Annotated in this window: 214 protein-coding genes, 1 tRNA gene and 1 pseudogene (2 of these 216 only partly in view); 133 read left to right on the top strand and 83 right to left on the bottom strand. The window is 63.9% G+C overall.

Features of this window, described 5'->3' with window-relative positions; all coding sequences use genetic code 11:
• Positions 1–1345, bottom strand: partial view of a helix-turn-helix domain-containing protein gene (locus ACODR8_RS06095; protein WP_489006396.1) — the 5' portion only. It extends 44 nt beyond the left edge of the window; 1345 of the gene's 1389 nt are visible here — the first part of the coding sequence; it begins with the start codon at positions 1343–1345; its stop codon lies off the left edge, out of view.
• A 141-nt stretch (positions 1346–1486) separates the two neighbouring features.
• On the opposite strand from ACODR8_RS06095, the gene ACODR8_RS06090 reads away from it, so the two are divergent.
• Positions 1487–3082, top strand: a complete 1596-nt coding sequence (locus ACODR8_RS06090) for an isocitrate lyase (RefSeq protein WP_489006395.1) — start codon at positions 1487–1489, stop codon at positions 3080–3082.
• 247 nt (positions 3083–3329) lie between these two features.
• On the opposite strand, the gene ACODR8_RS06085 is transcribed toward ACODR8_RS06090, so the two are convergent.
• The gene (locus ACODR8_RS06085) at positions 3330–5138 is read right to left on the bottom strand and encodes a DUF885 domain-containing protein (RefSeq protein WP_489006394.1); all 1809 of its coding nucleotides are present in this window, start codon (positions 5136–5138) and stop codon (positions 3330–3332) included.
• Positions 5139–5335: 197 nt separating this feature from the next.
• Here ACODR8_RS06085 and ACODR8_RS06080 point away from each other — a divergent pair, with 197 nt between their 5' ends.
• The 6 genes from ACODR8_RS06080 to grxD all read left to right on the top strand — a co-directional run bounded on the left by ACODR8_RS06080 (position 5336) and on the right by grxD (position 9284).
• On the top strand, positions 5336–6022 hold the full coding sequence (locus ACODR8_RS06080) for a glutathione S-transferase family protein (RefSeq protein ID WP_489006393.1): 687 nt from the start codon (positions 5336–5338) through the stop codon (positions 6020–6022).
• Positions 6023–6111: 89 nt separating this feature from the next.
• Positions 6112–7560, top strand: a complete 1449-nt coding sequence (gene leuC, locus ACODR8_RS06075) for a 3-isopropylmalate dehydratase large subunit (protein ID WP_489006392.1) — start codon at positions 6112–6114, stop codon at positions 7558–7560.
• 112 nt (positions 7561–7672) lie between these two features.
• Entirely contained in the window at positions 7673–8266 is a 594-nt protein-coding gene (gene leuD, locus ACODR8_RS06070; protein ID WP_489006391.1) for a 3-isopropylmalate dehydratase small subunit, read from the top strand.
• A gap of 57 nt (positions 8267–8323) precedes the next feature.
• Positions 8324–8647 carry a DUF1476 domain-containing protein gene (locus ACODR8_RS06065; RefSeq protein ID WP_489006390.1) on the top strand — a complete coding sequence of 108 codons (324 nt, stop codon included), beginning with the start codon at positions 8324–8326 and terminating at the stop codon, positions 8645–8647.
• Positions 8648–8658: 11 nt separating this feature from the next.
• Positions 8659–8892: a BolA/IbaG family iron-sulfur metabolism protein gene (locus ACODR8_RS06060; RefSeq protein ID WP_006965900.1), complete on the top strand. Its 234-nt coding sequence runs from the start codon at positions 8659–8661 to the stop codon at positions 8890–8892.
• 59 nt (positions 8893–8951) lie between these two features.
• Positions 8952–9284 (top strand): Grx4 family monothiol glutaredoxin, encoded by a 333-nt coding sequence (gene grxD, locus ACODR8_RS06055; RefSeq protein WP_217671615.1) that lies wholly within the window; start codon positions 8952–8954, stop codon positions 9282–9284.
• Here the strand turns inward: grxD and ACODR8_RS06050 are convergent.
• Entirely contained in the window at positions 9260–9610 is a 351-nt protein-coding gene (locus tag ACODR8_RS06050) for a hypothetical protein (protein WP_489006389.1), read from the bottom strand. The two genes, grxD and ACODR8_RS06050, sit on opposite strands and share 25 nt — an antisense overlap.
• A 213-nt stretch (positions 9611–9823) precedes the next feature.
• Between ACODR8_RS06050 and ACODR8_RS06045 the strand changes: the two genes are divergently transcribed.
• Genes ACODR8_RS06045 through ACODR8_RS06035 form a run of 3 tightly spaced genes read left to right on the top strand, consistent with a single transcriptional unit; the run spans position 9824 to position 11938 of the window.
• Positions 9824–10201, top strand: coding sequence for a BlaI/MecI/CopY family transcriptional regulator (locus ACODR8_RS06045; RefSeq protein WP_119744706.1), 378 nt, complete (start codon positions 9824–9826; stop codon positions 10199–10201).
• Positions 10198–11727 (top strand): M56 family metallopeptidase, encoded by a 1530-nt coding sequence (locus ACODR8_RS06040; RefSeq protein ID WP_489006388.1) that lies wholly within the window; start codon positions 10198–10200, stop codon positions 11725–11727. Before ACODR8_RS06045 ends, ACODR8_RS06040 begins: the two co-directional genes overlap by 4 nt.
• Before the next feature lie 46 nt (positions 11728–11773).
• Positions 11774–11938, top strand: coding sequence for a hypothetical protein (locus ACODR8_RS06035; protein WP_489006387.1), 165 nt, complete (start codon positions 11774–11776; stop codon positions 11936–11938).
• A gap of 49 nt (positions 11939–11987) precedes the next feature.
• Here the strand turns inward: ACODR8_RS06035 and ykgO are convergent, their stop codons facing one another.
• Positions 11988–12113 (bottom strand): type B 50S ribosomal protein L36, encoded by a 126-nt coding sequence (gene ykgO / locus ACODR8_RS06030; protein WP_003046794.1) that lies wholly within the window; start codon positions 12111–12113, stop codon positions 11988–11990.
• Positions 12114–12312: 199 nt separating this feature from the next.
• Between ykgO and ACODR8_RS06025 the strand changes: the two genes are divergently transcribed.
• On the top strand, positions 12313–12912 hold the full coding sequence (locus ACODR8_RS06025) for a hypothetical protein (protein WP_489006386.1): 600 nt from the start codon (positions 12313–12315) through the stop codon (positions 12910–12912).
• Complete coding sequence (locus ACODR8_RS06020) at positions 12909–14039, top strand: M14 family metallopeptidase (RefSeq protein ID WP_489006385.1); 1131 nt, start codon at positions 12909–12911, stop codon at positions 14037–14039. The genes ACODR8_RS06025 and ACODR8_RS06020 overlap by 4 nt, the downstream gene beginning before the upstream one ends.
• Before the next feature lie 172 nt (positions 14040–14211).
• Here the strand turns inward: ACODR8_RS06020 and ACODR8_RS06015 are convergent, their stop codons facing one another.
• From ACODR8_RS06015 to ACODR8_RS05990, 6 genes are all read right to left on the bottom strand, one after another.
• On the bottom strand, positions 14212–14490 hold the full coding sequence (locus ACODR8_RS06015) for a DUF2218 domain-containing protein (protein ID WP_489006384.1): 279 nt from the start codon (positions 14488–14490) through the stop codon (positions 14212–14214).
• A gap of 3 nt (positions 14491–14493) precedes the next feature.
• On the bottom strand, positions 14494–15141 hold the full coding sequence (locus tag ACODR8_RS06010) for a PadR family transcriptional regulator (protein ID WP_489006491.1): 648 nt from the start codon (positions 15139–15141) through the stop codon (positions 14494–14496).
• Positions 15142–15236: 95 nt separating this feature from the next.
• Positions 15237–16478, bottom strand: a complete 1242-nt coding sequence (locus tag ACODR8_RS06005) for a threonine synthase (protein WP_489006383.1) — start codon at positions 16476–16478, stop codon at positions 15237–15239.
• 75 nt (positions 16479–16553) lie between these two features.
• On the bottom strand, positions 16554–17105 hold the full coding sequence (gene grpE, locus ACODR8_RS06000) for a nucleotide exchange factor GrpE (protein WP_294132824.1): 552 nt from the start codon (positions 17103–17105) through the stop codon (positions 16554–16556).
• Entirely contained in the window at positions 17102–18148 is a 1047-nt protein-coding gene (hrcA, locus tag ACODR8_RS05995) for a heat-inducible transcriptional repressor HrcA (protein ID WP_489006382.1), read from the bottom strand. The genes grpE and hrcA overlap by 4 nt, the downstream gene beginning before the upstream one ends.
• Before the next feature lie 55 nt (positions 18149–18203).
• On the bottom strand, positions 18204–18698 hold the full coding sequence (locus ACODR8_RS05990) for a DUF6438 domain-containing protein (protein ID WP_489006381.1): 495 nt from the start codon (positions 18696–18698) through the stop codon (positions 18204–18206).
• 105 nt (positions 18699–18803) lie between these two features.
• Between ACODR8_RS05990 and rph the strand changes: the two genes are divergently transcribed.
• Positions 18804–19520, top strand: a complete 717-nt coding sequence (gene rph, locus ACODR8_RS05985) for a ribonuclease PH (RefSeq protein ID WP_088183292.1) — start codon at positions 18804–18806, stop codon at positions 19518–19520.
• A gap of 129 nt (positions 19521–19649) precedes the next feature.
• Positions 19650–20279: an RdgB/HAM1 family non-canonical purine NTP pyrophosphatase gene (gene rdgB / locus ACODR8_RS05980; RefSeq protein ID WP_489006380.1), complete on the top strand. Its 630-nt coding sequence runs from the start codon at positions 19650–19652 to the stop codon at positions 20277–20279.
• A 139-nt stretch (positions 20280–20418) separates the two neighbouring features.
• On the opposite strand, the gene ACODR8_RS05975 is transcribed toward rdgB, so the two are convergent.
• On the bottom strand, positions 20419–21096 hold the full coding sequence (locus tag ACODR8_RS05975) for a CAP domain-containing protein (RefSeq protein WP_489006379.1): 678 nt from the start codon (positions 21094–21096) through the stop codon (positions 20419–20421).
• Between ACODR8_RS05975 and hemW the strand changes: the two genes are divergently transcribed.
• Positions 21095–22282: a radical SAM family heme chaperone HemW gene (gene hemW / locus ACODR8_RS05970; protein ID WP_489006378.1), complete on the top strand. Its 1188-nt coding sequence runs from the start codon at positions 21095–21097 to the stop codon at positions 22280–22282. The genes ACODR8_RS05975 and hemW overlap by 2 nt on opposite strands.
• A gap of 232 nt (positions 22283–22514) precedes the next feature.
• Here the strand turns inward: hemW and pyk are convergent, their stop codons facing one another.
• The gene (pyk, locus tag ACODR8_RS05965; protein WP_489006377.1) at positions 22515–23966 is read right to left on the bottom strand and encodes a pyruvate kinase; all 1452 of its coding nucleotides are present in this window, start codon (positions 23964–23966) and stop codon (positions 22515–22517) included.
• A gap of 116 nt (positions 23967–24082) precedes the next feature.
• Between pyk and ACODR8_RS05960 the strand changes: the two genes are divergently transcribed.
• The 5 genes from ACODR8_RS05960 to ruvC all read left to right on the top strand — a co-directional run bounded on the left by ACODR8_RS05960 (position 24083) and on the right by ruvC (position 26483).
• Positions 24083–24382 carry a DUF1244 domain-containing protein gene (locus ACODR8_RS05960; RefSeq protein WP_489006376.1) on the top strand — a complete coding sequence of 100 codons (300 nt, stop codon included), beginning with the start codon at positions 24083–24085 and terminating at the stop codon, positions 24380–24382.
• A 42-nt stretch (positions 24383–24424) separates the two neighbouring features.
• Positions 24425–24667 (top strand): DUF2312 domain-containing protein, encoded by a 243-nt coding sequence (locus ACODR8_RS05955; protein WP_006956223.1) that lies wholly within the window; start codon positions 24425–24427, stop codon positions 24665–24667.
• Positions 24668–24804: 137 nt separating this feature from the next.
• Positions 24805–25131 (top strand): heavy metal-binding domain-containing protein, encoded by a 327-nt coding sequence (locus tag ACODR8_RS05950; RefSeq protein WP_171899206.1) that lies wholly within the window; start codon positions 24805–24807, stop codon positions 25129–25131.
• Positions 25132–25199: 68 nt separating this feature from the next.
• The gene (locus tag ACODR8_RS05945) at positions 25200–25943 is read left to right on the top strand and encodes a YebC/PmpR family DNA-binding transcriptional regulator (protein ID WP_294132790.1); all 744 of its coding nucleotides are present in this window, start codon (positions 25200–25202) and stop codon (positions 25941–25943) included.
• A gap of 48 nt (positions 25944–25991) precedes the next feature.
• Complete coding sequence (ruvC, locus tag ACODR8_RS05940) at positions 25992–26483, top strand: crossover junction endodeoxyribonuclease RuvC (RefSeq protein WP_006956228.1); 492 nt, start codon at positions 25992–25994, stop codon at positions 26481–26483.
• A gap of 102 nt (positions 26484–26585) precedes the next feature.
• Here ruvC and ACODR8_RS05935 read toward each other — a convergent pair whose 3' ends face one another.
• The 3 genes from ACODR8_RS05935 to ACODR8_RS05925 all read right to left on the bottom strand — a co-directional run bounded on the left by ACODR8_RS05935 (position 26586) and on the right by ACODR8_RS05925 (position 29784).
• Positions 26586–27308, bottom strand: coding sequence for a dienelactone hydrolase family protein (locus tag ACODR8_RS05935; RefSeq protein ID WP_489006375.1), 723 nt, complete (start codon positions 27306–27308; stop codon positions 26586–26588).
• Positions 27309–27318: 10 nt separating this feature from the next.
• Positions 27319–28314, bottom strand: coding sequence for a 50S ribosomal protein L11 methyltransferase (locus ACODR8_RS05930; protein ID WP_489006374.1), 996 nt, complete (start codon positions 28312–28314; stop codon positions 27319–27321).
• Positions 28315–28449: 135 nt separating this feature from the next.
• Entirely contained in the window at positions 28450–29784 is a 1335-nt protein-coding gene (locus ACODR8_RS05925; RefSeq protein WP_489006373.1) for a methyl-accepting chemotaxis protein, read from the bottom strand.
• 196 nt (positions 29785–29980) lie between these two features.
• Here ACODR8_RS05925 and sdhC point away from each other — a divergent pair, with 196 nt between their 5' ends.
• The 3 genes from sdhC to sdhA are packed head-to-tail and all read left to right on the top strand — an operon-like array spanning position 29981 to position 32567.
• Positions 29981–30376: a succinate dehydrogenase, cytochrome b556 subunit gene (gene sdhC / locus ACODR8_RS05920; RefSeq protein ID WP_489006372.1), complete on the top strand. Its 396-nt coding sequence runs from the start codon at positions 29981–29983 to the stop codon at positions 30374–30376.
• Positions 30376–30765: a succinate dehydrogenase, hydrophobic membrane anchor protein gene (gene sdhD, locus ACODR8_RS05915; protein ID WP_006956239.1), complete on the top strand. Its 390-nt coding sequence runs from the start codon at positions 30376–30378 to the stop codon at positions 30763–30765. The genes sdhC and sdhD overlap by 1 nt, the downstream gene beginning before the upstream one ends.
• On the top strand, positions 30765–32567 hold the full coding sequence (gene sdhA, locus ACODR8_RS05910) for a succinate dehydrogenase flavoprotein subunit (protein WP_217671638.1): 1803 nt from the start codon (positions 30765–30767) through the stop codon (positions 32565–32567). The genes sdhD and sdhA overlap by 1 nt, the downstream gene beginning before the upstream one ends.
• 59 nt (positions 32568–32626) lie before the next feature.
• On the opposite strand, the gene ACODR8_RS05905 is transcribed toward sdhA, so the two are convergent.
• From ACODR8_RS05905 to ACODR8_RS05890, 4 genes are read right to left on the bottom strand one after another with little or no spacing between them, the layout of a single operon-like run.
• Positions 32627–32920, bottom strand: coding sequence for a type II toxin-antitoxin system RelE/ParE family toxin (locus ACODR8_RS05905; RefSeq protein WP_489006371.1), 294 nt, complete (start codon positions 32918–32920; stop codon positions 32627–32629).
• The gene (locus tag ACODR8_RS05900) at positions 32917–33171 is read right to left on the bottom strand and encodes a type II toxin-antitoxin system ParD family antitoxin (protein WP_489006370.1); all 255 of its coding nucleotides are present in this window, start codon (positions 33169–33171) and stop codon (positions 32917–32919) included. Before ACODR8_RS05900 ends, ACODR8_RS05905 begins: the two co-directional genes overlap by 4 nt.
• Positions 33172–33202: 31 nt before the next feature.
• Entirely contained in the window at positions 33203–33661 is a 459-nt protein-coding gene (locus ACODR8_RS05895; RefSeq protein WP_489006369.1) for a vgr related protein, read from the bottom strand.
• On the bottom strand, positions 33658–34134 hold the full coding sequence (locus ACODR8_RS05890) for a copper chaperone PCu(A)C (RefSeq protein ID WP_489006368.1): 477 nt from the start codon (positions 34132–34134) through the stop codon (positions 33658–33660). The genes ACODR8_RS05895 and ACODR8_RS05890 overlap by 4 nt, the downstream gene beginning before the upstream one ends.
• Positions 34135–34309: 175 nt before the next feature.
• Here ACODR8_RS05890 and dnaK point away from each other — a divergent pair, with 175 nt between their 5' ends.
• Positions 34310–36208 carry a molecular chaperone DnaK gene (gene dnaK / locus ACODR8_RS05885; protein WP_294132746.1) on the top strand — a complete coding sequence of 633 codons (1899 nt, stop codon included), beginning with the start codon at positions 34310–34312 and terminating at the stop codon, positions 36206–36208.
• 123 nt (positions 36209–36331) lie between these two features.
• A complete protein-coding gene (gene dnaJ, locus ACODR8_RS05880; protein WP_489006367.1) occupies positions 36332–37468 on the top strand; it encodes a molecular chaperone DnaJ in 1137 nt (378 codons plus the stop codon).
• A 17-nt stretch (positions 37469–37485) separates the two neighbouring features.
• Here dnaJ and ACODR8_RS05875 read toward each other — a convergent pair.
• Positions 37486–38757: pseudogene (locus ACODR8_RS05875) on the bottom strand (amino acid permease); the annotation flags it as partial.
• 146 nt (positions 38758–38903) lie between these two features.
• Here ACODR8_RS05875 and ACODR8_RS05870 point away from each other — a divergent pair.
• On the top strand, positions 38904–39194 hold the full coding sequence (locus ACODR8_RS05870) for a hypothetical protein (RefSeq protein WP_119745676.1): 291 nt from the start codon (positions 38904–38906) through the stop codon (positions 39192–39194).
• A 74-nt stretch (positions 39195–39268) separates the two neighbouring features.
• Here the strand turns inward: ACODR8_RS05870 and ACODR8_RS05865 are convergent, their stop codons facing one another.
• Both ACODR8_RS05865 and ACODR8_RS05860 read right to left on the bottom strand, forming a co-directional pair.
• Positions 39269–41071, bottom strand: coding sequence for an acyl-CoA dehydrogenase C-terminal domain-containing protein (locus ACODR8_RS05865; RefSeq protein ID WP_489006366.1), 1803 nt, complete (start codon positions 41069–41071; stop codon positions 39269–39271).
• Between the two features lie 38 nt (positions 41072–41109).
• Entirely contained in the window at positions 41110–41520 is a 411-nt protein-coding gene (locus ACODR8_RS05860; RefSeq protein ID WP_294132734.1) for a MerR family transcriptional regulator, read from the bottom strand.
• Between the two features lie 112 nt (positions 41521–41632).
• Between ACODR8_RS05860 and ACODR8_RS05855 the strand changes: the two genes are divergently transcribed.
• From ACODR8_RS05855 to ACODR8_RS05840, 4 genes are all read left to right on the top strand, one after another.
• On the top strand, positions 41633–42043 hold the full coding sequence (locus ACODR8_RS05855) for a hypothetical protein (RefSeq protein WP_489006365.1): 411 nt from the start codon (positions 41633–41635) through the stop codon (positions 42041–42043).
• Between the two features lie 267 nt (positions 42044–42310).
• The gene (locus tag ACODR8_RS05850; RefSeq protein ID WP_489006364.1) at positions 42311–44350 is read left to right on the top strand and encodes a TonB-dependent receptor family protein; all 2040 of its coding nucleotides are present in this window, start codon (positions 42311–42313) and stop codon (positions 44348–44350) included.
• A gap of 16 nt (positions 44351–44366) precedes the next feature.
• The gene (locus ACODR8_RS05845; RefSeq protein ID WP_489006363.1) at positions 44367–45635 is read left to right on the top strand and encodes a PepSY-associated TM helix domain-containing protein; all 1269 of its coding nucleotides are present in this window, start codon (positions 44367–44369) and stop codon (positions 45633–45635) included.
• 157 nt (positions 45636–45792) lie between these two features.
• Positions 45793–47412 (top strand): NAD(P)/FAD-dependent oxidoreductase, encoded by a 1620-nt coding sequence (locus ACODR8_RS05840; RefSeq protein WP_489006362.1) that lies wholly within the window; start codon positions 45793–45795, stop codon positions 47410–47412.
• A gap of 20 nt (positions 47413–47432) precedes the next feature.
• Here ACODR8_RS05840 and ACODR8_RS05835 read toward each other — a convergent pair.
• The 3 genes from ACODR8_RS05835 to rpoB all read right to left on the bottom strand — a co-directional run bounded on the left by ACODR8_RS05835 (position 47433) and on the right by rpoB (position 56213).
• Positions 47433–47506: transfer RNA gene (locus ACODR8_RS05835), tRNA-Gln, on the bottom strand.
• Positions 47507–47713: 207 nt separating this feature from the next.
• Positions 47714–51970 carry a DNA-directed RNA polymerase subunit beta' gene (gene rpoC, locus ACODR8_RS05830; protein ID WP_119745667.1) on the bottom strand — a complete coding sequence of 1419 codons (4257 nt, stop codon included), beginning with the start codon at positions 51968–51970 and terminating at the stop codon, positions 47714–47716.
• Positions 51971–52049: 79 nt separating this feature from the next.
• Positions 52050–56213 carry a DNA-directed RNA polymerase subunit beta gene (gene rpoB, locus ACODR8_RS05825; protein ID WP_489006361.1) on the bottom strand — a complete coding sequence of 1388 codons (4164 nt, stop codon included), beginning with the start codon at positions 56211–56213 and terminating at the stop codon, positions 52050–52052.
• A gap of 526 nt (positions 56214–56739) precedes the next feature.
• Between rpoB and ACODR8_RS05820 the strand changes: the two genes are divergently transcribed.
• The 3 genes from ACODR8_RS05820 (at position 56740) to ACODR8_RS05810 (ending at position 57614) form a co-directional block, all read left to right on the top strand.
• Entirely contained in the window at positions 56740–57078 is a 339-nt protein-coding gene (locus tag ACODR8_RS05820) for a DUF6481 family protein (RefSeq protein WP_489006360.1), read from the top strand.
• A gap of 118 nt (positions 57079–57196) precedes the next feature.
• Positions 57197–57337: a hypothetical protein gene (locus tag ACODR8_RS05815; protein ID WP_294132692.1), complete on the top strand. Its 141-nt coding sequence runs from the start codon at positions 57197–57199 to the stop codon at positions 57335–57337.
• A 67-nt stretch (positions 57338–57404) separates the two neighbouring features.
• Positions 57405–57614, top strand: coding sequence for a hypothetical protein (locus tag ACODR8_RS05810; RefSeq protein ID WP_006950609.1), 210 nt, complete (start codon positions 57405–57407; stop codon positions 57612–57614).
• Between the two features lie 7 nt (positions 57615–57621).
• Here ACODR8_RS05810 and ACODR8_RS05805 read toward each other — a convergent pair whose 3' ends face one another.
• The 7 genes from ACODR8_RS05805 to hflK form a co-directional block, all read right to left on the bottom strand.
• Positions 57622–58959: a cell wall hydrolase gene (locus ACODR8_RS05805; protein ID WP_489006359.1), complete on the bottom strand. Its 1338-nt coding sequence runs from the start codon at positions 58957–58959 to the stop codon at positions 57622–57624.
• A gap of 21 nt (positions 58960–58980) precedes the next feature.
• Positions 58981–59910, bottom strand: coding sequence for a cysteine synthase A (gene cysK / locus ACODR8_RS05800; protein WP_489006358.1), 930 nt, complete (start codon positions 59908–59910; stop codon positions 58981–58983).
• Entirely contained in the window at positions 59907–61211 is a 1305-nt protein-coding gene (locus tag ACODR8_RS05795) for an MFS transporter (protein ID WP_489006357.1), read from the bottom strand. Before ACODR8_RS05795 ends, cysK begins: the two co-directional genes overlap by 4 nt.
• Before the next feature lie 214 nt (positions 61212–61425).
• Positions 61426–63057, bottom strand: a complete 1632-nt coding sequence (locus ACODR8_RS05790) for a helicase HerA-like domain-containing protein (protein WP_489006356.1) — start codon at positions 63055–63057, stop codon at positions 61426–61428.
• Between the two features lie 169 nt (positions 63058–63226).
• Entirely contained in the window at positions 63227–64732 is a 1506-nt protein-coding gene (locus ACODR8_RS05785; protein ID WP_489006355.1) for a Do family serine endopeptidase, read from the bottom strand.
• A gap of 133 nt (positions 64733–64865) precedes the next feature.
• Complete coding sequence (gene hflC, locus ACODR8_RS05780) at positions 64866–65714, bottom strand: protease modulator HflC (RefSeq protein WP_294132680.1); 849 nt, start codon at positions 65712–65714, stop codon at positions 64866–64868.
• A complete protein-coding gene (hflK, locus tag ACODR8_RS05775; protein ID WP_489006354.1) occupies positions 65714–66841 on the bottom strand; it encodes an FtsH protease activity modulator HflK in 1128 nt (375 codons plus the stop codon). The genes hflC and hflK overlap by 1 nt, the downstream gene beginning before the upstream one ends.
• A gap of 73 nt (positions 66842–66914) precedes the next feature.
• Between hflK and ACODR8_RS05770 the strand changes: the two genes are divergently transcribed.
• The 9 genes from ACODR8_RS05770 (at position 66915) to ACODR8_RS05730 (ending at position 76949) form a co-directional block, all read left to right on the top strand.
• Positions 66915–67880 carry an Mrp/NBP35 family ATP-binding protein gene (locus ACODR8_RS05770; RefSeq protein ID WP_489006353.1) on the top strand — a complete coding sequence of 322 codons (966 nt, stop codon included), beginning with the start codon at positions 66915–66917 and terminating at the stop codon, positions 67878–67880.
• A 171-nt stretch (positions 67881–68051) separates the two neighbouring features.
• Positions 68052–68486, top strand: a complete 435-nt coding sequence (locus ACODR8_RS05765; protein ID WP_489006352.1) for a CoA-binding protein — start codon at positions 68052–68054, stop codon at positions 68484–68486.
• A 38-nt stretch (positions 68487–68524) separates the two neighbouring features.
• Positions 68525–70792, top strand: a complete 2268-nt coding sequence (locus ACODR8_RS05760) for a xanthine dehydrogenase family protein molybdopterin-binding subunit (protein WP_489006351.1) — start codon at positions 68525–68527, stop codon at positions 70790–70792.
• Positions 70789–71799, top strand: coding sequence for a ferrochelatase (gene hemH / locus ACODR8_RS05755; RefSeq protein ID WP_489006350.1), 1011 nt, complete (start codon positions 70789–70791; stop codon positions 71797–71799). Before ACODR8_RS05760 ends, hemH begins: the two co-directional genes overlap by 4 nt.
• Before the next feature lie 18 nt (positions 71800–71817).
• The gene (gene phbB / locus ACODR8_RS05750; RefSeq protein ID WP_489006349.1) at positions 71818–72540 is read left to right on the top strand and encodes an acetoacetyl-CoA reductase; all 723 of its coding nucleotides are present in this window, start codon (positions 71818–71820) and stop codon (positions 72538–72540) included.
• On the top strand, positions 72540–72836 hold the full coding sequence (locus ACODR8_RS05745; protein WP_294132650.1) for a ribbon-helix-helix domain-containing protein: 297 nt from the start codon (positions 72540–72542) through the stop codon (positions 72834–72836). Before phbB ends, ACODR8_RS05745 begins: the two co-directional genes overlap by 1 nt.
• 62 nt (positions 72837–72898) lie before the next feature.
• Complete coding sequence (locus tag ACODR8_RS05740) at positions 72899–75304, top strand: TonB-dependent receptor (RefSeq protein WP_489006348.1); 2406 nt, start codon at positions 72899–72901, stop codon at positions 75302–75304.
• A 178-nt stretch (positions 75305–75482) separates the two neighbouring features.
• Positions 75483–76250 (top strand): energy transducer TonB, encoded by a 768-nt coding sequence (locus ACODR8_RS05735; protein ID WP_489006347.1) that lies wholly within the window; start codon positions 75483–75485, stop codon positions 76248–76250.
• 15 nt (positions 76251–76265) lie between these two features.
• A complete protein-coding gene (locus ACODR8_RS05730; protein WP_489006346.1) occupies positions 76266–76949 on the top strand; it encodes a Fe2+-dependent dioxygenase in 684 nt (227 codons plus the stop codon).
• Positions 76950–77124: 175 nt separating this feature from the next.
• Here ACODR8_RS05730 and ACODR8_RS05725 read toward each other — a convergent pair whose 3' ends face one another.
• The 9 genes from ACODR8_RS05725 to ACODR8_RS05685 form a co-directional block, all read right to left on the bottom strand.
• Positions 77125–77436 carry a hypothetical protein gene (locus ACODR8_RS05725; RefSeq protein ID WP_119745735.1) on the bottom strand — a complete coding sequence of 104 codons (312 nt, stop codon included), beginning with the start codon at positions 77434–77436 and terminating at the stop codon, positions 77125–77127.
• A gap of 39 nt (positions 77437–77475) precedes the next feature.
• Entirely contained in the window at positions 77476–78345 is an 870-nt protein-coding gene (locus ACODR8_RS05720; RefSeq protein ID WP_489006345.1) for an FAD:protein FMN transferase, read from the bottom strand.
• Between the two features lie 98 nt (positions 78346–78443).
• The gene (locus ACODR8_RS05715) at positions 78444–79340 is read right to left on the bottom strand and encodes a DUF4198 domain-containing protein (protein ID WP_489006490.1); all 897 of its coding nucleotides are present in this window, start codon (positions 79338–79340) and stop codon (positions 78444–78446) included.
• 12 nt (positions 79341–79352) lie between these two features.
• On the bottom strand, positions 79353–79877 hold the full coding sequence (locus ACODR8_RS05710; RefSeq protein WP_489006344.1) for a DUF2271 domain-containing protein: 525 nt from the start codon (positions 79875–79877) through the stop codon (positions 79353–79355).
• A 12-nt stretch (positions 79878–79889) separates the two neighbouring features.
• On the bottom strand, positions 79890–80534 hold the full coding sequence (locus ACODR8_RS05705) for a PepSY-associated TM helix domain-containing protein (protein ID WP_489006343.1): 645 nt from the start codon (positions 80532–80534) through the stop codon (positions 79890–79892).
• A 119-nt stretch (positions 80535–80653) separates the two neighbouring features.
• Entirely contained in the window at positions 80654–81394 is a 741-nt protein-coding gene (locus ACODR8_RS05700; RefSeq protein WP_489006342.1) for a FadR/GntR family transcriptional regulator, read from the bottom strand.
• Between the two features lie 16 nt (positions 81395–81410).
• Complete coding sequence (locus ACODR8_RS05695; RefSeq protein WP_489006341.1) at positions 81411–82334, bottom strand: Gfo/Idh/MocA family protein; 924 nt, start codon at positions 82332–82334, stop codon at positions 81411–81413.
• Positions 82331–83908: an aldehyde dehydrogenase (NADP(+)) gene (locus ACODR8_RS05690; protein WP_489006489.1), complete on the bottom strand. Its 1578-nt coding sequence runs from the start codon at positions 83906–83908 to the stop codon at positions 82331–82333. Before ACODR8_RS05690 ends, ACODR8_RS05695 begins: the two co-directional genes overlap by 4 nt.
• A gap of 160 nt (positions 83909–84068) precedes the next feature.
• On the bottom strand, positions 84069–85871 hold the full coding sequence (locus ACODR8_RS05685) for an IlvD/Edd family dehydratase (protein ID WP_489006340.1): 1803 nt from the start codon (positions 85869–85871) through the stop codon (positions 84069–84071).
• 137 nt (positions 85872–86008) lie between these two features.
• Between ACODR8_RS05685 and ACODR8_RS05680 the strand changes: the two genes are divergently transcribed.
• The 6 genes from ACODR8_RS05680 to rpsI all read left to right on the top strand — a co-directional run bounded on the left by ACODR8_RS05680 (position 86009) and on the right by rpsI (position 90604).
• The gene (locus tag ACODR8_RS05680) at positions 86009–86914 is read left to right on the top strand and encodes a 2-dehydro-3-deoxygalactonokinase (RefSeq protein ID WP_489006339.1); all 906 of its coding nucleotides are present in this window, start codon (positions 86009–86011) and stop codon (positions 86912–86914) included.
• Entirely contained in the window at positions 86911–87540 is a 630-nt protein-coding gene (locus ACODR8_RS05675; protein WP_489006338.1) for a 2-dehydro-3-deoxy-6-phosphogalactonate aldolase, read from the top strand. Before ACODR8_RS05680 ends, ACODR8_RS05675 begins: the two co-directional genes overlap by 4 nt.
• A gap of 66 nt (positions 87541–87606) precedes the next feature.
• Complete coding sequence (locus tag ACODR8_RS05670) at positions 87607–88629, top strand: COX15/CtaA family protein (protein ID WP_489006337.1); 1023 nt, start codon at positions 87607–87609, stop codon at positions 88627–88629.
• A 5-nt stretch (positions 88630–88634) separates the two neighbouring features.
• Positions 88635–89423, top strand: coding sequence for a hypothetical protein (locus ACODR8_RS05665; protein WP_489006488.1), 789 nt, complete (start codon positions 88635–88637; stop codon positions 89421–89423).
• 135 nt (positions 89424–89558) lie between these two features.
• On the top strand, positions 89559–90038 hold the full coding sequence (rplM, locus tag ACODR8_RS05660) for a 50S ribosomal protein L13 (protein WP_217671740.1): 480 nt from the start codon (positions 89559–89561) through the stop codon (positions 90036–90038).
• Positions 90038–90604, top strand: coding sequence for a 30S ribosomal protein S9 (gene rpsI / locus ACODR8_RS05655; protein WP_006950536.1), 567 nt, complete (start codon positions 90038–90040; stop codon positions 90602–90604). The genes rplM and rpsI overlap by 1 nt, the downstream gene beginning before the upstream one ends.
• Before the next feature lie 293 nt (positions 90605–90897).
• Here rpsI and ACODR8_RS05650 read toward each other — a convergent pair whose 3' ends face one another.
• Positions 90898–92238, bottom strand: coding sequence for a lipopolysaccharide biosynthesis protein (locus tag ACODR8_RS05650; protein WP_489006336.1), 1341 nt, complete (start codon positions 92236–92238; stop codon positions 90898–90900).
• Between the two features lie 197 nt (positions 92239–92435).
• Between ACODR8_RS05650 and ACODR8_RS05645 the strand changes: the two genes are divergently transcribed.
• On the top strand, positions 92436–93200 hold the full coding sequence (locus tag ACODR8_RS05645; protein ID WP_489006335.1) for a phosphocholine cytidylyltransferase family protein: 765 nt from the start codon (positions 92436–92438) through the stop codon (positions 93198–93200).
• A 28-nt stretch (positions 93201–93228) separates the two neighbouring features.
• On the opposite strand, the gene ACODR8_RS05640 is transcribed toward ACODR8_RS05645, so the two are convergent.
• The 3 genes from ACODR8_RS05640 to ACODR8_RS05630 are packed head-to-tail and all read right to left on the bottom strand — an operon-like array spanning position 93229 to position 95838.
• A complete protein-coding gene (locus ACODR8_RS05640) occupies positions 93229–93666 on the bottom strand; it encodes an HIT family protein (protein ID WP_489006334.1) in 438 nt (145 codons plus the stop codon).
• A complete protein-coding gene (locus ACODR8_RS05635; RefSeq protein ID WP_489006333.1) occupies positions 93663–94760 on the bottom strand; it encodes a CDP-alcohol phosphatidyltransferase family protein in 1098 nt (365 codons plus the stop codon). The genes ACODR8_RS05640 and ACODR8_RS05635 overlap by 4 nt, the downstream gene beginning before the upstream one ends.
• A 4-nt stretch (positions 94761–94764) precedes the next feature.
• Complete coding sequence (locus ACODR8_RS05630) at positions 94765–95838, bottom strand: glycosyl transferase (protein ID WP_489006332.1); 1074 nt, start codon at positions 95836–95838, stop codon at positions 94765–94767.
• A 159-nt stretch (positions 95839–95997) separates the two neighbouring features.
• On the opposite strand from ACODR8_RS05630, the gene ACODR8_RS05625 reads away from it, so the two are divergent.
• From ACODR8_RS05625 to lpdA, 9 genes are all read left to right on the top strand, one after another.
• Positions 95998–96786, top strand: coding sequence for a succinate dehydrogenase iron-sulfur subunit (locus tag ACODR8_RS05625; protein ID WP_017182650.1), 789 nt, complete (start codon positions 95998–96000; stop codon positions 96784–96786).
• 5 nt (positions 96787–96791) lie between these two features.
• Positions 96792–97250 (top strand): PaaI family thioesterase, encoded by a 459-nt coding sequence (locus ACODR8_RS05620; protein WP_489006331.1) that lies wholly within the window; start codon positions 96792–96794, stop codon positions 97248–97250.
• Positions 97247–98359 (top strand): cell division protein ZapE, encoded by a 1113-nt coding sequence (zapE, locus tag ACODR8_RS05615; protein ID WP_489006330.1) that lies wholly within the window; start codon positions 97247–97249, stop codon positions 98357–98359. The genes ACODR8_RS05620 and zapE overlap by 4 nt, the downstream gene beginning before the upstream one ends.
• Before the next feature lie 305 nt (positions 98360–98664).
• Complete coding sequence (gene mdh, locus ACODR8_RS05610) at positions 98665–99627, top strand: malate dehydrogenase (RefSeq protein ID WP_489006329.1); 963 nt, start codon at positions 98665–98667, stop codon at positions 99625–99627.
• A gap of 98 nt (positions 99628–99725) precedes the next feature.
• A complete protein-coding gene (sucD, locus tag ACODR8_RS05605; protein WP_489006328.1) occupies positions 99726–100610 on the top strand; it encodes a succinate--CoA ligase subunit alpha in 885 nt (294 codons plus the stop codon).
• A gap of 82 nt (positions 100611–100692) precedes the next feature.
• Complete coding sequence (locus ACODR8_RS05600; RefSeq protein WP_489006487.1) at positions 100693–103488, top strand: 2-oxoglutarate dehydrogenase E1 component; 2796 nt, start codon at positions 100693–100695, stop codon at positions 103486–103488.
• 8 nt (positions 103489–103496) lie between these two features.
• The gene (odhB, locus tag ACODR8_RS05595; protein ID WP_489006327.1) at positions 103497–104747 is read left to right on the top strand and encodes a 2-oxoglutarate dehydrogenase complex dihydrolipoyllysine-residue succinyltransferase; all 1251 of its coding nucleotides are present in this window, start codon (positions 103497–103499) and stop codon (positions 104745–104747) included.
• A 78-nt stretch (positions 104748–104825) separates the two neighbouring features.
• Entirely contained in the window at positions 104826–105089 is a 264-nt protein-coding gene (locus ACODR8_RS05590; RefSeq protein ID WP_489006326.1) for a GIY-YIG nuclease family protein, read from the top strand.
• A gap of 50 nt (positions 105090–105139) precedes the next feature.
• Entirely contained in the window at positions 105140–106540 is a 1401-nt protein-coding gene (gene lpdA / locus ACODR8_RS05585; protein ID WP_489006325.1) for a dihydrolipoyl dehydrogenase, read from the top strand.
• Between the two features lie 73 nt (positions 106541–106613).
• Here lpdA and ACODR8_RS05580 read toward each other — a convergent pair whose 3' ends face one another.
• Positions 106614–107375 carry an enoyl-CoA hydratase/isomerase family protein gene (locus ACODR8_RS05580; RefSeq protein ID WP_489006324.1) on the bottom strand — a complete coding sequence of 254 codons (762 nt, stop codon included), beginning with the start codon at positions 107373–107375 and terminating at the stop codon, positions 106614–106616.
• Positions 107372–108040, bottom strand: coding sequence for a phosphoglycolate phosphatase (gene gph, locus ACODR8_RS05575; RefSeq protein ID WP_489006323.1), 669 nt, complete (start codon positions 108038–108040; stop codon positions 107372–107374). Before gph ends, ACODR8_RS05580 begins: the two co-directional genes overlap by 4 nt.
• A 148-nt stretch (positions 108041–108188) precedes the next feature.
• Between gph and glmU the strand changes: the two genes are divergently transcribed.
• From glmU to glmS, 5 genes are all read left to right on the top strand, one after another.
• Positions 108189–109481 (top strand): bifunctional UDP-N-acetylglucosamine diphosphorylase/glucosamine-1-phosphate N-acetyltransferase GlmU, encoded by a 1293-nt coding sequence (glmU, locus tag ACODR8_RS05570; RefSeq protein ID WP_489006486.1) that lies wholly within the window; start codon positions 108189–108191, stop codon positions 109479–109481.
• An 85-nt stretch (positions 109482–109566) separates the two neighbouring features.
• Positions 109567–110424, top strand: a complete 858-nt coding sequence (locus ACODR8_RS05565; RefSeq protein ID WP_489006322.1) for a metallophosphoesterase — start codon at positions 109567–109569, stop codon at positions 110422–110424.
• 63 nt (positions 110425–110487) lie between these two features.
• Positions 110488–110847 (top strand): ribbon-helix-helix domain-containing protein, encoded by a 360-nt coding sequence (locus ACODR8_RS05560; RefSeq protein WP_489006321.1) that lies wholly within the window; start codon positions 110488–110490, stop codon positions 110845–110847.
• Complete coding sequence (locus tag ACODR8_RS05555) at positions 110844–111224, top strand: PIN domain-containing protein (protein ID WP_489006320.1); 381 nt, start codon at positions 110844–110846, stop codon at positions 111222–111224. The genes ACODR8_RS05560 and ACODR8_RS05555 overlap by 4 nt, the downstream gene beginning before the upstream one ends.
• 16 nt (positions 111225–111240) lie before the next feature.
• A complete protein-coding gene (gene glmS / locus ACODR8_RS05550; protein ID WP_489006319.1) occupies positions 111241–113064 on the top strand; it encodes a glutamine--fructose-6-phosphate transaminase (isomerizing) in 1824 nt (607 codons plus the stop codon).
• A 166-nt stretch (positions 113065–113230) separates the two neighbouring features.
• Here glmS and ACODR8_RS05545 read toward each other — a convergent pair whose 3' ends face one another.
• The 3 genes from ACODR8_RS05545 to ACODR8_RS05535 form a co-directional block, all read right to left on the bottom strand.
• Entirely contained in the window at positions 113231–113698 is a 468-nt protein-coding gene (locus tag ACODR8_RS05545; protein WP_489006318.1) for a hypothetical protein, read from the bottom strand.
• 206 nt (positions 113699–113904) lie between these two features.
• Entirely contained in the window at positions 113905–115518 is a 1614-nt protein-coding gene (locus ACODR8_RS05540; RefSeq protein ID WP_489006317.1) for a GNAT family N-acetyltransferase, read from the bottom strand.
• A 95-nt stretch (positions 115519–115613) separates the two neighbouring features.
• Positions 115614–116834 carry an NADP-dependent isocitrate dehydrogenase gene (locus ACODR8_RS05535; RefSeq protein ID WP_489006316.1) on the bottom strand — a complete coding sequence of 407 codons (1221 nt, stop codon included), beginning with the start codon at positions 116832–116834 and terminating at the stop codon, positions 115614–115616.
• A 168-nt stretch (positions 116835–117002) separates the two neighbouring features.
• Here ACODR8_RS05535 and ACODR8_RS05530 point away from each other — a divergent pair, with 168 nt between their 5' ends.
• Positions 117003–117737 (top strand): phosphatidylserine decarboxylase, encoded by a 735-nt coding sequence (locus ACODR8_RS05530; RefSeq protein WP_294132545.1) that lies wholly within the window; start codon positions 117003–117005, stop codon positions 117735–117737.
• Positions 117738–117927: 190 nt separating this feature from the next.
• Positions 117928–118656 (top strand): CDP-alcohol phosphatidyltransferase family protein, encoded by a 729-nt coding sequence (locus ACODR8_RS05525; protein WP_294133193.1) that lies wholly within the window; start codon positions 117928–117930, stop codon positions 118654–118656.
• A 6-nt stretch (positions 118657–118662) separates the two neighbouring features.
• Here the strand turns inward: ACODR8_RS05525 and ACODR8_RS05520 are convergent, their stop codons facing one another.
• Positions 118663–118890, bottom strand: a complete 228-nt coding sequence (locus tag ACODR8_RS05520) for a hypothetical protein (protein ID WP_489006315.1) — start codon at positions 118888–118890, stop codon at positions 118663–118665.
• Positions 118891–119147: 257 nt separating this feature from the next.
• On the opposite strand from ACODR8_RS05520, the gene rpsB reads away from it, so the two are divergent.
• The 12 genes from rpsB to rpmE all read left to right on the top strand — a co-directional run bounded on the left by rpsB (position 119148) and on the right by rpmE (position 130566).
• Positions 119148–119906: a 30S ribosomal protein S2 gene (gene rpsB, locus ACODR8_RS05515; protein ID WP_006954689.1), complete on the top strand. Its 759-nt coding sequence runs from the start codon at positions 119148–119150 to the stop codon at positions 119904–119906.
• Between the two features lie 100 nt (positions 119907–120006).
• Positions 120007–120936, top strand: a complete 930-nt coding sequence (tsf, locus tag ACODR8_RS05510; protein WP_489006314.1) for a translation elongation factor Ts — start codon at positions 120007–120009, stop codon at positions 120934–120936.
• 169 nt (positions 120937–121105) lie between these two features.
• Positions 121106–121831, top strand: a complete 726-nt coding sequence (gene pyrH, locus ACODR8_RS05505) for a UMP kinase (RefSeq protein ID WP_006954692.1) — start codon at positions 121106–121108, stop codon at positions 121829–121831.
• Position 121832: 1 nt separating this feature from the next.
• A complete protein-coding gene (gene frr, locus ACODR8_RS05500; protein ID WP_489006313.1) occupies positions 121833–122390 on the top strand; it encodes a ribosome recycling factor in 558 nt (185 codons plus the stop codon).
• A gap of 44 nt (positions 122391–122434) precedes the next feature.
• Positions 122435–123175: an isoprenyl transferase gene (locus ACODR8_RS05495; protein ID WP_489006312.1), complete on the top strand. Its 741-nt coding sequence runs from the start codon at positions 122435–122437 to the stop codon at positions 123173–123175.
• A gap of 5 nt (positions 123176–123180) precedes the next feature.
• Positions 123181–123957, top strand: coding sequence for a phosphatidate cytidylyltransferase (locus ACODR8_RS05490; protein ID WP_489006311.1), 777 nt, complete (start codon positions 123181–123183; stop codon positions 123955–123957).
• Positions 123954–125114, top strand: a complete 1161-nt coding sequence (locus ACODR8_RS05485) for a 1-deoxy-D-xylulose-5-phosphate reductoisomerase (RefSeq protein WP_489006310.1) — start codon at positions 123954–123956, stop codon at positions 125112–125114. Before ACODR8_RS05490 ends, ACODR8_RS05485 begins: the two co-directional genes overlap by 4 nt.
• Positions 125111–126244 (top strand): RIP metalloprotease RseP, encoded by a 1134-nt coding sequence (gene rseP, locus ACODR8_RS05480; RefSeq protein ID WP_489006309.1) that lies wholly within the window; start codon positions 125111–125113, stop codon positions 126242–126244. Before ACODR8_RS05485 ends, rseP begins: the two co-directional genes overlap by 4 nt.
• 87 nt (positions 126245–126331) lie before the next feature.
• Entirely contained in the window at positions 126332–129013 is a 2682-nt protein-coding gene (gene bamA / locus ACODR8_RS05475) for an outer membrane protein assembly factor BamA (protein ID WP_489006308.1), read from the top strand.
• Complete coding sequence (locus ACODR8_RS05470) at positions 129013–129666, top strand: OmpH family outer membrane protein (protein ID WP_489006307.1); 654 nt, start codon at positions 129013–129015, stop codon at positions 129664–129666. The genes bamA and ACODR8_RS05470 overlap by 1 nt, the downstream gene beginning before the upstream one ends.
• A 6-nt stretch (positions 129667–129672) precedes the next feature.
• On the top strand, positions 129673–130152 hold the full coding sequence (gene fabZ / locus ACODR8_RS05465; RefSeq protein WP_119745545.1) for a 3-hydroxyacyl-ACP dehydratase FabZ: 480 nt from the start codon (positions 129673–129675) through the stop codon (positions 130150–130152).
• A gap of 189 nt (positions 130153–130341) precedes the next feature.
• The gene (gene rpmE / locus ACODR8_RS05460) at positions 130342–130566 is read left to right on the top strand and encodes a 50S ribosomal protein L31 (protein WP_119745543.1); all 225 of its coding nucleotides are present in this window, start codon (positions 130342–130344) and stop codon (positions 130564–130566) included.
• A 182-nt stretch (positions 130567–130748) separates the two neighbouring features.
• Here rpmE and aroB read toward each other — a convergent pair whose 3' ends face one another.
• Positions 130749–131855, bottom strand: a complete 1107-nt coding sequence (gene aroB / locus ACODR8_RS05455) for a 3-dehydroquinate synthase (RefSeq protein WP_489006306.1) — start codon at positions 131853–131855, stop codon at positions 130749–130751.
• A complete protein-coding gene (locus ACODR8_RS05450) occupies positions 131846–132394 on the bottom strand; it encodes a shikimate kinase (protein WP_217672384.1) in 549 nt (182 codons plus the stop codon). Before ACODR8_RS05450 ends, aroB begins: the two co-directional genes overlap by 10 nt.
• Positions 132395–132488: 94 nt before the next feature.
• On the opposite strand from ACODR8_RS05450, the gene ACODR8_RS05445 reads away from it, so the two are divergent.
• The 5 genes from ACODR8_RS05445 (at position 132489) to ACODR8_RS05425 (ending at position 137929) form a co-directional block, all read left to right on the top strand.
• A complete protein-coding gene (locus ACODR8_RS05445) occupies positions 132489–132677 on the top strand; it encodes a hypothetical protein (RefSeq protein WP_217671775.1) in 189 nt (62 codons plus the stop codon).
• Positions 132678–132682: 5 nt separating this feature from the next.
• Positions 132683–134494 (top strand): hypothetical protein, encoded by a 1812-nt coding sequence (locus tag ACODR8_RS05440; protein ID WP_489006305.1) that lies wholly within the window; start codon positions 132683–132685, stop codon positions 134492–134494.
• Positions 134494–135423, top strand: a complete 930-nt coding sequence (locus tag ACODR8_RS05435; protein ID WP_489006304.1) for a tyrosine recombinase — start codon at positions 134494–134496, stop codon at positions 135421–135423. The genes ACODR8_RS05440 and ACODR8_RS05435 overlap by 1 nt, the downstream gene beginning before the upstream one ends.
• Before the next feature lie 11 nt (positions 135424–135434).
• Positions 135435–136379 (top strand): acetyl-CoA carboxylase carboxyltransferase subunit alpha, encoded by a 945-nt coding sequence (locus tag ACODR8_RS05430; protein WP_489006303.1) that lies wholly within the window; start codon positions 135435–135437, stop codon positions 136377–136379.
• A gap of 71 nt (positions 136380–136450) precedes the next feature.
• The gene (locus tag ACODR8_RS05425) at positions 136451–137929 is read left to right on the top strand and encodes a M48 family metalloprotease (protein WP_489006302.1); all 1479 of its coding nucleotides are present in this window, start codon (positions 136451–136453) and stop codon (positions 137927–137929) included.
• A gap of 66 nt (positions 137930–137995) precedes the next feature.
• On the opposite strand, the gene ACODR8_RS05420 is transcribed toward ACODR8_RS05425, so the two are convergent.
• A complete protein-coding gene (locus ACODR8_RS05420) occupies positions 137996–138154 on the bottom strand; it encodes a Flp family type IVb pilin (RefSeq protein WP_489006301.1) in 159 nt (52 codons plus the stop codon).
• Positions 138155–138292: 138 nt separating this feature from the next.
• Positions 138293–138478 carry a Flp family type IVb pilin gene (locus tag ACODR8_RS05415; RefSeq protein ID WP_489006300.1) on the bottom strand — a complete coding sequence of 62 codons (186 nt, stop codon included), beginning with the start codon at positions 138476–138478 and terminating at the stop codon, positions 138293–138295.
• An 81-nt stretch (positions 138479–138559) separates the two neighbouring features.
• Between ACODR8_RS05415 and ACODR8_RS05410 the strand changes: the two genes are divergently transcribed.
• Complete coding sequence (locus ACODR8_RS05410; protein ID WP_489006299.1) at positions 138560–138967, top strand: (deoxy)nucleoside triphosphate pyrophosphohydrolase; 408 nt, start codon at positions 138560–138562, stop codon at positions 138965–138967.
• 226 nt (positions 138968–139193) lie between these two features.
• On the opposite strand, the gene bfr is transcribed toward ACODR8_RS05410, so the two are convergent.
• From bfr to ACODR8_RS05395, 3 genes are all read right to left on the bottom strand, one after another.
• Positions 139194–139673: a bacterioferritin gene (bfr, locus tag ACODR8_RS05405; protein WP_006954734.1), complete on the bottom strand. Its 480-nt coding sequence runs from the start codon at positions 139671–139673 to the stop codon at positions 139194–139196.
• Between the two features lie 150 nt (positions 139674–139823).
• Complete coding sequence (locus tag ACODR8_RS05400) at positions 139824–139994, bottom strand: (2Fe-2S)-binding protein (protein ID WP_489006298.1); 171 nt, start codon at positions 139992–139994, stop codon at positions 139824–139826.
• A gap of 58 nt (positions 139995–140052) precedes the next feature.
• Positions 140053–141291, bottom strand: a complete 1239-nt coding sequence (locus tag ACODR8_RS05395) for a DUF418 domain-containing protein (RefSeq protein ID WP_489006297.1) — start codon at positions 141289–141291, stop codon at positions 140053–140055.
• Between the two features lie 58 nt (positions 141292–141349).
• Here ACODR8_RS05395 and ACODR8_RS05390 point away from each other — a divergent pair, with 58 nt between their 5' ends.
• Positions 141350–142120, top strand: a complete 771-nt coding sequence (locus ACODR8_RS05390) for a methyltransferase domain-containing protein (protein WP_489006296.1) — start codon at positions 141350–141352, stop codon at positions 142118–142120.
• On the opposite strand, the gene ACODR8_RS05385 is transcribed toward ACODR8_RS05390, so the two are convergent.
• The 4 genes from ACODR8_RS05385 to ACODR8_RS05370 all read right to left on the bottom strand — a co-directional run bounded on the left by ACODR8_RS05385 (position 142109) and on the right by ACODR8_RS05370 (position 146192).
• Positions 142109–142513: a hypothetical protein gene (locus ACODR8_RS05385; protein ID WP_489006295.1), complete on the bottom strand. Its 405-nt coding sequence runs from the start codon at positions 142511–142513 to the stop codon at positions 142109–142111. The genes ACODR8_RS05390 and ACODR8_RS05385 overlap by 12 nt on opposite strands.
• A 181-nt stretch (positions 142514–142694) precedes the next feature.
• Positions 142695–143009 (bottom strand): GIY-YIG nuclease family protein, encoded by a 315-nt coding sequence (locus ACODR8_RS05380; RefSeq protein WP_489006294.1) that lies wholly within the window; start codon positions 143007–143009, stop codon positions 142695–142697.
• 371 nt (positions 143010–143380) lie between these two features.
• Positions 143381–145591, bottom strand: coding sequence for a phosphoribosylformylglycinamidine synthase subunit PurL (purL, locus tag ACODR8_RS05375; protein ID WP_489006293.1), 2211 nt, complete (start codon positions 145589–145591; stop codon positions 143381–143383).
• A gap of 220 nt (positions 145592–145811) precedes the next feature.
• A complete protein-coding gene (locus tag ACODR8_RS05370; protein WP_489006292.1) occupies positions 145812–146192 on the bottom strand; it encodes a hypothetical protein in 381 nt (126 codons plus the stop codon).
• A gap of 168 nt (positions 146193–146360) precedes the next feature.
• Between ACODR8_RS05370 and ACODR8_RS05365 the strand changes: the two genes are divergently transcribed.
• From ACODR8_RS05365 to ACODR8_RS05340, 6 genes are all read left to right on the top strand, one after another.
• Complete coding sequence (locus ACODR8_RS05365; RefSeq protein WP_217671788.1) at positions 146361–146621, top strand: exodeoxyribonuclease VII small subunit; 261 nt, start codon at positions 146361–146363, stop codon at positions 146619–146621.
• 5 nt (positions 146622–146626) lie between these two features.
• On the top strand, positions 146627–147541 hold the full coding sequence (locus ACODR8_RS05360; RefSeq protein WP_489006291.1) for a polyprenyl synthetase family protein: 915 nt from the start codon (positions 146627–146629) through the stop codon (positions 147539–147541).
• A 5-nt stretch (positions 147542–147546) separates the two neighbouring features.
• Complete coding sequence (gene coaD, locus ACODR8_RS05355; RefSeq protein WP_489006290.1) at positions 147547–148053, top strand: pantetheine-phosphate adenylyltransferase; 507 nt, start codon at positions 147547–147549, stop codon at positions 148051–148053.
• Positions 148054–148139: 86 nt separating this feature from the next.
• Positions 148140–148859 (top strand): peptidylprolyl isomerase, encoded by a 720-nt coding sequence (locus ACODR8_RS05350; protein WP_489006289.1) that lies wholly within the window; start codon positions 148140–148142, stop codon positions 148857–148859.
• A 227-nt stretch (positions 148860–149086) separates the two neighbouring features.
• A complete protein-coding gene (gene queA / locus ACODR8_RS05345) occupies positions 149087–150118 on the top strand; it encodes a tRNA preQ1(34) S-adenosylmethionine ribosyltransferase-isomerase QueA (protein WP_489006288.1) in 1032 nt (343 codons plus the stop codon).
• Positions 150119–150151: 33 nt separating this feature from the next.
• The gene (locus ACODR8_RS05340) at positions 150152–150736 is read left to right on the top strand and encodes a TetR/AcrR family transcriptional regulator (RefSeq protein WP_489006287.1); all 585 of its coding nucleotides are present in this window, start codon (positions 150152–150154) and stop codon (positions 150734–150736) included.
• A gap of 113 nt (positions 150737–150849) precedes the next feature.
• On the opposite strand, the gene ilvD is transcribed toward ACODR8_RS05340, so the two are convergent.
• A complete protein-coding gene (gene ilvD / locus ACODR8_RS05335) occupies positions 150850–152700 on the bottom strand; it encodes a dihydroxy-acid dehydratase (RefSeq protein ID WP_489006286.1) in 1851 nt (616 codons plus the stop codon).
• 107 nt (positions 152701–152807) lie between these two features.
• Here ilvD and ACODR8_RS05330 point away from each other — a divergent pair, with 107 nt between their 5' ends.
• Genes ACODR8_RS05330 through ACODR8_RS05320 form a run of 3 tightly spaced genes read left to right on the top strand, consistent with a single transcriptional unit; the run spans position 152808 to position 155238 of the window.
• A complete protein-coding gene (locus ACODR8_RS05330) occupies positions 152808–153683 on the top strand; it encodes a LysR family transcriptional regulator (RefSeq protein ID WP_489006285.1) in 876 nt (291 codons plus the stop codon).
• Between the two features lie 55 nt (positions 153684–153738).
• The gene (locus tag ACODR8_RS05325) at positions 153739–154509 is read left to right on the top strand and encodes an NUDIX hydrolase (protein WP_489006284.1); all 771 of its coding nucleotides are present in this window, start codon (positions 153739–153741) and stop codon (positions 154507–154509) included.
• A 3-nt stretch (positions 154510–154512) separates the two neighbouring features.
• On the top strand, positions 154513–155238 hold the full coding sequence (locus ACODR8_RS05320) for an extensin-like domain-containing protein (RefSeq protein ID WP_489006283.1): 726 nt from the start codon (positions 154513–154515) through the stop codon (positions 155236–155238).
• Positions 155239–155350: 112 nt separating this feature from the next.
• Here ACODR8_RS05320 and trpE read toward each other — a convergent pair whose 3' ends face one another.
• Both trpE and ACODR8_RS05310 read right to left on the bottom strand, forming a co-directional pair.
• Positions 155351–156880: an anthranilate synthase component I gene (gene trpE, locus ACODR8_RS05315; protein WP_489006282.1), complete on the bottom strand. Its 1530-nt coding sequence runs from the start codon at positions 156878–156880 to the stop codon at positions 155351–155353.
• 1 nt (position 156881) lies between these two features.
• Positions 156882–158834: a peptidylprolyl isomerase gene (locus ACODR8_RS05310; RefSeq protein WP_489006281.1), complete on the bottom strand. Its 1953-nt coding sequence runs from the start codon at positions 158832–158834 to the stop codon at positions 156882–156884.
• A gap of 169 nt (positions 158835–159003) precedes the next feature.
• On the opposite strand from ACODR8_RS05310, the gene tpiA reads away from it, so the two are divergent.
• The 3 genes from tpiA (at position 159004) to pyrG (ending at position 162024) form a co-directional block, all read left to right on the top strand.
• Positions 159004–159744, top strand: a complete 741-nt coding sequence (gene tpiA, locus ACODR8_RS05305; RefSeq protein WP_489006280.1) for a triose-phosphate isomerase — start codon at positions 159004–159006, stop codon at positions 159742–159744.
• 201 nt (positions 159745–159945) lie between these two features.
• On the top strand, positions 159946–160302 hold the full coding sequence (gene secG / locus ACODR8_RS05300) for a preprotein translocase subunit SecG (protein ID WP_489006279.1): 357 nt from the start codon (positions 159946–159948) through the stop codon (positions 160300–160302).
• Positions 160303–160392: 90 nt separating this feature from the next.
• Positions 160393–162024: a CTP synthase gene (gene pyrG / locus ACODR8_RS05295; RefSeq protein ID WP_119745478.1), complete on the top strand. Its 1632-nt coding sequence runs from the start codon at positions 160393–160395 to the stop codon at positions 162022–162024.
• Positions 162025–162118: 94 nt separating this feature from the next.
• On the opposite strand, the gene ACODR8_RS05290 is transcribed toward pyrG, so the two are convergent.
• On the bottom strand, positions 162119–163252 hold the full coding sequence (locus ACODR8_RS05290; RefSeq protein WP_489006278.1) for a PQQ-dependent sugar dehydrogenase: 1134 nt from the start codon (positions 163250–163252) through the stop codon (positions 162119–162121).
• A gap of 243 nt (positions 163253–163495) precedes the next feature.
• Between ACODR8_RS05290 and rimP the strand changes: the two genes are divergently transcribed.
• The 18 genes from rimP to ligA all read left to right on the top strand — a co-directional run bounded on the left by rimP (position 163496) and on the right by ligA (position 182316).
• On the top strand, positions 163496–164020 hold the full coding sequence (gene rimP / locus ACODR8_RS05285; protein WP_489006277.1) for a ribosome maturation protein RimP: 525 nt from the start codon (positions 163496–163498) through the stop codon (positions 164018–164020).
• Between the two features lie 11 nt (positions 164021–164031).
• On the top strand, positions 164032–165603 hold the full coding sequence (gene nusA / locus ACODR8_RS05280; protein ID WP_294132392.1) for a transcription termination factor NusA: 1572 nt from the start codon (positions 164032–164034) through the stop codon (positions 165601–165603).
• A gap of 6 nt (positions 165604–165609) precedes the next feature.
• On the top strand, positions 165610–165846 hold the full coding sequence (locus tag ACODR8_RS05275; RefSeq protein WP_489006276.1) for a tautomerase family protein: 237 nt from the start codon (positions 165610–165612) through the stop codon (positions 165844–165846).
• A gap of 63 nt (positions 165847–165909) precedes the next feature.
• Complete coding sequence (locus ACODR8_RS05270) at positions 165910–166623, top strand: DUF448 domain-containing protein (RefSeq protein WP_489006275.1); 714 nt, start codon at positions 165910–165912, stop codon at positions 166621–166623.
• A 10-nt stretch (positions 166624–166633) separates the two neighbouring features.
• The gene (infB, locus tag ACODR8_RS05265; protein ID WP_489006274.1) at positions 166634–169240 is read left to right on the top strand and encodes a translation initiation factor IF-2; all 2607 of its coding nucleotides are present in this window, start codon (positions 166634–166636) and stop codon (positions 169238–169240) included.
• Between the two features lie 79 nt (positions 169241–169319).
• Complete coding sequence (locus tag ACODR8_RS05260) at positions 169320–169571, top strand: type II toxin-antitoxin system RelE family toxin (RefSeq protein WP_489006273.1); 252 nt, start codon at positions 169320–169322, stop codon at positions 169569–169571.
• On the top strand, positions 169568–169942 hold the full coding sequence (locus ACODR8_RS05255) for a helix-turn-helix domain-containing protein (RefSeq protein ID WP_489006272.1): 375 nt from the start codon (positions 169568–169570) through the stop codon (positions 169940–169942). Before ACODR8_RS05260 ends, ACODR8_RS05255 begins: the two co-directional genes overlap by 4 nt.
• Before the next feature lie 4 nt (positions 169943–169946).
• Entirely contained in the window at positions 169947–170351 is a 405-nt protein-coding gene (rbfA, locus tag ACODR8_RS05250) for a 30S ribosome-binding factor RbfA (RefSeq protein WP_489006271.1), read from the top strand.
• Positions 170352–170425: 74 nt separating this feature from the next.
• The gene (locus ACODR8_RS05245; RefSeq protein WP_489006270.1) at positions 170426–171331 is read left to right on the top strand and encodes an alpha/beta hydrolase family protein; all 906 of its coding nucleotides are present in this window, start codon (positions 170426–170428) and stop codon (positions 171329–171331) included.
• A 3-nt stretch (positions 171332–171334) separates the two neighbouring features.
• Positions 171335–171913, top strand: a complete 579-nt coding sequence (locus ACODR8_RS05240) for a thymidine kinase (protein WP_489006269.1) — start codon at positions 171335–171337, stop codon at positions 171911–171913.
• A gap of 32 nt (positions 171914–171945) precedes the next feature.
• Positions 171946–172929 carry a tRNA pseudouridine(55) synthase TruB gene (gene truB / locus ACODR8_RS05235; RefSeq protein WP_489006268.1) on the top strand — a complete coding sequence of 328 codons (984 nt, stop codon included), beginning with the start codon at positions 171946–171948 and terminating at the stop codon, positions 172927–172929.
• On the top strand, positions 172930–173199 hold the full coding sequence (gene rpsO, locus ACODR8_RS05230; protein WP_119745455.1) for a 30S ribosomal protein S15: 270 nt from the start codon (positions 172930–172932) through the stop codon (positions 173197–173199).
• 374 nt (positions 173200–173573) lie between these two features.
• Complete coding sequence (pnp, locus tag ACODR8_RS05225) at positions 173574–175904, top strand: polyribonucleotide nucleotidyltransferase (protein ID WP_489006267.1); 2331 nt, start codon at positions 173574–173576, stop codon at positions 175902–175904.
• A 146-nt stretch (positions 175905–176050) separates the two neighbouring features.
• On the top strand, positions 176051–177070 hold the full coding sequence (locus ACODR8_RS05220; protein WP_489006266.1) for a sensor histidine kinase: 1020 nt from the start codon (positions 176051–176053) through the stop codon (positions 177068–177070).
• A gap of 56 nt (positions 177071–177126) precedes the next feature.
• Positions 177127–177912 carry an outer membrane protein assembly factor BamD gene (locus tag ACODR8_RS05215; RefSeq protein ID WP_037492428.1) on the top strand — a complete coding sequence of 262 codons (786 nt, stop codon included), beginning with the start codon at positions 177127–177129 and terminating at the stop codon, positions 177910–177912.
• 51 nt (positions 177913–177963) lie between these two features.
• A complete protein-coding gene (recN, locus tag ACODR8_RS05210; protein ID WP_489006265.1) occupies positions 177964–179628 on the top strand; it encodes a DNA repair protein RecN in 1665 nt (554 codons plus the stop codon).
• Between the two features lie 98 nt (positions 179629–179726).
• Complete coding sequence (locus tag ACODR8_RS05205; RefSeq protein ID WP_489006485.1) at positions 179727–180101, top strand: putative quinol monooxygenase; 375 nt, start codon at positions 179727–179729, stop codon at positions 180099–180101.
• A 103-nt stretch (positions 180102–180204) separates the two neighbouring features.
• Entirely contained in the window at positions 180205–182316 is a 2112-nt protein-coding gene (gene ligA, locus ACODR8_RS05200; RefSeq protein ID WP_489006264.1) for an NAD-dependent DNA ligase LigA, read from the top strand.
• Positions 182317–182498: 182 nt separating this feature from the next.
• Here the strand turns inward: ligA and ACODR8_RS05195 are convergent, their stop codons facing one another.
• Complete coding sequence (locus tag ACODR8_RS05195) at positions 182499–182891, bottom strand: winged helix-turn-helix transcriptional regulator (protein ID WP_489006263.1); 393 nt, start codon at positions 182889–182891, stop codon at positions 182499–182501.
• Between the two features lie 105 nt (positions 182892–182996).
• Between ACODR8_RS05195 and ACODR8_RS05190 the strand changes: the two genes are divergently transcribed.
• Complete coding sequence (locus tag ACODR8_RS05190) at positions 182997–183608, top strand: NAD(P)-dependent oxidoreductase (RefSeq protein WP_489006262.1); 612 nt, start codon at positions 182997–182999, stop codon at positions 183606–183608.
• A gap of 15 nt (positions 183609–183623) precedes the next feature.
• Here ACODR8_RS05190 and yghU read toward each other — a convergent pair whose 3' ends face one another.
• Positions 183624–184496, bottom strand: coding sequence for a glutathione-dependent disulfide-bond oxidoreductase (yghU, locus tag ACODR8_RS05185; protein ID WP_489006261.1), 873 nt, complete (start codon positions 184494–184496; stop codon positions 183624–183626).
• Between the two features lie 294 nt (positions 184497–184790).
• Between yghU and groES the strand changes: the two genes are divergently transcribed.
• Both groES and groL read left to right on the top strand, forming a co-directional pair.
• On the top strand, positions 184791–185078 hold the full coding sequence (gene groES, locus ACODR8_RS05180; protein WP_119745439.1) for a co-chaperone GroES: 288 nt from the start codon (positions 184791–184793) through the stop codon (positions 185076–185078).
• 50 nt (positions 185079–185128) lie between these two features.
• The gene (gene groL, locus ACODR8_RS05175) at positions 185129–186778 is read left to right on the top strand and encodes a chaperonin GroEL (protein ID WP_294132361.1); all 1650 of its coding nucleotides are present in this window, start codon (positions 185129–185131) and stop codon (positions 186776–186778) included.
• A 64-nt stretch (positions 186779–186842) separates the two neighbouring features.
• Here groL and ACODR8_RS05170 read toward each other — a convergent pair whose 3' ends face one another.
• Complete coding sequence (locus ACODR8_RS05170) at positions 186843–187517, bottom strand: GNAT family N-acetyltransferase (RefSeq protein WP_489006260.1); 675 nt, start codon at positions 187515–187517, stop codon at positions 186843–186845.
• A gap of 157 nt (positions 187518–187674) precedes the next feature.
• Here ACODR8_RS05170 and ACODR8_RS05165 point away from each other — a divergent pair, with 157 nt between their 5' ends.
• The gene (locus ACODR8_RS05165) at positions 187675–189663 is read left to right on the top strand and encodes a putative bifunctional diguanylate cyclase/phosphodiesterase (RefSeq protein WP_489006259.1); all 1989 of its coding nucleotides are present in this window, start codon (positions 187675–187677) and stop codon (positions 189661–189663) included.
• Positions 189664–189683: 20 nt separating this feature from the next.
• On the opposite strand, the gene ACODR8_RS05160 is transcribed toward ACODR8_RS05165, so the two are convergent.
• Positions 189684–190646, bottom strand: coding sequence for a crotonase/enoyl-CoA hydratase family protein (locus ACODR8_RS05160; RefSeq protein WP_489006258.1), 963 nt, complete (start codon positions 190644–190646; stop codon positions 189684–189686).
• Between the two features lie 238 nt (positions 190647–190884).
• On the opposite strand from ACODR8_RS05160, the gene ACODR8_RS05155 reads away from it, so the two are divergent.
• Positions 190885–191064, top strand: coding sequence for a hypothetical protein (locus ACODR8_RS05155; RefSeq protein ID WP_217671832.1), 180 nt, complete (start codon positions 190885–190887; stop codon positions 191062–191064).
• Between the two features lie 39 nt (positions 191065–191103).
• Positions 191104–192234: a tRNA guanosine(34) transglycosylase Tgt gene (gene tgt, locus ACODR8_RS05150; RefSeq protein ID WP_489006257.1), complete on the top strand. Its 1131-nt coding sequence runs from the start codon at positions 191104–191106 to the stop codon at positions 192232–192234.
• A 158-nt stretch (positions 192235–192392) separates the two neighbouring features.
• Here the strand turns inward: tgt and ACODR8_RS05145 are convergent, their stop codons facing one another.
• Together ACODR8_RS05145 and ACODR8_RS05140 are read right to left on the bottom strand one after the other, a co-directional pair.
• On the bottom strand, positions 192393–193904 hold the full coding sequence (locus ACODR8_RS05145) for a sensor histidine kinase (RefSeq protein ID WP_489006484.1): 1512 nt from the start codon (positions 193902–193904) through the stop codon (positions 192393–192395).
• A 103-nt stretch (positions 193905–194007) separates the two neighbouring features.
• Positions 194008–194466: a NepR family anti-sigma factor gene (locus ACODR8_RS05140; protein WP_489006256.1), complete on the bottom strand. Its 459-nt coding sequence runs from the start codon at positions 194464–194466 to the stop codon at positions 194008–194010.
• A gap of 85 nt (positions 194467–194551) precedes the next feature.
• Here ACODR8_RS05140 and ACODR8_RS05135 point away from each other — a divergent pair, with 85 nt between their 5' ends.
• From ACODR8_RS05135 to ACODR8_RS05100, 8 genes are all read left to right on the top strand, one after another.
• Positions 194552–195343 carry a response regulator gene (locus tag ACODR8_RS05135; RefSeq protein ID WP_217672390.1) on the top strand — a complete coding sequence of 264 codons (792 nt, stop codon included), beginning with the start codon at positions 194552–194554 and terminating at the stop codon, positions 195341–195343.
• Positions 195344–195424: 81 nt separating this feature from the next.
• The gene (locus tag ACODR8_RS05130; protein ID WP_006967174.1) at positions 195425–195556 is read left to right on the top strand and encodes a hypothetical protein; all 132 of its coding nucleotides are present in this window, start codon (positions 195425–195427) and stop codon (positions 195554–195556) included.
• Between the two features lie 119 nt (positions 195557–195675).
• Entirely contained in the window at positions 195676–196338 is a 663-nt protein-coding gene (locus tag ACODR8_RS05125) for a sigma-70 family RNA polymerase sigma factor (protein ID WP_294132333.1), read from the top strand.
• Between the two features lie 52 nt (positions 196339–196390).
• Entirely contained in the window at positions 196391–196651 is a 261-nt protein-coding gene (locus ACODR8_RS05120) for a hypothetical protein (protein ID WP_489006255.1), read from the top strand.
• Positions 196652–196826: 175 nt separating this feature from the next.
• On the top strand, positions 196827–198215 hold the full coding sequence (locus tag ACODR8_RS05115; RefSeq protein WP_489006254.1) for a TIGR03013 family XrtA/PEP-CTERM system glycosyltransferase: 1389 nt from the start codon (positions 196827–196829) through the stop codon (positions 198213–198215).
• A gap of 10 nt (positions 198216–198225) precedes the next feature.
• Positions 198226–200298, top strand: coding sequence for an XrtA/PEP-CTERM system histidine kinase PrsK (gene prsK, locus ACODR8_RS05110; RefSeq protein WP_489006253.1), 2073 nt, complete (start codon positions 198226–198228; stop codon positions 200296–200298).
• On the top strand, positions 200298–201662 hold the full coding sequence (gene prsR / locus ACODR8_RS05105) for a PEP-CTERM-box response regulator transcription factor (protein WP_489006252.1): 1365 nt from the start codon (positions 200298–200300) through the stop codon (positions 201660–201662). Before prsK ends, prsR begins: the two co-directional genes overlap by 1 nt.
• Positions 201659–203695 (top strand): tetratricopeptide repeat protein, encoded by a 2037-nt coding sequence (locus ACODR8_RS05100; RefSeq protein ID WP_489006251.1) that lies wholly within the window; start codon positions 201659–201661, stop codon positions 203693–203695. The genes prsR and ACODR8_RS05100 overlap by 4 nt, the downstream gene beginning before the upstream one ends.
• Before the next feature lie 325 nt (positions 203696–204020).
• Here ACODR8_RS05100 and ACODR8_RS05095 read toward each other — a convergent pair whose 3' ends face one another.
• On the bottom strand, positions 204021–204374 hold the full coding sequence (locus tag ACODR8_RS05095) for a GntR family transcriptional regulator (protein WP_489006250.1): 354 nt from the start codon (positions 204372–204374) through the stop codon (positions 204021–204023).
• A gap of 72 nt (positions 204375–204446) precedes the next feature.
• On the bottom strand, positions 204447–205025 hold the full coding sequence (locus ACODR8_RS05090) for a nitroreductase family protein (RefSeq protein ID WP_489006249.1): 579 nt from the start codon (positions 205023–205025) through the stop codon (positions 204447–204449).
• 292 nt (positions 205026–205317) lie between these two features.
• Here ACODR8_RS05090 and ACODR8_RS05085 point away from each other — a divergent pair, with 292 nt between their 5' ends.
• The 3 genes from ACODR8_RS05085 to ACODR8_RS05075 all read left to right on the top strand — a co-directional run bounded on the left by ACODR8_RS05085 (position 205318) and on the right by ACODR8_RS05075 (position 209683).
• Positions 205318–206841 (top strand): peptide MFS transporter, encoded by a 1524-nt coding sequence (locus ACODR8_RS05085; protein ID WP_489006248.1) that lies wholly within the window; start codon positions 205318–205320, stop codon positions 206839–206841.
• A gap of 8 nt (positions 206842–206849) precedes the next feature.
• Positions 206850–208235: an amidohydrolase gene (locus ACODR8_RS05080; protein WP_489006483.1), complete on the top strand. Its 1386-nt coding sequence runs from the start codon at positions 206850–206852 to the stop codon at positions 208233–208235.
• A 167-nt stretch (positions 208236–208402) separates the two neighbouring features.
• Positions 208403–209683, top strand: a complete 1281-nt coding sequence (locus ACODR8_RS05075; protein ID WP_489006247.1) for an amidohydrolase family protein — start codon at positions 208403–208405, stop codon at positions 209681–209683.
• Positions 209684–210059: 376 nt separating this feature from the next.
• Here ACODR8_RS05075 and ACODR8_RS05070 read toward each other — a convergent pair whose 3' ends face one another.
• Positions 210060–211283, bottom strand: coding sequence for a polyhydroxyalkanoate depolymerase (locus ACODR8_RS05070; RefSeq protein ID WP_489006246.1), 1224 nt, complete (start codon positions 211281–211283; stop codon positions 210060–210062).
• A 124-nt stretch (positions 211284–211407) separates the two neighbouring features.
• Between ACODR8_RS05070 and ACODR8_RS05065 the strand changes: the two genes are divergently transcribed.
• Both ACODR8_RS05065 and ACODR8_RS05060 read left to right on the top strand, forming a co-directional pair.
• Positions 211408–212064, top strand: coding sequence for a glutathione S-transferase (locus ACODR8_RS05065; protein ID WP_294132306.1), 657 nt, complete (start codon positions 211408–211410; stop codon positions 212062–212064).
• A 41-nt stretch (positions 212065–212105) separates the two neighbouring features.
• Entirely contained in the window at positions 212106–213749 is a 1644-nt protein-coding gene (locus ACODR8_RS05060) for a M28 family metallopeptidase (protein ID WP_489006245.1), read from the top strand.
• 12 nt (positions 213750–213761) lie between these two features.
• Here the strand turns inward: ACODR8_RS05060 and ACODR8_RS05055 are convergent, their stop codons facing one another.
• From ACODR8_RS05055 to ACODR8_RS05020, 8 genes are all read right to left on the bottom strand, one after another.
• Positions 213762–215120 (bottom strand): glycoside hydrolase family 27 protein, encoded by a 1359-nt coding sequence (locus ACODR8_RS05055; protein WP_489006244.1) that lies wholly within the window; start codon positions 215118–215120, stop codon positions 213762–213764.
• Positions 215121–215161: 41 nt separating this feature from the next.
• Positions 215162–215863: a glutamine amidotransferase gene (locus ACODR8_RS05050; protein ID WP_489006243.1), complete on the bottom strand. Its 702-nt coding sequence runs from the start codon at positions 215861–215863 to the stop codon at positions 215162–215164.
• A gap of 70 nt (positions 215864–215933) precedes the next feature.
• Positions 215934–216191: a CBU_0592 family membrane protein gene (locus ACODR8_RS05045; protein ID WP_119745396.1), complete on the bottom strand. Its 258-nt coding sequence runs from the start codon at positions 216189–216191 to the stop codon at positions 215934–215936.
• Positions 216192–216265: 74 nt separating this feature from the next.
• Positions 216266–218935: an aconitate hydratase AcnA gene (acnA, locus tag ACODR8_RS05040; RefSeq protein ID WP_489006242.1), complete on the bottom strand. Its 2670-nt coding sequence runs from the start codon at positions 218933–218935 to the stop codon at positions 216266–216268.
• A gap of 468 nt (positions 218936–219403) precedes the next feature.
• The gene (locus tag ACODR8_RS05035; RefSeq protein ID WP_489006241.1) at positions 219404–222166 is read right to left on the bottom strand and encodes a bifunctional aconitate hydratase 2/2-methylisocitrate dehydratase; all 2763 of its coding nucleotides are present in this window, start codon (positions 222164–222166) and stop codon (positions 219404–219406) included.
• Between the two features lie 165 nt (positions 222167–222331).
• Positions 222332–224098 carry a DUF885 domain-containing protein gene (locus ACODR8_RS05030; RefSeq protein WP_489006240.1) on the bottom strand — a complete coding sequence of 589 codons (1767 nt, stop codon included), beginning with the start codon at positions 224096–224098 and terminating at the stop codon, positions 222332–222334.
• A 55-nt stretch (positions 224099–224153) separates the two neighbouring features.
• Positions 224154–224357 carry a DUF5818 domain-containing protein gene (locus ACODR8_RS05025; RefSeq protein ID WP_489006239.1) on the bottom strand — a complete coding sequence of 68 codons (204 nt, stop codon included), beginning with the start codon at positions 224355–224357 and terminating at the stop codon, positions 224154–224156.
• Between the two features lie 4 nt (positions 224358–224361).
• Positions 224362–225235, bottom strand: the 3' portion of a protein-coding gene (locus ACODR8_RS05020; RefSeq protein WP_489006238.1) for a 2-hydroxyacid dehydrogenase. It continues 125 nt past the right edge of the window; the window shows 874 of its 999 coding nt (coding positions 126–999); its start codon lies off the right edge, out of view — the gene reads right to left on this strand; the stop codon is at positions 224362–224364.

Here is a 225235-nt window from a genome sequence, read left to right as displayed (position 1 = left end):
CGTCGGGCAGCATGTCCCGCCCGATCGGCGGCGCGGATCGGGCCAGGCACTGGGGCCGGTGGCAGAGGCGGCAGGTGACGCCGATGGGAGTCGGCTCCGGCGTTGGCTGGCCCTGGGTGTAGATTAGCCGGTGGGCATGGTCGGCGGCACAGCAGAGCGCAATCGCCCGCTCCACCCTGGGCGCGCCCCAACCGCCACCGCCTGCGGTAACAGTGCGGGCGATCGAGAAGAATCGCTGGCCGTCGGGCAGTTCCAGCCATTGGGTGACGACTTCCCGCGGTGTCTCGAACACCCGATGCACCGACCAGAGCGGGCAGGAGCCGCCATGGCGGGCAAAGGGAAATCCCGCCCCGTCGAGCCGCTTGGACGCATTGCCCGCCGGATCGACGCGCAGGAAGAAGAACGGCACCCGCTCCTGTCCCGGCTTCTGCAATGTTGTCAGCCGATGGGCGGTCTGCTCGAAACTGGTGCCAAACTGCCGCGCCAGCGCCTCGACATCATAGCGCCGCGCCTCCACTGCCTTGGCGAAAGCGGTATAGGGCATCAATATCGCCGCCGCCCCATAGCTCGCCAGCGCCCGCCGGGCGAGGCGGCGACCGCTTTCGCCTGCAAACTGGCCGTCCTTCAGGATCGCGTCGAAATTCTTGCGCATTTCCAGATAGGCGATCTGGAGCGCCAGCTGAAATTGCGAACTGGCCGTATCGAGCGTGTCGTCGAGCAGCACCGCATCGCGATGCCGGTCATAGCGGCGCAGCGACCCGGCCATGACGTCGGACGGCAGGCGGCGGACACGCAGATTGTGCCTGGCCCGCAGCCAGCCGGTCAGCCCGCCCTCGGCATCGGCCTCCGCCGCCAGCTTCTCCGCGGCATCGTCCAGCAGCGGAAAGCTGTTACGGCGGGCGGCAAGGAAGCGTCGCGATTCCGCGACCGGATCGGGCGCATCGTCGGGCGTCACGCCCTGATCAGCCAGCGCCAGATGCTCCTCCCGGTAACTGGTATAGAGCCGCAGCAGCGCTTCGGTAATCCCCGGATAATTGACCGCAACGTCGCCGGTGGCGAGGGAGGGCAGGTCCAGATCGGCAAACATCGGGTCTTTCAGAACGCCATGCAGCCGCGCGGTCTGTTCGGTGCCCCCGTCGCCCGCCACCTCCGCCATGTCCAGCTTGTAGGTGCGCGCCAGCCGCAGCAGCATGTCGGCGGTCAGCGGCCGCTGGTTGCGCTCCAGCAGTGCGACATAGGAAGCGGAAATGTCGAGATCGGCGGCCATGTCGGCCTGTGTCAGGCCCAGGTCACGGCGCAACCGCCGCAACCGTGGGCCCATATAAACCGGACTATCTTTGCGCATCGGGCCGACTCCTGTGCAGACTTTACAACTTTACAGCATAAATTTGTAAAGATCGACAACTGAACTTCAGGAGGACTGCCGCACTGCAACAGGAGGGGGTAGGCGGGCCGCAACAGCTCACTTCCCACGCAAGGACCGGCCATGACCTATCAGGACAATATCGCGAAGGCGCAGCAACTCATCGGCAGCCATCCCGGCACTTGGGACGGCATCAATGCCGAATCCGTCGCCCGCATGAAGCTGCAAAACCGCTTCAACACCGGTCTCGACATCGCCAAATACACCGCTGGCATCATGCGCCGCGACATGGCCGCCTATGATCTCGACCCGGCCAATTACACCCAGTCGCTGGGGTGCTGGCACGGCTTCATCGGTCAGCAGAAGATGATCGCGATCAAAAAGCATTTCGGCACGACCAAGCAGAAATATCTGTACCTGTCCGGCTGGATGGTCGCCGCGCTGCGCTCCGACTTCGGCCCGCTGCCCGACCAGTCGATGCACGAAAAGACCAGCGTTCCCGCGCTGATCGAGGAGCTGTACACCTTCCTCAAGCAGGCGGACGCCCGTGAACTGGGCCTGCTGTTCCGCGATCTCGACAAGGCCCGCGAGAGCGGCAACGCGGTCGAGGCGCAGCGCTTGACCCACGCGATCGACAATTATGAAACCCACGTCGTCCCGATCATCGCGGACATCGACGCAGGCTTCGGCAATGCCGAGGCGACCTATCTGCTCGCCAGGAAGATGATCGAGGCGGGCGCCTGCGCGCTCCAGATCGAAAATCAGGTCAGCGACGAAAAGCAGTGCGGCCATCAGGACGGCAAGGTCACCGTGCCGCATGAGGATTTCCTCGCGAAGGTCCGTGCCTGCCGCTACGCCTTCCTCGAACTGGGCGTTGACGACGGCATCATCGTCACCCGCACCGACTCGCTGGGCGCTGGCCTGACCAAGCAGATCGCGGTCAGCAAGGAACCGGGCGATATCGGCGACCAGTATAACAGCTTCCTTGATTGCGAGGAGATCGACCCGGCGACCGCGCGCAACGGCGATGTCATTTTGAACCGCGATGGCAAGCTGCTTCGCCCCAAGCGCCTGCCCAGCAACCTGTTCCAGTTCCGCGAAGGCACTGGCGCGGACCGCTGCGTTCTCGACTGCATCACCTCGCTGCAAAATGGCGCAGACCTGCTGTGGATCGAAACGGAAAAGCCGCATATCGAGCAGATCGCCTCGATGGTCGACCGCATCCGCGAAGTCATCCCCAATGCCAAGCTGGTGTACAACAATTCGCCCAGCTTCAACTGGACGCTGAATTTCCGCCAGCAGGTTTATGATGCCTGGGTCGAGGCAGGCAAGGATGTCAGCGCCTATGACCGCGCGCGCCTGATGAGCGTCGATTATGACGATACCGATCTGGGCCGGGAAGCCGACGACAAGATCCGCACCTTCCAGAAGGACGCGGCGGCGCGGGCGGGGATTTTCCACCACCTCATCACCCTGCCGACCTATCACACGGCGGCGCTCAGCACCGATAATCTCGCCAAGACCTATTTCGGCGAGGAAGGGATGCTGGGTTATGTCGAGGGCGTCCAGCGCAAGGAAATCCGCCAGGGCATCGCCTGCGTGAAGCATCAGAATATGAGCGGCAGCGACATTGGCGACGATCACAAGGATTATTTCGCCGGTGAAGCCGCCCTCAAGGCTGGCGGCGCGCATAATACAATGAATCAGTTTGCAGCCTAAAGGCTGCGGGGGAACCAGTTTGCAGCCTGACGCTGCTCAAGAGCCAGTTCGCGGGACGTGCAGATGTCCCGCGATTTGGGTGGAAGGACTTGACGACCCGGCGGCGCACCGCCGGGTCGTTTTTTGTTTTGGATTGAAGCAGTGTGCCTCCATCACCCGTCATTCCGGCGAAAGCCGGAATCCAGGGAGGTTCGCGCTGCACCTGATCACTCTGGACCCCGGCGTTCGCCGGGGTGACGGCTGTGCTTTACACAATCCCCGCCCGCTGCCGCACCGTCTGCTTCAATATGTCGAGCGGCATCGCCCCCAAAGTCAGCACGTCATGAAACGCCTTGATGTCGAACGCCGCGCCCTGCTTCTTCTTCACCTCGGCGCGCAAATCGTTCCAGACGGTATGGCCGATCTTGTAGCTGCACGCCTGTCCCGGCCAGACGGTATAACGGTCGATCTCGCCCTGGCTGCGCCCGCGCGCGATGCCGGTGGTGGCGATCAGATAGTCGGTCGCCTTCTCCCGGCTCCAGCGTTTGACGTGCATGCCGGAGTCCACGACCAGCCGCGTCGCGCGGAACAGCAGCGACTGGAGATAGCCGACCTGCCCCAGCGGATCGCCGTCGAACATGCCCATTTCGTCGGCCAGCTGCTCGGAATAGAGCGCCCAGCCCTCCGAATAACCACTATAGCCGCCGCGCCGCCGAATCATCGGAATGGCATCCGATTCCAGCGCGACCGACACTTGTAGATGATGGCCCGGCACCGCCTCATGATGGGTCAGTGTTGCAAGGCCAAATTTGGGCCGGTCGAACGTATCGCGCAGGTTGATATAATAGATGGCCGGACGTGATCCATCGAGCGAGGCGTTCTGATAATAGCCGCCCGGAGCGCCCGCCTGGATGGTGACGGGAACGCGGCGGACCTCGACCGGGGCCTTCGGGACCGTGTTGAACGCTTCGCCCAGCCGCTTCTGCATCGCGACGATCTGGACGTTGAGTTGCGCGAGCAACGCCTCGCGACCCGGATCCGTGTTCGGGAAAAGCTGGTCCGGGCGCTGGTTGAGGGCGACGAGGCGGTCGCCGACGCTCCCCTGGCTCATCCCTTCGCCCTTCAGGATCGTGTCGATCCGAGCGCTGATCTCCGCCACCTGATCCAGCCCGATCTGATGGATTTCATCGCCGGTCAGCGCGGTGGTGGTCGCCGCTTCGGCAGCAGCCGCGTAAAAAGCTTCGCCGTCCGGCAGACGCCACACGCCCGCATCATGGCTGGCTTTGGTACGCAATGCCTGCACCAGCGCGCGTTGGCGATCGAGCGCAGGGAAGATCGTGTCCGTGACGATCTTTTCGGCCTGCGCCGCGCGTTCGGGCGGCAGGCCAGCGGCAGCGAGCTTCCTGGCGAACGACGCGACAAGCACAGTCTGTGCGGCCGGCTGGTCGCGCAGCGACGCCTGCATCTTGAGCGTCGTGTCGAGAATATAGTCGGGCGCAAACACGCCCTTGGCCGCGTCCGCCTTCTGCCGCGCCAGTTCGCCGTCCATCGATGCAGGGAAGGCTTCGAGCCGGGCGAGATAGGCGTCGGCGTCAACCGCATCCTTCACCCGATGCTGCGAATCGAGGAAATCGGGCGTCTCGCGATAGCTGCCGGTCAGCTGGCTCAGCACATAGGGCGCATAACGGCCCGCCGTTTCGCCATAGCCAAAGCGTTCGCCGCCGATCGACCGATCAAGCTGATAGCTGACCACGTCATAGTCGAGCTTCGATGCATCGCTCAGCGTCTTGCGGTCGATGCTCGCCAGTTGCTTTGCCTGCGCCTTGCTGCGCGCCAGATCGCGCGCGACCCCGGCGGCGGACGTGTCGCTGAGCTTGCCGCGCAACGCCGCGCGCTCGCCCGTGTCGAGGCCAAGCCGGGTGGCCTGTTCGGGCGAATCCGCCAGTCGTTCGTAGAAAAAGCCGTCGAGCATGGCGCGCAGCCGGGCATCGGCAGCGGCGGGCTGGGCAAAGGCAGGGGTGGCAGCAGCGGTCAGCGCGGTCGCGCCGCTGGTGGCGAGAAATTGACGTCGGTTCACGACAGGGGACTCCGTCTGTCAGGGAAAAGGCGCTGAGGGGGACAACGCCCATGATGCCCCCTTGTGCCGCCCTTCCAAAGACTTGGCTAGGCCTTGCGCCGATAAGCCAGCCTTATGTTTCGCGTCGCTGGTTGCGGCTATACCGTCATTTGCCCATGCGATAAGGCGCGATCAGCCTAAATCGGGGAGAAGCGCCCATGACCTACACCCTCATCACCGCGAACCGCAATTATAGCAGCTGGTCGCTGCGCCCCTGGGTGCTGATGACCGCGTTGGGCATCCCGTTCATCGACCGGATCGAACCCTTCACGCAGGCTACCAACTATGCCGCCTTCCGCAGCTTTTCGCCGACGGGACAGGTGCCTGCCCTGATAGACGGGGAACGGACCGTGTGGGATTCGCTGGGGATCACCCTCTATCTGGGCGATCGTCATCCCGCCGTCTGGCCGACCGACGAAGCCGCGCGCGCCTGGGCGCAATGCGCGGCGGCGGAAATGCACAGCGGCTTTTCCACACTGCGCAACGATTGCACCATGAATGTCGGGGTGCGGGTCGAGCCGCATCTGCACTCGCCCGCGCTGAACAGAGACATTGGGCGCCTCGCCGAGCTTTGGGCCGAAGGGCTGACTTGCTTTGGCGGGCCGTTCCTTGCCGGATCGGCTTTCACCGCCGTCGATGCCTTCTACGCGCCGGTCGCGTTCCGGGTGCGGACCTATGGTCTGGATGTCGGCCCGGCGGGGCAGGCATGGGTCGACCATATGCTGGCGCACGCCGCGATGCAGGCATGGGAAGCAGCCGCCCTGGCCGAGACGTGGCGCGAGGACAGCCATGAGGCCGAAATCGGCGCGGCAGGGCGGATCATCGCGGATTATCGGGCGGTGTAACATTGTTGCCCGCCATATGGACAAAAGAGCAGTTTTCTGCCCGCTTCCCCCTTTTCCCTGGGCCATTCCGGGTCTAGGGGGAAACCACTATGGTTAAGCTCCGCACCCTCTATGAGAAGATCTGGGACGCGCATGTCGTCGAGCGCCGCCCGGATGGCACCTGCCTGATCTATATTGATCGTCACCTCGTCCATGAAGTGACGTCGCCACAGGCGTTTGAGGGGCTTCGTCTTGCGGGACGCAAAGTGCGTCGGCCGGACCTGACGCTGGCAGTGCCGGATCATAATCTGCCCACGACGCCGCGCCGCGACGCCGACGGCCATCGCATCCCGATCGCCGACCCGGAAAGCGCGCAGCAATTGGCCGCGCTGGAACGCAACGCGCCGGAATTTGGCGTGCGCCTGATCGGCGACGCCGATGTGGAGCAGGGCATCGTCCATGTCGTCGGACCCGAACAGGGCTTCACCCTGCCGGGCACGACTTTGGTGTGCGGCGACAGCCATACCAGTTCGCATGGCGCGCTAGGCGCACTGGCCTTCGGCATCGGTACGTCCGAAGTCGAGCATGTGTTGGCGACCCAGACCCTGCTGCTCAAGCAATCCAAAACGATGGAAGTCGTGGTCGAAGGCAAGCTGGGTTTCGGCGTGACGCCCAAGGATGTCGCGCTGGCGATTTGCGGGCATATCGGCACGGCGGGCGGCACCGGCTATGTCATGGAATATCGCGGCTCCGTGTTCCGCGATATGTCGATCGAGGGGCGGCTGACCGTCGCCAACATGTCGATCGAGGCTGGCGCGCGGTCGGGCCTGTTCGCCCCTGACGAGACGACCTTCGCCTATCTGAAGGGCCGCCCGATGGCGCCCAAGGGTGCCGACTGGGACGCAGCCGTCGCCTGGTGGCGCACGCTGGTGACCGACGAAGGCGCGCAGTTCGACAAGACGGTGGTAATCGACGCCGCCGACATCGTGCCGACCGTCACCTGGGGGACCAGCCCCGAAGATGTCGTCGCGGTGACCGGCGTGGTGCCGGACCCGGCGAGTTTCGAGGATGCGTCCAAGCGGGCGGCGGCGCAAAAGTCGCTCGACTATATGGGGCTGACCGCGGGGCAGAAGCTGGCCGACGTGGCGATCGAACATATTTTCATCGGCAGTTGCACCAACAGCCGGATCGAGGATCTGCGCGCCGCTGCCGCGCTGCTCAATGGGCGGCACATCGCCAGCGGCATCAAGCACGCCATGGTCGTTCCCGGCTCTGGCCTCGTCAAGCGGCAGGCCGAAGCCGAAGGGCTGGACCGCATCTTCACCGACGCGGGCTTTGAATGGCGCGAACCGGGCTGTTCGGCCTGCCTTGGCATGAACCCGGACAAGGTGCCTGCGGGCGAACGCTGCGCATCGACCAGCAACCGCAATTTCATGGGCCGTCAGGGACCGGGCGCGCGCACTCATCTGGTGTCGCCCGCGATGGCGGCGGCAGCGGCGATCACCGGCCGGCTGACCGACGTGCGCGAACTGTTGAAAAAAGAAGAGGGGATGGCATAGTGAAAAAGATTTTCTGGCTGCTGACGCTGGGCGCACTGGCCAGCGCGGCCATGGCCGCAACGCTGGGCCGGGCCGAGGACATTTCCGCCACGGAAGCAAAGCAGGCGCGCTGATGGACAAGCTGACCACGGTCGAGGGCAAGGCCTATCCGTTCGGGATGAAGAATGTCGACACCGACATCATCATCCCGTCGCACTGGCTCAAGACGATTTCGCGCAACGGCATGGGCAGGGGCGCGTTTGAAGTGCTGCGCAAGGAGCCGGGCAACGTCTTTGACGATCCGGCCTATGCGGGCAGCCCGATCCTGATCGCGGGCGACAATTTCGGCTGCGGCTCCAGCCGCGAACATGCCGCCTGGGCGCTGGGCGATCTGGGCATCCGGGTCGTGATCGCGCCGAGCTTTTCCGACATCTTCTCCAGCAATGCGTTCAAGAATGGCATTTTGACTGCCGTGTTGCCGCAGGAGGCGATCGACCGGCTGATGGAAGTCGCGCAGACGGACGACATCCATGTCGATCTGGAGCAGCAGACCGTCACGACCCAGTTTCAGGATCGTTTTAGCTTTGAAATCGACCCGTTCCGCAAACATTGCCTGCTGGGCGGTCTGGACGAGATCGGCCTGACGCTGGGCGATGCCGACGGCATCGGCGTCTATGAAGCAAAAGTGGCGCAGGATCGCCCCTGGATGATCCCCGCCGTTGCGTAAACGCGCGCTTCTTCCTATCTCTTATCGCACTATCGGGCTTTGGACAGGGCATTTGGCATGACGACTTTCGACGATCGCGAACGGGCCTTTGAAAATATGTTCGCCCATGACCAGGAAATGCAGTTCCGCATCCAGGCGCGCCGCAACCGCCTGCTGGGCGAATGGGCCGCGGTGAAGATGGGGCTGACCCCGGAAGAAACCGATTCCTATGCCAAGGCGGTGGTGCAGGCTGATTTCGAGGAAGCCGGTGACGAGGATGTCATCCGCAAGCTGGTGGGCGACATGACCTCCGCCGGGATCGAAATCGACGAGCCGGGCGTGCGCGCCGCGCTCGAAGAACAGGCGGTGATCGCTCGCCGCATGTTCATCGAAGCGCAGTAAGGCCGCCTGCGATGCCGATGGCCGCCGACGACATTGCCGACATGATTCGCGCCGCGATCCCCGACGCTGATGTCGAAATTACCGATCTGGCGGGCGACGGCGACCATTATGCCGCGCGGGTGGTAGCGGAAAGTTTCCGCGGCATGAGCCGGGTGGCGCAGCAACGCGCCGTCTATGCCGCGCTCGGCGGGCGGATGGGCGGCGTGCTGCACGCCTTGCAACTGACCACTGCGGTTCCCAACTAACGCGCATCACAGATTCGCGCCCGGTCGATCGGGCGCCAGACAGGAATGGACTTTCGATCATGACCGACGCCGTGCATCAGCGGATTGCCGACATCGTGAGCGCCAACGACGTGGTGCTGTTCATGAAGGGCACGCCGCTCTTCCCCCAGTGCGGCTTTTCCAGCCGCGCCATAGCGATATTGGAGCATCTGGGCGTCGCCTATGACACGGTCGACGTGTTGCAGGACCAGGCCGTCCGTCAGGGGATCAAGGCCTTTTCCGACTGGCCGACCATCCCGCAACTCTATGTGAAGGGCGAATTTGTCGGCGGCAGCGACATCATGATGGAAATGTATGAAGCGGGCGAACTGCACCAGCTGATGACCGATCAGGGCGTCGCCGCGGCGAACTGATCTACGTTCAGATATGACGTGATAAAGGGCGGTCCGATCATCGGGCCGCCTTTTTTATTGCTGGATTTGGGAGAACCACCGGGTTGGGGGTGCCGACGGAGATCGGTCAGCACCCCCAGGGTAGTTACACGGCGGGTTACGGCAATAACAGGTGCAACCGCCGTGCCAGAAACAGCAGGGCGCGCAAATCCGCTGTTACAAGGGTTAATGGCGCGCGCGACGCGGCGGCATCTGTCAAAAATTCCGACGGTCTGGTGTTCAAGCCGATGCACCTTGCACGCGGCTGCATCAAAAACTCCGTCATTCCCGCGCAGGCGGGAATCCATCTCCCACCTTATCATCTTGTTTTTAGGTTCGGAGATGGATCCCCGCCTGCGCGGGGATGACGTCAAAATCTGTGTACAGGCAATTTCTCAAGGATTCCTGCAAAGCAAGGATATTGGACTGTGAACATTGTCTATCAGCCCGCTTCCACCCCTATTGACTACAATCGTAATCAATGCGATTACACCTGTAGTTCAACAAGAGGCAAGAGACGCGTGGCGCAGACGGGTGAAAAGATCAGCGAAGCCGAACTGGTGGTGATGGAGGCGTTGTGGGAGCAGTCGCCGCTAACCGCCAATGATGTGGCCGATCGCGTCACCGACGCCCGCGACTGGAGCGCGCAGACGGTCAAGACATTGCTGTCGCGGCTGATGGCCAAGGATGTGATCGCCGCCGATCAGGATGGCCGTCGTTTTCTCTACCGCCCACTGGTCGCGCGGGAGGATTATGTCGCCAGCGAATCGGGGCGGCTGGTCAATCGGTTGTTTGGTGGGCGGGTGTCGCCGCTGGTCGCGCAACTGGCCAGCCAGGACCAGTTGACCGAGGATGACATTGCCGAACTTGAGGCAATCCTGAAAGGGCTGAAATCATGAGCGTCTGGATGGTCGAAACGCTGATTGCCACGACGCTGCTGATGGCGCTGGTCATGCTGCTGCGCCGACCCGTGGCGCGCTGGCTGGGGGCAGGGGCAGCCTATTGCCTTTGGGCGGTGCCTTTTGCCCGGATGCTGCTGCCTGCACTGCCCGGCGATGTCGCCAGCCCTTCACCCTTGCATGTCGCGGTCGATCAGGCGGGCCTGCCCGACCTTCTGACCGTCGCGCCGATGGCACAGGTGGCGACCGACACCGCCTTTCCCTGGCTGGAGGTCGGCATCGGCCTCTGGTTTGCCGGGATGCTGGCTTTCCTGATCATCCAGGCGGTCGGCTATGCGCGGTTCCGGCGGCACATGCTGACCGGCGCGACGCCGCTTGGCGAGGAAGGCCGCATCCGCCTGATCACCAGCCCGCACGCCAGCGGCCCGCTAGCCTTTGGCGTGTTTCAGCCCTTCATCGTCCTGCCCGCCGATTTCGCCCTGCGCTATGATGCGCTGGAACAGGAAATGGCGATCGCGCACGAACGCGCCCACCATAGCCATGGCGATCTGGCGGCGAACATGGTCGCGCTCGCGCTGCTCGCCATCCACTGGTGCAACCCCATCGCCTGGATCGCCTACCGTGCCTATCGCGCCGATCAGGAAACCGCCTGCGACGCGCGCGTGCTGGCGCTCTATGGCCAGGATCAGGCCCATATCTATGGCCGCGCCATCCTGAAAGCCGCCGGTGGCCGCCAGTTTGCCGCCGCCTGTCATCTGACCCGAATCACCACCTTGAAGGGGAGGCTCATCATGCTTTCGCGCCACGAAATTTCGCTCCACCGGATCAGCTGGGGCATGGCCGCCGTCGCCATTGTTACCGCCACGGGCCTGGCCCTCACCGCATCGGGCAGCCGCGCCGCGCAGCAGATGGCGGCGATCAGCGACACGGTCGAAACCGCAGACTTTGCACGGCTTTCCAATCTGGTGGCCCAACCCGCCGCCGCCACCGTACCGCAGACCGTCGATGAATGGCCGGAAACGCCCGCCGTCCCGACAGCGGCCAGGATCGACACCGAAATGGCCGCCGCCCCGCTGCCCGCGCCTACCGCCCCGATCGTCCCTGCCGCCGACATGATCGCGCCGGTCGCGCCAGTGCCGCCCATGCCCCCGGTGCCGCCTGTCACTGTGCGCGAAGAGAAGAACGCGATCACCATCACTCATGCCGATGGCCGGGTCGAGCGCCACCACATCCCGACTGAGGCCGAAATCCGCCGCATGGTGCCGCGTGTCGATGTCCGTAACGGCTGTGAAGGCGACCAGACCGTCAGCAAGCGCGAAAGCGTGGACAGCGATGGTCGCCGCACCATCCGCGTCCGCATCTGCGAGGCGCAGATCGAGGCGCAGGCCCATCGCGCCGCCCGCGCCGGGCTGATGGCAGCCCGCGCCCAGGTCGCCCGCGCCGCCCATATGACCGACCGCATCCGCGCCGACGTGCTGCGCGATCTGGACGATGAAATTGCCAAGATGGACGGGCAGGGGGACTGACCCGCGCTCGGCCGGCTCAACCGGATTGCGAAGGCGAAAGCCATCCATGGGTCTGCCTATGGATGGCTTTTTTACGTGCCGTGAAGATCAGGCCATCGGTGCGATCGCCTTCACTCGCAGCCCGAATCACCCGATGCCGCACAAATGCGTCGAGCGCCTGATCGGCATCGATCAGGCGCTCGGACAGGACTCGACGGTCCCAATATCGTAAAAGGCTTGCCGACCGTCGCAAAGGACGGCGGCGGGCCTCACCGCATGGCTTAGCCCTGGCGGGCCTTGAAGCGGCGGTTGGTCTTGTTGATCACATAGGTGCGGCCGCGACGGCGGATCACGCGGTTATCGCGATGACGGTCCTTGAGCGACTTGAGCGAGTTGCGGATCTTCATGGAAGTCTGCCTTCTTAGAATCTGGCTTTAGCGGAAAATCGAAGCGCTGCCCCTATGGGCGGGACGGCCCGAAGTCAAGTCCGGCGGCGCGACTTTTGCCTCCGTTCATCCCCCGTGCAGCAAGTTGATGGCTTGGAGCGTTGAAGGAATTATACCGTCCGTGCCGTTTAGCGGAATATGTCCCGTTGGAGTAGATGCCATGTCGAAGCGCCTGATCCTTGCCGCCAGCCTTGCCCTGTCCTTGAGCGCGTGCGCAACGGCGATTCCCCCGGTGGAGGTCACCCGCTTCCATATCGGTGATCCCGCGCGCAGCGGCACGATCGCGGTGGAGGAAATGCGCGGCAATCCCGATATCAGCCTGGAATTCCGCACCTATGCCGCCGCCGTGGCGCAGGAATGGCAGCGTGTCGGTTTCACCCCTGTTACCGCAGGCGCAACCAGCGACTATGTCGCGAGCGTCGCCTTCCGCCGCAGCTTCCGCCCTGCCGGTATCGACCGCAGCAGCGACAAGCCGGTCAGCGTCGGCGTGGGCGGGGGCATCGGCAGCGGCGGCTATTCCGGGCTGGGCGTGGGCATCGGCATCAACCTGTCCGGCAAGCCCAAGGATATCGTCACCACCGAATTGCAGGTGCAACTGCGCCGCCGCGCCGATTCGACGATGATCTGGGAAGGCCGCGCCCTGACGCAGGCCCGCGAAGGCACGCCCGCCGCGCAACCGGGCCTTGCCGCACAAAAGCTGAGCGCTGCGCTGATCGGGGGCTATCCCGGCGAATCCGGGCGCACTATAACCGTCCAATGACCATCTCCATCACCAGCGCATTCGACAGCGGCAATATCCGCGTCCTTTCCATCACCGACACGCCAGAGGCCGTCCGCGCCGAACTGGAAATCGTGACCGACCATCAGAGCGATTTCTATCAATGGTTCCATTTCCGCTTGGCCAACGCCGCTGGACGTGCGGTGGAACTGGCGATCGTCAATTGCGGCGGGTCGGCCTATCCTGACGGCTGGGCCAATTATAAGGCGCGGATTAGCGAGGATCGCGAGACCTGGAGCCAGGCCGATACCAGCTATGCCAATGGCACGCTGACGATCCGGCTGGAGCCGGACAGCAATGCGCTCTGGGTCGCCTATTTCGCGCCCTATTCGATGGAGCGCCACCACGACCTGATCGCCTTTGCCGCCTGCCAGCCGGGCGTCACCCACCGCGAACTGGGGCTGACGCTGGACGGCCAGCCGATCGACCTGCTGAGCGTAGGCGAGGGGCCGAAACAGGTGTGGCTCTACGCCCGCCAGCATCCGGGCGAAACCATGGCGCAATGGTGGATGGAAGGCGCGCTGGAACGGCTGTGTGACGAAGAGGATTCGGTCGCGCGCCTGCTACGGCAGCAGGCGACGATCCATCTGGTACCGAACATGAACCCTGACGGCAGCCGCCGGGGCCATTTGCGCACCAATGCGGTCGGGGTGAACCTCAATCGCGAATGGCATGAACCGTCCATGGAGCGCAGCCCGGAGGTCTTTCTGGTCCGCGCCGCGATGGACGAAACCGGCGTCGATCTGGCCATCGACGTGCATGGCGACGAAGCCATCCCCGCCGTGTTCATCGCCGGTTTCGAAGGCATCCCGTCCATCACCGAACACCAACTGACCCTCTACCACCGCTATCGCGACACGCTGGCGGCGCGCACGCCCGATTTCCAGACGCGGCTTGGCTATCCGGTGGCGGGGGAAGGGCGGGCGAACCTGTCCATGTCCACCAATCAGGTCGCCGAGCGCTTCGGCGCGGTGGCGATGACGCTGGAAATGCCGTTCAAGGATAATGACGACCTGCCCGACGCCGATTTCGGCTGGTCCCCCGCCCGCTCCGCCCAACTGGGCAAGGATTGCCTGGCCGTGCTGGCGGAGATGATCGGGGATATTTGACCCCACGCTTGATGCGTTATCACCCAAACTTCGTTCGTCCTGAGTAGCCATTGAGCGAAGTCGAAATGGCGTATCGAAGGATCAGGCGCTGTGCTTGATGCTTCGATATGGGCCTTCGACAAGCTCAGTCCCTACTCAGCACGAACGGCGATTTTAAAAATAGGCAGACAGCCTATTTCCAATCAAATGCCAGCGGCGCTTCCCGAAACGCAAAGCGGTCGAGATGCTCCGCGACCACCTGCTTGAAGCGCTCGACATCGGCGTCCGGGGTCGGCTCGATCGTCACCACCAGCGCCTCCTCTTGCGCGGCCATGCGGATCGGCCCCATCGGGAAGTGAATCACGCCCGCAGCTGCGTCAAACTCCGTCTCGAATTTGTGGCTCCAATGTTTGCATAGCTGCTGGAGATAGCGGCTGGCGTTGGGCGTGGGTACATGGGCGGTCAGCGTCATCACTTAGAGCCTTTCGATCTTGGTAGCGGCCTCGTCGATCAGGGACGCGACGTCGAACATGGTCTGGGCATCGGCCCCTTCCTTTTCAAGCCGCCCTTGGATCGCCATGCGCAGATTGTGCATGGCGCGGCGTAGGGGCGCGCTATCGGTGCGCTCGGCCTTTTGCGCCAGCGACGCGATCCGCTCCATCACCAGCGCCAGTCCTGCCTGATGCTCGGCCAGATAGCCCGTGCCTTCGTCGGTGATCGCAAACAGCTTGCGGCTGCCCTGTCCCGGTTGCTCGGCGATCAGGCCCATATCGGCCAGCAGGGTGAGCGTGGGATAGACCACGCCGGGGCTGGGCGCATAGACCTCGCCCGACAGGCTTTCAATCTCACGGATCAGGTCATAGCCATGGCGCGGCGTGTCGGCGATCAGCTTGAGCAGGATCAGCTTGAGCGCATCATTGTCGAACAGCCGCCGCCGCCCGCCACCGCGCCCGCCATGACCGCCCCGGCCACCGCCGCCCATCGGCCCATCGCCGAACGGATCGCCGCCACGCCCGAAGCCGCCGCGGCCAAAACCGTCAGGGCCGGCAAAGCGGCCATGACCGCGCAGGCCATGCCCATGGTGACGGCCGCCATGGCCGCCTTGCATGTGAGAGAAATGCATCATTTGTCTTTCAGTATGTTTCATGATGCTATGAGATATATCGTAAAAATCAAGATCGTCAAGATATACGATATATCTTTTGTATCTTAAGAGCGTCAGAGCGCGGCGAAATCGATCGTTGCGTGCCGGTCGAGAACCCGCGAATGATCCTCTAGCGGATATTTCAGACCGCTGGCGCAATTGAACAGCAGCGCACGGTCATCGCGTCCGATCAGCCCTTCGTCCAGCGCCCGGCTATAGGCGGCCAGGGTCGCCCCGCCTTCCGGGCAGAGCAGCAGGCCATCGTCGCGCGCCACATCGCGCACCGCCGCGCTGATTGCGGCATCGGACACGGCCAGCGCCGCGCCGCCGCTTTCCCGCACCGCGCGCAGGATCAGGAAGTCGCCCACCGCGCGCGGCACGCGGATGCCCATGGCGATGGTGTGGGCATCCTCCCAGCGTTCGGCGAATTCCACGCCCTGATCGAATGCTCGGACCATCGGTGCGCAGCTCTCGGCCTGCACCGCGAACATTTTGGGGCGCTTCGATCCGATGAAGCCGATTTGTTCCAGCTCATCAAACGCCTTCCACATGCCGATCAGGCCGGTGCCGCCGCCGGTGGGGTAGAAAATCGCGTCGGGCAATTCCCAGCCCAGCTGCTCGGCGAGTTCCAGCCCCATCGTTTTCTTGCCCTCGATCCGATAGGGCTCCTTCAGCGTCGAGAAATCGAACCAACCGCGTTCCTTCGCCCCTTGCCCGACGATCGCGCCGCAATCGTCGATCAGCCCGTTGACGCGATAGACCCGCGCACCCTGCGCCGCGATCTCGCGCACGTTGATTTCGGGCGTGTCGTCGGGGCAGAAGATGATCGCCTCCATCCCGGCGACGGCGGCATAGGCGGCCAGCGCCGCGCCCGCATTGCCGTTGGTGGGCATGGCGATCTGGGTCACGCCCAGTTCCTTGGCCATCGACACCGCCATCACCAGCCCGCGCGCCTTGAAGGATGCGGTGGGCAGGCGGCCCTCGTCCTTCGCGATCAGACGGGCGCCACCCATCCGCGCAGCGGTTCGCGGCAGCGGGATCAGGGGCGTGGCATTTTCGCCCAGGCTGATGATGTTGGCGGTGTGCCGAACCGGCAGCAATTCGCGCCAGCGCCACAGATCCATGGGCCGCTGCGCCAATGCGTCCTTGGTCAGCGTAGCCCGCACCCTCTCCAGATCATAACGCACCAGCAACGGCTTCCCCGCCGCCGACAGCCCATGCAAGTGGTCCGCCGCATAACGCTCGCCGGTCAGCGAACATTCCAGATGGGTGACGAAGGTGGGGCGATTGGTGGTCAGGTTCAGGTCGTGGCGCAACGGGGTATCCTTTGGTCAGTGCCCCCCGGCCCACTCTTGAAAACCCCTCCCGCGAACGGGAGGGGTGGATATGTCTTATTCCGGCGCTTTCGCCACGCTGACCATGGCCGGGCGCAGCAGCCGGTCCTTGATCATATAGCCCGCCTGCATCTCGATCAGGATCGTGCCGGGCGCGGCATCGGCGGAGGGGACTTCCATCATCGCCTGATGCTTGTTGGGGTCGAGCGGCTGGCCGACCGACTCGATCTTGCTGATGCCGTTGCGACCAAACACCGCCTCCAACTCGCGGCCAGTGGCTTCCAGCCCGACGACCAGACCCTTGAACTTCTCATCCTCGCGCAGGTCGGCGGGGATGGTGGCCAGCGCGCGGCTCAGATTGTCGGCCACCGACAATATGTCGCGGGCAAAATTGGTCGCGGCATAGGCGCGGGTATCGGCCAGCTCCTTTTCCAGCCGGCGGCGCACATTTTGCGTATCGGCATGGGCATAGAGAATGTCCTGCTTGGCGGTCGCCAGTTCCGCTTCCAGCGCGGCGATGCGCTCTGCACTGGCATCGGCCACGGGCGCATCCTCCGGCAATTGATCCACGACTTCGGTATTTTCGACGTTCAGATTTTCTTCGCTCATCTCATCAATCTCGACAGCGTTTGTGCGGTGAAATCCACCATGGGGATCACCCGTGCATAGTTCAAGCGCGTGGGGCCGATCACGCCGACCACGCCGACCACCCGGCCGTCCGCGCCACGATAGGGGGCGGCTATGACCGAAGAACCCGACAGGGAAAAGAGCTTGTTTTCCGAACCGATGAAGATTTTGGTCGCGCTGCCCGCCAATGCGCTTTCCAGCAGGCGGGATATTTCCTGCTTGCCCTCCAGCTGCTCCAGCAATTGCCGCACCCGCTCCAGGTCCGCTGCCGTGCCATCGTCGATCAGATGGGCCTGGCCGCGCACGATCAGCACCGGCCTGTCGTCGGCATCATGCGACCAGATGGCGATGCCGCGCTCCACCAGCTCCCGCGCCGCGCCATCCAGCGCGCTACGTTCGCTCTCCATCTCCTGCGCCAGATGATCGCCCGCCTGCCGCAACGTCATGCCCGCAAAGCGCGCCGACATGAAATTGGCTGCTTCGTTCAGCATGGAGGGAGACACGCCGGGCGGCAGGTCCAGCACGCGATTTTCGACCGACCCATCCTGCCCGACCAGCACGGCGAGCGCCTGCCGGTCATTCAATGGCACGAAACCGAACTGGCGCAACACCGGCTCGCGCCTTGGCACCATCACGATCCCCGCGCAGGCCGACAGGCCCGACAGCGCAGCGGTGGCGGCGGACAGTGCTTCCTCGATCGGCCCGGCCTCGGCCAGCCCCGCCTCGATCGCGCGCCGCTCCTCCGCCGATGGCAGCGCCGCCTGCATCATCCCGTCGACGAACAGCCGCAGCCCGGTTTCGGTCGGCATCCGCCCCGCCGACGTATGCGGCGCGGCCAGCAGGCCCAGCTCCTCCAGATCCTGCATGACATTACGGATCGAGGCAGGCGACAGGCTAAGCGAGGATATTTTGCTTAAGGTTCGCGACGCAACCGGCAGGCCCGTACCCAGATAGCTTTCCACCACCAGGCGAAAGACGTCGCGGGCGCGCTCGTTCAATTCGGTCATGGGTGTCGTTGGCGTCATCGGCACGATGTAGGATGGATTGCGCTTATGCTCAACGTCTGCGTGTCCGACCGGCCTATTGGGCAGGCTTGGCTTTCAGCATCGGTTCGATCCCCAGCAATTTGGGGATGCCGCCGATCGTCGTGCGCAGCTTCCCATAGCGCGCGTCCATACAGCCCGACTGATAATCGAGCCGCGTCGGTTTGGCCTCGCCCCGCGTCCATTCGATGCGGTATCCGGGCATATCGGTCGCAAAACGGGTGCAATTCTCGCCATGGGCGATCCGCTTTTCCGTGCCGACCGGCGGCTTGTACGGGGCCAGCGCCGCGCGCAGCTGCCGGTATTGCGCCGGGGTCACGGTAAAGCGCGTCGGCCCCGGCACGGCGGTGAATTTCTCCGGCTCCAGCAGGCCCGATCCGTCCGGTGTCACCCGCACGCTATAGGCCGGGCAGGCGCCAAAGCAGCGCCCGGCGGTAAAGCGGATCGTGTCGCCTGCCGCGCGCGGTATGTCCAGCTCAGTGTCGGCGGTGGCGCATCCCGCCAGCAGCGTCGCGGTGGCGGCTATCATCATTCTGATCATCATGGCCCTTCTTATCGCCTAATTGCGCGCTTGGCACTGGCAAGAAACGCCGCCGGGCGCTAAGCGCCGTCCCCTGACCGTTTTGGAGAAAAGAACATGCGTCCTTCCGGCCGCGCGCCCGACCAGATGCGCGACATCACCATGGAGCCAGGCTTCACCATCCATGCCGAAGGAAGCTGCCTGATCAGTTTCGGCGACACCCGCGTGCTTTGCACCGCGTCGGTGGAAGAAAAAGTGCCGCCTTTCCTGCGTGGCAAGGGGTCGGGCTGGGTCACCGCCGAATATGGCATGTTGCCCCGCGCCACCCACACCCGTGGCAGCCGCGAAGCGGCCAAGGGCAAGCAGTCGGGCCGCACCCAGGAAATCCAGCGCCTCATCGGTCGTTCGCTCCGCACCGTCGTGGACATGAAGAAGCTGGGTGAGCGCCAGATCGTGATCGATTGCGATGTGATCCAGGCCGATGGCGGCACCCGCACCGCGGCGATCTCCGGCTCCTGGGTCGCGCTGCGCATTGCCGTCGACAAGCTGCTCGCGTCCGGCGCGCTCAAGGAAGACCCGATCATCCAGAAGGTCGCGGCCATCAGCTGCGGCATTTATGAAGGCACGCCCGTCCTCGACCTCGATTATGCCGAGGACAGCAATGCCGAAACCGACGCCAATCTGATCCTGACCGGCGATGGCAAATTCGCCGAAGTCCAGGCCACCGCCGAAGGCGCGGCCTATGACGAGGAAGAACTGCTCCGCCTGCTGCGCCTGGCACGCATCGGCTGCGCCAAAATCTTCGCCGCGCAGGATGCCGCGACGGGGCGCTGAATCTTTTAATCCCTCCGTCATGCCAGCGAAAGCTGGCATCTCCCTTTTCTTTTGACGCCACGACAGCGAATGAAGAAGGGAGATCCCAGCTTTCGCTGGGATGACGGAAAAATAGCCCAGGGTGATATCATGACCGACCAATTCGGACAGGAACAGGCGATCCGCAAGCTCGCCCCCGGCAAGCTGGTGATCGCCAGTCATAATGCGGGCAAGGTGCGTGAAATCGCCGCGCTGCTCGGACCCTATGGGATCGAGCCGATCTCCGCCGCCTCGCTCGACCTGCCCGAACCGGAGGAAACCGGCACCACCTTCATCGCCAATGCGGAACTGAAGGCATTGCAGGCCGCCGACCTGTCCGGCCTGCCCGCGCTGGCCGACGATAGTGGCCTGTGTGTCGAGGCGCTGGGCGGCGATCCGGGGCTGTTTTCGGCTCGCTGGGCCGGGCCGGACAAGGACTTCACCCTCGCCATGCAAAAGGTCTGGGACGGGGTCACCGCCAAAGGCCCGGACGCCGGCCATGACGCCCATTTCATCTGCGCTCTCGCCCTCGCCTGGCCCGACGGCCATGTCGAAGCGTTTGAGGGGCGGGTCGACGGCACGCTCGTCTGGCCGCCACGTGGGGCCAATGGCTTTGGCTATGACGCGATGTTCCAGCCGCTGGGGTTCGACATCAGCTTCGGCGAAATGGACCCCGACGCCAAACACGCCATGAGCCACCGCGCTGATGCGTTCAGGAAACTGGTGGCGGCGGTATTTTGAACTGCTCATTCCTCCCCGGTACGGGGAGGTGGCGCGCGAAGCGCGACGGAGGGGGCGTTCGTCTGGGCATCACGGTTGCGTAAGGCGGCCAGCCCCCTCCACCGGCTTCGCCGGTCCCCCTCCCCGTGCCGGGGAGGAATTACCGCCCCCCGCTCGCCAACTCGATCGGCGTTGCATCCCCATCCAGCGGCCCTTGCCCAAAGGCATTGCCAGCAGGAAAATAGCGGCACACCAGATACTCATAATTCGCGCCTTCACCCAGCGCGCAGCCGACCTTGCGTGTGCCGCGCCAGATCATCTGGGTATAATGGCCGACATCCTGCCAGCGCCCGCTGGTGCTGAGGTCAGGCAATTTGCCCGCCGCCCGGAACAGCTTTTTCTCGTCCGCAAACGCGCCGACCATGACGCTATAGCCATAGAGGCGGCGCGGCCCCATCCACAGATTTTCACCGCTGGGGATCGCCCGGCTGCCGCGCGGGCTGTGGCGGAACGCACCAGTCTGCGCCATGTCGGCGGCATAGCGCGCCGCGTCCGCCGCCAGCGCCTCATCCCATTCCAGCGCTGGGACGCCGACCTGCGCCCGCTCGTCATTATGCGTGTCCAGCATCACGGCCCGCAGCAGCGGCTCGCCGCGCGCGGCTTCCTCCATGCCATAATAGGCGGCTGGCATGACCACCCCGGTCGGCGCCCCGACGGGCGCAGCAACCGCCGCCTTGCTCCCCGGCGCGCTATCGGACGCCGCCTGTGCGCCTGTCGCGACCAGCAACGCCGCCCATAGCCCGCCACGCAAAAACAGATTAGGGCTGCCCCCAGCCATGGCCGTCATTCCCCCCGAATCTCTATCCGCATCGGCGTCGGCCCCCGCCGACGCTTTGGCCTTATATATGCATTGGCCCTTTTGCGTATCCAAATGTCCCTATTGCGATTTTAACAGTCATGTCCGCGAGGGCATAGATGTTGAAGTCTGGCGCAACGCCCTGCTGGCCGACATGGCGCATGAAGCCGCGCTGACCGCAGGCCGCCCGCTCTCGTCCATCTTCTTTGGCGGCGGCACGCCCTCGCTGATGCCGCCCGCTTTGGTCGCAGACCTTATCGCAGCGGCCCAGCAGCATTGGGGCTTTACCCCGAATATCGAGATCACGTTGGAGGCCAATCCCAACTCGGTCGAGGCTGCCCGCTTTGCGGATCTCGCCGTCGCCGGGGTCAACCGCGTGTCGCTGGGCTTGCAGGCGCTCGACAATGACGCGCTCCATTTTCTCGGTCGCGCCCATGACGTGACCGAAGGGCTGGCCGCGCTCGACACCGCACAGTCGGTGTTTGACCGGGTGAGCTTCGACCTGATCTACGCCCGCCCGGACCAGAGCGAGGTCCAATGGCAGGCGGAACTGGCCCAGGCGCTCTCCTTCGGCACTGGCCATCTCTCGCTCTACCAACTGACGATCGAACCCGGCACCCGCTTCGCCACTTTGGTGGCGCAGGGCAGGATGACGCCCGCCGACCCGGATCATGGCGCAACCCTCTATGAACTGACCGCCGCGATGACCGGCGCGGCGGGCATCCCCGCCTATGAAATCAGCAACCACGCCCGCGCGGGGCAGGAGAGCCGCCATAACCTCACCTACTGGCGCTATGGCGATTATGTCGGCGTCGGTCCCGGCGCGCATGGACGGCGCGGGGGCATGGCGACGCAGCGCCACAAAAAGCCGGAAAACTGGATCGGCGCGGTCAGCCGCAACGGCCACGGCCTGCAAACCGAACAGCCCCTGGCAGGCGAGGAACGCGCGCGTGAGGCTTTGCTGATGGGGTTACGGCTGGGCGAGGGGGTCGATCTCGCCCGTATCGCGGCGCTGTCGGGCGTTGCTGTTGGCAAACTGGTCGATGACCGCGCCATCGACCAACTCACCGACCTGGGCCTCATCCACCTGACCGACACCCGCCTGCAAGTCGCGCCTGCGGGAATGCTCCTGCTCGACGCAATCCTGCCGGAGGTGGTGGCGATCTGAAGCGAGACGACTTCATGTTGTATAATATCCGTTCGTGCTGAGTAGAGACTGAGCTTGTCGAAGGCTCGTATCGAAGCATCGCGTCCATACGCTGTCCTTCGATACGCCATTTCACCTACGGTCGTCTGCGACTCCGACTTCGCTCAATGGCTACTCAGAGCTTGCCCCCGCGAAGGCGGGGGACGAACGGGTCAGGGTAAAGTTATCCCAGCCTAAAGTCGCCCGATCAGCCCTAATCCCGCCCCTTCAGCTCATCCCCCCGCACCGCCGCGACATGCAGCACATTGGTCGATCCCGGCGTGCCGAACGGAACCCCGGCCAGCACGACGATCTTGCCGCCCTTTTCGGCCATGCCGTGGCGCAGGGCCATGCGGCGGGCCTTGCCGATCATTTCCTCGAAATTGCCGATATCCTTGGTACGGATCGCGTGGACGCCCCAGGTCAGCCCCAGCTTGCGGGCCGTGTCGGTGCGTGGGGTCAGCGCCAATATCGGCGCGGACGGCCGTTCGCGCGCCACGCGCCGCACCGTGCTGCCCGATGAGGTGAAGCAGGTGATCGCACTTGCGCCTACGACATTGACGATATTGCCCGTCGCCTCGGCCAGCGCGTCGGCGGTGGTGGGGTCGGGCAGCGTCTCGGTAAAATGCAGCCGGGCGAGATAGCCCGGATCACGCTCCACGCTATGCGCGATCGCGTCCATCATCGCCACCGCCTCCACCGGCCAGTCGCCCGCCGCGGTTTCCGCCGACAACATCACCGCGTCCGCCCCGTCATAGACCGCCGTCGCCACGTCCGACACTTCGGCGCGGGTGGGGGAGGGGGATTTGATCATCGATTCGAGCATCTGGGTCGCCACCACCACCGGGCGACCCATGCGGCGCGCGGTAGCGACGATCTGCTTTTGCAGCGGCGGCACGTCATAGGGCGGCAGTTCGACGCCCAGATCGCCGCGCGCGACCATCACGCCATCGGCCATCTCGATAATCTCTTCCAGCCGCTGCACGGCCGATGGTTTCTCGATCTTGGCCATCAGCGATCCATAGCCACCCATCAGCTTGCGCGCCTCGGCCAGATCCTCCGGCCGCTGCACGAAGCTCAAGGCAATCCAGTCGCACCCCTGCTGCATCGCAAAGCTCAGGTCACGCCGGTCCTTGTCGGTCAGCGCCGGGACCGGCACCACCACGTCGGGGACGTTGACGCCCTTGCGGTTGGACAAAGTGCCGCCAACCTCGACGATCGTGTCGATCCGGTCCTCGCTGATCGCCTTCACGCGCAGCACCATCTTGCCATCGTCCAGCAGCAGCCGGGTTTCAGGCACCAGTGCGGCGTAGATTTCCGGGTGGGGCAGGTTCACCCGGCGCGAATCGCCCGGCGTCTCGTCGCGATCGAGGATGAAGGGCGCGCCCGTTTCCAGCAGCGCCAGCCCCTTTTCGAACGTGCCGACGCGCAGCTTTGGCCCCTGCAAATCGCCCAGGATCGTGGTGGGCCGCTGAAATTCCTTCTCCAGCGCGCGGATGGTGGCGATGCGCGCGGCATGATCCTCATGCGCGCCATGGCTCATATTGATGCGGAAGGCGTCGGCCCCGGCGACGAACAGCGCCCGGATCATTTCGGGCGTATCGCTCGCAGGACCAAGCGTCGCAAGTATGCGGACCTTGCGCGAGCGGGGCGGTAGTCGTGACATATAGTCTCCTGGCCGTCATGATCGCTGCGAGCTTGGTCTAGGACCTTGCTAGCGCGTCGTTATGGGTTATCCGTGCTGCACGACAGGATGATGTAGATCAGCGAAAGGGTCCGCCGATGAGCGACACCATACTCACAGATGCCGCCGCCGCAACCGCCTTCCGCCGTCTGGTGATGCATTTGCAGCATCGCACGGACGTCGAAAATATCGACCTGATGGGGCTGGCGGGCTTTTGTCGCAATTGCCTGGCCGACTGGGTGGCGGAGGCGGACGGAGGCTTGACGAAGGATGAGGCACGCGAACTTATCCACGGGATGCCCTTTGCCGAATGGAAATCCCGTTATCAGGGCGAAGCGACGCCGGAGCAGATCGCGCGGATGAAAGAGAGTGTGGCGAAGAACGCCGACAATCACTAGGACGCCCTCCAACCGATTCACATCTACCGGAGATACGCCCCCATGACCGAACCCAATGTCGCCGCCGACCAGCTCCGCCTGCTGATCGAGCGTATCGAGCGCCTGGAAGAAGAGAAAAAGGGCATCGGCGACGACATCAAGGACGTCTATCTGGAAGCCAAGGCGACCGGCTATGACCCCAAGATCATGCGCCAGATCGTCCGCCTGCGGAAGATGCAGCCCCACGACCGGCAGGAAATGGAAGCGATTCTCCAGACCTACCTGTCCGCCCTGGGCATGGAATAGCGGGCATCTTACCCGTTCCTCCTGAGTAGCTGCTGAGCGAAGTCGAAGCAGCGTATCGAAGGACCGCGGCACGCACTACGCTTCGATACAGGCCTTCGACAGGCTAAATCCTTACTCAGCACGAACGGGAGAGTGAAATGTCCGAGATCATCGTCAGCACCACCAGCCGTCTGGAAGGACGGCCTGCCAAGGAATATCTGGGCATCGTCACTGGTGAGGTGATCGTGGGTGCCAACCTGTTCCGCGATCTGTTCGCCAGCGTGCGTGACATCGTCGGCGGCCGGTCGGGCGCTTATGAGGATGTGCTGCAACGCGCGCGCGAACAGGCGATCGGCGAAATGCGGATGCGCGCCGCGACGCTGGGCGCCAACGCGGTCGTGGGCGTTGATCTCGACTATGAAGTGTTGGGCGCGAACGGCTCGATGCTGATGGTGTCGGCATCGGGGACCGCCATTCTCGTCTAACATTGCGCGAATGGGCAGCCCTCGCTAGAGAGCGCGCTTCGGATCACAGACAAGTCAGGGAGAAGGCCGTGGCCGGCCATTCCAAATTCAAGAATATCATGCATCGCAAGGGCGCGCAGGACAAGAAGCGCTCCTCGATGTTCTCCAAGCTGAGCCGCGAAATCACCGTCGCGGCCAAGATGGGGATGCCCGACCCGGACATGAATCCGCGCCTGCGGCTGGCGATCAACGCCGCCAAGGCGCAATCCATGCCCAAGGACAATATCCAGCGCGCCGTCGACAAGGCGAACGCTGCGGGCGGCGAGAATTATGAGGAAGTGCGCTATGAGGGCTATGGCCCCGCAGGCATTGCCATCATCGTCGAGGCGCTGACCGACAACCGCAATCGCACCGCGACCAACATACGCACCGCTTTTTCCAAAAATGGTGGCAATCTGGGTGCTTCGGGCGCGGTGAGCCATGGCTTCGACCGTGTCGGGCTGATCACCTATCCCGCCAGCGCAGGCGACGCCGACGCGATCTTCGAGGCGGCCCTTGAAGCGGGTGCAGAGGACGTGTCGTCCAACGAGGACGAACATGAAATCTGGACCGCGATGGACGCGCTCCACGAAGTCGCCAAGGCGCTGGAAGCCAAGATCGGCGCGGCCGACAGCGCCAAGCTGGCCTGGAAACCGCAAACCCTGGTCGATGTCGACGAAGCCAATGCCGCGACGCTGATGAAGCTGGTCGACACGCTGGAAGATGACGACGACGTCCAGACCGTGTGGGGCAATTATGAAGTGTCCGACGCGGTGATGGAGAAACTGGGTTGATCCCATGCTAAGCCCCTCCCCTGAAGGGGAGGGGCTAGATATGCCCTCATGATCCTCCTCGGCCTCGACCCTGGCCTCGGCACCACCGGCTGGGGGCTGATCGCCGCCGATGGCAACCGGCTCACGCATCTGGGCAATGGCCAGATCAAGACCGACAGCGCGATGCCGCTGGCGACGCGGCTGCTGGCGCTCGATCTGGCGCTGACCGACCTGATCCTCGAACATCGGCCCGATGGCGCGGCGGTCGAGGAGGTGTTCGTCAACGTCAATCCGCAATCGACCCTGAAACTGGGGCAGGCGCGCGGCGTGATCCTGCTCAACGCCGCGCGGTCTGGCATGGAAGTCGGCGAATATGCCGCGCGGCTGGTCAAGAAATCCGTCGTCGGCGTAGGCAATGCGTCCAAGGATCAGGTCCATGCCATGGTATCGCGCCTGCTGCCGGGCGTGAAGATCGCCGGGCCGGACGCGGCGGACGCGCTCGCCGTCGCCATCACCCACGCCCATCATCTCGCCAGCGCGCGGCGTATCCCGACGCGGTGACGTTCTACGCTATGTCATCCCAGCACCATGTGTTCCCGCCTGCGCGGGAACACGCGATCTTGGATATCCCGGTCATCTCGTCAGGATGAACGGAGGTTCTGCCTAACCTTCGAACAGATCTTCCAGAAACCCCACCATCGCCCCAAAACTGCGACGGTCCGCGTCCGCACTATAAGCCAACCCCTTTTCAGGCATGTTGACGCTTTCATCGGTGAAGGCATGACCAGTGTGGCCATAGGCGTGAATCTGCCAATCGCACCCTGCCGCCGTCAATTCCTGCGCCAGCGCCACGGTCGCATCGGGTGGCGCGATCGGATCATCCCAGCCGTGGCAGACCAGCAATTTCGCGCTGATGGCAGCGTTGGGAAAAGGCGGCGCGTCATAGACGCCGTGGAAGCTGACCCCGCCCGCCATGTCCGCGCCCGCCCGCGCGAGGTCCAGCACGCACTTGCCGCCAAAGCAGAATCCGATCGCGGCGGTGCGCGCCCCGTCCACCGCATCCAGCCCCTTGAGCAACGCATGGGCAGACAGCAGCCGGTCCCGCAGCAGGGCGCGGTCGGCATTCATCTCGGCCATGTAGCGCGCAGGGTCAGGATCGGCGCGGGTGGTGCGCTTGCCCTGGCCATAGACATCCACGACCAGCACCGCATAACCCAGCGCCGCGACCTTTTCGGCATAGGCGAAATCGGCCTCCTTGGTCCCCAGCACATTGGGAAAGAGCAGGATGCCGGGCAGCGGCACGCTGGCCGCGCTATCGGCCACGACCATATTCTCGAACAGGCCACCTGGCCCTTCATGGACGATGGTCTGGCGCGTGATAGTCATAGTATCGCTCCTAAATACTGCCAAAGCCCGGCGCTTCGCCGCGTGCCGCAGGGTTCAGGCGGTTGGGCCGTTTCCAGCCGATCCGCGGGCGCTTGCGCAGGCGCAGCGTCGGCCAGTCGCCCCGGTCGGCGCGTTCGGCCAGCCGCATCCCCTGCGCGCGATAGGCGGCCAGCACCGCGTCGGCCTGGGTATCGAGCAGGCCCGCCAGCAGGATCGTTCCGCCATCCTCGACCAGTGCGCAGAGCGAAGGCGCCAGTTCGATCAGCGGCCCGGCCAATATATTGGCGATCAGCAGATCATAGGGCGCGCGACCGATGATCGCGGCATGATTGACCCCGGCGGCGGTGACCAGCGCCAACTGCCCCGGCCCGGCACCTAGCGGCACGGCGTTGGTGGCAGCATTTTCAGCGCTGATCTCGACCGCGACCGGATCAATGTCCGATGCAATCGCATAGGCACGCGGCCACAGGTTCATCACGGCAAAGGCGAGCAACCCTGTGCCGGTGCCGATGTCGGCGATATTGTTGAACCGCATTCCCACCCGGCGCATCCGGTCGAGCATGGCCAGGCACCCTGCCGTGGTTTCATGCTGGCCGGTGCCAAAGGCGCGGCTGGCGGCGATCAATATATTGACCTGTCCCGGCTGCTCCGGGTCGCTGGCAAGATTGCGGACATGGAAGCGTCCGGCGGTGACCGCTTCAAGCCCCTGCTGGCTCAGCGTCACCCAATCTTCGTCCGGCAGCGCCTCGACCAACGGCTTGGCTCCGGCGGCGCTGGGCACCATCGACCGCAACAGCTTGATCGCAGCAGCGCTCGGCTTGCCCTCGAAATAAGCGTCGAGCTGCCAGGCATTTTCGTCGTCGGGTGCCGCCTCGCTGGTCATCAGCACCGGCGGCCGCTCCATCAGCGCAAAGGCGGCGATATCTCCGTCCAGCGCTTCGGCCTCGGCACGGGTGCAGGGCAGGGTGACTTTCCAGCTTTGTGCGGGATTTTGGGCAACGGTCATGCCGCCGCCTTTAGCCGACCATGGCGGGGAGGGGAAGCGCAGGAGGATTGGATTGGCGTGTTCCCGCGCAGGCGGGAACCCAGTTCTGACGGTTGGACTGGATTCCCGCCTGCGCGGGAACACACAGCTCCGCTATCAGGCGACCTGCCGCCCGAAATCGGACGACGCGTGCCGCAAGCTGGCAAGCTTGCCTTCGACGCTGACGAAACCGCGTTCCAACTGGTCGATTTCGGATGCGACGACTTCGGTGTCCTGCCGGATCGCCGAAATGGTGGTCGACATCGAATCGGCGGCCAGCGCGGTCTCATCGACGGCGGCGGTGATCATGGTGACGGTCTGCGCCTGCGCGTCCATCGCGTGGCGGATACGCTCGGCACTGGCCTGCACTTCGCCCACCGTGTCGCGGATACGTTCATTGGTTTCCACTGACTGGCGGGTCGATGCCTGAATGTCGGCAATCTTGCCGGCAATCTCGTCGGTCGCGCGGGCGGTCTGGTTGGCCAGGCTTTTGACTTCCTGCGCGACCACGGCAAAGCCGCGTCCGGCATCGCCTGCGCGTGCCGCCTCGATCGTGGCGTTGAGCGCCAGCAAATTGGTTTGCCCGGCAATGTCGCGGATCAGGCCAAGGATCGATTCGATCGACTTGGCATGGTCAGACAGGGTGGAGGACATGGTGACCGCCTCGCCCGATTGCTTGGCGGCGCGCAGGGCAACACCTGCCGCGCCTTCCACTTCGGTGCGCGCATCCTCGATCGCGCGGATCAGCCCGGCCGATGTGCGCGCGGCTTCCCGCATCGCCAGGGCGGATTGTTCGGCAGCCGCTGCGACTTCCGACGCCTTGCCCAGCATCCCGCGCGTGGCGGCCGAAGCATCCTTGGCCTGTTCGCGCAGCGATTCGCCAAGGCGCGTCGCGCCGTCGATTTCGCCGACGATTCGCTGTTCGAACAGGGTGCCATAGCGCTGCCGTTCCGCGCGCTGCGCTTCGGCCTGGTCGCTCGACAGGACGTTGCTCATAAAGCCTGCGTCCATCATCGAGATATGCAACATGGTGTGGAGCAGCCGACGGCGGCGCGGTTCGTCATCGCCGCACCGGTCCCAGACCAGATCCATGATCTTTTCGTTCGCAGCGGCAACGGCAGTCAGCACGGACCGCACCGAAACCCCGTGCTTGCGGGCGTGGCGGACGCAATCGGCGGCTGATCGCGCCCAGCGCGCATCCTGAAAATGCATCAATTTCTGATCGACATATTCGCCCGCTTCCGCCTCGATCCGCGCGACGATGGCGGCACTCAGCTGCGATTGCAGACCGGTTTCACGCATATAGGTCGTGAAAAAGGTCGATGCTACGGTCGCCAGATCAGATTGGATCAGCGTGCCGATCTCACGCGCTTCGCGCGCCAGCTTGCCGTCGGGATCGATTTCCGAGAGATAATCCGACGTGGCGCTCACTGTTGGGACGGATGACGGCATGAATGGACAGCCTCTGTTGATGGCCCTGCTGACAGGATGATCGGTTAACGAGGCGACCTTAGCGCGCTTTGGTTAATCACTTCTTATGATCGCACGACACGGTCGTTGGGGCAGCCATGCTTTGCGCGGCTTGCCCTCATCCGCGTTCGCTCTTAAGGGGATCGCACTTAAGGGACTTATAGGGACAAGGGTAGACATGGCGCGATCCAACAGCCGGCCGCTCTCGCCGCATTTGACGATCTGGAAATGGGGCCCGGCGATGGCCATCTCCATTTTGCACCGCGTGACCGGCAACGGCCTTGCGACCGTAGGCGCGCTGGGTCTGGTCTGGTGGCTGATGGCCGCCGCGACTGGGCCGGAAGCTTATGCGACCTTCATCACATGCGCGACCTCGCCCCTTGGCTATCTGGTGATGATCGGCATCACCTGGGCCTTTTTCCAGCATCTCTTTTCGGGTCTGCGCCACTTCGTGCTGGATATGGGCGCGGGCTATGAACTGCGCACCAACAAGAGCTGGTCGATCGCCGCGATGGTCGCGTCGGTGCTGGTGACCGGCCTTATCTGGCTCTATATTTTCGGAAAGGCCTTCTGATGGGCAACGGTACTGGTATCGGCCGCGTCCGTGGCCTTGGATCGGCGCGGCATGGCGCGCATCATTGGCTGGCGCAACGTTACACCGCCGTCGGCAACCTGTTGCTGGTGCTGTGGCTGATCTTCAGCCTGCTCAGCCTGCCGGGTCTCGACTATGACAGCGTCGTGCTGTGGATCGCCAATCCGCTGGTTGCGGTGCCGATGATGCTGATGATCGTCAGCATTTTCTGGCACCTGCGCCTGGGGATGCAGGTGATGCTGGAAGATTATGTCCACGACAAGGGGCTGGCCTTCTTCTCGATGCTGCTGCTCAACTTCTATGCCTTTGGCGGCGCGGCCGCGGGCGTCTTTGCGATCGCCAAGATCGCCTTCACGGGGGTCGTCGAATAATGACGCAAGCCTATAAGATCATCGACCATGTGTATGACACCGTGGTTGTCGGCGCTGGCGGTTCGGGCCTGCGCGCGACCATGGGCAGCGCCGAAGCGGGCCTCAAGACCGCCTGCATCACCAAGCTGTTCCCCACCCGGTCGCACACCGTGGCGGCGCAGGGCGGCATTGCCGCGAGCCTTGGCAATAATTCGCCCGATCACTGGACCTGGCATATGTACGACACCGTCAAGGGGTCCGACTGGCTGGGCGATCAGGACGCGATCGAATATATGGTGCGCGAAGCGCCTGCCGCCGTCATCGAGCTGGAACATGCCGGTGTGCCGTTCAGCCGTAACGAGGACGGGACGATCTATCAGCGGCCCTTCGGCGGCCATATGCAGAATATGGGCGCTGGCCCGCCGGTGCAGCGCACCTGCGCCGCCGCCGACCGTACCGGCCACGCCATGCTCCACGCGCTCTATCAGCAGTCGCTGAAATATGACGCGGACTTCTACATCGAATATTTCGCCATCGACCTGATTATGGAAAATGGCGAGTGCCGCGGCGTGATCGCGCTGTGCATGGAAGATGGCTCGATCCACCGCTTCCGCAGCCATGCGGTCGTGCTGGCGACCGGCGGCTATGGTCGCGCCTATTTCTCCGCAACCTCGGCGCATAGCTGCACCGGCGACGGCGGCGGCATGGTGCTGCGCGCAGGCCTGCCCTTGCAGGATCTGGAATTCGTACAATTCCATCCGACCGGCATCTACGGCGCGGGCGTACTGATTACCGAAGGCGCGCGTGGGGAGGGCGGTTACCTCACCAACTCCGAAGGCGAGCGTTTCATGGAACGCTATGCCCCCTCGGCCAAGGATCTCGCGTCACGCGACGTCGTGTCCCGCTCGATGGCGATGGAAATGCGCGAAGGGCGCGGCGTGGGCGAGCATAAGGATCATATCTTCCTGCACCTCGACCATATCGATCCCAAGGTGCTGGCCGAACGCCTGCCCGGCATCACCGAAAGCGGCAAGATCTTCGCGGGCGTCGATCTGACCCGCCAGCCGCTGCCCGTCACGCCGACCGTCCATTATAATATGGGCGGCATCCCGTGCAATTATCATGGCCAGGTCGTGACCAAGAAGGGCGATGACCCCGAAGTGATCGTGCCCGGCCTGTTCGCGGTCGGCGAAGCGGCCTGCGTGTCGGTCCATGGCGCCAATCGCCTCGGCTCCAACTCGCTGATCGACCTTGTCGTGTTCGGTCGCGCGACCGGCTTGTTCCTCAAGGACAATCTGAAGCCCAACGCGCCGCACAAGCCGCTGCCGTCCGACGCCGCCGATCTGGCGCTCGGCCGCCTCGACCATTATCGCAATGCCAAGGGCGCAACGCCGACGGCGGACATCCGCCTCGACATGCAGCGCACGATGCAGAAGCACGCCGCCGTGTTCCGCGACAGCGCGCTCCTGTCCGAAGGCGTCACCCGGATGCAGGCGGTCAACAAGCGGCTCCAGGACGTGAAGGTCAGCGATCGCTCGCTGATCTGGAACACCGACCTTGTCGAAACGCTCGAACTCGACAACCTCATGAGCCAGGCCATCTGCACGATGGAAGGCGCCGAAGCCCGCAAGGAATCGCGCGGCGCCCACGCGCATGAGGATTTCCCCAACCGCGACGACGAAAACTGGATGAAGCACACCATCAGCTGGTTCGAAGGCTGGGGCGGTTCGGGCGGCAAGGTGACGCTCGATTATCGCCCGGTCCACGACTATACGATGACCGACGAAGCAGAATATGTGAAACCCAAGGCGCGGGTTTACTGACCTGCTATCAGTTGTTGTGAAATCAGAAGGGGCGGGCCGGAAGGTCCGCCCCTTCTCATTCAGAGATGGCTGGCCGCATCCCGGCGTTCATGCAGGATGCGCATCACGATAATGCAGCCATCGGTTTTCCGAGTGAAATAGCAGATGTGGTTTCCTGCTCTGATCCGCCAGTAACCGGAGCGGACAATCTCTATCGACTGGGCGGTAGGGGATCGATCGGCTGCGAGCCTGAGTGCTGCATGGATCGCACCAGTATAGACATCGGCTTGGTCACTGCCCCAGCGATCAAATGTGTAGAACCAGATTTCGGCAAGATCGTGGCGAGCGGCTGGCGCGAACTCAATGCCCTTCATGCGGTTTTGCGGTGTCGCTGGTGCATGTCCGCCAGGAACAGATCGAAATCAAATGACTCGGCGGGGCCACTTTCCTCGCCCTCAATCAGCGCAGCGCGCAGGGCTTCCAGCTTCTGTTCTTCCGATTCCAGCAGCCGCAGACCTGCCCGCACGACCTCGCTGGTCGAACCGTAGCGGCCTTCGCTGACCTTGCGTTCGGCGAAGGCGCGGAAATGCTCGCCCAAGGCGACGGACGTGGTCTTGCTGCTCATGCAACTATCCTACCAAATATTGGTAACCGCTTCAACCAAAGGGCAGCAACGCCTCATATGCCTCCAGCCCCGGCTTCCCCTCGACCATCACGCCCCGCCGCATCAGGAACAGATGCCGCACAATCTCCGCCTGCTGCTCGATGCCATAGCGCGCGAACGGCTTGCCCGGCACGATAGCATAGCCATAGCGGCAAAAGGGGTGACGCATCAGCGGCAGCCACCACCGCCCCGATCGCTGCGCCTGCCACACATGGGTCATCTCATGGATGAAATGCCCCTGTATGTGCAGCGGGCTTTCGCAAAAATCCGCGCAGAACAGCCCACCGTCAGGATGAAACCACAAGTCGCCATCGGGTGCCATCGTCACGCCCCTGGGCTGGAACGGCCACCATTTGCGCTCATGCACCCGCACCCGGCCATAATCGATCGCCGCGCCGAACACGCCCCGCGCCAGCGCAACCTCATCGCGCGTCAGGTAACGGCTGCTCAATGGCCCTCATGCTCGCCAGCGGGCTTGGCCGCACCCGCGCCCGCTGGTTCCGGCTTGCGGATCACCGCGTCCACCAGCAACCGGTCGCCATTGGCCATCAGGAAGGTCAGATGCATCTTGCCCCGGCCGATCGCGGTATCGTTGACGCCCCACAGCATCAGATGCTTGCCGCCCGGCGCGAACGCAACCTCACCCTTGGCCGGAATATCGACGCTGTCGATTCGCGCCATCGTCATCATGCCGTCCTTGTCGATGCTTTCATGCATCTCGACCTTGAGCGCATAGTCGGTCAGCACCCCGCGAATCTGCCCGCCCGCGTCTCCGCCATGGGCGACGAAATAGCCCGCCGACGGCGTCTCCTTATTAGGGCTGAGCCGCACATAGGCCTGGTCGATATAGGTGGGTGCCGGGTCGCCGCACGCGGCCAGCGCCAGCGGAGCCAAAAGGGCGAAAAGGGCAAAGGGCGCGCGCATCAACTGGTTCCTGACTGTCTCGTTTCCGGTCGGTAAGCATAGCTAATCGCCCCAGCTTCTTGTGCCAAGCAAAAGCGCCCCTATATCGCCCATGCAAACCGGCCTTGCCTTGGCGCTTTCGTGAGGTATGGGGCCATCAACCGCTGAATAGAATTTGGGGTTCAAAGAGGACACAATGGCAAAAGTTATCGGTATCGACCTTGGCACCACCAACAGCTGCGTCGCCGTCATGGACGGTGGCAAACCCAAGGTAATCGAAAATGCGGAAGGCGCGCGCACGACGCCTTCGATCGTCGCCTTCGCCAAGGATGGCGAGCGCCTGATCGGTCAGCCGGCCAAGCGCCAGGCGGTGACCAACCCGGACAGCACGATTTTCGCGGTCAAGCGCCTGATCGGCCGCCGCTTTGACGATCCCATGACCAAGAAGGACATGGAACTCGTCCCCTACGACATCAGCAAGGGTCCGAACGGCGACGCCTGGGTCAAGGCCGGTGGCCAGGATTACAGCCCCTCGCAGATCAGCGCCTTCATCCTGCAAAAGATGAAGGAAACCGCCGAATCCTATCTGGGCGAAACCGTCACCCAGGCGGTCATCACCGTTCCCGCTTACTTCAACGACGCCCAGCGTCAGGCGACCAAGGACGCCGGCCAGATCGCCGGCCTTGAAGTGCTGCGCATCATCAACGAGCCGACTGCAGCGGCGCTGGCCTATGGTCTCGACAAGCAGGACGGCAAGACGATTGCGGTCTATGACCTTGGCGGCGGCACGTTCGACATCTCCATTCTGGAAATCGGCGATGGCGTGTTCGAAGTGAAGTCGACCAATGGCGACACCTTCCTTGGCGGCGAAGATTTCGACGCCAAGCTGGTCGAATTCCTGGCCGCCGACTTCCAGAAGTCCGAAGGCATCGACCTTACCAAGGACAAGCTGGCGCTCCAGCGTCTCAAGGAAGCCGCTGAAAAGGCGAAGATCGAGCTGTCCTCGGCCCAGACGACCGAAGTCAATCTGCCCTTCATCACCGCCGACCAGAACGGTCCCAAGCATCTGGTGAAGTCGATCACCCGCGCCGATCTGGAGCGTCTGGTCGCCGACCTCATCAAGCGCACGATGGAACCCTGCAAGAAGGCGATGGCCGACGCAGGCGTGTCCGCCAGTGAGATCAGCGAAGTCGTCCTTGTCGGCGGCATGACGCGGATGCCCAAGGTGCGCGAAGCCGTGAAGGAATTCTTCGGCAAGGAACCGCACACCGGCGTGAACCCCGACGAAGTCGTCGCCATGGGCGCGGCGATCCAGGCCGGCGTGTTGCAGGGCGACGTTAAGGACGTGCTCCTGCTCGACGTGACGCCGCTGAGCCTCGGCATCGAAACGCTGGGTGGCGTGTTCACCCGCATGATCGACCGCAACACCACCATCCCTGCCAAAAAGTCGCAGGTCTATTCGACCGCCGACGATAACCAGCAGGCGGTGACCATCCGCGTGTTCCAGGGCGAACGTGAAATGGCGGCCGACAACAAGATCCTCGGCCAGTTCGACCTGGTCGGCATCCCGCCAGCCCCGCGCGGCGTGCCGCAGATCGAGGTGACGTTCGACATTGACGCTAACGGTCTGGTCAACGTGTCGGCCAAGGACAAAGGCACCGGCAAGGAACAGCAGATCCGCATCCAGGCATCGGGCGGCTTGTCCGACGCCGACATCGACCAGATGGTCAAGGACGCCGAACGCTTTGCCGAAGAGGATAAGAAGCGTCGCGAAGCCGCCGAGGCCAAGAATAACGCCGAAAGCCTGGTCCACACGACCGAGCAGCAGCTGTCCGAGCATGGCGACAAGGTCGATGCGAGCCTGAAGGGCGAGATCGAAACCGCCATTGCCGACACCAAGGCTGCGATCGAAAGCGGCGACGCTGAAGCGATGAAGACCAAGGCGCAGGAACTTGCCACGGTCGCGATGAAGCTGGGCCAGGCCATTTACGAGAAGGAGCAGGCTGCGGCCGCTGCTCCGGGTGCCGACGCGCCCAAGGCCGACGACGATGTCGTCGACGCCGAATTCTCCGAAGTGGACGACAACAAGGCGTAAGCCGATGCCTGACCTCCGTCATTCCAGCGCAAGCTGGAATCTCTCTTCTTCTGCCCATGTGTTGAAGGATAAGAGAGACCCCAGCGTGCGCTGGGGTGACGGAAGGGGATCGCCGGGGGCGATATGACGACCGAAATCGACTATTATACGCTGCTCGAAGTCGAGCGCACCGCCGACGCGGGGGTTCTCAAGAGCGCCTATCGCAAGCTGGCGATGAAATATCACCCGGACAAGACCGGGGGATGCACCGACAGCGAAGCGAAATTCAAGGCGGTCTCGGAAGCCTATGAGGTTCTGAAAGACCCGCAGAAGCGGGCCGCCTATGACCGTTTCGGTCATGCGGCCTTCAAGCAGCAGCAACAGGGCGGCGGCGGTGGTTTCCACGGCGGCGGCGCTGGCGGTTTTTCCGACCTTGGCGATATATTCGAGACGATTTTCGGCCAGGGCGGCGGTTTTGGCGGCGGCAGTCGCCAGCAACAGCGGCGCGGCGCGGACCTGCGCTATGATCTCGAAATCACCCTCGACGAAGCCTATCATGGCAAGCAGACCGAGATTGAGATCGAGGTGTCTGCCGCCTGCGACAGTTGCGAAGGCTCCGGCGCGCAGCCCGGCACCGGCGCCAAGACCTGCCATACCTGCAAAGGCCATGGCCAGGTCCGCGCGCAGCAGGGCTTCTTCGTGGTCGAACGCACCTGCCCGTCCTGCCATGGCGCGGGCAAGGTGATCGAAAGCCCCTGCCGCTCCTGCCGGGGCGAGGGGCGCGTGGACAAGCCCAAGACGCTGTCGGTCAACATCCCCGCGGGCGTGGACGACGGCACCCGCATCCGCCTGTCGGGCGAGGGCGAGGCGGGCGCGCGCGGCGCACCGGCGGGCGATCTCTACATCTTCCTGCACGTCAAACGCCATTCGCTGTTCGAGCGCGACGGCACGACCCTCTTCTGTCGCTGCCCGGTTAGTTTCACCACCGCAGCGCTCGGCGGCACGATCGAAGTGCCGGGCCTGGACGGTGTGCGCCACGCCATCAAGATCCCGGTCGGCATCCAGTCGGGCAAGCAGATCCGCCAGCGCGGTGCGGGTATGCCCGTTCTCAACGGACGCGGGCAGGGCGACCTGGTCGTCCAGATCGACGTCGAAACGCCGACCAGGCTGACCGCGAAACAGAAAGAACTGCTCGAAGCCTTCCGCGAAACCGAAACTGGCGAAGAATGTCCGGCCTCGACCGGCTTCTTCGGCAAGATCAAGGATTTGTGGGGGGATTGATCGCCCACATCATGGAGCTCCCGCCGCGCCCACCAATAAAAGGGCAACCCCGCCGCCATCAGCAGCACGCTGGACCCGCTCGCGACAATCCCTGCGCCCCACAACGTCCACAGCGCATAGCCCAGCCCCACGACCGCGGCAGGCACCACCACCCGAAACCGCATACTTGCCAGCGCGCAGCCGACATAGAGCCACAGTGTCGCCGACGTCGCGAGCAGCGCCATCGCGGTGAACAGCGCCACCAGCCCCTGCAAACTATTGGCGACCAGCAACAGGCTGGCCAATATCGTCGACAATATCAGCCCGCGCACCGGCGTCCCCTTGGCATCGGTCCCCGCCAGCCAGCGCGGCAGTTCGCCCGCCCGCGCCATCGCCAGCGGCACTTCCCCCATCAGCAGCGTCCAGCCATTCAGCGCCCCCAGACAACTGATCGCCACGAACAAAGCGATGAAGCGCGCCGGGCCAGGCGACCAATAATGGCTGACAAACGCGCCAAAGGGCGACCCGGTCTGCGTCTCCGCCGCTGGCAGGGTCAGCGCGATGCCTGAACAGACCAGCAGATAGATCAGCCCCGTCGCTGCCGTGCCGATCAGCGTCGCGCGCGGGATCGTCCGCGCCGGATCACGCACCTTGTCCGCCGCCACGCTGGCCGACTCAAACCCCAGCAGCGCCCACAAAGTCAGCGCCGCCGACGCAGTGATCCCCGCACCCGTCAGCCCCTCCGCCGGGAAGGGGGCTACCTGCGCCGTGCCGCTCCCCACCGTCACGACCAGCAGCACCAGCACCACTGCAATCGGGATCAGCTTGATGAGCGTCGTGACGATCTGCGTCATCCCCGCCGCCCGCGCGCCGATCAAATTGATCCCAGTCATCGCCCACAAAAAGCCGATCGAACAGAGCGCCCCGACGCCGGGCCGCGCCAGCAGCGGCATCACGCTCGACAGGTTCGCCGTCGCTGCCACCGCAATCGTCACATTGGTGATTATGATCGACAGCCAATAAATCCACCCAATCGCAAATCCCGCCAGCGGCCCATAGGCCCGCGCAATCATCTGCGACGCGCTCGTCCCCGGCAGCGCCACCGTCAGCCGCGCAATGACGAACGCCAGCACCAGCGACCCCGCAATCGTAAACCCCCACCCCGCCACCGCATCCCACCCGAACGGCGCCAGCGCAGCGGGCAGCAGGAACACCCCCGACCCGATCATATTGCCCATCACCAGCGCAATACAGGCGGCAAGGCCCAGCGTGCGTGTGGGGCTGGGGGCCGCGCCGGGGGGAGGGGTCATATCGTCCTGCACATCATCCTCCACGGCCATAGCGCTACGCTATCGCCGCCGGAACGGGATAGCCAGAATGGAAATGGTCGGGCCGAACAGGAACCAAAAACATTGCCGGGCCGTTTCTGGACCACAATGAAGCTTAGGAGGGACTGATGGTTGACGTTCGCAACGACGGATATGATGATCGCCGCGTGATTGTTGAAAAAAGAGGGTCGGGCCGCACGATCGGCATCGTGCTGATCGCTATCTTGGCCATTGTCGGCCTGCTGTTCGCCACCGGCTTCTGGAAAGCGGACGTCTCCGGCGGCGACATGCCCGAAGTCAGCGTCAAGGGCGGTGATCTGCCCAAGGTTGACGTCGATTCCAAGGAAGTCGTTGTCGGCACCAAGAAAACGACCGTTGAAGTCCCCACCGTGGGCGTCAAGGATAATGGCGAGGAATAAGCCCCTCTCTCGCAGAACGAAAAAGGCTCCCCCGCACCGGCAGGGGAGCCTTTTTTATTGGGCATGAAAGCGGATTACGCCGCCAGGAACATGTCCGGGTCCAGCGCCATCAGCGCGTCGGCGCCGCCCTCAATCTTGCGGCGCAGCGATCCCGCGTCGGGCATGATCCGCTCGGCAAAGAAGCGCGCCGTCACCAGCTTGGCTTCCAGAAACTTCGCGTCCCCTTCGCCCGCCGCTAGCAGCCCGGTCGCGGCCTTGGCCATGCGCAGCCACATCAGCCCGGTCGCAACGATGCCCAATATGTGCATATAATGATGCGCGCCTGCGCCTGCATTATCGGGGTTCTTCATCGCATTCTGCATCAGCCACATGGTCGCGGCCTGCAACTGGCCGGTCGCCTTCTCCAGCGCTTCGGCCAGCGCCGCCAGCTTCGGCTCGGCCTTGGCATCAGCCACTTCGGTCGCGATGATCTTCAGGAACGCCTGCAATGCGCGGCCCCCGTTCATCGCCAGCTTGCGGCCGACCAGATCCATCGCCTGCACCCCGTTGGTGCCTTCGTAAATCTGGGCGATGCGCGCGTCGCGGACATACTGCTCCACGCCATTTTCCCAGATATAGCCATGGCCGCCAAATACCTGCTGGCTGGACACCGCGACGTCGAAACCCTTGTCGGTGCCATAGCCCTTGATCACCGGGATCAGCAGGCCAATCAGGTCGTCGGCTTGTCTGCGCTCTTCTTCCGTGGCGGCATGGTGCGACAGGTCGACCTGCAACGCCCCCCACAGGATCAGCGCGCGCAGCCCTTCGGTGATCGCCTTGCCCTCCATCAGCATCCGGCGCACGTCGGGATGGACGAACAGCGTGTCGGCCTTCTCCTCCGGCTCCTTCGGCCCGGTCAGCGCGCGGCCCTGCCGCCGGTCGCGGGCATAATGAACCGCATTCTGCAACGCGATTTCCGCCTGCCCAAGACCTTGCAGCCCCACGCCCAGCCGCGCTGCGTTCATCATGATGAACATCGCGGCCAGCCCCTTATTCTCCTCGCCGACCATCCAGCCGGTCGCCCCGTCATAATTCATGACGCAGGTGGCGTTGCCATGGATGCCCATCTTATGCTCGATCGACCCGCACGACACCGCGTTACGATCACCCAGCGATCCGTCGTCATGGACCATGATCTTGGGGACGACGAACAGCGAAATCCCCTTGCTGCTGTCGGGCGCGCCCGGCGTCTTGGCCAGCACCAGATGGATGATATTCTCCGACAGGTCATGCTCACCCGCCGAAATGAAAATCTTGGTGCCGGTGATCGCAAAGCTGCCATCGGCATTGGGTACGGCCTTGGTCTTGATAAGGCCCAGATCGGTGCCGCAATGCGGCTCGGTCAGGTTCATCGTGCCGGTCCATTCGCCCGACACCATCTTGGGGATATAGCGCTGTTGCAGCTCGTCGCTGCCCTTGGCGATCAGCGCCGCGACCGCGCCTGCGGTCAGGCCATGATACATTTCAAACGCCTGATTGGCCGACAATATATATTCGTCCACCGCCGTCGCCACCACGCTCGGCAGCCCCTGGCCGCCAAATTCGGTCGGCGAATGCAGCGTGGTCCAGCCGCCCGCGACGAACTGGTCGAACGCATCCTTGAAACCCGTTGGCGTGGTGACGCTACCATCGGCATGGCGGGTGCAACCTTCCTTGTCGCCCACGGCGTTCAGGGGAAACAGCACTTCCGATGCGATCTTGCCGCCTTCGGTCAGGATCGCCTCGACCAGATCGGGGGTCGCATTTTCAAAGCCGGGCAGGTTGGCATAGCGATCCAGCCCGACGACATGCTCAAGCACGAAACGGGTGTCACGGACGGGGGGCGTATAACTGGGCATGATCGTCTCCGGGCGTTTTTGTTATCGGGGGGAGGGGGTCAGTCTTTGGCGATGGCAGCGACGAAACTCGCCAGTTCGGCAATGGCTGCGTCGATATCGTCCTTCTGCCGGGTCAGCAGCTCGATCCGCGCCTGACATTTGGCGATGGTGACGCGGCGCTGCTCCTCATGTTCCTCGTCGGCATCATACAGGTCGATCATCTCGCGAATCTCGGTCAGGCTGAAACCGACCCGCTTGCCGCGCAAAATCCACGCCAGCCGCGCGCGGTCGCGCCGCGAATAGATGCGGGCGAGACCCTGCCGCTCCGGCGCGATCAGCCCCTCATCCTCATAGAATCGCAGGGCGCGGGCGGTGACGCCGAACTCCTCGGAAAGGTCGGAAATACTGTAGCTCTGCTGGTCCCGATGATCGGGTAGCTCGATGCCGGCGATGCTGCTGCGCGTGTCCATGGAAAGCGATGTAATGCAGCTTTACGTTTACGTCAAGGTGAGTGAGGGCAGCACGACATGGACCAAATGTCCTGGTGACAGGCCGGACGCTTGCCGCTAGGGCGACCGGGTCATGACGGGGGCCATCAGACATTCCAGCACCGCGCGCGGCCTGCTTGCCGCATTGGCGCTGCTTGTGTTCGCCGTGCAATTGCTGGTGCCGTCGGGCTTTATGCCGGTCCGCACGGATCGCGGCGTCATCGTGACCCTTTGTACCGGGCAGGGCGCCATCAACGTCCTGGTCGATCGCGACGCCGCACCGGGCAAGGGCGATCATGCGCCCGACGATGGCATGGCCGGGTCCATGCCCTGCGCCTTCGCCGCCTCGCTCCAGCCTGTGGTGCCGCCGCTGATATTGGCCGACCTGCCCTTGCCGGCCTGGCAACTGGCCTATGGCCCGATCGCCTTCGCGCTCAAAACCGGCCTGATCGCCCGCCTCGCCGCGCCCCCGCCGCCATCGTCCGGGCCGCCTGCGATCATGTAATCCTCCCTTTTGGGGGAGGGCTGTCGCGTATGAGCCGGACCTTAATTTACTTCGTCATGCTGAACTTGTTTCAGCATCCATCGCGCCCCAACAGCCGCCGCTGGGGACGAGAAATGGACCCTGAAACAAGTTCAGGGTGACGAGTAACGAGGGCAGGGCTTCATATGCAATAGCCCCGCCCCACACGGGGGAGGACGCAGTTTCCCCGGCCCCATCCTGACCAAATAACGTCAGGATAAAATACACTATATCAACAGGTTATATCCCATGCGCATCACCCATGCCACACGCAGCGCGTCGCTGTGCGCCCTCACCTTTGCCCTGTCCGCCGTCCCGGCCTTCGCCGACGAAGCCCCTGATCAAAGCCGCATCATCGTCACTGCCAGCCCGATCATCGAAGCCGCCGCCGCCCGCATCCAGCGCACCCCCGGTGGCGTCGATGTGGTCCCTGCCGACGATTTCGCAGACAAGCTCGCTGTCTCCCTGCGCGACGCGCTGACCTTCTCCCCCGGCGTCTATACCCAGCCCCGCTTCGGGCAGGAGGTCCGCATCTCTATTCGCGGGTCCGGCCTGTCCCGCGGCTTCCACATGCGCGGCCTGACCCTGTTGCAGGATGGCATCCCGATCAACATGGCCGACGACAATGGCGACTTTCAGGAATTTGACCCGCAAGTCTTTCAGCATCTCGAAGTCTATCGCGGCGGCAACGCACTGCGTTTTGGCGGATCGACGCTGGGCGGCGCGATCAACGCGGTGACCCCGACCGGACGCAGCGCGCCGGGCGTCGAACTGCGCGTCGATGGCGGCAGCTTCGACACCCTCCGCACCAAGGCCGCCTATGGCTATGCCGACGAAACCGGCGATGCTTTCGCCGCGATCACCACCGACCGGTCGGATGGCGACCGCGACCATGGCAAGCGTAAATCCTATCGCTTCAACACTAATGTGGGCCTCAAGATCAGCGACCGGATCGAAACCCGCTTCTACGCCAGCGCCCAGACGATCCGCCAGAAACTGTCCGGCTCGCTCAGCGAAAAATCCGTCCTGACCGATCCGACCAAGGGCAATTTCGTGGGCGATCAGGCACGCGACATCGATTCGATCCGTCTGCAAAATCGCACCACGATCCAACTCGCCAGCGGCCAACTGGCGGTCGGCGTCCATTACAGCGCCAAGCAACTCTTCCATCCCATCTTCCAGGTGATCGACCAGAAATCGGAAGATCGCGGGGCTTTCGCCAGCCTCGACCTGGCGGGCGATCTGGGCGGTCTGCCGGTGGAGGTGACGCTGGGCAGTCAGGCGCGCTTCGGCAAAGGCACGGCACGCCAGTTCGTCAATGTCGCGGGCCGGTCCGGCGCGCCCACCGCTTATGCCAAAGTGCGCGCCCAGACGATCAACAGCTATGGCGAAGTCCGCGTCGCCCCCACGCCCGGCCTGTGGCTGATCGCAGGCGGCCTCTACACCCATGGCGAACGGCGGATCGACAATCGCTTCGCCCCGCAACGCAGCGGCGACGCCAGCTTCGACGCCTTCTCGCCCAAGATCGGCCTGCTCTACAAACCCGACGACGCGCTGCAATTCTATGCCAATTACAACCGCTCGGTCGAACTGCCCGGCTATAGTGAACTCAGCCAAACGCCCGCAGGCGGCGCGCCCGGCTTCACCCCGGTCGGCGCGCAAAAGGCGTGGACGGCTGAAATCGGCACCCGTGGCCGCATCGGCATCGCATCCTGGGACGTCAGCCTCTATCGCGCCGATATCCGGGGCGAGATGCTGCAATATAGTGTGGTCCCCGGCGTCATTCCCGCTGCGACCTTCAACGCGGACAGAACCCGCCATCAGGGCGTCGAAGCCGGTCTGGACCTCAGCCTCACCCCCTGGGCATCGCTCCGCCAGGTCTATCAGTATAGCGATTTCCGCTTCCGCAATGACACCGACTATGGCGACAATCGCCTGCCGCTGGTGCCGCGCCATTTCTACCGCGCGCAACTCAGGCTCGGCACTGACAGGCTCAGCCTCTCGCCCTCTGTCGAATGGTTGCCGCAGGGCGCGTGGGTCGATTATGTCAACAGCAAGCGGGTCGGCAGCTATGCGCTGCTCAATCTGGGCGCACAGGCGAAAGTCAGCAACGGCGTCACCCTGTTCCTCGACGCGCGCAACCTGACGCAGAAGCGCGCCATCGGCGACATCAGCGCACTGGTCCGCTACACGCCCGACGTCGCGGCAACGGCAGCAGACGAAGGCAGCGTCGCCTTCTACCCGCTCGAACGCCGCGCCATCTATGGCGGCGTGCGCGCGCGTTTCTGAACCGGGGGGCAGGACGATGAATGAAACGGGCTTCTACCGGGCGATGTGGCGCTGGCATTTCTATGCCGGTCTCATCGTCCTGCCGGTGCTGGCACTCATGGCGGTGACGGGCGCGCTCTATCTCTACAAGCCGGAGATCGAGGCGATGCTCTATCCGGTGCATATGTCGGGCGCGCCATCGGCCTCGTCTCTTTCGCCATCACGCCTGATCGCGACGGTGGAGCAGGCAACGGGCGCGCAGGTGACCCAGATCGTCCGACCCGCCAGCCGGTCGGAAAGCTGGCGGGTGATGACGAAGGTGGATGGCGGCCCGCCGACCATCCATTTCGTCGATCCCCGCGATGGCCGGATATTGGGTGAGATGCGCGGCGGCGGCATCATGAAGGTCATCAAGGATCTGCACAGCCTGGCGCTCACCGGCCCGGTCGGCAACCGGCTGGTGGAGGTTGTCGCGGGCTGGGCGATCCTGCTCTGCATCACCGGTCTCTATCTGCGCTGGCCCCGGCGCGGCCAGCCCGCCCTGGTGATCCGCGGCCGGGCATCGGGCCGCCTCTTCTGGCGCGACCTGCATGGCACGCTGGGTTTCCTGTCCGCTGGCGTCATCCTGTTCCTGGCCGTCACCGGGATGCCATGGACGGACGTATGGGGTGGCGGGTTACGCGCAGTCGTTGCCGCCAATGACTGGGGCCGCCCGAAAATGGCGGTGATCCCTTGGAGCGCACCCGCCAAGGACGCGCTGCCCTGGACCTTGCGCGAAGGCAGCGCGGCACCGGGCAGGGCAGGCGACGTCGGCGTCGACGAAGCGCTCCGCATTGCCACTACGCGCGGCATGGGCGGCGTCCAGCTCATCCTTCCCGCCACCCCCGGCGCACCCTATCTGGCCGCCTCCATCGTCACACAGGCACAGGACGCCCGCGCCATCACCATCGACGCAGCGTCCGGCGCGGTGGTGCAGGATATGGACTGGCGCATGTTCGGTCCCGGCGCGCAGGCGGTCGAATGGGGCATCGCTACCCATCAGGGCCAGCAATATGGAGAGGCCAACCGGCTGCTGATGCTCGCGGGCTGCCTCTGCCTCCTGCTCCTCTGCCTGACCGCGCCGCTCCTGTGGTGGAAGCGGCGACAACAGGGACGCCTCACCGCGCCACCCGCCGCCACCCCCGCCGCACGGCATATGGTGGCAGGCCTGATGCTGCTGATCGGCCTGCTCTTCCCGCTGACCGGCCTCAGCATGATCGCAGCGTCGCTGGGCGAGTGGATCATGGGCCAGCGCCGGACGGCCTAAAGCCCGTTCGGGCTGAGCTTGTCGAAGCCCCGTCCTTCTTCTCGGAAGAAAAGGACTACCCTTCGACAAGCTCAGGGCGAACGGATTACATGAGGGGGCAGGCTTCTGTCCAAGGCGGACGGTTTTCTTATCCAGCCACATCCTCTACAGCCCGACCATGATCCGTCTCTCCGGCCTGCAACTCCCGCTCGACCACCCTGTCGAGGCGATCCCCGCCGCCATCTGCGCCCGGCTGGGCATCGCCGCGTCTGATCTTCTGTCGCACAGTCTCGTCCGGCGCGGCAATGACGCGCGCCGGCGCAGCGCGATCCAGCTGGTCTATACGTTCGACGTCGCGGCCACCGACGAACCCGCCATCCTCGCCCGCTTCGCCGGTGACAAGGATGTACGCCCCACGCCCGACACCAGCTATAAGTTCGTCACCCATGCCCCTGAAGGCGGCCCGGCGCTGCGTCCGGTCGTCATCGGCGCAGGACCATGCGGTCTGTTCGCAGGCCTCATCCTGGCGCAAATGGGATTCCGCCCGATCATCCTCGATCGCGGCAAAGTGGTACGCGAACGGACCAAGGACACATGGGGCCTGTGGCGTCGCGCCGAGCTGAACCCTGACTCCAACGTCCAGTTCGGCGAGGGCGGGGCAGGCACCTTCTCCGACGGCAAACTTTATTGCCGCGTCAAAGACCCCCGCTTCCTAGGCCGCAAGGTGCTGGAGGAGTTCGTCGCGGCGGGCGCGCCTGACGACATATTATGGGAAGCCCACCCCCATATCGGCACCTTCCGCCTCGTCACCATGGTCGAATCCATGCGCCGCCAGATCGAAGCGCTGGGCGGCGAATATCGCTGGCAAACCCGTGTTGACGATCTCGCGCTGGAACCAGCAGGCGACGGCACGCAAAAGCTGCGCGGCCTCCATATGCAGGACGGCAGCTTCCTCGAAGCCGACCATGTCGTCCTCGCCGTCGGCCACAGCGCCCGCCCGACCTTCGAGATGCTGCACGGTCGCGGCGTCCATATCGAAGCCAAGCCCTTCTCCATCGGCGTGCGGATCGAACATCCCCAAAGCTGGGTCGATCGCGCCCGCTACGGCCAATGCGCGGGCCACCCGGATCTGGGCGCAGCCTCCTATAGCCTGGCCCATCACTGCGCCAATGGCCGCACCGTCTATAGCTTCTGTATGTGCCCCGGTGGCCGCGTCGTCGCCGCCACGTCGGAGGAAGGGCGCGTCGTCACCAACGGCATGAGCCAGTATAGCCGCGCCGAATTCAACGCCAATTCAGGGTTGGTCGTCGGCATCGACCCCGCCCGCGACTATCCCGACGGACCGCTGGCGGGCATCGAACTGCAACGCCGCTGGGAATCGGCGGCCTTTGTCGCGGGCGGCGCCTCCTATTTCGCGCCGGGCCAGACCGTGGGCGACTTCATGGCCGGTCGTCCCTCCACCGCATTGGGAGAGGTCGTCCCCTCCTACAAGCCGGGCGTCACCCCCACCGACCTGTCGCTTTGCCTGCCCGATTACGTGATCGACGCCATCCGCGAGGCACTGCCCGCCTTCGGTCGCCAGATCAGCCATTATGATCACCCCGAAGCGGTCATGACCGGCGTGGAAACCCGCACATCCTCCCCCATCCGCATCACCCGCGGCAAGGATTTCCAGAGCCTCAACGTCGCCGGTCTCTATCCCGCGGGCGAAGGTGCGGGCTATGCCGGCGGCATCCTCTCCGCCGCGATTGACGGCATAAAGGTGGCGGAGGCAGTGGCGCTCTCCACGAAAATTTGACCGGGGGCTGATGGAGATTTTGGATGCCCGACAAGGACTCGAACCTTGATTGACGGAGTCAGAGTCCGCTCTCTTACCATTAGAGGATCGGGCATCAATCCTTAGCGCCATGCGCTTGGGAGGCCGCAGATAGGCGGGGGCAGGGGGCAGGTCAAGAGCATTTTAGCCCAAAAGACACCGCAAAAAGAAAAGCCCGCCGGCGCGTCAAACGCATCCGGCGGGCATTTGCGTTGCCCGGTCAGGGGCAACGCGCTTGGGAGCCATTCCCTGTACAGGAAACGGCCCCCGCGCTTTCGAAATGTCAGTCCATGTCCTGCGTGGTGAAATCTTCACCCTGCACGGCACCCAGTGGATCGTCGCCGATCGCCGCTTCCGGTCCCTGACGCAGCTCGGCGGCATGTTCGGCCGCCGCGCTGGCGGGTGCGATCAGGTCGACCTGGCTCGACGCCCGCAGCGCGGCGCGCATCGCTGCGTCCCGCGAGGAGGCGGCGACGCGCAGGCGGTTCATGCCCGCGCCCGTGCCTGCGGGGATCAGACGGCCGACGATGACGTTTTCCTTCAGGCCAACCAGCGTGTCCTTCTTGCCCTGAACCGCCGCTTCCGTGAGGACGCGGGTGGTTTCCTGGAAGGACGCCGCCGAGATGAAGGAGCGCGTCTGGAGCGAGGCCTTGGTGATGCCCAGCAACACCGGCTTGCCGGCAGCAGGCAGGAAGCCCGGCGCCAGCTTGGCGTTGATCTCGTCCATTTCCTCGCGGTCGACCTGCTCGCCCACCAGCAAGGTGGTGTCGCCGGACTCGATGATCTCGACCTTCTGCAACATCTGACGAACGATCGTCTCGATATGCTTGTCGTTGATCTTCACGCCCTGCAAGCGATAGACTTCCTGGATTTCCGCGACCAGATATTCGGCCAGCGGCTCGATGCCGAGAACTTCCAAGATGTCGTGCGGATCGGGCGAACCGCCGATCAGATTGTCGCCGCGCTTGACATAGTCGCCTTCCTGAACGTCGATCACCTTGCTCTTGGGGATCAGATATTCGACCGGCTCGCCGCCATCCTCAGGATTGATGGCGATCTTGCGCTTCGCCTTATAGTCCTTGAGGAACTGGACGCGGCCGGACACCTTGGCGATGATGGCGTTGTCCTTGGGCTTGCGCGCTTCGAACAGCTCGGCCACGCGCGGCAGACCGCCCGTAATGTCGCGGGTCTTGGCGGCTTCGCGGCTGACACGCGCCAGCACGTCACCGGCCTGCACCGTCTGGCCATCCTCGACCGACAGCATCGCGCCCACGGCCAGCATATAGCGGGCCGCTTCGCCCGAACCATCGTCCAGCAGGGTCAGGCGCGGACGCAGATCCTCCTTGGTGCGGCTGGAGCCACGATGCTCGGTGACGACCTTCTGGGAAATGCCCGTCGCTTCGTCGGTCTGCTCGGTCAGCGTCTTGCTGTCGATCAGGTCGACATATTTGACGATGCCCGGACGTTCGGTGATCACCGGCATGGTGAACGGATCCCATTCGGCGATCCGGTCACCCTGCTTCACCGGTGCGTTATTCTCGAAGAGAATGGTCGCACCATAAGGCAGGCGATGCACCGCGCGCTCGCGGCCTTCATTGTCGATGATCGCCAGTTCGCCGTTGCGGGCGAGCGAGAGGCGGCGGCCACGGCTGTCCGTGATCGTCGGCATGTCACGCAGTTCCAGCGTCCCGTCGGCAATCGCTTCCAGGTTCGACGTTTCGTTGAGCTGCGCCGCGCCGCCGATGTGGAATGTCCGCATCGTCAGCTGGGTGCCAGGCTCACCGATCGACTGCGCCGCGATGACGCCGACCGCTTCACCGATATTGACCGGCGTACCACGGGCAAGGTCACGGCCGTAGCATTTGCCGCACACGCCCATCTTGCTTTCGCAGATCAGGGGGCTGCGGATCTTCACGGCCTGCGTGCCGATCGCCTCGATCTTGGCGATCATCGGCTCGTCCAGCAACGTGCCAATCGGGATGATGACGGTGCCGTCCTTGCTGTCGACAATGTCCTGCGCCGTGGTGCGGCCCAGAATGCGTTCGCCCAGCGAAGCGATGGTCGAACCGCCCTGGACGATCGCCTTCATCTCCAGCGCGCGGTCGGTGCCGCAATCTTCCTCGACGATCGTGCAATCCTGCGACACGTCGACCAGACGGCGGGTCAGGTAACCCGAATTCGCCGTCTTGAGCGCGGTGTCGGCCAGACCCTTGCGGGCGCCGTGGGTGGAGTTGAAATATTCAAGGACGGTCAGGCCTTCCTTGAAGTTGGAGATGATCGGCGTTTCGATGATCTCGCCCGACGGCTTGGCCATCAGGCCGCGCATCCCCGCCAGCTGCTTCATCTGGGCCTGCGAACCACGCGCACCGGAGTGGGCCATCATGTAGATAGAGTTGATCTGCGCCAGGCGGCCGGTCTGCGGGTCCTTGGGCTGGGCGCGGATCTCGTCCATCATCGCGTTGGCGACGCGATCGCCGCAACCCGACCAGGCGTCGATCACCTTGTTGTACTTTTCCTGCTGGGTGATCAGGCCGTCCTGATATTGCTGTTCATAGTCGGCCACCAGCGCCTTGGTCTCGTCAACCAAAGTCACCTTGCTGTCGGGGATGACCATGTCGTCCTTGCCGAACGAAATGCCCGCCTGGAACGCGTGCTTGAAGCCCAGCGCCATGATGGCGTCGGCAAACAGCACCGTGTCCTTCTGGCCGGTGTGACGATAGACCTCGTCGATCACGTCGCCGACGTCCTTCTTGGTCAGCAGGCGGTTGACGACGTCGAACGGCACCTTGTGGTTCTGCGGCAGACATTCGCCCAGCAACATGCGGCCCGGCGTGGTCTCATAGCGCTTGAGGTAGCTGTTGCCCGCCTCGTCGGTCTGCGGCACGCGGCTGATGATCTTGCTGTGCAGCGTCACCGACTTGGTGAACAGCGCCTGATGCACTTCCTGCATGTCGCTCAGCAACATGCCTTCGCCCGGCTCGCCTTCGCGTTCCATCGACAGATAATAGATGCCCAGCACCATGTCCTGCGACGGCACGATGATCGGCTTGCCGTTCGCAGGGCTCAGGATGTTGTTGGTGGACATCATCAGCACGCGCGCTTCCAGCTGCGCTTCGAGCGACAGCGGAACGTGGACGGCCATCTGGTCACCGTCAAAGTCGGCGTTGAAGGCCGAGCAGACCAGCGGGTGCAGCTGGATCGCCTTGCCCTCGATCAGCACGGGTTCGAACGCCTGGATGCCCAGACGGTGAAGCGTCGGTGCGCGGTTCAGCATCACGGGATGCTCGCGGATCACCTCGTCCAGGATATCCCAGACTTCCTTGCGCTCCTTCTCGACCCACTTCTTGGCCTGCTTCAGGGTCATGGACAGACCCTTGGCATCCAGACGGGCGTAGATGAACGGCTTGAACAGTTCGAGCGCCATCTTCTTGGGCAGGCCGCACTGGTGCAGCTTCAGCTCAGGACCGGTCACGATGACCGAACGCCCCGAATAGTCGACGCGCTTGCCGAGCAGGTTCTGGCGGAAACGGCCCTGCTTGCCCTTGAGCATGTCGGACAGCGACTTCAAAGGACGCTTGTTCGCACCGGTGATGACGCGACCACGACGGCCATTGTCGAACAGGGCGTCGACCGCTTCCTGCAACATGCGCTTTTCGTTGCGGACGATGATGTCCGGCGCGCGCAGTTCCATCAGCCGCTTCAGACGGTTGTTACGGTTGATGACGCGGCGATAGAGGTCGTTCAGATCCGACGTCGCAAAGCGGCCACCGTCCAGCGGCACCAGCGGGCGCAGTTCAGGCGGGATCACGGGAACGACGTCCAGGATCATCCATTCAGGGCGGTTGCCCGAATCGATGAAGCTTTCCACGACCTTCAAACGCTTGATGATCTTCTTGGGCTTCAGCTCCGACTTGGTCGTCGCCAGCTCTTCCAGCAATACCTGCTTCTCGCCCTCAAGGTCGAGGTCCATCAGCATCTGCTTGACCGCTTCGGCGCCGATCCCGGCGGAGAAAGCGTCCTCGCCATATTCGTCCTGCGCGTCGAGCAGTTCGTCCTCGTTCAGAAGCTGATACTTCTCCAGCGGGGTCAGGCCCGGCTCGATAACGATATAGCTCTCAAAATAGAGGACGCGCTCCAGCTGCTTCAGCTGCATGTCGAGCAGCAGGCCGATGCGCGAGGGCAGCGATTTCAGGAACCAGATATGCGCAACCGGCGCGGCCAGTTCGATATGGCCCATGCGCTCGCGGCGCACCTTGCTCACCGTGACTTCGACACCGCACTTCTCGCAGACGATGCCCTTATATTTCATGCGCTTATACTTGCCGCACAGGCATTCATAATCCTTGATCGGACCGAAGATGCGCGCGCAGAACAGGCCGTCACGTTCCGGCTTGAACGTGCGATAGTTGATGGTTTCGGGCTTCTTGATCTCGCCGAAGGACCAGCTGCGGATGCGCTCAGGCGAGGCAAGGCCGATCTGGATCTGGTCGAAAGTCTCGGTCTTGGCGACCGGATTGGCGAAGTTGGTCAGTTCGTTCATTTTTCATTCCCTCATGAGGGCAAAATTCTGGTGCGGAAGGGGGCAGGGGCGTCGCTCGCAAGCGACGCCCGCAAAACCCTTATTCCGCCGCTGCCGCGAAGCCGCCTTCGTCCTCTGGAATCTCGTCGAGCGTGTTCAGCTCCACATTCAGACCCAGCGAGCGCATTTCCTTGACGAGAACGTTGAAGCTTTCGGGGATGCCCGCTTCAAACGTATCGTCGCCCTTGACGATCGCTTCATAGACCTTGGTGCGGCCGACCACGTCATCGGACTTCACCGTCAGCATTTCCTGCAACGTATAGGCGGCGCCATAGGCCTGGAGCGCCCAGACCTCCATTTCCCCGAAGCGCTGGCCACCGAACTGCGCCTTACCACCCAGCGGCTGCTGGGTAACGAGCGAGTAGGGGCCGATCGAGCGGGCATGGATCTTGTCGTCGACAAGGTGATGCAGCTTCAACATGTAGATGATGCCGACTGTGACCTTGCGGTCGAACTTGTCGCCGGTGCGGCCGTCGAACAGGTCGCTCTGACCCGACGAATGCAGCCCTGCCAGCTCCAGCATGGTCGACACGTCCGCTTCGCGGGCGCCGTCGAACACCGGCGTTGCCATCGGCACGCCGCGTTCCAGATGCTCGGCCAGATCGATGATCTGTTCGGGCGTCCGCGCTTCGATCTCGGCGGCATATTGCGGGCCATAAGCGGTCAGCAGCCGGTCCTTGACCGCGTCGGGCATGTCGCCCGCCGACGGGTTGGGATTGGCCTCGCGCCATTCTTCCAGCGCGTGCTTGAGCTGCTGGCCAAGACCACGGGCAGCCCAGCCCAGATGCGTTTCGAAGATCTGCCCGACATTCATGCGCGACGGCACGCCCAGCGGATTGAGCACGATGTCGACATGGGTGCCATCTTCCAGGAACGGCATGTCCTCGACCGGCAGGATGCGCGAAATGACACCCTTGTTGCCGTGACGGCCGGCCATCTTGTCGCCCGGCTGCAGCTTGCGCTTAACCGCGACGAACACCTTGACCATCTTCAGCACGCCCGGCGGCAGCTCGTCGCCACGCTGCAGCTTGTCGACGCGATCCTCGAACTTGTCGACGATGATCTTCACCGCTTCGTCATACTGCGCCTTGACGGCTTCGATGCCCGCCTGACGAACATCGTCCGCCACCGCGAATTTCCACCATTCATGACGCTCGACTTCGCCCAGCAGCGCTTCGTCGATTTCGACGCCCTTGCGCACGCCCTTGGGCGCGGCCGTGGCGGTTTGGCCCAACAGCATTTCCTGGAGGCGGTTGAAGGTCGCACGGTTCAGGATGGCGCGTTCGTCCTCGCGATCCTTGGCCAGGCGGTCGATTTCCTCCCGCTCGATCGCCATGGCGCGCTCGTCCTTGTCGATGCCGTGGCGGTTGAACACGCGCACTTCAACGACCGTCCCGGCAACGCCCGGCGGCAGACGCAGAGACGTGTCGCGCACGTCGGACGCCTTTTCACCGAAGATCGCGCGGAGCAGCTTCTCTTCCGGGGTCATCGGCGATTCACCCTTGGGGGTGATCTTGCCGACCAGGATATCGCCCGGCTCCACTTCGGCGCCGATATAGACGATGCCCGCCTCGTCGAGGTTGCGCAAGGCTTCCTCGCCGACGTTCGGGATATCGCGGGTGATATCCTCTGGCCCCAGCTTGGTGTCGCGGGCCATGACCTCGAACTCCTCGATATGGATCGAGGTGAACACGTCATCCTTCACGATCCGCTCGGAGATCAGGATGGAGTCTTCGTAGTTGTAGCCATTCCACGGCATGAACGCGACCAGCGTGTTGCGGCCCAGCGCCAGCTCACCGAACTCGGTCGACGGACCATCGGCAATGACGTCGCCAGCCTCGATCAGGTCGCCGACCTTCACCAGCGGACGCTGGTTGATGCAGGTGTCCTGGTTGGAACGCTGGAATTTCTGGAGCGTGTAGATGTCCACGCCCGACTGGCCCGGCGCGATATCGCCGGTGGCGCGGATGACGATACGGGTCGCATCGACCTGATCGACGATACCCGCCCGCTTGGATGCGACCGCCGCGCCGGAGTCACGGGCAACCGTGCCTTCCATGCCGGTGCCAACGAACGGCGCTTCGGCGCGTACCAGAGGCACCGCCTGACGCTGCATGTTCGATCCCATCAGCGCGCGGTTGGCGTCATCGTTTTCCAGGAACGGAATGAGCGATGCGGCGACCGACACCAGCTGCTTGGGGCTGACGTCCATCAGGGTGATATGGTCGCGCGGCGCCATCAGGAACTCGCCAGCTTCGCGGCTGGAGATGAGATCCTCGACGAAATGGCCGTCGGCATCGACTTCGGCGTTGGCCTGCGCGATCGTGTGCTTGGCCTCTTCCATGGCGGACAGGTACACGACCTCGTCCGTCACCTTATGGTCGATGACCTTGCGGTAGGGCGTTTCGATAAAGCCATATTTGTTCACCCGGCTGAACGTGGCCAGCGAGTTGATCAGACCGATGTTGGGGCCTTCGGGCGTTTCGATCGGGCAGATACGGCCATAATGGGTCGGGTGAACGTCGCGGACTTCAAAGCCCGCACGTTCGCGCGTCAGACCCCCCGGCCCAAGCGCCGACACGCGGCGCTTGTGGGTGACTTCCGACAGCGGATTGGTCTGATCCATGAACTGCGACAGCTGCGAGGAGCCGAAGAATTCACGCACCGCGGCCACGGCGGGCTTGGCGTTGATCAGGTCGTTGGGCATCACGGTCGACACGTCGACGCTCGACATACGTTCCTTGACGGCGCGCTCCATGCGCAGCAGCCCGACGCGATACTGGTTTTCCAGCAGTTCGCCGACCGAACGGACGCGACGGTTGCCGAGGTTATCGATATCGTCGATTTCGCCCTTGCCGTCCTTCAGGTTCACCAGTTCCTTGACGACGGCCAGGATATCCTCGGTCCGCAGCGTGGTGACGGTGTCCTCGGCATCCAGGTCGAGACGCATGTTGAGCTTCACGCGGCCAACCGCCGACAGGTCGTAGCGTTCAGGATCGAAGAAGAGGCCCGCGAACAGCGATTCGGCGGTTTCCTTCGTCGGCGGCTCGCCGGGGCGCATGACGCGATAAATGTCGCTCAATGCCTGGTCGCGTTCTTCGGCCTTGTCGGCCTTGAGCGTATTACGGATCCACGGACCGGTGCCGACATGGTCGATGTCGAGCAGTTCGAGACGGTCGATGCCCGCCTTGTCCAGCTTCTCCAGATTTTCGGGCGTCACTTCGTCACCGGCTTCGATGTAAATCTCGCCAGTGGTTTCGTTGATCAGGTCATAGGCGCTGTAGCGGCCATAGACTTCCTCGGTCGGGATCAGCAGCGTGGTCAGGCCATCCTTTTCCGCCTTGTTGGCGGCGCGGGGGCTGATCTTGTGACCGGCGGCGAACACGACTTCGCCCGAATTGCCATCGACAATGTCAAAGGCAGGCTTCAGGCCGCGCCAGGCTTCCGCCAGATAGGGAATCTGCCAGCCGCCTTCGCTGCGCACGAAGGTCACCTTATTGTAGAAGTGACCCAGGATTTCCTCGGCGGTCAGGCCCAGCGCATAGAGCAAAGCCGTGACCGGCAGCTTGCGCTTGCGGTCGATACGGACGTTGACGATGTCCTTGGCGTCGAACTCGAAGTCCAGCCAAGAACCGCGATAGGGGATGACGCGGGCGGCGAACAGATATTTGCCCGACGAATGGGTCTTGCCCCGGTCATGGTCGAACAGGACGCCCGGCGAACGGTGCATCTGGCTGACGATCACGCGCTCGGTGCCGTTGACGATGAAGGTGCCGTTGCCCGTCATCAGGGGCATGTCGCCCATATAGACGTCCTGCTCCTTGATATCGAGGACCGAACGGGTTTCGGTGTCCTGATCCACCTCGAACACGATCAGGCGCAGGGTAACGCGCATCGGCGCTGCATAGGTGATGCCGCGCTGACGGCATTCTTCCGTATCGTATTTCGGGTCTTCCAGCTCGTAATGGACGAAATCCATTTCGGCGGTGCCGGCGAAATCGCGGATCGGGAACACGCTGCGCAGCGTCTTTTCCAGACCCGACACATAGCCGATCGACGGGTCCGACCGCAGGAACTGTTCATAGCTTTCGCGCTGAACCTCAATCAGGTTCGGCATCTGCACCACTTCGTGGATGTCGCCGAACACCTTTCTGATGCGCTTCTTCGCGCCGGTGTTGCTGATGGAGGGAGCCTTGGTCGCCATGCGTTGTCCTTGCCTTCGTTCGTCGCGTATTTTTCGCATCGCAGCGAAAATTCAGCCTGAACGCGAATGGAAAGGGGTGATTCGCACCCCTGCATCCACGCAAAAAAGTGCGGGTCGGGACTGTCCGAACCGCACTGTCAGCGTCTTGTAACCCGCCAAATTCGCCCCATACTGCCAGTGATCGTGCGCAATGCGACCCTGTACCCCGGACGATTCGGGAGACGGTTCCTGCCATGCCGTAAAGCTGCCTGAACCGGATTTCGAAGGGCGCATATAGGACAGGCATAGCCCTTTGTGAAGGGGGTAAGCGCCGCCGCTGCGCCAGAGTCACAGCCCCGTTTTTGCCCGCACCTTCCCTTTTGCTGCAACAGCTGCTATATAGATTTTGCTTACGTCGCCTTTTGACGGATATCGGACTGCCTGAAGGCTTCTCCTCTTGTCCCCCATCGCGCCTCACAAAGCCGGGATGTGCGAATAGTCGCGCATCCCTCTCACATCATGCGCAATGCAGGACAGATTAGAACGAATGCTGAAATATAAGGAACCCGATTTTCAGGAACGCAGGGCGCTCGCCACACAGGCGCGTGACAAGGCGCTTGCCAAGCTGCGGGCCAAGCCCCCGGTCGATCCGGTGCTGGCGGCCGAACGCGCCGCCGCGGCGCAAGCCAAGGCTGCTGCCGAACAGGAAAAGCGTCGGCTGGCCAAGCTCGCCCGCGAAGAAGAACGCGCCGCTAAGGTGGAACGCGCTCGTCTGGAGGCGGAAGCCGCCGCTGCTGCGATCAAGCCGGAACTGACCGACGAAGAACGCAAGGCCGCGCGCGACGCGCGCTATCAGGCGCGCAAGAGCCGTAAAGGCGGGCGCTGACAGCGCCTCAGGTCGCGCCCTGTGGCGCGCGGCTGACACACTCATGGTCGCATGGCCGGCATGGTGCCGCTATGGGCCTAAATCACTTGTTACGCGGCATTGGCCGCGAGGAATAATTTTGCATAACCATTCACCCAGAAGCCCACGCCCCACGCTCTCGCTGTTCGACAGGAAGCGCCCTTATCATCCCGGCCTGACGCCGGGCGGCACCCTGTCCGCTAACCAGCTCAAGCAGATCGTTGCGGATATGGTGGGCTAAATATCGATCATGTCGGGGGAGCGCCGGTTGGCGCTCCCCTTTTTTCTGTCATTCAAAAGGAGGCCCTATGAGCCGCGCAGCAATCCGTCCCTTCCTGATCAGCAAAGATGAAGAAGGCCATTTCCGCCTGACCGTGCGGGAAACCCGCTATAATTCGCAGGGTTATCCGCTGACCTCGTCGCTGCTCCAGGACGAGAAATTCAAGACCGCGACCGCCGTCCGCGCCTTCGCGCGCGACATGTTCAAGGCCGAAGCCGGCCAGTTCGCAACGAAATAAGGCTGGCCTAGGGGCTGGCGGCCGGGACCGTCCCGGCCCCAGAAACGGGAGATTTGGGCACCGGCGAGATCGTCACCGTTTCGAACCGTTGCTTTCGTCGCACACCGGCCAGCCCAGCTTCGGTCGTTACAGTCGTCGGCACGCGCTGGCGCATACATTCGCCCTTCACGGCGCGCGGCGTCTGGGCGCAATTCCACAGGGCGCGCTGCAATCCGCTCCCGACATTATGGATATAGGCGAAGCTCATCGCTTCCATTTGCTTGTCATTGAGCGGCAGTCCGGCAGGTGCGCTGCCCGCTCGCCACGCCATGATCCGACACTCGCCCCGCCCGGCGCAAAATGTCTGCGCGATTGCAGGCCAGCTATCCGCGCCGGTGTCCCGGCCCAGTTCCACCAGAAAACTTTTGGCTCCGGGCGCAACCGCGACCAGCCGCACCCCGGCCATCTCCTTGCCCAGCGACTCCGCGCCAATCGCCTGTAGCGGCCTTGCCGCGAGATCGGCGGCTGCGCCCGTGGCAGACAGGGCAGGCGATTCAGCCGTCAACAAGTCGGTGGCCCCCTGATGCGCCGCTGACAGCCGCGCGATCCTGCCGATCAGCGGCTCCCCCGCCGCACTCCCGGCGCGAAACGCAGGCGGCGTCCCCCACCAGCCACGCCAGCGAAAGAAGAGATGCGTCCCCACGGCGGTCAGCTTGTCCAGACTCCCGCTCCAATAAGGCACGACCCAGTCGGTATGATAATGGGTGGCATAGCCGACCGCCGCAAACACCTTGCCCGTCAGCGCCGCCCCGGCATTCGCCCGCGCCCGCTCCCACGCAGCGGGCGAGGGGGTGCGCGCCAGCGCGCCGTCGCAACTGAAAGTGAACTGGCAGCCCGTCGTTCGCTCCTGCCCCTGAAACACGACGCCGCACACTGTCTTGGGGAAAGCGGGATGGCGCACCCGGTTCAGCACCACCTGCGCCACCGCCTGTTGCCCTACCGAATCGTCGCCTGCCTCGTAAATCTGCGCCGCCGCCAGACAATCGACCGCTCGCGCCAGATCCGTCTCGCTGCCACTGAACAGGAAAGGCCGCGCCTCCGGATTGCGCAGCCGCGAAAAGGGGATGGCGGCATTGACCGCCCGCGCCCGATCCGCATCTAGCGCATAGACGGCCACCGGCTCGACCTTCGGCGGTGGACTGGGTGGACGGACGCTGCGCGCGGCGGTGGCGAAGCGGGCCTCGCCATGAACAACCTGCAGCCGACTTTCCCAACCCGCCACGACAGCAGGCAGGCCGACAAACAGCGCCAGCCAGACCAGCCAGACCCACGGACGCGGCTGGTTAGAGGATGAAGCGTCGGTCATGCTGCTGGCGCTGCTAATCCCTTATTCCGGCAGGAAATCGGGTACGGACAGATAACGCTCGCCCGTATCATAGTTGAAGCCCAGCACCCGGCTGCCCGCGGGCAGTTCCTTCAGCTTCTGCGCAATCGCGGCCAGCGTCGCGCCCGAAGAAATGCCCACAAGGATTCCCTCCTCGCTGGCCGACCGCCGCGCATACTCCTTCGCATCGGCCGGATCGACCTGGATTACCCCGTCGAGCAACTGGGTATGCAGGTTGGCTGGAATGAACCCTGCGCCAATCCCCTGGATCGGGTGCGGGCCAGGCTGGCCGCCGCTGATGACATGCGACAGGGTCGGCTCGACGGCATAGACCTTGATCCCCGGCCAGGCCTTTTTCAGCACCTCCGCCGTGCCGGTAATATGCCCGCCCGTCCCGACGCCAGTGATCAGCACGTCGATCGGTGCGTCGGCGAAGTCGGCCAATATCTCCTGCGCCGTGGTGCGGGCATGGACCGCGATATTGGCGGGATTCTCGAACTGCTGCGGCATCCAGCTATTGGGCGTCTGCGCCACCAGCTCCAGCGCGCGCTCGATCGCGCCCTTCATCCCCTTTTCGCGCGGGGTCAGGTCGAAACTCGCGCCATAGGCCAGCATCAGCCGCCGCCGCTCGATCGACATGCTTTCGGGCATGACCAGCACCAGCTTATAGCCCTTCACCGCCGCGACCATGGCCAGTCCCACGCCGGTATTGCCCGAAGTCGGTTCGATGATGGTGCCGCCCGGTTGCAGGTCGCCCGAAGCCTCCGCCGCCTCGATCATGGCCAGCGCGATCCGGTCCTTGATCGACCCGCCCGGATTGGAGCGTTCCGACTTGATCCAAACTTCTGTGCCCTCAGGCGCATCGCCAAACAGCCGGTTCACCCGGACATGGGGGGTATTGCCGATGGTTTCGAGTATCGTGGCAGCTTTCATGGGGCTTTCTCCTGGCTGAGGTCCGCCGCCCTTATGTCGGGTGGGTCGAAGGTGCGTGCAAGGCGCAATTCGGGAAAGAGCCGCGCCCAGAACAGGGTGATGATGATAGCACCGATGCCGCCGCCAATGACAGCGACAACCGGGCCGACAAGCGCGGCAAGAAAGCCGCTTTCCGCTTCGCCCAACTCGTTGGAGGCGGAAATGCTCAGTTGCGACAGGCTCGACACCCGCCCGCGCATGGCATCGGGCGTATGAAGCTGGACCAGCGATGCCCGCACGAACATCGAAATCATGTCTGCCCCGCCCAGCACGATCAGCGCGCCGATGCCGAATTCCATCGCGATGCTGCGCGGCAGGAAGGCGGTGCAGCCAAAGGCGATGGTGGCAATCCCGAACAGGATGACCGCCCCCAGCATCTTGACGCCGACTTCATTCTTCAATGGCCGAAAAGAGAACCACAATGCCACCAGCCCGGCGCCGATGCCCGGCGCGGCGGCCAGATGGCCCAGCCCTGTCGACCCCACATGCAATATGTCGCGCGCATAGACCGGCAACAGCGCGGTTGCGCCCGCCAGCAGCACCGCGAACAGGTCCAGCGTGATGGTCGCCAGCACCAGCCGGTTGGTCCGCACATAGGTCAGCCCGTCGATCATCTGGCGGATCGGGTGGCGGGTGATGTCGCGTTCGGGCTGCGGCACGGGGCCGATCAGCATCATCGCGCCCAGCGCCACGGCATAGAGGATAGCCGCCAGCGCATAGGCCCCCCATGGCGTTGCCGCATAGGCATAACCGCCCAGCGCCGGACCAACGACCGACCCGGCCTGCCACACGACGCCCGATATGGCGATGGCGGTGGGCAGCACGTCGCGCGGCACCAGATTGGGGGCCAGCGCGCCATAGGCCGGGCCATTGAAGGCGCGGGCAATGCCGACGATGACGGCAATGCCGAAGATCAGCGGCAGCCCGACCAAGTCCTGATATGTCGCATAGGCCAGCAACGCCGCTGCCCCCGTCAGCATCGTCAGCGTCAGGCGGCTGATGATCCGCCGGTCATAATGGTCCGCGACCCATCCGGTCAGCGGCGTCAGGAAAAACAAAGGCAAAAATTGCGCCAGGCCGATCAGCCCCAGCTGCGCCGACGCGCCCGCCGTCGTCATCGTTTCGCGCGCGATATTATAGGCCTGCCAGCCCAGCACGATCATCATGCTGTACTGCGCCAGCACCGCGGTCATCCGCCCGATCAGATAGGCCCGAAAATCGCCAAAGTGCAGCGGATGGCGATGCGGGGAGGGGGCTGTCATGCCAACGCCTTTAGCCGCTGTCCCCGCAAACAGGCAACCATGGCGCTAGACAAAGGACGCAGCTTTTCTTCGTCCCGCCATGCCATGGCTTTTGCCGTCACCCTCCATCTTCCGTTCGCCCTGAGCCTGTCGAAGGGCCGTTCTTCTTGAGAAGAAGGACAAGGCTTCGACAGGCTCAGCCCGAACGGGGGGCTGGCAGGCCATGTAAATGAACTTACTTGAACAAACTGCCTAAAATCCCGCGCACCAGCTTTCCTGCAATCCCGCCGCCCGATGATTTGCGGCTCGATCCGCCGAACACCGCGCGGCCCAGTTCGTTGGCGACCTGCCGCCCGACCGAGGAACCGGCGGCGCGGGTGGCGGACTGGATCGCCTTGTCGATCGCCGATGGCTTGGCGGCCTCGCGCGCAGCGGCAGCGTCCGCGCGCGCCTGTTCCTTGATCTGCTGTTCGCGCTGCTTGGCTTCGGCCTTGGCCTGTATGGCCGCGGTCCGCTCGGCTTCGTCCTGCGCCTTCTTCGCCTCCGCGGCCGCCGCTGCGGCATTGCCGCGCGCAGCTAATATCTCCTCCGCCGATTCCCGGTCGATCGCCTCGTCATATTTGCCCGCCACCGGCGAAATCGACTGGATGATCGCCCGCTCCTTGGGGCTTACGGGGCCAAGCCGTGATCGCGGCGGCGCGATCAGCGTGCGCTGGACGATGCCGGGCGATCCATCCTCCTGCAACAGCGACACCAGCGCCTCGCCGACCTTCAATTGCGTGATCGCCGTTTCGACATCCAGGTCGGGATTGATGCGGAACGTCTCCGCCGCCGCCTTGATCGCGCGCTGGTCGCGCGGGGTGAAGGCGCGCAGCGCGTGCTGCACCCGGTTGCCCAATTGCCCGGCGACTTCCTCTGGTATGTCTATCGGGTTCTGGGTCACGAAATATACGCCCACCCCCTTTGACCGGATCAGCCGCACCACCTGCTCGATCTTGTCGGTCAGCGCCTTGGGCGCCTCGTCGAACAGCAGATGCGCCTCGTCAAAGAAGAAGATCAGCACCGGCTTGTCGGGATCGCCCACTTCGGGCAGCGTCTCGAACAGTTCGGACAAAAGCCACAACAGGAAGGTCGCATAGAGCTTGGGACTCTGCATCAACTTATCGGCGGCCAGCACATTGATATAGCCGCGCCCCTGATCGTCCACCTTCAGGAAATCATGGATGTCGAGCGCGGGTTCGCCAAAGAAATGCGCGCCGCCTTGGGCTTCGAGCTGGAGCAATTGCCGCTGGATCGCGCCGACGCTTGCCTTGGTGACATTGCCATAGCGCGCCGACAGCGTGTCGGCATTCTCCGCGCAATAGGCCAGCATCGCCTGCAAATCGCCAAGGTCCAGCAGCAGCAAGCCTTCCTCATCGGCATATTTGAAGGCAATGGTCAGCACGCCTTCCTGCGTTTCATTAAGGCCCATCAGCCGCGCCAGCAGCAACGGCCCCATCTCGCTGACGGTCGTGCGAATGGGGTGACCCTGTTCCCCATAGAGATCCCAGAAGATCGCCGGATTATCGGCATAGCTATAATCGGTCAGGCCGATTTCAGCCGCCCGCGCGACCAGCTTGTCGGCATTTTTGGCGGTCGGGGAACCGGCCATGGCGATGCCCGACAGGTCGCCCTTCACGTCAGACAGGAACACCGGCACGCCCAGCGCGGAAAAACTCTCGGCAATGCCCTGCAACGTCACGGTCTTGCCCGTGCCGGTCGCCCCGGCGATCAGGCCATGGCGGTTGGCCCGGCGCAGGTTGAGCAACTGGCGGACCCCGCCATCCTTGTCTGGCGCGCCCAGACCAATGAAAATGCCGTCGCTCATCCCCGTTCCTTCCCCATAAAAACGCCGTCATTCCCGCGGATGCGGGAATCCATCTCCCACGCTATCCTCCTGTGAGAGGGCCGGAGATGGATTCCCGCCTTCGCGGGAATGACGGAAACATTTTCACTATCCTCCAGCCGTCAAGGAAAGAGGAATATTCATACCGCGCTTATTTATCGCGCAAACGCACCGGCAGGAAAATCGGCTGCTGGCCGCGACGCAGCACCTGGAGCAGGATGGCGTTGCGGTTCTGCGCCGCCACCGCCTTGACCTGCGCGTCCAGCTCCGCCTGGCTGGTGACCGGACGGTTGTTGGCGCTGATGATGACGTCGCCACGCCGCAGCCCCTTGGCCCCGGCATCGGTCGATCCATCGACGGCGGTGATCACCACGCCGCGCGTATCGGCGGCCACGCCCAGCTGGCGGATGATGCTCGGCGTCAGCGGGATCGCCGAAATGCCCAGCGACTGCTGCGCCGCCTGACCCGGATTCTGGTCCTGCTGGCTGAAATCCTCATCCTGCTGCGGGGCGAAGTTGGTCAGCTCATCCTCTGACGGACGCTCGCCCACGATCGCGGTGACCGTCTGGCGCTGCCCGTTGCGCAGCAGGACGATTGGCACCTTGCTGCCGATCGGCTGGCTGGCGACGATCGACGACAGATTCTGGTCCGGGTTCACTTCCTGACCATTGACCGCGACGATCACGTCGCCAGCCTTGATCCCGGCCTTGTCCGCGCCCTTGCCCGGCTCGACGCCCTGGACGAACTCGCCGCGATTCTTGGCCAGACCCAGCGAATCGGCCAGATCCTCGCCCAGCGGGCTGATCTGCACGCCCAGATAGCCGCGCTTGACCGCTTGCCCCTGACGCAGGGTCGCGACGATCGGCGCGGCCTGTTCGGACGGAATGGCAAAGCCGATGCCGACATTGCCGCCCGACGGCGACAATATCTGGCTGTTGATGCCGATCACATTGCCGCGCATGTCGAACATCGGGCCGCCGCTATTGCCCTGGTTGATCGACGCATCGGTCTGGATGAATTTCTCGTAACCGCCGCCGGTGTTGCGATGAACGGCGGAGATGATCCCGGCTGTCACCGTGCCGGACAGGGCGAAGGGATTGCCGATCGCGACGACCCAGTCACCCACGCGCGCTTTGGTGCTGTCGCCGAACTTGACGAAGGGCAGGGGCTTTTTCGCGTCGATCTTCAACACCGCCAGATCGGTCGCGGGATCGCGGCCGACCAGCTTGGCGGTATATTCTTCCTTGTTGGTCAGCGTCACCGTGATCGAATCGACGGTTGCGCCTTCCGCGCCTGCCGACACGACATGGTTGTTGGTGACGATATAGCCGTCAGCGGAAATCAGGAAACCTGACCCCAGCGACTGGGCCTGCCGCGTCTGCGGCCGTCCGCCCGGGGCCTGACCCTGGCCGAACAGATCGCCAAAGGGGGTGCCGGCAAAGGGGTTCTGCACCGCCACCCGCTGTTTGGTGGAAATGTTGACGACCGCCGGTTGCAGCTTTTCGACCATGTCGGCCAGGCTTGCGGGCGCGCCCGCCGGGGCGGCGGCCTGCAATCCTTCATTCTGCGCGGTCTGCGCGCCGACATTGGGGGACGTGATGGCTATGGCGGTGCCGCCCAGCAACAGGGCGCCGGTAATGGCATAAGCGTAACGCACTCGTGACGGTCCTCTCATGATCTTCAGGAAATGGAAGGCGGGACTCTGGATGGAGAGCCGGACATGCGCCGCCTTGCCTTAACCCTCATTGAATGATGCTGGTTCCGAAATGATCCGCAGCATCGGTGAACCCTTATTTGCGTCCCTGAAACTGTTGCAGAAACTCGTTGTTCGGCGACAGGATGATGTTGGTCTGCCCGGTGCGATCGGGCGAGAAGGTGTAGCGATAGCTCTGCATCGCCCGATAGAAATCATAGAAGGACGGGTCCTTCCCGAAACTTTCGGCATAGATGCGCGCGGCATTGGCGTCCGCTTCGGCGCGGATGATCTGCGCCTGCTTGGCCCCCTGCGCGCGGATCGTCAGCGCTTCCTGCTCGCGCGCCGTCCGCATCCGGGTGAAGGCGCTTTCCAGCGGCGTGCCGTCGGGCAGGTCGGCGCGCTTGATCCGCACATCGACGATCTCCGCGCCATATTGGCGCGCGACCCGGTCCAGCCCGGCCTCGATATTCTGCATCACCTGGCCCCGCTCCGGGCTGAGCAGTGCCGCAAAGGGCCGCTTGCCCAGTTCGTTGCGCAGGGCGGACCCCAGGATCGGGCGCAGCGCGTCCGACACCCGCTCCTCATTGCCCGCGGCAATATACATGCGCAGCGGATCGACGATGCGATAACGGGCGAAGGCATCGACCTGCAAGCGCAACTGGTCGGTGGACAGCACCTGCTGCCGCTCCATCTCGACCGACAGCACCCGCTTGTCGATCCACACGATCTGGTCGATGAACGGCCAGCGCAGGATGATGCCAGCGCCGGTATTGCCGAACGTCTCATTCTGGCGATAGCGGTTGATGATCGCCTTGGGATCGCCAAAGCGCACGATCACGCCCTGCCGGGTTTCCGGCACGATCGTCACCGTGCTGCCGACCACGATCAGCAGGAACAGCGCGATCAGCGCTAGCGCGATGGGTTGGCGCAATAGGACTGGCATCACTGGCCTCCCGTAACGGTGGTCGCGCCGGGGGCGGCGGCGGTCGCCTGCGCGCGACGCTTGATTTCGGGCAGCGGCAGATAGGGGGTTACATTGCCGCCTTCGACGATGGTCTTGTCGACGTTCGACAACACGCCCTCCATGGTTTCATAATACATGCGGCGGCGGGTCACGTCGGGCGACAGGCGATATTGTTCGTAAACCTTGTCGAACGACGCGGCCTCGCCCTGCGCCTTGGCCGTCACCTGCTGGGCCGCAGCGCGCGCTTCGTTCAGATAGGTTTGCGCCGTCTGCTGCGCCGCCGACACGGCCTTGAACGCATCATTGACCGCGCTTGGCGGATCGGCCTGCTTGATCGCGACACCCTGGATGCGGATGCCCGACCGATAACCGTCCAATATCTCCTGCATCCGCTGTTCGACCTGCTGCTCGATCGCGGTGCGGCCCGCGCCCAGCGCATCGTCCAGGCTGACGCTCGCCAGCACGGACCGCATCGCGCTTTCGGCCACTTCACGCACGGCGGCGTCCGGGTCCGACAACTGGAACAGATACAGCTCCGGGTTGCGGATGTTCCAGCGCACCGAATAGGCCAGGTCGATGATATTCTGGTCGCCGGTCAGCACCAGATTTTCGCTCTCCGCATTGGTCGATCCGACGTCGATGGTGCGGATTTCTTCCACGTCCACCGTCGAAACAGTCTCGAACGGGGCGGGCATGGTCAGGCTGATACCCGGCGACAGCGTGCGGCTATATTTGCCAAGAAAGGTCACAACGCCGCGTTCCTGCGGGCCGACCCGGTGGAAACTGGTCAGCACCAGCCACAATATCACCAGCAGCGCAACCGCCGCAGGCCACAGCGCCTTGCCATTGGCGCGCGGGGGCAGGCCGCCAAAGCCGCCACCACCGCCGCCCTGGCCAAAGCTTTCGCGGCCCCGCCGCAGCAGTTCGTCAATCGCGGAAGGGCCTTTCTGGCCAGCGGGCCGACTGGGCTGGGTCCATGGGTTGCGCGGGCCGCCATCGCCGCCCGGACCTTTCCCGTCATTGCCATCCGGCCCGTCGCTTTTTCCGCCCCAAGGCCCTTGAGCCATGCTCATGATGCCGGGCATCCACCCGAAAATTCTTTTCATCGCTCTTCTATAGGAAGGCTTATCCACGAAAAACAGTGCCAATGGCTGCGATTATTTCCTACAGGGCGTCGCCATGACCGATATCGCCGATTTTACCGCCCGCCTGACCGCCCTGACCAATGGCCGCGCCAGCGCGCCGCGCATCAGGGATGGCATCATGACCCTCGCGCTCGACGTGGGCGGGCTTGGTCCCGACCAGCGCGACGCGATCCTCGCCGCGATCCGCGACGGCGGGCTGACCGTGCCGGGCGTCACCGATGTCCGCATTGCCCAAACCGCTGAACGCCGCCCGCTCCGCATCATCGCGGTGGCGTCGGGCAAGGGCGGTGTGGGCAAATCCACTTTGTCCGCGAATCTGGCAGTCGCGCTCCACCGCCTTGGCCACAAGGTCGGGCTGGTCGACGCCGACATTTACGGTCCCTCGCAAGCCCGGCTGATGGGCAGCGAGGATCAGAAGCCCCAGGCGCGCGAGAAGAAACTGATCCCCGTCACCGGCACACTCGGCATCCCGATGCTGTCGATGGCGCATCTGGTCGAACCGGGCAAGGCGCTGGCGTGGCGCGGCCCGATGGTCGGCAACGCCCTGTCGCAACTGATCGACGCCGACTGGGGCGAGACGGAATTGCTGGTCGTGGACATGCCGCCCGGCACTGGCGACATCCAGCTGACCATGGTGCAGAAGCATAAGCCGGCGGGCGCGGTGATCGTCTCCACCCCGCAGGATCTCGCCTTGATCGACGCGACCCGCGCCGTCAGCCTGTTTACGCAGGTCGGCGTGCCGATGATTGGGCTGGTTGAAAACATGGCGGGCTATGCCTGCCCCCATTGCGGCGAAATCTCCGATCCGTTCGGGACTGGCGGCGCGGAAACGGCAGCGGGCGAGATGGCGATGCCGTTCCTGGGCCGCGTCCCGCTCGCCATCGACATTCGCCGCCAGTCCGATGCTGGCGATCCTCCCGCTGCTGGCGAAGGCATCCACGCGGACGCCTTCCGCGCCATCGCGCAAAAGGTCGCCGACTGGCTCGGTCGCACGGTTTGACTGTCCTACAGCGGAGCAAGCCTCTATAATGGTGCCGACATTGCGATAGGATCAGCGCCGCGCAACATTATGTCGCATTTGCGGGGAAATATGCGAAGTTAAGCGATAATTCCCCTATCGCCGGGAACGCCGCTGCCGCCTGCTTCGTCCTAGCCGCAAAGGAGAGAACCCATGCCGCTGACCGCCCCGCAGGACATCGCTACCCTGCTCAACGAAACCCGCACCATCGCCCTGGTCGGCATCTCCGACCGGCCCGATCGCGCCAGCAACCATGTCATGCAAGTGCTTCAGGACCATGGCTATCGCGTCCTGCCGGTCAATCCGCAGATAGCGGGCGAGCATGTCCATGGCGAATTTGTCTGGGGCCGCCTGTCCGACATCGGTGTCCCCATCGACATGGTCGACATCTTCCGCAACAGCGCGGCTGCTGGTGAAGTCGTGGATGACGCCATCGCCGCCGGGGCGAAAGCGGTCTGGATGCAGTTGGGCGTCATCAATGAAGCCGCCGCCGCCCGCGCGGAAGCCGCTGGGCTGAAGGTCGTGATGGACCATTGCCCCGCGATCGAAATCCCGCGCCTGGGCATCGCGCCGATCGCGGCGGAATAACGCTTTCCAGCCCGCGCCTGCCTCTCTATCAGGCGGCTATGGCCCGCTTCCCGCGAAAGAAAACAGACCGGATCAAGGGCATCGACCGGCGCACGCTGCTGGTCGGCGGTGGCGCTGTCGCCGGGCTGCTCATCGCCTGGGGCGCATGGCCGCGCCGCTACGCGCCCAACCTCAACGCAGCACCCGGCGAAACGATCGTCAACGCCTTCCTCAAGATCGACCGGTCCGGCCAGATCATCGTCATCGTGCCGCAGACCGAAACCGGGCAGGGGGTCGCCACCATCCTGCCCCAGATCGTCGCGGACGAACTGGGCGCCGACTGGCGCACCGTCGCGGTGCAGAGCGCGCCGATCAGCCCGCTTTACGCCAACACCTTGCTGGCCCGCGACTGGCTGGCGAGCGACTGGACCCGGCTGCTGGGTGATGCGGGGGACTGGGCGCTCGGCCAATATGCCACCCGCAACGCTCTGATGCTGACCGGCGGCGGCACATCGGTCCCGATGTTCCATAACGCCTGCCGCGACGCCGGGGCCGCTGCTCGCGTGCTGCTGTGCAAGGCAGCGGCGGCGAACTGGGACATCTCCTGGGAAAGCTGCGACATCCAGAATGGCCTCATCACCGATGGTGGCGACCGGCGGATGAAGATCGGCGATGTGGTGGAGCAGGCCGTCACTTTCGACCTGCCCGCCATCTTGCCGTTGCGGCAGGGGCAAGACGGGCGATTGTCAGGGCAGGATCTCCCCCGGCTCGACACCCCGTCCAAGATTGACGGCAGCCATAATTTCGCCGCCGACATCCGCCTGCCCGACATGGTCTATGCCTCGATCCGGCAGGGACCGATCGGCGACGCGACCCTCGCCGGGCTGGACCAGCGGTCCGCCAGCGGCGTCACCGGCTTCCTCAAGCTGATCCGGCAGGACCGCTGGCTCGCCGCCGTCGCGACCAACTGGTGGGCGGCGAACAAGGCGCTCGACCTCGCCGACCCGATATTCACCCTGCGCGGCACCCCGGTTAGCAGCGCGACCATAGACGATACGCTGGAGGCGGCCTTCTCCAGTTCATCCGGTCGCCGCCTCTATGCCCAGGGCGATCTGCTCCCGGTGTTCGAGGGCGCGACGATCCTCGCCAGCGAATATCAGGTCGATGCCGGGCTGCACCTCGCCCTCGAACCCCTCTGCGCCACCGCCCGTGTGACCGATGCGGGCGCGGAAGTCTGGCTGGCGACGCAGGCACCCGGTCTCGCCCGCGCCGCCATCGCCGATGCGCTGGGCCTGCCGGAAAGCGCCGTCACCCTCTATCCCCTTCACGCCGGTGGCAGTTTCGGGCGCAAGATGGATTGGGACGTTGGCGTGCAGGCCGCTTTGATCGCCCGCGACATGGGCCGCCCGGTGCAACTGCTCTGGTCGCGGCTGGAAGACGTCATTCAGGACCGCCCGTCCGCGCCCGCCCATGCCCGCATGGCGGCAAAGCTCGGACGCAACGGCGCGATCGAAGGCTGGCTGGCCAAGGTCGCCGCCCCCTGCGCCATGACCCAGACCTGGGCGCGCATCGCCGACGGCGCGTTCCCCCATGAAGCGGCGACCGCCTCGGCAGACAAGGCGACCCGGCTCGCCGTGGCGGGTATGGTGCCGCCCTATGCGATTCCCCACTGGGCGGTGGATCATTATCCTTGCGACGTCGGCCTCCCGCTTGGCTTCACTCGCGGCAACGCCCATCTCCACGGCGCCTTCTTCACCGAAAGCTTCGTCGACGAACTCGCCCATCTGGCGGGGATCGAGGCCATGTCCTTCCGCATCCAGATGCTCGGCGGCAATCCGCGCCTCGCCCATTGCCTCTCCACCGCCGCCGCCATGGGCGGTTGGCAGGGCGGCATAGCGGGCAGCGGGCAGGGGATCGCCACCCATATGATGAACGGCGCCTATGCCGCCGTCATGGTCGAAGCGGCCATGCGCGGCAACCGGCTGAGCGTTGGCCGCATCATCGCTGCCGTCGATGTCGGCGATCAGGTCAATCCCGACATCGCCCGGCAGCAGATTGAAGGCGGCCTGATCTATGGCCTTGCCTATGCCATGGGCGCGTCCGTCCCCTATGAGCGCGGCCTGCCGACCCGTGCGATACTGGGCCGCATGAACCTACCCCGCCTCGCCGACATCGGCGAAGTCACGGTGGAACTGATCCGCAGCACTGCGCCGCCCGCTGGCGTGACCGATCTTGCCGCGCCGCTGGTCGCCCCTGCCATCGCCAACGCCCTGCACACATGGACAGGTCAGCGTTTGCGCAGCCTGCCGCTACTGGGAAGCTCATGACCCTGCCACCAGACCATCCCGCCATCCCCGCGCCCAAAGTCGGCGTCCTCCTCATCAACCTCGGCACGCCCGACGCGCCCGACGCCAAATCGGTACGCCGCTATCTCGCCGAATTTCTGTCCGACCGCCGCGTGGTGGAAATCCCGCCCTTGCTGTGGCAGCCGATCCTGCGCAGCGTCATCCTGACCACCCGGCCCAAAAAATCCGCCCATGCCTACAGCCAGGTCTGGACCGATCAGGGATCGCCGCTTGCCTTCCACACCCGCGATACCGCCCATGCGATGCAGGCGGCGATGGGCGATGGCGTTACCGTCGCCTGGGCGATGCGCTACGGCAATCCCTCGATCGCCTCGCGCCTCGCCGCGATGAAAGCATCGGGCTGCGACCGCATCCTGCTCGCGCCGCTCTATCCGCAATATAGCGGGGCCACGACCGCCACCGCCAATGACGCGGCCTTCGCCGCGCTCAAGGCGATGCGCTGGCAACCGGCCATCCGCACCCTGCCGCCCTATCATGACGATCCGGCCTATATCGCGGCGCTCAAAGTCTCGATCGAGGGCAGCATCGCCGCGCTGGACTTCACCCCCGACGCCTTGCTCGCCAGTTTCCACGGTATGCCCGAACGCACATTGCATCTGGGCGACCCCTATCATTGCCAGTCGGTCAAGACGGCGCGGCTGTTGCGCGAAGCCCTCCCGCTACCTGTGCATATGAGCTTCCAGTCACGGTTCGGCCGGGCCAAATGGCTGGAGCCGGAAACCGAAGCCACCCTCGCCAAACTGGTACAACAAGGCGTCCGAAACATTGCCGTAGCAACACCCGGATTCTCGGCCGATTGCCTTGAGACACTAGAGGAAATCGCCCTGCGTGCGAAAGAGGTTTTTTTGTCCGAAGGGGGTGAAAATTTTGCCTATTTGCCCTGTCTAAACGCCTCTGCGGCGGCTATCACTCTGTACCAGAGGCTGTTGGGCCGCGAGCTTTCGGGCTGGATCAACCAGCCCGGTTAGTCAGGGAAGGATGCGCATATGTCGAGAGTAGCGATCGTGACGGGCGGGACACGCGGCATCGGCGAGGCGATCAGCCTGGCATTGCGCGACATGGGCTATACCGTGGCGGCCAATTATGGCGGCAATGATGCCAAGGCGCAGGCCTTTACCGAAGCCACCGGCATCGCAGCCTTCAAATGGGATGTGGGCGATCATCAGGCCTGCCTTGATGGCTGCGCGGCGGTCGCTGACGCACTTGGTCCGGTCGATATCGTCGTCAACAATGCGGGCATTACCCGCGACGGCGTGCTGGCCAAGATGAGCTTTGACGACTGGAACGAAGTCATGCGCATCAACCTGGGCGGTTGCTTCAACATGGCCAAGGCGACCTTTGGCGGGATGCGCGAACGTGGCTGGGGCCGGATCGTCAATATCGGGTCGATCAACGGCCAGGCGGGGCAATATGGCCAGGTCAATTATGCCGCCGCCAAATCGGGCATCCATGGCTTTACCAAGGCGCTGGCGCAGGAAGGCGCGAAGGTCGGCGTGACCGTCAACGCCATCGCGCCGGGCTATATCGACACCGACATGGTGGCCGCCGTCCCCGCGCCGGTGCTGGAAAAGATCGTCGCCAAGATACCCGTCGGGCGTCTTGGCCAGGCGCATGAAATCGCGCGCGGCGTCGCTTTTTTCTGTAGCGAAGATGGCGGCTTCGTGACCGGCAGCACGCTGTCGATCAACGGCGGCCAGCACATGTATTGATGTCGACGGGCGACGCCATGGACGGGCCGGATGGCCCCTTGGCGTCGCCCTTCGCCCCGCCGGTCAAGCGCAGCGTGACCATTGCGGGCCATCAGACCGCGATCAGCCTGGAACCCATTTTCTGGGACGCGCTGCGCGATCACGCCCAGCGTGACGGACTGCCGATCAACGCCCTCATCGCCCGCATCGACCTTGCCCGCATGGGCGCCCCCGATCCGCCCAATCTGGCCAGCGCCATCCGCTGCTGGCTCTTCACGCGGGCAGGTTGCGACAAAGATAATAATTATTCGCAATAGCGTTGACTCTGAGAAGGGTTCGCAATAGCAGCTTCTCCAACATCAAAGGGGATTTGCTGCATATGTCTAACTCACTGTCGCGTTCGTCTTTCCTTGCCCTCGGCTGCGTCGGCGCCATGGCCTTTGCGACCGGCGCCCATGCCCAGCAGGAAGCCCCTGCGCCCAAGCTGGGCGGCATGACCGTCACCGACACCGCGATTGATGAGCCGACCGTCAAGGTCGAGAAGGCGGAATCGCCCAAATATGTCCGCCCGCTGCTCGACACGCCGCAGACGATCACGGTGATCGGCAACCAGACGATCAGCAAGCAGAACCTGCTCACCCTGCGCGATGTGCTGTCCACCATTCCGGGCATCACCTTCGGCGCGGGCGAAGGCGGCGGTGGCTATGGCGACAGCATCAACCTGCGCGGTCAGAGCGCCAATACCGACATCAGCATCGACGGCGTCCGCGACAGCGCGCAATATAGCCGCACCGACCCCTTCAACATCGAACAGATCGAAGTCACCAACGGCTCCAACTCCGTGTTCGGCGGCTCCGGTTCGATCGGCGGCAATATCAACATCGTGACCAAGCGGCCCAAGGGCTATGACGAAACATTGGTCCAGGCAGGCGTCGGCACGTCCGACTATTATCGCGCGACCATCGACAGCAATGTCCGCGTCTCCGACTTCATCGCCGTTCGCCTCAACGCCATGTATCATGAAAATGACGTACCAGCCCGCGACGTCGATCGCTATGAGCGTTGGGGCGTCGCGCCGTCGGTCAAGTTCGGCGTGGACGGCCCGACCTCGCTGACGCTGCTTTATACGCATCAGGAGGACAAGAATACGCCACTCTATGGCGTCCCATATTACAAGAACGCGCTCTACGATGGCCCGCTGCCGGGCGCGATCTACAGCGGTTATTATGGCTATAAAAATCTGGATCGTCAGGATCAGACGATCGACCAGGCCACCGCCATCTTCGATCATCGCTTCAGCGACCTGCTGGCCGTCCGCAACCTGTCGCGCTGGCAGCGGGTCGAACAGAAATTGATCGTCAATCCGCCGCAGGGTGCCTTCTGCCTTGCCAATGGCCAGACCCCCACGGGCGTCGCCTGCGCGGCCGGGCAGGTCCCCGGCACCTATTATCCCAGCGGCCCGCGCGGCGGCTATCGCGACTCGGTCAATGACACGCTGTATAACCAGCTTGACCTGACCTTCACGATTCCCGGCGGCCACTCGCTGGTCCTTGGCACGTCGATGTTGCAGGAAGATTATGCGCTGGATAACGGCAACGTCCTGCGCAATGCGGGCGGCGCGCTGCCCAACCCGGTGCTGGACCCGATCAGCATCAGCAACCCCAACGCCATCTACACCGGCCCGGTCAACGCGATCCGCTCCGGCCATCAGGATGGCGACCTGTTCAACATCGCGGCCTATGCCTTCGCCGCGGTCAAGATCGTCGATCAGCTCGAACTCAACGGCGGTGTCCGCTACGAACATAACCGCGCCCGCTTCCGTTCCGACACGATCGCAACCCCGGCAACCGGCGGCGCCTACACCACCGGCGTATCGCAGAACGCGACCGACAATCTTTTCTCCTACCGCATCGGCCTGGTCTACAAGCCTGCGGAGAATGCCAGCCTCTATGTGGCCTACGGCAACAGCAAGAACCCCACGGCGACCAGCGTCCGGTCAGGCTGTGGATTGGCAGCAGCGGCCAACTTCAATGCCGATCCTTGCGAGGCCAAGCCCGAACAAGCGGTCAATTATGAGATCGGCGGCAAGATCGACCTGTTCGACGCGAAGCTGCAACTGACCGCTGCTCTCTTCCGCAATGAACGGACCAATTATCGCGTTACCAGCAACGACCCGTTCATCGGCACGCTGCCCGTCAATGACGGCAGGAACCGGGTTGATGGTATCACGCTGGGTGCGTCGGGCAATGTGACGGACGCTTGGTCGATATTCGCCAACTACACCTATCTCGACGGCAAGGTGATCCAGAGCATTTCCGATGCGTGCATTGCTAATCCGGGACCGCGCAGCGTAACCAGCGGCACGCCGCCAGTAACCACCATCACCAATCCATGCGGTAACAATGCCGCCGTACTCGATCCCCAAGCTGGGCAGGAACTGACCAACACGCCGAAGCATTCGGGTAGCCTATGGACGACCTACACGCTGCCATTTGGGCTGCAACTAGGATATGGCCTGACTTATCAAGGCAGCTTCCTGCTGAACAACCGCGCACTCGTGACGCCACTGATTCCGGGCAGCACAGCGATCGCTCCGACCTATCGCTCAAGCTCTTTTGTCACGCACCGCGCCATGCTGTCCTACCCGATCACGGAAAAGTTCAGCGCTCAGCTGAACGTCCAGAATTTCACCAACGAAAAATATTATACCAGCGTCCGCAACAATGGCTGGGCCAATCCCGGCGAAGGCCGCTCCTGGGTGCTGACCCTTGGCTACAAGCTGTAACCTGCAAATCCCTTTCCCCCGGCATTTGTCCCTTGCCGGGGGTAGCGGACGGGCGGCGATACACTCCATCCTCCTCGGGTCGCCGCCCGTCCCACCCGTAAGTAAATAACGCAATTGATTCGCATTATGGTTCGCGTTATCGAGGCGGTGATCGGATTTAGGGAAGGAAGGCGCTGCCATGCTCCATGCTGCAAGTCGGCCAGCCGACGATTTCCTGCCCGACCTGACGCATGACCATGTTCGTCCCTCCGTCATCGACATTGCCAGATCGCAGCCGGAACAGCCCGCACCCGGCCGCTACGCCGCGCGCTCACGCCCGAACATCCCCGTCATCGCAGCCATACTGATCCTGCATATCCTGCTGATCGGCGCGCTGATCCAGATCCGCAGCCATGTGCAGCGCGTGCAGGAGGCAAAGCTGACGGTGGTCAACCTCTCGCCACCCCCACCACCGCCATCCGCGCAAACCCCGCCACCGCCGCCCTCGACCCCCGAAATCGTCGCCCCGCCGCCGATCGTCCAGACGCCGGTGCCGCCGGTCCAGACCGTGCAGACGACGCCCGATCCGGTGCCGGTGCCGACCCCGCAACGCGCTGTCGTGGCGACGCCCACTCCGACGCCCGCCGCTGTGTCGCCAGCCCCGCCCAGCCTGATCCAGGGCGGAGACCTCAGCGCGCAGATGATCGCGGGCAAACCGCCGCGCTACCCCATCGAAAGCCGTCGCAAGCGGGAACAGGGGACGGTCGTGCTGACGCTGACGCTCGGCATCGATGGCGCGGTCGATAGCATCACCGTGTCGCAGAGCAGCGGCTTTGCCCGGCTGGACGAGGCGGCGCGCGACGCGGTGCGCAAATGGCGCTGGTCGCCGGTCGTCCGCAATGGTCAGCCGATGCGGGTCAAGGGCGTGGTCGAAATCCCCTTCGTCCTGCGCAGCGACGCGGCCTGAAACGCGGCGCCAATCATGCTCATTGCCATTCCCGACCTGATCGACGCTGCCGGTGTCGCCGCGATCCGCGCCCTGATCGACGGCGCGGAATGGGTGGACGGCAATGTTACATCCGGCCCGCAATCCGCGCTCGCCAAACGCAACCTGCAATTGCCGGAGGAGGCACAAGCCGCCAAACAGGCCGGGCAGATGGTGCTGGACGCGCTGGGCCGATCGCCCCTCTTCATCGCCGCCGCATTGCCGCTCAAGATATTCCCGCCTTTGTTCAACAGCTATGCGGGCGGGCAGGCCTTTGGCGTCCATGTCGATAATGCGGTGCGGATTCAGGCGGAGACGGGCTTCCGCGTCCGGTCCGACCTGTCGATCACCGTCTTTCTGGAGGAACCGGACGCTTATGATGGCGGCGAACTGACGATCGAAACCAATTTTGGGGTGCAAAGCGTCAAGCTGCCCGCGGGCCATGCGGTCCTCTACCCGTCATCCTCCCTCCACCGGGTCGAACCGGTGACGCGCGGGCGGCGGGTGGCGAGCTTCTTCTGGCTCCAGTCGATGATCCGCGACGATGCCGCCCGGCAGATCCTGTTCGACCTGGATCGCAGCGTGCAGGAACTGGGCGGTACGCTGGGGCAGGATCATGGCGAAGTCATCCGCCTGACCGGCATCTACCACAATCTGCTGCGCCGCTGGGCCGAAGGCTGACGTATGGAGTATAACGACTTTTGCTTGCATCACGTCCGTTCGTGCTGAGTAGGGACTGAGCGAAGCCGAAGGCCCGTATCGAAGCATCGCGTCCCATACGCTGTCCTTCGATACGCCATTTCGACAAGCTCAATGGCTACTCAGGACGAACGGGTCAGGGTGCAGTCATCAGGTCCTAATTGCCGTCGGCATCAACCGTGAACACCATCGGCTTGCCGCGCGATGCCGGTTCCCATCCCGCCAGCAAGGCGGCGCGAATACCCCTGGCGATGATCGCATCGTTGATCTGGAGCCGGCCCCGCTGCAAACCTTTGAGCAGACGCTTGGGCGGCGGAAATTCCAGCACCGCGCCGCGCTGGCAATCCTGCTGCGACAGGGCGACAGTCATGCCCTTCCAGCCTTCGGCATCACTCCATTGCGGCTCGCGCCGGAGTTCCCATTCATATATGTCCCCATCGACGGAGACGGTCCCGGCCAGATTTTGCATGAGGCTCGCATAGCAGCCTTGCGCCCGCACACCACCCCTTCATTCCAGCATCGCGGCCAGTGCGGGTGTCATATATTCCAGCGCGCCATCCCCCATGCGCAGCACCAGCCGGGCGGGCAGGGCGTGGCGAGTGGCCAGCGCCATGCCTTGGTCCGCCCCCATCACGGTGATCGCGGTCGCCCAGGCATCGGCCAGCATGGCGCGCTCATGCAGCACCGTCACAGACGCGACCCCCGCCGCGATCGGCGTGCCGCGCGCCGGATCTATGCTATGCGATAGCCTTGCTTCGCCATCTATACGGAAGCGGCGATAGTCGCCCGATGTCGCGACCGACAGGCCACATAATGCGATCCGCAGCACGGGAATGGCAAGGCCGGGGGGCGGCTCGACATCGACCCACCATGGCTGCATGTCGGGCTTCACCCCATCGCCACGTAATTCGCCGCCGATTTCGATCAGGAAGTTGGCGACACCCAGCCCGCGCAGCGCCGCTGCAACGGCATCGACCGCAAACCCCTTGGCAATGCCCGAAAAATCGAGCGCAACATTAGCGAGACGGCAGGCCTTGTCACCCTCCAGCGCAATCGCCTGCCATGGCGAACGGTCAAGCCGCGGCGCAGGGCAGGGCAGACTGGCAGGACCAAAGCCCCATTGATCGACCAGATGGCCAATCGCCGGATCGAACGCCCCGTTCGACAGCTGCGCTATCTCCAGCCCCGCGCGCAGCACGCTCAGCATATCCGGCGGCAGGGTCATCCATTCCCCTATGGGCGCGCGGTTGAAGCGGCTGATGGCGGACTGTGCCTCCCAATTGCTCATCTGGTCGATGATGCGGGCCAGCACATCCTCGATCACGGCGAGGCAATGCGCGGGCGGATCGACCAGATGCGCGGACCAATTGGTCCCCATGGTCGGCCCGCCCAGCGTCACGACCCGACCCGCCCGCGCCCGTCCGACAAACTGGTCGGGCGACAGGTCGGGCGGGATCGCGATGCGGATGGCGGCAGTCAGGGTGCCAGCACTTCCAATGTGCTGACATAGGCCGCGCGCCGCTGCGGCGGGCCAGCCAGGCGGGCAGGGCGCGGCGCGGGGGCTGCACCCGGTGCGCCTGCACCCGGACCACCGGGGCCACCGGGGCCGCCGCCTTCGCCGCCCTCACGACCGCCGCCGACACTGGCGTTCAGCCAGTACATGCCCGGCTGCGGCCAAGTGATGGCGACCTTGCCATCCTGATCGGCGACCAGGTCCATCTGGCCCAGCGCATCGCGATAACGGATGCCACCGGGAATGACGGTGACCTTCAGGCCCGACGCAGGCTTGCCGTCCAGCAGGAACTGGAAGGTCGCCGCTTCGCCCGATACCAGATCATTGGGGTGGGTCACCGGCACCAGCTCGATGCCCGATCCGGTCGGCTTGAATATGCCGGTGCTGGGCGCGCCCAGCGTCACGAAAATCTCGTTGCGGTTGGACGCTTCAGCCACCTGCACATCGGTCGCGCCTGCCGGGATCACGCTGGCCAGCTTGTCCTTGGTCGTGCCGCGCGGCAGCCTTTCCTGCTTGCCGTTCAGCATATAGCTCCCCATCACATTGGTCGTGGCGCTGCCGATACGGTAGGTGCCGGGCTGGGTCAGATGCACGTCGAAGGTGGAGCGATATTTGCCGGTCGCGGCATTTTCGATCTTGCCTGTGCTGCCGTCCGGCTGGGTCACGACGATGCCGTCCGTCCGCATCGGCACATGCTCGAAATAGAAAAGGTCGTTGGACACGGCCGCATCGACCGTGATCCAGCTTTCGGTGCCGGACAGGGTGGTGGAGGATGGCATCATCCACTGGCGGTGCGCCTGCGCGGTGGCGGGCAGCATCAGGGCGGCCAAGGCGCCCGCGATCATCAGTCTGGCTTTCATCATCCTATCCCCTTATTTGCTGAAATTCAGGGCGACGGCGCCCAATTCTGCACTGCCCTGCGCCTTGACGCTCGCGCCGGGCTTGGGCGGCCAGGCGAAGGGCAGACGGACGACCTCACGGCCACCGACTTCGCGCGCAGCCTCCACGATCAGCGTGTAATTGCCGGGGCTGAGCGCGCCGAGCGGCCCTTTGCCAGCCACGAAGGCAATCTTGTTGTCACCCGGTGCGCGGGTCGCGCCAGTCACGCCATCGGCCGGAAAGCTCATCGTCCGGCCCGATGCGCGCCACCATTGCCGCACGTCGCGCAGCCATTTGGTGCCTTCGCCCTTCTTCATGTCATAATCATACCAGACCGAAAGGGTGCGCGGGGTCGCCCCCTCCTTCTCGACCCAGATCGCCACATAGGGGCGGTGATATTCGGCGACCGACAGGCGCGGGATGCCGACCGTCAGGTTGAGCGTCTGCGCGGCGGCGGGTGCCGCCATCGTCCCCAGCGCGGCGGTGCCGGTCAGCAGCAGGCGATAGCTGATCTGCATGGAAAATTCCCCTTAATGGATGAAGATGATGGCCAGCACCGCTGGCAGGGCCAGGCCGATGACGACCAGTGGCCAGGTGCTGGGGCGCTTCTTGGCGTGCAACTGGAGCAGCAGCAGCCCGGTCAGCGCGAACAGGAAACAGGCGACCGAGAAAATGTCGATAAACCACTTCCACACCGTGCCGGTATTGCGGCCCTTGTGCAGATCGTTGAGGTAGCTGACCCAGCCCCGGCTGGTCGCCTCGCTGGTCACCGCGCCGTCATTCCGGTCGATCGAGACCCAGCCATCGCCGCCGGGACGGGGCAGGGCCAGATAGATTTCGTCAGCAGTCCATTCCGCCTCTCCCGTCCCCCGCTGGCCGACCGCCTTTTCAACCCAGGCCGCGACGGGCGCAGGCAGCGGCTTTTTGGCGTCGGGCGCATCGTCTGGGGCGACCAGCCTGCGCAGGTCGGCGGGCAGGATCGCGCTCTTCTCGATCGTCCGGGGCGATCCTTCGACATCGGCGGCATGGTTGAGCGTAATGCCGGTGAAGGCGAACAGCAGCAGGCCGATCAGGCTGACGGCCGAGCTGATCCAGTGCCAGCTATGCAGCTGTTTGAGCCAGAAGGATTTGGCGCTCTTTTTCTTCTGCTGCTGAATGCGGGCGGTTCCGTGCATCGGAAGGGGGACTGGTCCTGCGAGAATGGGTGTCGATCGCATACCGCGAACGATTCGCAATTGCAAACGAGTCGCAGGAAGAAATTTGTATCAAAATGTATAGGTCGGCAAAGGACCGGTCAGTCGTCGCTGTTCGGCTCCGCCAGCGCGATGTCCATGTCCGCCAATGCCAGCCGCAGCAGCTCCGCCATGGTCGCGCGCGCCGCTGCCGTGTCACGCGCGGCAATTGCCTGAAATACGGCGCGATGATCGGGCAGGGGATCGCGTGGCAACAGCTTCTTGCGATGCTTGAAGGTGGTCGTCCAGCTGACCGCCGCGCCGACCGAACTGGCCAGCGCTTCCAGCGCGTCGTTGCGGGTCGCGGCCAGGATCATATTGTGAAAACGCTGGTCGGCGGCGCGGCCTTCGGGGGTGGAAAGCCCATAGCGCCCCATTTCGGCGAGCGCTGCCTCCATTACCGCCAGTTGCTCGTCGGTACGGCGGCGCGCGGCAAATTCCGCTGCGGCCGGTTCGATCACGCCGCGCAGCTCGAACAGGTCGCGGATGAAATTGGCGTCCGGCTCCCCCGCAAACATCCAGGCGAGCATTTCGGGGTCCAGCACGTTCCAGCGATTGCGCGGCAGGACGCGGGTGCCGGCCTTGGGGCGACTTTCCAGCATCCCCTTGGCGATCAGGATACGCACCGCCTCGCGATAGGCAGTACGCGATACGCCCAGGCGGTCGGATGCCTCAATCTCGCCCTCGAACAATTCGCCGGGCTGGTGACGGCCGGTCAGGATAGCGGTGCCCAGATCGCGCGCGATCGTCTGGTGGATGCGCAGCCCGCTCTCTTCCGATCCGACCTTGCGCTCGCTAGCCACTATTCCCGCTCCCGTTTCAGTCCTCGAATATAGCCGTAGGGCAATGCCGCCCGCAAAGGAAGGCATCTGCTACCAGCCGGAGCGGCGCAGTGTCGGCGTCGATCGCGCGGGCCGCGACCAGATCGACGAAACGGCGATACATGGCCGGATATTCCTCGTCCGGTGCTTTCAGTTGCACTTCGCCGTCCAGCCGCAAAGTGTTGCCGCCTTCGGACAGGAGCAGCGCGCCATTGTCGGTATCGACCGCAATGTCCCATGTCTGCGGCCCGGTCTGCCGCCAGTCGAACACGGTATCGATCGGTGCGCCCGACGCCGTCGCCATCGCCAGGGTCGCGCCGATCGGGGCGTCCTTGTTGGACGGCACTTCCAGATTGGCCGATAGCAGGGTGACGGGTTCCGGCACGATTTCGGTCAGGATCGAGAGCGCATTGATACCCGGATCGAACACGCCGAAGCCGCCCGCTTCCCATATCCACGGCTGGCCGGGATGCCAGTGGCGGACATCCTCGCGCCACTGGATAGAGATACGCTCTATCCTGCGCTGCGCGATCCACCCCTTTGCCTGCGCCACGGCGGCGGCATAGCGGCTGTGCCAGCTGGCGTAGAGGGTGACATTCTGCGCCTTGGCCAGCGCGATCAGCGCCTCCACTTCGGACACGGTGGCGCCCGGCGGCTTTTCCAGAAACACATGCTTGCCCGCCAGCAACGCCTGTCGCGCCGCATGATAGCGGGCCTGGGGCGGCTGGCACAGGATGACGGCGTCTAGGTCCGGCTCACCCGTCAGCATCGCGCCGAGGTCGGGGTAATTATTCACCCCGTCCCCCTGCGCGTTGCGGCTGGCGATAGCGACCAGATCGATGCCGTCCGTCCTGGCCATCGCGGGCAGATGCTGGTCGCGCGCGATTTTACCCAGCCCTACCAGACCTGCCCTGATGCTCATGCCGCGACCACCAGCTTGCCGTCGATCCGGCGATTGAGGCCGAGCGGATTGGACGCCTGCAACGCGGCGGGCAGCAGCGCGTCCGGCACGTCCTGATAGCAGACGGGCCGCAGGAAGCGCATCATCGCCAGCGTGCCGACTGATGTCGAACGGCCATCGGCGGTCGAGGGGAAGGGACCGCCATGCACCATGGCATGGGTCACTTCGACGCCGGTGGGCCAGCCATTGGTCAGGATACGCCCAACCTTGCGAGACAGCACGGGCAGCAGCCTGGCAGCGTCTGCGCTGTCCGCGTCGGTCAGTTGCAGCGTCGCGGTCAGCTGGCCTTCCAGGCCCGCGATGGTGGCGATCACTTCCTCGATGCTGCTGCACCGGATCAGGACGGACGATGATCCGAACACTTCTTCCGCCAGCAGCGGATTGGCACCGAAGGTCGCCGAATCGGTTGCGAAGAAAGCGGCCTTGCCGCGATTGCAGCCCTCTGCCTCCGTACCGCGCGCGATAGTGGTGACGCCGTCTGCGCCCTCCAGAGCCGCGACGCCCTTTTCATAGGCTTCGTGGATGCCGGGCGTCAGCATGACCTGCGGCGCTGCGCCGGACAGGGCTTCCGCCGCTGCCGCCACGAACGTGTCGAGGTCTGGCCCGTCGAGCGCGATGACCAGACCGGGGTTGGTGCAGAACTGCCCCGACCCCATGGTCAGCGACCCGACAAACGCTGCGCCCATGGCAGCGGCGCGGTCGGCCAGCGCGCCGGGCAGCAGGACGACCGGGTTGATCGATGACATTTCAGCATAGACGGGGATAGGTTCGGCCCGGTCGGCGGCGATCTTCATCAACGCGACGCCACCGCCGCGCGATCCGGTAAAGCCCACCGCCTTGACGCGCGGATCGGCGACCAGCGCGCCGCCCAGTGCGCGGTTGGCACCGGGCAGGTAGGAAAACACGCCTTCATGCAGGCCGCACGCCTTGACCGCTGCCTGGATGGCGCGGGCGACCAGCTCGCCGGTGCCGGGATGGGCGCTATGGCCCTTGACGATGACGGGCGAACCGGCAGCGAAGGCCGACGCGGTGTCACCACCCGCGACTGAGAAGGCGAGCGGGAAGTTGGACGCGCCGAACACGGCAACCGGGCCGACCGAATGGTTGACGCGGCGCAGGTCCGCGCGGGGCAGCGGCGCACGGTCGGGCAGGGCAGGGTCGATCGTGGCATCAAGCCAGTCACCGAGCCGGACATAGCTGGCGAACAGGCGCAGCTGACCGACGGTGCGGCCACGCTCGCCCTCCAGCCGCGCACGCGGCAGGCCGGATTCGGCCATGGCGGTTTCGATCAGCAGGTCGCCGATGGCGATGATATTGTCGGCAACGGTTTCCAGGAAAGTAGCGCGGGCGTCGGGCGTCAGCGTCGAAAAACTGTCAAACGCTGCGTCGGCCAGCGCTGCGGCCTCCGCGACCTCGGCGGGCATGGCGCTGGAAAAGGCGACGTTGCCCTTTTCGCCGGTCGCCGGGTGGATGGCGTAAAAAGGATCGCCGCCTTGGCGCTCGCTTGCGCCGATGAGAATGGCTCCGTTGAATATGGCTTCGCTGGACATGGACGTCTCCTGAAAATGACCGGACTGCTGGCTAGCCGATCGGGCGCGGACGCGCTGATCGTTTTCCGGCACAAGTGATGCAAAATCGGCAATGACGGGGAGCCGCGAAGATGGTTCGCTGTCCCCCGTCGTTCAATGCGCGTCGTTAATGATTGTCGCGCGGCAGGCCCATGGTCTGGGCAATACGCTGATATTTCTCCGCCCCTTCCAGGATCGCGCCCGTGTCCATCTGACCCACGACCGAGCGCTGGATTTCCTGCCAGGGAGTTTGCGAGGCCGGATATTGATACCCGCCCGCCGCCACCAGCGCGGCACGCCGTGCTTCCAGCTCCTCCTCGGAAATCAGCACGTTCACGGTGCCGGTATTGAGGTCCATCCGCACCCGGTCCCCGGTTTCCAGCAGCGCGAGGCCACCCATCGCCGCCGCTTCGGGCGAGGCGTTCAGGATCGATGGGCTGCCCGATGTGCCGGACTGGCGCCCATCGCCAATGCAGGGCAGGGCGGACACGCCTTCGGTAATCAGATAAGCAGGCGGGCGCATGTTGACGACTTCTGCGGCACCGGGATAGCCGATCGGCCCCGCGCCGCGCATGAACAGCAGGGTCTGGTCGGTGATGCCGACCGATGGATCATCGATGCGGTGGTGATAATCCTCCGGCCCGTCGAACACGACCGCCGGGCCTTCAAAGGCGTTGGGATCGTCGGGGTTGGACAAATAGCGGTCGCGGAATTCGGCGCTGATGACGCTGGTTTTCATGACGGCGGCGTCGAACAGATTGCCCGACAGCACCAAGAAGCCCGCATCCTCGACCAGCGGCTGGTCGAACGGACGGATGACTTTCTCATCCTCAATCTCCACGCCCCGGCAATTGTCGCCCATGGTCCTGCCATTGACGGTCATCGCGCCTTCATGGATCAACCCCTGCGCGATCAGTTGCGCCACCACGGCAGGGACGCCACCGGCGCGATAATAATCCTCGCCCAGATATTCGCCCGCGGGCTGGAGGTTGACGAGCAGCGGGATCTTGTGACCCACCGTCTCCCAATCCTTGAGCGGCAGGTCGACACCGATATGGCGGGCGATCGCGGCCAGATGGATGGGCGCATTGGTCGATCCGCCAATCGCCGAATTGACCATGATCGCATTGTGGAAAGCATCCTTCGTCAGAATGTCGGAGGGCTTGAGATCCTCATGCACCATCTCGACGATGCGCTTGCCAGTCAGATAGGCGACCTCCTGCCGATCGCGATAGGGGGCGGGGATCGCCGCCGATCCGGGCAGCATCATGCCCAGCGCTTCGGCCAGGCTGTTCATGGTCGATGCCGTACCCATCGTGTTGCAATAACCGGTGGAGGGAGCCGACGACGCCACCAGCTTGATGAAGCCTTCATCGTCAATCTTGCCCGCGGCCAGCAACTGGCGCGCCTTCCACACGATGGTGCCGGACCCGGTCCGCTCGCCCTTGTGCCAGCCATTGAGCATCGGGCCGACCGACAAAGCGATGGCGGGGATGTTGACGGTCGCCGCCGCCATCAGCAGAGCAGGCGTGGTCTTGTCGCAACCGGTGGTCAGGATCACGCCGTCGAGCGGATAGCCATAGATCGCCTCGACCAGCCCCAGATAGGCCAGGTTCCGGTCAAGCCCCGCAGTGGGGCGTTTGCCGGTTTCCTGAATCGGGTGGACCGGAAATTCCAGCGCGATGCCGCCCATTTCGCGGATGCCATCACGCATCCGCTCCGCCAGCACCATATGATGGCGGTTGCAGGGCGAAAGGTCGCTGCCGGTTTGGGCGATGCCGATGATCGGCTTGCCGCTGCGCAGTTCGTCCAGGCTGAGGCCGAAATTCAGATAGCGTTCCAGATAGAGCGCGGTCATATCGATATTGTCTGGGTTGTCGAACCAGGCGCGGCTGCGCAGCTTGGGGGCGGGCTTGGACGAATCGCTCATTGGGGCATCCTGACGCTTGAAAATCCGTGGCACGTTGACGCGCTTGGCCTGCTGATATACTCATACAAATAGAAATTCAAGAAGCCGTATCGAGGACTTGTGAAGCGTATCGAGATTTTTGCGAAAGCCGATCGGCGATGAGCGGCTACACGGTCATCGGCGACTGGGGGACCAGCAATTTGCGCCTGTTCCGGGTCGAGGACGGGCAGATCGTCGCACGCCGCGACGGGCCGGGCATCGGCGCTGTCGGACGGGCGGCCGAAGCCGCTTTTGCCGATACGGTAGCGCCCTGGCTGGTCGACGGGACACCGTTGTCCATCACCCTGTGCGGCATGGTCGGCGCGCGCGACGGCTGGGTCGAGGCACCCTATGCCGATTGCCCGGCGGACGCCGAAAGCTGGCGCGCAGCCGCCATAGGCTTCGACTGGCGCGGCGCGCCGATCGCGATCATGGCGGGGCTGGCCTGCACCGGCGCGGACGGCATTCCCGACGTGATGCGTGGCGAGGAAACGCAGATTTTCGGCGCCTGCGTGCGCAATCCGGCACTGGCGCAGGGCCGCCGCCTGATCGTGCTGCCCGGCACCCACAGCAAATGGGCGCTGGTTCAGGATGGCCGGGTTCTGGCGTTCCGCACCGTGCCGACCGGTGAGTTGTTCGCCCTGCTGCGGGATCGATCGACGCTGGGGCCAAAGGATGCGGTGGGCGATGCCGCGCAGGAAGCGGCCGGCTTTGCCGAAGGGCTGGCGTGCGCAGGCGAGGGCGCTGTGCTGGCCCGGTTGTTCGCTGCACGGGCGATGCGGCTGCGCGCCGGGCGATCGGCCGACTGGGCGCTGGGCTATCTGTCCGGGCTGCTGATCGGTGGCGAGATTGCCGAGGCCCGCGCACTGTTGCAGGCGGAGGATGGCGTGACGCTGATCGGCGACGCGCGGCTGGCGGATCGCTATGCCCGCGCACTGGCGGCGCAGGGCGTTGAGTCGCAGCGTCTGGACGGCGACGCCTGCGCGCTGGCCGGGCTGGGCTATGGTGGAGAGATGACACTATGACGATGGACGAACTGCTGGCCGATGGCGCGCCGCCGATCGCCGCCATCCTGCGCGGCATCCGCCCGGACGAGGCGCTGGACGTCGCCGCCGCGCTGGTCGAGGCGGGCATCCGCATCCTTGAAGTCCCGTTCAACTCGCCCGACCCGCTGGCCAGCATTGGCGCGATGCAACAGGCCTTTGGCGACCGCGCGATCATCGGCGGCGGCACGGTGCTGAGCGTCGAGGCGGTCGAGCAACTGCATGGCGTGGGCGGACGGATCATGGTGACGCCCAACACCAACCCCGCCGTCATCGCGCGCGGCGCGGAACTGGGTCTTGAGCTGCTGCCCGGTTTCATGACCCCCAGTGAAGCCTTTGCCGCCATCGCCGCCGGCGCGCGCCGGATCAAACTCTTCCCCGCCGCCCGGCTTGGCCCGGCCTATGTGAAGGCGGTCAAGGATGTGCTGCCCAGGCATGTCGGCGTCTGGGCCGTCGGCGGCACCGGCGCGGACACGATCGGTGAATGGCTGGCGGGCGGATGCGAAGGCATTGGCGTGGGCGGCGCGCTCTATCGCCCCGGTGACGACGCGGCGCTGGTGGGGACACGCGGGCGCGAACTGGTCGCGGCCTGGAAAGCGACGCGCTGACAGCTTGGACGATTTGTCCCGATCGTCCTGCTTGAAACGATGCAGGCTTGGGGGCATGGACCGGTCATGGCCAATCCCTTTCCCCGCCCGGTGGCGATCGCCCGCTGGTTGCTGTTCGTCGCCGCTTTGGTGTTCGTCATGGTCGTGGTTGGCGGCATTACACGCCTGACCGAATCGGGCCTGTCGATCACCCAGTGGAAGCCGATCACCGGCGCCATTCCCCCGCTGACCCACGACCAGTGGATGGAGGCGTTTCGCCTGTACCAGCAAATCCCCGAATATCAGCAGATCAACCGGGGCATGAGCCTCAATGATTTCCAGTTCATCTTTTTCTGGGAATGGCTGCACCGGCTATTGGGGCGGCTGATCGGGGTCGCTTTCGCGTTGCCTTTGCTGTGGTTCGCGTGGAAGCGCGCGATCCCGGCGGGTTACGGCCCCCGGCTGGTCGCGCTGCTGGCACTCGGCGGATTGCAGGGGGCGATCGGCTGGTGGATGGTCAAGTCCGGCCTTTCGCTGCGCACCGACGTCAGCCATTACCGGCTGGCGGTGCATCTGCTGACGGCGCTCTTCATCATCGGCGGGCTGGTCTGGACCGCGCTCGATCTGCTGGCGCTGTCGCGCAACAGCCGCGCCCGTCCCGCCCGATTGCGGCCGCTGGCGCTGATCGCTCTGCTGGCGTTGTTCGTGCAGTTGATGCTGGGAGCCTTCACCGCCGGGCTGGACGCGGGCTATGTGTCCAACACCTGGCCGCTAATGAACGATCATTTGGTGCCTGACGGGATTAGCTGGATGGGTTCGCTCTGGGCCACCGTGTCGAGCGACCCCTATCTCGTCCATTTCCTGCATCGCTGGTGGGCATGGGGCGCTGCGCTGGCGCTGATCCTGCTGGCGCGGCAGGCGAAGCAGGCCGGGCAAAGCGCCCCTTCGATCGCGATCAATGCGACGGTGGGGACGCAGATCGTGCTGGGTATCGCCACCGTGTTGAGCGGCATCGCCCTGCCGCTTGCCGTGTTGCATCAGGCGGTCGGTGCGCTGGTGGTGGCGTCGGCGGCCTGGGGCGCCCATGCCATCGGCGCGCGTCGCCTGTGAGGGGGATTCGCGCGGCAGCATTATGGCTGGCGCTGCTGGTGCCGGGGATCGCGCAGGCCGAAGCCATCGCCATCCCCTTTGCGCCGCCGGTCGATCAGCGTCTCACCTATCAGATCGAGCAGCATCGCCCCGTCGAAGGCAAGGTCAGCCGGTTCAGCGCCACCCGCGACCTGCGGTTCGAGAACGCGGGGGACGGCTATATTCTTCACGCCACGTTGCGCGCCATCGATAGCGATGCACCCGCATCTGGCGCTGAACCCTATGCCGCCGCGCTGACACCGCTGATCGGGGTGGAGCATCATTTCCATGTCGATGCCGCGGGGCAGATCGTTGCGCTCGACAATATGGATGCGGTCTGGAGCGCGGTGCAGGCTGGCCTCGCCAAGATGCTGGCAGCGTTCGCGCCGGACACGCCGCGCCACCGGTCGCTCCTGTCGGTCCAAGCCTTACTTTCGGGCCTGTCGCCGGACGGGCGGCTGGCGCTGCTGGCCGGGGAATTGCGACCGATCTTTCTGTTTGCAGGCGGCAAGGTGGAGGATGGGGCTGGGCGGGGTGTGCGGACAGTGGCTGGCGCGCCGCTGGGCCGTCCGGTCCCGGTCGAAGGCGTGCTGCGGGTGACGGCGCAGTCGGACAAGGCGCTCGATCTGGACGAGCAATTGGCGGGGAACGGGATCAATGTCGGTATCACCTACCGCCTTTCGCGGCGGACCGGCCTAATCGAGAAACAGCAGCGCAATCTCATGCTGGGGACGCGCGCGGTGACGGAAAAGCGCGAGTTGACCCCGGCCCAATAGTGACGGGTATTATTTTACCCGTCAGCAAAGCCGCCGAATCTCTTGACTTGTGACCTGCCACCGGTCATTAGCGCCCCACTTCCGGGCGTCGGCAACGGCGTCCGGTTTCCTTTTTCATTCTGGAGAATTGGCACCATGAAGGCGCTGATGAAGACCACCAAGTCGGCCTCGCCGGCGACGGTCGAAAAAAAGTGGGTCCTGATCGACGCGGAAGGCCTTGTTGTTGGCCGTCTCGCTTCGACCGTGGCGAATATCCTGCGCGGCAAGCACAAGACCAGCTTCACGCCCCATGTCGATTGTGGTGACAATGTCATCATCATCAACGCGGGCAAGGTGAAGTTCACCGGCAAGAAGCTGACCGACAAAGTCTATTACAAGCACACCGGCTATGCTGGCGGCATCAAGGAAACCACTCCTGCCAAGATTTTGGAAGGCCGTTTCCCTGAGCGCGTGCTGGAAAAGGCGATCGAACGCATGATCCCGCGTGGCCCGCTGGGTCGCCAGCAGATGCGCAACCTGCGCGTGTTCGGCGGCGCCGAGCATCCGCATGAAGCCCAGAACCCCGAAGTGCTCGACTTCGCGTCGCGCAACCGCAAGAACAAGGTGGGTGCATAATGTCCGATAACCGCCAGTCCCTGTCCGATCTCGCACAGATCGCTGCCGAAGCCGCTGCGGCTCCGGTTGCCGCGCCTGCCGCTGCGCAAGCGCCTGCTGCTGAAGCCGACGTCGTTGCCGATGCGCCGATCGCGCCGCCGGTATCGACCATGCCGCTGCGCCAGCAGGAAATCGACAATCTTGGCCGCGCTTATGCGACCGGCCGCCGCAAGGATGCCGTTGCCCGCGTCTGGGTGAAGCCCGGCACCGGCAAGATCACGGTCAATGGCCGCGACCAGGAAATCTACTTCGCCCGTCCCACCCTGCGCCTGGTGATCAACCAGCCGTTCGGCGTGACCGATCGCAATGGCCAGTATGATGTGATCTGCACCGTCAAGGGCGGCGGTCTTTCGGGTCAGGCCGGTGCGGTCAAGCATGGCATCGCCCAGGCGCTGACCAAGTACGAACCGGCGCTGCGCAGCGCGGTCAAGGCCGAAGGCTTCCTGACCCGCGACAGCCGCGTTGTCGAACGTAAGAAGTACGGCAAGGCGAAGGCCCGCAAGAGCTTCCAGTTCTCGAAGCGCTAAGCGTTTCGGTTACTGCCAGACGATCGAGAAGGGGCCGGTTTTCCGGCCCCTTTTTCGTTGGGGGCGCTGAGTTTGCAACATGATGACTGTGTCCATATCCGTTCGTGCTGAGTAGAGACTGAGCCTGTCGAAGGCTCGTATCGAAGCATCATGCACAGCGCTTGATCCTTCGATACGCCATTTGACCTACGGTCGTCTGCGACTCCGACTTCGCTCAATGGCTACTCAGAGCCTGCCCCCGCGAAGGCGGGGGACGAACGGGTGTGGTGTACCCTAAAATCTTGCCATCTCCTCTAACCCTTCGCGCGCACCGCGTTGCGGCTGGCCAGGCCCATCATCACGAAGCCGGCAATGGCCGCGACGATGTTGGCGCTGGCCGCACCGATCGTGCCGTAGAGCGGCAGCAGCGCGGCCTGCATCCCCAGCAACAGCGCGGTCGAGATGAAGGTGATGCGCAGTGACAGGCCCGCCCGGTCGGTCGCCATCAGCAGCGGGCGATAGCTGACCCCGATCAGGTCGATGCAGGCGGCGATGCCCAGCAGCAGCAGCAGCGGATAGGCGGGAAGAAAGTCGCGCCCTGCGATCAGACCCAGCAGCGGATGGCCGATGATCAGGATCAGCGCAATGATGACCGCGCCCGCCACCAGCGCCAGCCGGTTGGTGCGGCGGAACAGTGCGCCCAAGGCTTCGCCCCCCTGACTGCCGCTGCGCGAGAGTTCGACGAAGATGCTGCGCGAGAGCAGCCCCGAAATCTTGGTCAGCGAATTGGCAAGCTGGTTGGCGAGGCGATACAGGCCCGCACCGACTGGCCCCACGAACAGGCCGACCACCAGCACCGCGACCTGTTGCCCCATGGACGACAGGCTGGTCTGGAGGTTGGTGGCGGTCAGGAAGCCGATGATGCCGGGATTTTCCGCCCGTGCGTCCATCGCCCGGCCCGCGCGCCACTGGCCGATCCGCCCGCGCCCTTCGCGCAGTGCCAGCCACCAATAGGCGATGGCGCAGAGCAGTTCGGCCGCGCCCCAGGCGATCAGGAAGCCGGTGATCGTCGGCATCAGCCATAGCGCCGCGACCGCGCCGATCATCCGGCCCACGGGAATCATGGTTTCGGCGAGCGCGGCGGAATCGAACCGGTCGAACAGGCGCAATATGCCGGTGGGGCTGGACCGGATGGTGATCATCATCACCATGCAGAAGAACCAGGCCTGCCACCCCATACCCGGCGGCAGTTCGAGCAGCCCGCCAAAGGCGAGGATGATGAAAGCGGCAATCGCCCCGCCCACCACGGCGGAGGCAAGATCGATCAGGATACAGAAGCGCAATACCCGGTTCAGCGCGTCGGCGTTGCCGGTCGCCAGATGGGTCTGGCCATAGCGCACGACGATCTGCCAGCTGTCGAAACTGGTGATGGTCTTGATGACCGTCGCGGCGCTCAGCACCAGCGCGAACCGCCCGAAATCAGCGACGCCCAGCGTGCGGGTAACGATGGCGAGATAGGCCAGGCTGAGCACCGCGCCCACGCCTTTGCCCCCCAGCAACCAGCCGGTATTGGCCAAGATGCGGGAAAAGCCGTCCTGCCTATCTCCCAATCGACGTTTGTATTTCACCGGGTCACGGCCTTTCCATCGACGCATCGCATATCCAACCTCCGTTCGCCCTGAGCCTGTCGAAGGGCCGTACTTTCTCTGGGGGGCGTGAAAAGAAAGAGCAGGGCTTCGACAAGCTCAGCCCGAACGGATGTTGGTCTATCACGCTGCGCTTTAAGCGCGGGCCGGATCGAGTGCAAACGCCGCCTTTTTTTCGGCCAATTTCCCCTCTAAAGACCCGCGCCATGACCATCACCAAAGCCATCATCCTGTCCGCCGGGCAAGGATCGCGCCTGTTGCCGCTGACCCGCGACGTACCCAAATGCATGATCGACTTTAACGGCCGCACCCTGATCAGCTGGCAGATCGCCGCGCTGGTCGCCAATGGCGTGACCGATATCGTGGTGGTGACGGGTTTCCGCACCGAACGGGTCGAGGATCATGCGCTGCAACTCTATCGCGAGACCGGCGCGCGTATCCGCTGCGTGTTCAATCCCTTCTTCCAGGTCGCTGATAACCTCGGCACCTGTTGGATCGTGCGGGAGGAGATGGACCGGGACTTCATCATCCTGAATGGCGATACCATCGTGTCGGACGAGATCGTCGCGAAACTCATCGCCGGGACCCGCGATGCGATCACGGTGACGGTCGATGTGAAACCCGATTATGACGATGACGATATGAAGGTGAACCGCGATGACAGCGGCCGCCTGCACCATATCGGCAAGCGGCTGCTGCCGCCCGACACGAATGCCGAATCGATCGGGATGCTGGCCTTCACCGGCGAAGGCCCGGCGATCTTCCGCAACCAGATCGACCAGATGATGCGCACGCCCGAAGGCGTCGAACGCTGGTATCTGCGCGCCATCGACATCATCGCCAAGGGCAACCGCGTCGGCACCGTCTCGATCGAGGGGCTGGAATGGCAGGAGGTCGACTTCCATCAGGATGTCGAGGCGGCGAAGGCGCTGACGGCCAAGTGGGTCGCCGAGGGGCGTTACGGGCAGTAAGCGAAGCGAGGGGCAAACAAGCGCACGGCTATATCATTTCGCTATCGAAATGATTTTTCAGCCACGCTTTTACATTGTCCAGCTCACTGTCCAGCTTGACCGCAGACCCAAGGTCCGGCTGCCCCGGCCACCCCGCATCCGCCACGGTCACACCCGCGGCGCTGCGTGTCCCCTCATAGCGGGGGATGACGTGGAAATGGACGTGGGGGTCGACCATCATCAGCATCAGATAGTTGATCTTCGCATAGTCTACCGCCTTGGCCAAAGTTGCCTCGATCGTCGCGGTGACTGTCTTGAGTTCGGCATGGGCGTCGCCAGGCAGGTCACCGAACGCCGTCGCGTCGCTTTTCGCCGCCAGGATCAGCGACCCCAGTGTCGGCTGGGCCGGGCGGAGCAGCACGACCCAGTGGGTGAACTCCGCGATCAGCGTGGCGGGCCAGCCGAATTTCTCGATCGTGGGGTTCATGGCTGGGTCTGCTCCATCCAGCTGACGATCGGCTGGCCGGATCGCTTGACGGCATAGGCCTGCGCCAGCCGCACGGCGTGGACGACCAGCGAGATGATCGTCCACCAGGCCAGTGCGATCAGGCCGATGTCGGGGCGGGCGAACAGCAGCGACACGAACAGTATGACCATATTGGGATTGCGCCGCGCGGTGATCAGGCGGAACTGGCTGTCGAAGCGCTGCCAGACATGGATGTCCATGCCGAAATCCTTGAGGAACATCCCCTCGATCAGCCGTTGCAGCACATAGCCTGCAATCACCGCCGCCATGACCAGCGCGAAGGTCTGGGTCGACAGCGCCAGCCCCCAATAGACCAGCCCCGTCCCCCAGAAATACCACCAGAAGGGCGGGTGGACCAGATCGACGCCATGGTCGATCACATTGCCCCATTTGGACGAGGTGATGGTGCAGCGGGCGAGTTTGCCGTCCACCGTATCCAGCACCATGAAGATGAAGCCGGAAAGGAAGCCGGTCCAGTACATGCCCTGCGCGAACAACCAGGTCGCAGCCAAGCAGAGGGTGACGCCGATCACCGAGACCATGTTTGGGGTCATGCGCAACTGCGCGGCGACGCGGGTCAGCACCAGCGCCAGTTCGGGCCAGAGATATTTGGTGAGCAGGTCGGTGACGCCCTTATAGGCGCCGAAATAGCTTTGCCGCTCGATCGCCCGCCGGGTCGTGGGGGTCAGTTCGCGCACCATCGGCTGTTCCAGCTTGCGCAGCTGGCGGTTGTAGAGGGTGCGACCGTCCGACAGGTCGATGACGTGCGGCGCGGTCAGCGGATCGACGCCCTGCGGCACCTGGCCGACGATCGGCGCGTCGCCCCAGACGAACAGGGTGCCGGGCGTTTCGAGCGCGAGGCGCAGCAGCAGCGGATCGAAGGCGTAGGTCAGGTTGAACAGCAGTTCGTGGCCCGCCGCCAGCGCGCTGCCATTCTTCGCGGCGCTTTCCGCCATGCGGCGGCTGCGCTCGGCATTGGTCATGCCCCAGATCGGCGTCGCATTGTCGCCGATCAGGCGGACGGGGCCAAGAGTGGTGGTGAGGGTCTGGCTCATGGCGTTATGAGTCCTTTGGGCGCTTCGCGAAGTTCAGGATGAGGTCGGCCTGCCGCTGGGACGCGGGGATGGGGGAAAGGTCGATGGAATCGCGCATGGCCGCTTCCTGAGCAGCAACGAAGCCCGGTTGCAAGTCTGCGGCGCGGGCGAGGGCTGCAGGCAGGGCGTCGGCGCTCTCGATCAGCTGGCCGAGCCTCCAGTGCGCGAAGGCTTCGCTGCTGGCATCGCGCCGGTCGAGATTGAGGAAGATGCACGGGCGCGGCTGGATCAGGAACTCATAGACCTGGCTGGACACGTCGCCGAGATAGACGTCGGCGCTCATCGTATAGCTCATGTCGATCGAGTGACGGCTACCCATGTCGACGCGGATATGTGGGGCCGACGTGACGATGGGCGGGACGGCGCGCGCCAGCTTGGTGTGGGGGGCAATGATGACGTTCCAGCCGGTCAGCGCCTCCAGCGCGGCCAGCACCGCCGGACCATGGATGACCCATGAGGAAAGCTTTGGGTCGAAATGCGGATTATAGAGCAGCACCGGCCAGTCATTGTCGAAGAATCGCTGGCGGGGCGCCTTCAGCTCGAACTTGGGATAGCCGCCGACTGCGACGGTATCGGGCGTGCAAAGGCCGCGGTCGATGAGGCGACGGCGGTCCTTTTCGCCTGCGACAAGCGTCAGGTCGAAATCGGCATGGCGTTTCTTGTAGCCGCCTTCGCGGTCGCCTGCGCCATGTTTGATGAGGATGAGGCGAGAGGAAAAACCGGGGACGCGGCGCGCCCAGGCGGTCGAAATCTCGGTCGTCACCAACACGGGGAAACGGGCAATGGTTGGGTAGTTGAGCAGCAGGGTGGCGAGCCGCGAGGGCTGGCGGAACAGCGAGTCAGCCCGGCCGGGCGGGCGGCGCAAACGCACCGGGATCAGCCGTTTTTCGGGGTCATAGCTGGCGACCAGCGCCAATATCTGGTCGGAGGGTGAGAGGATGCTGACCCGCACGCCGGGGCGACGCGCCAGCGCCAGCGCGGCGGGCAGCCAGTGGTAGAGCTGTTGCGCTTCGGCAATGGCGAGAAAGGCGATATCCATCAGGTCACAAACGCTCCCACAGGGCCTGTCGCCTAGCGGCGATGCCGGGGCAGATGCAAGGGCGGTGGCGCGTTTCCCTTTTGTAGGTGCTGGACCTTTGCTTATTTTTTGTTATGCGGGCCGCGACCGAACGACACTCTGAAAGAGGCTCGACGAGCGATGGCCGAATTTGCGTTGCCCAAGAACAGCAAGATCAGCGGCAAGGGGGTAACCCACCCCGCGCCCGCAGGTGCGACGAAGGTGCGCAGCTTCAAGGTCTATCGCTATGATCCCGACTCCGGGCAGAACCCGCGTTACGACACCTATGAGATCGACCTCGACAATTGCGGGCCGATGGTTCTGGACGCGCTGATCAAGATCAAGAATGAATATGATCCGACGCTGACTTTCCGCCGCTCGTGCCGCGAAGGCATTTGCGGTAGCTGTTCGATGAACATGAACGGCAAGAACGGCCTGGCCTGCACCACCGCGATCGAGGAATGTTCGGGCAAGGATGTGCGGATCACCCCGCTGCCGCATATGGACGTGATCAAGGATCTGGTCCCCGATTTCACCCATTTCTACGCGCAGTATAATTCGATCCAGCCCTGGCTCAAGACCGTGTCGCCGCCACCGTCGGGCAAGGAGCGGCTCCAGTCGCCCGCCGACCGCGAGAAGCTGGATGGCCTTTATGAGTGCATCCTGTGCGCCTGCTGCTCGACCAGTTGCCCGTCCTACTGGTGGAATTCGGACAAGTTCCTGGGTCCGGCGATCCTGTTGCAGGCCTATCGCTGGCTGGCGGACAGCCGCGACGAATATACCGGTGATCGGCTGGACGAGCTGGAAGATCCCTTCCGGCTCTATCGCTGCCACACCATCATGAACTGCGCCAATGTCTGCCCCAAGGGTCTGTCCCCGGCCAAGGCGATTGCCGAAACCAAGAAGATGATGGTCGAGCGGCAGCTCTGATTGTCGTGAGCGGAACAGGGACGATCGCCTCCGCCGCACCGGCGGAGGACTGGAGCGGCTGGCAACGTTGGGGTGAGCCTGACGTGGACAATTTCCTGTCGGTCATCGGCAGCGGCTTTGCGCGCAGCGATGCTGCGGGTCGGGCGCAGATCGCGCTGGAAGTGCAGCCGCTGCACATGAACCGCTATGGCAATCTGCACGGTGGTTTTGCGGCAGGCTTTGCCGACCACGCCTATTTCATCGCACTGTGGGCGATGGGGCGCAAGGATCAGATGGGTGCGCTGACGATCGACCTGTCGATGCAATATCTGGGCCTGGGCAAGGTTGGCGTGGCGATGATCGCCGATGTCGAACTGCTCAAGGAAACCGGCAAGATGATGTTCCTGCGAATGACGATCGCGCAGGGGGATGGCCTGATCGCGGCATCGACTGCGACGCTGCGCAAGGTGCCTGCACCCAAGTGACAGGGGTGATTGCCCGATATGAGGCGCTGATCGTGGCGGGCGAATTGCGCGCCGATCCCGATCAGCGCGCCGCGGCGCTGCGGCTTGACGCCTTGCAGCAGGAACTGGAAGCGGTGCCTGCGCGCGGTTCGACGCTGTGGAAATTGTTGCGCAAGGCACCTGAGCCGCCGCGCGGCCTCTATATGTGGGGCGGGGTCGGGCGCGGCAAGTCGATGCTGATGGACCTGTTCTTCGACACGGTGAAGATCCAGCGCAAGAAGCGCGCGCATTTCCATGAATTCATGCTCGACGTCCATGCCCGGCTCGCCGAGGCGCGCAAGTCGGAGAAGGGCGATCCGATCCCGCCGGTGGTGGAGTCGCTGGCCGACGAAGCGCGGTTGCTCTGCTTTGACGAGATGGTCGTCAATAATATGGCCGACGCGGCGATCATGTCGCGGCTGTTCACCGGGCTGCTGGAAAGGCGCGTGACGATCGTCACCACCTCCAACCGCGAACCAGACGAACTCTATAAGAATGGCCTCAACCGCCAGCTTTTCCTGCCCTTTATCGACCTGATCAAGGATCGGCTGGACGTGCTGACGTTGAACGGCCCGACCGACTATCGCCGCGACCGGCTGGGCGACGCGACGCTGTGGCATTGTCCCAATGGCGACGCGGCGACGCAAGCGCTCAGCACCGCTTTCTTCCGCCTGACCGATTATCCCCCGTCCGACCGCGCGCATGTGCCGTCAGAGGATATCAAGGTGCAGGGTGGCCGCACGCTGCATGTGCCAAAGAGCCTGAAGGGGGTGGCGGTCTTTTCCTTCAAGCGTCTCTGTGCGGAAGCGCGGGGCGCGCCCGACTATCTGGCGATCGCGCGCAAATATCATACGATCATCATCGTCGGCATCCCGGTGCTGGGACCGGAGAACCGCAACGAGGCGGCGCGCTTCGTGACGCTGATCGACTCGCTCTACGAATATAAGGTCAAATTGCTGGCATCCGCCGATGCTGAACCTGCCCGGCTCTACCCGGAGGGCGATGGTGCGTTCGAATTTGAGCGGACCGTGTCGCGGCTGATGGAAATGCAGTCGGACGATTATCTGGCGCTGGGCCACGGCCCCAAATAGGCGGCGCGCCAGGAAACATCCTGCCGTGCGGCGCCGTCATCACGGCGCAATCTTCTTGCTGAAAACCGGGAAAAACAGACCGGATGCTTTCCATGGGGAAAGCATCCGGCAGGATACCGCTGCAGGGACAGCTCGGCGGCCAGGGTAGGAGCCGGGAGCGACAGGGTGTTGCAGTCGCTTAACGCAATTGCGAATGAATTGCAAAGATAATTTGATTCTACGGTCTTTGTTAGTTGAAACCCCTGCCTTATCGGCTTAAGCGGGCCATCAATTCCAGAATTCACGTCTTGGAGGATGACAGACATATGGCCCGTAACAAGATAGCGCTCATTGGCGCTGGTAATATTGGCGGCACGCTCGCGCATCTCGCGGCTCTAAAGGGTCTGGGCGACATCGTCCTGTTCGACGTCGTGGAAGGCGTGCCCCAGGGCAAGGCGCTCGACCTGTCGCAGTGCGCGTCGGTCGAAGGCTTCGATGCCAAGATCACCGGTTCCAATGATTATGCCGATATTGCGGGCGCGGACGTCATCATCGTCACCGCCGGTGTCGCGCGCAAGCCGGGCATGAGCCGCGACGACCTGTTGGGCATCAACCTGAAGGTCATGAAGGCAGTGGGCGAGGGCATTGCCGCCAACGCGCCCGACGCTTTCGTCATCTGCATCACCAATCCGCTCGACGCGATGGTGTGGGCGCTGCGCGAATTTTCGGGCCTGCCGCACAACAAGGTCGTCGGCATGGCTGGCGTATTGGACAGCTCGCGCTTCAACCATTTCCTGGCCGAAGAATTCAACGTGTCGGCCAAGGACGTCACCAGCTTCGTGCTGGGTGGTCATGGCGACACGATGGTCCCGGTCATCGAATATTCGACCGTCGCGGGCATCCCTGTCCCTGACCTGATCAAGCAGGGCCGTTCGACCCAGGAGCGCATCGACGCGATCGTGCAGCGCACCCGTTCGGGCGGCGGCGAGATTGTTGCGCTGCTCAAGACCGGTTCGGCTTTCTATGCGCCCGCAACCAGCGCGATCGCGATGGCCGAATCCTATCTGGGCGACAAGAAGCGCCTGCTGCCCTGCGCCGCCAACCTGACGGGTCAGTATGGCGTCGACAATCTCTATGTCGGCGTGCCGGTCATCATCGGCAAGAATGGCGTCGAGCAGGTCATCGAGATCGAGCTGAACGACGAAGCCAAGGCGAACCTCACCGTGTCGGTCGATGCGGTCAAGGAGCTGCTGGACGCTTGCAAGGCGATCGATTCTTCGCTCGCCTGAGCCTTTAGAGCTGCACCGTTTCGTTCCAGGTAAGTGCGCAGCCTGGAACGGGACGCCTTCGACCAAGTGCCACGTCCACGGAATATAAAGGGACACGCATGTCCATTCTGGTGAACAAGAACACCAAGGTCATCACCCAGGGTATGACCGGTGCCACCGGCACCTTCCACACCGAACAGGCGCTCGCCTATGGCACCCAGATGGTTGCGGGCGTCACGCCGGGCAAGGGTGGTCAAACCCATATCGGCCTGCCCATGTTCGACACGGTGCTGGAAGCCAAGACCAAGACCGGCGCGGATGCGTCGGTCGTCTATGTGCCGCCACCATTTGCGGCTGATTCGATCCTGGAAGCGATCGACGCGGAAATCCCGCTGATCATCTGCATCACCGAAGGCATCCCCGTCCTCGACATGGTCCGCGTGAAGCGCGCTCTGTCGGGCAGCAAGTCGCGCCTCATCGGCCCGAACTGCCCCGGCGTGCTAACCCCCAATGAATGCAAGATCGGCATCATGCCCGGTTCCATCTTCAAGGCGGGCAGCGTCGGCGTCGTCTCGCGTTCCGGCACACTGACCTATGAAGCAGTGTTCCAGACCTCGAACGCTGGCCTGGGCCAGACCACCGCGGTCGGCATCGGCGGCGATCCGGTCAACGGCACCAACTTCATCGACGTACTGGAGCTGTTCCTGGCCGACGACGCCACCGAATCGATCATCATGATCGGTGAAATCGGCGGCGACGCGGAAGAACAGGCGGCGCAGTTCTTGATCGACGAGGCCAAGCGTGGCCGAAAGAAGCCGATGGCCGGCTTCATCGCCGGTCGCACGGCGCCTCCGGGCCGTCGCATGGGTCATGCCGGCGCGATCGTGTCGGGTGGCAAGGGCGACGCGGAAAGCAAGATCGCGGCGATGGAAGCCGCGGGCATCAAGGTCGCTGCCAGCCCGTCCGAGCTGGGTACGACCCTGCTGGAAGTGCTGAAGGGCTAAGCAAGCCTGTAAGGCGGCCGGGCTGCACCCCGGCCGTCCTTTGCCCGACCGCGACTGCACGCGGCACGGATGGGATATGATGATGGGTTACGAGAACCAGGATTTTGAAGTCGAGCAAGGCCCAAGCTGGGCTCGCCCGAACTGGCCGCTGTCCGATACGGACGAACTGACCGGCGCGCTGGACCCGACGCAGATGCAGGTGGCCGTGAAGGCCGCCGCCAAGTCCGCGGGCAAGCCGGTGTCGGACGCCGACATAGCACAGGCGGCCGAGGACGCCATCCGCGCGCAAATGCTGATCCGCACCTATCGCGTGCGCGGTCATCTGGCCGCCAATCTCGATCCGCTTGGCCTGACCCAGCGCGACCTGCCGGCCGATCTGACGCCGGAATATCATGGTCTGACCGACCTGAATAAGAAGATTTTCCTGGGCGGGACGCTGGGCCTTCAGTTCGCGACCGTCAGCGAGATCGTGGCCATTTTGCGCGCCAATTATTGCGGCAATGTTGGTCTGGAATATATGCACATCGCCGACGTGGAGGAGCGCAAGTTCCTGCAGGACCGGCTGGAGGGCAAGGACAAGGAAATCATCTTCACGCCAGAAGGCAAGAAGGCGATCCTGGCCAAGGTCATCCAGGGCGAGCAATATGAGAAATTCCTGGGCCGCAAATATGTCGGCACCAAGCGGTTTGGTCTGGATGGTGGCGAGTCCATGATCCCGGCGCTCGAAGCGGTCATCAAATATGGCGGCCAGTCGGGCATCCGCGAAATCGTCTATGGCATGGCCCATCGCGGCCGCCTGAACGTGCTGGCCAATGTGATGGCCAAGGGCTTCCGCGTCATTTTCCACGAATTTTCCGGCGGCACGGCCAACCCGGAAGATGTCGGCGGTTCGGGCGACGTCAAATATCACCTCGGCACATCGACCGACCGCGAATTTGACGGGATCAAGGTCCATATGTCGCTGGTCCCCAACCCCTCGCACCTTGAAACCGTCGATCCGGTGGTGCTGGGCAAGGTGCGCGCGCAGCAGACGTTCCGCGACGATCTGGGCAAGCATGAGCAGGTCCTGCCGGTGCTGATCCATGGCGACGCGGCCTTTGCGGGTCAGGGTATCGTCTGGGAATGCCTCGGCTTTTCCGGCGTTGCCGGTTACAATACCGGCGGCTGCATCCACTTCATCGTCAACAACCAGGTCGGCTTCACCACCAGCCCGCAATTTTCGCGCGGCTCGCCCTATCCGTCCGACGTGGCGAAGGGCGTTCAGGCGCCGATCCTGCATGTGAATGGCGACGATCCCGAAGCGGTGACCTTTGCCTGCAAGCTGGCGGTCGAATATCGCCAGACCTTCCATCGCGACATCGTGATCGACATGTGGTGCTATCGCCGCTTCGGTCATAATGAGGGCGACGAGCCTTCGTTCACCCAGCCGCTGATGTACGCGAAGATCCGCCAGCATCCCCCGGTCAGCGAAGTCTATGCCACGCGCCTGAAGGCGCAGGGCGTGGTCGACGACGATTATGTGACCAAGGCCACGGGCGACTTCGTAAACCATCTGGAAGAAGAGTTTGAGGCGTCCAAAAGCTACAAGGCCAACAAGGCCGACTGGTTTGCCGGGCGCTGGTCGGGGCTGCACAAGCCTGCTGACGCCGAAACCAGCCGCCAGAGCGTAGAGTCGGCGATCGCGCCAAAGCTGTTCGACAGCCTGGGCAAGACGCTGACCACCGTGCCGGAGGGGCATGTCGTCCACAAGACGCTCCAGCGCGTGCTGGATGCGAAGGCCGAGATGTTCAAGTCTGGCGCGAATTTCGATTGGGCGACCGGCGAGGCTTTGGCCTTCGGCTCGCTCCTGTCGGAAGGCTATGGCGTGCGTCTGTCGGGGCAGGACTCCGGGCGTGGGACGTTCAGCCAGCGGCATTCGGTCTGGGTCGACCAGAATACGGAGAAGAAATATATCCCGCTGTCGACCGTGCCGCATGGCCGGTTCGAGGTGCTGGATAGCCCCTTGTCCGAATATGGCGTGCTGGGTTTCGAATATGGCTATGCGCTGGCCGACCCCAAGAGCCTTGTGCTGTGGGAGGCGCAGTTCGGCGATTTCGCCAATGGCGCGCAGATCATCTTCGACCAGTATATCGCCTCGTCCGAAACCAAGTGGCTGCGCTCCAACGGCCTCGTCTGCCTGTTGCCGCATGGCTATGAAGGGCAGGGGCCGGAACATAGTTCGGCGCGTCTGGAACGCTTCCTGCAACTCTGCGCGGAAGGCAATATCCAGGTCGCCAACATCACGACGCCGGCCAATTATTTCCACGTCCTGCGCCGCCAGATGCTGCGTCCTTTCCGCAAGCCATTGATCATCATGACGCCCAAGTCGCTGCTGCGGCACAAGCTGGCGGTGAGCCAGGCGCAGGATTTCCAGGGCGACACGCATTTCATGCGCATCCTGTCGGACAGCAATCCGGCGCCGGACGCGGAAACCAAGCGGCTGGTGCTCTGTTCGGGCAAGGTCGCCTATGACCTCATTGAGGCGCGCGATGCAGCTGGGGACAAGAATACCCAGATCGTCCGCATCGAGCAGCTCTATCCCTTCCCGACCGACGCATTGGCCGTCCGTCTGAAGCGGATGACCAACCTGACCGAAGTGATCTGGTGCCAGGAGGAACCACGCAACAATGGCGCGTGGTTCCATGTCGAACCCTATATCGAGGAAGCGCTGGCGAGTGCCGGCAAGGCGCCGATGCGCGCTCGCTATGCCGGTCGCAAGGCGTCGGCGTCGCCCGCTACGGGCCTCGCCAAACGCCATGTCGCCGAACAGGGCGCCCTCGTCGCCGATGCGCTGGGTCACAGCGTCCGCACCGAAATCCGTCGCCAGAAGAAAGGCTGAACAAGCTCATGGCCACCGAAGTCAAAGTCCCTACCCTGGGCGAATCCGTTACCGAAGCAACCGTGGGCCAGTGGCTCAAAAAGCCCGGTGAAGCCGTCGCGCTCGACGAACCCATCGTCAGCCTGGAAACCGACAAGGTTGCGGTCGATGTGCCTGCGCCGGTCGCAGGCACGCTGGGCGACATCATCGCCAAGGAAGGCGAGACCGTGAATGTCGGCGCATTGCTGGCGCTGATCAACGAAGGCGCTGCGGCTGCTGCCGCGCCTGCCGCTGCGCCAGCGGCCAAGGCGGAGGCCGCTGCGCCTGCGCCAGCCGCTTCGGCCCCTGCGCCTGTGGCGTCGGACGATGATGATGGCGGAAACCTGACCCTGTCGCCCGCCGTGCGCCGCCTGGTGCTGGAGCATGGTCTGGACCCCAGCAAGATCAAGGGCACCGGCAAGGACGGCCGCCTGACCAAGGATGACGTGACGGCGGCTGTCGCGGCTGGCACGGCCAAGGCGGCTGCCGCAACGGCCGTGACGGCTGCGCCTGCCGCTGCTGCCCCGGCTGCCGGTCCGGGTCGCGCGCAGGAGCGGGTCAAGATGACCCGCCTGCGCCAGACCGTCGCCAAGCGGCTGAAGGAAGCGCAGAACAACGCAGCGCTGCTGACCACCTTCAACGATGTCGACATGAGTGCGGTCATCGAGGCGCGGGCCAAATATAAGGACCTGTTCGAGAAGAAGCATGGCGTCCGTCTGGGCTTCATGGGCTTCTTCACCAAGGCTGTCTGCATGGCGCTGAAGGATATTCCGGGCGTCAACGGCCAGATCGAGGGCGACGAGATCGTCTATAACGACTTTTGCGACATTTCGGTCGCTGTTTCGGCCCCGACCGGTCTGGTCGTCCCGGTCATCCGCAACGCCGAAAGCATGAGCGTCGCGACGATCGAAAAGACGATTGGCGACTTTGGCCGCAAGGCCAAGGAAGGCAAGCTGACGATGGAAGATATGAAGGGCGGCACCTTCACCATCTCCAACGGCGGCGTGTTCGGCAGCCTGATGTCCACCCCGATCATCAACCCGCCCCAGTCGGCGGTGTTGGGCCTTCACCGCATCGAGGACCGCCCGGTCGTGCGTGACGGGCAGGTCGTGGTGCGTCCGATGATGTATCTGGCGCTGTCCTACGACCATCGCCTGATCGACGGTCGTGAGGCGGTGACCTTCCTGGTCGCGGTGAAGAATGCGATCGAGGATCCGACCCGTCTGCTGATCGACCTGTAAGGCTTATTTCCCACGTGCTCCTGCGAACGCAGGAGCCCAGGGCGGAGAAATGCAACGAAAGCGGGATATGTCTATCTGATGGCCAGCCGGCGCAATGGCACCCTCTATCTGGGGGTTACAAGCGATCTGGCTGGCCGGACATATCAGCATCGCAACGCATTGGTTGAAGGCTTTACGAAGCGACATGGCTGCACCATGTTGGTGTGGTTTGAGTCATATGATGATTTGCAGGAAGCGAGGCTTCGCGAACTGCAGATGAAGAAATGGAAGCGCGCCTGGAAGATCGAGTTGATCGAACGGGAAAATCCGCAGTGGCGGGATTTGTTCGAGAGGCTGTTCTGACGACGCCCTGGGTTCCTGCGTTCGCAGGAACACTATGAGGAAGAAAAACGATGGCCGAGTATGATTATGACGTTCTGGTGATCGGCGCTGGCCCAGGCGGCTATGTCGCCGCGATCCGGGCGGCGCAGCTGGGCCTGAAGGTGGCGTGTGCGGAAAGCCGCGAGACGCTGGGCGGCACCTGCCTTAACGTCGGTTGCATCCCGTCCAAGGCGTTGCTCCATGCGTCCGAACTCTATGACGAAGCGGCCAATGGCACGCTGGCGAAGCTGGGCGTCAAGATCGACAAGATGAGCCTGGACCTGCCCACCATGCAGGGGCAGCGGATTGACGCGGTCAAGGGGCTGACCGGCGGCATCGAATTTCTGTTCAAGAAGAATAAGGTGACCTGGCTCAAGGGTCTGGCCAGCTTCACCGGCGCAAATACGGTCGTGGTTGGTGGCGAGACGGTGACGGCGAAAAATATCGTCATCGCCACCGGATCGTCGGTCATGCCGCTGCCAGGCGTCGAGGTCGATAATGCGGGCGGTCAGATCGTCGATTCGACCGGTGCGCTGGAACTGGACAAGGTGCCGGGGCATCTGGTCGTGGTCGGCGGCGGCGTCATCGGTCTGGAACTCGGCAGCGTGTGGCGTCGGCTGGGGTCCAAGGTCACGGTCGTGGAATATCTCGACCAGATCCTGCCCGGCATGGATGGCGAAATCCGCAAGGAAGCGAACAAGATCTTCAAGAAGCAGGGCTTTGAATATAAGCTCAGCACCAAGGTCACCGGCGCGAAGGCGGGTAAGAAGGGCGTGACCCTGACAGTCGAGCCTGCCGCTGGCGGCGCGGCCGAAACGATCGAGGCGGACGTGGTGCTGGTGTCGATCGGCCGCCGTGCCAATACCGAAGGCCTCGGCCTCGACAAGATCGGGCTGGAACTGAACAAGCGCGGCCAGATCGAAACCGATCATGAGTTCGGCACCAAGGTGCCGGGCGTCTGGGCGATCGGCGACGTGATCCCCGGCCCGATGCTGGCGCACAAGGCCGAGGATGAGGGCATTGCCGTTGCGGAGAATATCGCGGGCCTGACCGGCATCGTGAACCATGACCTGATCCCCGGCGTCGTCTATACCAAGCCCGAAATTGCGGGCGTGGGGCTGACCGAGGAACAGGCCAAGGAGAAGGGTCCGATCAAGGTCGGCAAATTCCCGATGATGGCCAACAGCCGCGCCAAGACCAATCACGAGCCGGACGGCTTTGTGAAGGTCATCGCCGACGCCGAAACCGACAAGGTGCTGGGCGTGTGGATCATCGCGGTCCCGGCTGGCACGATGATCGCGCAGGTGGTGCAGGCCATGGAATTTGGCGCGTCGAGCGAAGATATCGCCTATACCTGTCACGCCCATCCCACGCATAGCGAGGCGATCAAGGAAGCGGCGATGGCGGTGACCGGCAAGCCGATCCATATGTGATTGGGTCAGTCAGCGACCGATAAGAAAAGGCCTTCGCATTGCGGAGGCCTTTTCTTTCTGGGAGAATACAGGCTTAAAAGTCAGGCCGCCTCTTCGCCTGAAACGCGGCTACGCCCTCGGCAAAGTCGGGCAGGGTGAAGGCGTCGCGGAACATGGCGAGGGTCGTGTCGTCGTCATCGGCCTGACCGTCCAAGATGCGGCGAATGATCGCCTTGGACGCGCGGACGCTGTGCTGGGCGTTGGTGGCGATGGTGTGGGCCAGGGCGGTCGCGGCGGCGAGGGGATCGGCGGCGATTTCGTCGATCAGGCCGATGGCGAGGGCGTCGTCCGCATTGTGTAGCGCGCCGGTGAAGAGGATGCGCTTGGCGCGGGCCGGGCCGACCAGATCGACCAGCAATTTGGTGTCGAACAGCGAATAGACGATGCCGAGCTTTGCGGGCGTGATCCCCAATCGTGCGGTGGGGGCCGCGATGCGCAGGTCACAGGCGATGGCGAGGCCGCAACCGCCGCCGACGCAATCGCCGTCGATCGCGGCGATGACGGGCTTGGGCGCGTGGGCAAGCGCATATTGGCTGGCGCGGATCGCTGCCTGATTGGCGATGCGGCAGCTTTCTTCGCCGCTATGACTGGCAAATTCGCCGATGTCGGCCCCGGCGCAGAAGAGGCCGGGGGTGGCGGAGGCGAGGATCAGAACGCGCACATTGTCGTCTGCCATCGCCTGTGCGACCAGAGCTGGCAGGCTTTCCCACATCGCCTGCGTCATCGCGTTGCGGCGGGTTGGGCGGTCGATCAACAGGTTGGCGATCGCGCCGTCCTGCTCCAGCCGCAGGGTCATGCGGGCCAGCTTTCGAGCAGGGGCAACAGTGCATCGAAATGGTCGATGACGGCGTCGGCGGCGAGATTTTCGACCGGGCCGTCGAGAAAACCGAAGCTGACGGCGATGCTGGGGATGCCCGCATTGCGCGCGCCCGCTATGTCGTTGATCGTGTCGCCGATGAAGATCGCCCTGCCGCCGCCTGCGCGATCGATCATGGCGTGGATCGGCGCGGGATCGGGCTTGGCGATGCCGACCGTGTCGCCGCCGACGATGCTGGCGAAACGGGACGTGAGGCCAAGTTGCTCGATCAGCGGAATGGTGAAGCGTTCCGCCTTGTTGGTGCAGATGGCGAGTTTCACGCCCGCCGCTGCCAGCGCGTCCATCGCCGCGATCAGGCCGGGATAGGGGACGGAATGAGCGCTGAGGTTCGCCTGATAATAGTCGAGCAGGATGGGCAGCAATTGTGCCAGTGTCGCATCGTCATACCCACCCGACGCATCGAGCGCCCGTTCCAGCATGACCTTGGCACCCTTGCCCACGAAAGGCTGGATGGCTTCGACCGGAAAGGGCGGACGGTCGATCGTGGCGATGGCGTGATTGACCGCGGCGGCAAGGTCTCCGCTGGTGTCGATCAGCGTGCCGTCGAGGTCGAAGCCAACAATATCGAAAGGAATTTTTGCCATGGCCGCGCCATGCCGCGACCGCGGTGGCAAAGGCAAGCCAAACATGGCAGAGCCATGGGCCATAGACCCATTTATGAGGGACATCCTTATCGTGACCGCCAGCCGTCCTCTTGCCGTCATCATCCTTGCCGCCGGGCAGGGTACGCGCATGAAATCGTCGCTGCACAAGGTGCTGCATCCGGTCGCTGGGCGTCCGATGCTGCTGCATCTGCTGGCGAGCGTCGCCGCGCTGGAGCCGGAGCGGCAGGTTGTCGTGGTCGGCGCGGGGCGGGAACAGGTCGAGGCAGCGGTGGCGGGCACCGGCGCAGTGATTGCGGTGCAGGACAGGCAGCTTGGCACCGGCCATGCCGTCGCGCAGGCGCATGACGCGCTGGCGGGTTTTGCGGGCGATGTGCTGATCCTCTATGGCGACGTGCCGCTGGTCAGCGGGGCGACGATGCGGGCGATGCTCGACCGGCTGAACCGGGGGGACGATCCGCGCGCGGTGGTGCTGGGCTTCCGCCCCGATGACGCCGCCGCCTATGGCCGGATCATCGCCGACGGGCAGGGGATCATCGAAAAGATGGTCGAATATAAGGATGCCAGCGAAGCCGAGCGAGCGGTGACGCTTTGCAATAGCGGGCTGATGGCGGTGCGATCGACCGACCTGTTCGTGCTGCTTGACCAGATCGGCAACGACAATGCCGCTGGCGAATATTATCTGCCCGACATCATCATGCTGCCGGGCGCGCCGAGCGCCGTCATCGAGACCGAAGCCTGGGAAGTGGCGGGGGTCAACAGCCGGGTCGAACTGGCAGGCGTGGAGGCGATGTGGCAGGCGCGCCGCCGGGTAGAGGCGATGCGCGAGGGGGTGACTTTGGTTGCGCCGGAGACGGTGTTCTTTGCGCATGACACGGTGCTGGGCCGTGACGTGGTGGTGGAGCCGAACGTCGTGTTTGGGCCGGGCGTCAGTGTGGCGGACGATGTGGTCATCCACGCCTTTTCCCATCTGCAAGGGGCAAGCGTGGAGAGCGGCGCGGCGATCGGTCCCTATGCGCGGCTGCGGCCCGGCGCGCAGATCGGGGTGAAGGCCAAGGTCGGCAATTTCGTCGAGATCAAGAAGGCGGTGCTGGGCGAAGGGGCCAAGGTCAACCACCTGTCCTATATCGGCGACGCCAGCGTGGGGGCGGGGGCCAATATCGGCGCGGGGACGATCACCTGCAACTATGACGGCTTCTTCAAATATAAGACCGAGATTGGCGCGGGGGCGTTCGTCGGGTCGAACAGTGCGCTGGTCGCGCCGGTGTCGATCGGCGCGGGCGCGATCGTCGCGGCGGGGAGCGTGGTGACGAAGGCGGTCGAGGCGGATGCGCTGTGCCTGGTGCGGCCGGCGCAGGAGAGCAAGCCGGGGTGGGCCAAGCGGTTTCGGGCGCGGATGATGGCGCGGAAGGCGGCGAAGTGAGAAAAGGCCGCGTGCTCCCACGCAGGCGGGAGCCTAGGTCGGAGCGTGGGACTGGGCTCCCGCCTGCGCGGGAGCACGTTGTGGGATGAGGCACCGCATCGGTCGGGTGGCGCTGGCGCTGATTTTGATGGTGGCGGGCTTTGCGCTTTGGTTGGTGATGAACGCCAGCGGCATGCCGGTGGTGCGGCGGGCGGAGATTGCGCTGCCTTTCCCGGTGGATGCGCCGCGTAATCCGATTACGGTCGCGCTGCTGACCGACACGCATTTGTCGGGGCCGGACAATAGCCCGGCGCGGATGGCGCGGATCGTGGCGCAGATCAATGCACTGAAGCCTGACCTCATCCTGCTGGGCGGGGACTATATCGGCGATGCCAAGGGCGGCGCGACCTATGATGCGCGGGCGAGTATTGCGCCGTTTGCAGGTTTGCGCGCGCCGCTGGGCGTGGTGGCGGTGCTGGGCAATCATGACAGTCGCAGCAAGCTGAACCGGGTTGCGCTGAGCGGTCGGGACTGGGCAGCGGCTTTTGCGCGGCTGGGCATCACCCTGTTGCAGGATGGCGTGGTGCGGCGCGGGCCGCTGGTGATCGGCGGGTTGCAGGACATCTACACGCGCAGGCCCGACCTGCCCGATACGCTGGCGGCGATGGCGCGGGTGGGTGGCGCGCCGCTGATCCTGTCGCATGGGCCGGATGTGTTCCCCGCTCTGCCGGACGTGCCGTCGCTGACGCTGGTGGGGCATACCCATTGCGGGCAGGTGGCGCTGCCCTTTGCCGGGGTCGTCTATGTGCCGTCGAAATATGGCACGCGCTATGCCTGTGGCCTGTATCGCGACGGGGCCAAGACGATGATCGTGGCGGCTGGCGTCGGCACCAGCGGATTGCCGATTCGGATGCTGGCGCCGCCCGATATCTGGCTGATCAGGATAAAGCCGACAGTGAGTTAGACATATAAAAGCGATTGCGCAGTGTCTTGACTTGATATCATGATATGATATCAGAATATCATCATGCGTTTTCTGGCTGACATACCCGACGATGACGTCAAATGGCTGGACCAGCTTGCCCGCGAACAGGGCAAGTCGCGGGCGGCTGTGTTGCGGGAGGCGGTGTCGGCCTATCGACCGCAAACGTCGAAAAATTCACTGGAGCAGGGCTTTGGCGCGTGGGCACGGCATGGCGTGTCGGTCGATCCCCACGAATATGATCGTGCGCGGCGGGCGGAATGGACCCGGCCGTGGGACGATGATTATGATGAAGTCCGCGCGGCATCCCCTGAATATTTCACGGAAGAGGATGACAAGGAGCGGGCGCATTATGTGGCGCTGACGAAAAAAGCAGCCGAGACGCACCAAAAGAATCGCCCATGAGCGGTTACAGTCTGGATGCCAATATCGTCATCGACGCCCTCTTGAATCATGAACCGGCCCATCGCGAAATTTCGCGTATAGCGGGCAGCGGCGCGCGCATGTGGATCAGCCGCATGGCGTGGATCGAGATATTGTCCAAAGGTAATGAATCGGCCGTGCGCGATGTGCTGATGTTTCTGGGGCAGTTCGGCCTGGACGAAATCGATGACGAGATATCGCATCGGGCGGCTGCGCTGCGCCGTGAACGCGCGCGGCTAAAGTCGCCCGACGCGATCATATTGGCCACCGCACAATTGCGCGGCCGCATTCTCGTGACACGCAATACTAAGGATTTTCCGGCAGAGATGCCGGGCATCCGCGTTCCCTATCAAATCTGAAAGGCTCCCCCGGCACATGTGCGGCATCATTGGCATCATCAGCAATAGCGACGTGGCGGAGCGGCTGGTCGATGGGCTCAAGCGGCTGGAATATCGCGGCTATGACAGCGCGGGGGTCGCGACCGTCCATGACGGGGCGATCGAGCGGCGGCGGGCAGAAGGGAAACTCGCCAATCTGGTGACCGAATTGCGCGACGAGCCGCTGCCCGGCACCACCGGCATCGCCCATACCCGCTGGGCGACCCATGGCGCGCCGACGACCAGCAATGCGCACCCCCATGCGACGCGCGAAGTGGCGCTGGTCCACAATGGGATTATCGAGAATTTCAAGCCGCTGCGCGCGGAACTGATGGCGCGGGGCCGCATCTTCGACAGCCAGACCGATACCGAGGTGGTCGCCCATCTGGTGAGCGAGTTGGTGGAGCAGGGCGCGTCACCCAAGGAGGCGGTGGCAAAGGTGCTACCGCGCCTGCACGGGGCGTTTGCGCTGGCGATCTTGTTCCGCAGCCATCCCGACATGCTGATTGGCGCGCGGCTGGGGTCGCCTTTGGTGGTGGGTTATGGCGATGGCGAGACCTATTTGGGGTCGGATGCCTTGGCGCTGGCGCCGCTGACGCAGAAGATCGCCTATCTGGAAGAGGGCGACTGGGTCGTCATCACGAAGGACGGCGCGGAGATTTTCGACAAGGATAATCAGCCGGTCGAGCGGCCGGTGACCCTGTCCGGCGTGTCGGGGGCGATGATCGACAAGGGCAATCATCGTCACTTCATGCAGAAGGAGATTTACGAGCAGCCGGTCGTGGTCGCCCAGACGCTGCGCGCCTATCTGCGCCGGATGGAAAATGAAGTCGCCATGCCGGACATGGATTTCGATCTGGGCGCGGTGAAGCGCATCACCATCGTCGCCTGCGGCACCAGCTTCTATGCCGGGATGGTTGCCAAATATTGGTTCGAGAAATTCGCGCGCGTGCCAGTGGACATCGATGTGGCGAGCGAGTTCCGCTATCGCGACCCGGTGCTGGAGAAGGGCGGTCTCGCCTTGTTCATCAGCCAGTCGGGCGAGACAGCGGATACGCTGGCGGCGCTGCGCCATGCCAAGGCGGCGGACCAGATCATCGCGGTGGTGGTCAATGTGCCGACCAGCTCGATGGCGCGCGAGGCTGACCTGTTGCTGCCGACCCATGCCGGGCCGGAAATCGGCGTGGCGTCGACCAAGGCTTTCACTTGCCAGCTGGCGGTGCTGGCCGCGCTGGCCGCCAATCTGGCGCGGGCCAAGGGGCTGCTGACCCCGGAAGAGGAGGCCGAGATCGTCTGGCACCTGTCCGAAGCGCCGGCCGCGATGAACGAGGCGCTGGGCCATGATGGCGATATCGAGGCGATGGCGCACCTGATCGCACCGGCGCGCGACGTGCTGTATCTGGGGCGTGGGCCGGATTATCCTATGGCGCTGGAAGGGGCGCTGAAACTCAAGGAAATCAGCTATATCCATGCCGAGGGCTATGCGGCGGGCGAGATGAAGCATGGCCCGATCGCGCTGATCGACGAGGCGGTGCCGGTGATCGTGATCGCGCCGTCAGGCCCGCTGTTCGAGAAAACCGTGAGCAATATGCAGGAAGTGCAGGCGCGCGGCGGCAAGGTGGTGCTGATTTCCGACGCGGAAGGCATTGCTCTGGCGGGCGAGGGCTGCATGGCGACGATCGAGATGCCCAAGGTGCATCCCCTGATCGCGCCGTTGGTCTATGCGGTGCCGGTGCAGTTACTGGCCTATCATGTCGCGGTGGCCAAGGGGACCGATGTGGACCAGCCACGGAATTTGGCGAAGAGTGTGACGGTGGAGTGAGAGGGAGCGTCAGCGCCGGGCTTGGCTTATGGCCAATAGCTGACACACCCACCTTCGTCACCCCGGACTTGATCCGGGGTCCCGCTTCTTCTCTGGCGTTTGCGAAGAATAGCGGGATGCCGGGTCAAGCCCGGCATGACGTTGGGGGAGGCGTGGCGCTAATCGATCATTGGCGGACATTCACGGGCTTCATTTTATTTATGGTCACGAAATCACCATGAACAAAAACGAAGCTATCGTCGACCTGTCCGCTCCAATGGAGATATGCTATGCGGCTGGCGGAGGCGATGGTGCAAAGTCGTTCGATGTCCCTTTTCAAGGTCGGCGGCGTCAATCGAGCATAAACACGCACCTGAATGCACTCACCAAGTTCAGCAACCTCCCGCTTATAGGCATATCCTTCAGCTGATAACGCCCTTTCGGCATTGCCAAGCCTATCCTTTTTCGTGCTACAAAGTGAATGCTGTATTTCGGTGACAGCGTCCTCAATTGGGGGCAATCGCTTCAATGCGACTAGACTGGACGGAACATTCTCGTTCCAACAATCCGGCAACTTTTCTTCCCCATAGGAGCACGCGCAGAGCGGAAGTAGCGCGATAACAATGGCATTGCGATATTGAAAGCGCATCGACACAGACTAACCGATCCTTGGCAAAGCGCAACGTCCGCTTCCAACCCAAATCAGCCCGAAACTCCGCTTTCTGAAACGGGTGCCAGTGGTGGGTTAGTCGCGCTGGCTGCGCTTGCTGACGATAGATAGGAAGCTCGCTTCGCTCACTACCCACCCCAACCCCTCCCTTGGAAGGGAGGGGCTTTTAATGTGGTTTAATGCCCAACCTATCACCCACCCCCCGGCGAATTATGTCCGCCTGCCGGGACCGGCCCGCCGCTCTGGGCGTGGGCGTGGTCGGGGTTGTTGTCCCATTCGATATGATAGAGATCGAAGCGCCGGTCGCGCAGGTTGCGGACGGTGCCTTCGGCGCGGGCCCAGCTCAAGTCGGCGAGGTTGACGTCGGCCATGGTCAGGGTTTCGACATTTTCGGTCGATTCCGCGGCGATGCCGTCGCGCGCGAAGGGGAGGTCGCAGGGGGTCAGGATGGCGCTCTGGGCATATTGGATGTCCATATTGTCGACATTGGGCAGGTTGCCGACATTGCCCGACATGACGACATAGCATTGATTTTCGATCGCGCGGGCCTGCGCGCAGTAGCGCACGCGCATATAGCCTGACCGGGAATCGGTGCAGAAGGGGACGAAGATGATGCGCGCGCCCTGATCGACCAGGCGGCGGGCGAGTTCGGGAAATTCGCTGTCATAGCAGATCAGGACGCCGATCGGCCCGCAGTCGGTCTGGATGACGTCGAGCGCATCGCCGCCCTTGATATTCCACCAAAAGGCTTCGTTGGGGGTGGGGTGGATTTTTTCCTGGGTGTGGAGCGATCCGTCACGCAGCGCCACATAGGCGATATTCTGGATGTCGCCATCATCGGCGCGGGTCGGGTGGGAGCCGCCGATGATGTTGATATTATATTCCAGCGCCATCCGCGTGAGTTCCTTGGTCAGGCGCGGGGTGTAATTGGTCAGCTTGTCGATCGCCTCCATCGGATTGAGCTTTTTCGTCTCGAACGACAGGAGGGGCAGGGTGAAGAGTTCGGGAAAGACGATGAAGTCCGACCGGTAATCCGCTGCCACATCGACGAAATATTCGATGTTACGGATGAACCCCTCAAAATCCGTCACGGCGCGGGCCTGGAGCTGACAGGTGGCAAGGCGGACGCTTTCGACCCCGCGCGGCACCCGCATTTCGGGCGCTTCGTCCGGGTCGACATAGGGGTTGCGCCAGACCAGATGGGCGGCGTGGCCGTCCGACTGCTTATCCTCCGGCAGGTAATTTTCGAGGACGCCGAGCGGTTCAAACTGGTTCTTGAGCTGAAAGCTGACGACCTGATCGCGGATCTTGCCCTGGACTACCTTGTCCAGATAATCCTTCGGTCCTTCGACCTTGCGTTTCGCGCGCAGATAGCCCGGCATCCGTCCGGCGATGACGATGCCATGCAGGTCGAGCTGTTCGGCCAGTTCCTTGCGCTCGTCATAGAGGCGCTGGCCGATGCGCAGGCCGCGCAGCTTGGGATCGACCGCCATTTCATAGCCGTAGAGCCATTCGCCCGCGGCGCTGTGGCGGGTGCCAAAGCCGTTGGCGGTAATTTCTTCCCAATCGTGCCAGGCGAAGGCCATCGACTTGCTGACGCGCATAGTGGCGCAATAGCCCACCACCTTATTGTCGTAGAGCGCGACGAAACAGCCATCGGGGAAATTGTTGATTTGGCCCCGGACGGTGGCGGGGGAGTAATTGGGCAGGCCCGGATAGACGCGGGCTATCAGCCGCAGGATGGCGCGCACGTCGGACGGGACGGCGGTGCGGACTTCCAGGCGTTTGCGGGCTGTCGTTGTCATCGCTTCATTCCCCTGCGGCAATTGTCATGAAAAAGGCGGCCCCGTTGCACGGCGCCGCCTCGTTCCGTTTGCGTATTGAAAGCCTCAGGCGGCTATCAGTTCCATTTCGCCATTTCGGCTTCCAGATTTACGCGGATCGTTTCGAAAAACTGTTCCGTGGTCATCCAGGCCTGTTCCGGGCCGATCAGCAGCGCCAGATCCTTGGTCATCGCGCCATCCTCGACGGTCTTGATGCAGACGCGCTCCAGCGTTTCGGCGAATTTGGTGACGTCGGGGGTGCCGTCAAACTTGCCGCGGAAAGCAAGTCCCTGGGTCCAGGCGAAGATCGACGCGATCGGGTTGGTCGAGGTTGCCTTGCCCTGCTGATGCTGGCGATAGTGGCGGGTGACGGTGCCGTGGGCGGCTTCGGCCTCGACCGTCTTGCCATCGGGCGAGAGCAGGACCGAGGTCATGAGGCCGAGCGAGCCGAAGCCCTGCGCGACCGTGTCCGACTGGACGTCGCCGTCATAATTCTTGCAGGCCCAGACGAACTTGCCGCTCCACTTGAGCGCGGAGGCGACCATGTCGTCGATCAGGCGATGCTCGTAGACGATGCCCGCTGCCTTGAACCGGTCGGCAAATTCTTCGTCGAACACCTGCTGGAACAGATCCTTGAAGCGGCCGTCATAGGCCTTGAGGATGGTGTTCTTGGTCGACAGGTAGAGCGGCCATTTGCGGTCGAGCGCATAGTTCATGCTCGCCTTGGCAAAATCGATGATCGACTGGTCAAGGTTGTACATGCCCATGGCGACGCCGGCGGCCGGGAAGTTGAACACTTCCTTTTCGATCTTTTCGCCATTGTCGCCGTCCCACACCATGGTCAGCTTGCCAGCGCTGGGGACCAGAAAGTCGGTCGCCTTATACTGGTCGCCAAAAGCGTGACGGCCGATGACGATCGGGTCGGTCCAGCCGGGGACGAGACGGGGGACGTTCTTGATGACGATGGGTTCGCGGAACACGACGCCGCCCAGGATGTTGCGGATGGTGCCGTTGGGCGACTTCCACATCTGCTTGAGGTTGAATTCCTCGACCCGCTGTTCGTCCGGGGTGATGGTGGCGCATTTCACGCCGACGCCATATTGCTTGATCGCGTTGGCGGAATCGATGGTGATCTGGTCGTTCGTCTCGTCGCGCTTTTCGACGCTGAGGTCATAATATTTCAGGTCGATGTCGAGATAGGGGAGGATCAGGCGTTCGCGAATCCACTGCCAGATGATCCGGGTCATTTCGTCGCCGTCAATCTCCACGACGGGGTTTTTCACCTTGATCTTCGCCATGCGCCTGTTCGCCTTCTTCATTTTGGGTGGATTTGCGAAATGCCCTAGGCAAAGCGCGGCCAATGTTCAACCGTGCAGGCGGGATTTTGGCGATGCGAGCGGGGTGAGGGACACATGGGCGGCATCGGTCGTTGTCAGGGCGAGGGTCTCTCCCTAAAGACGGTGACTATGGAACATGACGAGATCAGCATTGCCACTGGCGGCAATATCAAATGGCGCTTCCCCCCGGTTCACCCGGAAGGGGTGAAATTCGGCCTGATTGCAGCGGCTATTACCGGCGTTTTCTTTCTGCTGGGCTGGGACGTGATCGGCTGGCTGATGCTGATCGTGACGATGTGGGTGCTGGCCTTTTTCCGCGATCCGGTGCGCGCCGTGCCGCAGGATGAAGGCGCGATCATCGCGCCCGCCGACGGGCTGGTGACGCTGATCCAGAAGGTGCCGCCGCCGCGCGAGATGGCGGGTGCCGCGGGGCTGGGCGATCAGCCGCTGATCCGCGTGTCGATCTTCATGAGTGTGTTCGACGTCCATATCAATCGCACCCCGATCGGCGGGACGATCAAGTCGGTCGTCTATATCTCCGGCAAATTCCTGAACGCGGACCTGGACAAGGCGAGCGAGGATAATGAGCGCCAGCATATATTGGTCGAGCGGCACGACGGCCTGCGGGTTGGTTTCACCCAGATTGCGGGTCTGGTCGCGCGGCGGATCGTGCCGTTCGTTAAGCCCGGCGATATGGTCGCGGCGGGGCAGCGTATCGGGCTTATCCGCTTTGGCAGCCGGGTGGACGTCTATCTGCCCGCTGGGACTGCGCCGCGCGTGATATTGGGCCAGCGGACGGTGGCGGGTGAGACGATCCTGGGTCAGATTGGCGACCGTCGCGTGATCGCGGGGATTCAGCAGTGAGTGATCGGTGCCTAGGATCGTCATGTGTTCCGGCGCAGGCCGGAACCCAGTCCAGCCATAGCGATCATGTGCAAGGGCGGGACTGGACTCCCGCCTTCGCGGGAGTACATGCCGCGATGACCGGAGGCAGCGCATGAGCCGCCAGCGCCGCGCCGTGCCACGGGGTTTGCGCCGGGGGATCACCCTGCGGATGGTCGCGCCCAATGCGGTGACGGCGATGGCGCTGTGCTTTGGCCTGACCGGCGTGCGTTATGGCATATCGGGCGAATGGGAGCGGGCGGTGCTGTCCATCCTGTTTGCAGGCGTGCTGGATGGTCTGGACGGGCGAATCGCCCGGCTGCTGCGCGGCGAGAGCCGTTTCGGTGCGGAACTGGATTCGCTGTCCGATTCGATCGCCTTCGGGGTCGCCCCGGCGCTGATCCTCTATCTCTGGTCGCTTCATGCGATGCCCAAATTCGGCTGGATCTTCGCGCTGGCCCATGCGCTATCCTGCGCGCTGCGGCTGGCGCGGTTCAACGCCAATATCGATGTCGATGTGCAGCCGCACAAGTCCGCCGGATTCCTGACCGGCGTGCCTGCGCCGGCTGGCGCGGGCCTGGCCTTCGTGCCGCTCTATCTGTGGCTGGTGACGGGGGAGGAGATTTTCCGCGCCTGGTATGTCGTGGCGCCCTGGACCGCGTTCATCGCTTTCCTGATGATCTCCAACATCGCGACCTATACCTGGTCGGCGCTGCGGCTGCGCAAGCGGATCAGGCTGGAGGCGATTGCCTTGGCCGGGTTGCTGGCAGCTTTGCTGGTGACCGATCCCTGGCTGACGCTGCTGCTGATCTGCGGCATCTATGTTGCGCTGATCCCGTTCGGCATCCTGTCCTATGCCAAGGTCCGGCGTCAGCGCGAGGCTGCACCCGACCCTCTCTAAATCCTGTCAGGCAGCAAGAATGCCGCTTGGCAGCGGCAGAGTGGCGCGACGGGCGGATGGCGCGACGCGCGGGCGACGGATGCGGACATGATAGACCGGCGCGTCCTGCGGGATCGGCTGGAACAGCAAAGCGGCCACCATCTTGTCATGATAGTGGAGAAACATCCACGCGATCGTGCCGATGGCCATCATGAAGGCCGTAGAAAACAGGGTCACTGCAACGAATGTGAACATGGAGATCACTTTCTATCTTGCCATTTGCACGGTTAGTCCCACTATACCCGTGCAAACGGCGGTTAAGCATATTTGTTCCGTTTGTTCACTATATGTTCCTGCCCTTGCCGCAAGTCAACCCCTTGCGCAATGTTTCGCGTGTCGTTAAAGGCGCGCCCTATTCCACATGGGAATCGACATATCCGGTGCCGGCGGGGTCTTTCAGGCTCTTTCCCGGTTCCTGATTCCCAGAGGCACAACCGGAAGGAGATTATCTTATGGCGGCACCTGTCGTCACCATGCACCAATTGATCGACGCTGGCGCGCATTTCGGCCACCAGACGCATCGCTGGAATCCGCGCATGAAGCCGTACATTTTCGGCGAGCGCAACGGCATCCACATCCTTGATCTGTCGCAGACCGTGCCTTTGTTCGGCCGTGCGCTCGACTTCGTGTCGTCGACCGTTGCCGCTGGCGGCAAGGTGCTGTTCGTTGGCACCAAGCGCCAGGCGCAGGACCCGATCGCCGACGCGGCGCGCAAGTCCGGCCAGCATTTCGTCAACCATCGCTGGCTGGGCGGGATGCTCACCAACTGGAAAACGATTTCGGGTTCGATCAAGCGTCTCAAGACCCTTGAGGAAAAGCTGTCGGGTGACACCCATGGCTTTACCAAGAAGGAAGTCCTCCAGATGACTCGCGAACGCGAGAAGCTGGAAATGTCGCTGGGCGGCATTCGCGACATGAACGGCATCCCCGATGTCATGTTCGTGATCGACGCCAACAAGGAAGAGCTGGCGATCAAGGAAGCCAACACGCTGGGTATCCCGGTCGTTGCGATCCTCGATTCCAACGTTTCGCCCGACGGCATCGCTTTCCCGGTTCCCGCGAACGACGACGCCAGCCGCGCCATCCGCCTGTATTGCGACGCCATTGCGGCTGCCGCCACCAAGGGCAACCGTGGTGCGCAGCAGGCTTCGGGCGTCGACCTGGGCGCGATGGACGAGCCGCTGGCTGAAGAGGTTGTCGCCGAAGCCTAAAAGGCGTCGCACAACTGCAAGAATGACAGGCTAGGGCGCGCTCTTTGCAGAGACGCGCCCTGCCGCTTATTTGAACCACAGATATATTAGGAGCCGAAACATGGCCGATATTACTGCCGCCACCGTCAAGGAACTGCGCGACCGTTCGGGCGCCGGCATGATGGATTGCAAGAAGGCGCTGACCGAAACCAACGGCGACATCGAAGCGGCAACCGACTGGCTGCGCGCCAAGGGGCTGGCCGCCGCGCAGAAGAAGTCGAGCCGCACCGCCGCCGAAGGTCTGGTCGGCGTGGCCGTTGCCGGGACCAAGGGCGTTGCCGTCGAAGTGAACAGCGAAACCGACTTCGTCGCCAAGAACGACCAGTTCCAGGATTTCGTCCGCACCGTGTCCACCATCGCGCTGGACAGCGGCGTGGCGGACGCTGAAGCGCTGCTGGCGTCGCCCTATCCGTCGGGCGGCACCGTGTCCGAAAAGCTGGTCGCCAACATCGCGACCATCGGCGAAAACCAGAATGTCCGCCGCGTGGCGCATGTGTCGGTCAACCAGGGCATCGTCGTTCCCTACGTCCACAACGCTGCCGCACCCGGCCTGGGCAAGATCGGCGTGCTGGTCGCGCTGGAAGGCGATGCGCCTGCCGACGTTCTGGAACCGCTGGGCAAGCAGATTGCGATGCACATTGCCGCTGCCTTCCCGCTGGCGCTGTCGGCTGCCGACATCGATCCGGTCCAGCTGGAGCGCGAGCGCGCCATCGCGACCGAAAAGGCTGCCGAATCGGGCAAGCCCGCTGAAATCATCGCCAAGATGGTCGATGGCGCGGTCGCCAAATATGCCAAGGAAAATGCGCTGCTGTCGCAGCTGTTCGTGATGGACAACAAGACCCCGATCGCCGACGTGGTGGCCAAGGCCGCCAAGGAAGCGGGCGCTTCGATCACCCTGACGAGCTATGTCCGCTTCCAGCTGGGCGAAGGCATCGAGAAGGAAGTCAGCGACTTTGCCGCCGAAGTCGCGGCGGCGGCTGGCGTTGCCTGACGCATAGTCGGTTCGCTTTCGCGCACCTGTCGGGAAACTTCTCTCGACAGGCGCGCAGCGAACGGACATGGGGGTGGCGTGAATCGCCAAAACCCCGCTTCACATACTGGCGCGCACTGCTAAGGTGCGCGCCATTTCCTTGCCCAGATCAGATGGAATTTTGCCCCGCATGACCCGCCCATCCTTCAAGCGCATATTGCTGAAATTGTCGGGCGAGGTGCTGATGGGTTCGGGCCAGTTCGGCATCGACCCCGAAACCGTGGATCGCGTCGCGGGCGAGATTGCGGCGGCCAAGGAAGCCGGGTTCGAGCTGTGCGTTGTGGTAGGCGGCGGCAATATCTTCCGTGGTCTTGCCGGGGCGGCCAAGGGTTTCGACCGCACCAGCGCCGACTATATGGGGATGCTGGCGACGGTCATGAACGCGCTGGCGGTGCAGAATGCGCTGGAGAAGATCGGCTGCGACACGCGCGTCCAGTCGGCGATCCCGATGGCGTCGGTGTGCGAGCCCTATATCCGGCGCAAGGCGGTGCGGCATATGGAGAAGGGCCGGATCGTCATATTCGCGGCTGGCACGGGCAATCCTTTCTTCACCACCGACACGACCGCAGCGCTCCGCGCGGCGGAGATGAATTGCGACGCGATCTTCAAGGGCACCAGCGTGGACGGCGTCTATGATGCCGATCCCAAGAAGGTGGCCAGCGCGACCCGTTATGACGAAATCAGTTTCGATCGGGTGCTGACAGACAATCTCAAGGTCATGGACGCCAGCGCGATTGCGCTGTGCCGTGACAATCATATTCCCATCGTCGTGTTCAACATCCGCGAAACCGGCAATCTGGCGACTGTGCTGGCCGGGCAGGGCGTGGCGACGATCGTCCAAAATCAGGAGAGCTGACATGGCCCAATATGACAAATCGGACCTGGAACGTCGCATGGCGGGTGCGGTCGAATCGCTCAAGGGCGACCTTTCGGGCCTGCGCACCGGGCGCGCCAATGTGATGCTGCTCGATCCGGTGACGGTGACCGTCTATGGCGCGTCGATGCCGCTCAATCAGGTCGCGACCGTCTCCGCCCCCGAACCGCGCATGTTGTCGGTACAGGTGTGGGACAAGACCAATGTGGGTCCGGTGGACAAGGCGATCCGGTCTGCGGGTCTGGGACTGAACCCGATCGTCGACGGGCAGACGCTGCGCCTGCCGATCCCCGACCTGACCGAGGACCGCCGCAAGGAACTGGCCAAGCTGGCGAGCAAATATGCCGAAGCCGCGCGCATCGCGGTGCGCAACGTGCGCCGCGATGGCATGGACAGCCTGAAAACCGACGAGAAGAAGGGCGAAATCAGCGAGGACGAACGCAAGCGCAAGGAAACCGAGGTCCAGAAGCTGACCGACGGCGTCATTGCGGAGCTGGATGCGACCTTTGCGGCCAAGGAAAAGGAAATTCTCGGCCAGTAAGCCGGGACTGTTCCGCCCATGATCCGCGCAATCCCCACCAGCTGATGGCCACGCAAGTCCGGCCCGATCTGCCCAAGGCCGCGCCCGCCCATGGCGCGCGCCATGTCGCCATCATCATGGACGGCAATGGCCGCTGGGCGAAGAAGCGGCTGCTGCCGCGCATCGCCGGGCATCGTGCCGGGGTGGAGGCGGTGCGCCGCGTGTCGCGCGCGGCGCGAGACATGGGGCTGGAGTGTCTGACGCTCTACGCTTTTTCGTCGGAAAACTGGAAGCGGCCTGCGAGCGAAGTCGCTGACCTGATGGGGCTGCTGCGGCACTTCATCCAGGCGGATCTGGACGAATTTCATGCCAATGGCGTGCGGTTGCGGATTATCGGCAATTACAAGGCGCTGGAGCCTTCGCTGGTCGCGCTGATCGAGGATGCGGTCAAGCGGACGGCGGGCAATAGCGGGCCGATCATCGCGATTGCGCTCAACTATGGCGCGCAGGACGAGATGGTGCGCGCGGCGCAGGCGCTGGCGCAGCGGGTCGTGGCGGGCGAGATTGCGGCGGACGCGATTGGCGTGGGCGATATTGACGCCGCGCTCGACACGGCTGACCTGCCGCCGCTCGACCTGTTGATCCGCACGTCGGGTGAGCAGCGCTTGAGCAATTTCATGCTGTGGCAGGCGGCCTATGCTGAACTCTATTTCACCGACATGCTGTGGCCCGATTTCGACGCCAATGCGCTGGGCCAAGCGCTGGATGCTTTCCGTTTGAGGGACCGCCGTTTCGGCGGGCTGTGAGCGGCATGGCCAGCGAATTGCGCACTCGCGCCGTTGTGGGTGTCGTGCTGATTGCAGTGGCGCTGGGCGCTTTGCTGTCGGGCGGGCTGCTCTTCTGGGTGCTGCTGTCGGTGGCGGGCGTGTTGATGCAGGCGGAATGGGCTGATCTGAGCGGCGTATCGGCGGATCACAAGAAATTGTCGATGTATGCGGTGTCGGTGCCGCTGGCGATTCTTTGTCCGCTGGCGGCGGGCCTGTCCTGGTTTGCGATCGGGCTGCTGGTCGCGGCATTCCTGTTCGTGATCGTGGCGACGCGATCGGTCCGGCTGGCGCTGGGGGTGATCTATGTCTGCCTGCCGGTGATGGCTTTGTTGTTCCTGCGCGGGCAGGTGCCGAACGTCTTTGGGCTGACGCTGGCGCTGTGGGCGCTGGCTTTGGTGTGGGCGACCGACATTGGCGCCTATTTTGCGGGCCGGTCGATCGGCGGGCCGAAGCTGGCGCCGCGGATCAGCCCGTCCAAGACCTGGTCGGGGCTGGGCGGGGGCGTGCTGGCGGCGTTGCTGGTCGGGTTTGCGCTGCATCGTTTTGCCGGTTTGCCGATCGAACTGGCGGCGGCCAGTGGCCTGCTGGCGGTGGCGGCGCAGGGGGGCGACCTGCTGGAAAGCGCGATGAAGCGGCGGGCGGGGGTCAAGGATAGCGGATCGCTGTTGCCCGGCCATGGCGGGGTGATGGACCGGCTGGACGGGGTGGCGACCGCCGCGCCGTTGGCGGCCCTGCTCTATCTGATGCTGGTGCTGCGATGACGCGGAAGGTTTCCATCTTTGGCGCGACCGGGTCGGTCGGGCAGTCGACGCTGGACCTGATCCGGCGGGAGCGGGACGCCTATGACGTGGTGGCGCTGACGGCGAACAGTGAGCTGGACAGTCTGGCGGCACTGGCGCGGGAGACCGGGGCCAAGGTCGCGGTCATCGGTCAGGAACGGCTCTATGGCGCGCTGAAAGAGGCGCTGGCTGGAACGGGGATCGAGGCGGCGGCGGGCGAACAGGCGCTGGTCGATGTCGCGGGGGCTGGCGCGGACTGGACGATGGCGGCGATTGTGGGCTGTGCCGGTCTGCGGCCGACGATGGCGGCGCTGAAGGCTGGCGGCACCGTGGCGCTGGCGAACAAGGAGTCGCTGGTGTCGGCTGGCGGGCTTATGATGGCGGCGGCTGGGGTTTCCGGCACGACCTTGCTGCCGGTGGACAGTGAGCATAATGCCATTTTCCAGTGCCTTGCTGGCAGTCGTTTGGAAGATGTCGCAAGAATTACCCTGACCGCCAGCGGCGGGCCGTTCCGCACGCGCAGCCGCGCGGAGATGGCCAATATCACGCCCGCGCAGGCGGTGGCGCATCCCAACTGGTCGATGGGGGCCAAGATCAGCGTCGATAGCGCGACGATGATGAACAAGGGTCTGGAACTGATCGAGGCGGCGCATCTGTTCCCGGTCGGCCTCGACCGGATCGAGATACTCGTCCACCCGCAATCGGTGATCCATTCGATGGTCGAATATCGCGACCGGTCGACGCTGGCGCAGCTCGGATCGCCGGACATGCGGATTCCGATCGCCCATGCGCTGGCCTGGCCGCAGCGGATCGCCACGCCCTGCCTGCCGCTCGATCTGGCGCGGATTGGCCGACTGGATTTCGAGGCGCCCGATGAGGATCGCTTCCCCGCTTTGCGCCTGACGCGCGAGGCGGCGGCGGCGGGCGGGGCGGTGCCGGCGATCCTGAACGCGGCCAATGAGGTGGCGGTCGCGGCGTTTCTGGGCGGGGCGATCGGCTTCCTTGATATCGCCATGATTGTGGAGGAGGTGTTGACCCGCTATAGCGCGCCGATGCCCTCCACGATTGACGATGTGCTGGCGGCCGACGCCGGGGCGCGTGCCATGGCGGGCGATGTGATGGAAAGATTGACGGTTTGATCCACAATCCCGGTTTTCTGCTGACTGTTCTGGCATTTGTGGCGGTCATCGGGCCGCTCGTTTTCGTGCATGAGCTGGGCCATTATCTGGTCGGGCGCTGGTGCGGGGTGAAGGCGGAGGCGTTTTCGATCGGCTTCGGGCCGGAACTGTTCGCCTGGGTCGACAAGCGCGGCACCCGCTGGCGCGTCGCGGCGCTGCCGCTGGGCGGCTATGTCCGCTTCAAGGGCGACATGAATGCAGCGAGCATGACCGATCCGGCCTGGCTGGAACTGCCCGCTGCCGAACGGGCGCAGAGCTTCCCGTCCAAGCCGCTATGGCAGCGCGCGGCGATCGTCGCGGCGGGACCGGCGATCAATTTCCTGTTCGCGATTCTGATATTGGCGACCTTTGCCTTCGTCCATGGCGAGAGCCGGACGCCTGCGGTTGCGGGTCAGGTGCAGCCCGGCAGCGGGGCGGCGGCGGCGGGGATATTGCCGGGCGACCGGATCGTGTCGCTGGGCGGACGCGAGATGGCGACGTTCGACGATATTCGCCTCTATGCGCAGATCCGGCCCGGCGAGACGGTCGCCATGGTGATCGAGCGGAACGGCAAGACCTTCGCCAAGGACGGCAAGATCGGCAGCGTGACCGAGGATGACGGTTTCGGCAACACGTTCCAGATCGGGCGGCTGGGGCTGGCCCCCGGCGATCCCGTGATCGAGCCGGTCAGCCTGTTGCGCGCACCGGTCGTCGCGGTGGAGCGGACAGGACAGATTGTCCGCACCATGGTCGAGACGATGGGCCAGATCGTCAGTGGCGGTCGGTCGGTCAAGGAACTGGGCGGGCCGTTGAAGATCGCGCAGGTTTCCGGGCAGGCGGCGACGCTGGGCATCGAAAGCTTCATCTTCTTTGCCGCGCTCATCTCGATTAACTTGGGGTTCATCAACTTATTGCCAATCCCGATGCTGGATGGCGGGCATCTGCTGTTTTACGGGATAGAGGCGGTGCAGCGGCGGCCGGTCAGCGAACGGGTGCAGGAATGGGCCTATAAATCGGGTCTGGCGGTGCTGCTGACCATGATGGTGCTGGTGACTTTCAACGATTTGTCGTCTTTCGGACTGTGGAAAAGCCTGTCCGGCTTGATCGGCTGAGCCGCTTCGGGCAGGGAGACGCGGTTTGGCGTCGTCTGTGTCGGCGGAAACAATTTTATATGGTTTGAGGTGATGCGGGTGACAGCGATGATGAGCAGCAAGAGGCAGCGCCCGGTCGTCACGGCCCTGTTGGCGACGACGATGATCGCTGGCTTTGCGACGGTGCCCGCGATGGCGCAGCAGGGCGCAGCGCCCGCCCGTGCGCCCGCGCCGACGCTGGCCCCGCCCGTCGCTCCCGCGCCGGTCGGCACGATCAGCGCGATCACCGTGACTGGCACCCAGCGGCTGGAGCCGGACACCATCCTGTCCTACACCAAGCTGCGCGTTGGCCAGCCCTTCACCCAGGAAACGCTCGATCAGGGTCTGCGCGACCTGTATGAGACCGAGCTGTTCGCCGACGTCCAGATCCGCAACGACAATGGCGCGCTGATTGTCGAGGTGAAGGAAAATCCGGTCATCAACCGCATCGTGCTGGAAGGCAATAAGCGGCTGAAAGAGGATAAGATCCGGCCGGAAATCAAGCTGGCCCCGCGTCAGATCTACACCCGGTCCAAGGTTCGCGCCGACGTGGCGCGCATCATCGAACTCTATCGCCGTCAGGGCCGCTTTGCCGCCAGCGTCGAGCCGAAAATGGTGCAGCTCGACCAGAATCGCGTCGATATCGTCTTTGAAATTACCGAAGGGCCGAAGTCCAAGGTCCGCCAGATCAACATCATCGGCAACGAGAAGTTCAAGGACGGCGCGCTGCGCAGTCAGATGGTGACCAAGCAGTCGCGCTGGTTCCGCCTGTTTTCGTCCGGCACCAGTTACGATCCCGATCGTCTGGCCTATGACCAGCAGAAGCTGCGCCAATATTATCTGACCGAAGGCTATGCCGATTTCCGCGTGATTTCCGCCGTGGCGGAACTGACCCCGGACAAGCAGGACTTCATCATCACCTATGTGGTGGAAGAAGGCGACCGCTATAAATTTGGCGATGTGAAGGTCGAATCGGACATTCGCGACCTGTCGGGCGATGGCCTGACCAAGCGGCTGCCGATGAAGAAGGGCGACTGGTATAACGCCAAGCAGGTCGAGGATACGGTCGACACGCTGAGCGAGACGGCGGGCCTGTTCGGTTACGCCTTTGCCGATGTGTCGCCCGATTTCCAGCGCGACAAGGACACGCTGACGATGGGGATTAATTTCCGCATCGCCAATGCGCCGCGCGTCTATGTCGAGCGGGTCGATATCAACGGCAATACGCTGACGCAGGACAAGGTGGTGCGCCGCGAATTCCGTCTGGCCGAAGGGGATGCGTTCAACAGCTTCCTGGTCAAACGGTCGAAGGACCGGATCAATTCGCTCGGCTTCTTCCAGGAGAAGCTGGATGTGGAGCAGAAGCCCGGTTCTGCGCCCGACCGCATCATCCTGGAAACCAATGTGCAGGAAAAATCGACCGGCGAATTGTCGCTGTCGGCCGGTTTCTCGTCATTGGAACGCTTCATCGTGTCGGCGTCGATCACCCAGCGCAACTTCCGCGGCAAGGGCCAGGAACTGCGCACGTCGGTCAATTATTCGGCCTATAGCAAGTCGGTGGAAGTCGGGTTTACCGAACCCTATTTCATGGACAAGAATATCGCGCTGGGCGGCGACATTTATCGCCGCGACATGAACAGCTTTCGCTATCTGAATAATAATGACCGCGACACGACCTACGAGCAGACGACCACCGGCTTCCAGATCCGCGCCGGTGTGCCGATCACCGAATATATGTCGCTGGCGCTGCGTTACAGCCTCAATCTGGACGATGTGACGCTGGACAAGGACACCTATTATTCCGACACCAATGGCGATGGCACGATCGAGTGCGACCCGTTGCTGGCAGGCCGCTATTTGTGCGACGCGATCGGCAAGCGGACGACATCGTCGCTCGGTTATTCGCTGATCTACGACACGCGCGACAATCGCATCCGGCCTACGCGCGGGCATAATATCGTGCTGAGCCAGGATTTCGCGGGGCTTGGCGGCGATGTTAAATATATCCGCACCCGCCTCAATGCCTCTAAATTCTTCCCGCTGGGCGCTGGCTTCATCTTCTCGATATCGGGAGAGGGCGGCTATATCCACAGCCTGGAAGGTGACCGCCGGGATTCGACAGGTCAGCTTGTCGATCCGATCCGCCTGACCGACCGTTTCTTCCTGGGGGAACCCCAGTTTCGCGGCTTTGACATTCGCGGCGTCGGGCCTCGCGTGGTTCGGCGCTTTTATACAAGCACAACCGATGCGACGACTGGTGTGATCACCGGGGTGGCATCGACCGACAATAATAACCGGACGGACGATGCACTGGGCGGTCGGATCTATTATCTAACCCGCGCGGAAGTTGAAATTCCGTTGGGGTCGGGCGCGCGCGAAATGGGCCTGCGCCCGTCGATCTTCATGGATGCCGGGGCGGTGGCCGGACTTAAGAATCCGGGTCTCGTCAATGGTACGGCGGGCTTCGCTGGCTATTGTTCGCCCGGTACTGGCGCACCCACCGGTGCCACGACCATCAAGGCGACCGGTAGCGCGGCGGCTCCTTTCTGTCCGGTAAACTACACGCATGCTGGCGGCGGTTTCGTCGAACAATATCTCGGCGATACGCTGAAACCCCGCCTGTCGGTTGGCTTTGGCGTCAACTGGAACTCGCCCTTCGGCCCGTTCCGTATCGATATCGCCAAGGCGCTGCTGAAAGAACCAGGGGACGACAACAAGCTCATCACCTTCAACGTAGGGACTCAATTCTGATGAAGACCATTATCAAGGCTGCGGCGCTCGTTCTCGCGCCGATGACTGCCATTGCACTGACCGCCGTTCCTGCCGCTGCGCAGTCCAAGCTGGGCATCGCCGTCGCTGACCTGCAACGCGCGGTTGGCACCAGCGCGGCCTACACCGTCGCCCGCACCCAGATGCAGACGACCTACAAGCCGCAGATCGATGCGTTCAACACGCGCAAGACGGCGATCGACGCTGACCTCAAGACCAAGGGCGATGCGATCCAGAAGGCGCTGACCGCGGCGGGCAACAAGCCCACCCCGGCGATCGAAACCCAGTATCAGGCGTTCCAGCAGTCGCAGCAGACCGCGCAGGCCGAACTCCAGCGCATGGGCCAGCCGATTGCTCTGGCCAACGCCTATGTTGAAGAGCAGATCACCGCCAAGCTGTCGGACGCGCTGAAGGCGGCGATGGCCAAGGCCAAGGTTGACCTGGTGCTGGCCCCCGACGCGACCGTTTCCTACCAGCCGACCGTGGACATCACGGCTGCCGTCGTGACCGAAATCAACGCGCTGGTCCCCAGCGTTTCGATCACGCCGCCTGCCGGCTGGCAGCCGGGCCGTCAGGGTCAGGCCGCAGGCCAGCCCGCACCGGCGAACCCGGCGCAGGCGCCCAAGTCGCGCTGATCCAGCATGACGGGGGCAGTCGAAAATGAAGGCGCGCGTGGCCCGATGGATATCCGTCGGGTCATGGCCGCGCTGCCGCATCGTTACCCGATGCTGCTGATCGATCGTGTGGTGTCGCTGGTGCCGAACCAGTCGATCCACGCGATCAAGGCGGTGTCGGTGAACGAACCCTTTTTCCAGGGGCATTTCCCGACCCGGCCGATCATGCCGGGCGTGCTGATCGTCGAAGCGATGGCGCAGGCGGCGGGCGTGCTGGCGGTGGAATCGATGAATTTGGCCGATTCGGGCAAGCTCGTTTATTTCATGAGCATCGACGGCGCGAAGTTCCGATCGCCGGTGGAGCCGGGCTGCCTGCTCGACCTGCACGTCGAAGTGACCCAGAATCGCGGCGCGATCTGCAAGTTTGCGGGCAAGGCGATGCTGGGCGACAAGCTGGCCGCCGAGGCGCAGTTCGTCGCGATGATCAGCGATCCGCCCAAGGATTGAACTATTCCCGTCACCCCAGCGAAAGCTGGGGTCTCGCTTTCTCTGTTGCATCCGAAGAAAAGGGAGATCCCGGCTTTCGCCGGGATGACGGACTATTGCCACGGGGCTTCAAACCCGCTAACGGCGCGCCTTCGCACTTTTCCCGCATCCACAGCCGGTCGGAACCGGCGCACTACGGAGCATGACGCCATGAAGGCCGAGATTCACCCCGACTACCACATGATCACCGTCCAGATGACGGATGGCACGACGTTCCAGACCCGTTCGACCTGGGGCAAGGAAGGCGACAAGATGGCGCTCGACATCGACCCCAAGTCGCATCCCGCATGGATCGGTGGCCAGCGCCAGCTGGATCAGGGCGGCCAGGTGGCGCGCTTCAACAAGCGCTTTGGCGGCCTGACGCTGAAGAAGTAATCGGCCTTACAAGGTTCAAGGAAAGGGCGCCCGATGTGGCGCCCTTTTTTTTGTTCAGAATATTCACACGCTCGTCATTCCCGCGCAGGCGGGAATCCATCTCCGGCCCCAACCCCAGGTCCGAGGTTGGGAGATGGATCCCCGCCTGCGCGGGGATGACGGTAAAAGTTAGCGTGTAGGGGTTAGGTCGCCCGATCCGCCTCCAGAAACGCCGCTACATCGTCCAGCACGACGTCTTTCGACAGGAAGGTCTGGCCGATGCCGCGCGCCAGCAGGAAGGGGAGGGTGCCTGCCGCCATCTTCTTGTCATGGAGCATATGGCCGACCAGTGTTGCGCCATCGGCGGTGACATGGGCGGTGGCGAGATTGTGGGGCAGACCGACGGCTTTGAGGTGGGCGGTGACGCGGTCGGCGTCCGCCTGCGGGCAGAGGCCGAGGCGCGCGGAGTAGCGGAAGGCGAGGGCCATGCCTGCCGCGACGCCTTCACCATGGAGCAAAGTGTCGCAAAAACCGGTGTCGGCCTCCAGCGCGTGGCCGAAGGTGTGGCCGAGGTTGAGCAGCGCGCGGCGGCCCGATGTTTCGCGCTCGTCATCGGCGACTATCGCGGCTTTCGCGCGGACGCTGCGTTCGATGGCGATGGTGCGGGCGTCGGGATCCCCGGCCAGCAGCGCCTGCGCATTGGCTTCGCACCAGCCGAAGAAATCGGGATCGTCGATCAGGCCATATTTGATGATTTCGGCATAGCCGGCACGGGTTTCGCGCGGGGGCAGACTGTCGAGGGTAGACGGGTCGATCAGGACGAGGGCGGGCTGGTAGAAGCTGCCAATCAGATTCTTGCCTGCTGCCGTGTTGATCGCGGTCTTGCCGCCGACCGACGAATCGACCTGGGCCAGCAGGGTGGTCGGCACCTGGATGAAGTGGCAGCCGCGCTTGAGGATGGAGGCGGCAAAGCCGACGATGTCGCCGATCACCCCGCCGCCAAGGGCCACGACATGATCGCCGCGCTCAATCTCCAGCGCCAGCAGTGCGTCGAGCAATTGTTCCAGATGCCGCCAGCTTTTGGTCTGTTCGCCCGGCGGCAGGATGATCGGTTCGAGCGTCACATTCGCGGCGCGCAGGCTGGCGTCGAGGCGGGGGAGTTGCGCGGCGGCGACATGGGCGTCGGTGACGATGACCAGCCGCCCCTTGCGCGCATAGGGGGGCAGGATGTCGCCCGCGCGGTCGAGCGCGCCCTGTTCGACGAGAATATCGTAGCTGCGCGCGCCGAGCGCGACCGGGACTATTGCCATGCCGTCAGATGCTCCATGATGCGGTCGACCGTGATGTCATGCGGGGCCGCGATGCTCTTCACATGAATGGGGGCGAGGGCGTAAACCGGATTGCGGACCGCGGCCAGATCGGTCAGCACCGTGCGGGGATCGCGATCCTTGAGCAGGGGGCGGCCTTCGCGGCGGGACACGCGGTCGACCAGAACGTCAATGTCCGCGTCCAGCCAGATGGCAGTGGCCTGATCCAGGATCAGCGCGCGGGTGTCATCCTGCATGAAGGCGCCGCCGCCGGTCGCGATCACCTTGGGCGCGCCGTCCATCAGCCGGGCGATGACGCGGCGTTCGCCGTCGCGGAAATGGGGTTCGCCATAGCGGGCGAAAATCTCTGTGATGGAAAGCCCGGCGGCTTTCTCAATCTCCTCATCAGCGTCGACGAAAGTCACGCCGAGCCGCGCGGCGAGCCGCCGTCCGACGGTGGATTTGCCTACGCCCATCATGCCCACCAGGACGATGGGACCGCGCTTGGCGTTGGTTGCCGGGAATTTGCTGTTTCGCTGCATGGCGACCGGGGCTATACAGCGACCCGTCACAGAGGCAAATCGCATCTTTCCCTGTCGTTTCGCGCGATGGCGGGACCAGCCGTAGCAAGGACTCATGAAGAACAACCGCAATTTCAGCAGTTTTGAGGGCGCTGGCCGCCGTCGTGGCACGCGCCTGCCGATCCTGCCCATCGTCCTGGTGGTGCTGGTCGTCGCGCTGCTGGCCTTCCTGTGGTCGCGCGGCGGCGAGCAGCCGCAGCAGCGTGTCGAGAAAGCCATCCCCGCCGAGAAGCTGGGCCAGTAAAGCCCATGCGCAGGTCCGGGGGTAAGGCGAAATGGGCGCTGGGCAGCTTTGCGCTGGCACTGGCGCTGCCGGTCGTGGCGCAACAGGCGCCCGAATCGCTGTTGCCGCCCGGTTTTGGCGATGCGCCCGAAGCGCCTGCGCCAAGCCCGGCGCGCCCTGCGCCGGGATCAACGCCGGGTGTCGTGCCTGCTCCGTCGCTCAATCCTGCGACCCCGCCCGATCTGGCGCTATTGCCACCGACGGCAGCCAATGCGGCCGAAGAAGAATTGACGCCCGAAGAGCTGGCGGCGCAGAAGGCGAAATATGACCTGCCCGATACGGCGCGTCGGTCGCTGGATCGCATCGGCCCGCTGACGCCCGCCACGCGCGGGATGGAGCCGAACGCCTTTGGCGGGCAGTCGGGCAAGTTTCTGGCCACTTTGATGCAGCAGACCCATGCGCCGATCATGTCGCGCTGGGCCGCGATCCTGCTGCGGCGGACGTTGCTGTCGGCGGTGGACACGCCGCGTGATATTGACGGAGCGGACTGGGCGGCGGAGCGCGCCTGGCTGCTGCTGCGCATGGGTGAGGCGGACAGCGCGCGGATGATGGTGCAGAGCGTCGATCCCGACCGCTATTCGCCGCGCCTCTATGCCATTGCGATGCAGACCTATCTGGCAAGCGCGGACCCCGCCGGACTGTGTCCGTTGTCCGCGGGCGCGCTGCGCTTCAGCAAGGAACCGGGCTGGGACATGACGCGGGCGATCTGTCCGGCTCTGTCAGGCGATCAGGGGTCGGCGAGCGGCGCGCTCAATCAGGCGCAGCGACGCGGCGTGGTGCGCGGCATCGATTATCGGCTGGCGGAAAAGGTGGTCGGCACCGGTTTCAATGCGCGCCGGTCGGTGAAGATCGAGTGGGACGGGGTGGACCGGCTGACCGCGTGGCGCTTTGGTCTGGCGACGGCGCTGAATGTCGATATTCCCGATACGCTCTATGGCACGGTCGGGTCGCATGTGCGGGCATGGGAAGCGCGCGCGCCCGCGCTGGCAGCGGTGCGGCGGCAGCCTGCGGCGGAGATTGCGGCGCGGCTGGGGGTGTTTTCCAACGCGGCGCTGGTCGGTTTCTACAGCCAGCTGGCGGCCGATGGCGATGCCCCGGCGGAGGTCGCCGACCGGATCGACGCGCTGCGCACCGCTTATGCCGGGGCGACGGTGGGCGAGCGGATCGGCGCGATGCAGACATGGTGGCAGGATGGCGCGCGGCCCGACTATGTCGGGCTGATCGCGACGGCGCGGGCGGCGGCGGCCCTGCCCGTGGCGCAGGCCGATGCGCGCGACGCTGCCAATCTGGTCGCGGCGATGATGACCGCCGGTTATGATCGCAACGCGGCGCGCTGGGCGCGGGCGCTGGGGCAGCTGAACGGCGATGGCGCGGCGCAATTTTGGGGCCTGCTGGCGGTCGGCGCGCCAAGCCCCGTCGTGGACATCAATGAAGGCCGGGTATCGACCTATGTCGGCGAGGCGGGGCCGGAGAAGGGCCGGATGCTGATCGCGGCGCTGGCCGGTCTGGCGCGGCTGTCGGCTGATGATGCGGCCAGCCTGGCGCAGGATAATGGCGTCAATTTGAGTGCCAACAGCCGCTGGGCGCGCGCGATCGGCGCGGCGGCGCAGCGTGGCGAAAAGGGCACGGTCGCACTGCTGGCGGCGGTGGGGATGCAGGGGAGCGACTGGAACCGCCTGCCGCCGGGGCATCTCTACCATGTCGTCGCCGCGCTGCATCGCGTCGGGCTGGACCCCGAAGCGCGGATGATCGCGGCGGAGGCGATCACGCGGCTCTGATGGGTGATGATGATGCCCTGATCGACCGCTTTCTGGAAATGATGGCGGCGGAGCGGGGCGCGTCGCGCAACACATTGCTGGCCTATCGCGCCGACCTGAACGGTGCCGCCACGCTGATCGGCGGGCTGGCCGGGGCTAGCAAGGAGGCGTTGGGCAGGCTGGCGGGCGAATGGGCGACGCTGGCGGCATCGTCCGTGGCGCGCAAGGCGTCGGCGCTGCGGGCCTTTTACGGCTTTCTGGAGGAAGAAGGGCTGCGCGCGGACAATCCCGCCAGCGCGCTGCCCCGCCCGGTGATGCGGCGGCCACTGCCCAAAATATTGTCGGGTGCCGAAGTCGATAGGCTGTTTGCGCTGATCGCCGCGCGGCTGGCGGTGGCGCATCCTGCACCCGGCGACCTGCGGCTGTCGGCGCTGATCGAGTTGCTCTATGGCTCCGGGCTGCGCGCGACCGAACTGGTGTCGCTGCCGCGCCGGGCGCTGGCGGCGGACCGGCCCTTCCTGATCCTGAAGGGCAAGGGCGGGCGCGAGCGGCTGGTGCCGATTTCCGACCGTGCGCGAGCGGCTGTCGCGACCTGGCTGGCGCATGTGCCGCCCGATAGCGCCTGGCTGTTTCCGTCGGGGAAAAGTTACCTCAGCCGCATACGGCTCTACCAGATCGTCAAGGCGCTGGCGGGGGCGGCGGGAATCGCGCCCGAACGGGTCAGCCCGCATGTGCTGCGCCACGCCTTTGCCACCCATTTGCTGGAGGGCGGTGCGGATCTGCGTGCGCTCCAGTCGATGCTGGGCCATGCCGACATTGGCACGACGCAAATCTATACCCATGTCGATAGCCGCCGCCTCGTTGAACTGGTCAATAGCCGCCATCCGTTGGGGCAGATGGTGCCGAAAATGCCGCTGCCGCGCGTTGACGACGACGCGACATCGCCCTAACGCCATGCGCCATGGTCAGCTTTCTGGAATTTGAAAAGCCCGTTGCCGAACTGGAAGCGCGCATTGTCGAACTGCGCGCCACTGCCAGTGTCGGTGACATCAATATTGACGGCGAGATCGCGACGCTGGAGCAGCGCGCGGCCAAGATGCTGGGCGACACCTATGCCAAGCTGACGCCCTGGCAAAAGACGCAGGTGGCGCGCCACCCCGAACGCCCGCACTTCAAGGATTATGTCGCGGGCATGTTCGATAACTTCCTGCCGCTGGCGGGCGATCGCGCCTTTGCCGACGATCAGGCGATATTGGGCGGCTTTGCGACGCTGGGCGAACGGCGGGTGATGGTGATCGGCCATGAAAAGGGCGACGATACCGCCAGCCGGGTGCGGCATAATTTCGGCATGGCGAAGCCCGAAGGCTATCGCAAGGCGATCCGCCTGATGGAACTGGCCGACCGGTTCGGGCTGCCGGTCGTCACGCTGGTGGATACGTCGGGCGCTTTTCCCGGCGTGCAAGCCGAAGAGCGCGGGCAAGCCGAAGCGATTGCGCGGTCGACCGAGGCCTGCCTGAAACTGGGCGTGCCGATGGTCGCGGCGGTGGTCGGCGAGGGCGGGTCGGGCGGCGCGATCGCGCTGGCGGCGGCCAATCGCGTTCTGATGTTCGAACATGCGGTCTATTCGGTGATTTCGCCCGAAGGCTGCGCGTCGATCCTGTGGCGCACTGCCGACAAGGCCAGCGACGCGGCGACGGCGATGCAGGTGACCGCGCAGCATCTGAAAAATCTGGGCGTCATCGACACGATCGTGCCGGAGCCGGTGGGCGGGGCGCATCGCGATCCTGTCGAGGCGATTGCCAGCCTGGGTGCGGCGATCGAGGCGGAACTGGCGGCGCTGGACGGCATGGACGCCCAAGCGCTGCGCACAGACCGGGCGGACAAATTTCTCGCCATTGGTGCCTGACGGACGCTTGACGGGGAACGCTCCGGCCCCTCTTCTCGTTACGATGGGGTAACAGAAATGGAGGTTAGGGGATGAACTGGAAGCTATCGCTGGCGTGTGCGGGTGTGGGTATGGCCGCGCTGGTGGCTGCGCCTGCCGTGATCGGCCAGCAGCGTGCGATACGGACCGTGTCGTCGATCAGCCAGCAGGACAAGGCTACGGGTGCGAAGCAGCATCCTGAACTGCTCAAGGAATTTGGCGGTCCCTATGCCGGGCCGCAGGCGCGCTATGTGGAGAGTGTCGGACGCCGCATCGCGGTGCAGTCCGGCCTGTCCAACGCACAGAGCGATTTTACCGTCAGCCTCCTCAATTCGCCGGTCAACAACGCTTTCGCGATTCCGGGCGGCTATGTCTATGTCACCCGCCAGCTGATGGCGCTGATGAATGATGAGGCGGAACTGGCAGGCGTGCTGGGGCATGAAGTGGGCCATGTCGCGGCGCGTCATGGCCAGCGGCGGCAACAGGCGGCGCAGCGCAACGCGATTGGCGGGGCTTTGCTGGGCGTGCTGACGGGGGCGCTGCTGGGCGATTCGGGCTTTGCCGGGCTGATCCAGAAGGGCATTGGCACGGGCAGCCAGTTGCTGACGCTGCGATTTTCCCGCACGCAGGAATATGAGGCCGACGATCTGGGCATCCGTTATCTGGCGTCTGGTGGTTATGATCCGCGCGCGCTGTCGGGGATGCTGGCGTCGCTGGCGGCGCAGAGCAATTTGGATGCGCGAGTCGCGGGGAGCGCGCGCACGATGCCGGAATGGGCCAGCACCCATCCCGACCCGGCATCCCGCGTCGCGCGCGCAGCCAAGGGCGCGGCAGGCAGCGGATCGAAGAGCGTCGTGCGCAACCGGGACGCCTTCCTCAATGCGCTCGACGGGCTGCTCTATGGCGATGATCCACGACAGGGCGTGATTGAGGGTAATCGCTTCCGCCATCCCGACCTGCGCCTGACCTTCACCGCGCCGACCGGCTTTGGCATGGAAAATGGCGCGGACGCTGTGTCGGTGACCGGATCGGGCGGGCAGGCGCAATTTGGCGCGGCCCCCTATTCCGGCAATCTGGCGGCCTATATCGACAGCGTCTTTGCCAAGCTGGGCGGGGCGAATGGCGGCGTGCCGGAGGGCGAGGTGCGGCGGGCTACCGTGAACGGGTTGCCTGCTGCGTGGCGTACAGTGCGCGCGAACAGCCAGTCGGGCGCGGTGGATGCGACTGTGTTCGCTTATGATTTTGGTGGCGGCAAAGCCTATCACTTCCTGCTGCTGACGGCGGCGGGCCAGGGCATCGGCCCGTTCAACGCCATGGTGCAGTCGGTCCAGCGTCTCTCACCGCAGGAAGCCGCCGCGATCAAACCGCGCCGGGTGGATGTGGTGACGGTGAAGGCGGGCGATACGGTCCAGTCGCTCAGCCGCCGCATGGCCTATAGCGATTATCAGCTGGAGCGGTTCCTGACGATCAATGCGCTGGCGGCCAATGCGTCGCTGCGGCCGGGACAGCGGGTCAAGATCGTGACCTGGTGACGCCAAACGAAAAAGGGCGGCGAAGTTGCCTTCGCCGCCCCCTTATTCGACAATGTGTCGGGCCTATTACAGCTCGTCAGAAACATTGTTGAAGGTATTGGTGAGGTTCGAGCCCAGGCTGGTCATCGCGCCAATGGCGGCGACAGCGATCAGAGCCGCGATCAGGCCATATTCAATGGCGGTCGCGCCCTTGTCGTTCTTCAGCATCTTACGGATGAACTGCATGTGATGTCTCCTTATCTTGAAACTGCGTTTAACTACCCGGCCGCCCCGCTTGAATGAATGTGGTCAGCAAGGAACGGATTAGCGGAGGTCAGTTGAAAAACTGTTAATGGGGACCAAGCTGCTGTCAGATATTGATGGTTAACGCGAGGTTACTTCTGTTTCGACATTGTTCCACATGCCGATGGTCCTGTCGGCTACGTTGGTTAGCGCCGTAATCATGGCGAGAACAATCATCGCGATGATGAGGCCATATTCGACCGCGGTCGCGCCGCGTTGGCATCGCGTAAGGCCCAGGCGGGCGATGATTTCGATGATCCCGCGCATACGGTCCCCAGTTCACTACAGACAGTCCCCGATAGAGCTGTAAAAGATGCACGGTTAACAAAGCCCTTTCATTGGACCTTTATGGATAGTTTTTCGCCTTTGCTGGTGGTGGCCGCCGCCCTGATCGATGCGGATGGTCGCGTTCTGGTGCAGCAACGGCCGCCGGGCGGATCAATGGCGGGGCTGTGGGAGTTTCCGGGCGGGAAGCTGGAACCGGGAGAAACCCCCGAAGCGGCGCTGATCCGCGAGTTGGAGGAGGAGCTGGGTATCCGCACCCATGCGAGCTGCCTGGCGCCCGCGACCTTTGCCAGCGAAGCGCTGGGCGACAAGCATTTGCTGCTGCTGCTCTATGTCTGCCGGAAATGGGAAGGGGTGGCGCAGGCGCGCCATGCCACGGCGCTGCAATGGGTGCGCCCGGCGCAGATGTACGGGCTGGACATGCCGCCCGCCGACCTGCCGCTGATTGGGATATTGGAAGCGTTGCTGTAGGCGGCGCATGCTGTGATTATACCGCGTCGGCAACTGCATGCGACAATTCATCATCCGCCACCGTCATGCTGAATTTATTTCAGCATCCATTTCCAGTCGCAAACAACTGCTTGATCTGGCGAAATGGACCCTGAAACAAGTTCAGGGTGACGATGAAGGAAGGGATGGTTTTTATACACGACAGCCTCGCCCGCCCACAAAGCGGAGGAGTCGTAACAACTTCGTGTCAGCCCTCGGCAGCTTTGCTCTGGAGCTGGATATAATTTTGGATGCCCATGCGCTCGATCATTTCGAACTGGGTTTCCAGCGTGTCGATATGCTCCTCCTCGCTTTCGAGGATGTACTGGAACAGGTCGCGGGTCACATAGTCGCGAATCGATTCGCAATAGGCGATGCCGTCCTTGAGCGGGGGCAGGGCTTCATATTCGAGGGCGAGGTCAGCCTTGAGGATTTCCTCGACCGTTTCGCCGATCTTGAGACGGCCCAGCAACTGGAAATTGGGCAGGCCGTCGAGGAAGAGGATGCGCTCCGCCAGCTTGTCGGCGTGCTTCATCTCATCGATCGATTCCTCATATTCGAACTTGGCGAGTTTTTCGACGCCCCAGTGATTGAGGATGCGATAGTGGAGGAAATATTGGTTGATCGCGGTCAGCTCATTTTTGAGGACCTCGTTCAGATAGTCGATGACCTTCGGGTCGCCTTTCATGGCGGATACTCCGGCTTGGGGGGAAATGCCGCCGGACTATAGGCGTTAGGATCGGCGCTGTTAAGCTGAAAAGCCTTGATATTCCGCCATCTTATCGCGCGCTATTGCGTCGGCTTCGCGATGCTTTCATGCGGATGATTTGCAGTCGTGTCAGGCCGATGCGCGTTCTGCGGCGATGATCGTGCGGGCGAAGGGTACGCACTGGCCGCATTTGGGGCGGTGGCCAAAGCGGGCATAGGCGCTGCACGGCGTATCCGCGCCGTGGCGCACGGCTTCCTTCAAGTCCTTTTCACGAATGGCATTGCAGATACAGACGACCATCGAAACACTCTCCTGTTGGGAGAGAGATAGCGCAGATGATAATAGGTCGCAATAGTAATCAGCTGCTCTTGCGAATCTTTTGCGCTTGGCCGCGGATCAGGCTGCGCCAGAGCCATTCCGCCGGGCCAAGCGCGAATCGCGACAGCCACAGCGGCGACCAGAGCAGCATCAACGCCCAGGCACCCAGGACGAAGGGAAGCAACAGTGCAGGGCGGACATGGCCGAACAGGCCCAGTCCCCAGCCGTAGAAGAGCGCGGTCATCAGCAGGCTGGACCCCAGATAATTGCTGAGCGCCATGCGTCCGGTGGCGGATAGGCGCGCGACCAGCGGATGATCGCGATGGCACGCGAGCAGCCACAGGATGAGCGCCGCCCAGCCGACCGCCAGCGGGATGCGGAAGGGGAAGGACCAGAGCAGCACGGTGCCAAAAGCAGGCAGCGGCGCGAAACCGCTGGCGATGATCCAGATGGCCAAGGCGATCATGGGGGGCAGGCCGATGAGGAAGCAATGGCGTGCGGTGCGCCAATATTGATCGGCTGGCCAGCGCCCGGTGAGGAAGCCGCCCTTGAGCATCGCCATGCCCAGCAGCATGAAGCCCAGCACATCAAGGCCGGTGAATAGTAAGCCCCACAGCCATTCGCCGGGGAAGGAGGTGAGCTTGTGCGCCAGAATCGCGCCAAAGCCGCTGCGATAGGTGGCGAGTTCCGCCTGGACGCCGGGGCTGGCGGGATCGGCCATGGTCGCCATGAAGGTCGAAAAGCCATCGCGCGTGGCGGCGCTGGCGTCGGGCAGGGCTGCGGCATGACCCCAGGCGTAGAGCGTGGCGATGAAGGCGGCGCAGAGCAGGAAGTGGAGAAGGAAGATGAGGAAGGCGCTCTTGACCAGCGCCATGGGCTCCTGCCGCACGAAGCGGAGCGCGACGAGGCTGACCAGCGCGTAGATCGCCAAAATGTCGCCCCACCAGAGCAGCAGATAATGGGCCATGCCAATGACGAATAGCCAGCCCGCGCGGATCATCTGGCTGCGGCGACCGTCGCGCCCGGCCATTTCTTCCCGGTCGATCAGCAGCAGCATCGACGCACCGAACAGCATGGCGAACAGGCCGCGCATCTTGCCGTCGAACAGGATCAGGCTGCTGAGCCAGAAGGTGATGTCGCCGGTGCCGAGCCACCCCGATGCGGCCGGGTTGAAATAGGCCGATTGCGGCAGGGCGAAGGCGGTGATGTTCATCCACAGGATGCCCATTACCGCGCAGCCGCGCAGCACGTCCATGGCGGGGATACGGGGGGATGTCATGGGAGCTATCCATGAAGGGGACTGGTCAGCGGCGCAAGCCTCTGCCATGCGCCTAGCCATGAACGATGCCCGCAAGCAACGGATAAGCGACGCCTTCGGCGCGGCGGCGGCGCATTATGACGATCATGCCGGGCCGCAGCGGCAGGCGGCGGCTTTGGTGGCGGAGTTGGCCCAGCGGCAGAAGCCCGACGGGGTCGAGCGTATATTGGAGATTGGCTGCGGCACCGGTTTCCTGACGCGCGACGTGCAGGCGCGCTGGCCGGGTGCGGAGATGGTGGTGACCGACCTGTCGCCGGGGATGCTGGAACAGGCGGCGTCGCACGGCCATGTCGCGGGCCGATTTCTGACGATGGACGGGGAAGCGCCGATCTTTGACGGGCCGTGGTTCGACCTGATTGTATCCAGCCTGGCGTTTCAATGGTTCGATGATCTGGGCAGCGGGATATCGCGGCTGGCGGGGCTGTTGCGGCCGGGCGGGAGCCTGATCTTCTCAACCATGGGGCAGGGGAGTTTCGCGCGCTGGCGGGCGGCACACGCGCGATGCGGGCTGGTGGCGGGGGTGCCGGACTATCCGACGCTGGACGATTTGCGCGTGAAGCTGGCGGGGTTCGGCGATGCGTTCGCCTTTGACGAGGAGTATGCGCTGGCGTGCGGCGGGGCGCGGGGGTTGATCGCCCATTTGCGCGGGATTGGCGCGGTGGTGCCGGGCGCGGGGCGCGCGCCGCTTGTCCCGGGCGATTTGCGGCGGGTGATGGCGGCGTTTGAAGCCGAGGGCGGCGATGACGGCTATCAGATACTGTTCGGGCGGGTGACGCGATCAGCGGGCTGATTTGCGGATCATCAGTTTGAGGCCCGACCAGATGGCGTCGACAGCGCACACCTTGACATCGACCAGATCGGTCGCGGGCAGGATGACGGCGCGGATCACATCTTCAGTGATGTCGGTCGGGACTTTGGACGCCTTTTTGGGCCAGCTGATCCAGAGGAAGCCGGTTGGCGCGAGCAGCGGGCGGAGTGCGGCGATTTTCGCGGTCATGTCAGCGCGGTCGGTGACGAAGATATGGGCGGCGTCGATCGGCGCTTGCGGGTGGAGCAAGCGGATGACGCCAGAGTCGGCCAGTTCGGCCTCGACGGACGCGGGCATGGCATCCCACCAGGCGCGCAGGCCGGGTTTGAGGCTGAGCTTTTTGGCAAGTGGGGTGGTGGAGTAGCCGGTGGTCATAAGGCTTGGCTCCTTTAGGGATTTGTCCCCGTCTATATAACCAGCTTCGTCGTTCCCGCGAAGGCGGGAATCCAGCTTTCGTTGCGCGACTGGATTGGCGCGTGGTGCGACCAAGCCGCGCCAACAATGCCAATGTGCGAACCGATAGTTGGGTCCCCGCCTGCGCGGGGACGACGGGGGACTAATCAGCTAGGCGCTCGAATCCCAGACCGATCGCCAGGTCGTCCCAGTGCGGGTTAAGGTCCTGTATCAGCGCGATTTTCCAGGCGCGGTTCCATTTCTTCAGGCGCTTCTCGCGCAGGATAGCTTCGTCCATCGTGCCATGTTGCTCGAACCACATGAGGCGGTTGACGTTGTAATCGTGGGTGAAGCCGGGGACGGCACCGGTGCGATGCTGATGCAGGCGGGTGATGAGGTCTGATGTAACGCCGATATAGAGGGTGCCGTTGCGCTGGCTGGCCAGGATATAGACGCAAGGCTGGAGGGGGCGGGGCATGGCTGTGATTTTACAACAGCCCTCGTTTGCACGGAAGTGGGAAGCTGTGTTTCGATCCGCGTTGGGGTGCGGGGTGAAATGGGGACCGCAGTGTATCCCTTATATCAAGGTTTGGGACGGGCGTTGGGTCCCCGCGTGCGCGGGGACGACGGGAGGAGGTGTTCTTCCTTACTCGTCGTCCCCGCGCAGGCGGGGACCCACGGTGGGCCATGTGCCTTTGGTCGTGGCTACCGGAGGTTTTCCAGAAGCGCGGCGCTTGGGGACCCATGAAGCAGCGCCTGCGTCAACGGACACTGCGATCGCATCGAAGGCGCTTCACGAGAGTTGGGTCCCCGCGTCCGCGGGGATGACGGGGGTTTGTGGATTTGGGGTTAGAGTTCGCTGTCCATCAGCTTGGGGAAGAAGCCTTCATGCGCGGCGCGCAGATCGGTGAGCGACACATTGATGCCGCCGTCGCGAGTTTCCTCGATGCCGTGGCCGCCAACAGAGCCAATGCGGACAGCGCCGGGAACATCGGCGTCGTGCCGCGTGGTTACGACATAGCGGGCCTGATCTTCACCAAAGGCTGATGCGGTTGAAGTGATCGGATCGATGATAGCGCCGATCTTGCCGGCCAGTGCCATTTCAGCGATCGTTACGATCAGGCCACCATCCGATATATCGTGCACCGCGTTGACGGTGCCAGTGGCGATCAGCGCGCGAACCGTGTCGGCATTGGCGCGTTCGGCGGTCAGATCGACCTTGGGTGCTTCGCCCGCTTCACGTCCGGCGATTTCGCGCAGCCAGATCGACTGGCCCAGATGTGTGCCCAAAGCGCCTTCTGGCCCGCCGATCAGCCAGATGGCGTCGCCTTCATTCTTGAACGCGACCGTCGCCATCACATCGACGTCCGCCAGCAGGCCGATCCCGCCAATTGCGGGCGTCGGCAGAATGGCGCTGCCGCCGCCGGTCGCCTTGCTCTCGTTGTAGAGGCTCACGTTGCCGCTCACGATCGGGAAGTCCAGTGCGCGGCAGGCGTCGCCCATCCCGTCCAGGCAGCCGGTCAGCTGGGCCATGATTTCGGGGCGCTGGGGGTTGGCGAAGTTGAGGCAGTTGGTGACGGCCAGCGGCGTCGCGCCGACGGCGGACAGGTTGCGATAGCATTCGGCGATCGCCTGCTTGCCGCCTTCATAGGGGTCTGCATAGCAATAGCGCGGGGTGCAATCCGTGCTGATCGCGATGCCCTTGTTGCTGCCATGGACGCGGACGACCGCGGCGTCGCCGCCGGGGCGCTGGACGGTGTCGGCGCCGACCATGTGATCATATTGTTCCCAGATCCAGCGACGGCTGGCGATGTCGGGGCTGCCCATCAGCTTGAGCAGGTCCGCGCCGATGTCGGTGGATTCGGGAATGTCGCCGAGCGGCTGGACGCCCGACCAGACTTTATACTCGTCCACCGGCATGGAGGGGCGATCATAGAGCGGGGCGTCATCGGCCAGCGGGGCGAGGGGGATGTCGCAGACGGTTTCGCCATGATGGACCAGAACCATGCGGCCCGTGTCGGTGACGGTGCCGATCACCGCGAAATCCAGTTCCCATTTGTGGAAAATGGCTTCGGCAAAGGCTTCGCGGCCGGGCTTCAGAACCATCAACATGCGCTCCTGGCTTTCGGAGAGCATCATTTCATAGGCGGTCATGCCGGTTTCGCGCTGCGGCACGGCGTCCATGTTGAGGAGCAGACCGACGCCGCCCTTGGACGCCATTTCGACGCTGGAGGAGGTGAGGCCCGCCGCGCCCATATCCTGAATCGCGACGATCGCGTCGCTGGCCATGAGTTCCAGGCAGGCCTCGATCAGCAGCTTTTCGGTGAAGGGGTCGCCGACCTGCACCGTGGGGCGCTTGGCGTCGGCGTCATCGCCGAAATCGGCGCTGGCCATGGTCGCGCCATGGATGCCGTCGCGCCCGGTCTTGGAGCCGACATAGACGATGGAGTTGCCGACGCCTGACGCGGCCGAATAGAAAATCTTGTCGGTGTCGGCGATGCCCACGGTCATCGCGTTGACCAGGATATTGCCGTCATAGGCAGGGTGGAAATTGACTTCGCCGCCCACCGTGGGCACGCCGACGCAATTGCCATAGCCGCCAATGCCGCGCACCACGCCGCTGATCAGGTGGCGCATCTTGGGGTGATCGGGGCGTCCGAAGCGCAGCGCGTTCATATTGGCGATGGGGCGCGCGCCCATGGTGAACACGTCGCGTAAAATGCCGCCAACCCCGGTCGCCGCACCCTGATAGGGTTCGATATAGCTGGGGTGGTTGTGGCTCTCCATCTTGAAGATCGCCGCCTGCCCATCGCCAATGTCGACCACGCCGGCGTTTTCGCCGGGGCCGCAAATGACCTGCGGGCCGGTGGTCGGCAGCTTCATCAGGTGGATTTTGGAGGATTTATAGGAGCAATGCTCCGACCACATGACCGAGAATATGCCCAGTTCCGTGAGGTTCGGCTCGCGGCCGATGGCCTTTAGGACGCGGTCATATTCTTCCGGGCTGAGGCCATGTTCGGCGACGATTTCCGGGGTGATGTGGGGAGCGGTGCTGGACATGTGCGCGCCTTTAGCGGGGCCAAGCGGGATTCACAATGGTGGGTGTGGGGGGGTGCGCGCAGCACCTGCGTCGAACCCCCTCTTCCAAGTGCGCCTAACCTCACTGCGTTCGGCAAGGCTTACTATCCTTCTCCCCAGCGGGGAGAAGGTAGGTGGGATAAGAAAAAGGCCGGACCTTTGGGAAGGTCCGGCCTGGGAAAAGGATGAGGTTGCGCGCGTCTTAGACGTGGCAGGCCTGTGCGCCCTTGCCGGGTACGGTGATGGTGACGTCGTCGCCCGCGCCGCTGACTTCAAAGCCTTCGGCGGTGAAGGGCTTGCCGACTTCGGCGGCCTTCAGCGTGGTGGCGGTGCCGCCCTTTTCAGTGCGCAGCTGGGCGGTCTTGTCGTCGCTCATATAGTCGACGAAGATCAGGCTGTTATCCTTGCAGCGGAACTGCTTGTTGGCCTTGACCGACGGCGGCAGCTCGACCGGCGCGGCATTGGCCAGCTCGGCAGCCATCGGATCGGCAGGGCCGCCCACGACTTCGGGTTCGTCACTCTTGTTGCAGGCGGCCAGCAGGCTGAGCGAGGCAACGGCGATAAGGGGGAGATAAAATTTCATAGCGGTCCTTCTATGTGCATCTGCAACATGCTGCGTCAACGCAAAACTGCCCACAGTCCGCTATCGCTATCATATGACGTCATGACGGCTATGTGACAGTCATGAAAGCGGGCATGAAAGCCGGTGTGATGGCTTGACCGGGGCGGCGGCGGCGGTCAATGCAGGGACATGGCAGACGATAGCAGCATAGCGCCCCCCGATCCGGCAACGCTCTCTTTCGAGGACGCCTTGCGCGCGCTCGAAACGATCGTGCGGCGGCTTGAAAGCGGCGACGTGCCGCTCGACGAGTCGATCTCGCTCTATGCGCAGGGCGAAGAATTGCGCAAACGCTGCACCGAGCGGCTGGCAGCGGCCGAAGCACGGATCGCCAAGCTGACGATCGACGCCAATGGCGCTGTGACCGGCGCGCAGCCGTTCGGCACGGAGTGAGCGGCATGACCGGGGGAGAGGCGGCCTCCGCAGGGGCATTGGTGACGGTGCGCGCGGCGGAAGTCGCGGCGGCGATCGACACCGCGTTCGACCATCTGCTGAGCGTGCCGGACGATCCACGGGCGCGGCTCTATGAAGCGATGCGCCATGCCGCGATCGGCGGGGGCAAAAGGTTGCGGCCATTGCTGGTGCAGGCGACCAGCGACCTGTTCCATCTGTCGCGCGAATCGGCGCTGCGGGTCGGCCTGGCGATCGAGTGCATCCATGTCTATTCGCTGGTGCATGACGACCTGCCCGCGATGGACGATGACGATATGCGCCGGGGCAAGCCGACCGTTCACAAGGCGTTTGACGAGGCGACGGCGATATTGGCGGGCGATTGCCTGCACGATCTGGCGTTCCAGATATTGTCCGACGAGGAGACCCATCCCGACCCGTTCGTGCGGATCGAACTGGTGCGCGCGCTGGCGCTGGCGAGCGGCCCGGCTGGCATGGCGGGCGGGCAGATGATGGACCTGGAGGCGGAACATGCAAGGTTTGACCTGGCCACCGTCACCCGACTGCAAAATCTCAAGACCGGGGCGCTGATCGCCTTTTGCGTCGATGCCGCCGCGATCATGGCGCGGATCCCGGCGGACGCACGCAAAGGGCTGCACGGCTATGCGCGCGACATTGGCCTGGCGTTCCAGATTGCCGACGATCTGCTGGACGTAGAGGGCGACGCGGCGCTGGCGGGCAAGGCGCTGGGCAAGGATGCGGCGGCGGGCAAGGAGACGTTCGTGTCGCTGCTGGGCGTCGATCGGGCGCGGGCGCAGGCGCATATGCTGGTCGATCAGGCCAAGGCGCATCTGCATGGCTATGGCGTCGAGGCGGACCTGCTGCGCGCCATTGCCGACTATATCGTGGAGAGGGATCGCTAAAGACCATGAGCAAGCAGCGCATCGGTGTCTATCCCGGCACGTTCGATCCCATCACATTGGGGCATATGGACATCATCCGCCGCGGCGCGAAGCTGGTCGACCGGCTGGTGATCGGGGTGACCACCAATATCAGCAAATCGCCGATGTTCAGCGATGAAGAGCGGCTGGAAATGGTGCGGCGCGAATGTGCCGGGATCGACGCTGACATCGTGGTCGTCGGATTCAATTCGCTGCTGATGGATTTTGCCGAATCGCAGGGGGCCAGCGTCATCATTCGCGGGCTGCGCGCGGTGGCGGACTTTGAATATGAATATCAGATGGCGGGCATGAACCAGCAGATCAACGCCCGCGTCGAGACCGTGTTTTTGATGGCGGACGTGTGCCTGCAACCGATCGCGTCGCGGCTGGTCAAGGAAATCGCGCTTTATGGCGGGCCGATCCATAAGTTCGTCGGGCCGGTGGTGCGTGACGAGGTGGTGGCGCGGGTCGAGGCGATAGGGCGTAAAGGCTGAGTTTAATACCGCTCAGCCTGCGTTCAGTTGCCAATCGCGATCAGCGCGCTATCAGGACGGCCAAGATATTGAGGAAAGTAAGTCTCATGCGTTTCACCTGCGCGCTCAAGACCGTGGCGATCGGCATCGCCCTTACCGCGTCCGGCCTGGCCTATGCCCAGGGTGGCGTGGCCAAGGGCGACGATATGAAGAAGGCGGAGGCCGCAGCGCGGGCGGCGGAAAATGCCAAGTCGCTGGGCGGCGACCTGACCCCCAAGCTGCCGCCAGCCGTGGTGCCAGCCGATCCGCAGAATATCTGGGACCTGGATCTGTCGAGCGGCGGGCGGGTGCGCATCCAGCTGCGCCCCGACATCGCGCCCGGCCATGTCGAGCGGATCAAGGAGCTGACACGGCAGGGTTTCTATAACGGCCTGAAATTCCATCGCGTCATCCCCGGCTTCATGGCGCAGGGTGGCGATCCCAAGGGCGATGGCACCGGCGGTTCGACTTTGCCGGACCTGAAGGCGGAGTTCAACCCGATGCCGCATCTGCGCGGCACCGTGTCCATGGCGCGCGCGCAGGGCGAGGATAGCGCCAACAGCCAGTTCTTCATCGTGCTGCTGCCGCGGATGCAGCTGGACAAGAAATATACGGTGTTCGGCCGGGTGATCGAGGGCATGAATTATGTCGACGCGATCGCGCAGGGCGAGCCGCCCGCCAATCCGACCGTGATTTTGCAGGCGTCGATCGAGAGCGACGGCAAGCCACCGGTGACTGCGCCGGTTGCGCCAGTCGCGCCGTCGATTATTGGCGCGCCGAAGAAGTAATATAGTCCGCATCCACGATCGGCATCCTCCCCTTGCAGGGATCGTTGCGAAATTCGGATAGGCCAGCAAATCTTAGTCATTCCCGCGCAGGCGGGAATCCATCTCCTACCTTGTCGTCATGATTTTAGGGCCCCGCCTGCGCGGGGATGACGTGAAAATTTGTGAAGGATGAATTTCGCGATAATCCCCTTGCAGGGGAGGGCCAGTTCAACGAAACGCCCTGGACCATGCGCGTAGACCTTTTCGATTTCGACCTGCCGCCGGAGAATATCGCGCTGCGGCCCGCGTCTCCGCGCGATAGCGCGCGCTTGTTGCTGGTGCCGGGCGAGGGTGATTTTGCTGACCTGAGCGTGCGTGATCTGCCGTCGTTGCTGCGGGCGGGCGATGTGCTGGTGTTCAACGACACGCGCGTCATTCCCGCGCAGCTGGAGGGGATGCGCGGCAATGCGCGGATCGGGGCGACACTGCATAAAAGGCTGGGACTGCGCCAGTGGCAGGCCTTTTTGCGCAATGCCAAGCGGGTGCGCGACGGTGAGCGGATCGATTTTGGCGCTGGCGTGACTGCCATTGCCGGGCCGCGCGACGATGATGGCGGAGTGACGCTGAGTTTCGAGGGTGAAGAGCCGGTGGAGGTTCTGCTGGAGCGGGCGGGGCGGATGCCGCTGCCGCCCTATATCGCCAGCAAGCGCCCGACCGACGAGCGCGACCGGGCGGATTATCAGACCATGTTCGCGCGGGAGGATGGCGCGGTGGCAGCGCCGACGGCTGCGCTGCATTTCACGCCAGAATTGATGGCGGGGCTGGCAGAGCGGGGAATCGCGACCGAGACGCTGACGCTGCATGTCGGCGCGGGGACGTTCCTGCCGGTCAAGGCGGACGATACCGACGATCATCGGATGCACGCCGAATGGGGGCGGATCGAGGCGGCGACGGCGGATCGGCTCAATGCCGCGCGGGCTGCGGGCGGGCGGCTGATTGCGGTTGGCACCACCAGCTTGCGCCTGCTGGAAAGCGCGGCGGGGGAGGACGGGATCATCCGCGCCTTTGCCGATGAAACCCGCATCTTCATCACACCGGGCTACAAGTTCCGCGCAGTCGACGGGCTGATGACCAATTTCCATCTGCCCAAATCGACCTTATTCATGCTGGTGTCGGCGCTCATGGGGACGGAGCGGATGCGGGCGGCCTATGATCATGCGATCGGGTCGGGCTATCGTTTTTACAGCTATGGCGACAGTTCGCTATTATTGCCGGGATGATCCGGGGCGGATTTCTGTGCTAGACCAAGGCGCATGAGCAAGCAGGCGGGAAGCGAAGAAGGGGTGCGGTCGCGGCGCGACGAGATACTCGCGGTCGCGGCGCAGCTGTTCGCGCGCAAGGGCTATCGCGGCACGTCGATGCGCGACATTGGCGAGGCGTCGGGGGTGCTGGGCGGGTCGCTCTATCATCATATCAAGTCCAAGGACGCGCTGTTCGTCGAACTGCATAATGGTGCGCTGGATGCTGCGGAAGCGCGGATCGCGGCGGCGGTGGCGGCAGCGGCCGATCCGTGGGACCGGCTGGAGGCGGCGTGCGTGGCGCTGCTGGAGGTGCAACTGGCGCCCGATTCGCTGACGATGCCGATGATGAATGATTTTCGCGAAGTGCCTGACGCGGTGCGCACGCAACTGGTGGCGCGGCGCGACCGGTTCGAGCAGTTGTTTCGGGCGATCGTTGATGACCTGCCTCTGCCCGCGGCGATCGACCGGTCCATCTATCGCAACCTGCTCCTGTCCCAGCTCAATGCGGCGGCGGACTGGTTCCGCCCCGGTCGCCTCAGCTCGCGCGAGATTGCGATGCAGATCGCGCGGCTGTTCCGGCACGAGGCGGCGGGCTGAGCTTGTCGAAGCCTTGTCCTTTCTTTGGCGGAAGGACAGCCCGCTTCGACTGACTGCTTGCAGCAGTCGATTGGGACAGGCTTTGACAGGTTCAGGGCGAACGGAATGTCGTTCTATTTTTCGATCTGGCTGACGTCCCGCACCGCGCCTTTGGCGGCGTTGGTGGTCATGGCGGCGTAGGCGCGGAGCGCGGGGGAGACTTCGCGTTTGCGGCCAAAGGGCTTCCAGGCCTTGATGCCCATTTTCTCCATTTCGGCGCGGCGTTCGGCCAGGAGGGCATCATCTATGTCCAGCTTGATCACACGGTTGGGAATGTCGATGATGATCGGGTCGCCGGTCTGGACGAGGGCGATGAGGCCGCCTTCGGCTGCTTCGGGCGAGACATGGCCGATCGACAGGCCTGACGTGCCGCCGGAGAAGCGCCCGTCGGTGATGAGCGCGCATTCCTTGCCCAGACCTTTCGATTTCAGATAGCTGGTCGGGTAGAGCATTTCCTGCATACCGGGGCCGCCCTTTGGCCCTTCGTAGCGGATGACGACGACGTCGCCGGCCTTGACTTCATTGCCCAAAATGCCCGCGACCGAGGCGTCCTGGCTTTCATAGACGCGCGCGGTGCCGTGGAAGGTCAGGATCGAATCGTCCACACCCGCCGTCTTGACGATGCAGCCTTCGGGCGCGAGGTTGCCGTAAAGGACGGCGAGGCCGCCATCCTTGGAGAAGGGATGGTCGGCCGAGCGGATCACGCCCTTTTCGCGGTCGATGTCCAGCTCCTCCCAGCGGGCGGATTGGCTGAACGCGGTCTGGGTCGGGACGCCGCCGGGGGCCGCGCGGAAGAAGTTGCGGACTTCATCGCTGTTGGTGCGGCCAATGTCCCAGCGGGCCAGCGCAGCGGCCATGGTGGGGGCGTGGACGGTCGGCAGGCTGGTGTCGACCAGCCCTGCGCGCTCCAGTTCGCCCAGGATCGCCATGATGCCACCGGCGCGATGGACATCCTCCATATGCACGTCCTGCTTGGCGGGCGCGACCTTGCACAGGCAGGGGACGCGGCGGGACAGGCGGTCGATATCGGCCATGGTGAAATCGACCCCGCCTTCATGGGCGGCGGCGAGGAGGTGGAGGACGGTGTTGGTGGAGCCGCCCATGGCGATATCCAAGCTCATGGCGTTTTCGAACGCGGAGAAGCTGGCGATGGTGCGCGGCAGGGCGGTGGCGTCATCCTGTTCATACCAGCGCTTGGCGAGATCGACGATGACATGGCCGGCTTCGCGGAACAGGCGCTCGCGGTCCGAATGGGTGGCGAGTGTCGATCCGTTGCCGGGCAATGAGAGGCCGAGCGCTTCGGTCAGGCAGTTCATCGAATTGGCGGTGAACATGCCCGAACATGACCCGCAGGTCGGGCAGGCAGAGCGTTCGATGGTTTTGACTTCTTCGTCGGTATAGCTTTCGTCGGCGGCGACGACCATGGCGTCGACCAGATCGAGCGCTACTTCCTTGCCGCGCATCACGACCTTGCCCGCCTCCATCGGCCCGCCGGAGACGAACACGGCGGGGATGTTGAGGCGCATCGCGGCCATCAACATGCCGGGCGTGATCTTGTCGCAGTTGGAGATACAGACCATCGCGTCGGCGCAATGGGCGTTGACCATATATTCGACGCTGTCGGCGATCAGATCCCGGCTTGGCAAGGAATAGAGCATCCCGCCATGGCCCATGGCGATGCCGTCATCGACCGCGATGGTGTTGAATTCCTTGGCGACGCCGCCTGCCGCCTCGATTTCGCGGGCGACGAGCTGGCCCAGGTCTTTGAGGTGAACATGGCCCGGCACGAACTGGGTGAAGCTGTTGACGACGGCGATGATCGGCTTGCCGAAATCCTCATCCTTCATGCCCGTCGCGCGCCACAGGCCGCGCGCCCCCGCCATGTTGCGGCCGTGGGTGGTGGTTCTGGAGCGATAGGCCGGCATGGTCAGTGTCCCTGAAAAGATAATCCTCTTGGGGCCGCTTTATACCCGTTGGGATTGGGTGTGAAATATATTATTGATGGCCTATTAGGTCGTAGGACATATGAAAGATGGATATTCGCCAGTTGCGGCATTTTGTCACGGTCGCCGACACGCTGCATTTCGGGCAGGCGGCGGAACGGCTGCACATGACCCAGCCGCCGCTGAGCCAATCGATCCTGATGCTGGAGCGCGAACTGGGCGCGGCCCTGTTTGCGCGGACCAAGCGACGGGTGGCGCTGACCCCGTTCGGGGCGCAATGGCTTGAGCAGGTGCGCCCTGCGATCGCGGCGATCGATGCGCTGCCCGACAGCGCGCGGCAGTTGCGGGAGGGGCGGGCCGGGCATCTGGCCTTGTCCTTCGTCAGCACCGCCGATTATAGCGTGCTGCCCGCGCTGGTGCGGCGCTATGCTGCGCTGTTCCCGCAAGTCGAAATCCGCCTGACCGAGGCGACCAGCGATGTGCAGATACCCGCCTTGCTGGCGGGGCAGGCCCATGCGGGCATATTGATCCCGCCTGCTGACACGCCTTTGCCGCCGGAGCTTTGTTACCGCCGGTTGATCCGCGAGCCGCTGGTCGCGGCGCTGCCGGAGCAGTGGGTGGAGGCGGGGGCGATTGATGCCGACGCCATCGTGTCGTTGCCGCTGATCCTGTTCCCGCGCGCGGTGGCGCCTGCATTTCACGATCTGGTCACCGGCTATTATGCGGCGCGGGGCGGGCAGGCCAATATCGTGCAGCAGGCGATCCAGATGCAGACGATCATCAGCCTGGTGTCGGCGGGTCTGGGGATTGCGCTGGTCCCGGCGTCGCTGCGCAATCTGGCGCGCGCGGGTGTGGTCTATGCCGATCTGGGCGATGCGCCGATGCTGGAGACGGGGCTGGCGTGGCGGCGGGATGATGAGACGCCGACGTTGCGCCAGTTTCTGGAACTGGCGCAGGCGGGGTGAGGGGATCGCTGCGGCGGGCTTTACCGTTGGGCGCTGCTGCGCCTAGAGCAAGGGCATGACGACAGAGGATGATGCAGGTCGCCCCGCCGCGACGGTGGTGATCGTGCGCGACCGGCCCGATGGGCCGCCCGACATTTTGATGATGGAGCGGGCGTCGACCATGGCCTTTGCCGCTGGCGCGCTGGTGTTTCCCGGCGGGGGCGTGGACGCGCATGACCGGCAGCTGGCCGCGCGGATCGACCATGGGCTGGACCTGGACGAGGCGGCGGCGCGGATCGCGGCGATTCGCGAGACGATCGAGGAAAGCGGGCTGGGGGTCGGGCTGGCGGGCGTGGTCGATGGCGCGGCGGTGGTCTCGATCCGACAAGGGTTGCTCAGCGGGGCGGGGTTGGGTGATCTGCTCCACGCGCATGGGCTAGCGCTGGCGCTCGATGCGTTGACGCCCTTTGCCCGCTGGCACCCCGCGCCGTTCGAGAAGGCGATCCGGGTCTATGATACGCGCTTCTACCTCGCCCGCGCGCCCGACGGGCAGGAGGCGATCGCCGACGCGACCGAAAATGTGCATCTGTTCTGGAGCAGTGCGGCGGCGACGCTGGCGCGGTGCGATGCGGGGGAGGGGCATGTCATCTTCCCCACCCGCCGCAATCTGGAACGGCTGGCGCTGGCCGGGAGCCATGCCGATCTGGTCACCCATGCCGCCGCCCATCCGGTGGAGAAGGTGCGGCCATGGCTGGAGGATCGCGACGGGGAGCGGCATTTGTGCATCCCCGATCATCTGGGTTATCCCGTCACCTCGGAACCTTTGCGGCAGGCCCGGCGTGGTTAGGGGATGCGTCGCCTTCACCTGATCCTGCGCCGTTGCCTTTTATGGGGCGGCTTGCTGTGTTTGATTTTGCTGGGCTATGCCGTGATGCGGCAAAGACCGCAGGATTTGCCCTGGACCGATATCGACCTTGGTCAGCCGATCGGGCTGTTTACCGGACGCAAGCTGGCGGCGCTGACGGGGGATCGGGCGCAATGCCTGGCGCTGCTGGAGCGGGCGGGGGTTGCCTATAGCGCGATGCAGCCCGGCGGGTCGGGCCAGTGCGTTTATGATGACGCCGTCCGGCTGAAGGCGGAGCGCGGGGCGGTGGCCCTGTCCCCGGCGGCTGTTGCGCCCTCCTGCCCGGTGGTGGCGGCGCTCAAGCTGTGGGAATGGCAGGTGGTGCAGCCTGCCGCGCAGCGCATCTATGGCCAGCCAGTTGCGTCGATGCGGCATTTTGGCAGCTATAGCTGTCGGCGGATGTACGGGCGCAGTGCTGGCGATTTCAGTGAACATGCGACTGCCGACGCGATCGACATATCGGCGTTCGTGCTGGCGGATGGGCAGCAGGTGAGCGTGCTGAACGACTGGGACGGCAAGGCCAGGGACGCCGAGTTTCTGCGCGCGGTGCGGGATGGCGCGTGTGACCTGTTTTCGACGGTGCTGTCGCCCGATTATAACAAGGCGCACCGCGATCATTTCCATCTGGATCAGGCGGAACGGGGCGCGACAGGGTGGCGGGCGTGCCGGTGATATTGCTCCGCTAAATACGTCATGCCAGCGAAAGCTGGCATCCCATTTTTCTTTTCGGCGCTTGAGCAAAAGAAGGGAGATCCCAGCTTTCGCTGGGATGACGAGAGGATTTTTATTGGCCGAAGCCGCTTTCGCGCGCCAGCGCCACGGCTTCGCGGGCGGCTGCCAGCAGCGCGCCGCTCTTGGCTTCGCATTCGCGCTGTTCATATTCGGGGGTCGAGTCCGCGACGATCCCTGCGCCCGCCTGCACATGCATGACGCCGTCTTTCAGCACGGCGGTGCGCAGGACGATGCAGCTGTCCATATTGCCGTCCGGGCCGAAATAGCCGACCCCGCCCGCATAGGCGCCGCGGGTTTCGGGTTCCAGTTCGGCGATGATCTCGCACGCGCGAACCTTGGGTGCGCCCGATACCGTCCCGGCCGGGAAGCCTGCGAACAGCGCGTCGATCGCGTCCTTGTCCGGCGATAGCTGGCCGACGACGTTGGAGACGATGTGCATGACATGGCTGTAAAATTCGACGCTGTAGCTGTCGGTCACGGTCACGCTGCCAGCCGTCGCGACGCGGCCGACATCGTTGCGGCCCAGGTCCAGCAGCATCAGATGCTCGGCGCGTTCCTTGGGATCGGACAGCAGGCTTTCGCGGTTGGCGGCGTCCTCCACCGCATTCTTGCCGCGCGGACGGGTGCCTGCGATCGGGCGGATCGTGACTTCGCCGTCGCGGGCGCGGACCAATATCTCAGGGGACGAGCCGATCAGCGCGAAGCCGGGCAGGTCGAGATAATAGAGGAAAGGCGAGGGATTGATGCGGCGCAGCGCGCGATAGAGGGCGATCGGGGGCAGGGTGAAGGGGCTGGTGAAGCGCTGCGCCAGCACGACCTGAAAAATATCGCCCGCGACGATATAATCCTTGGCCTTGGTCACCATGGCGGCATAGCGGCCCGGCTCCAGCACCGGGGTGACCGCGATATCGGCCATGTCCGCCGGTGGGGGCGTGGCGGGCAGCGGGGCGGCGAGGCGTGCGGCGGTGGCGTCGATCCGTTCGAGCGCGGCGTCGATCGCCCGATCAGCAGCGCCTTCGGCGTCGGTGAAGCTGCCCTTCCACACCGGCGCGACCAGATAGAGGGCGTCGGCCAGCCGGTCGAATACCAGGATCACGGTCGGGCGCACGAACAGCATATCGGGCAGGGCGATGGGATTAGGGGCGGGGCGGGGCAGTTTTTCGACCAGCCCGACCGTTTCATAACCGAAATAGCCGACCAGGCAGGCGAGCGCGGCGGGCAGAGCGGGATCGAGTTCCGCGCGACATTCGGCGACCAGCGACCGCAGCGCGGTCAGCGCGTCAGCCTCAACCGGCTCGAACGCATTGCGGTCGGTCGCCCATTGGCGGTTGATCTGGGCCATGTTGCCATCGGCGCGGAACAGGAGGTCGGGGGCCAGGCCGATCAGGCTATGCCGACCACGCACCGCGCCGCCCTCCACCGATTCCAGCAGAAAGTCGCCACGATCCGCCTCGAACAATTTGAGCGCGGCGGATATCGGCGTGTCGGTGTCGGCAATCTGCCGCCGCCACACCAGCGCCGATTCGCCCCGCGCCAGCGCCGCGCGCGCCGAAGCGATGCCGTCCCCGCCCGTCGCGCCCATATTACTGCCCGCCGCTGTTGGTGGCGGTCAGCGCCGAGCGGGCGTCTGCCACGGCCTTGGCATTGCGGGTCACGCCCAGTTCCTTTTCGACCGCGCGCTCGAATTGCTGGCCATATTCCTGGCCGACGACTTCGCCCAGTTGGTCGCGAACCTGGCGGAGCAATTCGGGCTGACCCTTGGCATCGCCGCGCTGGATAGCGTTCAATTGCACGACGAAGGTGCCGCGATCCTGGCCTATGGGAAGCGTCTTGACCGTGTTCGCCGCCATCGAAAAGAGGATGGCGACCTCGGCCGGGGGACGCTGCTCACCGCGCATGATGTCGGCGCGGCGGCCGCCCAGCACCTGCGGCGCGGGCAGCTTGACGCCGACAGCCGCGACGGCATCGGCCAGCTTCATGCCCTTGGCGACCTTGGCCCGGATATCCTCCGCGACCTTCTTGGCTTTTTCATTGCCCTGATTGAGCTTGTACTGCGCCTGCACCAGTGCCTTGACCTTGGCCAGTGGCGGCGGCGCAGCGGCGACGATCTCACTGGCGGCGATCAGCGCATAGCGCTTGTCCGGGGTGATCGGCACCAGCTGCGCGTCATCGTCCGCGTTCATCGCGAAGGCGGGCGCGACCAGCGGTTGCAGGTCGGCGGAGGGGACATAGGCCGAATCCTCGACCTGCTTGCCGGTGGCGAGCAGCAGCGGGCTGGTTTCGAGTTTCAGGCCATTATCCTTGACCACTTCCTCGAACGTGCCGCCATCGGCAATCTGGTCCTCCAGCTTGCCGGTCAATTCGGTCAGCAGCGCCTTTTCCTTTTGCGCGCGCAGCGTCTCGACCAGTTCGCCACGCACAGAGGCGAGCGGACGGGCGGGCGTTTCGGTGATCGCGGTGACGCGCAGCACGACCCAGCCCAGAGACCCACGCACCGGACCGACCAGATCGCCCTGTTTGGCAGCAAAGGCAGCGTCGGCAATCGCCTTGCCCGCCGATGCGGTGAGCGCAGCCTGACTCTGGTCGGCCAAGGTCAGCGCTTCCAGGCCAGCGCCCTTTGCGGCGGCGGACAGCGACGTGCCGCCCTTGACCTTATCGGCAATCGCCTTGGCGCCTGCCTGCGTCGGCAGCACAAGTTGCTCGATGCTGCGGCTCTGCTTGGCGGCGTAAGCAGCCTTGTTCTGATTATAGGCGGCGGCGATGTCCGCCTCGCTGGGCTGCGAGGCCTGCGCGAAACGCTGCGCGTCGATCACGGCATAGCGGATGCGGCGCTGTTCGGGGATGGTGAAGCGATCAGCGTTGCGCTTGTAATAATCGGCCAGTTGCGCGTCGGTCGGTGCCTTGTCATCAAGGAAGGCGACCGCCGGGATGGCGGCGATCGTGCCCTGCCGTGCTTCGAGCAGCAGCGAGGCATAGGGCAGCACCAGAGAGTCGGAGAGCTTGACGCCCAGACCCACCGGACCGAGCAATTGGCGCTGGAGAATTTCGCGGCTGATATCGTCGCGCAGCGCCTGTTCGGTGATGCGTTCGCGGATCAGCAGCGATCGGAAATTATCCTGGCTGAAATTGCCCGCAGCGTCCTGAAAAGCTGGGATCTGCGCAATCTGCGCATCGACCAGCCGCTTGGAGATATGCACGCCCTGATCGTCGGCAAAGGCGCGCAGCGTCAGCGATGCGACAAGCTGGTCGAACACCTGTGTCGCGCCGCCCTGCGCGAAGAAATCACCGATCAGCAGGCCGGGATTGGATTTGCGGGCATTTTCATAGACGCGCTGGATACGGTCCTGCACTTCGTTTTGCGACAGCTTGTGGCTGCCCGCCTTGGCCGCTGTGCCGCCACCGCCGGTCAGGCTGCTGCCGAACTGGCCGCTGGACAGATCGCCCAGAACGAAGGCACCGGCGATGACCGCCAGGAAGAGGATCGCAAAGACCGCGCCGAACCTGGAGCGAATGAAGCGGCGAAAGACAGCAAGCATGAAAATGTCCGAACAGCGGGCGTGATGGCGGTCGCTTTAAGGCGGTATAGGCGCGGCGGCAAGCGCCCACGGTCATGCAAGGTCTGGCGTAGCCGGTCTGGACAAATCTCCCCACGCCGTTCATCGCGACCAAGCGTGCAGCAAAAACAAATATGGGGAAATATAATCCATGAACAGGCGTAAACTCGTCGTGGGCAACTGGAAGATGAATGGCCTTAAGGCGCATCTGGGGGAAGTCGAAGCGATAGGCGGCATCGCGACCGATCATCGGGGGGTGGATGTAGGACTATGCGTGCCTGCGACACTGATCGCGGCGGCGGCGCAGGTTCGGGGCGGGGCCTTTATCGGGGCGCAGGATTGTCACATGAACGCCAGTGGCGCGCATACCGGTTGCCTGTCGGGCGCGATGCTGGCGGAAGCGGGGGCGAGCTGGGCCATTGTCGGCCATAGCGAACGGCGGCAGGACCAGGGCGAGAGCGATGGCGACGTTGCGGCCAAGGCGCTGGCGGCCAAGGCGGCGGGGCTGAACGTCATCTTGTGCGTGGGCGAAAGCCTGGACGTGCGCGACGCGGGCGACGCTGAAGCGGTCGTGTCTGCGCAGTTGCTGGCGTCCTTGCCCGAAGGCGCGGCGGCGGACTGGCTGGCGATTGCTTATGAGCCGATCTGGGCGATCGGCACCGGGCGGATTCCGACGATGGAGGCGGTCGACGCGATGCACCGGGCGCTGCGCGCTGCGCTGGCCAGCCGGATCGGCGGGCAAGCCGACGGGATGCGCATTCTCTATGGCGGGTCGATGAATGGCGACAATGCGGCGGAATTGCTGGCCATCGCGGACGTTGATGGCGGGCTGGTCGGCGGCGCGAGCCTGACGGCAGGCAAGTTCGCGCCGATTATTGCGGCGGCTGGGTAATCCGACATCCGTTCGGGCTGAGCGAAGTCGAAGCCTTTTGCTGAGCGGAGCGAAGCAGCTTCGCCTGCGGCTCAGCAGAGCCCTTCGACTTCGCTCAGGGCGAACGGATTTGGAATCGAGTCAGATACCCATGGTTGCCCCCGCGTCGCTTCATCGCTATGTGCGCGGCAACGCACCCCATTTCCGGACAGAACCCGTCGCATGTTCACTTTCCTTCTCGTCGTGCAGGCGATCATCGCCGCCCTGCTGGTTACCGTCATCCTGATGCAGAAGTCGGAAGGCGGCGGGCTGGGCGTGGGCGGCAGCCCGGCGGGCTTCATGTCGGCGCGCGGCGCGGCGGATTTCTTGACGCGATCGACCACGGTGCTGGCGACGATCTTCGTCACTTTGTCCATCGTCATGGCTGTGATCGCGTCGGTGCGTCATGCGCCCAGCGACATCGACACGTCGCTGGTCAAGCAGGCACCGGTCATGCAGAACGCGCCGGCGACCAGCGCTGACCCGCTGGCGGGTGCGGCGAATGCGGCCAGCAACGGCGCTGTTCCGCTCGCCAACTAAACCGTTCATCGACATTTCGAATATTTTTTAAGCGTGCGTAGATTCGCGCGCTTGCTCTTTGTTGTTCTGAAAGGCTAGGCCTCTTCTCCCATGACGCGGTATATTTTCATCACCGGCGGCGTGGTCTCCTCGCTTGGTAAAGGCCTGATGGCCGCATCCCTGGCAGCGCTGTTGCAGGCGCGGGGCTATCGCGTGCGAATTCGCAAGTTCGATCCCTATCTGAACGTCGATCCCGGCACGATGTCGCCCTATCAGCATGGCGAAGTCTATGTGACCGACGACGGGGCGGAGACCGATCTGGACCTGGGTCATTATGAGCGCTTTACCGGCGTTTCCGCGCGGCAGAGCGACAATGTGACGCAGGGCCGCGTCTATCAGACGATCATCACCAAGGAACGGCGCGGCGACTATCTGGGCGCGACGGTGCAGGTCATTCCGCACGTCACCGACGAGATCAAGGCGTTCGCGCTGGCCGACACCGACGACATCGATTTCGTGCTGTGCGAGATTGGCGGCACGGTGGGCGACATCGAATCGCTGCCCTTCATGGAGGCGATTCGCCAACTGCATAATGATCTGGATCGCGGCCAGTCGATCTTCGTCCATGTGACTTTGGTGCCGTACATTGCTGCGGCGGGTGAGCTTAAGACCAAGCCGACCCAGCATAGCGTGCGCGAACTGACATCGCTGGGTATCCAGCCCGACATATTGCTGTGCCGCTGCGAACATCCGCTGCCTGAAAGCGAGCGGCGCAAGATTGCGCTGTTCTGCAATGTGCGGCCCGAAGCCGTCATCCCGGCGCTCGACGCCAGCAGCATCTATGGCGTTCCCGCCCAATATCATGCCGAAGGTCTGGACGCCGAAGTGCTGCGCGCCTTTGGTATCGAGGGTGCGCCTGTTCCGTCGCTGGAGCGGTGGGACGACATTATGGACCGGCAGCAGAACCCGGAAGGCGAAGTCACGATCGGCGTGGTAGGCAAATATGTCGGCCTGCCCGACGCCTATAAATCGCTGCACGAGGCGCTGACTCATGGCGGCTTTGCCAATCGGGTGAAGGTGAAGATCAAGTGGATCGACGCCGAACTGTTCGAGAAGGGCGACGATGTCGCCGCTTTTTTGGAGCCGATGCACGGCATTTTGGTCCCCGGCGGCTTTGGTGTGCGCGGGTCGGAAGGCAAGATCGCCAGCGTCAAATTTGCGCGTGAACGCAATGTGCCATTTTTCGGCATTTGCCTGGGGATGCAGATGGCCTGCATCGAGGGCGCGCGCAATACGGCGGGGATCGCGGCGGCCTCCACCACCGAATTTGGCGAGACTTCCGAGCCGGTCGTGGGCCTGATCACCGAATGGATGAGCGCGGAAGGCTTGCAGAAGCGCACCGCCGAAACCGATCTGGGCGGCACGATGCGGCTGGGAGCTTACCCGGCGAAACTGACCGGCAACAGCGTGGTCGCGGGCATTTACGGCACCGACGAGATTAGCGAGCGGCATCGCCATCGCTATGAGGTGAATGCGGGCTATCGCGAACCACTGGAAAAAGGCGGCCTGATCTTTTCCGGCATGTCGCCCGACGGCACGCTGCCCGAAATCGTCGAGCGGCCCGACCATCCCTGGTTTGTCGGCGTGCAGTTCCACCCGGAGCTGAAATCAAAGCCGTTCGACCCGCATCCGCTGTTCGCCAGCTTCATCGAAGCGGCGGTCAAGCAGAGCCGGTTGGTGTAATTATACGTCGTCATGTCGAACCTGACCCGGCATCCAGGGCGGGTTTGTGCCGCCCTGGATGCTGACTTTCGTCAGCATGACGAACGTGTGTTTTTCACCCCGCAGGCGTCAGCTTCAGCAATCGACCCTGCGACCCGTCGCCGCCATCTTCCAGCACCCAGAGCGCGCCGTCCGGGCCTTGTTCGACCTCGCGGATGCGCGCGCCCATGTCCCACTGGTCTGCCTTGCTGGCCTTGTCGCCATCCAGCTTGACCCGGACCAGCGCCTTGCTGGACAGGCCGCCGATGAAGAGTGAGCCTTTCCACGCCGGGAAGAGATTGCCGGAATAATAGAGGAGGCCACCGGGCGAGATGACCGGGTTCCAGCTGACCCTGGGGGCTTCGAAACCGTCGCCGGGGGCGTGATCGGGAATGTCGCGGCCGTCATAATGGCTGCCGTTGGATACTTTGGGATAGCCATAGTTGAGGCTGGGTTTGATGAGGTTCACCTCGTCCCCGCCCTTTGGTCCCATTTCCTGTTCCCACAGGCGACCGTCCTTGTCGAAGGCGATGCCGAGCAGGTTGCGGTGGCCATAGGACCACACCGCCGGGTGGAAGCCCTGTGCGGCCAGCGGATTGCCTGCCGCGGGCGTGCCGTCCAGATTCAGGCGCAGCACCTTGCCCAATGTTGCCTTGGGGTCTTGCGCGGGATCGAATTTCTGCCGCTCGCCATTGGTGAAGAAGAGATATTTGCCATCGGGCGAAAAGGCGATGCGGCCGGAATAATGGCCGTTACCATCGACATAGGGGCTGGCGCGGAAGATGACCTGCACGCCGTCCAGTTTGGTCGTGCCGTCGCTGGCCTGGGCGAAGCCGCCCTTGGCCAGCGCCACACCCTTCACCCCGTCGCGGCTTTCGGAAAAGCTGAAATAGACCGCCTTGTCCTGCGCAAAATTGGGTGAGAGGACGACGTCCATCAACGCGCCCTGACCGGCGCTGTCGACTGCGGGGATGCCTGCGACCGGGATTTTGGTGCCGTTTTTCGGATCGAACAGGATCATCTCGCCCGCTTTCTCCGTCACGAGCGCGCGACCGTCGGGCAGGAAGGTCATGGCCCAGGGCGAATCGAAATCGGCAATGGTCGCGGTCTTGAACGGCTTGGCCGTGGCCGGGGTGTTCTGCCCGGTGGCATTGTCGGCCGAACAGGCGATGAGGATGAGGGGCAGGGCGGTAATGAGGGGATTGCGCATTCGATCCTCCGTTCGGGCTGAGCATGTCGAAGCCCCGTTCTTCTTCTTCAGAAAGAACGACCCTTCGACAAGCTCAGGGCGAACGGGACGAGATATTGGCTGTAGAATGAGCGGGAACGAATAATGTTGCAGATTAACTGCGTCCTGCCTATATCGCCCTTGCTTCCTTACATCGTCAAACATGTCAGGGTCGCAGGCACACCGCCTGCGGCGGCGGCAAACTTATATTGTTCTGGAGATTGCATGGCGGACATCGCCGCACTGACTGCGCTGATCGAACCGGAGGTGAAGGCTTTGGGCTTTGACCTTGTCCGGGTGAAGCTGTTCGGGTCGGGCGATGAGCGCACGCTTCAGATCATGGCCGAGCGTCGGGAAACGCGGCAGCTGGTGATCGAGGATTGCATGACGATCTCGCGCCGTCTGTCCGACCTGCTCGACGAGACTGATCCGATCGAGGAAGCCTATCGGTTGGAGGTCAGCTCGCCGGGCATCGACCGTCCGCTCACCCGCCTGCACGACTTTGTCGAATGGGGCGGGTTCGAGGCGCGGATCACGGTGACCGAGCCGATCGACAATCGCAAGACGTTCAAGGGCGTGCTGGGCGCGGTCGAGGGCGAGGATATTGCCTTCAAGGATACCAAGGTCGGGAATGTCGTCATTCCCTTCGCCCTGATCGACACCGCCAAGCTGGTGCTGACGGACGCGCTGATTAATGCTACCATGCCGCTCTCTGCCGAGGGTGCGGACGATATCGAAACCGAAGGATAAGGGTTCTTTCCATGGCCAACGCCATTTCCGCCAACCGGGCCGAACTGATCGCCATCGCCAATTCGGTGGCCAGCGAAAAGATGATCGACAAGGCGATCGTCATCGAGGCGATGGAGGACGCAATCCAGCGCGCCGCACGCGCACGCTACGGCGCGGAGAACGACATTCGCGCCAAGCTGGACCCCGACAGCGGCGACCTGCGCCTGTGGCGCGTCGTCGAAGTGGTCGATGTGGTCGAGGATTATTTCAAGCAGGTCGACATCAAGGCGGCTGAAAAGCTCCAGAAGGGCGCCGTCGTCGGCGACTTCATCGTCGATCCGCTGCCCCCCATCGATCTGGGCCGCATCGACGCCCAGTCGGCCAAGCAGGTGATCTTCCAGAAGGTCCGCGACGCCGAGCGTGAGCGCCAGCATGAGGAATTCAAGGACCGCGTGGGCGAAATCATCACCGGCGTCGTGAAATCGGTCGAGTTCGGCCATGTCGTCGTGAACCTTGGCCGGGCCGAGGGCGTCATCCGCCGCGACCAGCAGATCCCGCGCGAAGTCGTTCGCGTCGGCGACCGCATCCGCTCGGTCGTGCTGAACGTGCGCCGCGAAAATCGCGGACCGCAGATTTTCCTGAGCCGCGCGCATCCAGAGTTCATGAAAAAGCTGTTCGCGCAGGAAGTCCCCGAAATCTATGACGGTGTCATCACCATCATGGCAGCCGCCCGCGATCCGGGCAGCCGCGCCAAGATCGGCGTCATCAGCCGCGATTCGAGCATCGATCCGGTCGGCGCCTGCGTCGGCATGAAGGGCAGCCGCGTCCAGGCCGTCGTGCAGGAAATGCAGGGCGAGAAGATCGACATCATCCCCTGGTCGGAAGATACCGCGACCTTCGTGGTCAACGCGCTTCAGCCCGCCCAGGTCAGCCGCGTGCTGATCGACGAGGAAGAAGAGCGGATCGAAGTCGTCGTCCCCGACGATCAGCTGAGCCTTGCCATTGGCCGTCGCGGCCAGAATGTCCGTCTTGCCAGCCAGCTGACCGGCAAGGCGATCGACATCATGACCGAAGCTGATGCCAGCGAGAAGCGCCAGAAGGAATTCGTGACCCGGTCCGAACTGTTCCAGAACGAGCTGGACGTGGACGAGACGCTGTCGCAGCTGCTGGTGGCCGAGGGCTTTGGCGAGCTGGAAGAGGTCGCCTATGTCAGCATCGACGAGCTGGCCTCGATCGAAGGCTTTGACGATGATCTGGCGGGCGAATTGCAGAACCGCGCGCTTGAAGCGCTGGAGCGTCGCGAGGCGGCTTCGCGTGAAGAGCGGCAGGCGCTGGGCGTCGAGGATGCCCTGGCGGACATGCCGCACCTCACTGAAGCGATGCTGGTGACGCTGGGCAAGGCGGGCATCAAGACGCTCGACGATCTGGCGGATTTGGCGACCGACGAGCTGGTGCAGAAGAAGCGCATCGACCAGCGCCGCCGCAAGACCGAAACCACCGAGGACAAGGGTGGCATTTTGGCGGCCTATGGCCTGTCGGACGAGCAGGGCAATGAGATCATCATGGCCGCGCGTGCGCACTGGTTCGAGGACGAGGAAGCCTGATCCGCTATGCCGTTCGTTGATATCCGTCTGGCCGGGGCCGTAACGCGCGAGCAGAAAGCCGCGCTGGTCGCCGACATCACTCAGTCGCTCGTGGAGCGGCTGGGGAAGCCGGCGGCTGCCGTCCAGATCAATATCACCGAACTGAGCCTGGAAAATTATGCGGCGGGGGGCTTGCTGCTGGCCGACCGCGCGTCCGCGCCCTCTGATAGGGAGGACGCCATTGCTGCGGACACTCCCCGATGAGCGTTTAGGCCTATCCGATAGCGTTGGGGTTGCCAGTCCATCCGTTTTGGCGGAGGGGCACGCATGACCGAACGCAAATGCATATTGACCGGCGACCGCGCCGACCCCGAAACGCTCATTCGCCTTGCGATCGGGCCGGAGGGGCAGGTGCTGCCCGACGTCCGGGCGAAGGCACCGGGGCGGGGCGCATGGATCGGCGTCAGCCGCGCCGAGCTGGAAACGGCACTCGCCAAGGGCAAGCTCAAAGGCGCGATCGCGCGGTCGTTCAAGGATGGCGCGCTCCAGATCGAGGCGGACCTGCCCGAACGGATCGAGACGGCACTGCGGCAGGATCTGCTCAGCCGTCTGGGGCTGGAGGCGCGCGCGTCCATGCTGCTCACCGGCTCTGAAAAAATCGATACCGCCTGCCGCAAGGGGCTGGTCAAATTGCTGCTCCACGCCGCCGATGCGGCGGCCGATGGCAACCGCAAACTGGACCAGGCGCTGCGCGTCGGACAGGAAGCGGAAGGCAGCGATCTTGCAGGCACCGTCTTGCCTGTGGACCGCGAGGCCCTATCTATGGCAATGGGGCGCGATAATGTCGTCCATGTTGCGGTGACCGACTCGCGCGCGGCGCTACGCCTGCGTGCGGCCCTGGGCCGCTTGGAAAGCTATCTGGGTTGCGTTATCGAGGCGCCCGCGCAGGAGGAGGAGCAATCCTCCGCTGCGCAGGGTGCCGAGATTGCATGGAATGATGCGTCGGTGCCTGCACCGGCCGGTGATGAAGTGAAGGGTTAAGTTCAGTCGTATGAGTGACAGCAAGGAAGACAAGCCGGTTCTGGGCCGCAAGCCGCTGGGCATCAAGCGGACCGTGGAATCCGGTCAGGTGCAGCAGCAGTTCAGCCATGGCCGCAAGAATACGGTCGTGGTCGAGGTGAAGCGGCGCCGCGTCCTGGGCAAGCCGGGCGAAGCTGCCCCCGCTGCTGCTGCGCCGCAGGCTGATCCGGTGCCAGTGGCGACCACCGCCGCACCCGCAGCGCCCCGCCCCGCTGCCCCGCCGCCGCCTCAGCAGCGTGCGCCGCAGCCTGCCCCCGCGCGTCAGTCGCCGCCGCAAAGCCTGATGTCGCGTCAGGAATTGCAGGCCAAGCTGCTGCGCGAGGCCGAGGAAGCGCGCATGAACGCGCTGGAGGATGCGCGCCGTCGCGAAGCGGCCGAGCGTGTCGCTGCGGTCGAGAATGAAAAGCGCCGGGCCGAGGAAAACCGTCAGGCCGCCGAAACCGCGGCGTCCGCGCCTGCTGTGGAGGAAGCCAAGGCCCCCGAAGCCGCGCCGGTTGCAGAAGCACCCGCTGCTGCGCCGCAGGAAGCCGTTGCTGCGCCTGACGCTGTTGCACCCGCTGCGACGGACGAGCAGCCCGCGACGAGCGCCGCACCGCCGCCGCCGCGCCGCTTCACCCCGGTTACGCCGGTCAAGCGTCCCGAACCGACCAAGCCCGAACGGGCGAAGAAGGGTGAGGATCATCGTCGCCAGGCTGGCAAGCTGACCGTCACCAAGGCGCTGGCCGATGATGACAGCGCCCGTGCGCGCAGCCTTGCCGCGCTCAAGCGCGCCCGTGAAAAGGAACGCCGCGCCCATTATGCCGGTGGCTCCAAGACGCGCGAAAAACAGTCGCGCGACGTGGTCGTGCCAGAAGTCATCACCGTGCAGGAACTGGCCAATCGTATGGCCGAAAAGGGCGCGGATCTGGTCAAGTCGCTGTTCAAGATGGGGCAGGCGGTCACGCTCAACCAGTCGATCGATCAGGACACGGCCGAACTGCTGGTCGAGGAATTTGGCCACCGCATCCAGCGCGTGTCCGAAGCCGACGTCGAAATCGGTATCGAGGGTGATCTCGATCCGGTCGAATCGCTCAAGGTCCGTGCGCCTGTCGTCACGATCATGGGCCATGTCGATCATGGCAAGACCAGCCTGCTCGATGCGCTGCGCGGGACCGATGTGGTCGCGGGCGAAAGCGGTGGCATCACCCAGCATATCGGCGCCTATCAGGTGACGACCAAGGGTGGCGACATCATCACCTTCCTCGACACGCCGGGCCATGAGGCGTTTTCGGAAATGCGCGCACGCGGTGCGAACGTGACCGACATCGTCATCCTGGTGGTGGCCGCCGACGACGGGCTGATGCCGCAGACGATCGAGGCGATCAACCATACCAAGGCCGCCGGCGTGCCGATGATCGTGGCGATCAACAAGTGCGACAAGCCCGAAGCCAACCCGCAAAAGGTGCGTGAGCGCCTGCTCGAACATGAAATCGTGGTCGAGGATATGGGCGGCGACGTGCAGGACGTGCAGGTATCCGCGCTCAAGAAAACCGGTCTGGACGAGCTGATCGAAAAGATCCTGCTCCAGGCTGAAGTCATGGAACTGACCGCCAACCCCGATCGCGCCGCCGAAGGCAATGTGATCGAGGCGCAGCTGGACAAGGGCCGTGGCGCGGTTGCCACCGTGCTGGTGCGCAAGGGTACGCTCAAGGTCGGTGACACCTTCGTCATCGGCGCGGAAAGCGGCAAGGTGCGCGCGCTCGTCAATGACAAGGGCCAGCAGGTCAAGTCCGCCGGTCCCTCGACCCCGGTCGAAGTGCTGGGTCTGTCGGGCGTGCCGATGGCCGGTGATCAGATGACGGTCGTGGAGAATGAGGCGCGCGCCCGTGAGGTCGCGGCCTATCGCCAGGAACAGATCACCCGCAAGCGGACCGCGTCCGTGCCGACGAACTTTGAAAATATGTTCTCGGCGCTCAGCACCAAGGTCATCGAATATCCGGTGGTCATTCGTGGCGACGTGCAGGGATCGGTCGAAGCGATCGTCAGTGCGCTGAACCGCATTTCGACCGACGAGATCAAGGTGCGTATCCTCAGCTCCGGCGTGGGCGCGATCACCGAGAGCGATGTCACGCTGGCTTCGGCCAGCCGCGCGCCGCTGATTGGCTTCAACGTCCGTCCCAATGCCAAGGCGCGTCCGCTGGCGATCCGCGAGAAAATCTCGCTGCGCTATTATGACGTGATCTACGACCTGCTCGAAGAAGTGCGCAACGAAATGGCGGGCCAGCTGGCCCCCGAACGCATCGAAACGATCGTGGGTCGCGCCGAAGTGCTGCAGGTATTCCCTGCGGGCAAGAAGGACAAGGCGGCCGGGCTTCTGGTCAAGGAAGGCGTCATCCGCAAGGGGCTCAACGCGCGTCTCACCCGCGACGACGTCATCGTGTCCAAGACGGTCATCCACTCGCTGCGCCGCTTCAAGGACGATGTATCCGAAGTGCGCGCCGGCATGGAATGTGGCGCTGTGTTGCAGGACACCAACGACATCAAGGCAGGCGATACGCTCGAACTGTTCGAGGTCGAGGAACGCATCCGCACGCTGTAAGATACAAAGGGGCGGTCAACGAATTTATCCAATGGTTAAATTCGTTGACCGCCCTTGTGCATCGCCCTAGTATGGCGATGTGGATATTCGTTTCTCGAAAACGGCGATGAAGGCGTTGCTGCGCTCCAACAAGCGGACGCTCATTCGACAGAAGATCGAGGAGCTGGCGCATGATCCAGACTCGCTCGCGGCGAACATGAAGCGGTTGCAGGGGCGACCGGAATATCGGTTGCGGGTGCAGGACTGGCGTGTGATTTTTCGCATCGAGCAGAATATCCTCTGGATCGACGATATCGCTCCGCGTGGATCGGCTTATGAGGTGAACCCATGACTGCCCAGATTGTCGAAATCGCAGGCCAGAAAATCGCTATGCTGCCGATGGAAGATTATCAGCGGCTGGTCGATATTGCCGAGGACAGGGCGGATTTGCTGGCGGCCGAAAAGGCACAAAATCGCCGAGAGGACGGCGAGGAATATGTGCCGGCTGAGGTTGTGGATGCGATAATGGGTGGCGAAAGCCCCCTTCGCGCCTGGCGCAAGCATCGCCATTTCACACTTGTGGATTTGGGCCGCCGTGTCGGTCATAGCCATACATATTTAAGCAACGTCGAAAATGGCAAGAAAGCAGGCGGACTTGCCCTGTGGCGCAAACTTGCTGACGAACTGAACGTCGCAATTGAAGATATAGCGCCGGAAAGCTGAACCTATGGCATTGCAACAAACCCAAGGCCCGTCCGTCCGTGCGCTCCGCGTGGGGGAGCAGGTGCGTCATATCCTGTCCGACATTCTCCAGCGCGGCGACGTGCATGATGATGTGCTGGCCAGGCATGTCGTGAGCGTCACCGAAGTGCGCATGTCGTCCGACCTGCGCCACGCCACCGCCTTCATCAAGCCGCTGCTGGGGCGGGACGAAGAAGTGGTGCTGAAGGCGCTGCGGACCAACACCGCCTATTTCCAGCGCGAAGTCGCATCGCGCACGCGGCTGAAATATGCCGCCAAGATCAAGTTCCTGGCCGACGACAGTTTCGACGAGGGCAGCCACATCGACAAGTTGCTGCGCGATCCAAAGGTAGCGCAGGATCTGGCCAAGGATGATGACGGCGAGGATTGAGCCAATCTTTGTCTTTCATCGGACGGCGAGCGCTGTCCGGTAGCGTCTCATGTGTTAATGATCGGGGGCAGGCGATGGATCGGATCGGACGCGGAATTGGGATAGTCGGGCTGGCCTGGCTGCTTGCTGGACCGTTGCAGGCCAAAGACCCCGCGATCCACCCTGCCGTCATCAGCGATCCCACCCCGGACTCCGCCTATCCTGCGGGGATGAGCGCTTTTGTCCTGCCGTCAGGCGATGGGGCGATGAATGCCGTCATGTACACGGCCGCTGGAGCCGGATTGCATCCCACGTTGCTGTTGCTGCATGGTTTTCCCGGCAATGAGCAGAATCTGGACCTGGCTCAGGCAGCCCGTCGCGCCGGGTGGAATGTGCTGACGCTCCATTATCGCGGGTCGTGGGGCAGTCCGGGGAATTTCTCCTTTGGCAATGCGTCCGACGATGCTTTTGCTGCGCTCCAGTTTCTCCAGCAGGCATCGACCGTTGCCAAATATCGCATCGACACCAGCGCGATCGTGGTGGCGGGGCATAGTATGGGAGGGTTTATGGCGGCAGACATTGCCGCCGCCGAACCGCGGGTTGCGGGTCTGTTCCTGATCGATCCTTGGGACCCGGCGCAGACCGTCGCGGCGCTGGCGACGGCGCAGGGCGAGGCGGCGTGGAAGGCGGAGGTGGAGAGCGACCTGCCGCCGCTGCATGGCGCGACCTATGACAGCCTGACCGCCGAGATAAAGGGCAATGGCGACAAGTTCGACCTTGGCCGACGTCTGGCGGGCTATGGCCGTCGTCCGCTCACGATCCTTGGCGCGGAGAAGGGATTGGGGGCTGACGCGCGCAAGGTGGCTGCCGACGCGCAGGGGGCGAACCCCAATTCGCGGCTGATGGTCTGGCCGACCGATCACAGTTTTTCCGACAAAAGGATCGCGCTCGCCGATGCGCTGGTGCGCTTCCTGTCTGGCGTTGCGCCCACGATCCGCTGACCCATGGCCAAGCTCTATTTCTACTATAGCTCGATGAATGCGGGCAAATCGGCGACGCTGCTGCAATCGAGCTTCAACTATCGCGAGCGCGGCATGGCGACGATGCTGTGGACCGCGGCGATCGACGATCGCTTTGGGCATGGTCGCATAGCGTCGCGCATCGGGCTGGAGACGGACGCGCATCTGTTCGATCCGGCGGTCGATATTTTTGCCGCCGTCGCGCGCCAGCATGAAGCCACGCCCCTGTCCTGCGTTCTGATCGACGAGGCGCAATTCCTGACACGCGATCAGGTATGGCAGATCGCGCGGCTGTGCGACGATCTCAACATTCCGGTCCTCTGCTATGGCCTGCGCACCGATTTTCGCGGGGAATTGTTCGAGGGCAGCGCGCATCTGCTGGGGCTGGCGGATACGCTGAGCGAGATCAAGACCGTGTGCGATTGCGGGCGCAAGGCGACGATGAACCTGCGCGTGGACGGGCGGGGTCACGCGGTGCGCGATGGCGCGCAGACGCAGATTGGCGGCAATGATCGTTATGTCGCGCTCTGCCGTCGCCATTATCGGGAACAGATGGGCGGCTGACAAGCAGCCTGCTGCGGTGTAGGCGCGCGTCCATGCACGGCTGGATCATCCTCGACAAACCCCATGGCCTTGGCTCCACCCAGGCGGTCAGCGCGGTCAAGCGCGCGCTGCGCGACAGCGGGGCGGGCAAGTGCAAGGTCGGCCATGGCGGCACGCTCGATCCGCTGGCGACAGGCGTGCTGCCGATTGCGATCGGCGAGGCGACGAAGCTCGCCGGGCGGATGCTCGACAGCGACAAAATTTATGATTTCACGATCGCGTTCGGGGCGCAGACCGACACGCTCGACCTGGAAGGCGCGGTGATCGCGACCAGCGATGTGCGGCCGACAAGGGCTGAGGTGGAGGCGGTGCTTGCGCGCTTCACCGGCGCGATCGAACAGGTGCCGCCCGCCTATAGCGCCATCCTGATCGACGGCCAGCGCGCCTATGATCTGGCGCGGGCGGGGGCGGATGTGGAGATGAAATTGCGAGGGGTGACGGTGTATCAATTGCAAATCTGTCATCCCCGCGAAGGCGGGGATCCATCTCCCACCGTGGGAACTGGACGGGAGGTGGGGGAGATGGATTCCCGCCTTCGCGGGAATGACGATCCTATGGAAAGCATCACCCTCACCGCCCATGTCTCCAAGGGCACCTATATCCGCTCGCTTGCCCGCGACATTGCGCTGGCGCTGGGGACGGTCGGGCATGTCACCATGCTCCGCCGTATCAAGGCCGGGCCGTTCACGCTGGATTCCGCGATTTCGCTGGACAAATTGCGCCATGCTGCTAACGAGCGCGCCATCGGTAGCCTTATGCTGCCGCTGACGGCGGGGCTGGACGACATCCCGGCTCTCCCCGTCTCTCCCGATCAGGCCCTGATGCTCCGACAGGGGAAGGTTCTGACCGGGATCACTGCCACCACCGGCCTGTATCTGGCGATGGACGGGAATATTCCCGTCGCGCTGGTCCGGTCGGATGATTGCGAGATCATCGTGGTGCGCGGTTTCAACCTGATGTCGAAGGATGACGACTAAATGACGATTACTGCCGAGCGCAAGGAAGCGCTGATCAAGGAATATGCCCGCGCTGAGGGTGACACGGGTTCGCCAGAGGTTCAGGTTTCGATCCTGACCGAGCGGATCACCAACCTGACCGAGCATTTCAAGGGTCACCACAAGGATAATCACAGCCGTCGTGGTCTGCTGATGATGGTCAACAAGCGTCGTTCGCTGCTGGACTATCTCAAGAAGAAGGATCAGGCGCGCTACACCGACCTGATCGCCAAGCTGGGCCTGCGCAAATAACGCAGACCTTCAACGGGACGGCCCCCATGCGGGGCCGTTTCTGATTCCGGGCTAACTGAAAAGCCGCTAACAAGAGGCCGTCATCCCGACGAAAGGCTCTCCTGAGCTTGTCGAAGGGTCGGGACCCATTCCGAACTACAGTCGTGGATTTGCGCGACCGAGCGCCGAATGGATCCCGGATCAGGTCCGGGATGACGAAATTGGTAAACCATGACGCCGGGCAATCCGGCACGGCGGCATGATAAGGGGGACACTTCCCCGCCCCGTCGCACCCGCGACGGCGGAGAGCGTGAAGCTCTCCAATCATGGAGCCGCACCGGCTCCGCCAAAGGCCCCGCCCGGCAATAGGGCCGACGCGGGCGAAGGAAAAAACTATGTTTGATGTCAAGAAAGTATCGATCGAGCTGGCCGGCAAGACGCTGACCCTCGAAACCGGCCGTATCGCACGCCAGGCTGACGCCGCCGTGCTGGCTACCTATGGCGAAACCGTGGTGCTGTGCGCCGTGACCGCCGCCAAGAGCGTGAAGGAAGGCCAGGATTTCTTCCCGCTGACCGTTCACTATCAGGAAAAATATTCCGCCGCCGGCCGTATCCCCGGCGGCTTTTTCAAGCGTGAGCGCGGCGCGACCGAAAAGGAAACGCTGGTTTCCCGCCTGATCGACCGTCCGATCCGCCCGCTGTTCCCCGAAGGCTTCTACAACGAAATCAACGTCATCGCCCAGGTGCTGTCGTTCGATGGCGAAAGCGAGCCGGACATGGTGGCGATGATCGCGGCGTCCGCTGCGCTGACCCTGTCGGGCGTCCCCTTCATGGGTCCGATCGGCGCGGCGCGCGTCGGTTACAAGGATGGCGAATATCAGCTCAACCCGTCGCTGGATGAGGTAAAGACCGGCGAACTCGACCTGGTCGTTGCCGCCACCTACGACGCGGTAATGATGGTCGAATCCGAAGCGAAAGAGCTGTCGGAAGAAATCATGCTGGGCGCCGTTCTGTTCGCGCATGAAGCGAGCAAGAAGATTGTCGACGCCATCATCAGCCTGGCTGAAAAGGCGGCCAAGGATCCCTGGGACATGGCCAAGAGCGATGACCTGGTCGAACTGAAGGCCAAGCTCAAGAAGCTGATCGGCAAGGACATTGCCGCTGCTTACAAGCTGACCGACAAGTCGGCCCGCTCCAACGCGCTGAACGAAGCCCGTGCCAAGGCGAAGGCGAAGTTCACCGCCGACGGCCTGGACGCCCAGACCGTGATGGCCGGCATCAAGCTGACCAAGAAGCTGGAAGCGGAAATCGTGCGCGGCGCCATCCTGAAGGACGGCAAGCGCATCGACGGTCGCACCACCACGCAGATCCGTCCGATCGAAGCGATGGTCGGCTTCCTGCCCCGCACCCATGGTTCGGCCCTGTTCACGCGCGGTGAAACGCAGTCCATCTGCACCACCACGCTGGGCACCAAGGACGCCGAGCAGATGATCGACGGCCTGACCGGCCTGCATTATGAAAACTTCATGCTGCACTATAACTTCCCGCCCTATTCGGTCGGTGAAGTCGGCCGCTTCGGCGCGCCGGGTCGTCGTGAAGTGGGTCATGGCAAGCTGGCATGGCGTGCGCTGCACCCCGTGCTGCCCAGCAAGGACGAGTTCCCCTACACGATCCGCGTTCTGTCCGACATTACCGAGTCGAACGGTTCCTCCTCGATGGCGACCGTCTGCGGCGGTTCGCTTTCGATGATGGACGCCGGTGTGCCGTTGAAGCGCCCCGTGTCCGGCATCGCCATGGGCCTGATCCTGGAAGGCAAGGACTTTGCGGTCCTGTCCGACATCCTGGGTGACGAAGATCATCTGGGCGACATGGACTTCAAGGTGGCCGGTACGTCCGAAGGCATCACCACGATGCAGATGGACATCAAGATTGCGGGCATCACGCGCGAAATCTTCGAAGCCGCGCTGACCCAGGCGAAGGAAGGCCGCGCGCATATCCTTGGCGAAATGAGCAAGGCGCTGTCCTCGACCCGCACCGAGCTGTCGGCCCATGCCCCGCGCATCGAAACGTTGCAGATCGACAAGTCGAAGATCCGCGAAGTCATCGGCACCGGTGGTAAGGTCATCCGCGAAATCGTCGCCGAAACCGGCGCGAAGGTCGACATTGACGATGAAGGCCTGATCAAGATCAGCTCGTCCGACCCGGCGCAGATCGAAGCGGCCCGCAAGTGGATCCTGGGCATCACGCAGGAAGCGGAAGTCGGCAAAATCTATGACGGCAAGGTCGTCAACATTGTCGATTTCGGTGCGTTCGTGAATTTCATGGGTGGCAAGGACGGTCTCGTCCACGTTTCCGAAATGAAGAATGAGCGCGTGGAAAAGCCGACCGACGTCGTGTCGGAAGGCCAGGAAGTGAAGGTCAAGGTTCTGGAAATCGATCCGCGCGGCAAGGTTCGCCTGTCGATGCGCGTCGTCGATCAGGAAACCGGCGCAGAGCTGGAGGACACCCGTCCTGCCCGTGAAGCGCGCGAACCCCGTGGCGATCGTGGTCCGCGCCGTGACGGTGGCGGCGGCGAAGGCCGTGGCCCGCGTCGCGAAGGCGGTGATCGGGGTCGTGGCCCGCGCCGTGACGGCGGGGACCGTGGCCCGCGTCGCGAACGCAGCGAAGGCGGCAACGACGACGGCCCGGCACCGGGCGGTCTGCCCGACTTCCTGACCCAGGATTGATCGTCCATCCGACGAACTGAATAAAAAATGGGGCGTCCGGTTCAACCGGGCGCCCTTTTTTATGCCGGGTGCGCAATGGACTGATTTCGATCAATGCATCCCACTAAGGTTCTGCTACTGTAACGATGGACCATTTGGGGAACATCATGCAGCGGAGCAACGCGCGCTTTGTCGAACGCCTGCCGCTCGTCCTCGATCGGCCAGCCTATGCCTATATATTGTCGCTGCTCTTTTGCGGCGGAGCTTTCATGCTGCGCATCGCGGCTGAACCCTTGCTGCCCAATGGCTATCCCTTTGTCACTTTCTTTCCGGCGGTCATCCTCTCCTCCTTCCTGTTCGGGGTCAGGCCGGGGATTTTCACCGCGCTTTTCTGCGGCCTGCTGTCCTGGTATGTTTTCATTCCGCCCTTCCACACGCTGGTGATGAACCCGGCGGTGGCCGTGGCGATGCTCTTCTACACCGGCGTGGTAGTGGTCGATATCTTGCTGATCCACTTCATGCAGCGCGCCAATTTCCATCTGGCGGTGGAGCGCGAACGCAGCCGGGCGCTGGCGGAAAATCGCGAGCTTCTGTTCCATGAACTCCAGCATCGCGTATCCAACAATCTGCAGGTCGTCGCCGCCATGCTGGCGCTCCAGCGGCGCCATGTGGATCATGATGTGGCGCGCAAGGCGCTGGACGATGCCTCGGCCCGGCTGGGGCTGGTCGGCCGGATCAGCCGCGCGCTCTATGATCCGTCGGGGCAGGGGCAGGATATCCGCGCCTTCCTGACCACGCTATCGGCCGATGTGCTGGAGGCCAGTGGCCGCACGGACATAGATGTCGCGGTGACCGCGCCCGACGGGCTGACGATCGAGCCTGCCATCACGGTGCCGCTGGCGCTGATCGTCGCGGAATCGGTCAGCAACGCGATCGAACATGGCCTGCCAGACCGGCCCGGCAAGGTCGTAGTGACGCTGGAGGAGGCGCAGGGCGCGCTGGCGCTGCGCATCGTTGATGACGGCCATGGCGTCGCCCCGGACTTTGAACATGGTACCAGCGATTCGCTGGGTCTGCGCATCGCCAATGCGCTGGCGGTGCAGCTGGGCGGGCGCTTTTCGCTGACGCCGGGGGCGAATGGCGGCGCGGTCGCGCGGCTCGATCTGCCGGCTCGGACGGCCTGTTGAACGTGACTCCATTCTGCCGCTTGGCGGCGGCGTGTCCCTCGGCTATGACCCGCCCCATGCTGATGAAAACTGTAACGCGCATCGGCGCGGCCACCGCCCCGCTTCTGCTTGCCACCCTGCTCGCAGGCTGCGCGACGTCCAAGAACAAGGCCGACACCCAATATGTCGCCCGCGACGTGTCGACCCTCTATAATAGCGGCAAGGACCGGCTCGATCGCGGTCAGTATAAGCTCGCTGCTGCTTTGTTTGACGAGGTGGAGCGCCAGCATCCCTATTCGCCCTGGGCGCGGCGGGCGCAGCTCATGTCCGCGTTCAGCTACTATATGAACAGCGACTATGCCGAATCCATCTCGGCATCGCAGCGCTTCCTGTCGATCCACACCGGCAACAAGGACGCGCCCTACGCTTATTATCTGATCGCGCTCTGCTATTATGAGCAGATTGCCGATGTCAGCCGCGACCAGAAGATTACGCAGCAGGCGCTGGATTCGCTGGGCGAACTGATCCGCCGCTATCCTGGCACCCGCTATGCCGCCGACGCGCGGTTGAAGGTCGATCTGGTCAACGACCATCTGGCCGGCAAGGAAATGGAAGTCGGCCGCTTCTACCAGCGGCGTGGCCAGTGGCTCGCCGCCACGCTGCGTTTCCGCGTCGTGATCGACAAGTACCAGACCACCACGCATACGCCCGAAGCGCTGGAGCGGCTGGTCGAATCCTATCTCTCGCTCGGCATCCCCGAAGAAGCGCGCAAGGCCGCAGCCGTGCTGGGCGCCAACTATCCCGGCACCAAATGGTATGAGCGCAGCTACAAGCTGATGCAGGAACATGGCAGCAAGGCGTAATCGCCTTTCTTGCCTGTTCCCCTTTTGTGCATTGACGGGTAGAAGCGCGTCATGCTGAGCGCTTTGTCCATCCGCAACGTCGTGTTGATCGAGGCGCTGGACCTGGATTTCGGTGCGGGCCTGTCCGTGCTGACCGGGGAGACGGGCGCGGGCAAATCGATCCTGCTCGATTCGCTGGGGCTGGCGCTGGGCGCGCGCGCCGATAGCGGCCTGGTCCGCAATGGCGAGGTGCAGGCCAGCGTCACCGCGACCTTCGATCCGCCGCCCGCCGACCATCGCGCCGCGATGCTGCTGGCGGACAATGGCATCGACATGGAGCTGGGCGAACCGCTGCTGATTCGCCGCACGGTGAAGGCCGATGGCGGCAGCCGCGCCTTCGTCAATGATTCGGCTTGTTCGGCGGCGCTGCTGCGCGAACTGGGCGGGTGCCTGGTGGAAATTCACGGCCAGCATGATGATCGTGGGCTGCTGAATGCGCGGGGGCATCGTGCGCTGCTCGACGCTTATGGTCGCTGTGATGCGGGCGCGGTCGGCGCGGCATATGGGGCGTGGCGCAAGGCGGCAAGCGCTCTTGCTGAAGCGCGTGCTACCGTCGATACCGCCGCGCGCGACCGGGATTATCTCGCCCATGCCGTCGATGAACTCACCCGTTTCGGGGCGCAGTCGGGCGAGGAGGCGACGCTGGCGGAAGAACGGGCGTCGATGCAGAAGGGCGCGCGCCTGACCGACGATCTGTCGGCGATCGCCGATTGCCTGACGGGCTCCGACGGTGGCCTTGCCCAGTTGCGGCAGGCGGCACGGCGGCTGGACCGGATCGCGGCGGAGGATGAGCGGCTGGCCGCCGTGCTGGAGGCGCTGGACCGCGCAGTGGTGGAGGCGGGCGAGGCGGAGGACCGGCTGGCCGAAGTGGCGGAGGCCTTGAGCTTCGATCCCGCCCGGCTGGACGATATCGAAACCCGACTGTTCGATTTGCGCGGGCTGGCGCGTAAGCATCAGGTGCAGCCCGATGATCTGGCGCAGCTGTGCGCGGAGATGGCCGCGCGCCTGACCGCTATCGAGGGCGGGGAGGAGCATATCGCTGCGCTGGAGGCCGATGTCGCGCAGAAGGCGGCGGCCTATCGCGCCGCCGCGCAGGCGCTGTCGGGTGAGCGCCAGATGGCTGCCGGCAAGCTGGACGCAGCGGTCGCGGCGGAATTGGCGCCCTTGAAACTCGACGCCGCCCGTTTCCGCACCGTGGTCGCGCCGCTCGATGAGGGGCAATGGACCGGGCAGGGCATGGACCGGGTCGAATTCGAGATTTCGACCAACCCCGGCGCGCCCTTCGCCCCACTGACCAAGATCGCTAGCGGAGGCGAACTCTCGCGCTTCATCCTGGCGTTGAAAGTCGCGCTGGCGGAGCAGGGCGGGGCGGACACGCTGATCTTCGACGAAATCGACCGGGGCGTCGGCGGCGCGGTGGCGTCTGCCATCGGCGAACGCCTCTCGCGCCTCGCGCGCAGCAACCAGATATTGGTCGTCACCCACAGCCCGCAGGTCGCGGCGCGCGGCGCTGGCCATCTGCTGATCGCCAAGTCGAGCGACGGCACGGTGACCCGGACGGGCGTTCATGCGCTGGACGATGCAGAACGGCGCGAGGAAATCGCACGGATGCTGTCGGGCGCGGAGATTACTGCAGAGGCGCGCGCGCAGGCGGAACGGTTGCTGGAGCGGGTGTAAGCCGGTGTTCCCGCGCAGGCGGGAACCCAGTCCCACGCTCCGAACTGGGTTCCCGCCTGCGCGGGAACACGGATGATGAGAGGGCGGAAGAAAGCATGATGACCCATAACCGCAGAGACATAATCGGTCTGACCGCCGCCGCCATGGCCGCCAGCGCCATCCCCGCCACCGCGCAAACGGCCCAGCCCCGTTATGGCCTGATCGGCCAGATGATCGCCAAACCCGGCAAGCGCGACGAATTGCTCGCCTATCTGCTCGAAGGCACGACCGGGATGCCCGGCTGCCTGTCCTATGTCATCGCGCTCGACACCGCCAATCCCGACGCGCTGTGGATCACCGAAGTGTGGGACAGCCGCGAAAACCACATGGCCTCGCTCAAACTGCCCGCCGTGCAGGCCGCTATCGCCAAGGCCCGCCCGATCATCGCCGGTTTCGGGCAGCGGTTCGAGACGGTGCCGGTGGCGGGGGTATAGCGCAACGTGCTCCCGCGCAGGCGGGAGCCTAGGGCGGCCGCTCGCTCCATCTGACCCTAGGCTCCGGCTTTCGCCGGAGCATAACAGCGGTTATGGCATCCCCATGACCGACCCTGCCTCCCTCTCCGAAGCCGAAGCCGCCAACCGTCTGATGCGTCTGGCGCGCGAAGTGGCCAAGCATAACCGGCTCTATCATGATCAGGACCAGCCTGAGATTACGGACGCAGCCTATGATGCGCTGATCCGTGAGAACAACGCACTCGAAGCGCAATTCCCGCACCTGGTCCGCGCCGATTCGCCCAATGCGCAGGTCGGGGCGGCACCCACCTCCGCGCTGAAGAAAATCCCCCACGCCGTCCGCATGATGAGCCTCGATAATGGCTTTGCGGACGACGACATCGCCGAATTCCTTGCCCGCGTCCGCCGCTTTCTGGCGCTGCCCGACGATGCGCCGGTCGCACTGACCGCAGAGCCGAAGATTGACGGCCTGTCCTGCTCTTTGCGCTACGAGAAGGGCGAGCTGGTGCTGGCCGCGACGCGCGGCGACGGCGCGACGGGGGAGGATGTCACCGCCAACGTGCGCACCATCGCTGATATTCCCCAACGCCTGACGGGCGACGCAATCCCCGACCTGTTCGAAGTGCGGGGCGAGGTTTATATGGCCAAGGCGGATTTCACCGCGCTCAACGCCCGGTTGCTGGCCGAAGCCGACGAGCCGGACAAGGCGCGGCAATTCGCCAACCCCCGCAACGCCGCCGCCGGATCGCTGCGGCAGAAGGACGCGACCGTTACCGCCAGCCGCCCGCTGCGCTTCCTGGCCCATGGCTGGGGCGCGTACAGCGCCTTGCCCGCCGACACGCAACTGGGCGTGATGCAGGCGATTGCGGCATGGGGTCTGCCGGTATCGGATCGGCTGCTGCGGGTAGATACCCTCGAAACCCTGCTCGCCCATTATCGCAGCATCGAAAGCGCGCGTGCCGACCTGCCCTTCGACATTGACGGGGTGGTGTATAAGGTCGACCGGCTCGACTGGCAGCAGCGGCTGGGCTTTGTCGCCAAGGCGCCGCGCTGGGCGATCGCGCATAAATTCCCTGCCGAACGCGCGCAGACGACGCTGGAGGCGATCGACATTCAGGTCGGCCGCACCGGCAAGCTGACCCCGGTGGGTCGCCTGACCCCGGTGACGGTGGGCGGCGTGGTCGTCTCCAACGTCACGCTGCACAATGCCGACGAGATTGCGCGGCTGGGCGTACGCCCCGGCGACCGGGTCATCGTCCAGCGCGCGGGCGACGTCATCCCGCAGGTGGTGGACAATCTCGACCGCGACCGTCCCGGTGCGCCCTATATCTTCAAGCCCGAATGCCCGATCTGCCAGAGCGAGGCGGTGCGTGAGGAAGGGGAGGTCGATTATCGCTGCACCGGCGGCCTCATCTGCCCCGCGCAACGGTTCGAGCGGCTGCGCCATTTCGTCAGCCGGGTTGCGCTGGATATCGAAGGGCTGGGGGAAAAGTCGATCCAGGAGTTTCTTGACCTGGGCTGGATCACCGAGCCGGCCGATATTTTCCGCCTGAAACGCCACCGCCCCGACCTGATCGGTCGGGAGGGGTGGAAGGAAAAGTCGGTCGACAATCTGCTCGCCGCGATCGAGGCGAAGCGCGCGCCGGACGCGGCGCGGCTGCTCTTCGGCCTGGGCATCCGCCATGTCGGCGCGGTGACGGCACGCGACCTGCTAAAGCGTTATACGACGCTGCCGGGCGTGCGCGCGCTGGCGGAAGAGATTATCGACCTGCGCGATCAGCCATTTGACACGCCCGCCAAGCGCGACAAGGCAATTGCCGACCATATCGGGGTGGAGAATGTCGGTGCGGCGGTGGGCCATGCGCTCGCCGATTTCTTCCACGAACCGCATAATGTCGCGGCGTGGGACGATCTTCTGTCCGAAGTATCGCCGCCCGATTATATCGTGGAAACCACCGCCAGCGCCGTCACCGGCAAGACCGTCGTGTTCACCGGCAAGCTGGAAACGATGAGCCGCGATGAGGCCAAGGCGCAGGCGGAACGGTTGGGCGCAAAGGCGGCAGGATCGGTCAGTGCCAAGACGGATCTGGTGGTCGCGGGGCCGGGGGCCGGGAGTAAATTGAAGCAGGCCGCGGCGCTGGAGATCAAGGTGATCAGCGAAGAGGAATGGGCGGAGATTGTGAAGGCGGCGGGGTAATATTAGGGCTTAAGGATTGTGTGTTCGTCTCCCCTCCCCGACGGGGAGGGGTCGGGGGAGGGGGAGTGAGGCGAAGCCGAGCGTCCACATTGGCGTCAGCACACCCCCTCCCAACCTCCCCCTCAAGGGGGAGGGGTCTTAAGGGTCAAGAGATTTTCAGCTTGGTACTCGACACGCCAATCCTAAGCCGCCATCGCCTCTACCCCCGCATCATGCGCCCGCCGCGCGGCCATGATGTCGCCGACATGGGCTTCGGCCCAGTTGGTGATCTGGTCCAATATGCCGATCAGTCCGCCTGCCAGCGGGGTCAGCCGATATTCCACCGTCACCGGCACGGTCGCAAAGGCGGCACGGCTGACCAGGCCGTCGCGCTCCAGGCTCTTCAACGTCTGCGACAACATCTTTTGCGAAATCGCGCCGATCCGGCGGCGCAACAGGTTGAAGCGCACTGGCCCGTCCTTCAGCCTGATCAGCACCAGCACCGCCCATTTGTCGCCGATCCGGTCGAGGATATGCCGGGTCGGGCAATCGGGATTATAGACGTCGCCGATGCGGGACGGCGGAATGGACGACATGGGCAGTATCCTTGGTGTAACCAGGTGAAGGCCAAGTGCCTTCTTGCACCGCTGATAGCCTAATCTCTATCTGGTTTCCATTGGTAACCACGCATGGAGACGAACATGAAAGTAGCGATCATCGGCGGCACGGGTCGTGCGGGGCAGGAAATCAGCGCGGAACTGGCCCGGCGCGGGCATCAGGTGACGGCCATTGCCCGTCATCCCGAAAATGCGGTGCAGGATGCCGGGGTAACCGCGGTTGCGGGCGACGTCAACCATCCCGAAGCGCTGGTACAGGCCATCGCGGGCCATGATGCCGTGGTCAGCGCCGTGATGTTTTCCGATACCGATCCGGCGTCGCTGATCGACGTCGTGCGCCAGTCGGGCGTGCCGCGCTATCTGGTCGTGGGCGGGGCGGCCAGTCTGGAGGTGGCGCCGGGCGTGCTGCTGCTCAGCACGCCGGACTTCCCCAAGGAATATTTTGCCGAAGCCAGTCGGGGCAAAGCGTTCCTCGACTATCTGCGCGGCGTGGACGACATTGACTGGACCTATTTGTCGCCCTCGGCCTTGTTCTTCGTCGGCCCGCGCATCGGCAGTTTCCGGCTGGGCGCCGACCAGTTGCTGGCCGATGCCGATGGCAATAGCAGCATATCCTATGCCGACTATGCCATCGCGCTGGTCGATGAAATCGAAACGCCGCGCCACAGTCGTCAGCGCTTCACCGTCGGTTACTGATGCGAGGAGGGGGCGTCAAACCGCCCCCTCAACCTTGTCCTGCGTTTTGGTGGCAAAGTCGCTCGCGGCGTGGCGCTCATGCAATTGGCCGTCGAGCGGGCCGTTAACCTTGTTGACCATCCGCCCGCGCGTCACCGCCGGGCGCGCGTCAATCTGCCGCGCCCAGCGCAGCAGATTGGTGTAGCTGCCAGCGTCCAGAAATTCCGCCGCGTCATAGGCGCGGCCCAGCACGACGCCACCATACCAGGGCCAGATGGCGATGTCGGCGATGCTATATTCGTCGCCCGCGACATAGTCGTTTTCCGCCAGATGCCGGTCCAGCACGTCGAGCTGGCGCTTCACTTCCATCGTGTAGCGGTTGATCGGATATTCATATTTTTCCGGGGCATAGGCGTAGAAATGACCAAAGCCACCGCCCAGCAAAGGCGCGCTGCCCATCTGCCAGAACAGCCAGCTGAGCGCGGCTGTCCGCTTGGCGGGATCGGTCGGCAGGAAGGCGCCGAACTTTTCGGCCAGATAGAGCAGGATCGCGCCCGATTCGAACACGCGCTGCGGCGGGGAGACGCTATGGTCCATCAGCGCGGGGATCTTGCTGTTGGGATTGACCGCCACGAAGCCGCTGGAAAACTGGTCGCCATCGCCGATCTTGATCAGCCAGGCGTCATACTCCGCCGCAGTAAATCCCGCCTCCAGCAATTCCTCCAGCAGGATCGTGACCTTCTGCCCATTGGGCGTGGCCAGCGAGTAGAGCTGGAGCGGATGCTGCCCCACCGGCAGATCCTTGTCATGGGTCGCGCCCGCGATCGGCCGGTTGATATTGGCGAACTGGCCGCCGCTGGCCTTGTCCCATGTCCAGACGGCAGGCGGGGTGTAGGTTGGATCGCTCATGGGGGAGAGGCCTCTCGTGGATGCTGATCCGCGTCAGGTAGGAAGCGCCCCGCCGCACCGCAACGGCGCTGAGGGATGTTGCATGGAAAATCATCGGTCGCGAAAAAATGCGCATGGAAGGTCTTGACCGATCTTCCGGTTGCGCCATATCAAGCCGCGCTAGCACTCTCCTTCAATGAGTGCTAACAGCGACGCAGTTTATCGGGAGAAGGATAAGGCGAGGGCGGTTTTCGGGGGATTCATCCCCGGATCGCGCGCCGGACCCATCCCAAACAGAAGGGAAAGGCAATCAACATGGCATTTCGTCCATTGCACGACCGTGTTCTCGTCCGCCGCATCGAAGCGGAAGCAAAGACCGCCGGTGGCATCATCATCCCCGACACCGCCAAGGAAAAGCCGCAGGAAGGCGAAATCGTCTCCGTCGGCACCGGCTCGAAGGCCGAAGATGGCAAGGTGACCCCGCTCGACGTCAAGGCTGGCGACCGCATCCTGTTCGGCAAATGGTCCGGCACCGAAGTCAAGGTCGACGGTGAAGACCTGCTGATCATGAAGGAATCGGACATTCTGGGCGTCGTCGCCTAAGTCGTTCGTTTTCCTGACTATTCCCATTTGCAAGAAAGAGGGTTTTTCCCATGGCTGCAAAAGACGTAAAATTTTCCCGCGACGCTCGTGAGCGCATTCTGCGCGGTGTCGACATCCTGGCCGACGCGGTCAAGGTGACCCTGGGGCCAAAGGGCCGCAACGTCGTCATCGACAAGAGCTTCGGCGCCCCCCGTATCACCAAGGACGGCGTCAGCGTCGCCAAGGAAATCGAACTCAAGGACAAGTTCGAGAATATGGGCGCCCAGATGGTGCGCGAAGTCGCTTCCAAGACCAACGACATTGCTGGCGACGGCACGACCACTGCGACCGTTCTGGCGCAGGCGATCGTTCGTGAAGGCATGAAGTCGGTTGCCGCCGGCATGAACCCGATGGACCTGAAGCGCGGCATCGATCTGGCCGTCATCAAGGTTGTCGAGGACCTCAAGGCCCGTTCCAAGCCCGTCGCCGGGACCAAGGAAATCGCCCAGGTCGGCATCATCTCGGCCAATGGCGACACCGTGGTTGGCGAAAAGATCGCCGAAGCCATGGAGCGCGTCGGCAAGGAAGGCGTGATCACGGTTGAAGAAGCCAAGGGTCTCGAATTCGAGCTGGACGTCGTCGAAGGCATGCAGTTCGACCGCGGCTATCTGTCGCCCTATTTCGTGACGAACCCGGAAAAGATGGCTGTAGAGCTGGCTGATCCGTACATTCTGATCCACGAAAAGAAGCTCAGCAACCTCCAGTCGATCCTGCCGATCCTCGAAGCGGTCGTTCAGTCGGGTCGTCCCCTGCTGATCATCGCTGAGGACATCGAAGGCGAAGCGCTGGCGACCCTGGTCGTCAACAAGCTGCGCGGTGGCCTGAAGGTCGCAGCGGTCAAGGCCCCTGGCTTTGGCGATCGTCGCAAGGCGATGCTGGAAGATATCGCTGTCCTGACCAAGGGCGAAGTGATTTCCGAAGATCTGGGCATCAAGCTGGAGAATGTCACGCTGGCGATGCTCGGCACCGCCAAGCGCGTCACCATCGACAAGGACAACACCGTCATCGTCGATGGCGCTGGCGACCATGACTCGATCAAGGGCCGTACCGAGCAGATCCGTCAGCAGATCGAGAACACCACCTCGGACTATGACAAGGAAAAGCTGCAGGAACGTCTGGCGAAGCTTGCTGGCGGCGTTGCCGTCATCAAGGTTGGCGGCGCTTCGGAAGTCGAAGTCAAGGAACGCAAGGACCGCGTCGACGACGCGCTGCACGCCACCCGTGCGGCCGTTGAAGAAGGCATCGTCCCCGGCGGCGGCACCGCACTCCTCTATGCGACCAAGGCTTTGGCCGGCATGAAGGGCGCGAACGACGACCAGACCCGTGGTATCGACATCATCCGCAAGGCGATCGAAGCGCCGCTGCGCCAGATCGCCCAGAATGCGGGCGTCGACGGTGCCGTGGTTGCCGGCAACCTGCTGCGCGAAAATGACGAGACCCGTGGTTTCAACGCCTCGACCGACGTCTATGAAAACCTGGTGGAAGCCGGCGTGATCGACCCGACCAAGGTCGTTCGTGCGGCGCTGCAGGACGCGGCCTCGGTCGCTGGCCTGCTGATCACCACCGAAGCGGCGATCTCCGAAATGCCTGCCGACGACAAGTCGCCCATGGGCGGCATGCCCGGCGGCGGCATGGGCGGCATGGGCGGCATGGACTTCTAAGTCCAACGCTCTCGCTACGACAAGAAGAGGCCGGTGGAGCGATCCACCGGCCTTTTTCGTGAGGTCAACGCACCAGCACCACCATCGGCAGCTCCGCCCGCACCGCAAAGCCCAGCGTCTCGTAGAGGGCGATCGTCCGGTCATGGGCCGCATAGGCATGCAGGAAGGGCGTCTCGCCCCGGTCCAGCATTGCCTGCATGACGATCCGCATCAGTGCGCCCGCGAGACCCCGTCCACGAAAATCGGGATGGGTGCAGACGCCGCTGACCTCGGTAAAGCCGGGCAGGCGCATCCGCTCGCCCGCCATCGCGACCAGTTGCCCATGCTCGCGCACGCCGATGAAGCGGCCCAGCCGATGGGTGAGCGGGTGGAAGGGGCCGGGCCGGGTCAATAACGCCAGCGCGCGCATCTCTTCCGCATCGGCTTCGCCCAGCACCGTCCACTCAAACGGCGGTGCCTGGGCAGGGGTAACCGTTGTTGCGACCATCTGCGCCAACGTCGCGGTGCGCGCGATCGTCATATCCGGCGGCTCCACCGCCACATCCTGTCCGACCAGCCACATTTCGCTATCGCCGGTTGCCATCGCGGCCAGCGCGATCAGGCTGTCCGGGCCGTCATCTCCGGTCGCCGCAAAGGGGCCATAAGCGGGATCGAGCCGCATCGCCCTGTCATCCCCCTGCGCCAACGCCCCCCAACCGCTGCGCAGCGTATGCCAGACGGGACGATCAAGCGGGTGCATCGGGCAGGCTCCGGGCTATGGGTTCGGGAAGGGGCTGCCATATCAGCCCGACCGGCCGGTTCAAGCCGGGCAACCCTTCGGATGGCGCTGCCGCAATATTAACCAAAAAATAAAGGGAAAATGCGACACCGGGTCTGGGAACCGGAGACCCGCTAATTTGCGCGCTTTGAGGACATTGCTGGAAAAGCGCTTGGCGCGAGGACCGGGGCAGGACGCCGACGTTCGGCGTAGCCTCGTCGAATCCCTCTATGCGTCTCCTGCATCCCTGACCATCGGCGCGGCCACTGGCACCGCCGTAGGCATCGTTATCAGCAGCATGAGCGACTTTCCGGCGATCCATGCTGTCGTGATCGCAATCTGCGTGGTGGCCACTCTCCGTGTCATTTCCGCAGTTTTCTTCCATCGCCAGCTGGTGCGCGGCACCGCCGTCGCCTCGCGCAACTGGGAACTGGCCTATGAACTGGGCGCCTGGGCCTATGCCGGGCTGCTGGGGTTGATGGGTTTCGTGACGCTGATCGGATCGGCCAATCCGGTCATCCATATGCTGAGCGTGTCAATGGCGACGGGCTATGCAGGCGGTATCTCCGGCCGCAATGCAGGGCGCGTCCAGATCGCCATCGGGCAGGTGTGCCTTACCCTGCTGCCGACCGCGACCGGGCTATGGCTGGAAGGATCGACCGGCTATCGCGTCCTGTCGATCGCCATGGTCGCCATGGTGCTGGGTCTGGCGGAAATCAGCTCGACGACCCATCGCATCGTTGTCCAGGCGCTGGTCGGCAAGCGTGACAAGTCGCTGCTTGCTGAAAAATTCGAGCGACTCGCCCGCTTCGACAGCCTGACAGGCCTTGAAAACCGCATGGCGATGCAGATGCGGCTGCGCGAAATCTTCGAAACCAGCCAGAAGCGCAACGATGCCGTCGCCATATTGTGGATGGACATTGACCGGTTCAAGGAAATCAATGATTCGCTGGGCCATATGGTCGGCGACCAGTTGCTGCGCGCGGTGGCGGAGCGGCTGGACGAGGTCGTGCAGGGCCGCGGCCGGATCGCGCGTTTTGGCGGCGATGAATTTGTCATCATCTGCGCCGATACGGACCGGGTGACGGCGGCGGCGATCGCGCAGGAAATCATCACCTATTTCGCCCATGGCTTCGACCTGTCGGACAATCATCTCCAGGTGACCGCCTCCATCGGCTTCGCCGTCGCGCCACAGGACGGGCGCGACATGGACGAGTTGATGCAACATGCCGACCTGGCGCTCTACGAAGCCAAGCGGGAAGGGCGCAATCGCGCGTCCAGCTTCAACTGGTCGCTCAAGGAACGCTTCAATCGCGTCCATGAGATCGAGACCGGGCTGCGCCGCGCGCTGGAGACGAATGAACTCAAATTGCTGTTCCAGCCGATCGTCGATCTGGAAAGCGGCCATATCGATGCCTGCGAAGCACTGCTGCGCTGGGATCATCCGGTGCTGGGACCAATCTCGCCCGGCGAATTCATCCCGATCGCCGAAAGCATGGGCATGATCGAGGCGATGACCGGCTGGGTGCTGCGCGAAGCCTGTATCGCCGCTGCCTCCTGGCCCGGCGAGGTCCGCATCGCCATCAACGTGTCGCCTGCCTCATTGAAGTCGCATGACCTGCCCGGCAACGTCATCGCCGCGCTGCTGGAAACGGGCCTGCCCGCACGGCGGCTGGAGCTGGAAGTCACTGAGTCGATTTTCCTGGACGATAGCGGCCAGACCAACGCGATCCTGCGCGAATTGCAGCGCATCGGCCTGCGGCTGGCGCTCGACGATTTCGGCACCGGCTACAGCTCGCTATCCTATCTGCGCTCCTACCGGTTCGATACGCTGAAGGTGGACCAGAGCTTCATGGCGGGGGTCAGCTCCAATGCGGAGGACCGCGCGATCGTGCGCGCCATCGGTAACCTTGCCCGTGATCTGGCGATGGATACGGTGGCCGAAGGCATCGAGACGGCGGACCAGCTACACCACGCCCGTGAAGCCGGGTTCACCAATGTGCAGGGCTATTTGTTCAGCCGTCCGGTGACGAGCGAGCGGATCGCCGAAATGATCGCCGACGGTCCGCTCGAAGGGGGGGAACGCCCCGATCCCGTCATCCACAAACGGCCGCGGCGTCAGGCCTGACCCGCCGCCGCGACGGCGTTTCAGCGTAAGCGGGTCTGCGCCGCCGCCAGCCGCCGCATCATCCGCAAATCGCGATCGGACAGCGACAGGGCCGTATCGGTCCATGTCTCGACAATGTCGGTCAGTTCGGCCAGCGTCAGCGGATTGACCCGCCGTCCGGCCCGGTTGATGCCGACATAACCGGCATGATGCGCGCTATGGTCGGCAATCCATTTGGCGGTCGCCGCCTCGCCCTCGCCCGGATCGACGACCTGCGCAACAATGCCCATCTCGCACATTTCGTCCGCGCTGTAGATGCGCCCTTCGGCAATCATCTCTCGCGCCAGCACCGGGCCGACCCGCCGCGACAGCACCGAATAGGCGCCCATGCCGGGGAACAGGCCGAACAGGACTTCAGGCAGGCCGAATTTGGCCTGCCGCTCGGCGATGATGACGTCGAAGCACATCAGCGCTTCCAGCCCGCCGCCCAGCGCGTCGCCCTGCGCCAGCCCGATATTGATGATGTTCATGTCGTTGCAGTGCCAGATGCGATCGACAATCTCGCAACAGGCGACGCCATAGCTGAGCAATGTGGCGCGATCGCGGCGCTGGATGCATTCGGCGAACATTTCCAGATCGCCGCCCAGATTGAACACGCCGGGGAAGCGCGACCCCAGCACCATGAATTTGAGCGCGCCATCGCGACCGCTGCCGTCCGCGCCGCCATAGACGCGCTTGCTCTCGCGCTGCCACGCCATCGTGTCGCGAATCAGGCCCATATTGGAATTGGGCCGTTCATGCGGGGTCATGAAGGCCCACAGGGTCGCCAGTTCCTCGTCCCAGCGCACATCGATCTGGCCCAGGTCGAAAAGGGTGGAGCGGTCGGTCGGAGCCGCTATTTCCGTTACGGAAAAGGCCGGTTGATCGGTGTCAGGCGCAAAATGCTCCTCACCCGCGGTCTCGACCACGTCTCTTGCCGGATTAAACCGTCCTGAATCAATCATCTGCGTCCCCGTTTTTCTATTCCGACTGAACAGAACAGGCTCGCATGGAGGATGCAATCAACCCCCCGTCGGTGAACAGCACGTTAACTATTTTTGTAGGGAACTGTTGCAAACGCGTCGTCACAAAATGGCCTGAATGAGACTCGATGTGATGAAAATACAACAAACACGCCGGTTCCCGGCTGTTGTCGATCGTCGCTCAGGGCTTTGTTAACCTTTATTAATTAGCGACAGTCGGATGAACGACCGCGATCAGGACTCCAAATTTGTCACGCTGGCCCTCCATGATGCGGCGGGCGCGGCATGGCCGTTGCGCCTGTCGGCGGACTGCCTGCGCTTCATCGGTCCCTATCGCCGGGTCGAAGGCTTCAACATCGACGCGCTGATGCTGTTTGAAGGCGTGCGCAAGGCGGGTTGAACCCTTGTGCCTGCGCCCGTTCGCTCATAAACGGCGCGCGTGACCCAGACCCGTTTTTCCTTCTCCATCGCCGCGACTGACGGCAAGGCGCGCACCGGCGCGATCCAGATGCAACGCGGCGAGATCCGCACGCCCGCCTTCATGCCGGTCGGCACCGCCGCCACGGTCAAGGCGATGCGCCCGGCCGAAGTGCGCGCGACCGGGGCCGACATCATCCTGGGCAATACCTATCATCTGATGCTGCGTCCCGGCGCGGAGCGCATGGCGCGGCTGGGCGGCCTGCACGGTTTCATGGGCTGGGACCGGCCGATCCTGACCGACAGTGGCGGCTATCAGGTGATGAGCCTGTCGGAACTCACCAAGATGAGCGAGCAGGGCGTCGCTTTTTCCAGCCATATCGACGGGTCCAAACATATGTTGACCCCCGAACGGTCGATGGAAATCCAGCGGCTGCTCGACAGCGACATTGTGATGGCGTTCGACGAATGCACCAAAAATGGCTGCACCCATGACGAGGCGGCGCGGTCGATGGAGCGATCGATGCGCTGGGCCAGGCGGTCGCGCGACGGTTTTGACGCAGGCGGCGACCATGCGGCGCGTGCGGCGTTGTTCGGCATCCAGCAGGGATCGCTGGACAAAGGTTTAAGGCAGCAATCCGCGCAGCAACTGATCGACATCGGCTTCGACGGCTATGCCGTGGGGGGGCTAGCCGTGGGGGAGGGGCAGGAGGCGATGTTCGCCACGCTCGATTTCGCGCCGGACATGCTGCCGCAGGACAAGCCGCGCTACCTGATGGGCGTGGGGAAGCCCGACGATATTGTCGGCGCGGTCGAACGCGGTATCGACATGTTCGATTGCGTGCTGCCCACCCGGTCGGGTCGCAACGGGCAGGCCTTCACCTGGGCCGGGCCGCTCAATATCCGCAATGCCCGCTTTGCCGAAGATACCGGCCCGCTCGACCCGCGCTGCACCTGCCCGGTCTGCGCGACCTGGGGGCGGGCCTATCTTCATCATCTGGTGAAAGCCGGAGAGATGCTGGGCGCGATGTTGATGACCCAGCATAATATCCATTTCTACCAATCGCTGATGCAGGCGATCCGCGACAGCATCGCGGCGGGCCAATTCGCCGCATTCGCCGCCGATTTCCGCCGGGATTATCAGCGCGCCTGAGCGTGATGATTTTGGCGTGAAAGCTCCAACCTCCGTTCGTTTCGAGCGAAGTCGAGAAACCGGCGCGCTGTTTCTCGACATAGTTTATCCTGAGCGCCTGCCGCAGGCGGGCAGTCGAAGGGCTCGAAGCGAACGGATCAAGGTGTAGGCATCGCGCTTCAGGGAATGACGCTGATCTCGATCGTATAGCCGCCCGCTTCCGCATCATGGTCCAGCGGCGCGCGCAGCTGGCGCGACAGGCCGGTCAGCACCCGGCCATAGCGTTCGGCCAGATGGATGGTCATCGCGTCCGACGCGCGCAGGCCGCTCGACCGCACGCTCAGCAGCGCGCGATTGTCGCGACCCGCCACCCCCCGCACCGCAATCCGCATCGCGCCATGCGGGTCGAGCATCATCGCCAGTTCGACCAGTTCGGTCAGCAGAAAGGCGATCGGCACGGCGACATCCTGACTGATGTGCAGGTCGTCCGCGTCGATCTGAATACCAAAGCGCCGGGCCTGCGCCGGGGCAGTAGCGCGCAGGCTGGCGGACAATTCGCTGATGAGCGGGCGTACGCCGACGCCGCGATTATCCTCCAGTTCGGCGAAATGATTGCGATGGACGACGGACAGCGCATCGACCCGCCGCTGGATCGAGGCATAGGCCTCCACCGCTTCGGGATCATGCGCGGACCGGGCGTGCAGGTTGATGAGGCTGGCGATGATCTGAAGGTTGTTCTTGACCCGGTGATGCACTTCGCGGGTCAGCTTGCGCTGGGTTTCCAGCCCCTGCGCCATTTCCGCTTCATGGGTGGCGACATCTTCGCTGATTTCGCGGAAAGTTTCGCCCAGCGCGACGATCTCCTGCGCGGGGGTACGGATTTTTTGCAACGGCTCCAGCACTTCGCCCGGATGATAGGCCGCAACCGACCGGCGCAGCAGCACCAGCGGGCGGATCAACAGGCGATTGACCACGAACCAGCCGACCGCCGCCGCCGCGAACCACATGACCAGCGGCAGGAAGAGCGAGAGCATCCGGGCAACCGTTGCGGGCGGATCGCGCACCGTCATGGTCAGCACGATGTCGGGCGGGTCGAGGCGGGCCGACAGGCTGCTGCTATGGCCGCTGATCGGCGGGCCGCCGGGACGGCTTATCACCATCCGCGCGTCACCCTGCCGCAGGGTCAGTTGCCGGTTTTGCAGTGCGGTGGCGGGATCGGCGACGCTTTCGAGGTGGGCGCGCGAATAATAGGCAAAGCCGACCAGCGCGCCATTACGGCTGCGTACCCGGCTCACCAGAAATTGCGACGCGGGCAGCAGTTGCGCGTCCTTGCCCGCGAAACGCTCACCGATGGCGATGCCAGCGGGTTCCGGGACCGGTGATCCGCACAGGCGCGTGCCGCGCCGGTCGTAAATGTAAAAATGCCCGCCATCGCGGTCATGCGAGGTCAGGAAAAGTTCCAGCCGCTGGCAGATGCCCGTCTCGCCGCCGGGGCTGGCCAGGGCGTTGACGGTCAGTTCCAGCGCCGTCCGGTCCGATTGCAGATCGGCGGTCAGCTTGCGTGCGCTCTGCGTCACCGCGACGCGCAGCAGGGCTTCCTTTTCAAGGTCAGCGGTGCGGATGGCCTGGAGCGAGGCGATGAGCGCAATCAGCCCCAACGGCAGAAGCGCCAGCGTCAGGATGAGGAACATCTTGACACCGGTTGACCGGAAAAATCCAACAAGCGGCACGCCCGACGATCGGGCGGTCCCGGTGCGGGCGGCCGGAGGAAGGCTGCCCCCGTTCATGGCTGTGTCAGTCCAGCTTGCTTAGCAGATCGAGCATTTCGGAGGGGATATCTTCATCCACAGCGCGCTGATAGACGGTGCGCAGCGCCTGGGACACATGGCCATCTTCTTTGGGGGCGGCACGGCGCTTGCGGGGTGACGAAGCGGCATGAGGGCCGCTGTCCGGGCTGGTAACGCCATCTGGCTTACCCCCTCCCGCCGCATTACGTTCCGTCGATGAAGAAACCAAAATCAGCCCCTCTGAAGCAATATCTGACACGCCAGCCTGCCCGTATTTGCGGGATTCTTGCAGGACGTCAATTCGTCGTCCCGCGCGATTGATACAAAATTCACGATAAAATCGAAAAATCCATATGGCTGCGAAACAAATCTCCCCGTTGATGGTTCCGACGAATGAAGCATTTTTTATGCAGCCGCGCTTTTGGCAATGTTTGGGGGACGGGGGTTGCCATGACGGCAGGGACATTCCATCCTTTCACACGCCACACATATATGCCGGCGCCGATGCTTCGGAACATTACGCCCCTTATGGGCAGGGAGAAGATTTGACGATGTCGCTTGGACAGCAATTGCACCCCCATCTTCCGTTCCTGCGGCGCTATGCCCGCGCGTTGACCGGCAGCCAGGCGCATGGCGACGCCTATGTCCGCGCCGCGCTGGAGGCGATCGTCGCCGCGCCGGAGGAGTTTCCGTCCGACGTCGATCCTCGTCTGGGCCTCTATCGCACCTTCCACGCCATCTGGTCCTCCTCCCATCTGGAGGATATTCCGGTCACGTCAGGCGGCAGCCGCGAAGCGATCGCGCAGGCGCGGCTTGCCCGCCTGACCCCGCTGCCGCGTCAGGCGCTGCTGCTGACCGCGCTGGAAGGCTTCACCGTCGATGACGTCGCTTATCTGATCGACATGGACAGCGCCGATGTGGAGGCGCTGGTCGAGGAAGCACTCAGCGAAATCGAGGCGCAGACCCGCGCCAAGGTGCTGATTATCGAGGATGAGCCGATCATCGCGATGGACATTGAAACCATCGTCCGTGATCTGGGCCATGATGTGACCGCCATCGCCGTGACCGCGGAGGATGCGGTGCGCGAAGCGCTGGCCGATCGTCCGGGGCTGGTGCTGGCCGACATTCAGTTGGCCGACGACAGCAGCGGCATTGACGCGGTGAAGGACATACTGGCTGAATTTTCGGTGCCGGTGATCTTCATCACGGCCTTCCCCGAACGGCTGCTGACGGGCGAACGGCCAGAGCCGACCTTCCTGATCACCAAGCCGTTCCAGCGGTCGACCGTCAAGGCGGCGATTTCGCAGGCGCTGTTCTTTGACGAGGCAACTGCGCCTGCCTGACCGGCAGGGCGTTAATAACCAACTGGTGGAACTCCCGATCGTTGCTGGCGTTAATGATGCGTAACGATCGGGAGATGGGCCATGGTTGATCCTGAACAGCATATCACGACCGATGACGCGCGCGGCGGATCGACGGAGCATGTCGTGCGCTATGTGCTGGGCATTTCGCTGGCACTGGCCGTGATCGCAATGCTCTTCGTGCTCTGGCGCTGACGGCACAGATTGCGGGAACTGGTTTTTGACGGCACATGATTTAGGATGCGGGCGCATTTATGGCTTTGACGATGTCGGTTCATGGGATGAGGACGGCAACCACCAAGGGGGACCTGCCCATGTCTGATGACGTTGGCGACAGCGATGACCTGACCGAGATTGTGCCGGCGGAAGAGCGCGCGCCGCTTTCGGACACGGATTTCAAGCGTGAACTGGCAGCGGTCATCCCGCACCTTCGCGCCTTTGGCCGTTCGCTGTCGGGCAACCGGGATACGGCGGACGATCTGGTGCAGGAAACCCTGCTCAAGGCCTGGGCGGCGCGGCAGCGTTTCCAGGCCGGCACCAACATGCGTGCCTGGACCTTCATCATCCTGCGCAACCATTATCTTTCGCAGATGCGCCGTTCGCGCTTTCGCGGCGATTGGGACGACCTGACCGCAGATCGCATCCTCGCGGCGCCTGCATCGCAGGACAAGCATGTCGAACTCAGCGACATGCAGCGCGCCTTGCTGCAACTGCCCCAGCCCCAGCGCGAGGCGCTGATTCTGGTGGGTGCAGGGGGCTTTGCCTATGAGGAAGCCGCCGAGATTTGCGGCGTGGCGGTCGGCACGATCAAGAGCCGGGTGGCGCGCGGTCGCGCGGCGCTCGAACAGATACTCGAAAGCGGCGACCTGCCGTCGCGCCGCAGCCAGGTGACGACCGAAACAGCCGTGCTGGACGAGATTATGGACGATGTCGACCGGCTCAGCCGTGGCCGTGACCATGGTCCAATAGAGGATTAACCGGAACGATTGGCCCGCTCTGCCCGTTGTTGCTCCATCAAGGAGACGCAATATGGGCAACGACCCCACGGGGCGGGACGATCCGTCGGTTCATGTCACCATAGTCGAGCGATCGCGTGGCAGCGGCGTGGTGTTTGCGCTGGTCGCGCTGGCGCTGATCCTGGCCATCGGCTTTTTCTACCTGACCAACGATCGCCGCGATGATCGTCAGGCGGAAGCCGTCACCGGGGCCGCGCAGTCGGTGGACGACGCGGCCAAAATGGTCGGCGACGCGGCCAAGGATGCAGCCGACAAGCTGCGCAACGATAATTGATCAATAGCGGCGTGAGACGCTGACATGATCGGATGATCCCAGCGCGCCATATTTAAGCACTTTCGTCCCGGATTCAGGATTTCTTTGCCATTTTCGGGCAGGGTATAGCCCTGTCGGATTTTCTTACAGCCATTGTAAGGGCAGGTCCGACACCACCAGGACCGATAGTGCGACCATGATCAGGCTGTTCAAACATTATGTGCCGCACGCCGTGCTGCTGCTGGGGCTGCTCGATTTCGTGCTGCTGCTCTGCGCGGCGGAGGGCGGCTGGATCTTGCGCGCACACCAGATCGGCATGGATATCGAACATGTGTCGACCCGCATGGGGCCGCTGCTCAGCTTCGCCTTCGCGATCCAGACCGGCATGATCGCGGTCGGCGTCTATGGCACCGAAGCGTTGCAATCGATCCGATTCGCCTTTGCCCGGCTGCTGGTCGCTGTGTCGCTGGGCGTCATCTTTCTCTCGGTCCTCTATTTCCTGCTGCCCGGCATGACGCTGTGGCGCTCCAACTCGCTCTACGCGATGGGGCTGGCGATGGGCTTGCTGCTGGCGCTGCGTCTGCTGCTCGGTTCGATGCTGGGCGGCGAAGCGTTCAAGCGGCGACTGGTCGTGCTGGGTGCGGGCAATCGCGCCGACCGCATCCGCGAACTGGAAAAGAAGAAGGGCGCTGGCTATCTGGTCGTCGGCTATATCGCCATGAATGACGGGCCGCAGGTTGTGCAGGAAGCGATCAACCGCAGCGCCATCTATAATCTGTCCGATTTCGTCGTCCGCCTGAACGCCAGCGAAGTGGTGCTGGCGTTGGAGGAACGGCGCAACGCCATCCCCATGTCCGACCTGTTGCGGATCAAGACCACCGGTGTCCATGTCAACGACCTGTCGACCTTTCTGGAGCGGGAGACGGGCCGCGTCGACCTGGCCAGCGTCAATCCCAGCTGGCTGATCTTTTCCGACGGCTTTTCCGCCGGTCGCCGCATATCCAGCTTTGCCAAGCGGCTGTTCGATATCCTTGCCAGCGCCCTGCTGCTGGCGCTGACCGGCCCCGTCATCCTGATCGCGGCCATATTGGTGAAGCTCGACAGCAAGGGACCGGCTTTCTACCGGCAACAGCGTGTCGGCCTGTTCGGCCAGGAATTCTGGATCGTGAAGCTGCGCACCATGCGGACCGACGCGGAAGTCGATGGTCAGGCGGTCTGGGCCGAAAAGGATGATCCGCGCATCACCCGCCTCGGCTATTGGCTGCGCAAGTTGCGGATCGACGAATTGCCGCAGACCTGGACCGTGCTGAAGGGCGAAATGAGCTTCGTCGGCCCGCGCCCCGAACGTCGCCAGTTCGTCGAGGATCTGGAACAGCATCTGCGCTATTATGCCGAACGCCATATGGTAAAGCCCGGCATCACCGGCTGGGCGCAGATCAATTACCCCTATGGCGCGTCGATCGAGGATGCCCGGCACAAGCTGGAATATGATCTCTATTACGCCAAGAATTACACGCCTTTCCTGGACCTTTTGATCCTGATCCAAACCCTGCGGGTGGTCCTCTGGCCCGACGGCGCGCGCTGAGGCGCACTTTATGGGCATGCTGCTTCAATTTGTCGGCGACTGGGGCCATGCGCTGGCCGCGGTGCTGTTTGCGGCGCTGGGCATCTTCATCCTGCGGCGGCGGGAGGAGGCAGCCGAACCCCGGATGCTGGCGGTCGCGCTGCTGCTGACCAGTTGCTGGGCGCTTTATGTGTCCTTCGGGGGCGTCTCCAAACCGCTGACCGGTATTGGCGAAAGCATCCGCAATGCTGCCTGGCTGCTGACGATGTTCGTTATGCTGCGGCGCGGGCCGGTGGGCCGGGCCGGGCCGATCCTGGCGATCAGCGCGCTCTATGCTGCTGTTGCCGGGCTGATCCTGCTCCAGACCTCGACCGATCTGGTCTGGCGGCAATTGTCGCCGGACGGCGATATGCATCGGGCGCTCGTCAATGTGTCGCTGGTGCTGCGGATGATGACCGCGATCGGCAGCCTGCTGCTGGTCCATCATCTCTACACTGCCTGGCCCTCGCGTGAGCGGGGCGGGGTGGCGCTGCTGCTCGGCGCGCTGGTAGCGATGTGGACCTACGACCTTAATCTCTACGCGCTCTGCTATTTCGCCCCGACCCGCATCAGCGAACTTTACGCCCTGCGCGGCCTGCTGATGGCGCTGCTTGCCCCGGTGATTGCGGTGGGCATGCGCAAGGATTTGGCGGGGCGGCTGCAATTGTCGCGCACCCTGACCTTTCAATCGCTCTCATTCTTTGCCATTGCCCTCTACGTCATCGCCCTGACCGCCGCCGCCATATTGGTGGAACTCATCGCTGGTCCCTACGCCCGCGTGGTGGAAATCGGCGCGGTATTCTTCACCGCCGTCACCGCTCTGGTGCTGCTGCCATCGCCGCAGATGCGCGCGCTGTGGAAGGTGCAGGTCGCCAAGCATTTCTTCCAGCATCGCTATGATTATCGCACCGAATGGATGCGCTTTGGCGAGACGATCGGCCGCCCTGGCGAGGATGCCGCGCCCTTGGGTGAGCGTGTCGCCAAGGCGGTCGCTGACATCACCGATTCGCCCGCCGCCATGCTGCTGCTGCGCAACGAACAGGGCGGGCTGACCTTCGAGACGCACTGGAACTGGGACGGCGACCTGCCCGATAGTGCGACGCTGGCCCCCGAAATGGTGGCCGCATGGGAACCGAACGGTTGGATCATGGATCTTGGCAAGCCCAGGACCGGGGAGAGCGTGCTGCACCTGCCCGACTGGATCGCACAGGACAGGCGCGGCTGGGCGCTGGTGCCGCTGGTCCATTATGGCCGCCTGATCGCTGCCATCCTGCTTGCCCGTCCGCCGATCGACCGGCGGCTCGACTGGGAGGATTTCGACATGCTGCGCGCCGCCGGGCGGCAGGCCGCGACCTATATCAGCGAGGCGCAGGGCCAGCAGGCGCTGGACGACGCGCAGCGGTTCGAGGAATTCAACCGCCGCTTCGCCTTCATCATCCACGACGTCAAAAATCTGGTGAGCCAGCTTTCGCTGCTCGCCCGCAATGCGCAGCGCCATGCCGACAACCCGGATTTCCGCGCCGACATGGTCCTGACGCTTCAGGAATCGGTCGGCAAGATGAACGACATGCTCGCCCGCCTGTCGCAGCATAATAAGGGGCGGGCGGAGGAACCCCGTCCGCTCTCGCTGCGCGACATGGCCGATCAGGTCGCCCGCACCCGCGCGCGCCAGCATGTGGTCGAAGTGTTCGGCACTGCCCCGCTGGCGCTGGCTGATCCCACGCGGGTCGAACAGATACTCACCCATCTGCTCCAGAATGCGATCGACGCCAGCGCGCCCGACAGCCCGGTCGAACTGCGCCTGTCCGCCGATGCCAACGACGTGCTGGTCGAGATTATCGACCATGGCCGGGGCATGAGCGCGGAATATATCCGCCGCGATCTGTTCAAGCCCTTTTCCTCCAGCAAGGTGGGCGGCTTTGGCATTGGCGCGTTCGAGGCGCGCGCGCTGGCGCAGGCCATGGGCGGGCGGATCGACGTTGAAAGCAAGATCGGCGTCGGCAGCCGCTTCACCCTGCGCCTGCCGCTGGCCCCCCGGATCGACCAAAAAGAGAAAGCCGCCTGATGAGCGACACGCGCCCCAAATTGCTGATCGTCGAGGATGATCCGGGTCTCCAGCGCCAGTTGCGCTGGGCCTATGAGGATTATCGGCTGTTCATCGCGGGCGACCGGGACGAAGCGATCGAGATGCTGCGCGCGGAAACGCCCGATGTCGTAACGCTGGACCTTGGTCTGCCGCCAGACCCGGACGGCACCAGCGAGGGCTTTGCCACGCTGGCGGAGATATTGCGGATCAAGCCCAACACGAAGGTCATCGTCGCGTCCGGCCATGGCGCGCGCGAAAGCGCGCTGGATGCGATTGCGGGCGGGGCCTATGATTTCTACCAGAAGCCGGTCGATATCGACGAACTGGGCATGATCGTCCGCCGCGCTTTCCACGTCCATGCGCTGGAGCAGGAAAATGCGCGCCTCGCCGACACTGCGCCGGAGGATGGCCGGGTCTTGGGCCGCCTGATCAGCGCCGCGCCTGAAATGATGAAAGTCGCCCGCACCATCGAACGGGTCGCCAGCGCGCAGGTCTCCGTCCTGCTGCTCGGCGCCAGCGGCACCGGCAAGGAATTGCTGGCGCAGGGGCTTCATGACGCCAGCCCGCGTCGGAACGGGGCTTTCGTCGCGATCAATTGCGCCGCGATCCCCGAAACCCTGCTCGAATCCGAACTGTTCGGCCATGAAAAAGGCGCGTTCACCGGCGCGATCAAGATGACGCCGGGCAAGATCGAACAGGCGCAGGGCGGCACATTGTTCCTCGATGAAGTGGGCGACATTCCGCTGGCGCTTCAGGTCAAATTGCTGCGCTTCTTGCAGGAGCGCTCGATCGAGCGGGTCGGCGGTCGCACCGCGATTGCCGTCGATACCCGCATCGTCTGCGCCACCCACCAGAATCTGGAGGAGATGATCGCAGCGGGCAGCTTCCGCGAGGATCTCTATTATCGCCTCGCCGAAATCGTCATCCGCATCCCTACGCTGAAGGATAGGCCGGGCGACCCGGCGCTGCTGGCGCGGCATTTTCTGACCCGCTTCGCGCGGGAGATGAACCCTGGGGTCAAGGGGCTGGCCCCCGATGCACTTGCCGCGCTCGACGCCTGGACCTGGCCGGGCAATGTGCGCGAGCTGGAAAATCGCATGAAGCGGGCGGTCATCATGGCCGATGGCAAGCTGGTGACCGCCGCCGATCTCGACCTGGACGAGGAACGCGCCGCCGGGGGCGAGGTCGTGAACCTGAAGGCCGCGCGTGAAATGGCCGACCGTCGTGCCATCCGCCGGGCGATCGCCCGCACCGACGGCAATATATCGGGCGCGGCCAAGATATTGGGGATCAGCCGCCCGACCCTCTACGATCTGCTCAAACAATATCAGATGCAGGCATGAGCCGGACCCGCATCGCCCTGATTGCTGGAATTGTCGTCCTGCTGCTAGGCGTGGCGGGCCTGTGGCAATGGCGCGCGCATGAGCGTGACGGCAGCGCTGCGCTGGCGCGCGGGCTGGCGGCGCTCGACAAGGGGGACGCCCGCACGGCGCGGATCGAACTGATGAATGCGATCAAGGGCGCGCCGCGTTCCGTGGTGGCGCGGGAGGCGCAGGCGCGGGCGCTGGTGGAATTGGGTGACGGGGCAGGGGCGCAGGCCGAAGCGGAGCGCGCGCGGGCTTTGGGTGCGCCGCCGTCGCAGACCCGCGCGGTCATGGCGCAGGCGCTATTGTTGCAGGGCGATGCCGCCGCTGCGCTCAAGGAGGCTCGCGCGCCCGACGTACCCGACACTGAGCTGGACATGGTCGCGCGGGTTACAGCGCGTGCCGCCATGGCGCAGGGAGATATGCGCGCGGCGCACAATGCGCTGGCCAGGGCTCTGTCGATTGCGCCCAATGATGCGGAAAACTGGGTCGAGCTTGGCCGCTTCCGGCTGGCGACCGGCGATCAGGCGGGGGCGATTGCGGCGGCTGACCGGGCCGTTGCATTGAACCCAGCCGATGCCAAGGCGCTGACGCTGCGCGGTGAACTGACCCGCGCCCAATATGGCCTGACCGCATCGCTGCCCTGGTTCGATCGGGCGCTGGCGGTTAGCCCCGATTCGATCCCGACGATGGAGCAATATGCCGCTACGCTGGCCGATGCCGGGTCGGCGGGCGCGATGCTCAGCCTGACCCGCCGGATATTGGCGCTCGATCCCGCCAATGCGCGCGCGTGGATGATGCAGGCGGTAATGGCGGCGCGCGCGGGCAAGGCTGATCTTGCCCGCACTTTGCTGGATCGCACGCAGGGGCGGCTGGACGATGAACCGGCGACCCGGTTGTTGCGTGGCGTGCTGAATTTGCAGGAGGGCAATGCCGTCCTGGCCGTCGAAGCGCTGGCCCCGCTGGTCGCGGCCCAGCCCGACAATCGCACCGCCCGCACGCTGCTGGCGCGCGCCCAATATCTGACCGGCGATTATGCCGGTGCGGCGACGCTACTCGCCCCGATCGTCGCCCAGCGCGACGCCGATCCCTATGTGCTGACGCTGGCCGCGCGCGCGCAGGAGGGGTTGGGCAACCGGGCGATGGCCGCCGACATGCTGGCCCGCGCCGCCTGGCCGGTGCGCGCGGCTGCCGATCCCTTCGCCAGTCCGCGCGATGCGATGCTGGCCGATGGACCACCGCCCGCTAGTGCCGCGACGGCGCGCGAGAATATCCCCTATATCCGTGCCTTGCTCAGCACCGGCCGCATCGGGGACGCACTGGCCCGCGCTGAGGCGCTCAGCCGCGCCAATCCCGGTGCGCCCGACGCCTGGCTGATTGCGGGCGATACGCTTGGCGCTGCGGGCCGTCCCGCCGACGCGGCGCGCGCTTATGAGGCCGCCGCCAATATCCGCTTCGATCGCGCCGCTGCCATGCGCCTTGCGGCCGCATGGGGGCAGGCGGGCAATGCCGTGCGGGCGGCGCAGGTCGTGCAATTGTTCCTGACCCAACACCCCAATGACGTCGAAGCCCAGCGCCTTGCCGCCGCCATCGCCATACAGCGGCAGGACTGGCGCGCTGCGCTGCGCCTGTTGCAGGCGGTGCGGGCGCAGACCGGGGATGGCGACGCGGTGCTGATGGCCGACCTCGCCAGAGCCGCGCTGGAAACCGGCGATCGGTCTGCGGCGCGCGCCTACGCCGCCCATGCCTATCGCCTGATGCCCGCCAACCCGATGACCGCCGACATCTATGGCTGGACTCTGCTGCGCACTGGCGAAAAGGGACCGGCGGTGGTCGATCTGCTGGAAAAGGCAGTGGCGCTGGCACCGGGACTTCCCGTGCTGCAACTCCATCTGGGGCAGGCTTACGCTGCGGCAGGGCGCAAGGGTGAGGCGAAGCTGGCGCTGCAACGCGCTGCGACCGGCAATTTTGCCGGGAAACAGGAAGCGGTCGACGCGCTGGCGGCGCTATAGGCAGGAGTCCTTTGCGAGACTTTGATTTTTCCCGTTCGCCCTGAGCCTGTCGAAGGGCAGTCCTTCTTGACGAAAAGGACAAGGCTTCGGCAAGCTCAGCCCGAACGGGAGTGTGGGGCGGAGATGACGCAATGATCTCCGCTCAGGACCAATACTAACGTGCGACGATTGTGACTCATCTCCCCTCCCCGGCGGGGAGGGGTCGGGGGAGGGGGAGCGAGGCGAAGCCGAGCGTCTACGCTGGCCGTAGCACACCCCCACCCAACCTCCCCCTCAAGGGGGAGGAGTCTTATGGGTCACAATCATTGCAGCTTAGTATAGGATATCAGGCCTTCTGCGCCTCCTGCGCGTCCAGTTCCTCGACCCGCAGTCCCAGCCGCCGGATCTGCGCCGCGACCGGGGGCCAGACGGTTTCCAGAAAATGCTCCCGTTCCGCCACGCGCAGGCGGCGGGTTGCGCTATCGGCGACGAACATGCCGACGCCGCGTTTCACCACGACCAGCCCGTCATCCTGAAAGCTCTGATAGGCCTTCGCCACGGTCAGCGGATTGGCGCCCTGTTGCGCGGCAAAGGCGCGCACCGATGGCAGCATGTCGCCATCGCTAAATTCACCATCCAAAATGGACGCAGCAATAATCTCACGCAGGCGGAGATAGACGGGTTTGGAATCGTCGGCCATGACTGCATCAGTGCCATAATACAGCGATGCGCGCAAGGCGGTTGCTTGCGCTGGATCGGGTCGGTTGCGTAACTATCTGTCCCAAACTGATATCACTGCGTCATAATCTGGCCGGGGTCGTTCCTCCTGCGGCTTGCCCGGCGTGCCGATAAAGACGAAGCCGGCGATGCTTTCGCCTTCCGCGCCAAAGGCCGCGCGCACATCCTGATTATAGGTCGGCCATCCCGTCAACCAGCCCCCGGCAAAGCCCAGCGCATGGGTGGCGTTCAGCAAATTCATGATCGCCGCGCCGACCGACAATATCTGTTCCCAGACCGGTATCTTGCTGCCTGCGACCGGTGCGGACAGGGCCACCACCAATGTCGGCGCCTGATGCGCAAACTGGTGCATCGCCTCAATCTCCAGCCGTCCGGCATCGGGCTTTTCCGCGCGATAGGCGGTTTCGAGCAACTCGGCAAAGGCCGCGCGCTTTTCCAGCGGCACGACCACGAAGCGCCACGGGGCCAGCTTGCCATGGTCGGGCGTGCGGATCGCCACCTCCAATATCTGGCGCAATTGCGCGTCATCAGGGCCGGGCGCGATCAGGTCGCGGGGTTTGCCCGAACGGCGGGTCTGGAGCAGGGCGAGCGGGGAAGAGCGATCATTGAACATCGCGTCCCAGATGGCGCGGCACCCGCTTTGACGCAAGGGTGAGAAACGCAGGTCACGCAATATCCGTTCGTGCTGAGTAGGGACTGAGCTTGTCGAAGGCTCATATCGAAGCATGGTGCGCAATCCTTCGATACGCCGCTTCGACAAGCTCAGCGGCTACTCAGAGCCTGCCCCCGCGAAGGCGGGGGACGAACGGTGTGGAATTTTGACAGATGCGATTTTGCCTCTAGTCTCGCGCCATCCTCTGGTCCCCGTTCGGCGGACCGGCACACATAAAAGACAAGGGTAGCTGATGGCGACCTCAATTTCTGGCGCGGCGGCAGCGGGCAAGACCTGGCTTGGCCATCCGCGCGGGCTGTTCCTGCTGTTTTTCGCAGAGATGTGGGAGCGCTTTTCCTATTATGGGATGCGCGCGATCCTGATCTTCTACCTCACCAAACATTTCCTGTTTGGCGAGGACAAGGCCTATCTGCTCTACGGAGCCTATACCTCGCTGGTCTATATCACTCCGGTCATCGGCGGCTATCTGGCCGACCGTTTCCTGGGGCCGCGCAAGGCGGTGCTGGCGGGCGGGCTGTTCATCGCTTTCGGCCATTTCCTGATCGCGGTGACGGAGGGACCGGGGGGGCAAGACCCGGTCTATCTCAACGGTTTCTATCTGGCGCTGGCCAGCATCATCGTTGGCACCGGGTTCCTCAAGGCCAATATCTCGGTGCTGGTGGGCGAGCTCTATCCGCGCGATGATGCGCGGCGCGATCCGGCTTTCTCCATCTTTTACATGGGCATCAATGCGGGCGGGGCGATCGGCCCGCTGGTCTGCGGCCTGCTGGGGGAAACGATGGGCTGGGGCTGGGGCTTTGGCGCGGCCGGGGTCGGCATGTTGCTGGGCCTTGTGATGTTCGTCTGGCTCACCCCCTGGCTGCTGGGCAAGGGCGAGCCGCCCGCGCCGCAACAATTGCGCGCGCCTGCGGTGGCGGGCGTCAGTCAGGAATGGACCATCTATCTGGGCGCGATACTGGGCGTCGTCGCGATCTGGTTCGTCATTCGCTATGCCGAATTGCTGGGCTATGCCTTGCTGGCCTTCGCGGCGTTGACGGTCATCTATATCGTCTGGCGCACGCTTGGCACGCTGGGGAAGGTCGACCGCGACCGCATGTTTGCCGCGCTTTTCCTGATCGCGCTCAACCCGCTGTTCTGGGGTCTGTTTGAACAGACCGGATCGTCGCTCAACATCTTCACCGACCGCAATGTCGATCGCAATGTGCTGGGCTGGGATATTCCCGCGTCCATGTTCCAGTCGGTCAATTCGATCTTCATCATCCTGCTGGCGCCTTTGTTCGCGCTACTGTGGACCTTCCTCGACAAGCGCCGCCTCGAACCATCCTCTCCCGCCAAATTCGGCATCGGCCTGATCCTGTGCGGAGCGGGTTTTCTGGTGCTGGTCGCGGGCGCGGCGATGGCGGGGGAGGATCTGACCCCGTTGCTGTTCGTCATCCTCATCTACCTGTTCCACACCATGGCGGAGCTGTGCTTCTCCCCCGTCGGCCTGTCGGCGATGACGCGGCTGTCGGTGCCTAACATGGTCGGGCTGGTGATGGGGACATGGTTCCTGGCCATGGCAGCGGGCAATTTCATCGCTGGCCTGATCGCCCGCGCGACCGGCAGCGGTGACGCGGATGGCGTCACTCAGGTGCTGGGCGTCTATACCCGCATCGGCTGGTTTTCGATGGGGGTGGGCGTGCTGGTGCTGCTCATTTCGCCCGTGATCAAGCGGCTGATGCATCTCGACACGATCGGCGCGGAGGATAAGCCATGAATCGGGGCATGAGGATGATGCTGATCGCGGCGCTGCTGGCCAGCGCCACAACGCCTGCCGGTGCGAAGAAGGAGAAGGACGCGCCCGCCCCGACGCAGGGCAGTTCGGCCGAACCGGACAATCCCTATCCCTCCACCTACAAAGCCTATCCCGGCGTCGCCACGGCCATTCGCGGCGCGACCATTTTCGACGGGGAGGGGGGCCGGATCGACAATGGCGTCATTTTCCTGTCCGATGGCAAGGTGACTGCGATCGGCGGCCCGGACACGCCTATCCCCGCCGACATCGCGGTGTTCGACGGCACGGGCAAATATGTGACGCCGGGCGTGATCGACATTCACAGCCATCTGGGCGACTATCCCAGCCCCAGCGTGGACGCGCTGTCCGACGGTAATGAAGCGACTGCGCCGGTCACCGCCCATGTGTGGGCCGAACATAGTATCTGGCCGCAGGACGCCGGGTTCGGGCGGGCGCTGGCCAATGGCGGGGTCACCAGCCTGCAAATCCTGCCCGGATCGGCCAATCTGTTTGGCGGGCGCAGCGTGACGCTGAAAAACGTCCCCGCCCGCACCATGCAGGGGATGAAATTCCCCGGTGCGCCTTATGGCCTGAAAATGGCGTGCGGCGAAAATCCCAAGCGCGTCTATGGCTCCAAGGGCCGCGAGCCGTCCACCCGCATGGGCAATATGGCGGTCAACCGCCAGACCTGGATCAAGGCGCGCGAATATCAGAAGAAACGCGCCGCCGGGAAAGACCAGACCCGCGACCTGGGGCTGGAGACGCTGGCCGATGTGCTGGAGGGCAAGATCCTCGTCCACAATCACTGCTATCGCGCCGACGAAATGGCCAATGTCATCGATATGGGCAAGGAGTTCGGCTACAAGGTCACCGCCTTCCACCACGCAGTCGAGGCATACAAGATCGCCGACCTGCTGCGCGACAATGGTGTCTGTTCGGCGCTGTGGGGCGACTGGTATGGCTTCAAGATGGAGGCCTATGACGGGATCAAGGAGAATATCCCGCTGGTCCACCGGGCGGGCGCCTGCACCATCGTCCATAGCGATGATGAAAATGGCATCCAGCGATTGAATCAGGAGGCGGCCAAGGCGCTGGGCGCTGGCCGCCGCATGGGGATCGCCATCGCGGACGAGGTGGCGTGGACCTGGCTCGCCATCAATCCCGCCCGCGCCATGGGTATCGCGGAGCAGACCGGCAGCCTGAAAGTCGGCAAGATGGCCGACGTGGTGTTGTGGAACGGCAATCCGTTCAGCACCTATACGCGGCCGGAGAAAGTGTGGATCGACGGGGCTTTGCTCTACGACAGCGCCAATCCCAAACTGCGCCCGGTCAGCGACTTTGAACTCGGCCAGATCGGCGCGGGAGATGTGAAATGAGCCGTCCCAACAACAATCCGTTCGCCCTGAGCGAAGTCGAAGGGCTGTGCCGAGCGCAGCGAGGCAGCTTCGCTTCGCTCAGCAGAAGGCTTCGACTTGCCGTAGGCAAGTTTATCCTGAGCGCCTGCCTTGGCAGGCAGACGAAGGGCTCAGCCCGAACGGTGTTGGTGGCATTGTTGTTTGTCCTCTCGACCCCCGCCCTTGCCCAGTCCCTCGCCATCACCGGCGCGACCCTCGCCATTGGTGACGGCTCCGAACCCATCCGCAACGGCACCGTCCTCATCAGCGCTGGCAAGGTGACCGCCGCTGGCGCAGGCATCGCCATTCCGCCCGGCACCAAGACCATCGACGCGGGCGGCAAATGGGTGACGCCCGGTCTGGTCTCCGGCTATTCCCGCGTCGGTCTGGTCGAAGTCCCTGCCGTCAATGAAACCAACGACGCCAGCGCCCGCTCACCCTTCTCCGCTGCGATCGACGTGGCGCCTGCGATCAACCCGCTCGCAAACCCGATCGCGATCAGCCGCACGGCGGGGATCACCCGTGCCGTCGTCGTCCCCTCGACCGGCACCGGCATTTTCGCCGGGCAAGGCGCTGTGGTGGACCTGGGCGCGGACATGAACGCGATCACGAAGGCGCGCGCCTTCCAATATGTCGAACTGGGCGAGGAAGGGGCCAAGGACGCTGGCGGCAGCCGCCCCGCCGCGATCCTGACCTTCAAGACCATGCTGCGCGAGGCGCAGTTATTTGCCAAAGCCCCCGCCAGCTATGACGGGCGGTCGAAGGATGCGCTGCTCAACCGTGTGGACGCCGAAGCGCTGGTGCCGGTCGTCACCGGCGCGATGCCGCTGATGGTCCATGTCGAAAGCGCGCGCGACATAGTGACCGTCCTGTCGCTGCGGCAGGATTTCCCTGCGCTCAAGATCATCATCGCCGGTGCCGCCGAAGGCTGGATGGTCGCACCGCAAATCGCCGCCGCCAAGGTGCCGGTCATCGCGGGTGGCCTGGACGATCTCCCCTCCAGCTTCGAAAAGCTCGCCGCGACCCAGAGCAATGTCGGGCGCATGGTGAAGGCGGGCGTCGCCGTCTCCATGGGGCTGATGGACCGGGACGAGGGGTTGCAACTGCGCCTCGCGACCCAACAGGCGGGCAATATGGTAGCCCTGAACAAGGTGCCGGGCGCCACGGGCCTTAGCTGGGGGCAGGCGCTCCGCACGATCAGCAGCGCGCCCGCCGAAGCCATGGGGCTTGGCGATCGCATCGGATCGCTCAAGGTCGGGCGGGCCGGGGATGTCGTACTGTGGGACGGCGACCCGCTGGAAATGACGTCCGCCCCGATCGCGGTGTGGATCGATGGCGTGCCGCAACCGATCGACAACCGCCAGACCAAGCTGCGCGACCGCTATGCGACGCCGGGCGAGGGCGCGCTGCCCAAGGCGTATGAGTGGTAGAGCCGCGTCATCACCCCCTTCTCCCCAAGGGGGAGAAGGATACGGAGCCTTACCGAACGCAGTGAGGTTAGGCGCAGTTGGATGAGGGGGAGGCAGCGCGCTGTCCTACACCCGCCCCGCCCGCTATAAGCGCGCCCGGCTCCTTCCCATCGTTCACACCCACCAGCCGACCGCGCGCGCCGCACACCCGACCGGCAAACCTCACCCAAATTCGCCACAAGCGATATGGGCGAAGTTTGCGAAGTTGCGCGCGCACCAGCCATGGTAGGATGCGTAATATCCTGTCCGCGCTGCGCACGAAAATATCATGATTGCCGGGAAATATGCGAAGCTAAGCCCCGCATCTCCTATCCGACGCTTGCCCGTGACCGGGGCGTCAGTTCATCGACAGGATCATGTTCCGCACCTGCGGATAGACCTGCTTTTCCCATTTGCTGCCGGAAAAGACGCCATAATGGCCGACGCCCGGCTGCAAATGATGGCGTTTGAGGTGCGGGCGAAGGCCCGTGCAGAGCGTGTGCGCCGCCGCGGTCTGGCCCACGGCGCAGACATCGTCCTTCTCGCCCTCGACCGTCAGCAGCGCGGTCTTGCGGATCGCGCCCGGATTGACCGGGCGGCCGCGGTGCATCAACTCGCCCTTGGCCAGCAGGGTGCGCTGGAACACTAGGTCGACGGTTTCGAGGTAGAATTCCTTGGTCATGTCCAGGACCGCGAAATATTCCTCGTAGAAGGTCTTGATCTTGTCCGCCTCGACCGTCTTGCCGTCGGCGAGCAACTGATAGAGTTCGCGATGCTGCGACCCGTGCCGTTCCATGTTCATCGCCATGAAGGCGGAGAGTTGCAGGAACCCCGGATAGACTTCGCGCCCGCGCCCGGCATAGCGGAACGGCACGGTGGAAATGAGATTCTTCTCGAACCAGTCGATCGGCTTGTCATTGGCGAGGTCATTGACCACGGTCGGCGCGACCCGCGTGTCGATCGGCCCGCCCATCAGCGTCATCGATTTGGGCGTTGCCGGGTCTTTATCCTCGGCCATGACCGCCACGGCTGCGAGCGCAGGGACGCAGGGCTGGCACACCGACAGCAGGTGCGCGCCGGGGCCCATCGTCTGGAAAAACTGGATGATATAATCGACATAATCCTCAAAGCCGAAGCGCCCCGCCTCCAGCGGCACGTCGCGGGCATTTTTCCAGTCGGTAATATAGACGTCATGGTCCTGGAGCAGGGTCACCACCGTGCTGCGCAGCAAGGTGGAGAAATGACCCGACATCGGCGCCACCACCAGCACGCGCGGCTGGGCGGTCTCTACCTCATCCTTCACGAAATGCAGCAGGTCGCCAAAGGGCAGGTCGGCGACAATCTCCTCGCGCACCGCGACATCGGCATTGCCGCTGCGCACCGATGTAATCGCATAGGCCGGACGCTTGTGCGTGACGCGCGCGCCCTGGAACACATCCATCAGCGCGAACATACGGCGCGGCATGGCCCAGTCGGCCATCGGCCCCATCTTGTCGCGCATCCCCAGCGCAATCTGCGCCCCGAAGCGTGCCGGCGCCAGCATATCGTTCCACGCCTGATAACCACTGTACAGCATTCGCATGACTATAAGCGCGCCTTGTTCAATCCGTCCATCCGAATCGGTTTACGTATGCAACGCTATACACGGATTATATGTTGCACCGCATCATCATAAATGTAGGTTAAGGCTGACCGGAGGGAATGTCATGGCTGTCGCACAACTCACTCTATCCAGTAAAAATTATTCGTCCTGGTCGCTGCGTGGTTGGTTGCTGTGTCGCATCGCGGGACTGAAGGTCGAAGAAAAGCTGATCGCGCTGGACGATGCGGAAAATCGCGCTGAGCTGTTGCTGCTCTCGCCCTCCGTGCTGGTGCCGCGGCTGACGCATGAAGGGGCGAGCGTGTGGGACACGCTGGCGATCGCCGAATATCTGCATGAGCTGTACCCGGACGCGGGCATGTATCCCGCTGACCGGATCGCCCGCGCCCATTGCCGGTCGGTGTCGGGGGAAATTCATTCGGGCTTTGCCAATCTTCGCTCCGCCCTGCCGATGAACCTGAAGGTCCGGCACGCCAAATTTCCGATCTTTTCGGGTGCCAAGCCCGACATCGAACGGATCGAAACGATCTGGGCCGAATGTCTGGACAGCTATGGCGGGCCGTGGCTGTTCGGCGAAAAGCCGACCGTCGCCGACGCCATGTTCGCGCCGGTGGCCGAACGCTTCCTGACCTATGCCGTGCCGGTGTCGGCGACGGCGGCGGCCTATTGCCGGACGATCAACAGCTGGGACATCATGCGCGAATGGATCGACGAGGCGCGGGTCGAGCCGGACGAGGTGGAAGAACTCGACATCGAATTCTGACGACCCTTTCCCTGATGCCGGGCAGGGGCTAAGCCCTTGCCATGACCCGTGCTTTCCTGGCCCTGAGCCTCCTCGCTTTTCCTGCTCACGCCCAGACGGTCGCGCCGCAGCAGCTCGAACAATCGGTCCGTATATTGGCGTCCGACCTGTTCGAGGGACGCGCGCCCGGCACTGTCGGGGAGGAGCGGACGATCGGCTATCTGGTCGGCCGGTTCCAGGCGCTGGGGCTGGAGCCGGGCGGGCCGGATGGGCAATGGGTGCAGAGCGTGCCGTTGCTCCACACCAGGCTGGGCAAGGCCGAGACGCTGGGCCTGAAGCAGGGTGATGCCGCGACGCCGTGGACCGCGGGGAAGGACGTCTATCTCTCCACCCTCCAGCCCAAGGACAAGGTCTCAATCAGCGCCGCGCCTTTGGTGTTTGTCGGCTATGGCGTCTCCGCCCCCGAACGCGGATGGGATGATTTCAAGGGCGTGGACCTGAAGGGCAAGATCGCGGTCTTTCTGATCAACGACCCGGATTTCGAGGCCGCCAAGGGCGACGATGCGATCGGCAAATTCGGCGACCGGACGATGACCTATTATGGCCGCTGGACCTACAAGTTCGAAGAAGCTGCCCGGCGCGGGGCGATCGGGGCGCTGATAGTCCATGATACGGCAGGCGCTGGCTATGGCTGGAATGTGGTGATCAGTCCGGGCGGCGAAAATTACGATCTGGTCCGTGCGCCGGGCAAGCTGACCAGCCTCCAGTTGCAGGGCTGGATCGAAGGGAGTGCGGCGGCAAAGCTGTTTTCGGGCGCGGGTCTGGATTTGGCGGTGCTGCGCAAGCAGGCGCGGTCGAAGCGCTTTCGTGCCGTTGAGTTGAAGGGGACCAGCTTCTCAGCTGCCTTCCCGGTGACGCAGGACATCGTCAAGAGCGCCAACGTCCTCGCCCGCATCCCCGGCACCAAGCGGCCCGATGAGACGGTGATGTATGGCGCGCATTGGGACGCCTATGGCAAGGGTGCGCCAGACGCGCAGGGGCGTGTCTATCGCGCCGGGGCCAATGACGACGCGCTGGGCATCGCCGGGTTGTTCGAGATTGCCCGCGCCTTCAAGGCTGGCCCTGCGCCCGACCGGAGCGTCCTGTTCGCCGCCTGGACCGCCGAGGAGCGGGGATTGCTGGGGTCCGAACATTATGCGCTGAACCCGGTCTGGCCGCTCGACAAGACCGTCGCCAACCTGACCCTCGACATTCTCCAGACCGCTGGCAAGGCGAAGGACGTCATCCTGGTCGGCAAGGGGCAGGGGACGCTGGAGGATGATCTGGGCAAGGCTGCCGCCTCGCAGGGCCGGGTCGTGACGCCCGAAAGCCTGCCTGAGCGCGGGCTGTTCTATCGCGCCGATCATTTCTCCATGGCCAAGCGCGGCGTGCCGGTGCTGCTGCTGATGGGGATTGCAGGCGCGTCCGATCTGGTCGAGGGCGGGCGCGTCGCCGGACAGGCCTGGGTCGATGCCTATACCGGCCAATGCTATCATCAGGCCTGTGACGCGGTCGACGCGACATGGAAGCTGGACGGCGCGGCGCAGGATGTGGAGCTGATGTTCGACATCGGCCGCGACCTCGCGAAATCGACCCGCTGGCCGCAGTGGAAGCCGGGGTCGGAGTTCAAGGCGGTGCGGGACGCAAGCGCGGCGGCGCGGCGCTAAACCCGTGTTGGTTCAACGCAGCCGGTAGAGGGCGGCGCCGTGCGGCGGCAGCATCGCCGAGATGCGCTCCGCCTGCCGTGCCAGCGCCTTGCCCTCCCACAGGTCATGCACGGCGACCGGCCCGCTGATCTCCAGGTCGCTCAACTTGATGCCGACCTCGCGCGACTTGTCGCCGGTGTTGAACAAAGCGACAAAGCGATCGGTGCCGCCGTCCGCCCATGCCGACCAGATACGCACGCCATCTTCGACGAAATGCGGACAGTTGCCATGGCTGGCCTGATTGACCGCCAGCACGTCGCGATTGGTCAGCAGCGCCAATGTCGCGCTATCCAGATGGCGCAGATCGCCGCCCATGATCAGCGGCGAACGGGCGATCGCCCAGAGCGTCATCAGCGTGCGCTGCTCGTCCGGGGTGAAGCGCGTGTCCCGTTCACCCAGCGCCAGCCGACCCAGCGGCAGCATGTCGGCATCGGGCCAACTGTCCGGGCCGCGGTAGGGGGTCCAATTTTCCAGCCGGGTAAATTGCGCCTCCAGCATCGCCCAATCGTCCCAGAAGTCATCGGAGATACGCCACATTTGTGCGAAGCGGCGGACATGATCGCCCCGGATCACCGGGGTTTCGCCCGGTGAGAGGCTGAGGATGATCGGTCGTCCGCTGGCCAGGATCGCCTTGTGCGCGGCCTCGATCTCCGCTGCATGGGCGTCATAGGGGCGGCTCATATCGTCCATCTTGACGAAATCGACGCCCCAATCGGCATAGAGGCGGAAGATGCTGTCATAATAGGCCTGTGCGCCGGGGCGGGCCATGTCGACGCCATACATGTCCGGGTTCCATGAGCAGAGGCTGGCTTGGTCTGCGATATCGGCCGCGCGGTAGGACGTTCCCAGGATCGGCAGATTTTGCTCGACCGCCGCGCGCGGGATGCCGCGCATGACATGGATGCCGAATCGCAGGCCCAGATCATGCACCGCCTTTGCCAGCGGCGCAAAGCCGCGCCCATTGGCACTGGACGGAAAGCGATTGGGCGCGGGTATCATGCGTCCATAGGCGTCCATCGCGGGTTTGGGTTTGGCATTATAGGTGTAGCTGGAGGCTTCGGGTTCATACCATTGGATATCGACGGTGAAGATATCATAGCCAAAGGGGAGCAACTTATCGGCCATGATCCCGGCAGTTTCGCGTGCCTGCGCTTCGGTGATGGTGGTGGCAAAGCTGTTCCAGCTGTTCCAGCCCATGGGCGGGCGCGGGGCGAGCGATCGATCGCGTCGCTGTGGCGCGGCGTTGACCCGTGCGGATGTGGCCCCGGCTACTCCTGCGATCCCCACGGTCAGCAGGGTGCGGCGACTGGCGTTCCAATGGAGAGTTTTCATTTGTCGGAGTTAATGCGAAATCGGGGACAAGATCAAGCGCGCTATGCTTTGACCCCTGCCAGCCATTCGCTGATCATCGCGCGGCCCGCCGCCACCGCGCCGGGGCCGTGATCGTCATGGTCCTGCCGCAGGGCGATGCCGCACTGGCCCGCGACGTCCAGATCGGCCCAGAAATGTGTCAGCCATTCGTCGAAGCGGGCATCCTCGCCCATTTCGGCGTGGAATTGCAGCGCCAGCAGATTGGGGCCGCGGCGGAAGGCCTGATGCGCGTAGAGGTCGGTCGAGGCGAGCAGGTCGACGCCATCGGGCAGGTCGAACGTGTCGCTGTGCCAGTGCAGCACCGGCACGCCATCCATATGGCGGAGCGGCGATTGCGCGCCGGTCTCGTTCACGGTCACGGGCGCAAAGCCCAGCTCCATTCGGCCGCCCGGATAGACTGGCGCGCCCAAGGCCGCGGCGATCATCTGGCTACCCAGGCATACGCCCAGCGTCGGCCGGTCGCGGTCCAGCCGGGCGGCGAGCTTGTCGATCTGCATCGGAATCCAGGGGTGGACGTCGGCTTCATAAACGCCCATCGGCCCGCCCATCATGATCAGCAAGTCCGGTTCGCACAGATCGACGCCTGCAAAATCCGGGCTGGCCACATCGACCCGGTCGATATGATAGCCCGCCGCTTCGATCGGCTGGAGATATCCCGCGGCCCCTTCGCGGGGAACATGGCGGACGATGAGCGCTCTTTTCATTGTGCGGCGATGCTAGCCAAGGTGAAGAACGCCCGCCAGCCCAGCCTTTCTTGGGGGCGGGAAAACGGACCTATTCGCGCACGCCCCGATCCCGCCGGGCGATCCGCCACAGCGCGACGAAGCCGATGCCGCTCCAGATGATGTTGAGGACCATCGACGGAATCGCGCCGTGCCACCAGGTGTTGAGGACGAAGAAGGCCGCGCCCAGCGCATTGAGCCATTGGAACGCCGCCGATTCGCCGGTCAGACGCCCGCTCGATACGCCAAGATAGGCGCCCAGCACGAGCAGCGCGCCGGTCCAGCCGACGATTTCAACCAAGATGTTCATCGCTGCCCCTGACAGGAAAAAGGGCGCTGCCCGGTGGGAAGCGCCCTTCTGCCTTAGCTCAGCCTGTGATGCGATCAAGCGGCCAGCTTGCGCAGCACATATTGGAGGATGCCGCCGTTCAGGAAATATTCCAGCTCGTTGATCGTATCGATCCGGCAGAGCGCGGTGAAGGTGAAGGTCGATCCGTCGGCGCGGGTGACCAGCACGTCCACATCCTGACGAGGCTTCAGGTCCGCGACACCGGTGATGGTGAAGCTTTCGTCGCCGTTCAGGCCCAGCGTGTCGCGCGTGTCGCCATTTTTGAACTGGAGCGGCAGCACGCCCATGCCGACCAGGTTGGAGCGGTGGATACGCTCGAAACTTTCGACGATGACCGAACGGACGCCGAGCAGGTTGGTGCCTTTCGCCGCCCAGTCGCGTGACGATCCGGTGCCATATTCCTTGCCGCCGATGACGACCAGCGGGGTGCCATCGGCCTTATGCTTCATCGCCGCGTCATAGATGGGCAGGGTTTCGCCCTTGTAGCTGGTCATGCCGCCTTCGACGCCGTCCAGCATCAGATTCTTGATGCGGATATTGGCGAAGGTGCCGCGCATCATGACTTCATGATGGCCGCGCCGCGCGCCATAGCTGTTATAATCGGCCTGGGCGACCTGATGTTCGGACAGCCACTTGCCGGCGGGGCTGGACGCCTTGATCGAGCCTGCGGGCGAGATGTGGTCGGTGGTGATCGAATCGCCGAAGATCGCCAGGGGTTTAGCTTCGATGATGTCGGTGACCGGTGCCGGGGTCATGCTCAATCCCTCGAAATAGGGCGGGTTGGCGACATAGGTGGAGCCTGCGCGCCAGCTATAAGTGTCGCTGCCGGTGACGTCGATCGCCTGCCAATGGGCGTCGCCCTTATAGACATTGGCGTAGCGCGCCTGGAACATGGCGCGGTCCATGCAGCCCGCCATGGTCGATGCGACCTCGTCATTGGTGGGCCAAATGTCTTTCAGATAAACGTCGTTGCCCGCGCTGCTGACGCCGATGGGGGTGGTGATGAAATCCTCGATCACCGTGCCTTTGAGCGCATAGGCGACGACGAGCGGGGGCGAGGCCAGGAAGTTGGCGCGCACGTCAGGCGAGACGCGGCCTTCAAAGTTGCGGTTGCCGGAAATGACGGCAGCGGCGACCAGGCCATTGTCGTTGATCGCGGCGCTGATCGGAGGGGCCAGCGGGCCGCTATTGCCGATGCAGGTGGTGCAGCCATAGCCGACCAGGTTGAAGCCGATCGCGTCGAGATGCGACTGGAGACCGGCCTTTTCCAGATAGTCGGTGACGACCTGGCTGCCTGGCGCGAGCGAGGTCTTGACCCAGGGCTTGGGCTTGAGGCCCAGTTCGTTCGCCTTCTTGGCGACAAGGCCCGCAGCGACCATGACTCCGGGGTTGGAGGTGTTGGTGCAGCTGGTGATCGCGGCGATGGTGACGTCGCCGTCGCCAATGTCGAAATCCTTGCCCTCCACCGGCACGCGCTGCTGCGCCTTCTTGTAGGTGTTGACGAGGTCGGCGTTGAATACGTCATCGACTTGCGGCAGCGATACGCGGTCCTGCGGGCGTTTGGGACCGGCCAGGCTGGGGACGACTGTGGCCAAGTCCAGTTCCAGCGTGTCGGTGAATACCAGATCGGCTGACGGGTCGATCCAGAAGCCCTGCTCCTTGGCATAGGCTTCGACCAGCGCGATGTTATCATCGCTGCGGCCGGTCAGGCGCATATAGTCGAGCGTTTTGTCGTCAATGCCGAAGAAGCCGCAGGTCGCGCCATATTCCGGGGCCATATTGGCGAGCGTCGCGCGGTCGGCGAGCGACAGGCTGGCGAGACCGGGGCCGAAATATTCGACGAAGCGACCGACAACGCCGCGCGCACGCAGCATCTGGGTGGCGGTGAGGACGAGGTCGGTGGCGGTCACGCCTTCCTGCAACTCGCCGGTGAATTTGAAGCCGACGACTTCGGGGATGAGCATGGAAACGGGCTGGCCGAGCATCGCGGCTTCCGCTTCGATGCCGCCCACGCCCCAGCCAAGGACGCCGAGGCCATTGATCATCGTGGTGTGGCTGTCGGTGCCGACGCAGGTGTCGGGATAGGCGACCAGCTTGCCGTCGGCATCGACCGAGGACCAGACGGCCTGCGCGATATTTTCCAGATTGACCTGATGGCAGATGCCGGTGCCGGGGGGAACGGCGTAGAAATTGGCGAGAGACTTGCTGCCCCATTTGAGGAAGTCGTAGCGCTCCATATTGCGCTGATATTCGATTTCCACATTCTGCTCGAACGCCTTGGGCGTGCCGAATTCATCGACCATGACGCTATGGTCGATGACGAGATGGACGGGGACTTGCGGGTTGATCTTGCCGGCGTCGGCACCCAGCGCGTTCATCGCGTCGCGCATCGCGGCGAGATCGACGACGCAGGGGACGCCGGTGAAATCCTGGAGCAGCACGCGGGCCGGGCGATACTGGATCTCGCGCTCGGCCTTGCCCCTGTCCTTCTGCCATTCGATGATCGCCTTGATGTCCTCCACCGTGACGGTGACGCCATCTTCAAAGCGGAGCAGGTTTTCCAGCAGCACCTTCATCGAGAAGGGCAGGCGGGAGACGTCGCCCAGCTTCGCCGCGGCTTTCTTGAGCGAGTAAAAGGCGATGTCCTTGCCCTCGACATGCAATATGTCGCGCGTGCCAAGTGTGTCCTGTCCGATGGCGGTCATGAAAGTGCGTCTCCTCGCGGTCGCTTCGCCCCGGTCGAGCGGGTAACGCATGGACCATGGGTCGAAGCAGCTATGTCCCGATGTAGCAGGGAGATAGGCATTGCGGGCGGCAAATCAATTGGCCGGTCGGCCAAGGGGCATGTTTGCGCGGCAGGTGAGATCGGGCGTCGCCCGTCGCCAGAGGATTGCCGAGTGCCGCATCATTGGCGTGCTCAACAAAGCCGATCCTCCCCCTTGTGGGTAGGGCTATCGCATATGAGCCGGACATCATTTTACTTCGTCATGCTGAATTTATTTCAGCATCCATTTCTCGTCACGAACAGCCGCTTGAGCTGGAGAAATGGACCCTGAAACAAGTTCAGGGTGACGGTGAAGGAGGGGGCGGTTCGCCTGTCTTTAAGGGGAGGTGTCAGCACTTCGTGCCGACACCTCCCCTTGCAGGGGAGGATTGTCTGCCAGACCCCCGGATCAGTGGGCGACGGGCGGCGCGAACTTGGTCAGGTCGATGCCGACGACGGCGCTCTTATATTCATCCATGCTGGGCGTGCGGCCAAGGATGGTCGACAGAACGACGACCGGAGTCGAGGCCAGCAGCGATTCACCCTTCTTCTCGTCCGTATCTTCCACGACGCGGCCCTGGAACAGGCGGGTGGAGGTGGCCATGACGGTGTCGCCCTTGGCGGCCTTTTCCTGATTGCCCATGCACAGGTTGCAGCCGGGACGTTCGAGATACAGCATATTCTCATAGCTGGTGCGGGCCGCGCTCTTGGGTGCGACATCGTCAAATTCGAAGCCGGCATATTTTTTCAGCACGTCCCAGTCGCCTTCGGCCTTCAACTCGTCGACGATGTTGTAGGTCGGCGGGGCGACGACCAGCGGTGCCTTGAACTCGACCTTGCCTTCGCTGGCTTCGATATTCTTGAGCATCTGGGCCAGGATTTTCATGTCGCCCTTATGCACCATGCACGAACCAATGAAGCCCAGATCGACCTTCTTGGTGCCGCCATAATAGGAAACGGGGCGGATGGTGTCGTGGGTGTAGCGCTTGGAGACGTCCGCATTGTTGACGTCCGGGTCGGCGATCATCGGTTCGTTGATCAGGTCGAGATCGACCACGACCTCGGCGAAATATTTGGCGTTGGGGTCGGGGGCCAGTGCGGGCTTCACGCCCGAACGGATTTCCGCGATGCGCGCGTCGGCCTTGTTGATCAGGCCCTGCAGCGTGCCAGCGGCATTTTCCATGCCCTTGTCGATCATGATCTGGATACGCGACTTGGCGATTTCCAGCGACTCGATCAGCGTGTCGTCCTGCGAGATGCAGATCGACGCCTTGGCCTTCATTTCGGCCGTCCAGTCGGTGAAGGTGAAGGCCTGATCGGCGAGCAGCGTGCCGATATGGACTTCGATGATGCGGCCCTGGAACACATTTTCGCCAAACTGGGCGAGCATCTGCGCCTGGGTCGCGTGGACCACGTCGCGGAAGTCCATATAGGGCAGCATCTGGCCCTTGAAGGTGACCTTGACCGACTGCGGGATCGGCATGGTCGCTTCGCCCGTCGCCAGCGCCAGCGCAACCGTGCCGGAGTCCGCGCCGAAGGCCACGCCCTTCGACATGCGGGTATGGCTGTCGCCGCCGATGATGATCGCCCAATCGTCCACGGTGATGTCGTTCAGCACCTTGTGGATCACGTCCGTCATCGCATGATAGCGGCCCTTGGGGTCGCGCGCGGTGATGAGGCCAAAATTGTTCATGAAGGACATGAGCTTGGGGATATTGGCCTGCGCCTTCTTGTCCCAGACCGACGCGGTGTGGCAGCCCGACTGATAGGCGCCGTCGACCAGCGGCGAAATGACGGTCGCCGCCATCGCTTCAAGTTCCTGCGCGGTCATCAGGCCGGTCGTGTCCTGCGACCCGACGATGTTCACCGTGACGCGGACGTCCGACCCGGCGTGCAGCACCTTGCCCGGCGCGACGCCGACGGCATTGCGGTTGAAGATCTTTTCAACCGCCGTGAGGCCCTGACCCTCGACCGAAATTTCCTTGTTCGGCGCGAATACTAGCGGCGCTTCGACGCCCAGCGTTTCGGCGGCGAAGGTCTGGAGCTTTTTGCCGAACACGATGGCGTAGCTGCTGCCCGCCTTCATGAATTCCATCTTCTGCGGGGTGAAGGCGGATGCGACATCGACCAGTTCATTGCCCGCTTCGTCGGTCAATTTCTTGTTCTTGACGTCGATCTTGAGGACCGTGCCGGTCGCGACGGAGAATGTTTCCTCCAGCACCGGATTGCCGTCATTGTTGAGGATGGCCTTGCCATCCGGGCCGGTCATCTTGACCCAGTTTTTGAGGTTGATGCCGATGCCGCCGGTCACGTCCACGGTGGTGGCGAAGATGGGCGAGATGCCGTTGGTGCCGCCGACGACGGGGGCATAGTTGACGAACGGCACATAGGGGCTGGACTGTTTGCCGGTCCACAGCGCCACATTGTTGACGCCCGACATGCGCGAGGAGCCGACGCCCATCGTGCCTTTTTCCGCGATCAGCATCACGCGCTTGTCGGGATGCTGGGCTTTGAGCGCCACAATCTCCTGCTGCGCCTGCGGCGTCATCATGCACAGGCCGTGCAGTTCGCGGTCGGAGCGGGAGTGGGCCTGATTGCCCGGCGAGAGCAGGTCGGTCGAGATATCGCCTTCGCCAGCGATGTAGGTGACGACCTTGATCTCATCCTCGACATCGGGGAGCTTGGTGAAGAATTCGGCCTGGGCGTAGCTTTCCAGCACGTCCTTCGCGACCGCGTTGCCCGCCAGATAGGCGTCGCGCAGGCGGAACATGTCGGCGTCATAGAGGAAGAATTGGGTCTTGAGGACGTCGCCCGCCTGAACCGCGATTGCGGCGTCATCGCCCAGCGCGATATCGAGCAGCACGCCGATCGAGGGGCCGCCCTTCATATGGCTTAGCAGTTCGAGCGCGAAGGCCGGGCTGATTTCCGGGACGGTCACTTCGCCCAGGATGATCTGCTTGAGGAACGCGGCCTTTGCAGCGGCTGCGCTCGTGGTGCCGGGCAGCGTGTTGTAAATGAAGAATTTGAGCGCGTCGGCGCGATGTTCGCTGGCCGCATCCTGGATGAGGGCGATGATTTCGCTGAGCAGGACACCGTCGTCGATCGGCTTGGGCGCAAGTCCCTGAGTCTTTCGGCTGTCGATTTCGGCCAGATAATCCAGGTAAATGCTCATCTTTTCCCCAACGTCATAAAGTGTACGGACTCGACGCGCAGCGCCACTTGCCGATCTTTATGCCCGGTCTGGGGAGCTGTCGGCCTCCCGGTAGGCGAACCGACACGGATTGGCAAGCCGCCGCAGCGCAGCAAAAATGGCTTGGGGCCATTGGGAGGGAACGGGTCAGCGCGCTTTCTGCGCCGCGATCCAGGCGTCGATCTGGCTGTCCAGCACCGTCAGCGGCACCGCGCCCTGCGCCAGCACCGCGTCGTGGAAGGCGCGCAGGTCGAATTTCGGACCCAGCGCGGCCTCTGCCTTTGCCCGCAATTCGCGGATTTTGATCTCACCCAGCTTGTAGCCCAGCGCCTGTCCCGGCCAACTGATATAGCGGTTGACCTCCGCATCGATATTGGCGTCCGACAGCGCGCTGTTCTCCTTCATGAAGGCGACGGCGCGGGCCTTGTCCCAGCCCTTGGCATGGATGCCGGTGTCGACGACCAGACGGCAGGCGCGCCACATTTCATAGGACAGGCGGCCCATCATCTTTTCGGGCGTGTCGTAGAGGCCCATCTCCTCACCCAGATATTCGGTGTAGAGCGCCCAGCCTTCGACATAGGCGGTGAAGCCCGCGAGATATTTGCGGAAAGGGGGCAGCGGCAATTCCTGTTGCAGCGCGATCTGGTTGTGATGGCCCGGCACCGCTTCATGGGCGGTCAGCGCGGGCAGTTCCCAAAAGGGGCGCTGGTCGAGTTTCGAGGTGTTCACGTAGTACGTCCCCGCAATGCCGCTTTCGGGGGAGCCGGGCATATAATAGGCCGTCGTCGTCCCTTCGGCTTCGGCTGCGGGGATGGGTTTGAGACCATAGGGCAGGCGCGGCAGGGTGCCGAAATAGCGGGGCAGCAGGCCGTCGATCGCCTTGGCCTGACGCGCGGCGACTTGCAGCAGTTCCTCCGGCGTTTTGGCATAATAGCGCGGATCGGTGCGCAAATGGGTGATGAAGGCGGTGCGGCTGGGATAGCCTGCCTTGGCCGACACTTCATCCATGCGGGCGCGGATACGGGCGACTTCGGACAGGCCGATGGCGTGGATCTGGTCGGGCGTCAGGTCGGTGGTGGTGTGGGCGCGGACCCGGCTGGCATACCAGGCTGCGCCGCCCGGCAGGGTGGAGGCGCTGTCGCTCTTGCGGCAGGCGGGCAGATAGTCCTTCACGAACAGGTCGTGCCATTTGCCATATTCGGGTGCGATCACATCGCGGATCAGGGTGGCGGCGCGGGCCTGCATCGCGGCCCAGTCCGTATCGCTGATGTCGCGGGGTTTGGCGCGGGTGAAGGGTTCGTAGAAGCGTGTGTCCTGTGGCTTGCCCGCGACGATGCCGCTGATCGTGGCGGCATATTTGCCCAGCACCGAGCAGGGCTGGACATAGCCGCCCCTGATCGCCTGCCGCGTGATGGCGAGGGCATCGCTATTTTGCCGGGGGTAGAGCGAGAGGCGCGTCAGATAGCTGTCATAGTCGGCGCGGTTGTAGAAGGGCAGGCCGTCGCCCATGCTGGCAAAGCCCTGATGCCAGCCATAATAGGTGGTGAACAGCATCAGCCGTTCGGCGGGATGCGCTTCGCCTGCAATGTCGTCGCGCAGCATCCAGAGCAGGACCGCGCGGTTGACGCGATCGGTGGCATCGAGGCCGCTATCGGCGATCGCATCGAGCCGGGCAACGAAGGCCTGCTCCGCCTTGATCTGCGCGGTGCGGCCTGCCAGCGAAATGTCGTAGATGCGGTCGTCATAGGTGCGGACGCCGCGCGCGGTGGCATCGACGGGGTGGACCGAAAGCCACCAGGCCCAATGATCGTCCAGGACTTTGGTCAGGGCGTCATGGGGCGTTTGGGCCTGCGCCAGAGCGGGTGTGGCGGTGGCGATGAGGGGGGCGAGGAGGAGAGCTATGATCTTGCGCATGGGCCAAGGGATCGCGCGTCCCGGCCCGTTTGGCAAGAGGATCAGGCCGGGGAGATCAGGCCGGTGCGACGCCGTCGGCTTCGACGATGCCGTCGCCAGCGTGGAAACCGCGGACCCTGACCCGCTTTTCGACCAGATCGACCGGCACGCGCAGCAGCACCAGCCGGTAGGTGCCGCCACTATCACGCCGGAGCAGGAAACCGGCGGCGTCGCGGACCAGTCGGCCGGTTTCGTCCACCGCTGCGCCAATTTCTACCACCGGGTCAGACCCAGCCTTCCAGCACTTGATTGGGCGGGCGGTGGCCATCGACCCAGCTGCGGATATTGGCGATGACGCGGGCGCCGGTGGCGTCGCGGCCCTCGAAGGTGGCGGACCCCATATGGGGCAGCAGCACGACATTGGCGAGGGCGAAGAGGCGCGGATCGACCGCCGGTTCGTGGGTATAGACGTCCAGCCCCGCGCCCGCGATCCGGCCTTCGTCCAGCGCGACGATCAGCGCGGCTTCGTCGGTGATTTCGGCGCGCGAGGTGTTGATGAGATAGGCGTCGGGGCGCATCAGCGCTATCCGCCGGGCGTCGATCAGCCCCCGCGTGTCGGCGTTGAGCGGGCAGTGGATCGACACAATGTCGCAGGCGGCGAGCAGGCCGTCCACGTCGCCGATCCATTCGGCCTCCAGCTCCTGCTCCACCTCGAACGGCAGGCGGTGGCGGTTGTGATAGGCGATGGTCAGGCCAAAGGCGCGGGCGCGACGGGCAACAGCCCGGCCAATACGCCCCATGCCGATGATGCCCAATTTCTTGCCGCCGATGCGGTGGCCCAGCATCCCCGAAGGACTCCAGCCGCGCCATTCGCCGCTGCGCACCAGCTTCTCCCCCTCGGCCAGGCGGCGGGGGACCGACAGGATCAGCGCCATCGTCATGTCGGCGGTATCCTCGGTCAGGACGCCGGGTGTATTGGTGACGATGATGCCCTTGGCGCGGGCGGCGGTCAGGTCGATATGATCGACGCCGCTGCCGAAGCTGGCGATGAGTTGCAGCCGGTCGGGCGCGGCGGCGATCAGCGGTGCGTCGATATGGTCGTTGATGGTGGGAACCAGCACGTCGCACTGGGCCATGGCGCGGGCGAGTTCGGTGCGG

It is taken from the genome of Sphingobium sp. FG58 (assembly GCF_057809055.1).
Note: the sequence above shows the minus strand (reverse complement) of the source record. Positions and strands in the feature narration are given on the sequence as shown.

Excerpts from the sequence above, each read along its gene's own strand:
- ACODR8_RS06090 (WP_489006395.1), top strand. The coding sequence starts at position 1,487 with ATGACCTATCAGGACAATATCGCGAAGGCGCAGCAACTCATCGGCAGC.
- ACODR8_RS06080 (WP_489006393.1), top strand. The coding sequence starts at position 5,336 with ATGACCTACACCCTCATCACCGCGAACCGCAATTATAGCAGCTGGTCG.
- leuC (WP_489006392.1), top strand. The coding sequence starts at position 6,112 with ATGGTTAAGCTCCGCACCCTCTATGAGAAGATCTGGGACGCGCATGTC.
- leuD (WP_489006391.1), top strand. The coding sequence starts at position 7,673 with ATGGACAAGCTGACCACGGTCGAGGGCAAGGCCTATCCGTTCGGGATG.
- ACODR8_RS06065 (WP_489006390.1), top strand. The coding sequence starts at position 8,324 with ATGACGACTTTCGACGATCGCGAACGGGCCTTTGAAAATATGTTCGCC.
- ACODR8_RS06060 (WP_006965900.1), top strand. The coding sequence starts at position 8,659 with ATGCCGATGGCCGCCGACGACATTGCCGACATGATTCGCGCCGCGATC.
- grxD (WP_217671615.1), top strand. The coding sequence starts at position 8,952 with ATGACCGACGCCGTGCATCAGCGGATTGCCGACATCGTGAGCGCCAAC.
- ACODR8_RS06050 (WP_489006389.1), bottom strand. The coding sequence starts at position 9,610 with ATGGATTCCCGCCTGCGCGGGAATGACGGAGTTTTTGATGCAGCCGCG.
- ACODR8_RS06040 (WP_489006388.1), top strand. The coding sequence starts at position 10,198 with ATGAGCGTCTGGATGGTCGAAACGCTGATTGCCACGACGCTGCTGATG.
- ACODR8_RS06035 (WP_489006387.1), top strand. The coding sequence starts at position 11,774 with ATGGGTCTGCCTATGGATGGCTTTTTTACGTGCCGTGAAGATCAGGCC.
- ykgO (WP_003046794.1), bottom strand. The coding sequence starts at position 12,113 with ATGAAGATCCGCAACTCGCTCAAGTCGCTCAAGGACCGTCATCGCGAT.
- ACODR8_RS06025 (WP_489006386.1), top strand. The coding sequence starts at position 12,313 with ATGTCGAAGCGCCTGATCCTTGCCGCCAGCCTTGCCCTGTCCTTGAGC.
- ACODR8_RS06020 (WP_489006385.1), top strand. The coding sequence starts at position 12,909 with ATGACCATCTCCATCACCAGCGCATTCGACAGCGGCAATATCCGCGTC.
- ACODR8_RS06015 (WP_489006384.1), bottom strand. The coding sequence starts at position 14,490 with ATGACGCTGACCGCCCATGTACCCACGCCCAACGCCAGCCGCTATCTC.
- ACODR8_RS06010 (WP_489006491.1), bottom strand. The coding sequence starts at position 15,141 with ATGCATTTCTCTCACATGCAAGGCGGCCATGGCGGCCGTCACCATGGG.
- grpE (WP_294132824.1), bottom strand. The coding sequence starts at position 17,105 with ATGAGCGAAGAAAATCTGAACGTCGAAAATACCGAAGTCGTGGATCAA.
- hrcA (WP_489006382.1), bottom strand. The coding sequence starts at position 18,148 with ATGACGCCAACGACACCCATGACCGAATTGAACGAGCGCGCCCGCGAC.
- ACODR8_RS05990 (WP_489006381.1), bottom strand. The coding sequence starts at position 18,698 with ATGATGATAGCCGCCACCGCGACGCTGCTGGCGGGATGCGCCACCGCC.
- rph (WP_088183292.1), top strand. The coding sequence starts at position 18,804 with ATGCGTCCTTCCGGCCGCGCGCCCGACCAGATGCGCGACATCACCATG.
- rdgB (WP_489006380.1), top strand. The coding sequence starts at position 19,650 with ATGACCGACCAATTCGGACAGGAACAGGCGATCCGCAAGCTCGCCCCC.
- hemW (WP_489006378.1), top strand. The coding sequence starts at position 21,095 with ATGGCCGTCATTCCCCCCGAATCTCTATCCGCATCGGCGTCGGCCCCC.
- ACODR8_RS05975 (WP_489006379.1), bottom strand. The coding sequence starts at position 21,096 with ATGGCTGGGGGCAGCCCTAATCTGTTTTTGCGTGGCGGGCTATGGGCG.
- pyk (WP_489006377.1), bottom strand. The coding sequence starts at position 23,966 with ATGTCACGACTACCGCCCCGCTCGCGCAAGGTCCGCATACTTGCGACG.
- ACODR8_RS05960 (WP_489006376.1), top strand. The coding sequence starts at position 24,083 with ATGAGCGACACCATACTCACAGATGCCGCCGCCGCAACCGCCTTCCGC.
- ACODR8_RS05955 (WP_006956223.1), top strand. The coding sequence starts at position 24,425 with ATGACCGAACCCAATGTCGCCGCCGACCAGCTCCGCCTGCTGATCGAG.
- ACODR8_RS05950 (WP_171899206.1), top strand. The coding sequence starts at position 24,805 with ATGTCCGAGATCATCGTCAGCACCACCAGCCGTCTGGAAGGACGGCCT.
- ruvC (WP_006956228.1), top strand. The coding sequence starts at position 25,992 with ATGATCCTCCTCGGCCTCGACCCTGGCCTCGGCACCACCGGCTGGGGG.
- ACODR8_RS05935 (WP_489006375.1), bottom strand. The coding sequence starts at position 27,308 with ATGACTATCACGCGCCAGACCATCGTCCATGAAGGGCCAGGTGGCCTG.
- ACODR8_RS05930 (WP_489006374.1), bottom strand. The coding sequence starts at position 28,314 with ATGACCGTTGCCCAAAATCCCGCACAAAGCTGGAAAGTCACCCTGCCC.
- ACODR8_RS05925 (WP_489006373.1), bottom strand. The coding sequence starts at position 29,784 with ATGCCGTCATCCGTCCCAACAGTGAGCGCCACGTCGGATTATCTCTCG.
- sdhC (WP_489006372.1), top strand. The coding sequence starts at position 29,981 with ATGGCGCGATCCAACAGCCGGCCGCTCTCGCCGCATTTGACGATCTGG.
- sdhD (WP_006956239.1), top strand. The coding sequence starts at position 30,376 with ATGGGCAACGGTACTGGTATCGGCCGCGTCCGTGGCCTTGGATCGGCG.
- sdhA (WP_217671638.1), top strand. The coding sequence starts at position 30,765 with ATGACGCAAGCCTATAAGATCATCGACCATGTGTATGACACCGTGGTT.
- ACODR8_RS05905 (WP_489006371.1), bottom strand. The coding sequence starts at position 32,920 with ATGAAGGGCATTGAGTTCGCGCCAGCCGCTCGCCACGATCTTGCCGAA.
- ACODR8_RS05900 (WP_489006370.1), bottom strand. The coding sequence starts at position 33,171 with ATGAGCAGCAAGACCACGTCCGTCGCCTTGGGCGAGCATTTCCGCGCC.
- ACODR8_RS05890 (WP_489006368.1), bottom strand. The coding sequence starts at position 34,134 with ATGCGCGCGCCCTTTGCCCTTTTCGCCCTTTTGGCTCCGCTGGCGCTG.
- dnaK (WP_294132746.1), top strand. The coding sequence starts at position 34,310 with ATGGCAAAAGTTATCGGTATCGACCTTGGCACCACCAACAGCTGCGTC.
- dnaJ (WP_489006367.1), top strand. The coding sequence starts at position 36,332 with ATGACGACCGAAATCGACTATTATACGCTGCTCGAAGTCGAGCGCACC.
- ACODR8_RS05870 (WP_119745676.1), top strand. The coding sequence starts at position 38,904 with ATGGTTGACGTTCGCAACGACGGATATGATGATCGCCGCGTGATTGTT.
- ACODR8_RS05865 (WP_489006366.1), bottom strand. The coding sequence starts at position 41,071 with ATGCCCAGTTATACGCCCCCCGTCCGTGACACCCGTTTCGTGCTTGAG.
- ACODR8_RS05860 (WP_294132734.1), bottom strand. The coding sequence starts at position 41,520 with ATGGACACGCGCAGCAGCATCGCCGGCATCGAGCTACCCGATCATCGG.
- ACODR8_RS05855 (WP_489006365.1), top strand. The coding sequence starts at position 41,633 with ATGACGGGGGCCATCAGACATTCCAGCACCGCGCGCGGCCTGCTTGCC.
- ACODR8_RS05850 (WP_489006364.1), top strand. The coding sequence starts at position 42,311 with ATGCGCATCACCCATGCCACACGCAGCGCGTCGCTGTGCGCCCTCACC.
- ACODR8_RS05845 (WP_489006363.1), top strand. The coding sequence starts at position 44,367 with ATGAATGAAACGGGCTTCTACCGGGCGATGTGGCGCTGGCATTTCTAT.
- ACODR8_RS05840 (WP_489006362.1), top strand. The coding sequence starts at position 45,793 with ATGATCCGTCTCTCCGGCCTGCAACTCCCGCTCGACCACCCTGTCGAG.
- rpoC (WP_119745667.1), bottom strand. The coding sequence starts at position 51,970 with ATGAACGAACTGACCAACTTCGCCAATCCGGTCGCCAAGACCGAGACT.
- rpoB (WP_489006361.1), bottom strand. The coding sequence starts at position 56,213 with ATGGCGACCAAGGCTCCCTCCATCAGCAACACCGGCGCGAAGAAGCGC.
- ACODR8_RS05820 (WP_489006360.1), top strand. The coding sequence starts at position 56,740 with ATGCTGAAATATAAGGAACCCGATTTTCAGGAACGCAGGGCGCTCGCC.
- ACODR8_RS05810 (WP_006950609.1), top strand. The coding sequence starts at position 57,405 with ATGAGCCGCGCAGCAATCCGTCCCTTCCTGATCAGCAAAGATGAAGAA.
- ACODR8_RS05805 (WP_489006359.1), bottom strand. The coding sequence starts at position 58,959 with ATGACCGACGCTTCATCCTCTAACCAGCCGCGTCCGTGGGTCTGGCTG.
- cysK (WP_489006358.1), bottom strand. The coding sequence starts at position 59,910 with ATGAAAGCTGCCACGATACTCGAAACCATCGGCAATACCCCCCATGTC.
- ACODR8_RS05795 (WP_489006357.1), bottom strand. The coding sequence starts at position 61,211 with ATGACAGCCCCCTCCCCGCATCGCCATCCGCTGCACTTTGGCGATTTT.
- ACODR8_RS05790 (WP_489006356.1), bottom strand. The coding sequence starts at position 63,057 with ATGAGCGACGGCATTTTCATTGGTCTGGGCGCGCCAGACAAGGATGGC.
- hflC (WP_294132680.1), bottom strand. The coding sequence starts at position 65,714 with ATGCCAGTCCTATTGCGCCAACCCATCGCGCTAGCGCTGATCGCGCTG.
- hflK (WP_489006354.1), bottom strand. The coding sequence starts at position 66,841 with ATGAAAAGAATTTTCGGGTGGATGCCCGGCATCATGAGCATGGCTCAA.
- ACODR8_RS05770 (WP_489006353.1), top strand. The coding sequence starts at position 66,915 with ATGACCGATATCGCCGATTTTACCGCCCGCCTGACCGCCCTGACCAAT.
- ACODR8_RS05765 (WP_489006352.1), top strand. The coding sequence starts at position 68,052 with ATGCCGCTGACCGCCCCGCAGGACATCGCTACCCTGCTCAACGAAACC.
- ACODR8_RS05760 (WP_489006351.1), top strand. The coding sequence starts at position 68,525 with ATGGCCCGCTTCCCGCGAAAGAAAACAGACCGGATCAAGGGCATCGAC.
- hemH (WP_489006350.1), top strand. The coding sequence starts at position 70,789 with ATGACCCTGCCACCAGACCATCCCGCCATCCCCGCGCCCAAAGTCGGC.
- phbB (WP_489006349.1), top strand. The coding sequence starts at position 71,818 with ATGTCGAGAGTAGCGATCGTGACGGGCGGGACACGCGGCATCGGCGAG.
- ACODR8_RS05745 (WP_294132650.1), top strand. The coding sequence starts at position 72,540 with ATGTCGACGGGCGACGCCATGGACGGGCCGGATGGCCCCTTGGCGTCG.
- ACODR8_RS05740 (WP_489006348.1), top strand. The coding sequence starts at position 72,899 with ATGTCTAACTCACTGTCGCGTTCGTCTTTCCTTGCCCTCGGCTGCGTC.
- ACODR8_RS05735 (WP_489006347.1), top strand. The coding sequence starts at position 75,483 with ATGCTCCATGCTGCAAGTCGGCCAGCCGACGATTTCCTGCCCGACCTG.
- ACODR8_RS05730 (WP_489006346.1), top strand. The coding sequence starts at position 76,266 with ATGCTCATTGCCATTCCCGACCTGATCGACGCTGCCGGTGTCGCCGCG.
- ACODR8_RS05725 (WP_119745735.1), bottom strand. The coding sequence starts at position 77,436 with ATGCAAAATCTGGCCGGGACCGTCTCCGTCGATGGGGACATATATGAA.
- ACODR8_RS05720 (WP_489006345.1), bottom strand. The coding sequence starts at position 78,345 with ATGGGGACCAATTGGTCCGCGCATCTGGTCGATCCGCCCGCGCATTGC.
- ACODR8_RS05715 (WP_489006490.1), bottom strand. The coding sequence starts at position 79,340 with ATGAAAGCCAGACTGATGATCGCGGGCGCCTTGGCCGCCCTGATGCTG.
- ACODR8_RS05710 (WP_489006344.1), bottom strand. The coding sequence starts at position 79,877 with ATGCAGATCAGCTATCGCCTGCTGCTGACCGGCACCGCCGCGCTGGGG.
- ACODR8_RS05705 (WP_489006343.1), bottom strand. The coding sequence starts at position 80,534 with ATGCACGGAACCGCCCGCATTCAGCAGCAGAAGAAAAAGAGCGCCAAA.
- ACODR8_RS05695 (WP_489006341.1), bottom strand. The coding sequence starts at position 82,334 with ATGAGCATCAGGGCAGGTCTGGTAGGGCTGGGTAAAATCGCGCGCGAC.
- ACODR8_RS05685 (WP_489006340.1), bottom strand. The coding sequence starts at position 85,871 with ATGAGCGATTCGTCCAAGCCCGCCCCCAAGCTGCGCAGCCGCGCCTGG.
- ACODR8_RS05680 (WP_489006339.1), top strand. The coding sequence starts at position 86,009 with ATGAGCGGCTACACGGTCATCGGCGACTGGGGGACCAGCAATTTGCGC.
- ACODR8_RS05675 (WP_489006338.1), top strand. The coding sequence starts at position 86,911 with ATGACGATGGACGAACTGCTGGCCGATGGCGCGCCGCCGATCGCCGCC.
- ACODR8_RS05670 (WP_489006337.1), top strand. The coding sequence starts at position 87,607 with ATGGCCAATCCCTTTCCCCGCCCGGTGGCGATCGCCCGCTGGTTGCTG.
- rplM (WP_217671740.1), top strand. The coding sequence starts at position 89,559 with ATGAAGGCGCTGATGAAGACCACCAAGTCGGCCTCGCCGGCGACGGTC.
- rpsI (WP_006950536.1), top strand. The coding sequence starts at position 90,038 with ATGTCCGATAACCGCCAGTCCCTGTCCGATCTCGCACAGATCGCTGCC.
- ACODR8_RS05650 (WP_489006336.1), bottom strand. The coding sequence starts at position 92,238 with ATGCGTCGATGGAAAGGCCGTGACCCGGTGAAATACAAACGTCGATTG.
- ACODR8_RS05645 (WP_489006335.1), top strand. The coding sequence starts at position 92,436 with ATGACCATCACCAAAGCCATCATCCTGTCCGCCGGGCAAGGATCGCGC.
- ACODR8_RS05640 (WP_489006334.1), bottom strand. The coding sequence starts at position 93,666 with ATGAACCCCACGATCGAGAAATTCGGCTGGCCCGCCACGCTGATCGCG.
- ACODR8_RS05635 (WP_489006333.1), bottom strand. The coding sequence starts at position 94,760 with ATGAGCCAGACCCTCACCACCACTCTTGGCCCCGTCCGCCTGATCGGC.
- ACODR8_RS05630 (WP_489006332.1), bottom strand. The coding sequence starts at position 95,838 with ATGGATATCGCCTTTCTCGCCATTGCCGAAGCGCAACAGCTCTACCAC.
- ACODR8_RS05625 (WP_017182650.1), top strand. The coding sequence starts at position 95,998 with ATGGCCGAATTTGCGTTGCCCAAGAACAGCAAGATCAGCGGCAAGGGG.
- mdh (WP_489006329.1), top strand. The coding sequence starts at position 98,665 with ATGGCCCGTAACAAGATAGCGCTCATTGGCGCTGGTAATATTGGCGGC.
- sucD (WP_489006328.1), top strand. The coding sequence starts at position 99,726 with ATGTCCATTCTGGTGAACAAGAACACCAAGGTCATCACCCAGGGTATG.
- ACODR8_RS05600 (WP_489006487.1), top strand. The coding sequence starts at position 100,693 with ATGGGTTACGAGAACCAGGATTTTGAAGTCGAGCAAGGCCCAAGCTGG.
- odhB (WP_489006327.1), top strand. The coding sequence starts at position 103,497 with ATGGCCACCGAAGTCAAAGTCCCTACCCTGGGCGAATCCGTTACCGAA.
- ACODR8_RS05590 (WP_489006326.1), top strand. The coding sequence starts at position 104,826 with ATGGCCAGCCGGCGCAATGGCACCCTCTATCTGGGGGTTACAAGCGAT.
- lpdA (WP_489006325.1), top strand. The coding sequence starts at position 105,140 with ATGGCCGAGTATGATTATGACGTTCTGGTGATCGGCGCTGGCCCAGGC.
- ACODR8_RS05580 (WP_489006324.1), bottom strand. The coding sequence starts at position 107,375 with ATGACCCTGCGGCTGGAGCAGGACGGCGCGATCGCCAACCTGTTGATC.
- gph (WP_489006323.1), bottom strand. The coding sequence starts at position 108,040 with ATGGCAAAAATTCCTTTCGATATTGTTGGCTTCGACCTCGACGGCACG.
- glmU (WP_489006486.1), top strand. The coding sequence starts at position 108,189 with ATGAAATCGTCGCTGCACAAGGTGCTGCATCCGGTCGCTGGGCGTCCG.
- ACODR8_RS05565 (WP_489006322.1), top strand. The coding sequence starts at position 109,567 with ATGAGGCACCGCATCGGTCGGGTGGCGCTGGCGCTGATTTTGATGGTG.
- ACODR8_RS05560 (WP_489006321.1), top strand. The coding sequence starts at position 110,488 with ATGCGTTTTCTGGCTGACATACCCGACGATGACGTCAAATGGCTGGAC.
- ACODR8_RS05555 (WP_489006320.1), top strand. The coding sequence starts at position 110,844 with ATGAGCGGTTACAGTCTGGATGCCAATATCGTCATCGACGCCCTCTTG.
- glmS (WP_489006319.1), top strand. The coding sequence starts at position 111,241 with ATGTGCGGCATCATTGGCATCATCAGCAATAGCGACGTGGCGGAGCGG.
- ACODR8_RS05540 (WP_489006317.1), bottom strand. The coding sequence starts at position 115,518 with ATGACAACGACAGCCCGCAAACGCCTGGAAGTCCGCACCGCCGTCCCG.
- ACODR8_RS05535 (WP_489006316.1), bottom strand. The coding sequence starts at position 116,834 with ATGGCGAAGATCAAGGTGAAAAACCCCGTCGTGGAGATTGACGGCGAC.
- ACODR8_RS05530 (WP_294132545.1), top strand. The coding sequence starts at position 117,003 with ATGGAACATGACGAGATCAGCATTGCCACTGGCGGCAATATCAAATGG.
- ACODR8_RS05525 (WP_294133193.1), top strand. The coding sequence starts at position 117,928 with ATGGTCGCGCCCAATGCGGTGACGGCGATGGCGCTGTGCTTTGGCCTG.
- ACODR8_RS05520 (WP_489006315.1), bottom strand. The coding sequence starts at position 118,890 with ATGTTCACATTCGTTGCAGTGACCCTGTTTTCTACGGCCTTCATGATG.
- rpsB (WP_006954689.1), top strand. The coding sequence starts at position 119,148 with ATGGCGGCACCTGTCGTCACCATGCACCAATTGATCGACGCTGGCGCG.
- tsf (WP_489006314.1), top strand. The coding sequence starts at position 120,007 with ATGGCCGATATTACTGCCGCCACCGTCAAGGAACTGCGCGACCGTTCG.
- pyrH (WP_006954692.1), top strand. The coding sequence starts at position 121,106 with ATGACCCGCCCATCCTTCAAGCGCATATTGCTGAAATTGTCGGGCGAG.
- frr (WP_489006313.1), top strand. The coding sequence starts at position 121,833 with ATGGCCCAATATGACAAATCGGACCTGGAACGTCGCATGGCGGGTGCG.
- ACODR8_RS05495 (WP_489006312.1), top strand. The coding sequence starts at position 122,435 with ATGGCCACGCAAGTCCGGCCCGATCTGCCCAAGGCCGCGCCCGCCCAT.
- ACODR8_RS05490 (WP_489006311.1), top strand. The coding sequence starts at position 123,181 with ATGGCCAGCGAATTGCGCACTCGCGCCGTTGTGGGTGTCGTGCTGATT.
- ACODR8_RS05485 (WP_489006310.1), top strand. The coding sequence starts at position 123,954 with ATGACGCGGAAGGTTTCCATCTTTGGCGCGACCGGGTCGGTCGGGCAG.
- bamA (WP_489006308.1), top strand. The coding sequence starts at position 126,332 with ATGATGAGCAGCAAGAGGCAGCGCCCGGTCGTCACGGCCCTGTTGGCG.
- ACODR8_RS05470 (WP_489006307.1), top strand. The coding sequence starts at position 129,013 with ATGAAGACCATTATCAAGGCTGCGGCGCTCGTTCTCGCGCCGATGACT.
- fabZ (WP_119745545.1), top strand. The coding sequence starts at position 129,673 with ATGACGGGGGCAGTCGAAAATGAAGGCGCGCGTGGCCCGATGGATATC.
- rpmE (WP_119745543.1), top strand. The coding sequence starts at position 130,342 with ATGAAGGCCGAGATTCACCCCGACTACCACATGATCACCGTCCAGATG.
- aroB (WP_489006306.1), bottom strand. The coding sequence starts at position 131,855 with ATGGCAATAGTCCCGGTCGCGCTCGGCGCGCGCAGCTACGATATTCTC.
- ACODR8_RS05450 (WP_217672384.1), bottom strand. The coding sequence starts at position 132,394 with ATGCAGCGAAACAGCAAATTCCCGGCAACCAACGCCAAGCGCGGTCCC.
- ACODR8_RS05445 (WP_217671775.1), top strand. The coding sequence starts at position 132,489 with ATGAAGAACAACCGCAATTTCAGCAGTTTTGAGGGCGCTGGCCGCCGT.
- ACODR8_RS05440 (WP_489006305.1), top strand. The coding sequence starts at position 132,683 with ATGCGCAGGTCCGGGGGTAAGGCGAAATGGGCGCTGGGCAGCTTTGCG.
- ACODR8_RS05435 (WP_489006304.1), top strand. The coding sequence starts at position 134,494 with ATGGGTGATGATGATGCCCTGATCGACCGCTTTCTGGAAATGATGGCG.
- ACODR8_RS05430 (WP_489006303.1), top strand. The coding sequence starts at position 135,435 with ATGGTCAGCTTTCTGGAATTTGAAAAGCCCGTTGCCGAACTGGAAGCG.
- ACODR8_RS05425 (WP_489006302.1), top strand. The coding sequence starts at position 136,451 with ATGAACTGGAAGCTATCGCTGGCGTGTGCGGGTGTGGGTATGGCCGCG.
- ACODR8_RS05420 (WP_489006301.1), bottom strand. The coding sequence starts at position 138,154 with ATGCAGTTCATCCGTAAGATGCTGAAGAACGACAAGGGCGCGACCGCC.
- ACODR8_RS05415 (WP_489006300.1), bottom strand. The coding sequence starts at position 138,478 with ATGCGCGGGATCATCGAAATCATCGCCCGCCTGGGCCTTACGCGATGC.
- ACODR8_RS05410 (WP_489006299.1), top strand. The coding sequence starts at position 138,560 with ATGGATAGTTTTTCGCCTTTGCTGGTGGTGGCCGCCGCCCTGATCGAT.
- bfr (WP_006954734.1), bottom strand. The coding sequence starts at position 139,673 with ATGAAAGGCGACCCGAAGGTCATCGACTATCTGAACGAGGTCCTCAAA.
- ACODR8_RS05400 (WP_489006298.1), bottom strand. The coding sequence starts at position 139,994 with ATGGTCGTCTGTATCTGCAATGCCATTCGTGAAAAGGACTTGAAGGAA.
- ACODR8_RS05395 (WP_489006297.1), bottom strand. The coding sequence starts at position 141,291 with ATGACATCCCCCCGTATCCCCGCCATGGACGTGCTGCGCGGCTGCGCG.
- ACODR8_RS05390 (WP_489006296.1), top strand. The coding sequence starts at position 141,350 with ATGAACGATGCCCGCAAGCAACGGATAAGCGACGCCTTCGGCGCGGCG.
- ACODR8_RS05385 (WP_489006295.1), bottom strand. The coding sequence starts at position 142,513 with ATGACCACCGGCTACTCCACCACCCCACTTGCCAAAAAGCTCAGCCTC.
- ACODR8_RS05380 (WP_489006294.1), bottom strand. The coding sequence starts at position 143,009 with ATGCCCCGCCCCCTCCAGCCTTGCGTCTATATCCTGGCCAGCCAGCGC.
- purL (WP_489006293.1), bottom strand. The coding sequence starts at position 145,591 with ATGTCCAGCACCGCTCCCCACATCACCCCGGAAATCGTCGCCGAACAT.
- ACODR8_RS05370 (WP_489006292.1), bottom strand. The coding sequence starts at position 146,192 with ATGAAATTTTATCTCCCCCTTATCGCCGTTGCCTCGCTCAGCCTGCTG.
- ACODR8_RS05365 (WP_217671788.1), top strand. The coding sequence starts at position 146,361 with ATGGCAGACGATAGCAGCATAGCGCCCCCCGATCCGGCAACGCTCTCT.
- ACODR8_RS05360 (WP_489006291.1), top strand. The coding sequence starts at position 146,627 with ATGACCGGGGGAGAGGCGGCCTCCGCAGGGGCATTGGTGACGGTGCGC.
- coaD (WP_489006290.1), top strand. The coding sequence starts at position 147,547 with ATGAGCAAGCAGCGCATCGGTGTCTATCCCGGCACGTTCGATCCCATC.
- ACODR8_RS05350 (WP_489006289.1), top strand. The coding sequence starts at position 148,140 with ATGCGTTTCACCTGCGCGCTCAAGACCGTGGCGATCGGCATCGCCCTT.
- queA (WP_489006288.1), top strand. The coding sequence starts at position 149,087 with ATGCGCGTAGACCTTTTCGATTTCGACCTGCCGCCGGAGAATATCGCG.
- ACODR8_RS05340 (WP_489006287.1), top strand. The coding sequence starts at position 150,152 with ATGAGCAAGCAGGCGGGAAGCGAAGAAGGGGTGCGGTCGCGGCGCGAC.
- ilvD (WP_489006286.1), bottom strand. The coding sequence starts at position 152,700 with ATGCCGGCCTATCGCTCCAGAACCACCACCCACGGCCGCAACATGGCG.
- ACODR8_RS05330 (WP_489006285.1), top strand. The coding sequence starts at position 152,808 with ATGGATATTCGCCAGTTGCGGCATTTTGTCACGGTCGCCGACACGCTG.
- ACODR8_RS05325 (WP_489006284.1), top strand. The coding sequence starts at position 153,739 with ATGACGACAGAGGATGATGCAGGTCGCCCCGCCGCGACGGTGGTGATC.
- ACODR8_RS05320 (WP_489006283.1), top strand. The coding sequence starts at position 154,513 with ATGCGTCGCCTTCACCTGATCCTGCGCCGTTGCCTTTTATGGGGCGGC.
- trpE (WP_489006282.1), bottom strand. The coding sequence starts at position 156,880 with ATGGGCGCGACGGGCGGGGACGGCATCGCTTCGGCGCGCGCGGCGCTG.
- ACODR8_RS05310 (WP_489006281.1), bottom strand. The coding sequence starts at position 158,834 with ATGCTTGCTGTCTTTCGCCGCTTCATTCGCTCCAGGTTCGGCGCGGTC.
- tpiA (WP_489006280.1), top strand. The coding sequence starts at position 159,004 with ATGAACAGGCGTAAACTCGTCGTGGGCAACTGGAAGATGAATGGCCTT.
- secG (WP_489006279.1), top strand. The coding sequence starts at position 159,946 with ATGTTCACTTTCCTTCTCGTCGTGCAGGCGATCATCGCCGCCCTGCTG.
- pyrG (WP_119745478.1), top strand. The coding sequence starts at position 160,393 with ATGACGCGGTATATTTTCATCACCGGCGGCGTGGTCTCCTCGCTTGGT.
- ACODR8_RS05290 (WP_489006278.1), bottom strand. The coding sequence starts at position 163,252 with ATGCGCAATCCCCTCATTACCGCCCTGCCCCTCATCCTCATCGCCTGT.
- rimP (WP_489006277.1), top strand. The coding sequence starts at position 163,496 with ATGGCGGACATCGCCGCACTGACTGCGCTGATCGAACCGGAGGTGAAG.
- nusA (WP_294132392.1), top strand. The coding sequence starts at position 164,032 with ATGGCCAACGCCATTTCCGCCAACCGGGCCGAACTGATCGCCATCGCC.
- ACODR8_RS05275 (WP_489006276.1), top strand. The coding sequence starts at position 165,610 with ATGCCGTTCGTTGATATCCGTCTGGCCGGGGCCGTAACGCGCGAGCAG.
- ACODR8_RS05270 (WP_489006275.1), top strand. The coding sequence starts at position 165,910 with ATGACCGAACGCAAATGCATATTGACCGGCGACCGCGCCGACCCCGAA.
- infB (WP_489006274.1), top strand. The coding sequence starts at position 166,634 with ATGAGTGACAGCAAGGAAGACAAGCCGGTTCTGGGCCGCAAGCCGCTG.
- ACODR8_RS05255 (WP_489006272.1), top strand. The coding sequence starts at position 169,568 with ATGACTGCCCAGATTGTCGAAATCGCAGGCCAGAAAATCGCTATGCTG.
- rbfA (WP_489006271.1), top strand. The coding sequence starts at position 169,947 with ATGGCATTGCAACAAACCCAAGGCCCGTCCGTCCGTGCGCTCCGCGTG.
- ACODR8_RS05245 (WP_489006270.1), top strand. The coding sequence starts at position 170,426 with ATGGATCGGATCGGACGCGGAATTGGGATAGTCGGGCTGGCCTGGCTG.
- ACODR8_RS05240 (WP_489006269.1), top strand. The coding sequence starts at position 171,335 with ATGGCCAAGCTCTATTTCTACTATAGCTCGATGAATGCGGGCAAATCG.
- truB (WP_489006268.1), top strand. The coding sequence starts at position 171,946 with ATGCACGGCTGGATCATCCTCGACAAACCCCATGGCCTTGGCTCCACC.
- rpsO (WP_119745455.1), top strand. The coding sequence starts at position 172,930 with ATGACGATTACTGCCGAGCGCAAGGAAGCGCTGATCAAGGAATATGCC.
- pnp (WP_489006267.1), top strand. The coding sequence starts at position 173,574 with ATGTTTGATGTCAAGAAAGTATCGATCGAGCTGGCCGGCAAGACGCTG.
- ACODR8_RS05220 (WP_489006266.1), top strand. The coding sequence starts at position 176,051 with ATGCAGCGGAGCAACGCGCGCTTTGTCGAACGCCTGCCGCTCGTCCTC.
- ACODR8_RS05215 (WP_037492428.1), top strand. The coding sequence starts at position 177,127 with ATGCTGATGAAAACTGTAACGCGCATCGGCGCGGCCACCGCCCCGCTT.
- recN (WP_489006265.1), top strand. The coding sequence starts at position 177,964 with ATGCTGAGCGCTTTGTCCATCCGCAACGTCGTGTTGATCGAGGCGCTG.
- ACODR8_RS05205 (WP_489006485.1), top strand. The coding sequence starts at position 179,727 with ATGACCCATAACCGCAGAGACATAATCGGTCTGACCGCCGCCGCCATG.
- ligA (WP_489006264.1), top strand. The coding sequence starts at position 180,205 with ATGACCGACCCTGCCTCCCTCTCCGAAGCCGAAGCCGCCAACCGTCTG.
- ACODR8_RS05195 (WP_489006263.1), bottom strand. The coding sequence starts at position 182,891 with ATGTCGTCCATTCCGCCGTCCCGCATCGGCGACGTCTATAATCCCGAT.
- ACODR8_RS05190 (WP_489006262.1), top strand. The coding sequence starts at position 182,997 with ATGAAAGTAGCGATCATCGGCGGCACGGGTCGTGCGGGGCAGGAAATC.
- yghU (WP_489006261.1), bottom strand. The coding sequence starts at position 184,496 with ATGAGCGATCCAACCTACACCCCGCCTGCCGTCTGGACATGGGACAAG.
- groES (WP_119745439.1), top strand. The coding sequence starts at position 184,791 with ATGGCATTTCGTCCATTGCACGACCGTGTTCTCGTCCGCCGCATCGAA.
- groL (WP_294132361.1), top strand. The coding sequence starts at position 185,129 with ATGGCTGCAAAAGACGTAAAATTTTCCCGCGACGCTCGTGAGCGCATT.
- ACODR8_RS05170 (WP_489006260.1), bottom strand. The coding sequence starts at position 187,517 with ATGCACCCGCTTGATCGTCCCGTCTGGCATACGCTGCGCAGCGGTTGG.
- ACODR8_RS05160 (WP_489006258.1), bottom strand. The coding sequence starts at position 190,646 with ATGATTGATTCAGGACGGTTTAATCCGGCAAGAGACGTGGTCGAGACC.
- ACODR8_RS05155 (WP_217671832.1), top strand. The coding sequence starts at position 190,885 with ATGAACGACCGCGATCAGGACTCCAAATTTGTCACGCTGGCCCTCCAT.
- ACODR8_RS05145 (WP_489006484.1), bottom strand. The coding sequence starts at position 193,904 with ATGTTCCTCATCCTGACGCTGGCGCTTCTGCCGTTGGGGCTGATTGCG.
- ACODR8_RS05140 (WP_489006256.1), bottom strand. The coding sequence starts at position 194,466 with ATGTCCCTGCCGTCATGGCAACCCCCGTCCCCCAAACATTGCCAAAAG.
- ACODR8_RS05135 (WP_217672390.1), top strand. The coding sequence starts at position 194,552 with ATGTCGCTTGGACAGCAATTGCACCCCCATCTTCCGTTCCTGCGGCGC.
- ACODR8_RS05130 (WP_006967174.1), top strand. The coding sequence starts at position 195,425 with ATGGTTGATCCTGAACAGCATATCACGACCGATGACGCGCGCGGCGGA.
- ACODR8_RS05125 (WP_294132333.1), top strand. The coding sequence starts at position 195,676 with ATGTCTGATGACGTTGGCGACAGCGATGACCTGACCGAGATTGTGCCG.
- ACODR8_RS05120 (WP_489006255.1), top strand. The coding sequence starts at position 196,391 with ATGGGCAACGACCCCACGGGGCGGGACGATCCGTCGGTTCATGTCACC.
- ACODR8_RS05115 (WP_489006254.1), top strand. The coding sequence starts at position 196,827 with ATGATCAGGCTGTTCAAACATTATGTGCCGCACGCCGTGCTGCTGCTG.
- prsK (WP_489006253.1), top strand. The coding sequence starts at position 198,226 with ATGGGCATGCTGCTTCAATTTGTCGGCGACTGGGGCCATGCGCTGGCC.
- prsR (WP_489006252.1), top strand. The coding sequence starts at position 200,298 with ATGAGCGACACGCGCCCCAAATTGCTGATCGTCGAGGATGATCCGGGT.
- ACODR8_RS05100 (WP_489006251.1), top strand. The coding sequence starts at position 201,659 with ATGAGCCGGACCCGCATCGCCCTGATTGCTGGAATTGTCGTCCTGCTG.
- ACODR8_RS05095 (WP_489006250.1), bottom strand. The coding sequence starts at position 204,374 with ATGGCCGACGATTCCAAACCCGTCTATCTCCGCCTGCGTGAGATTATT.
- ACODR8_RS05090 (WP_489006249.1), bottom strand. The coding sequence starts at position 205,025 with ATGTTCAATGATCGCTCTTCCCCGCTCGCCCTGCTCCAGACCCGCCGT.
- ACODR8_RS05085 (WP_489006248.1), top strand. The coding sequence starts at position 205,318 with ATGGCGACCTCAATTTCTGGCGCGGCGGCAGCGGGCAAGACCTGGCTT.
- ACODR8_RS05080 (WP_489006483.1), top strand. The coding sequence starts at position 206,850 with ATGAGGATGATGCTGATCGCGGCGCTGCTGGCCAGCGCCACAACGCCT.
- ACODR8_RS05070 (WP_489006246.1), bottom strand. The coding sequence starts at position 211,283 with ATGCGAATGCTGTACAGTGGTTATCAGGCGTGGAACGATATGCTGGCG.
- ACODR8_RS05065 (WP_294132306.1), top strand. The coding sequence starts at position 211,408 with ATGGCTGTCGCACAACTCACTCTATCCAGTAAAAATTATTCGTCCTGG.
- ACODR8_RS05060 (WP_489006245.1), top strand. The coding sequence starts at position 212,106 with ATGACCCGTGCTTTCCTGGCCCTGAGCCTCCTCGCTTTTCCTGCTCAC.
- ACODR8_RS05055 (WP_489006244.1), bottom strand. The coding sequence starts at position 215,120 with ATGAAAACTCTCCATTGGAACGCCAGTCGCCGCACCCTGCTGACCGTG.
- ACODR8_RS05050 (WP_489006243.1), bottom strand. The coding sequence starts at position 215,863 with ATGAAAAGAGCGCTCATCGTCCGCCATGTTCCCCGCGAAGGGGCCGCG.
- ACODR8_RS05045 (WP_119745396.1), bottom strand. The coding sequence starts at position 216,191 with ATGAACATCTTGGTTGAAATCGTCGGCTGGACCGGCGCGCTGCTCGTG.
- acnA (WP_489006242.1), bottom strand. The coding sequence starts at position 218,935 with ATGACCGCCATCGGACAGGACACACTTGGCACGCGCGACATATTGCAT.
- ACODR8_RS05035 (WP_489006241.1), bottom strand. The coding sequence starts at position 222,166 with ATGAGCATTTACCTGGATTATCTGGCCGAAATCGACAGCCGAAAGACT.
- ACODR8_RS05030 (WP_489006240.1), bottom strand. The coding sequence starts at position 224,098 with ATGCGCAAGATCATAGCTCTCCTCCTCGCCCCCCTCATCGCCACCGCC.